Origin of the sequence: Enterobacter wuhouensis (assembly GCF_035835995.1) — a bacterium.
GTDB classification, from domain to species: Bacteria; Pseudomonadota; Gammaproteobacteria; order Enterobacterales; family Enterobacteriaceae; genus Enterobacter; species Enterobacter wuhouensis.
This window is the reverse complement of sequence record NZ_CP142124.1, coordinates 2,803,039-3,033,724: the sequence shown is the minus strand read 5'-3', so window position 1 is coordinate 3,033,724 and position 230,686 is coordinate 2,803,039. Positions and strand designations below refer to the sequence as shown.

The window sequence follows — 230,686 nt, the reverse complement described above, 5'->3', positions numbered from 1 at the left end:
CACTATACCCCCGAGTATCAGCAGCTCTTCCGACGCGGTGACATGATGCTGCCCATCAGCGATCTGTGGGCGGGTCGCCTGAAAAATATGGGCTGCCCGGGGGAGAAAATCACGGTTTCGCGGATGGGCGTAGATTTGGCGCGTTTTACCCAGCGTCCGGTGAAGGTGCCGGGTAAATCGCTGGAGATCATTTCCGTTGCGCGTCTGACCGAGAAAAAAGGGCTGCACGTGGCCATTGAGGCCTGCCGCCAGCTGAAAGCGCGCGGGGTGGATTTCCACTATCGCATTTTGGGGATTGGGCCCTGGGAGCGCCGCCTGCGCACGCTGATCGAACAGTATCAGCTGGAAGGGCACGTGGAGATGCCCGGCTTCAAGCCCAGCCACGAAGTGAAGGCAATGCTTGATGAGGCGGACGTTTTCCTGCTGCCGTCCGTAACGGGGGCCGACGGCGATATGGAAGGCATTCCGGTGGCGCTGATGGAGGCGATGGCTGTCGGTATTCCGGTGGTCTCGACGGTACACAGCGGGATACCGGAACTGATCCAGTCCGACTATTCAGGCTGGCTGGTGCCGGAGAATAATGCGCTGGCCCTTGCCGATCGGCTGGTCGCCTTCAGCGATATCGATCGTCAGGCGCTGGAGCCTGTGCTGCACAATGCCCGACAAAAAGTCGAGGCGGAATTTAACCAGCAGGTGATTAATCGCCAGTTAGCGAGCCTGCTGCAAACGCTGTAACGCCGAGGTTGTATGCTTAAACAGATTACCCGACGCCGCTTTGTCTCTTCTTTATCCGTCCTGGCGGCTATGCCGTTGTTCTCCTCCCGGGCCGCGCGCGCGGCAGTCGGGAAGACGGTTTCCATCGATCGGTACAACAAAAACGACTGGATCGCCGCGTTCAAACAAGCCTTTCGCGACGGCGATACCGTCGTTGTGCCCGCCGGGTTAGTCTGCGACAACATCAACACCGGCATTTTTATTCCCGATGGCAAAACGCTGCTGATCCGCGGCGGGCTTAAGGGGAACGGGCGCGGGCGCTTTGTACTCCAGGAGGGCAGTAAAGTCATCGGTGAGGGGGCAGGGCGTACCCACAATATTACCCTGGACGTGCGCGGTTCTGACTGCGTGATAAAAGGGCTGGCGATGAGCGGCTTTGGCCCGGTAACGCAAATTTACATCGGCGGTAAAAAGCCCAGAGTTATGCGCAACCTGCTGATTGATAATATCAATGTGAGCCAGGCCAACTACGCCATTCTGCGCCAGGGATTCCATAATCAGATCGACGGCGCGCGCATTACCAACAGTAAATTCAGCCACCTGCAGGGGGATGCGATTGAGTGGAACGTGGCGATCAACGATCGCAATATCCTGATCTCCGACCACACGATCGATAACATCAACTGCACCAACGGTAAGATCAACTGGGGTATCGGCATTGGCCTTGCGGGCAGCACGTACGACAATGAGTATCCTGAAACGCAAACCGTGAAGAATTTCGTGGTGGCTAATATCACCGGCAGCAACTGTCGACAGTTAGTCCACGTCGAAAACGGCAAACACTTTATTATTCGTAATGTAAAAGCTAAGAATATTACACCCGACTTCAGCAAGAAGGCGGGAATAGATAACGCCACTGTTGCTATTTATGGCTGTGATAATTTCGTTATTGATAATATCGATATGGTCAATAGCGCCGGAATGTTGATTGGCTACGGCGTAATAAAGGGTGACTATCTGTCGATCCCGCAAAACTTCAAGCTCAACGATATACGCCTGGATAATCGCCAGCTTGCGTACAAATTGCGCGGAATACAAATTTCCTCCGGTAATGCCACCTCGTTCGTCGCCATCACCAATGTGGAGATGCAGCGCGCTACGCTTGAGCTGCACAACAAACCTCAGCACCTCTTTTTACGTAATATCAACGTGATGCAGGAAGCTGAGGTAGGGCCGGCGCTGACAATGAACTTCGATTTACGCAAAGATGTTCGAGGGAAGTTTATGGCGAAGGATGAGACGCTGCTGTCGCTGGCAAACATCAAAGCGGTGAATGAAAAGGGACAAAGCTCGGTGGATATCGACCGGGTCGATCAGCATGTGGTGAATACGGAACGGCTGAATTTTGCGCTCCCGCACAGATAATCGACGGATTGTTATTTTGCGATTATTCCTGGAGCAAAAAAGCGATCAATTCAGATTACAACTACTGTAATTTGTGATGCTAACGGGTAACATCGGTCCAGAATTACAGCAAAACGTACTGGCGAAAACAGGTTAAAGAGCTATAATTCGTCAACCATTTTAAGGTGGAAGAAATAATGATTAATTTGAAAGCAGTCATTCCGGTAGCAGGTCTGGGCATGCACATGCTGCCAGCCACAAAAGCCATTCCAAAAGAGATGCTGCCGATCGTCGACAAGCCGATGATTCAATACATCGTCGATGAGATTGTTGCTGCAGGGATCAAAGAAATCGTCCTGGTTACGCACTCTTCCAAAAATGCGGTAGAGAACCACTTCGACACCTCTTACGAACTCGAAGCGTTGCTTGAGCAGCGCGTGAAGCGTCAGCTGCTGGCAGAGGTTCAGTCGATCTGTCCTCCTGGCGTAACCATCATGAACGTGCGTCAGGCGCAGCCGCTGGGTTTGGGCCACTCGATTCTGTGCGCGCGTCCGGTCGTGGGTGATAATCCATTTATCGTTGTTCTTCCAGATATCATCATCGATACCGCGTCTGCGGATCCGCTGCGCTATAACCTCGCCGCGATGGTGGCTCGCTTCAATGAAACGGGCCGCAGCCAGGTGCTGGCGAAACGCATGGATGGCGATCTGTCCGAGTACTCTGTTATCCAGACTAAAGAAGCGCTGGAGACAGAAGGGCAGGTGAGCCGCATCGTTGAGTTTATCGAGAAACCGGATCAGCCGCAGACGCTGGATTCTGACCTGATGGCTGTGGGCCGCTATGTTCTGAACGCCGATATCTGGGCCGAGCTGGAAAAAACCGAGCCAGGCGCCTGGGACCGTATCCAGTTAACCGATGCGATTGCAGAACTGGCGAAGAAACAGTCCGTTGATGCGATGCTGATGACCGGCGACAGCTACGATTGCGGCAAGAAAATGGGGTATATGCAGGCCTTTGTGAACTACGGGCTGCGTAACCTGAAGGAAGGCGCGAAGTTCAGAAGCCGGATTGAGAAGCTGCTGGCTAACGACTGATACGCATTTTATTGCGCGGGTCGAATGTCGATGAACGACAGCAATCCCTCATATGGACGGTATGGTCCTGGTGAGTGGGTGCTGTCGTTTTTTTTATAAAAAATGATACATTACAGGCAGTTATAGTATGTAGTTTTGTTTCTTTACTTAACGATTTTTGCTTGTTTCTACTTTCAATTAGGACGACAATTGTCACCACATTTGCGATTGGTCCGGTAAGCGATCTTTCTGGTTTTGATCGTAAAGACTCACACGTCTTGATTATTCTCAGTGCACTGGTAGCTGTAAAGCCAGGGGCGGTAGCGTGGGAAAATGCCCTTGCGGGCCTGGGTTACAATCTCTTCAATTGTAGCAACCTATATGTTGATATTTTCTGGTGAAAAAACATGTTTGATAATAAAACGATTCTGGTAACTGGCGGCACGGGTTCTTTTGGCAATAAGTTTGTTCGCATGACGCTTGAAAAATATAATCCTAAGAAGATTATTATTTATTCACGTGATGAAATGAAACAGTGGGAAATGGCTAAACATTTCAAAGATGAAAGTCGTATCCGCTTCTTCATTGGTGATGTGCGCGATAAAGACCGTCTGTACCGTGCGCTGGATGGTGTTGATTTCGTGGTGCATGCTGCAGCTACTAAAATCGTACCTACCGCAGAATACAACCCATTCGAATGTGTAAAAACCAACATCAATGGCGCAATGAACGTTATCGATGCCTGTATTGATAAAGGTATTGAGCGCGTGGTTGCACTGTCTACCGACAAAGCAAGTAGCCCAGCAAACCTGTACGGTGCAACTAAGCTGGCCTCTGACAAGCTGTTTGTCGCCGGTAACTCTTATTCTGGCGCCACCAAAACCCGCTTTGCCGTCGTTCGTTACGGTAACGTGATGGGTTCCCGCGGTTCCGTTATTCCTTTCTTCCTGTCCATCAAAGACAAAGGTGAACTGCCAATCACTGATGACCGCATGACCCGCTTCATGATCACCCTGGAGCAGGGCGTTGAGCTGGTATGGCATGCCTTCAATGATATGGAAGGCGGCGAGATCTACGTTAAGAAAATCCCTTCAATGAAAGTGACTGATGTTGCAACAGCCGTTGCGCCAGATGCTGCTCAGAAAGTGATTGGTATTCGTCCTGGTGAAAAACTGCATGAGCAGATGATCAGTGCTGAAGATGCGCACTACACCTATGAGTATCCGGAACACTTTAAAATTCTGCCTGCAATCCATAACTGGTGCGATTCCCCAGAGCGTATTAAGGATGGCAAGCGCGTTCCAGAAGGCTTCGTTTACGAGAGTGATAGCAATGCAGAATGGATGAGCATTGAAGAGCTGCGTCAATGGATTGATGATAATCGTGAAAAAGTAGGCAATATCTAATGAAATTTATCCCCTATGGACGGCAGGATATCTCTGATGAAGATATCAATGCAGTAGTGGGCGTACTGAAGTCTGATTTCTTGACTCAGGGGCCATGTGTTCCACAGTTCGAGCAGGCCATCGCTGATTACGTCGGCGTTAAGCACGCCGTTGCGGTAAACAGTGCAACGTCTGCACTTCATATTGCATGCCTGGCACTGGGGCTGAAAAAAGGTGACTGGCTGTGGACATCGCCTAATACCTTCGTGGCTTCGGCAAACTGTGGGCTCTATTGCGATGCAAATGTAAGCTTCGTGGATATCGATCCGCAGACTTACAACATGAGCGTTGAAGCGCTGAAAACCAAACTCATTGCGGCGAAAGCAGAAGGCAAGTTACCTAAAATTGTTGTACCGGTGGCATTTGCTGGACAGTCATGCGATATGGAAGCGATCCATCAGCTTTCGAAAGAGTATGGTTTTGCCATTATTGAAGATGCATCGCATGCCATCGGCGGCAACTACCAGGGGGCCAAAATTGGCAACTCCCGTTTTGCTGATATCACCATTCTGAGCTTCCACCCGGTTAAGATTATCACCACGGCGGAAGGCGGTATGGCGCTGACGAACAATGATGCACTGGCTGAAAGCATGCAGCTTTTCCGCAGCCACGGCATTACGCGTGACGGCGATAAAATGACTAAAGCGTCTGAAGGTGGTTGGTACTACCAGCAGGTTGATCTTGGTTTGAACTACCGCATGACCGAACTGCAGGCGGCGCTGGGTGTGACCCAGCTCAAGCGTATTGATGGATTTGTGGCGCGCCGTCATGAACTCGCAAAACGTTATCATACTGCGTTTGATGGCATTCCCGTGTCGACACCTCTGCAAGCAGAAAGTGGCTACAGTGCATTACATCTTTACCCGTTAACGGTAAACGATCCTACCATGCGCAAGCCATTATTCGATCACCTGCGTGAAAAAGGGATTGGTGTTAACGTTCACTACATTCCCGTTCACACTCAACCGTATTATGAGCAGTTAGGGCATAAAGCAGGGGATTATCCGGTCGCGGAGGATTACTACGCGCGCGCAATTAGCATTCCTATGTACTCCACGTTGACAGATGAAGAGCAGGATTACGTCATCCAGTGCATTCGGGAGTTCTTTTAAATGAATGTGGCAATCATTCCTGCGCGTGGCGGCAGTAAACGTATTCCACGCAAAAACATTAAAGAATTTTGTGGGAAACCAATGATTGCCTGGTCCATTGAAGCCGCTCAAAAGAGCGGCGTCTTTGATCGAATCATTGTGTCAACAGATGATGAAGAGATTGCTGAGGTTGCGCGTGAATACGGTGCAGAAGTGCCTTTTATGCGCCCAGCAGAGCTGTCGAATGACTATGCGGGTACGATCCCTGTAATTCATCATGCTGCTGACTGGCTTATTAATCACGGCTATACGATTGATTTTGTATGCTGTATTTATGCTACTGCGCCATTTATCCGCGCCGAGGATATTGTTCGTGGCCTGTCTATACTGCGTGAACAGCAAGGTGATTACGCTTTCACTATTACAAAATTCCCTTATCCGATTCAAAGGGCACTGAAAGTTAGCAACGAACAGCGTATCAGCATGTTTTCGCCAGAAATGTTCAATGTTCGTTCTCAAGACCTGGAAGAGTCGTGGCACGATGCCGGGCAGTTTTACTGGGGTACCTCCCACGCCTGGTTAAATGAAAAGCCGATTTTTAGTGCAAATTCCTTCTCAATAGAACTTCCACGAGAGCGAGTTCAGGATATTGATACTCCAGAAGACTGGCGCGTAGCAGAGTGGTTGTTTAAAGCCATGGAGTTTAAAAATGAATGTGTTTCTGCGGGCTGATTCATCGCTTTCCATAGGCTCAGGCCATATAATGAGATGTCTCAACCTTGCTCACGCTTTAAAAAAAGCCGGAGCACAGTGCTACTTCATTTGTAAAGACCACCGTGGAAACATCCTGGAAAAAATCTTCCAGGAAAACTTTCTGGTAAAAGTTATCTCGGTTGTTGAGCAAACAGACTCATATATTCGTGATGAAAAGTCATGGTTAAATGGTAGTCAGGCTGATGATGCCAGTAAGTTTATCGAGTTAGTGCTCGAGAGTGGTACTGATCCGGACATTATTATCGTTGATCATTATTCCTTAGATAGCGATTGGGAAACTATAGTTAAAGCTCATTTCCCAAATGCTCGCTTAGTGGTTATCGACGATCTGTGTAATCGTCCGCATTGTTGTGATCTACTCATTGACCAAACCTACCAGCGTAGAGCCGAAGAATATGTTCATTTAAATCAGAGTAATTGCAGGATTCTTACTGGTACAAAATATGCGTTAATCAATCCAGTCTTTTCTCAGAGTAGAAATAAATCAATTTCAGATAAAGCAAATATCACCGAACCCAAAAAACTAATGTTAACAATGGGGGGGGTTGATGCTCACAACGTCACTGGAAAGATACTTGAGTTTCTGGAACAGTTGGCTTTTAGCTGTATTGAAAAAATAACAGTCATATTAGGAGCAGCCTGTCCGCATTTTGCAGTAATAAGCGCGTTGGCACAAAACTCTCAATACAGAATTGAAATATTGACGAATGTTTCGAACATGGCTGAGCTAATGTCCGAGCACGACTTTGCTATAGGAGCCTTGGGCGGGACTACCTGGGAGCGCTGTGTTATGGGGTTACCCGCCGTGAATGTTGCCATAGCAGATAATCAGAAAACAATAGCTAGCAACCTGGCAGGGGCTGGGGCGATAGTGCTCAATGCGGAGGATTTTAATATTTCCGACCTTCGTTCTGCACTTACTCATTTGATTGCTCATTATCACGAGCAGCGTCTCCTTGTTCTAGACATTTGTGATGGTCAAGGACTGATCAGGGTTATCCAGGAAATGATTCTTATGCCTGCAAAAGATGGAACGAATGTGACTCTTCGTCAGGCAACATCCGATGATATTGATTTTGTTTATCAGATTCAATGTGAGCCGAAAACACGACAGTATGCACGCAATCCTAATATTCCTGAATATGAAGATCATGTAAACTGGATGCAGCGTAAGTTGAATGACAGTGAGTCTTATTTTTATATCATTGAACATTCTGATTCATGTGGCGTCATCCGGTTAGATCCCGTTGAAAACACTGCCGCCAAATATGAAATATCAATCTTTTTAACTTCAGGAAGTCACGGCAAGGGCATTGCGAGTGCGGCGATAAAACGTGCGTTAATGCTACATCATAATATAACAATACTGGCAACTGTACTACCAGATAATTATTCATCACATAAATTGTTTGAGCACCTAGGATTTTTTAAAATATCTCCCAGCGAATATATTAGCGAGAAAAAAATGAACGAATTTATAACAATTGATGGTCGTAAAATTGGTAAAGATCATCCTCCTTATATAATTGCCGAGCTTTCAGCCAACCATAATGGTGACATTGATCGTGCATTTAAGATCATGGAAGAAGCGAAAGCTGCAGGTGCTGATGCCATCAAATTACAAACTTATCGTGCGGATACAATTACCATTGATTGTGATACAGAAGATTTTCAAATCCATGGTGGTTTGTGGGATGGTCAGACGCTTTTCAATTTATATAAAGGCGCACAAATGCCATGGGAATGGCACAAGCCACTGTTTGATAGAGCAAAACAGCTTGGTATTACTATTTTCAGTAGTCCATTTGATTTTACAGCTGTCGACTTGCTTGAAGAGTTAGGGGCTCCGGCGTATAAGATTGCCTCATTTGAGGCGATTGATTTGCCGTTAATCAAATACGTAGCCAAAACTGGCAAACCAATGATTATATCAACAGGCATGGCAGACGAGCAGGAAATTCAGGAAGCGATTACAGCTGCTCGCGAAGGGGGATGCAAGGAGCTCGTCGTTTTACACTGTGTAAGTGGCTATCCAGCTCCGGCAGAAGATTATAATCTTGCAACCATACCTGATATGGCTGAGCGATTTGGTGTTATTACTGGTCTTTCCGATCATACCATTGATAATACAACAGCAGTTGCATCTGTAGTCCTTGGTGCCAACGTCATCGAAAAACACGTTACTTTGGATCGTAATGGCGGTGGGCCGGATGACAGTTTCTCACTTGAACCTGCTGAGCTCGTTGCACTTTGCCGGGATGCAAAAACTGCGTGGCAAGCTTTAGGGCGCGTAAATTATGAACGCAAAGAAAGCGAAAAAGGGAATGTAAAGTTCCGTCGCTCACTTTATGTTGTTAAGGATGTCAAAAAAGGTGAAAAACTGACCGGCGAAAATGTTAAGAGCATTCGTCCTGGCTACGGTCTGGCACCAAAATATTACGACGAAGTTATAGGAAAAATCGCTACTCAAGATATAGTGAAAGGCACTCCGCTTCAGGACGATCATTTTTGATTTAGTAATAAGCCAAGGATGGCATGTTGGTCTTAAGGTGGTCTGATGTTTTTGAAAATAAAAGTACCAACACATTTTTTTGATTTGTTATTAAGAATAGCAGCACTCGGCGGCAAGTTTTTATTGATGATGGCCATTGCAAGGTTCTTAACAGTCAAAGATGTCGGCAATTATGGATTGTATGTTAGTATAATCGTCATCTCTCTTTATTTTGTTGGTTTGGATTTTTATGTGTTTTCTACACGAGAAATTTTAGATCCACAAATTAAGAAAAAAATAGGCAGCATATTATTTAATCAGGTTGTGTTTTTCATTTTTAGCTATGTACTTCTCGCGGCGTTATGGCCCGGGTTACTGACATTATCAGCTATTACCGGGGTGGGTGGGTTACTATTTCTGCTGACAGTATCTGAGCATCTTTCACAAGAATGTTATCGTATACTCATTATTAAAGAAAAAATAACGCTTGCCAATTTTTTATTGTTTGTCAGATCTGGCATATGGTGTTATCTATGCGTGCCACTACTCTATTTCGGAATGGTTAATCTAGAACAAATTTTTTATTTATGGCTTGTTTTTTCTGCAATTTCAGTAATCATCGGTGTAAAATTTATATTGCATTTCGAATCCATATCAATTTCCGATTTCAAAATTGATATTAAGTGGTTAATGCGTGGTATCAAAACATCATTTTTATTCTTCATGGGTACCCTTTGTTTACGCGCAATTAACTATTTAGACAAAGTCATAGCAGTTCATTTTATTACAACACCAAAACTAGGTGTTTACGTTTTTTTCTTTGGAGTATCTGCTGCGGTTCAGGCAATAATAGATGTGTTAGTCGTAACAAGATACTATCCTTCGCTTGTTAGGGCTATCCAGGAACAAAATCTAGAAGAATCTAAGAAGGCATTTGATAAGTTTAAGAAAAAAATGCTTTACTATAATTTTGGACTTTTTATCATCTCAATTCCGGCCTGTTATATGATGATTAAGCTAACAGGCAAGATGGAATACATAGATAATTTCTTATGGTATATATTGATAGTTATATCATTATCCTTATTAAATATCTCGATGCCATATCATTATGCGTTGTACTCGAAGAAAAAAGATTCATCGTTAATTATTATTAATGCCTTGGCATTACTGATTTTTACTATCGCCTCGTTTGTTTTTGTCAACATGCTACCTAATAGCGGAATGCTTCCAGTTCTAATTGGTTTGATTTCCTCTAATCTCTTCATACTCATAACTAAATATTTTATCTTTCTTAAGGAGTTCAATGGTGAAGGGCATCATCTTAATTAATAACGCAATTTTCTCTCCTGTATTTAAGAGATTGGCGATAGAATTAAAAAATAAAAATGTTGATATTACCATTGTAACGGATAGCGATTTTTCCATTAGAAAATATAAGTTGGATGAAATAGGCTGCGAAATTATTTGTTTTGAACGTTATGCATATGAATCAAAAACTGGACGTCAAGAATTAACAAGTCAGTACGATAGTTGGAATATTCACGCTGATTATGACCGTGATAACTATTATCATTCTGTAAAATCAAATAATAAGAATTTCTGGGGTGAAACCTCAAAGGAATTGTACGATTTTTTTGAGAAGATCTTCATTAATGATACGTTTGATTTTATTTTTTATGAAAATGTTTCTAATGGTTTGGCTTATACTGCAAACAAGGTAGCCGAAAAGTACAATGTTCAATATTTAGGTCTGACTGCAAGTAGACTACCAGGTAAATCGTTATTCTCATCATTGGATGATCGTTTATCGCAGGAAATAATTCAGTGTTTGACGCAACAGCCTGAAATGAGCCCAGAAAAATACACCGAGATTAAGAACTATGTAACTAATATTCATCATATACAGCCTGATTATATGAAAAATAATGGTCTTTCATCCATTAATTTTATGAGTAAAATTTTCAAAAAACGTGACTTTACATTTATTATAGAAACTATTCGTCAAACATTTGTTGGAAAAAATGTTCTTTTCCAAGTTGGGAACCCACTTCTCAAAAGTTTTTATATGAATTTCAGAGAGATAAAACGTTGGTTTTGTGTAAAAAAGATCAAAAATCTATTTAATGAAGATCTCACTTCACAACCTTTTTATCTTTATCCTCTCCATTATCATCCGGAATCATCGACTTCGATCCTGGCGAAGTTTTATGATGAATATAATCTTATTCGTAATCTTGCATTTAGTCTCCCACACGGTAAATTTCTAGTTGTGAAAGATCACATTTCTGCAACTGGATATGAAGGTCTGGAGTTTTATAAAAAAATATTAAAATTGCCAAATGTTAAATTAGCAAATCCTAATTTAAATTCTAAAGAGTTAATAAAAAAATCGCTAGGTGTTTTCACCTTAACGAGTACTGTAGGTTATGAAGCAGTGTTAATGAACAAACCTGTGATAGTATTTGGTGATGTTTTTTATATGGGGCATCCATTAGTTTACCAATGCCAAGGCTACGGAGACATAGATAATGCCTTTGAACACATTAATCTTAATTTTAATGCAGATTACAGCGAGTATAACATAAAATATGTGGGCGCCTATGATGCTCTATGCTTCCCGCTAACAATCAACTACGCGACTGACCCAGGCGCTGACTTTATTGATAATGTCAGTACACAAATATTGCGAAAATTGAAGGTCCGCTAGATGCTAATGTTGTGGTGTTGGGTATGTCTCTTCTTTATGAGTTATATTGTTCACGGCTCAGATATTCTTAACCTTGCTATTGTTTTAGGTTATATATTTGTGTTGTTTTACTTTTTAGTGAAAAAAGAATCCTTTTTTATTATTAGTAGCTTCTTCTTGTGGTCAATATTAACTACTGCAATTAGTGGGTTAATCCTTGAGACTGGCGTTTTTTTGCCGGAGTTAGGAGAGGTTTCGACTCTGAATGGTGCAACTTCCATTAATGTTAGCCTGGCAGTAATAACTCTACTTATCACCTCAAATGTTTATGTTTTCTTAAACTCACGTATTAAGGTAGAAATTAATACATCCTATTTGGTTAATTCTCTAATTGAAAAAATTTATCCTGTATTTGTTGCTTTAGCCACTATATTCGTAATTTTTTTATTTATTAAATACGGAAAGCCAAGTGATTATGGTCAGGATAGATTTTATTACTGGAACAATATAGCTCCTTCTTGGGGGAATCTTGTAAGACTATTTGTAGAACAGTCTGTTTTTATTCTTGGTTGTATCTATGCAAAGAATAAGAAAAAAACTATACTTGCCTTGTTTGTTTTAGGATTACTTTCACAAATCCTTGTCGGTGAAAAATTTACTGGCATTTTCCAAATGCTGCTTTTCTTCGCTGTAAGTTTTCTAATAGCATCAAATAGTGTGATAAGTAAAAAAATATTTTCCTTTAAAAATATGATTTTATTTTCATGCTTAGGTTTCATTTTTTTAGTCCTTGTTTGGACGAGTTATTTCTCACTGTCTGGCGATAGTACGCTTGCATACGAATCCCTTAAAACACGAATTGCGGCGCAAAGTCAGTTATGGTGGGCGCTAACAGAAAATGGGGCATCGGCAAACTTTACCATTTCCAGTTTATTTGTTAATTTATTTGGTATTGGGGCGTTGCCGGAAAATACTGGAATGTCGTATTTAATGGGGCTCGTTATGCCTCAGCATTTATTCAATGTTTATCAGGAAGCTGGCATTGCATTAACAATGGCATTTCCTGCAAACATTTTACTTTTCTTCGGCCCATTCATGTCATTATTGATATGTTTGATTCTTGCTGTTTTTCTGGCTCTAGCACTGTGGTTTACAGCATATACGCTTAGAAATAAAGATTATATTTTATTATATATAGCAATGAAGGTATTCAATATTGCCATTCAATTTGTTTTAATGGGCAGGGTTTATCTTCTATTTGAATGGAAGATTGTACTGTTGTTACTGCCGATTATTTTTGCTTTTGTTGCGCATTCAAAATATAGGGCTGTTAAAGAAAATGCCTGATATATCATTTATCATACCTGTATATAATGTATCTTCTTACATCAAAGATTTTTTCAAACCTTTTAAGCTTTGTACTATATCCTGTGAAGTTATATTTGTTAATGATGGGTCAACAGATTCATCTGCCGATATACTGCAGCAGCTAGAGAATGAAGACTCCAGAGTAACTGTTATTCACAAACAAAATGGAGGGGTCTCGTCTGCCAGAAATTTAGGAATTAAACTGGCAACAGGTAGATTCATTTCATGTTTAGATCCGGATGACCTCGTTTCACCGAGTCTCTTTAAATGTATTGATTTTTCTCTGAGAGAGTTTCAGGATGTCGATACAATAGTTTACCGTTATGAAAAGTTTAATGATGGTGAGAAACCTAAAGTATTTAGTAATGATGTTGGACACTCCGCTTATAATTATATTCATAAAAACAAACTTTCCACACTGCACAATTACCCGTGGCAAAGAATTGTGAAACGAGAATTCTATCTTGACAACTTCTTCCCGGAAGGAATTATTTATGAAGATTCAGTTACGATTCCTATATTAAATGCTAAGGCTAGAGTAGTTCTAGAAATAGATGTTGTACTTTATTACTACCGGGTGCGTAAAGATTCCTTGACTAATTTTAACATTCAAAAAAATATGGAATTAGTTACAGCTTTGTCTTTGCTTGAAGATAAAGTTGCAATGCAACCTGATTATAGACAAAATCTTTATTCCTGTGTCGCACACCTGTCTAGAAGTGCATTGGTTATATTGACCAAAATGTCAAAATCAAATAGCTCAGTTGCCATATTTAAAAACAACCATAGAATAATTTTCTCTAAGTTTAGTCGATATCCACTTTCAGTAATATTGAGCAGCAACGCTAGTCCTATCGACAGGTTTTGTTTTGTGCTGCTCAAAATGCACCTTGTAGGGTTCTTGTGTTTTAAACTTATATATAAAATTATTAGCAAATAAATGGTCATGATGATAAGTTTTGCTGTCATGCCCGTGATGTATATTTAAAGGTAATAAATGAAAGTATTCGTGGTGTCACATAAATATTATGAATTTCCTATAAATCAAAAATATGTACCTCTAAAAGTTGGATTGTCAAAAGAGAGTCTTGCTTCAAGTTATGAGCAAGATTCCACCGGCGACAACATCGCCCATCTGAATCCATCCTTCTGCGAACTCACCGCAGCCTATTGGATCTGGAAAAACGTTCAGGAAGAGGTTGTTGGCCTTGCACACTATCGTCGCTATTTTGCCTCCTCCACGAGCAACCTGACGGTAAAGGGCAAGCGTATTGCGTCTCCAGAAGAGATGGCGGATATGCTCAAAAGTGCTGATATTCTGGTAGCAAAACCACGCAACTATTTCATCACCAGTATTAAAAGCCATTATATCCACGCTCACCATGAGTCCGACTATACTCAGCTTCGTGACGAAATTGTTTTTCAGCAGCCTGATTATGTCGCCGATTTCGACCATGTTATGGGCGGAACCAAAATCAGCCTCTACAACATGTTCGTCTGTAAAAAATCATTGATTGACGAGTATTTTGCCTGGCTCTTCCCGCTGCTGTTCGCGCTGGAACAAAAAATAGATTACCAAAATTATGATGCGTACCAAAAACGCGTATTTGGCTTTATGGCAGAAAGACTTTTCAACGTATGGCTTCATCATCAGCGCGATCGGCTGACCATAAAATATATGCCGGTGGTCAATATTGATGGTGAGAACTTGCTTTTGAAAGGTATTGGATTATTAAAACGACATTTTTGGGGAACAAAATGACAGTCGCTATTGTTGGTGCAGGTATCTCTGGGGCCGTTATCGCCAGGCTGTTAGCTGAGCAAGGAATATCATCCGTTGTTTTTGATAAGCGCTCGCATATCGCAGGTAACTGCCATTCTGAACGTGATCCGCAGACGAATGTAATGTTACACGTTTACGGCCCCCATATCTTCCATACGGACGATAAAGAAGTCTGGGATTTCGTGAATGATTATTCAGAATTTATGCCTTACACCAACCGTGTAAAGGCTGTCTACAAAGGCAACGTTTATCTGCTGCCTGTTAACCTGCACACCATTAACCAGTTCTTCAATAAAACGCTGCGTCCGGATGAAGCTCGCGCCTTCATCGAATCTAAAGCGGATAAATCTATCGTTGACCCGCAGAACTTCGAAGAACAGGCAATCAGTATGATTGGCCGGGAGCTTTATGAAGCATTCTTCCGGGGCTATACGCGTAAGCAGTGGGGCGTTGAACCGACTGAATTGCCGGCAAGCATTCTGAAACGCCTCCCATTGCGTTTCAACTACAATGATAACTACTTCAACCACAAGTATCAGGGCATGCCTAAAGAGGGCTATACCGATATGGTCGCAAAAATTCTCGACCATGAACTGATCGAGGTGAGGACCGATACTGAGTTTTCTGCGGATGAAGGCGATGCCTACCAGCACGTATTTTGGTCTGGTGCACTTGATGGATACTTTAACTTTAGCGAAGGGCGTCTCGGCTATCGTACCCTGGATTTCGAAAAGTTCTCTGCTGAAGGCGATTATCAAGGGACGGCGGTTATTAACTACTGTGAAGAAGATGTGCCTTACACTCGTATCACCGAGCATAAGCATTTTTCTCCGTGGGAATCTCACGAAAATACCACGTGCTACCGTGAGTTCAGCCGTTTGTGCACGGAAAACGACGTTCCTTATTACCCAATTCGCATGGTGAAGGAAAAAGAGTTGCTCAACCGTTACCTGGATAAAGCTCAGGCGCTCAGTAACACCACGTTTGTTGGACGCCTGGGCACATATCGCTATCTGGATATGGACGTTACTATTCGCGAAGCCATTGACGTTGCCAAAAAATATCTCGAATGCCAAAGAAATCAGGAGCCAATGCCTGTATTTAATATTAATCCTCGTTAATCTCAGGTGTTGTCATGGATACGGATAATTTTTTGAATAAATATAACCCGTTGCTATGCAAGGTTTTTCTGGCAGCCTCGGATTTTATTTTTTTTAATATCTCTCTCGCGCTTTCCATCGGCTGCGTGTACTGGATCTTCAACGATCTGTATCGGTTTATCCCGGACAATCAGCTGGAGATGCGTATCATCTCCCACGTCGTTTTAAGCGTGATCTGCGTGGGATGGTTCTGGGTTCGGTTGCGGCACTATTCTTATCGCAAACCATTCTGGTTTGAGTTAAAGGAAATCATCCGCACAATCGTTATTTTTGCCGTCTTTGATCTGGCCCTTGTGGCCTTTTCTAAATGGCAATTTTCCCGATATGTGTGGGTTTTTTGCTGGACCTTTGCATTAATCTTGCTGCCATTCTTCAGAGCCATGACCAAACATCTTCTGAATCGTCTTGGTATCTGGAAGAAAAAAACGGTCATCATTGGAAGCGGGAGTAATGCTGTAGAGGCTTATTTCGCTTTACAGAGCGAAGAAATGTTAGGTTTTGATGTCGTCGCATTTTTCGACGAGGAATCAACAGAGCCGATGCTGCAGGGGCTGCCCGTTCTGCGCGATCCTAATATTCTTTGGGAGATGAAGAAAACCGGTGATATCCATTTCATCGTTGCCTTTGAAATGGAAAACAGCGATAAAACGATGAACTGGCTGCGAGAACTGTCTAAGAAGGATTGTCGATCGGTGACGGTCATTCCTTCTCTGCGCGGGCTGCCGCTATATAATACCGATATGTCATTCATCTTTAGCCATGAAGTGATGCTGTTACGGATCCATAATAATCTGGCAAAACGTACCTCTCGCTTCCTGAAGCGCACGTTCGATATCGTTTGTTCCTCACTGATCATCCTTATTTCGTCGCCACTGCTTATTTACCTTTGGTACAAGGTCACTCGCGACGGTGGACCGGCAATCTATGGGCATATGCGCGTCGGTAGGCATGGCAAACTGTTTCCATGCTATAAATTCCGTTCGATGGTGATGAACTCTCAGGAAGTCCTGCAAAAACTTCTCGATTCAGATCCTGCCGCTCGTGAAGAGTGGGATCGTGATTTTAAGTTAAAAAATGATCCCCGAATCACTTCAGTCGGACGCTTTATCCGGAAAACGAGCCTGGATGAACTGCCTCAGTTATTCAATGTTCTTAAAGGACAAATGAGCCTGGTGGGGCCACGTCCCATTATTTCGGAAGAGCTGCCGCGCTATGATGATAATGTCGACTATTACCTGATGGCGAAGCCCGGCATGACGGGTTTGTGGCAGGTAAGCGGTCGTAACGACGTAGATTACGATACGCGCGTCTACTTTGATTCCTGGTACGTCAAGAACTGGTCGCTTTGGAATGACATCGCAATTTTGTTCAAAACAGTGAAAGTCGTTCTTCATCGTGATGGTGCATATTAATGCACCAATAATAGGGTTTTATACCCATTAAGTTCATTCTTAAGAAGACATCTATTGCTACCTTCTGGCCTCTATCCTGAGTTAACATGTTCTTCACTTTACCCGCCGGCTCCGTTACGGCGGGGTATCCACACCTGACAGGAGTATGTAATGTCCAAGCAACAGATCGGCGTTGTCGGTATGGCAGTGATGGGGCGCAACCTGGCGCTCAACATCGAAAGCCGTGGTTATACCGTCTCCGTTTTCAACCGCTCCCGTGAAAAAACTGAAGAAGTGATTGCCGAAAACCCAGGCAAGAAACTGGTTCCTTTCTATACGGTTAAAGAGTTCGTTGAGTCCCTGGAAACGCCTCGTCGTATCCTGTTAATGGTGAAAGCGGGCGCAGGTACCGATGCAGCAATCGACTCCCTGAAACCTTATCTGGATAAAGGCGACATCATCATTGATGGCGGCAATACCTTCTTCCAGGACACCATCCGTCGTAACCGTGAGCTCTCTGCTGAAGGCTTTAACTTCATCGGTACCGGTGTGTCCGGTGGTGAAGAAGGCGCTCTGAAAGGCCCATCTATTATGCCTGGCGGCCAGAAAGAAGCGTACGAGCTGGTTGCACCTATCCTGACCAAAATTGCTGCCGTCGCTGAAGACGGTGAGCCATGCGTCACCTACATCGGTGCCGACGGCGCAGGTCATTACGTTAAGATGGTTCACAACGGTATCGAATACGGCGATATGCAGCTGATTGCTGAGGCCTATTCCCTGCTGAAAGGCGGTCTGAACCTGACCAACGAAGAGCTGGCTGAAACCTTCACCGAATGGAATAAGGGCGAGCTGAACAGCTACCTGATCGACATCACCAAAGATATCTTCACCAAGAAAGATGAAGACGGTAAATACCTGGTTGATGTGATTCTGGATGAAGCGGCAAACAAAGGCACCGGCAAATGGACCAGCCAGAGTTCTCTGGACCTCGGTGAACCGCTGTCTCTGATCACCGAATCCGTCTTTGCGCGCTATATCTCTTCCCTGAAAGAGCAGCGCGTTGCGGCATCCAAAGTGCTGTCTGGCCCGCAGGCTAAACCAGCGGGTGAAAAAGCGGAATTCGTTGAGAAAGTTCGTCGTGCGCTGTACCTGGGTAAAATCGTCTCTTATGCACAGGGCTTCTCTCAGCTGCGTGCCGCTTCTGACGAAAACAACTGGGACCTGAACTACGGCGAAATCGCGAAGATCTTCCGCGCTGGCTGCATCATTCGCGCGCAGTTCCTGCAGAAAATCACCGATGCCTACGCAGAAAATGCGGGCATTGCGAACCTGCTGCTGGCTCCGTACTTCAAAAAAATCGCGGACGAATATCAGCAGGCGCTGCGTGACGTCGTTGCTTACGCTGTGCAGAACGGTATTCCGGTTCCGACCTTCTCCGCTGCGGTGGCGTACTACGACAGCTACCGTGCTGCGGTACTGCCTGCCAACCTGATTCAGGCGCAGCGCGACTACTTCGGTGCGCACACCTATAAACGTACCGACAAAGAAGGTGTGTTCCACACCGAATGGCTTGATTAATCCGATCTCGGTCTAGCCATTTCACTAAGCCCGGTAGCGATACCGGGCTTTTTTGTCCCGCCCAATCCACTCACTTTTAATGGAATAGATTGCGTGAAAATTCTTGTTACTGGTGGTGCCGGTTTTATCGGCTCTGCTGTCATCCGACATATTATTAGCAATACACGGGATAGCGTTGTTAACGTTGATAAACTGACCTATGCCGGTAACCTGGAATCCTTGCGTGAGGTAAGCGATAGCGACCGTTATGTTTTTGAGCATGCTGACATATGCGATAAAGATGCAATGGAGCGTATTTTTGCTGCTCACCAGCCCGATGCAGTAATGCATCTCGCTGCAGAAAGCCATGTCGATCGTTCAATTACCGGGCCAGCCGCGTTTATCGAAACCAATATTGTTGGCACCTACGTCCTGCTGGAGACCAGCCGTGCCTACTGGGCTTCACTGAATGATGCGGCAAGAAACGCATTCCGTTTTCACCATATCTCAACCGATGAAGTCTACGGTGATTTACCGCATCCAGATGAACGTCACGACGCCGGGCCGTTGCCCATGTTTACGGAAAAAACGTCTTACGCGCCAAGTAGCCCTTATTCCGCATCCAAGGCGTCGAGCGATCATTTAGTGCGCGCATGGACGCGCACATATGGCCTGCCAACGATTGTGACGAACTGTTCAAATAACTACGGGCCTTATCATTTCCCCGAGAAACTTATTCCGCTCGTCATTCTGAATGCGCTGGAAGGCAAACCTCTACCGATTTACGGCAAGGGCGATCAGATCCGCGACTGGTTATACGTGGAAGATCACGCGCGTGCGCTGTATACCGTTGTGACAACGGGAGCCGTGGGGGAAACGTATAATATTGGCGGGTACAACGAGAAGAAAAATATCGAGGTTGTCTACACCATATGCGATCTGCTGGATGAAATCGTACCCAGGGAAATATCCTATCGGGAACAAATTACCTATGTAACTGACCGTCCGGGGCACGACCGCCGCTACGCGATTGACGCTCAAAAAATTAGCGCCGAGCTGGGCTGGAAACCGCAGGAAACCTTTGAAAGCGGCATTCGCAAAACGGTTGAATGGTATTTGAACAATCAGGAATGGGTCTCTAATGTTAAAAGTGGCGCCTATAAAAGCTGGATCGATCAGAATTATGGGGAGCGTAAGTAATGACTAAGCGTAAAGGTATCATTCTGGCCGGCGGCTCCGGTACCCGGCTCTACCCGGTCACGATGGCGGTAAGCAAACAGCTGTTGCCGATTTACGATAAGCCGATGATCTATTATCCGCTATCAACGCTAATGCTTGCCGGCATCAGGGATATCCTGATTATCAGCACGCCACAGGATACGCCCCGTTTTGAGCAACTGCTGGGGGATGGCAGCCAGTGGGGATTGCGTCTGCAGTATAAGGTGCAGCCGAGCCCGGACGGGCTTGCTCAGGCCTTTATCCTTGGCGAAGAGTTTATCGGTGACGATAACTGCGCGCTGGTGTTAGGCGATAACATTTTCTACGGACATGACCTGCCTCGGCTGCTTGAAGGGGCTGCCGGTCAGGAAGAGGGGGCGACCGTGTTCGCCTATCATGTCAGCGATCCGGAACGTTATGGTGTTGTTGAGTTCGACAAAGAAGGCACCGCAATTGGCCTTGAGGAGAAACCTCAGCATCCAAAAAGTAATTACGCCATAACCGGCCTTTATTTTTATGACAATGATGTCATTGAAATGGCCAAGAGCTTGAGCCCGTCGGATAGAGGCGAACTGGAAATCACCGATATCAACCGTCTGTATATGCAGCAGGGGCGACTGTCTGTCGCAATGATGAGACGAGGCTACGCCTGGCTGGACACCGGAACACACCAGAGCATGATTGAGGCGAGTAATTTTATCGCAACAATTGAAGAACGACAGGGGCTTAAAGTTTCATGTCCGGAAGAGATTGCGTTTCGTAGAGGATTTATCGATGCGGAACAGCTTATGCTGCTTGCAGAGCCGCTGAAAAAGACCGGATATGGTCAATATCTGCTTAACCTTACCAAGGGATTAGTCTGATTTGAGCCAGCCCGCTGTTTAACCATTTTAGCTGCCCATAAGCGTTAAGTGCCCCTCTATTGCTGGAAAGCCGGTACTTAAGGCTCTGTTTTGGTAACGGGCGCAGTGGCGTCAACGTATTCACCAGCCCGGCGTGCACCTTGACAGTGAATTGGCATTAGCGATAAAAAACCACCAGTTAATCATTGTGGTGACCCTTTGAATGTCACCAGAAACTCATACTGAAGAAGCCAAACGAATGAAAATAACCATCTCCGGAACAGGCTATGTTGGCCTTTCAAACGGTATCCTGATTGCGCAGCACCATGAAGTGGTCGCGCTGGACATCGTGCAGGCCAAAGTGGATATGCTTAATCAGAAACAATCGCCGATTGTGGATAAAGAGATCCAGGATTATCTTTCAAACAAGCCGCTGAATTTCCGCGCGACGACGGATAAAGAAGATGCCTACCGCGATGCGGATTATGTCATCATCGCCACGCCGACCGACTACGACCCAAAAACGAACTACTTCAACACCTCAACGGTTGAAGCTGTGATCAAGGACGTGATCGCGATTAACCCGAATGCGGTGATGGTTATCAAGTCGACCATTCCGGTAGGTTTCACCCAGTCCATCAAAGAGAAGTTTGGTATCGATAATATCTTCTTCTCGCCAGAGTTTCTGCGCGAGGGCAGGGCGTTATACGATAACCTGCACCCGTCCCGTATCGTGATTGGTGAACGCTCCGAGCGTGCAGAGCGTTTTGCTGCGCTGCTGCAGGAAGGCGCGGTTAAGAAAGATATTGCGGTACTGTTCACCGACTCTACCGAAGCCGAGGCGATTAAGCTGTTTGCCAACACCTATCTGGCGATGCGCGTGGCTTACTTCAACGAACTGGACAGCTACGCCGAGAGCCTGGGGCTCAACACGCGTCAGATTATTGAAGGCGTCTGTCTGGACCCGCGCATTGGCAATCACTATAACAACCCGTCATTCGGTTACGGCGGTTACTGTCTGCCGAAAGATACCAAACAGCTGCTGGCAAACTATCAGGCCGTGCCAAACAATCTGATTTCGGCGATTGTTGATGCGAACCGCACGCGCAAGGATTTCATCTCTGATTCGATTCTCGCTCGCCATCCGAAAGTCGTGGGCGTGTACCGTCTGATCATGAAGAGCGGTTCCGATAACTTCCGCGCCTCTTCCATTCAGGGGATCATGAAGCGTATTAAGGCCAAAGGCGTTCAGGTTATTATCTATGAGCCAGCGATGCAGGAAGACGAGTTCTTCCATTCACGTGTGATTCGCGATCTGGATGCCTTCAAGAAAGAAGCGGATGTGATCATCTCTAACCGCATGGCTGAAGAGCTGGCGGACGTGGCGGATAAGGTTTATACCCGCGATCTCTTTGGCAGCGACTGATATTCAGTCTGCAGCACATAAAAAACCCGGCTATCAGGCCGGGTTTTTTGTTTTAGACCTTGTAGAAGTCGCGGTACCAGTCGACAAACTTCTTCACCCCGTCCTTGACGGTCGTTTGCGGTTTAAAGCCTACCACGTCGTAAAGCGGCTTAGTGTCCGCGCTGGTTTCCAGAACATCGCCAGGCTGAATAGGCATCATGTTTTTGTCGGCTTCTTTACCCAGCGCTTCTTCCAGGGCGGTAATGTAATCCATCAGTTCTACAGGGGAACTGTTACCGATGTTGTACACGTGATAAGGCGCGGAGCTGGATGCCGGAGAACCGGTTTCGACGGTCCAGTCAGGATTGGCCTGCGGAATCACGTCCTGGAGACGAATAATCGCCTCAACGATATCGTCGATGTAGGTAAAGTCGCGCTTCATCTTGCCGTAGTTGTATACGTCGATGCTTTTCCCTTCAATCATCGCTTTGGTGAATTTAAACAGCGCCATGTCCGGGCGACCCCAGGGGCCATATACGGTAAAGAAACGCAGGCCGGTGGTCGGCAGGTTGTACAGATGCGAATAGGTATGCGACATCAGCTCGTTGGCTTTTTTGGTTGCTGCGTACAGCGAAACCGGATGGTCTACCGAGTCATCCGTTGAGAACGGCATCTTGCGATTGAGGCCGTACACGGAGCTTGATGATGCATAAAGCAGGTGCTGAACCTTGTTGTGGCGACAGCCTTCCAGAACGTTGAGATGCCCAATCAGGTTGGCATCTGCGTAAGCGTGCGGGTTTTCCAGAGAGTAGCGAACGCCAGCCTGTGCGGCCAGGTGAATCACGCGATCGAATTTCTCATCCGCAAACAGCGCCGCCATGCCTTCACGGTCTGCCAGGTCAAGCTTGTGGAATGTGAAATTGTCAGATTTCAACAGGTCCAGACGAGCCAGTTTGAGGTTAACATCATAGTAGTCATTGAGATTATCAATACCGATAACCTGATGACCAGCATCGAGGAGCCGCTTGCTGACATTCGCACCGATAAATCCCGCTGCGCCCGTAACCAGAAATTTCATATCTTCCCTCATTCACACATGTTCTTACAGATGCCATAACGCACCAGATTGTGTCTATCATAGCGCGATGGGTGCTACTTACATAACCCATCTTTCCGATATAACTCATCGGATTCTTATAGAAAAATCGGCAGCAACAGATACACTATGTAAACATGATTATTTTTGCCCTTTTTCATTTGTTAGGGATTGTATGACGCAAAACAACAATAACCTGGTCACGCGAAGCAATGACCCGGAGCAAATTGATTTACTTGATCTAGTGCTACAGCTGTGGCGTGGGAAGTGGACGATAATTACCTTTGTTATTGTTTTTATCGTGCTAGCTGTTGGATATATTACCGTCGCTAAAGAGAAATGGACCTCAACTGCGATCATCGCGCAGCCTGACGCGGCGCAGATTGCAACCTATAACAACGCCTTAAACATCCTGTATGGCAATGCGGCGCCTGCAATGCTGGACATACAGACCCGCGCAATTGGACGTTTTAACTCCTCTTTTTCTGCGTTGTCACAGGCACTTGAAAATCAGGAAGTGCCAGAGAAGCTGACAATTGAGCCAGCGGTGAAGGGACAAGCGCTGCCATTAAGCGTCTCCTACCAGGGTGAATCCGCTGAAGCTGCACAAAAGCAGCTGGCGCAATACATCCAGCTGATCGATGAGCAAACGGCGAAAGAGCTGACCGTCGACCTCAAAGACAACATCAAACAGCAGATCACAACCCTGAATGACTCCCTGGAAAACCAGGAGAAGGTCTCTCAGGAGCAAAAAGACCTGCGAATTAAGCAGATCACCGAGGCGCTTAAGAACGCCGAGGCTGCAAAAATCACGACTCCTCAGATCCAACAGACTCAGGATGTGACCCAGGAAACCATGTTCCTTTTGGGTAGCGAAGCGCTGAAATCAATGATTGATAATGAAGCGTCTCGCCCGCTGGTGTTCTCTGGTGCTTACTACCAGACCAAGCAAAACCTTCTGGATATCGAGAATCTGAATGTGAATCCGGACACCATCCACGTTTACCGTTATGTGATGAAGCCGAACTTACCCATCCGCCGCGACAGCCCGAAAAAAGCCATTACGCTTATTCTGGCCGTGCTGCTGGGCGGGGTTATCGGGTCCGGTGTGGTGTTGGGTCGTAATGCGTTGCGAAACTACAAGCCAAAAGCCTGATTCAGATACAAAAAAAGACCGGGTCTCCCCGGTCTTTTTTTTATTTATGGCGCTTACGTAAATTCTCAATCACCGCCGTCAAGTCCAGCTCCTGATCCTGAAGGAGCACCAGCAGGTGATACATCAGGTCAGACGCCTCGTTAGTCAGCTCGTCACGGTCACGTACCGTTGCGGCCAGCGCCGTCTCAACCCCTTCTTCGCCCACCTTCTGCGCAATGCGCTTGGTCCCGCTGGCGTACAGCTTCGCGGTGTACGAACTTTCCGGATCGGCGGTTTTACGCTCTGCCAGCAGCTGTTCCAGCTGATACAGGAACAGCCACTGGTGGCTCGCTTCACCAAAGCAGCTGCTGGTCCCTTTATGGCAGGTTGGTCCAATTGGATCCGCCAGCACCAGCAGGGTGTCGTTATCGCAGTCCGGCGCAATGCTGACCACGTTCAGGAAATGCCCGGATGTTTCGCCTTTGGTCCACAGGCGCTGTTTAGTGCGCGAGAAAAACGTCACCTTTCCGCTCTCGAGCGTTTTCGCCAGCGCGTCCTGGTTCATATACCCCAGCATCAGCACTTCGCCTGAGACGGCATGTTGTACAACCACCGGCAGTAATCCGTCAGTTTTTTCCCAGTCCAGCTGCGCCTGTTGTTGCTCTGTTAACATACCCTTATCTCCACGCCCCGATCTGCCAGGTACGTTTTTAGCTCACCAATGTTGATAATTTGCTTGTGGAACACGGACGCCGCCAGCGCGCCGTCCACGTTCGCCTCGCGGAAGGCGTCGAGGAAGTGATCCATAGTGCCTGCGCCGCCAGAAGCAATCAGCGGAACGTTGCATACGGCACGCACTTTTTTCAGCTGTTCAAGATCGTAGCCATTGCGCACGCCGTCCTGGTTCATCATGTTCAACACGATTTCACCCGCACCGCGTTTCTGCACTTCCTGCACCCAGTCCAGCGTCTCCCACTGCGTTACGCGGGTACGGCTTTCGTCCCCGGTATACTGGTTGACGTGGTACTTGCCCGTTGCCTCGTCAAACCAGGTGTCGATACCCACCACGATACACTGTACGCCGAAACGATCGGCCAGACGGGTAATCAGCGCCGGGTCTGCCAGGGCAGGGGAGTTGATCGAAATCTTGTCGGCGCCGAAGGAGAGGATTTTAGCCGCGTCGTCTGCGGATTTAATGCCGCCCGCCACGCAGAACGGAATATCGATCACCTCCGCCACGCGCGCCACCCAGCTTTTGTCGACGACACGCCCGTCGCTGGAGGCGGTGATATCGTAAAAGACCAGCTCGTCCGCGCCTTCATCGGCATAGCGTTTTGCCAGCGGGACGATGTCGCCAATGATCTCGTGGTTGCGGAACTGCACGCCTTTGACGACCTGGCCGTCGCGCACGTCCAGGCAGGGGATTATCCGTTTTGCCAGCATTGAATCGCCTCCGTCACAGTAAATTTTCCTTCCAGCAGGGCTCGCCCGACGATGACACCCTGCACGCCGGTTCCGCGCAGGGCGGCCACGTCGTCGATATCACCGATTCCGCCAGAAGACTGGAATGCCACCTGCGGATAGCGCGCGCAGACCTCGTCGTACAGCGAAACGTTAGAACCGGCCAGCGTCCCGTCGCGAGAGATATCCGTGCACAGCACGTGCTTCAGGCCGACGGGGAGATACATATCGACAAGCGCTTCAAGCGTCACGCCGGAGTTCTCCTGCCAGCCGCTGACGGCAACCTGCTTGTTGCCCCGTTCGTCAATGCGCACGTCCAGCGCCAGCACCAGTGCATCCGCGCCAAAGCGGTGGAACCAGCCCTTAACTGTCTCAGGATCTTTCACGGCGGTTGAGCCGACCACCACGCGCGCCACGCCCGCGTCAAGCAGGGCCGAGACGTCCTCTTCCGTACGCACGCCACCGCCAACCTGCACGGGAACGTTCACCCCGGCGACCAGCGTTTTGAGCAGGGGGATCTGACGTTTGGCCGGATCTTTTGCGCCGGTCAGATCGACCAGGTGCAGCACTTCTGCTCCCTGAGCCGCGTAGTCCTGCAGGCGCGGCAGGGGATCGTTACCGTAGTCGCGCTGCTGGCCGTAATCGCCCTGGTGGAGACGTACAACCGTGCCGTCAATCAAATCTAAAGCGGGAATAATCATTACATCTCCAGGAAGTTTTTCAGCAGCTGCGCGCCCGCGGCGCCAGAGCGTTCCGGGTGAAACTGCACGCCGTAAAAGTTGTCTTTCTGTACCGCCGCGGTGAACGCTTCGCCGTAATTGCACTGGGCAATCGTGTCGGCATTCACCGGCATGGCGTAGCTGTGCACGAAGTAAAAGTACGCCCCGTCTTCGATGCCCTGAAATAGCCTGTTGCCCGCTTTCGGATAGACGCGGTTCCAGCCCATGTGCGGCAGCGGCAGGCCGTGGTCGGTCATTTTCGGCACGTCTTCGTCAATGATGCCCAGCAGATCAACCCCGTTGCTCTCCTCGCTGCGGCGGCCCAGAAGCTGCATGCCTAAGCAAATCCCCAGCACCGGCTGGGTGCACGCTTTAATGAGGTCGACCAGGTCGCGCTCGTGGATCTGATCCATCGCCGCCTGCGCCGTGCCTACGCCCGGTAAGAAAAGTTTATCTGCGCGCAGCACCACGTCGGGATCACGGCTGACCACCGGCTCGTAGCCGTGGCGGGCAATCGCCGATTTGACGGAGTTCAGGTTGGCGCATCCGGTATCCAGAATCACCACGTTCATTACAACACTCCTTTCGACGAGGGCAGCGCGTCGCCTTCCACGCGGATCGCCTGGCGCAGGGTGCGGCCAAAGGCTTTAAACAGGCTTTCCACGCGGTGATGGTCGTTTTTGCCTTTCGTTTTAAGGTGCAGCGTCAGGCCCATGGTGTAGGACAATGAACGGAAGAAGTGCTCCACCATTTCGGTGCTGAGGTCGCCCACCCGCTGGTAGGTAAAATCGGCTTTATATTCCAGGTGCGGACGGCCAGAAATATCCATGGCGCAGCGCGCCAGGCATTCGTCCATCGGCAGGACAAAACCAAAACGGTTGATGCCGCGCTTGTCGCCCAGCGCCAGCTTCAGGGCTTCACCCAGCGCCAGACCGGTGTCTTCCACGGTGTGGTGATCGTCGATGTAGAGATCGCCTTTTACTGAAATCTCCATTCTGAAGCCGCCGTGGGTCGCGATCTGATCCAGCATGTGGTCGAAGAAGCCAACGCCGGTGTGGATCTTGCTCCCGCCTTCGCGGTCCAGCCAGACCTTCACGTCGATCTGCGTCTCTTTGGTGTTGCGCTCAACGTGCGAGTAGCGGTCACGTTTGGTCAGCTGTTCGCCAATCTTCGCCCAGTTGAGATCGCTGCTGCTGTAGCGCAGGCCCGCGATGCCCATGTTTTCGGCTAGAGTGATGTCGGTTGCGCGATCGCCAATCACATAGCTGTTGGCTTTATCCAGCGCTTCTTCAGCAAGGTAGCGCTCAACCAGCTTCACTTTTGGTTTGCGGCAGTCGCACTCGTCGGCCGGCAGGTGCGGGCAGATCAGCACTTCATCAAACGCGACGCCCTGCGAGGTGAGGATCTGCATCATCAGGTTATGCGGGCCGTCGAAGTCCGCCTGCGGGAAGCTATCCGTACCCAGACCGTCCTGGTTGGTGATCATCACCAGCTTAAAGCCCGCGTTCTGCAGTTTAAGCAGCACCGGGATCGCGTCGGGTTCAAAAGCCAGCTTGTCGAATCGGTCGACCTGATAATCGGCTGGTGGCTCCGAAATGATCGTGCCGTCACGATCGATAAAAAGGTACTTCTGGCTCATACTTTCTCCGCTTTCAGGGCGTCAATAACGCGCTGGCTCTCTGCACGGGTGCCGACGGTGATGCGCAGGCAGCCGCTCAGGGAGGGTTGTTTATTCTGGTCACGTAAGATAATGCCCTGATCCCATAAAGATTTAAATACGGCGCTGGAGGCGGTGAAGCGCACCAGGATGTAGTTAGTTTCAGAGTCGAACACTTGCTCAACGCAGGCGATCTCTTTCAGGGCCGTTACCAGATACTGACGCTCTACAAGGATCTGCGCCACGCGTTCGCGCATGGCGTTGATACCCTGAGGAGCCAGCGCCTGGGCCGCAATATCCGCAACGGGGGTGGAAAGCGGGTACGGGGCAATCACTTTCAGCAGCAGGTCGATGACCTCTTTATTCGCCAGCGTAAAGCCGCAGCGCAGGCCCGCGAGGGCGAAAGCTTTTGACAGCGTGCGCAGCACCACCAGGTGCGGGTACTCCTCAAGCCAGCCAGCCAGCGTCGCCTGCGGGCAGAACTCAATGTAGGCTTCATCCGCGACCACCAGCGCCTTGCCGCGCGTCATCTCCAGCAGCGTGCGAATATCCTGCGGGTTGATAATCTGCCCGGTCGGGTTGTTTGGGCTGCAGACGAACACCACCTTCACGCCGTCGAGGTTATCGGCAATGCCCTGCAGATCCAGCTGCCAGTCGTCTAGCGATAATACGTTACGGCAGGCCACGCCGAAGGTTTCCGCGCTGACGCTGTACATCCCATAGGTGGGCTGGCAGTACATCACCGCATCTTTACCCGGCTCGCAGAAGGCGCGGATCAGCAGTTCAATACCCTCGTCTGCCCCACGGCTGACCAGGACCTGCTCAGGCTTCACGCCCGCGTACTGGGCGTAATTTTCGATAACCGCTTTTGGCTGACATTCCGGATAGCGGTTCAGCGTTTGCTGCGACAGCTCAAACTGCACCGCCGTCGGGTATTCATTGGCGTTCAGCCAGACGTCACCGTTGCCGCCCAGACGGCGCGCGGACTGATAGGGCGTCAGGCGACGGACATTTTCGCGGGCCAGTTCTTCAATGCTCATGCTTGCTCCTTCAGGGCTGCAACGCGCAGCGTAACGGCGTTTTTGTGGGCGGTCAGACGTTCTGCAGCGGCCAGCGTTTCGATGGTGGAGGCCAGTGCGGCAAACCCTTCTCGGGACAGCTCCTGCACGGTCATGCGCTTCTGGAAGTCGGCCAGCCCGAGGCTTGAACAGGTGGAGGTATAGCCATAGGTCGGCAGAACGTGGTTAGTGCCCGACGCATAATCGCCCGCGGACTCCGGGGACCAGTCGCCCAGAAACACCGAGCCTGCGCTGGTGATGCTGTCGACCAGATCGCGCGCGCTGCGGGTCTGAATAATCAGGTGCTCCGGGCCGTACTGGTTAGAGATAGCAATACACTGGTCGAGATCGCGCGCAACAATCAGGCGGCTGGCGGACAGCGCCTGGCGTGCCGTTTCGGCGCGCGGCAGGTCGGCAAGCTGGCGCTCGACCGCTTCGCCTACCCGCTTTGCCATATCCGCATCCGGCGTCAGCAGGATGACCTGCGAGTCCGGGCCGTGCTCCGCCTGAGAGAGCAGGTCAGAGGCGACAAAGTCCGGCGTTGCGCCGCTGTCGGCAATCACCAGGACTTCGGACGGACCGGCAGGCATATCGATAGCCGCGCCGTCCAGACGCTGGCTGACTTGGCGCTTGGCTTCGGTCACGTACGCATTGCCCGGACCAAAGATTTTGTCGACCTTCGGAATGGATTCGGTGCCAAAGGCCAGGGCAGAAATCGCCTGCGCGCCGCCTACCTTAAACACCTTCTGCACCCCGCACAGCTTCGCGGCATACAGGATCTCATCGGCAATCGGCGGCGGCGAGCAGAGCACCACCTTCTGACAGCCGGCGATGCGCGCCGGGGTCGCGAGCATCAGAACCGTGGAGAACAGCGGGGCAGAACCGCCGGGGATATAAAGGCCGACGGAGGCAACCGGGCGCGTCACCTGCTGGCAGCGCACGCCGGGCAGCGTTTCTACATCGACCGGCTGCAATTTCTGCGCGGTGTGGAACGTGTCGATGTTCTTCACCGCGACGGCCATCGCCTGTTTGATTTCGTCGCCGAGACGACTTTCCGCCTCCGCAATCTCCTGCGCGGTGACCTGCAGCGCACCAACTTCGGTTTTATCAAACTTCGCGCTGTACTCGCGCAGCGCGTCGTCGCCGCGGGCTTTAACGTTATCGAGGATCTCAGCCACGGTGCGTGTGATGCTCTCTGAGGCGGAAATCGCCGGGCGCATCAGTAATTCACTTTGCTGCTCGTCGGTACAGCTATTCCAGTTGATGATTGTGTTAAAGCTCATGGCCGTTACTCCATCATCTTCTCAATTGGCAGCACCAGAATAGAGCTTGCGCCCAGCGCCTTCAGTTTTTCCATGGTTTCCCAGAACAGGGTTTCGCTGCTCACCATGTGCATGGCTACGCGCTGCTGATCGCCTGCCAGCGGAAGAATGGTTGGGCGTTCAGCGCCCGGCAGCAGGGCAATAACTTCGTCCAGGCGCTCGGTTGGGGCGTGCATCATGATGTATTTAGATTCACGCGCCTGAATCACGCCCTGAATGCGGGTCAGCAGCCTGTCGATAAGCTGCTGCTTGGCATCGGCCATCTCGCCGTCGCGCTGGATAAGACAGGCTTTAGAGCGGTAGATGACTTCCACTTCGCGCAGGCCGTTCGCTTCCAGCGTCGCGCCGGTAGAGACGAGATCGCAGATGGCGTCCGCCAGGCCCGCGCGCGGCGCCACTTCAACGGAGCCGTTCAGCAGGCAGGATTTAAACTGCACGCCTTTCTGGTCAAGGTAACGCTTTAACAGGTGAGGGTAAGAGGTGGCGATGCGTTTGCCGTTCAGCGCGGCCGGGCCGTCCCAGGCTTCATCGGCAGGCGTTGCCAGCGACAGGCGGCAGCCGCCGAAGTCCAGACGGCGCAGCGTAAAGTAGCGCGGGTCTTCACCCTGGGCACGGCGGGTCAGCAGCTCTTCTTCCAGCACGTTTTCGCCGATAATGCCAAGGTCAACCACGCCGTCCATCACCAGGCCGGGGATATCGTCATCACGTACGCGCAGAATATCGATTGGCATATTTTCAGCCAGGGCAATCAGGCGCTGGGTGTGCAGGTTGATTTTAATCCCGCAGCGGGCCAGCAGTTCGCGTGAATCGTCGCTTAAACGGCCTGATTTTTGAATAGCTATGCGTAAACGTGAGTTATCTAACATTCTGTTTTCCTCTTAACCTGTCTAAATTTGGTTCAAAAAAAAGCCCCCGGAAGAAGATCTTCCGGGGGCTTTTTCATGCGTTCATGCACCACTGGAAGATCCAAACGTCTTCCAGCACACATCGCCTGAAAGACTAGTCAGGATGATGGTGATGATGGTGTTTAAATTGAACGCGTGTCATATAAATTCTCGTTGAATGCTTATGCATTTGATGTCTTTTAACCTAAACCACTTATACGACAGAAAGCAAGGGCTTTTTTTGATCATTAATTCATTTCATATTGATGCTATGAATTGTGTGTTTCTCAGGGCTAGCGTAGCCTTAATACAGACGATTGAGAGTCAGGAGAATGGGCATGAAAAAGGTCGCGATTGTCGGTTTAGGGTGGCTGGGAATGCCGCTGGCGATGTCATTGGCCGCGAAAGGCTGGCAGGTGACCGGGAGCAAAACCACGGCGGATGGGGTTGAAGCCGCGCGCATGTGTGGCATCGATGGCGTTGAGCTGCGTCTTGAACCTGAGCTGGTCTGCGATGCAGACGACCTGGATGCGTTAATGAATGTGGATGCGCTGGTGATAACGCTACCTGCGCGGCGCAGTGGTCCCGGTGAGTCATTTTATCTGCAGGCGATGCAGGAAATTGTCGACAGCGCGCTGGCGCACGATATTCCGCGGATTATCTTTACCAGTTCGACCTCGGTGTACGGCGACGCGGAGGGTACGGTCAAGGAGACTACCGAGCGGCGTCCCGTCACGGCAAGCGGTCGGGTACTGAAAGAGCTGGAGGATTGGCTTCACCATCTTCCCGGTACCCAGGTCGACATCGTGCGCCTGGCGGGCCTGGTGGGGCCAGGGCGACATCCCGGACGTTTTTTTGCCGGTAAATCGGCTCCGGATGGGCAACACGGGGTCAATCTTGTGCATCTTGACGACGTCATCGGCGCAATTGAACTACTCTTGCAGGCTCCAAAAGGCGGGCACATCTATAATATATGTGCGCCTTCCCATCCGTCGCGAAGCACTTTTTACCCGCTGATGGCGCGCCAGCTCGGCCTGGCTCCGCCGGTCTTTAGCGACGCGAAGGACCAGGGTAAAGGCAAAATTGTTGATGGCAATCGTATTTGTCATGAGCTGGGATTTGAGTATCAGTATCCCGATCCGCTGGTGATGCCTATGGAATAATGCCATCAGCGGAGACGATCGCATACCTATTGGGAGCGAACATGAAACCTCTGCTGGATGTGCTTATTATTCTCGATGCGCTGGAAAAAGAGGGGAGCTTTGCAGCAGCCTCGGCGAAGCTCTACAAAACGCCCTCAGCGCTGAGCTACACGGTGCAAAAGCTGGAAAGCGATCTCAACATCCAGCTGCTCGATCGTTCCGGCCATCGCGCACGTTTCACCCGCACGGGCCAGATGCTGCTTGAAAAAGGACGCGACGTTCTTCACACCGTTCGCGAACTTGAGAAGCAGGCCATCAAGCTTCATCAGGGTTGGGAAAACGAGCTGGTCATCGGCGTAGATGATACGTTTCCCTTTTCCCTTCTGACGCCGCTGATTGAAGCGTTTTACCAACGTCACAGCGTGACCCGGCTGATCTTTATCAACGGCGTGCTGGGCGGCTCCTGGGATGCCTTAACGCAGGGCAGGGCGGACATCATCGTCGGCGCGTTGCATGAGCCGCCGCAGTTGAGCGATTATGGTTTTGCCCGTCTGGGCGTACTGGAGCAAGTTTTTGCGGTTGCGCCTCACCATCCCCTTGCTCAGGAACCCGAACCCATTAACCGACGCGTAATCAAAAACTTTCGCGCGATTGCGGTCGGCGACAGCTCCCGACCGGAATGTGCGGTCTCTTCGCAACTGCTTGATGAGCAAGAGGCCATTACCGTTTTCGATTTTAAAACCAAACTGGAACTGCAAATTAGCGGGCTCGGCTGCGGGTATGTTCCTCGCTATCTGGCGCAGCGATTCATTGACAGCGGTGCGCTTGTTGAAAAACAGGTGCTTGCACAAAGCAGCAATGAGTCGGTTTGGGTTGGCTGGAATGAGCAAACCGCCGGGCTTGCCAGCGCATGGTGGCGTGATGAAATTTTAGCAAATAGTGCTATCGCCGCTGTTTACACTCAGGTCGATGCCGGGAAATCAACCGGTTAGTGAAATTAATTTATTGATGGCTTTCTCAATCTATTGCCTTTTGTATCTGGAATAGGGCAAAATGCCGCCGCTGCAAACAAATGAATAATCGACGATATAAAAGGCGTCGGTTATTTTTTTTTGCATGTACGAAACGAAACTAAAAATCCAAGAGGCCGGGCTTCGTACCGGATAGATATTTACTAAAATCCGACAGTTGTTGTCGCTGAGGAAGAAAGAAATGGGGCAATTATTCGCTTACGTGGCGGTTATCACCGTAAAGGAGATTAACCATGTCGCATAACGCAACTCCAAAAACCTCTCGCGTGGAATTACGTAAAACGCTTACGTTGATTCCGGTTGTTATGATGGGCCTTGCCTATATGCAACCAATGACGCTGTTCGATACATTCGGTATCGTATCAGGCCTTACTGACGGTCACGTTGCAACGGCGTACGCCTTTGCGCTGGTCGCCATTCTCTTTACAGCGCTGAGCTACGGTAAACTGGTTCGCCGTTTCCCGTCTGCTGGCTCTGCCTATACCTATGCTCAGAAATCCATTAGCCCGGCGGTTGGCTTTATGGTGGGCTGGTCATCTCTGCTGGACTACCTGTTCATGCCGATGATCAACATTCTGCTGGCAAAAATTTACTTCGAAGCGCTGGTACCTTCCGTACCGTCGTGGATCTTCGTTGTGGCGCTGGTGGCCTTTATGACCATCTCTAACCTGCGCAGCATCAAGACCGTGGCTAACTTCAACACCCTGATTGTTATTCTGCAGATGGGTATCGTTGCGGTTATCGTGGGTCTGATCATTTACGGCGTGATGCATGGTGAAGGCGCAGGTACGCTGACCAGCACCCGTCCGTTCTGGTCCGAAGGCGCGCACGTAGTGCCGATGATCACCGGTGCGACGATCCTGTGCTTCTCATTCCTGGGCTTCGACGGCATCTCCTCTCTGTCTGAAGAGACTAAAGACGCCGAGCGCGTGATCCCGAAAGCGATTTTCCTGACTGCGCTGATTGGCGGCCTGATCTTCATCGGTGCCTCCTACTTCCTGCAGCTGTACTTCCCGGATATCTCTCGCTTTAAAGATCCGGACGCGTCTCAGCCTGAAATCATGCTGTACGTTGCGGGTAAAACCTTCCAGTGGGGCGTGCTGATCTTCTCAAGCGTCACCGTACTGGCGTCCGGCATGGCGGCGCACGCGGGTGTTTCTCGCCTGATGTACGTCATGGGCCGTGACGGCGTGTTCCCAACCCGCTTCTTTGGCTACGTTCATCCGAAATGGCGTACCCCGGCGTGGAACGTGCTGCTGGTTGGCGCCATTGCGCTGCTGGCGATTAAATTCGACCTGGTGACGGCGACCGCGCTGATTAACTTCGGTGCGCTGGTGGCGTTCACCTTCGTTAACCTCTCCGTGATCTCCCAGTTCTGGATCCGCGAGAAGCGCAACAAGACGCTGAAAGACCACTTCAACTATCTGGTGCTGCCAGTGTGCGGTGCCCTGACGGTTGGCGCGCTGTGGATTAACCTGGAAGAGAGCTCAATGGTTCTGGGTCTGATCTGGGGTGCTATCGGTCTGATTTACCTGGCTTGCGTAACCAAAAGCTTCCGCAACCCGGTTCCTCAGTACGAAGACGTCGCGTAATTCCGTGTCGGGTGGCGGCTACGCCTTACCCGACCTACAAAACCCGTAAGCCCGCGCCAGCGGGCAAAAAAAAGCCGGAGACATCGCCTCCGGCTTTTTTGTACCCCTCGATTCAAACAATCTCTTGCGCGTACTGGAACAGGGATTTCAACAGCGCCTGTTTCTCAGCGTTCCCTTCATACTGGCCATAGAGCATTTCCAGCTCCTGTGCATAGCTATTAAGAAACTCCGGCGTAAAGACGTTGCGTCGATGCTGCAGCCAGCGCTCCTGCTCTGCTTCATCCAGCGTGCCGGGATAGTTTCGCGCACGATAGTTAAATATCAGCTTGTCGATGCGCTTATCCACGAAGGTGATATCCAGCGCCGGTAGGTTACGCGGCTCGGTTTGCAGAACGATGTTCATGGCCGCGCGGTCGGCGTCGCTGAAAAAGCCGTTGTAGAGCTGCGCATCGACATTTTCAGACGGCACAAACGGCTCGGCTTCCGCAAAGATAGCCACCACTTTCTCGCGCACCTGCGGGTGGTCGCGCAGCACCTTCAGGTTATCCAGACAGTGCTGTCGGTTGATCCCCAGCCTGTCGGCATCTTCGGGACGCAGCGTGTTGGCCTGGGCCAGCACCGGACATTTGTTGATATGCACCAGCTTTACCGGCACGGCCGGCAGGTCGCCAAGCTCACTTTTGGGGGTATAGAGCCGCTCGCGCAGCGCATCGCTGTCAAGTTCCAGCAGCGGCGAGATATCACCGGCCAGATCGACCATGATGACCGCATTGCGGTTGTCCGGATGCCATGCCAGCGGGGCGACCCAGCTGGTATTGCCGCGCCATGCGCCGAACATGCCGGAGATATGCACGAGGGGTTTCATCTGCGGCACGTCAATCAGGGTCGTGAGCTTCTGCTTGCTGCGGTGGCTCAGCAAATATTCAAACAGGCGCGGCTGCGCGGTTTTCACCAGCTTCGCCATCGCAATGGTGGCATAGACGTCCGCCATCGCGTCGTGGGCGTTGCTGTGTTCGATGCCGTTGGCGCGCGTCAGGTGTTCCAGCCTGAAGCTCGTCAGCCCCTCCTCATTTTCCGGCCAGTTAATGCCCTCAGGGCGCAGGGCATAGCAGGCGCGCATGATATCGAGCAAATCCCAGCGGGAATTGCGGTTCTGCCAGCTCCAGGCATAGGGATCGTAGAAGTTGCGGTAGAAGATATTGCGCGTTACTTCATCGTCAAAACGGATGTTGTTGTAACCCACCACGCAGGTGTTAGGTACGGTAAAGAGATCGTGGATGCGACGGGCGAACTCTGCCTCGTTAACCCCTTTGTCCCGCGCTTCCTGAGGCGTTATTCCCGTCACCATGACCGCGCCGGGCTGCGGCAGGTAGTCATCGGCGGGCTTGCAGTAGAACACCTCTGGCTCGCCTATGATGTTGAAATCGTCATCGGTACGGATGGCGGCGAACTGCGCCGGGCGGTCCAGCGCCGGGTGGGTGCCAAAGGTTTCGTAATCGTGGAACAAAAATGTTGGGCGCGCGGCAGATTCAGACACCAGTAATACCATCCTGTTAAAAATTGACGTCTCTATGGTAAACGATCGTGAGGAGCAGGCCGAATAAAAAGCGCCGTAGGGGATGAAATTTGCGAGGCGCTTTCAGAGTAAAATTGGCGCTCTGTCACATTTTTTTGCAATTAAGACAGGTAACAACATCAGAAGTCCCGTAAAAAGGTCAACGATTTTTAATGACCTGAGGATATACCGTTGAAACGCCGTCTGTTTATTGCTGTTTCTTTACTCGCTTCGAGTATTTCGTCTGCGCTGGCTGCTGAACCGTTGGATTTTTCCCCGCAGCCACCGGCCATCCAGGCGGGCTCCTGGGTGCTAATGGATTACACCACGGGTCAGATCTTAACGGCGGGCAACGAACATCAACAGCGCAATCCGGCGAGCCTCACCAAGCTGATGACGGGCTACGTTGTTGACCGCGCCATTGATAGCCATCGAATTACGCCAGATGACATCGTCACCGTAGGCCGGGACGCGTGGGCGAAAGGCAACCCGGTGTTCGACGGGTCATCGCTGATGTTTTTGAAAGAGGGCGATCGCGTCTCGGTGCGTGACCTGAGCCGTGGGCTGATTGTTGACTCCGGCAACGACGCCTGCGTCGCGCTGGCGGACCACGTGGCGGGCGGTCAGCCGCAGTTCGTGAACATGATGAACGACTACGTGCAAAAGCTGCACCTGCGCGATACCCACTTTGAAACCGTCCACGGTCTGGACGCGCCTGGACAACACAGTTCCGCCTACGATCTGGCCGTACTGTCACGGGCCATTATTCACGGTGAGCCTGAGTTCTACCATATGTATAGCGAAAAGAGCCTCACCTGGAACGGAATTACCCAGCAGAACCGCAACGGCCTGCTGTGGGATAAAACCATGAACGTGGACGGGCTGAAAACAGGGCATACCTCCGGCGCGGGCTTTAACCTGATTGCTTCAGCCGTTGACGGTCAGCGCCGCCTGATTGCGGTGGTAATGGGGGCGGATAGCCCAAAAGGGCGTGAAGATCAGGCGCGCAAGCTGCTGCACTGGGGACAGCAAAACTTCGATACGGTCCAAATCCTCCACAACGGTAAAAAGGTTGGTACTGAGCGTATCTGGTACGGCGATAAGGAGCAGGTAGAACTGGGTACCGATCAGGATTTCTGGCTGGCTTTACCGAAGGCAGAAGTACCGAACATCAAGGCAAAATACGTTCTGGATAAAAAAGAGCTGGAAGCGCCGATTGCCGCCCACCAGCGGGTAGGGGAAATTCAGCTGTATGACCGCGACAAGGTGGTGGCCCACTGGCCGCTGGTTACCCTTGAAAGCGTTGATAAGGGCGGCCTTTTCTCCCGACTCGGTGATTATCTGCACCATAAGCTCTAACCTGTTGGGGCAGACTGGCGGGGCTGCGAGTCTGCTCACATAATAAACACTCCGCGTTTGCCGATAATATTCAATCCACTTTATAGTGTATAAATACACAGTAATAAACGGAGGCAGCATGGACTACAGCATCAAGCAGCAGCAGAAACGTAAGATCGCGGGTTTTCACCTGGTGGGGCCATGGGAACACACGGTTAAGCAAGGCTTTGAACAGCTGGCTATGTGGGTAGACGGGCGTCACATTCAGCCGCTTGAGTGGGTGGCGGTGTACTACGACAATCCCGATGACGTTCCGGCCGAAAAGCTGCGATGTGATACCGCGGTAACGGTGCCTGACGATTTTGTCATTCCCGAGAATAGCGAAGGGGTGATGATGACTGAAATCGCTGCGGGCGATTACGCTATCGCCACGGCGCGCGTAGAAAATCATGACTTCGCCACGCCGTGGTACCAGTTTTTTAATTCCCTTCTGCAGGACACCCAACACCAAATTGCCTCTAAACCCTGCTTTGAGCGCTATCTCAACGATGGCAACGCTGATGGTTACTGGGATATCGAGATGTACGTCGCGGTAGAGCACAAAGCGGGTTAACCCTGCCAAAAGTAGGTTTTTCAGCCGGGAGCGATCCACCCGGCTGAAAACACAGTACAATTGTGGTTTGCCGTGTAGCTGGAGAGCGGGTGTGCGTCCCGACAAATCATTAACACCGTTTGAAATTCGGTTGTATAAACATTACCGCGTGGTGCATGGGTGCCGCATCGCGCTGGCATTTATCCTCACGTTTATTCTGGTGCGTCTGCTGGATATTCCGGAAGGAACCTGGCCGCTGATCACGCTGGTGGTCATCATGGGGCCCATCTCTTTCTGGGGTAACGTTGTCCCACGCGCGTTTGAGCGAATCGGCGGTACCGTTTTAGGCTCCGCGCTGGGGCTGATTGCCCTGAAGCTGGAGCTGATCTCATTTCCGGTGATGCTGGCGTGGTGCGCCGGAGCGATGTTCCTGTGCGGCTGGCTGGCGCTGGGGAAAAAGCCGTACCAGGCCCTGCTGATTGGCATCACCCTTGCCGTGGTTGTCGGCGCGCCTGCGGGCGACATGAAGACCGCGCTGTGGCGAAGCAGTGATGTCATTCTTGGCTCACTGCTGGCAATGCTCTTCACCGGCATCTGGCCGCAGCGCGCGTTCCTGCACTGGCGCATTCAGATGGCGAACTACGTCACGGCCTTTAACCGGGTCTATCAGGCCGGATTTTCGCCTAACCTGGTTGAACGTCCGCGGCTGGAAAAGCACCTGCAAAGGATCCTGAATGACGTCGTCAAAATGCGTGGCCTTATCACCCCGGCCAGTAAAGAAACCCATATTCAGAAAGCGATCTTTGAGGCCATTCAGACGGTGAGCCGCAACCTGGTTTGCATGCTCGAGCTGCAGATTAACGCCCACTGGGCTTCTCGTCCCAGCCATCTGTTAATGCTCAACGCGCATACGCTCAAAGAGACGCAGCAGATGACGCAGCAAACGCTGTTGACCATCGCCCACGCGCTCTACGAGGGTAACCCGCAGCCAATACTGGCGAACAGCGAGCGTCTGAATGAGATCGTTGCCGAGCTAAAACAGCTGATCAATGAGCGGCAGAGCGATAACGTGGCAGAAACGCCGATTCATGGGTACGTCTGGTTGAGCATGGAGCTGGCGCGACAGCTGGAGCTGTTATCGCATCTTATTTGTCGGGCACTGCGCAAATAAAAAGCGTATGTCACGCCTGCTGCTTCGATTCAGCAGCGATTGGGGTTATGATAGGACTAAACGATATACTCATTGTCATTCGCGGCCGCTGTCAGTAAGGTTACTGTTACAACGGTTGCTTTAACGAATCCGAATCTCACATTATCAGGGGTGTAAAAATGGAAACTACCAAGCCTTCGTTCCAGGATGTTCTGGAGTTCGTCCGCCTGTTCCGCCGCAAAAACAAACTGCAGCGTGAAATCCAGGACGTGGAGAAGAAGATCCGTGACAACCAGAAACGTGTTCTGCTGCTGGACAACCTGAGCGACTACATCAAGCCGGGCATGAGCGTTGAAGCTATTCAGGGCATCATCGCCAGCATGAAAAGCGATTACGAAGACCGTGTGGATGACTACATCATCAAAAATGCAGAGATCTCCAAAGAGCGTCGTGAGATCTCCAAAAAGCTGAAGGTGATGGGCGAAATCAAAAACGCTGAAGCAAAAAGCGAGTAATCGCAGCGATTGCAAAAAAAGGCTCTCTGTCACCAGAGAGCTTTTTTATTTCCCGGAGCGCAGGGTTCAAAGGTTTTGTAGGTCGGGTAAGGCGCAGCCGCCACCCGACAATCCTACAGAATGCAGAAAAGCAAAAAGCCTGCTTTAAAAGCAGGCTTTTCTAAATGTGGCTCCTCTGACTGGACTCGAACCAGTGACATACGGATTAACAGTCCGCCGTTCTACCGACTGAACTACAGAGGAATCGTTGTGGAGGCTCATATTAACGGCGAAAAAAGTTTTGTCAAACCTGATCTTAGGGAAAATCGATTGATTGCCGATTCTGTCGTCAGTTTGTTGTAATTCCAAACATCTTTTTGTGGAAAATACTTTGCAGGATACGCATTTCTCCATCATCATTTGAAATGGAGTTTCAACTTTACTCGCTAAGGTCCATTTTGAACGTCACCGCCCCGATCCGCCAGGCGATTATGCGCACGCCCTGGTATGCAAAACGTAAAAGCTATCGTGTTCTGTTCTGGCGTGAAATCACCCCCCTCGCTGTGCCTATCTTCCTGGAAAACACCTGCGTTCTGCTGATGGGGGTGCTGAGCACGTTTCTGGTGAGCTGGCTGGGCAAAGAAGCGATGGCCGGAGTCGGGCTGGCGGACAGCTTTAACATGGTGGTGATGTCTTTCTTTGCCGCCATCGATCTGGGTACCACGGTGGTGGTTGCCTTCAGCCTGGGCAAGCTCGATCCCAAACGCGCGCGTGAAGCCGCGCGGCAGTCGCTGATGATCATGACGGTGTTCTCCATCATTCTGGCGGCGGTGATCCACTACTACGGAAAAGAGATCATTGATATCGTCGCAGGCGAGGCGACGAACGAGGTTAAAGGCCTGGCGCTGACCTATCTGGAAATGACGGTGCTCAGCTACCCGGCGGCTGCCATTGCGTTAATTGGCAGCGGCGCGCTGCGCGGCGCGGGCAATACCAAAATTCCGCTGCTGATCAACGGCGGGATGAACATCCTGAATATTATGATCAGCAGCATCCTGATTTACGGCGTGTTTTCCTGGGACGGACTGGGTTTCGTCGGCGCCGGGCTGGGGCTGACCATTTCTCGCTATATTGGCGCCGCGGCCATTATCGGCGTGCTGATGACGGGCATCACGCCGTCGCTGCGTCTCACGCTGAAAAGTTACTTTCGGCCCTTTAACTTCGCCATTATCTGGGAGGTGATGGGCATCGGTATCCCGGCCAGCATTGAATCGGTGCTGTTTAACGGCGGCAAGCTGCTCACGCAGATGTTTGTCGCCGGGATGGGGACCGACGTTATCGCCGGTAACTTTATCGCTTTCTCCATTGCCTCACTCATTAACCTACCGGGTAACGCCCTCGGCTCGGCGTCGACCATCATCACCGGGAAGCGGTTAGGGAAAGGGCAGATAGGGCAGGCCGAACGGCAGCTGCGCCATGTCTTCTGGCTATCGACCATTGGCCTCACGGCGATTGCCTGGGGAACGGCTCCCTTCGCCGGGCTAATGGCCTCGTTCTATACCCACGAGGACGATGTTAAAGAGGTGGTCAAGATCCTGATTTGGCTCAACGCCGCGTTTATGCCGATTTGGGCGGCTTCATGGGTATTGCCCGCCGGGCTGAAAGGGGCGCGCGATGCCCGCTTTGCGATGTGGGTATCTATGCTCGGCATGTGGGGCTGCCGCGTTGTTGCGGGCTACACGCTGGGGATTATGCTGGGAATGGGCGTGGTCGGCGTCTGGCTGGGGATGTTCCTGGACTGGGCGGTGCGCGGTGCGTTGTTCTACTGGCGTATGGTGAGTGGACGCTGGCTATGGAAATATCCGCGAAAGGCTGCCTGACAAATGTGCGAAGTGGAGAATAAATCGGCAAACGATCGGCGATCTGCATTCTGCCTTTGACATCACCGATGAGCATCGATAATATGCGCCTCGTTCAAACGATTCCTCTGTAGTTCAGTCGGTAGAACGGCGGACTGTTAATCCGTATGTCACTGGTTCGAGTCCAGTCAGAGGAGCCACATTTAGAAAAGCCTGCTTTTAAAGCAGGCTTTTTGCTTTTCTGCATTCTGTAGGATTGTCGGGTGGCGGCTTCGCCTTACCCGACCTACGGGACGAGTAGGCCCGGTTAGCGCAGCGCCACCGGGCAAAATGTCCTTACATGCCTATCTTAACCGGCATCCCCGACCGCCGATCCAGTTCAGCTTCCGCACCCTCGTTTATCAGCTGCGTTCGCTGCGCGGCTGAAATGGGCAGAGGCACTTTCCGGGTTGACTCAAATTCCGCGCGGTTACGTGATAATGGCTCGTGAACTTCCACCCAGCGGCTGCCGTCGGGTTCAGTGGTCGTCTTAACCGGCCTGTCGATAAGCTGGACGCGCGTCCCTACCGGTACGGTATCAAACAGGTGCTTGATGTCGTTATTACGCAGGCGAATGCAGCCCTGGCTCACGCGCAGGCCAATGCCAAAATTCGAGTTCGTGCCGTGAATGGCGTACAGCCTGCCAATATAGATGGCATACAGCCCCATCGGGTTATCCGGCCCGGCAGGCACAAACGCGGGCAGCGTTTTGCCCTCGGCGGCATACGCGCGACGCGTGTTCGGCGTCGGCGACCAGGTTGGCCCCATCTGCTTGCGTTCTACCGCCGTAACCCAATTGCGCGGCGTTTCGCGTCCGGCCTGCCCAATTCCGATAGGCAGCACTTCAACGGTGTTACTGCCCGGCGGATAATAGTAAAGCCGCATCTCTGCGACGTTAACCACAATCCCCTCACGCACCGTATCAGGCAAAATCAGCTGCTGCGGGATGGTCAGTTGCGTACCTGATTTCGGTAAAAAGGGATCGACCCCCGGGTTGGCCTCAAGCATATTGCTCAACCCCAGCTCATATTTTGCGGCAAAGGCTTCAAGCGGTAAGGTATTGCCGTCCGGCACGGTAAAGGTGGTTGGCGCCCCCACCAGACGACTTCCTTCAGGCGGAAGTGGATAAGTCATCGCCTGCGCACCGTGGGTGACAGCGGTAAGCAGCAGCGCGAGCAAAGGTAGACGAAGCATAATTTCCCTATCATTGAACGGAAGATATACAGAGTAACTATAACCCAGCTTGAGGAAAGTCTCACAAAGAGAAAAGCCTGCGGTTAAGCAGGCTTTGTCCGGAGAGCATTACGCAGCGGTTTTACGCCATCTGCGGGTCAGCGGTTTTTCCACTTCGACAATCAGGAACATCGCAAAGCCAATCAGGAAGGTGATGATCCAGTAGCGGAACGGCAGCGCCTCTGTACCAAACAGCATTTGCATAAACGGCGCGTAGATAATCAGAAGCTGCAGCGCCAGCAGCACGCCGCTCACGATCCAGATCCCTTTATTCGCCAGCAGGCCTTTATTCAGGGAGAAGCCGTCGGTGACGCGGCAGTTCAGCATATAGAACCACTGAGCGGTCACCAGGGTTTGCAGCAGCACGGTGCGGATAAACTCCGGCGAATAACCGCGCGGCTGCAGCCAGGCTTCCAGTATAAAGGCGCTGATGGCTATCATCAGGCCGACAAACGCGACGCGCCAGATGGCAAAACCGTCCATCACGTGCAGATTCGCCTTGCGCGGCGGGCGATTCATAATGTCTTTTTCCCCTGCCTCAAACGCCAGGCCAAAGGAGAGCGTTGCCGACGTCGCCATGTTCATCCACAGGATCAGGACCGGCGTCAGCGGGATCAGGTTCCCCGCCAGTAGCGCAATAATGATCAGCAAAGCCTGGGCGATGTTGCTGGGGATGATGAACAAAATGGTCTTTTTCAGGTTGTCGTATACCCGTCGCCCCTCGTGTACCGCGCTGGCGATGGTGGCAAAGTTGTCGTCCGTTAGCACCATATCGGCCGCTTCCTTGGTGACCTCGGTTCCCTTGATCCCCATGGCGATGCCGACATCCGCCCGCTTGAGCGCCGGCGCGTCGTTCACGCCGTCCCCGGTCATCCCCACCACTTCCTGCTTGCTTTGCAGCGCCTGCACCAGGCGGAACTTATCTTCCGGACTGGTTCGCGCAAAGATATCGTATTTTTGCGCGGCGTCGCTAAGCTGATGGTCGTCCATCACCTCCAGCTCGCGCCCGGTGATGGCGCTTGCGGCGTTACCAATCCCCAGCATTTGCCCAATGCTCATGGCCGTTTGCGGGTGGTCGCCGGTGATCATCTTCACGCGGATCCCAGCCTGCAGGCAGTCGGCGATGGCGGCAATGGCTTCCGGACGCGGCGGGTCCATCATGCCGGCGATCCCGAGCATGATCGCACCATCCTGCAGGTCCGGATGGTCCAGCTCGCGCTGGCCGTCGCCGGCAGGCTTCCAGGCCGCCGCCACCATGCGTAGCCCCTCGCGGGCATACTCTTCAATCTTCCCTTCCCAGTAAGGCTGATCGAACGGCTGCAGCCCGGCATCGGTCTGCTGGTGCTGACACAGGCGGAACAGGACGTCCGGCGCGCCGGTAATGAGAATCACCTCTTCATCGTCGAGGCGGTACAGCGTGGACATGTATTTATACTGCGAATCAAACGGGATCTTACCGCGCATCTCCACATCGCGTGGCGGCAGCGAGATTTTTGCCGCCAGCACCTTCAGCGCGCCCTCGGTTGGGCCACCGGTAATTTTCCACAGCCCCCGATCGTCCTTCATGAGCTGGCTGTCGTTACAAAGGTCAATCGTACGCAGGTAGCGTTCCAGCACGGAACCCGGAGCGACGGTGACGGGCGTAGGATCGTCTATCGGGTGAATATTTCCCACCGGCTCGTAGCTGTCGCCCTCCACGCGATAGGTGGTATCGGCGGTAATCACCGCTTTGACCGTCATTTCATTCATGGTCAGGGTGCCGGTTTTATCCGAGCAGATGACCGTCATCGCGCCCAGCGTTTCTACCGTGGGCAGCTTGCGAATGATGGCCTTGCGGCGCGCCATCGCCTGCACGCCAAGCGAGAGGATGATGGAGATAATGGCCGGCAGCCCTTCCGGAACCGCGGCAACGGCCAGGCTGATCAGCGACAGCACCAGCTCGGACACCGGCATATCGCGGAAGATCAGGCTGAAGACAAACAGCGCCACCATCATGATCAGAATGGTGATAAAAATGGTCTTGCCGAGCTTGTCCATTTGTACCATCAGCGGCGTACGGTGCTTCTCAATATCCGACATCATCTGGTTGATATGACCCAGCTCCGTCTCACCGCCGGTCGCGACCACCACGCCTTTCCCCCCGCCGGAGCTGACCGTTGTGCCCGAATAAAGCAGGTTGTAACGATCGCCTAAAGGCAGCTCGCCGCTTAGCGCATCGCTATTTTTCTCAACGACGGTGGATTCGCCGGTCAGGATCGCCTCCTCGACCCGCAGGTTATGCGCCTCAATGACGCGCAGGTCGGCGGGGATACGATCCCCGGCACGGATCACCACGATATCGCCGGGCACCAGCGCCGTAGTCGCTACCGTTTCATGGCTGCCCTGGCGGACGACCACCGCTTCGCTGGAGAGCATATTGCGAATGCTTTGCAGCGATTTTTCCGCATTGCTCTCCTGAATGTGACCAATCAGGGCGTTAATAACGGCCACCCCGAGGATGACGAACATATCGATCCAGTGGCCCATAATCAGCTTGAGCAGCGCTGCCACCAGCAGAACGTAAATCAGCACGTCGTTAAAATGGGCTAAAAAGCGCAGCCAGGCAGGCTTGCCCGCTTTTTGCGGTAACGCGTTGTCACCGTATTGCTGGAGCCGGGCTGAGGCCTCAGCGCTGCTCAGCCCATCCGCCGTGGAGCTGATATTTGCCAGGGTTTCGTCGACGGTTTGTTGATAATACGGACGGTCAGGTTTTTCTGTTTTCATCGTTCCTTCCTCAGCTTCTTTTCAGAAATCACCTTGCTTTCATGCAATTAACGAATAACGAAAACAGGAACATGTGCGTATCGAACGATACTCGCCGCCTCTGATCCTAATAAATGGGTTTGAATATTCGGGTTTCGTGAGCCGACAATAATCGCTCCGGCGGCAAGCTCATCCGCCAGCTTAATCACCTCATCACGAATATTCCCACTGCGAACGTGCAAATGGATATGTTCTTCCGACAGGTTGAGGTTTTTAACCAGCGCCGCGAGTTTTTCTTTCGAATTATTAATCATATATTCATCCATCTTTCGCGCATCTGAAATAAAGCCCCGCGTCAGCTCGGCTGAGAATTTGGGCATGACGTGCAGCAGGTGAATCTCACCCGATGCGCTTTGCGCCAGGAACTGAGCATGCTGCAGAGCTTTATCGGCCAGGCTTGGCTCGTAGACATCCACCGGAACCAGAATGTTTTTATACATATCGTGCATCCTTTTTATAACCAAAATGATTGTGAGTGGAGCAAAAAACGCATTAGATGCAGGGGCTTGCCCTTAATGCCAGGAACGGGAAAAAGAGATGAATGATATTAAACGTAGCACAGGAATATCAGGATTAGCGCGTCCCCACCGATAATGGTTATTTAACATTTATCTTTTCTCCAACTATGCTCATAGTCAGACGCCGATTACGCCTCATGGAGGAATGTATGTATGGTTTAAGCCTGATTCGCCTGGGTATGTTTATTGCCCTTGCCATTATCGCCAGCACGGCGATTGGTTTATTTACCTATATGGTCGTCACTGTTCTGGCAGAATAGCGTCACCCCTGCCCTTGTTACGGAATAAATAAAACGGTTATTTATTAGGGGAATACAGTGAACCGCTACGTCTCTCTTTTACCCTTTATTATTTTGACGCTCACGGCATGCGATCCCAAAACCGAGCAGCCTCCCCCGCAGCCGCGAATGGTCAAAGTGGCGGAGGTCGTCGCCCCCGGGAATGCCCGGCAGCGCGTCTTTCCCGCCCGGATAGAATCGGGCGATGCTACGGACCTTTCCTTCAAGCGCGCCGGTCAAATTGAGGCGCTGGATATACGCCAGGGCGCAGCCATTAAGCAGGGGCAGCAGCTTGCCAGATTAAACGCGCGTGAGGCGCAGCAGCGGGTGAACGACCGACAAACGGCGGCGACGCTGGCCCAGCGGCAGTTCGATCGTTTCCAGACGCTGGCAGGACGTCAGGCCATTTCAAAAGCCGAGATGGACGTCCAGCGCGCAAACCGCGATTCCGCAAATGCCGCGCTGCAGATAGCCCGCGAGGAGCTGAACCAGATGACGCTCGTCGCCCCCTTCAGCGGGACGGCGGCCAGCGTGCACGTGCGCAATCATCAGGTAGTGTCCGCCGGCCAGCCCATCGCGACGTTAACCCGTACCGACCTGCTTGACGTGGTGTTCAGCATTCCTGAAAACCTGTTTAAAACCTTTGATATCCGCAACGCGCAGTATCGCCCCGTAGTGCGAATTAACGCCCTGCCGGATCGGGAATTTACCGCCGTCTACAAAGAGCACTCGGGCAGCAGCGACAGCAATACGCTGACCTGGCAGGTGATTTTAACCATGCCCCGCCCGGACGATTTCCCCGCCGTCGGCGGCGTTAGCGGCACGGTTACCATCAACTTAACCAACCTCCCGGCTGGCGCGGGCGAACAGGCGCTGGTCGTCCCGGTTGAGGCGGTCTTTAACCCGGACAACAGCCCGCGCAACGAGCCGCACGTCTGGGTCGTTGCGGGCGAAGGCGACGCGCTTCACCTTGAGGACCGTAAGGTCAGCGTGGGGCAAGTGAGCGCGGAGGGCGTGGCGATTACGAGCGGGCTGAAGGCGGGCGAACGCGTGGTGGCGGCGGGCGTGGGGGAATTACACGCCAACCAGCCGGTGCGTATCTGGACGCGTGAACGGGGACTGTAATGGACATCTCTCGCCAGTTTATCAATAACCCCATTCGCGTCTGGCTGACCATCCTGCTGCTGGGCGTCGGGGGGATTTTCGCCCTGCTGAATATCGGCAGGCTGGAAGATCCGGCCTTTACCATCAAAACCGCAGTTGTCATCACCCACTATCCCGGCGCGTCGGCGCAGCAGGTTGAGGAAGAGGTCACGCTCCCGCTGGAGAATGCGCTACAGCAGCTGCCCTATCTGGATAACGTCAGCTCCATCTCCTCCAACGGGCTGTCGCAGATCACCGTGAATATTGCCTCGCGCTATCACTCGAACGAACTGCCGCAAATATGGGATGAACTGCGCCGCCGCGTGGGCGATGCCTCGCGCCAGTTCCCGCCCGGCGTCGTCACGCCCTTCGTAAACGATGATTTTGGCGACGTGTTCGGCTTTTTCTTTGCCATTTCAGGGGACGAATTCAGCAATCCGGAGCTGGTGCGTTACGCGGAGCAGCTCCGGCGCGCGCTGATTCTGGTGCCCGGCGTCGGTAAGGTCGCGATTGGCGGCGCGATCGGCCAGCAGGTCAACATTGATGTTTCGCTAACCAAAATGGCCGCACGCGGTATTACGCTGAACCAGCTTTCCGCCCTGCTCGGCCGGCTGAACGTGGTCTCCAGCGCCGGGAACATTACCTCCGGCACGGAGTCGATTCGCCTGCACCCGACGGGCGAGTTTGAGAACATCGATGAGCTGGCGGACCTGGTTATCACGCCGTCCGGCACCGGCGCGGCCACGCGGCTGCGCGACATCGCGACCCTGTCGCGCGGGCTAAACGAATCGCCTGCCAGCATCTACCACGCCAACGGCAGAAAGGCCGTTACCATGGGCGTCTCGTTTATTCCCGGCGTGAACGTGATCGACGTGGGCCACGCGCTGGAGGCGAAGCTAAACCAGATGTCGGCGGAAAAACCGGCGGGGATACATATCGATCTGTTTTACGATCAGGCCGCCGAGGTGGGCCACTCCGTTAACGGGTTTATCGTTAACTTCCTGATGGCGCTGGCGATTGTCATTGGCGTGTTGCTGATCTTTATGGGCGTGCGCAGCGGGATCATCATCGCCTTCTCCCTCGCGCTTAACGTGCTGGGCACGCTGCTGATCATGTATCTGTGGGGCATCGAGCTGCAGCGCATTTCGCTGGGGGCGCTGATTATCGCCCTCAGCATGCTGGTGGATAACGCCATCGTGATTGTGGAAGGGGTGCTGATTGCCCGTCAGCAGGGGTCGCCGCTGCTCACCGCCGTGAACTACATCATTCGGCGCTCCGCCCTGCCGCTGCTGGGGGCAACGGTGATTGCTATCCTGGCCTTTGCCCCTATCGGACTGTCGCAGGATTCCACCGGGGAATACTGTAAATCGCTGTTCCAGGTGCTGCTGATTTCTCTCCTGCTGAGCTGGTTCTCGGCGCTCACCATCACGCCGGTGCTGATTAAGTGGTGGTTGTTCAAAAACGACAATGCGCCGGAAAAAGCCGACGAGTCAGACCCTTACGATAAACGTCTCTATCGCCTCTACCAGCACCTGCTCAACGCGCTGCTGCACCATAAAGCGCCAACGCTGGTGGTGATGGCCGCTCTGCTGGCGGCGTCCGTCTGGGGCTTCGGCGCCGTGCGGCAAAACTTTTTCCCGTCGTCAAACACGCCGATTTTCTTCGTCGACCTCTGGCTACCCTACGGCACCGATATTAAATGGACCGAGAAAATGACCGGCGATATCGAAAAAACCCTTAACGGCCAGCCGGGCGTAGAAACCACCGTCTCGACCATTGGTCAGGGGAGCATGCGCTTTATTCTGACCTACAGCGGGCAGCGGCAGTACGGCAACTACGCCCAGATCATGGTGCGCATGGACGACCAGCGCAACATCTCCGCCCTGACGCGCCACGTGGACGAGTATATCGCGCGAAACTATCCGCAGGTCAACGCCAGCACCAAACGCGTGATGTTTGGCCCCTCCGGCGACAGCGCCATTGAGGTGCGCATCAAAGGCCCCGATCCTGACCGGCTGCGCCTGATTGCCAGCCAGGTGGACGATATTCTCACCCGCGACCCGGCCACGGGCAGCGTCAGAAACGACTGGCAAAACCGCAGCAAAGTCATCCGCCCGCAGTATGTTCCCGCGCTAGGCCGCGAGCTTGGCGTGGATAAGCAGGACGTCGACAACGCGCTGGAGATGAACTTCTCCGGCAGTCGCGCGGGGCTGTATCGGGAAGGGAGCGACCTGCTGCCCGTCGTGGTGCGACCGCCAGAGATCGAACGGCTGGACGCCAATCACCTCAACAACGTGCTGGTGTGGAGTCAAACCCGTCAGCAGTATATTCCGCTCAGTAACGTGGTTAGCCGCTTCGCGCTGGAGTGGGAAGATCCGCTTATTCTGCGCCGCGACCGCTCGCGGGTGCTGACCGTGCAGACCGATCCCGATCCGCTGAGCCAGCAAACCTCCGGGGACATTCTCGCCCGGGTGAAGCCACAGGTTGATGCCCTCACCCTGCCCCACGGCTACAGCATCGAGTGGGGAGGCGACGCGGAAAATTCCAGCGAAGCGCAGCAGGGCGTATTCACCACCCTGCCGATTGGGTATCTGGTGATGTTCATCATCACCGTACTGATGTTCAGCTCGGTGAAAAACGCCGTCGCCATCTGGCTGACCGTGCCGCTGGCGCTGATCGGCGTCACGCCCGGCTTCTTGATCACCGGGATACCGTTCGGCTTTATGGCGCTGATTGGCCTGCTGAGCCTGAGCGGCATGCTGATCCGCAACGGCATTGTGCTGGTGGAAGAGATTGAGCAGCAGAAGGGGAATAAAGATCAGCACGAGGCGATCGTGTACGCGGCCACCTCGCGCCTGCGCCCTATCCTGCTCACCGCCTTTACTACCGTACTGGGCCTGGCTCCGCTGCTGCTGGACGTTTTCTTCCAGAGCATGGCCGTTGTGATTATGTTTGGACTGGGGTTTGCTACAATCCTGACGCTGCTGGTACTCCCCGTAATTTATGCGTGTTTCCATCGTAAGGACGAAGCCAAACAACAATGAATGCGACAGGGCTGAACATTATCAAGACGCTGGGCTGTATGACGGCGGTGACCTTCTTTACCATCTACAACACCTGGGATCGTTATGATTATGACTATCACTGGATCCTGGGGTTTTTAACCTTTATCTCGACCATCGCCACGCCGCTGTTTTTTGTGGTTGCGGGCTACCTCGACGGGCAATCCCGGCACGGCACCCGCTGGCAGCTGGGCAAAATTAAAAGTCTGGTGATTGTTTTTCTGTTCTGGATAACGATCTACTACCTGTGGGAGCCGTATCAGCGCGGGTATTTAATTCAGCCCTGGTTCGTGTTCGCCTTCGTGGTGATTTACACCTTCCACCCGGTCGTGGAGTGGCTCAGCCAGCGGCGCAGTCTGTTCTGCGGGGCGATTGCCGTCCTGCTGCTCTTTTCCTACGGATACGACCTGCTATCGGCGCTCTATCCTGAAACGCACGTCCTGTCCCTGTCACCGCAGTATCGGCTGTGGACGTGGCTGCTGTTTTACCTGACGGGGCAACTCTTCTGCGACCCGAAAATCACCGAGTGGATTAGCCGCAGGAACGTCGTCAGGGCGGCGGTTGTCGCCATCCCGTTTATCTATCTCTTCACCTGGTTCTACGAGCGCCACTTCTTCTTTGCGCTGTTCAAGGCGGACAGAAACGCCTTTATCCTCACCGGCTCGCAGATCTACGTTCTGATTATTGCCCTGGTGATTGCGGCGAACGGCGTGCGCTTTCGCCGCAACGCCGAATTCAAGGAGTCGGTTCTGGCCGCCATCAGCAAAACGATGACCGGCGTGTATATTATGCACTACTCGGTTTTTCACCTGCTGACGGCGCTGATACCGGTGACCTCCCTCGGCATAAAACTCTCGCTGATCGTGCTGACGTTCATCACCTCGGTCCTGTTCTCCATGCTGGTTCTCTCTAACGCGGTGGCGAAAAAGGTGATCACCCTTTAGAAGCCCAGGCGCAGCCAGGCAAAGAGCACGTTGCCGTTATTGTAGGTGCCGGGAATATAGGTGAACTGGACGGTAACGCGCTTATACCCGGCAGAGAACAGCGGGAAGATAAACGGCAGCGGGACGTAGTTCGCAAAGTCGTCGCGTGCCGTGATGCCCGCGGCGGCCCCCAGCCCCAGGCGGAAATCCTTCGCGCTATCCAGATACCAGCCCTTTTCCCAGCCGTAGCCCATCGCGGGCTGCCACTCGTTGTGGGAATCTTTGAACATCATGGCGAACAGCGCGCTCCAGTTGCCCTCGTCGTTGTAACGAGACACGCCCAGGCCGCCGCCCCACGGCATTTCGTTGTATTTGTCGGTTTTTTCTTTGTCGTACATAAAGCGGGCATGCCAGCTCAGGAACGGCAGATACAGATCGTAACGCTCAGGCTCTTCCCAGGTTTGGGAGATATCATCCGTCAGCGCATTCCACCAGCCGCTAATGCGTTGTTCACCATACACTTTGGTTTCCGCATGAAGTGGCGAAACGATGAAAAAAAGAATAACCCAGAGTACCGGAAAGATGCGTTGCATAGATATTCCCTCAGCTTTAGTCACGCAGCGGTATCTATTACTGTAATCCATTCAGCACTAACCGGAGCCAAACAGACTGATTTATCTTGAGGCAGGGGGAGATGAAATTTATTTATTCAGCGCCTTCCGGAAAGATAAAAACGTTTTCACCAGCGTTCTGTCGCGGTAGTCTCATACGTTCCGTTTATATGACGGACGCAACGTGAGTGACCTTTTCTTATACCAATAATTAAAAATCAGTACAGACAGGACAACTATGGACTCCACCCTCATCTCCGATCGTCCTAACGAGGAGACACCTTCGCTCAACCGCGCCCGCCGCGCAGCCCTCGGCAGCTTTGCTGGCGCCGTCGTCGACTGGTATGACTTTTTACTCTACGGCATCACCGCCGCGCTGGTGTTTAACCGCGAATTCTTTCCGCAAATCAGCCCCGCCATGGGCACGCTTGCCGCGTTTGCCACCTTTGGCGTTGGCTTTCTGTTCCGTCCGCTGGGCGGCGTGATCTTCGGCCACTTCGGCGACCGCCTGGGGCGCAAGCGCATGCTGATGCTCACCGTCTGGATGATGGGTATCGCGACTGCGCTTATCGGTATTTTGCCCTCGTTCGCAACGATTGGCTGGTGGGCACCGGTCCTGCTGGTCACCCTGCGCGCCATCCAGGGCTTTGCCGTGGGCGGTGAATGGGGCGGCGCGGCGCTGCTGTCCGTCGAAAGCGCGCCGAAAAACAAGAAAGCGTTTTACAGCAGCGGCGTGCAGGTCGGCTATGGCGTGGGGCTGTTGCTTTCTACCGGCCTGGTGTCGCTGATTAGCCAGCTCACCACCGACGCGCAGTTCCTGAGCTGGGGCTGGCGCATCCCGTTCATCTTCAGCATCGTGCTGGTTATCGCCGCGCTGTGGATCCGCAACGGCATGGAGGAGTCCGCTGAATTCGAAAAACAGCAGCAGGAAAAGCCGATCGCCAAAAAACGACTGCCGGTGATGGAAGCGCTGGTTCAGCATCCTGGCGCTTTTCTGAAAATCATTGCCCTGCGCCTGTGCGAGCTGCTGACGATGTATATCGTGACCGCGTTCGCGCTGAACTATTCGACGCAGAATCTCGGCTTACCGCGTGAGCTTTTCCTGAACATTGGCCTGCTGGTCGGCGGGATCAGCTGTCTGACCATCCCCTGCTTCGCCTGGCTGGCAGACCGCTATGGCCGCCGCCGCGTCTACATCACCGGCGCGCTGATCGGCACGCTCAGCGCCTGGCCGTTCTTTATGGCGCTGGAGGCGCAGTCGATTTTCTGGATCGTCTTCTTCGCGATTATGCTCGCCAACATTGCCCACGACATGGTGGTGTGCGTCCAGCAGCCGATGTTTACCGAGCTGTTTGGCGCCAGCTACCGCTACAGCGGCGCGGGCGTGGGCTATCAGGTTGCCAGCGTGGTCGGCGGCGGATTTACGCCGTTTATCGCCGCCGCGCTGGTCACCCTCTCCGGCGGAAACTGGCACAGCGTGGCCATTTATCTGCTGGCGGGCTGCCTGCTTTCCGCCGCAACGGCGTTATTGATGAAAGAGTCTCATCACGCCTGATCTCCTCACTTTTGTTTCACAGGCGAGTGACATACTATCGGGTAGAGTCACACCTGTGGAACAAGGAGACAGACATGAATAATAAGGGCTCCAGCCTGACCCCGGCTCAGGCGCTGGAAAAACTCGACGCGCTGTATGAACAGTCCGTCAACGCGCTGCGCAGCGCCATTAGTGAATACATTGAAACGGGAAAACTTCCCGACGAGAAGGCCAGAAGTCACGGCCTTTTTGTTTATCCCTCGCTCTCCGTCACCTGGGACGGCAGCGCCAGCACCACGCCGAAAACGCGTGCCTACGCGCGCTTCACCCACTCCGGCTGTTACAGCACCACCGTGACCCGTCCGGCGCTGTTCCGCCCTTATCTTGAAGAACAGCTGACCCTGCTGTATCAGGATTACGGCGCGCATATTTCCGTTGAACCGTCCCTGCATGAAATTCCGTATCCGTACGTGATAGACGGCTCGGCGCTGACCCTCGATCGCTCCATGAGCGCGGGGCTGACGCGCCACTTCCCGACCACCGAGCTTTCGCAGATTGGCGATGAGACGGCGGACGGGATTTATCATCCGGCAGAATTTTCCCCGCTGTCGCATTTTGACGCCCGCCGCGTGGATTTCTCCCTGGCGCGCCTGCGCCACTACACCGGCACGCCCGCCGAGCATTTCCAGCCGTTTGTGCTGTTCACCAACTACACCCGCTACGTGGACGAATTCGTCCGCTGGGGCTGTAGCCAAATTCTCGATCCGGACAGCCCGTACGTTGCCCTCTCCTGCGCGGGCGGGATCTGGATCACCGCCGAGACGGAAGCCCCCGAGCAGGCCATTTCAGACCTGGCGTGGAAAAAACACCAGATGCCGGCCTGGCACCTGATCACCGCCGACGGTCAGGGGATTACGCTGATCAACATCGGCGTGGGCCCGTCAAACGCCAAAACTATCTGCGATCACCTGGCGGTATTGCGCCCGGACGTCTGGCTGATGATTGGCCACTGCGGCGGCCTGCGCGAAAGCCAGCTGATTGGCGACTACGTGCTGGCGCACGCCTATCTGCGTGACGATCACGTGCTCGACGCGGTACTGCCGCCGGATATCCCGATCCCGAGCATCGCCGAAGTGCAGCGCGCGCTCTACGACGCCACCAAAGAGGTGAGCGGTATGCCGGGTGAAGAAGTTAAGCAGCGCCTGCGTACCGGAACCGTCGTCACCACCGATGACCGCAACTGGGAGCTGCGCTATTCCGCCTCCGCGCTGCGCTTCAACCTGAGCCGCGCGGTGGCGATTGATATGGAAAGCGCCACCATCGCCGCGCAGGGGTATCGCTTCCGCGTGCCTTACGGCACGCTGCTGTGCGTGTCCGATAAACCGCTGCACGGTGAAATTAAGCTCCCGGGACAGGCAAACCGTTTCTACGAAGGTGCCATTTCCGAGCACCTGCAGATCGGCATTCGCGCCATTGATTTGCTGCGGGCGGAGGGCGACAAGCTGCATTCGCGCAAGCTGCGCACCTTCAACGAACCGCCGTTCCGCTAATAACGATAAGGAAAAACAATGTCCAGCACATCACCGCTCTCTGCCCTGCGCCACTGGCTTGAGGCCAGCCATCTCGACGGAACGATCGTCCCGCGGGCGGACGCCTGGCAGAGCGAATACTGCGCCCCGTACGACGAAAAGCTGGCCTGGCTGACGGGCTTCGACGGCTCGGCAGGCCTGGCGCTGGTATTGCAAGATAAAGCCCTGCTCTTTGTCGACGGTCGCTATCAGGTTCAGGCACGCGTGCAGGTCAATATGGATGAGGTGGAGATCCATCATCTGCATAATGAACCGCTGGCTGAGTGGCTTGAGCACAACGTTGAGCGCGGAACCCGCATCGGGTTCGACGCCCTGTTGATGACCAACGCCGAGTTTACGCAGCTGTCGGCGACGCCGTGCGAGCTGGTGCCGCTGAATCAGTCACCGTTCGATACCCTTTGGACTGACCGACCCGCCGCCCCGGCCGGGATTATTAGGGAAATGCCGGTTGATATCAACGGCGAAAGCAGCGCCGACAAGCGCCAGCGCGTCGCTGCCGTGTTGGCCGCGAACAATGCTGATTACCTGGCCGTCACGCTGCCGGATAACATCGCCTGGCTGCTGAACGTGCGCGGTTCGGACATACCGACCAGCCCGGTACCCCTCTCCTTCGCGCTTCTCAGCCGCGACGGAAGCGTCGAATGGTTTGTTAACGACAACAAGCTTGCGGCGTTATCGGATACGGTGCGAAGCAGCTTCACGATTTATCCGCAGGATGCGTTTATCGAGCGCTGCCGGCAGCTGTCGCAGGGCAAGCGAGTGATGGTCGACGCCGACTCCGCGCCGGTTGCTCTGCGCTTTGCCATTGAGCCGCAGGGGGAGATTGTCTGGCAGACCGATCCGATTACCCTGTTGAAGGCCAGTAAAAACCCGGTTGAGCTGGCGGGCTATCGTGAATGCCATCATCAGGACGGCGCGGCATGGGTTAACTTCCTCGCCTGGCTGAGCCGCGAGGTGCCACTGCGCGCTGCGGCGGGCCAGCCTTTGACGGAGCTGGAGGTGCAGGCAAAACAGCTTGCGTTTCGCGAGCAGCAGCCCGGATTTATTGAGCAAAGTTTTGCGACCATCTCCGCCTCGTCCAGCAACGCGGCGATGTGCCATTACCACTCCAGCGAAGCCAGCAACAAGCCCATCGGTCATGACCATTTTTATCTGAACGATTCAGGCGGTCAGTACCTTAACGGCACCACCGACGCTACGCGTACGCTGGCGTGGGGCAAGGTCGATCCCGAGCAGCGCCTGCACTATACCGCCGTGCTGAGAGGCTTCCTGTCGCTGATTACGCTGCAGTTCCCGTCCGGAAGCCAGGGACATCAGCTGGACGCTTTTGCGCGTCGTCCGCTGTGGGAAATGGGGCTGGATTACGATCACGGTACCGGGCACGGCGTGGGGCATCAGCTGCTTATCCACGAAAACCCGCACCGTATCGCCAAAAAAGTGAATCCGTGGCCGCTGGTGGCGGGAAATATTATGACCATCGAACCGGGGTACTACCTTGGGGGCAGCCACGGCATTCGTATTGAAAATCAGGTGGAGATTGTTGAAAGCCGCCCGGGGTTCTGCAAATTCGCCTCGCTGACGCTGATCCCAATTGATTTAAGCCAGGTTGAGCTGCACCTGCTGAGCGAGCAGGAGAAACGGTGGCTGGACGAGTATCATCAGCAGGTTCGCGAGGCGCTGTCACCGCGGGTGGAGGGCGATGCGCGCGCGTGGCTGGTGGAGGCGACGGCGCCGATTCGTGTGAACGGATAGTGCGACTTTCGCCGGGTGGCGGCTTCGCCTTACCCGGCCTACGATGTGAGGTTTTTGTAGGTCGGGTAAGGCGAAGCCGCCACCCGACAATTCACCCGACGCAGAAAAGCAAAAAGCCTGCTTTAAAAGCAGGCTTTTCTAAATGTGGCTCCTCTGACTGGACTCGAACCAGTGACATACGGATTAACAGTCCGCCGTTCTACCGACTGAACTACAGAGGAATCGTGTGAACGAGGCGCATATTAATGACCCCGCTAAATTGTGTCAACACTAAAATTAACGTGCTGATTCAATTGATTAATTAACCCGCAAACTGCTGTTTTAGTGTACCTGAGCGGAGAGATTATCGCCATACTCGCCGTTTTTACGTAAACGCTGCAGCGGGTCCTGCTGGTAAAAATGGCAGAAACGTTGCCACAGCGCCGGAAAGCGTGGGGCAAAAAGCTCAGGCGCGCTGAAGAAATATTCGGACAGCACGGCAAAACACTCTGCGGGATCGGTTGCGGCATAGGCGTCGATGCTGGCCGCGCTCTCACCCACGAGATCAATCTCGTCCTGGATGTTGTCCATTGCCGCATGCAGGTCATGCTCCCAGCCCGCGACCTCGCGAAGCGGGATGAACGGCACGCCGCTGGCCCGGTCCCCGTTGCGGGTGTCAAGCTTATGCGCTACTTCGTGAATAATCAGGTTGAAGCCCGAGGCGTCAAATGAATCCTGAATATCCAGCCAGTTGAGAATGATGGGACCCTGCTGCCAGCTTTGCCCGGACTGAACCACGCGCTGGTTATGCACCAGGCCGATATCATCCTGCCACTCGTCGTCCACCACGAACGGGGCAGGGTAAATGAGCACTTCATGAAAACCATCCAGCCATTCGATACCCAGCTCCAGCACCGGCAGGCAGAAAAGAAGGGCGATACGCGTATTTTTGAGGGGGTCCAGCTCAAAACCCTGCAGGGGAACCAGGCGCTTTTGCTGCAAAAAACGATCTGCCAGTTGGATCAGTTTTGACTGTTCATCCGGCTGGAGATTAGCCAGAACGGGTATCGCCAGCGCTTCATCCCACGGCAGCGCCATGTTTCGACCAGCTTCATTCGATTTCCAGGGCCACTTAATCATCGTTTTGCTCGCAAACTCGTCACTTGAACAAAATTGAAAGGTCAGGTGCTACACACGTTACCACTTCGCTTGTCATCCACGGTAGTGCTTTACCACTATGTCATTCATTTTGTGAAGTATGTCGTAGCATCCCTCGCCATCCAGGAGGCTAATTCATCCGCGCGAACGGGCGGCGAGAAGAAATACCCTTGAAAGTAATCCACTTTCTTTTTCCGCAGATACTCAACCTGGTACGACGTCTCCACCCCTTCGACCAGCACGCTTAACTTCAGCGATTTGGCCATATCGATGACCAAATCAATGAGCCGCGTTGAGGTATCCTCATACGTCAGCCCGTTGATGAATATCTTATCAATTTTAATCAGGTCGATGGGGAGCGCATTAAGATAGTTCAGATTCGAATAGCCGGTGCCAAAGTCATCCAGTGCGATGGTAACGTCATGCGCCTGCATCAGGGCGAGGGTTTCCTTAAGCGCCGCTACTTTCTCAAAGGGTTCGCGCTCGAGGATCTCTGCGGTCAGGCGAATACGCTCTTTCGGAAACCGCCCGAGAAAGGTGCGGCAATCCTCAATAAACGTATCGCTTTGAATATGTGAGGTGGTGAAGTTAAAGCTCACGTGAAAAGGGTTTTTGCTCGTTGCCAGTATGGCCGGAAGCTCAAGCGCGGCCTGCGCCATCAGCTTACGGGTGAGGGGAATAATCAGTCCGCTCTCTTCCGCCATCGGGATAAAGCTTGCCGGTGAAACCAGCTCGCCTGACGGAGTGGCCCACCGGGCAAGCACTTCGACACCATAAACGTCGCCCGTATCGCTGTGCACAATCGGCTGATAGAGCGGCACAATTTCATTCTGCTCAATGGCCAGCTCAAGATCTTCATAGGGATTAGGCTCGCGAATAACGTATCGCCACAGCACGGCGGCGGTAATGAACGTCATTAGCACGGTCAATAAGACCAAAATCCAGACCAGCGGCACGTTGAACGCCACCAGTACGGCTGCACAGAGCAAAATAGCCAGCATGCAGCACAGGGCGAAAATTATCTTAACTTTCTGTTTTGCCATAATTTTTATAGCCTATAAAGTGACATTTTTCGCAGCGTGTTTCTCGCAGGCGTCCGTGCGGTCTTCCTTTTTCCGATTACGCCTCGGCGGCGGGGCGGTTGCCGCTTATGCATAACTCGCTATTATGAATGCACACATTTCCCGAAAGCGCTAAGGATTGCCAGAAAAAAATGCCCGTCAATTTTGACCTTAACGATCTTTATGCCTTCAGAGCCCTGGTGGAATACGGCAATTTCCGCATTGCCGCAGAATCTATCTGTCTCTCCCAGTCCGCGCTAAGCAGGCGCATTGAGAAGCTGGAGACGGCGGTCGGCGCGAAGCTGTTCGACAGGACCACCCGACGCGTGGCGCTGACGTTTTTCGGGCAACGCTTTGCCGAAAGCTGCGGGCAGCTTCTGGAAAGCGTGGAGTCGATGCTGGCAGATATCGATAAAGTCAGCGAGGAACGTACCGGATCGATCACCGTTGCCGCAGTGCCTTCGGCGGCCTGCCATTTTATGCCGGAGGTGATCCGCCAGTTCCACGCCCGCTATCCGCGCGTGCGCATCAAGCTCATCGACAGCAGCGCGGGCAATGTCATTGAGGCGGTCGCCAGCGGCCAGGCGGATTTTGGCATCTGTTTTGCGAGGAGCCTTCAGCCGGATATCACCTTTATCCCGCTGGTGGAGGATGTTTATGTCGCCGCGTGCCGTCGCGATCATCCCCTGGCGGGGCGAAGGAGCCTGACATGGCAGGCGTTCTACCAGCAGGATTACATCAGCCTGGATATCACGTCCGGGAACCGTAATTTGCTCGACCAGATGCTCGGCCATATAAAGCCAGAGCGGCCAGGGATTTGCGAAACCCGCCACGTCACGACGATGCTGGGCATGGTCGAAGCGGGGATTGGCATTGCTGCCGTCCCCGCGATGTCGATGCCGCGCTCTGAGCATTCATTTCTGACGCATATCCCGCTGACCGAACCCGAAGTCAAACGCACCGTCGGGCTGATTCGGCGCAGCGGGCGCATTCAGTCGTGGATTGCCGCCGAGCTTGAAGCGCTCATTACTGAACGCTATCGCGAGGTGTAGCGACGGGGATCATCCCGGTTGCGGAGATGGTTTCCCGCGCCTTCGCAGAGGAGAGGAAATCCAGCAGCGCCTTGCCCTCGGTAGGGTGCGCCGCGCGGGCGGTCACCGCCCCGGCAAAACGGGTAATGTACTGCAGATTATCCGGCAGCTTGCCGACAAAGGTCACGCCGGGAACGGGCAGCAGCTCGCTTACCTGCTGGAAACCGATGCTGTATTTGCCTTTCGCCACTTCGGAGGCAACCGGAATACGCTCCACCCTGTGCGCTTTTCCCTCCATCTGCTCATTAATCCCCAGCGTTTTGAACAGCTGGCTTTGTACGTACCGGCCGCTGGCGCTGTCGGAGTAGGCGACGGTGCTGGCCTGCAGCAGGGTCCGGCGCAGGGCGGTATCCGTTCCGATGTCCGGCACCGGAGACCCCGCTTTTACGACCATGCCAATCGGCGAATCCGCCAGCTCAACGCGAGAACCGTCTTTGACCATCCTGTCGTGCGCCAGCGCGTCCAGCGCGTCGCCAACCATAATCACCACGTCCGCACTTTCACCTCGCGCCAGGCGGTTGGGGATGGCCTGGGGCGTTTTTCCCATCGACGGACCCGATATCAACACGATGCGATCGCCGCTTTGGGCTTCATACCGTGGCGCCAGCTTTTCCAGTGCGGCTTTGAAACCGCCTGAAATCATGACCGTCACCTCCTGAGCCAGCGCGCCTGCGCTGGCCGCCATCAGTACCAGACCGGTCAGTCCTGAACGCATAAATGGGTGCATAATTTTCCCTCTGTATTAACGTGCGGTTTGCAGGGTTAAGGCGCTGCGACGATAGAGATAGAGCGTTGCCAGCAGCGCGCAGATCGCGGCGAAGCTCATCCAGTATCCCGGGGAGGCTTTATCACCGGTGTACTCAATCAGGGCCGTTGAAATGACGGGCGTAAACCCACCAAAGATCGCGGTGGCGAGGCTATACGCCAGAGAGAACCCGGCGACGCGCACCTCAACCGGCATGATCTCCGTCAGCGCCGGGATCATCGCGCCGTTATACAGGCCGTACAGGAAAGAGAGCCACAGCAGCACGCTCAGCATCATGGAGAAGCTCGGCGCCTCTGCCAGCAGCGTCAGGGCCGGATAGCTGGTCGCCAGCGCAAGCAGCGTCATGGCAATCAGCACGGGCTTACGTCCGAAACGGTCGGACAGCGCGCCGCCTATCGGTAGCCAGATAAAGTTGGCGATGGCGACCAGCAGCGTGACCAGCAGGCTGTCAGAGGCGCTAAGCATTAAGACTTTTTTACCGAAGGTTGGCGCGTAGACGGTGATCAGATAGAACGCCGTGGTGGTCATCGCCACCATCAGCATGCCCGCGACCACAACCGGCCAGTTTGCCAGCAGGGTAGTAAACACCTGACGCATCGCCAGGGTATGGCTGCGGGCGCGGAACGCGTCGGTCTCTTCCAGCCTGCGGCGCAGGAAAAAGATAAAGGGCACAATCATGCAGCCGAACAGGAACGGAATGCGCCAGCCCCATTCACGAATGGCGCTCTCTTCCATCAGCGCGTTCAGCGCAAAGCCCATTGCGGCGGCCACCATAATTGCTACCTGCTGGCTGCCGGATTGCCAGCTGGTGAAAAATCCCTTGCGGCCCGGGGTGGCAATTTCGGCAAGATAGACCGACACGCCGCCAAGCTCTGCCCCGGCGGAAAAGCCCTGCAGCAGTCGCCCGACCAGCACCAGCAGCGGAGCCCACAGGCCGATGCTCTCATAGGAGGGGATCAGCACAATCAGGAAGGTTCCGGCCGCCATAATCGACAGCGTAGTAATCAAGCCTTTGCGGCGACCCACCTTATCGATGTACGCCCCAAGGACGATTGCGCCGATGGGGCGCATCAGGAAGCCTGCGCCGAAGACGGCGAAGGTCATCATCAGCGAAGCAAACTCGCTGCTTGCCGGGAAGAACGTATGCGCGATGTAGGTGGCATAAAACCCGAACAGGAAGAAGTCAAATTGCTCAAGGAAGTTGCCCGAAGTGACGCGAAGTATCGCGCCCGCTCTGGCGCGAACGGTTGCAGGTAAGGGTGAGGAAATCATCGTAGTCTCCAGTTTATTATTGACGTGTTGTCCGTCTGTTTCTGAAAACTGGATCAGGAAAGGTAAATAGATAAGCGCATTTGGCACATAGGCTGATGCGTTCTGTGCATCAATGGCAATATGTTGTTGGGAAGTTATTTGCTTAACAATAACTTAACAAAAAGGACAGTTATTGAATCTCCGGGTTTATGTAAGTCATTGATATTGCGATTTTGTGAAGTCGCGCAGGGGAAAAGCCAGGCGTAGCCTGGCTTACAGGATTTAGCGCAGCGCGTTGGCAATGGCGCTAAACATCAGCGATGCCTCCAGCGGCTGGGCGCTGAATGACGGTTCCGCCTGGGGCCAGGTGGACCACTGAACGATCGTCAGGTTTTCCGCTGGGTTAACCATGATCATCTGGCCAAATATCCCCAGCGCCCAGAGCGAGCCTTTCAGCGAGGCCTGCGCGCTCGGCTGAACGTTGGCGGCATTGACCGGTACTTCGTTGTTCCACCACTGATAGCCGTACAGCCCTTGAGGATGCGCGTCCGACACCGATCCTGCGGCACGGGTCCAGCGTGACGACTCTTTCACCCAGCCGTCAGGCAGGATCTGTTTACCGTTCGGCAGCGTGCCGTTATGCCGGATAAACTCGCCAAAGCGCCCCCAGTCCTCAAGGGTAGCGTTGAACCCGTGGGCACCGACATCGTGCTGACCTTTGCTGTAGGCATGCCACACGCCGTCGCTCGCCATGCCGTACGGCTGCCAGATGCTTTGCTCCAGATACGCGGCGAGCGTCATGCCGGTGGCGCGCTCGAGCACGTCACCCAGCAGCCATGCGCCGCCGGAGGAGTAGGACCAGTGCTCTCCGGCCGGGTGTTCACGGCGTAAGCCTGAAACCAGCTTGCGCACGCAGTCGTAAGTACCGGGCCTGGCTTCGCACTCGGTGAGCTGCGCGAAGTCGGAGTTCGGGCTGGTGTAATCCTCATTCCACGCCACGCCCGAGGTGTGGGTAATCAGCTGCTTCAGCGTCACGCCGTCCCAGGCGGTGCCCTTTAAATCCGGTTCGTATCGGGTGATGAGATCGTCCAGCGAGTGGATTTTGCCCTCTTTAATCGCCACGCCGACCAGCGCCGATACCACCGATTTGCCCACCGAGCGCGACGTCCAGAGCGTGGAGTCGGTGTTGCCTTCGCCGAGATATTTAAAGGCGACCTTACCGTCTTTCAATACCAGCATGCCGCTCACGTTCTGGCGCGTAAGGTAATCCTGAAGGCTGTAGGTCTTACCGTTCACCTGATAGCGGGCATCCGTCAGGGGTTTCTCTGCCGCCAGCAGCGGCGTGGCGTTGCCGTGACGGAACACATCGCCGGCGTAGTTGCGGTAATCATTGCGAAAGCCGACGACGCGATCGGCCTGGCTCCAGGTGAGCATGGTGTGCGTGTCCGGCAGTTTGCTATCGAAAGGAACCGGACAGGCGTTCAGTTCGGTGCCTTTGCAGGCGGCCATGGCGGCAGGGGATAACAGGTTGCCGAGAACCAGGCCCGCCAGCAGGGTGATGTTTAACGGTGTGTTTTTCATATCGATCTCATTTAGCTCAGGAGTGACTTCAGTTTAAGAACCTGAGGCCTATAATAAAAAACGCGTAATGGGGGAAAATCCCCCGAAATTTTACATGGAGAAGAGTGTGGCGACGTTGAGCTATTCCTTTGCGCAGCTTGAGGCGTTTACCGCCGTGGCCGAGCACGGCAGCCTGAGCCAGGCGGCGGTTAAGCTGAAAAAAGACCGCACCACGCTGCGCGATCTGATTGATTTTCTGGAGGATGGACTGGGCTATGCGCTGTTTCTTCGCGAAGGACGCACCCTGCGGTTAACGCCGGAGGGGGAGCAGCTTCAGCGGCAGGCGCATCTGCTGATGCGGCAGGTGAGGGCATTTGAAGCCTTCGCCCGGGAGGTGCCCGCCAGCGCAGCGCAGGGTATTTCCCTCGTTTACGATCCCTTTACCCCGAGAGCATTTTTACAGGCGCTGATTGCCGACATGGCAAAGCGCAACATCCGCCTGAGCCTGACCTGCGCCTCGCGCGATGAAGCGGAGAGCCTGCTTGCCGCGGGCAGGGCGGATCTCGGCATTTGCCAGGCGCGCAACCGCAGCGTGGGCAATGAGATGGAGTGGCGGGCGCTCGGGGCGATTGATATGGATTTCTATGCCTCTGCGACGCTTTTTACGGATATCACCTCTCCGCTGTCGCTGCTCGATCTCTCTCTGGTGCCGCAGGTGATTATGCACGCGGCCTCAGACGAACCGGTGGCGCGCCGCCTGCAAATCTCAGGGCACACGATTTTTACCAACGAGCTGGAGATGCTGCGTGGCCTGCTGGTACAGGGCTGCGGCTGGGGATTTCTGCCGACGCATTTTCATGCGGCCGAGTGGGAAAACGTAAAAAGGCTGCGCACCGAAGTGGGCAGCCAGGGGATTAGTCAGACGATGGTCACCATCTGGAAGCCGGGCAGCGACAAGCGCGCCATCATTGCTGACGCGCTGGCGCTATTGCCGGACCTGTGGAAGCACTCAGCGCTGTGAACAGCCTTTGCACTGTTGGTTCTGGATCTGCTGGAAGAAATCGTTGCCTTTGTCATCCACCAGGATAAACGCCGGGAAGTTCTCGACTTCGATTTTCCAGATGGCTTCCATTCCCAGCTCAGGGTAGGCCACGCACTCCAGGCTCTTGATGCTGTTTTGCGCCAGCACCGCCGCCGGGCCGCCGATGCTGCCGAGGTAGAAGCCGCCGTGCTTGTGGCAGGCGTCCGTCACCTGCTGGCTGCGGTTGCCTTTTGCCAGCATGATCATGCTCGCGCCGTGGGATTGCAGTAAATCCACGTACGAGTCCATGCGGCCCGCGGTGGTTGGGCCGAGCGAGCCAGAGGCGTAACCTTCCGGCGTTTTCGCCGGGCCCGCGTAGTAAATCGGGTGATCCTTCACGTACTGCGGAAGTTCTTCCCCGTTGTCGAGCAGCTCTTTCAGCTTCGCGTGGGCGATATCGCGCGCCACGATGATGGTGCCGTTCAGCGACAGGCGGGTGGAGACCGGGTGCGCGGAAAGCTGCGCCAGGATCTCGCCCATCGGCTTGTTCAGGTTGATGCTGACCACCTCGCCTTCACCCTGCTGGCGCAGGGATTCAGGAATGTACTGGCCCGGGTTGTGCTCCAGCTTCTCGATCCAGATCCCGTCGCGGTTGATTTTTGCCTTGATGTTGCGGTCCGCGGAGCAGGAGACGCCCATGCCGATTGGGCAGGAGGCGCCGTGGCGCGGCAGGCGGATCACGCGGATATCGTGGGCGAAATATTTCCCGCCGAACTGCGCGCCAAGGCCGAGGTTCTGCGCTTCCTGGAGCAGTTCCTGCTCGAGCTGAACGTCGCGGAACGCCTGGCCGTGCTCGTTGCCTTCCGTCGGCAGCGCGTCGTAGTAGCGGGTGGAGGCCAGCTTAACGGTTTTCAGCGTGGCTTCAGCGGAGGTTCCGCCGATAACAAAGGCAATGTGGTACGGCGGGCAGGCCGCGGTGCCCAGGGTGCGCATCTTCTCAACCAGGTAGTTTTTCAGCTTCGCCGGGGTAATCAGCGCCTTGGTTTCCTGGTAGAGATAGGTTTTGTTGGCTGAACCGCCGCCTTTGGCCATGCACAGGAATTTATACTCGTCGCCGTCCACGCTGTAGAGATCAATCTGCGCGGGCAGGTTGGTGCCGGTATTCACCTCTTTATACATATCCAGCGCGGCGTTCTGCGAGTAGCGCAGGTTGTCTTCAATGTAGGTGTTATACACGCCCTGGCTCAGGGCCGCTTCGTCACCGCCGCCGGTCCAGACGCGCTGGCCTTTTTTGCCCATAATGATCGCGGTGCCGGTATCTTGACAGGTTGGCAGCACGCCTTTTGCGGCAATTTCAGAGTTACGCAGGAACTGCAGGGCAACGTATTTGTCGTTCTGGCTGGCTTCCGGGTCGTTCAGGATCGCGGCAACCTGCTTCTGATGGGAAGGACGCAGCATAAACGCCGCATCGTGGAAGGCCTGCTGCGCCAGCAGGGTCAGCGCTTCCGGCTCCACCTTCAGGACTTCCTGACCGTCGAACTCCGCAACGGAGACGTGCTCGTTGGTCAGCAGATAGTATTCGGTGTCATCGTGCGCGAGCGGGAAGGGGTTCTGGTAGAAAAACGGTTTATTCGACATAGCGTATTGCTCCACAAAAATAAAACCGCCGGAGGAGAAGTCCGGCGGTCAGGAATCAGAACATCATGGACATCCATGGATAGCCAATCAGCAGCAGGGCCGCCAGGAAGATGGCGCCGAAGATGGTGCCCAGACGCCAGTAGTCTTTGGTTGGCAGGTAGCCGCTGCCGTAGTAAATCGGGCTTGGGCCAGTACCGTACGGGGTGATGATCCCCATCACGCCCAGCGAGGTCACCATCAGCAGAACGAACACTTCCATATTCATGCCCGGAATGGTGGAGGCGATGGTCAGCATCGCTGGCAGCAGCGCGGTAGTGTGCGCGGTGGTGCTGGCAAACAGGTAGTGCAGCAGGTAGAACGCCAGCAGCAGGACGATGGTGGCCACACCCGGCGAGATACCGCTCATTAACAGACCGCCTTCTTTACCCAGCCAGGCAATGAAGCCGGTGGAAGAGAGGCCGTCCGCCAGCGCTACCAGCGTGGCGAACCAGACGAAGGTGTTCCACGCGGCTTTGTTACCGGTGATATCGTTCCACTCCAGTACGCCGGTCCACAGCATCAGGCCCACGATGAGCAGGGCAGCCATTGCCGGTTCAATCCACGCGGCAGCGAAGATCCACATCAGCAGCGCACAGCATACGAACACCAGCAGCAGAATTTCGTTGCGGGACAGTTTGCCCAGTTTTTCCAGCTCGCGGGTCGCCCACAGCGGTACTTCGTCGTTCACCTTCACTTCAGGCGGATAGAACCAGTAGGCCAGCAGCGGCATGGTCAGGATCAGCAGCACGCCCAGCGGCAGGAAGGCGATGAACCAGGTGCCCCAGGAGATGTTGATCCCGACAGTGCTTTTCACCAGCGCCAGCGCCAGCAGGTTAGGTGCCAGAGCAGAAAGGAACATCGAACTGGTGATACAGGCCGCGGTGATCGCCACCCACATCAGGTACGAACCAATCTTACGCGCGCTTGGGTCATTCGGTTTTGAACCGTACAGCGGCGGCAGGTTAGCGATGATTGGGTAGATTGTCCCGCCGCTGCGCGCGGTGTTGGACGGGGTAAACGGTGCCAGCAGCAGATCCGCGAAGGTGATGGCGTAGCCGAGCGTCAGGCTGCGGCGGCCGAGGTATTTCACCAGAATCAGCGCCAGACGGCGGCCGAAGCGGGTTTTGTCATAGCCCGCGGCGAACATAAAGGCGCCGAAGATCAGCCAGACGGTGGAGTTACCAAATCCGCTCACCGCCCATTTAAAGGAGGCGCCCGCCAGCTTGAATTTTGGGTCAGCCAGCTGTTCCGGGCTGAACAGCACCCACTGGCTGCACAGCGCAATGGCGACAACGCCGGTCAGACCGATCACCGCGCCCGGCAGCGGTTCGAAGATTAGCCCGACGATGACGCCGACAAAGATGGCGAAGTAGTGCCACGCGTAAGGCGGCAGCCCTTCCGGGACGGGAACAAACAGCAGCAGCACGGCGACGATAATCGGCAGCGCCATCATGAGCAGACGTTTTGCGTTCCCGTCTGTTGCTTTACTCGCCGCAGGAGGCGTTACAGCAGTTTTTGTATTCATAGTTTCACGTCTTAAGTTGTCAAAAATTCGTCGTATGGTGAAAACACAAATTCTGTTTCTTTAGTTTTTTTGCTTTTTTTAGTTATTAAAGGTGTGGATTCGTATTTTCAGTAATAGCGATTTAACGCATTTTCGTGAGCGCTAAATTAAAAAATGATGATGTTTTTATATTGCGCCTTTGGATGCCATAACTATTGATTGCGATCAAAAAAACAGAATTGAAGGCGTATTTTTATGCTTTTTAAAATAACCACTTTGGCTAGTGTGGTTATTATCTGATTTTTAGTAATCTATTTATCAATTTGATAACATATCAAAAATGGAATCATCTTTATCTATTGATTTATAGGCTTATTTTGTGGTTTTGGTGTATTGGTTTGACCATTGATAATTTAACGAATTTTAAATTGTTGTGAATTGATGAAACATCTTCACTAACACCAATGTGTTATTAATGTTATTGCTGGGATTAAATAGTTTTTTAACTAACGTAATGGCTTTAGAAACTAAAAAAAGCATTATATTAATATCATGACATCGGCATAAAACATCGAAATAAAATCCAGCCCGATAACGAATTCTTAATTTTTAAAAGTTTGGAGTTTCTATTATGAGCACTAACGAACGCATTCTAAGCCCCTTCACTTTACCGAATGGCACTGAACTGAAAAACCGTTTGTTAATGGCGCCTATGACCACCTGTACGGGCTATTATGATGGTACGGTCACCAGCGAGCTGGTGGAGTACTACCGGGCGCGTTCAGGCAGCATCGGCACCATCATTGTGGAGTGCTGCTTTGTTGACGATCTCGGTCTTGCTTTCCCTGGCGCGATTGGTATCGATAGCGACGAAAAAATTGCCGGTCTGGCGAAAATCGCTGAGGCCATCAAATCCAAAGGGTCTAAGGCGCTCCTGCAGATCTACCACGGTGGCCGCATGGTCGATCCGAAACTGATCGGGGGCCGTACGCCGGTTGGCCCAAGCGCCGTTGCTGCACCGCGTGACGGTGCCGCGACCCCGGTTGCGCTGACCGCTGAAGAAGTAGAAGGCATGATCGGCAAGTTCGGTGAAGCCGTGCGCCGCGCGATTCTGGCCGGTTTCGACGGCGTGGAGATCCACGGGGCGAACACCTATCTGATTCAGCAGTTCTATTCCCCGAACTCAAACCAGCGTGACGACGAGTGGGGCGGCAGCCGCGATAACCGCGCGAAGTTCCCGCTGGCCGTGCTGGACATCACCCACAAAATGGTGCGCCAGTACGCCGACGATGCCTTCATTATTGGCTACCGCTTCTCGCCTGAAGAGATGGAAGTCCCCGGCATTCGCTTTGACGACACCATGTACCTGCTGGAAAAACTGGCGGCGCGCGGCGTGGATTATCTGCACTTCTCCGTTGGCGCTACCCTGCGTCCATCCATTGTGGATACGCAAGACCCAACGCCGCTTATCGAGAAATACTGCGCGATGCGTTCCGAAACCCTGGCTCAGGTGCCGGTGATGGGCGTGGGCGGCGTTGTTAATGCCGCTGACGTCAATGAAGCCCTGGACCACGGTTACGATCTGATTGCCGTTGGCCGCGCGACCATTGCCTACCCGGACTGGACCGACCGCATCGCGGCAGGCGAAAGCCTTGAGCTGTTTATGGACAGCACTCAACGCGAGGCGCTGAACATCCCTGAGCCGCTGTGGCGCTTCTCGCTGGTGGAAGCGATGATCCGCGACATGAGCATGGGCGAATCCAAATTCAAACCCGGTACTTTTATTGAGAAAGTGCAGGACGACGTCAACGAGCTGGTGATTAACGTCAGCCTTGAGACCGACCGCATTGCCGATATCGAGCTGGCATCAGGCCCGAACGACGACGTGGAGTTTGTCACCAGCTTCGAAGAGATCCGCACCCGTATTCTGGATGCCAATACCCCGCACGTGGACGCCATCACCGGCGCGACCAGCCAGAGCGAAGCGGTGAAAAAAGCGGTCTCTAAAGCGATGCTGAAATCCAGCAAAGCGCTGGCGGCGGAAGAGGGCGTTGACCCGAACGAAGCGAAAAGCGTAGACGTTGTCGTTATCGGCAGCGGCGGCGCAGGGCTGGCGGCAGCCATTCAGGCCCACGACGAGGGCGCAAGCGTGCTGATCGTCGAAAAAATGCCGACCATCGGCGGGAACACCATCAAAGCCTCTGCCGGGATGAACGCGGCGGAAACCCGCTTCCAGCGCGTGAAGGGCATTCAGGACAGCAAAGAGCTGTTCTATCAGGAAAGCCTGAAAGGCGGCGGTAACAAGAACAACCCGGAACTGCTGCGTCGCTTTGTGGAGAACGCGCCGGAGGCCATCGAGTGGCTGGCAACGCGCGGCATCATGCTGAACGACATCACCACCACCGGCGGGATGAGCATCGACCGCACCCACCGTCCAAAAGACGGTTCTGCGGTGGGCGGCTATCTGATCAGCGGCCTGGTGCGTAACGTTAATAAACGTAACATCGACGTGATGCTGGATACCTCCGTCAGCGACATCATCTTCGAGAACGGCGAAGTGACCGGCGTACGTCTGACCACCGAAGAGAACGAAACCGTCACCGTGGCAACCAAAAGCGTGATTGTGGCGACGGGCGGCTTCAGCGCCAACAGCCAGATGGTGGTCAAATACCGTCCGGACCTGGAAGGGTTCGTCACCACCAACCACAAAGGGGCAACGGGTGGCGGCATCGCGCTGCTGGAACGTATCGGCGCGGGCACCGTGGATATGGGCGAAATTCAGATCCACCCAACCGTTGAGCAGAAAACCTCGTACCTGATTTCCGAATCCATCCGCGGCGGCGGGGCGATTCTGGTTAACCAGAAAGGGGAGCGCTTCTACAACGAAATGTCGACCCGCGATAAAGTGTCGGCGCAAATTATCGCGCTGCCGGAGAAATACGCGTACATCGTCTTCGATGAGCATGTCCGTACCAAAAACAAAGCGGCGGATGAGTACATCGCGAAAGGTTTCGTGACCAGCGCCAGCTCGCCGAAAGCCCTGGCGGAAGCGCTGGGTATGGACCCTGACGCCTTCCTGGCAACGCTTGAGCGCTACAACGGTTTCGTTGAAAAACAGCACGATGATGATTTTGGCCGTACCACCGCGCTGCGTGCGCCAATCAATGAAGGGCCGTTCTACGCCATTCAGATTGCGCCGGGCGTTCACCACACCATGGGCGGCGTGACCATTAACACCGACACCTGCGTGCTGGACAGCAACCACAACGTGCTGCCCGGGGCGTTTGCCGCCGGTGAAGTGGTTGGCGGGATCCACGGCGGAAACCGCATCGGCGGTAACGCAGTGGCAGATATCATTATTTTTGGTACGCTTGCAGGACATCAGGCGGCTATGCGTTCGAAAAAGCAGTAAGACCCCTGTGTTGTATGCCGGACCCGCGCAGCGCGATCCGGCATTTTCCCCGGCGGCGCGGTGCTTGCCGGGGCTACATCTGAGGACTCATGCTATGCCTGATGACCATCGCGTTTACAGTTATTCCGCCGTCCTGATGGGATCGCCCATCCTCCTCAAACTCTTTTCCCATGATGAAGCTCTCGCGTCGTGCGTATTTCGCCTGATTAAACAGTACGAAGATCTGCTTACCGTCAACCGCGCGCATTCGCAGGTGATGGATATCAACCATGCTGCCGGCCAGCATCCGGTTGCGGTGAGTCGTCCGGTATTCGAGCTTATCCGCTGCGCGAAAGCGGCGAGCATGCTCAAGGACAGCGCCTTTAATCTTGCCATCGGTCCGCTGGTGAAGCGCTGGAGGATTGGCTTTCGGGGCGACAGCGTTCCGCCTGCCGATGAAATTACGGCGCTGCTGGGCATAACCGATCCTGCGGATGTGGTGCTGAATGAACCGGACAGCAGCGTCTTTCTGGTGAGAGAAGGAATGGAGATCGACCTCGGGGCAATCGCCAAAGGCTATATCGCCGACAGGGTGCGGGATTATCTGCGCAAAGAGGGGGTCGATCTGGGATTGATTAACCTCGGAGGAAATATCCAGACGTTAGGCTCGCCGGAAGGGGGCTGGAGCGTCGGGCTGAAAAAGCCCTTCGCGGGTGAGGCGCTGATTGGCGCGATGACGGTAGAGAACAGGTCCGTCGTCACCTCGGGAACCTATGAGCGCTACTTTGAGCAGGACGGCAAACGCTATCATCACATCCTTGACCCGCGAACCGGGTATCCGCTGGACAACGAGCTGGACAGCGTCACCATCGTGTCGAAAGATTCCATCGACGGGGATATCTGGACCACCCTAATGTACGGCATGGGCGTGGAGAAAGGCTGTGCCGCGCTGCGCGCGCGCCCCGATATCGAAGCCATCTTCGTGACCAAAACAAAAGAAGTGGTGATCTCTTCAGCGCACCACTTCCGCTTTGCCTTGCTTGACGACAGCTACCGCGTTACTGGCAGTACTGTTTAAGTAACGCCGTCTGCTCGGGCTGGAGACGATAGCGATACACCGGACGCCCGGTGGCGCCGTAGTGGATGCTGGTGAACAGAATATTAATCTGCGCCAGCCAGATCAGGTACTTGCGGCAGGAGACGCGCGAGATGTTCACCGCATTTGCCAGATCGTCGGTGGAAAACTCCATGCCGGGGTGGGCGTCGATCCACTGGCAAATGGTGCGCAGCGTTTGCGGGGTTAATCCCTTCGGCAGCTTCTTGCTGTCCGCCAGCTCTGGCGCGCCGCCGTGCAAAAGCCTGTCCACATCTGCCTGCTCATAGTACTGGTGCGAGCCCATCAGGCTGTGCTTTGCCTTCCAGCCGTTCAGCGCCTCTTCAAAGCGCGGGAACTGGAAGGGTTTGATCAGGTAATCCACCACGCCGTAGTGCATGGAGGTCTGGATCGTAGTCGCATCGGAGGCTGAGGAGATCATAATGACGTCGATCGGGCGGCCTGAGGCACGGATGATCGGCAGCAGATCCAGGCCATTATCCTGCTGCATATAGACATCCAGCAGCACCAGATCCACCGGCTGGTCGGGGTTGCTGATAATGGCCTCAGCCTGGTTGAGCGTGGAGGCGACGCCGCAGCAGCTAAAACCCTCAACGCGGTTGACGTACAGACGGTTGAGGTCGGCTACCATGGCGTCATCATCGACAATTAATACATTTATCACGCGATATTCCTCTCGCTATCCCAGGGGATGTGAACAAAAAATTGGGTAAATACGCCAGGTTCAGACTCAACGGAAATGTCACCGCCCAGATTCTGAATTTGCTGACGCGCAAGGAACAAACCAACGCCCCGGTTTTCACCTTTTGTTGAGAAGCCCTTGGTAAAAATATCGTCCAGCTGGACGGGATCGATGCCGGGACCGTCGTCGCTGACTTCGCAGCTGAGCCAGCCGTTTTGATAGTGTAACAGCAGAGTGATTTCGCCTTCCGGCTGGCCTTCCATTGCGTCCAGTGCGTTTTCAATTAAGTTACCGAGGACGGTAACCAGCACCGCCACCTGCTCTTCGTTGGCGGTATCGGGTATCTGGCATTCGTCTGCCAGGCTAAGCGTAATGCCCGCTTCTTTCGCCCGGTTGATTTTACCCAGCAGGAACCCGGCGATGACCGGCGATTTCACCTTGCTCTGGATAGTGCCGATATCCGTCTGATAGTTTTGCGCCGTCTGGATGATGTACTCTTCCAGCTTGTCGTAGCGCTTCATGTGCAGCAGGCCCAAAATCACGTGCAGCTTGTTCATAAATTCATGGGTGTGGGCGCGCAGGGCATCGACATAGTTGACCATGCCGTCGATACGCTGCATCAGCTGGCTGATTTCCGTTTTATCGCGGAAGGTCGCGATCGCCCCAATCACCCGGTTTTGACTTTTGACCGGCACCATATTGCACAGCAGAAGCCTGCCGTTACAGCTGATCTCCCGGTCCTGCCGGGCGACGCCGGTTTGCGACACCTCGCGCAGGCTGGCCAGCAGCGGGGCGCTGGCATTCTCGGATTGCTGGCCGGAAGGCAAAAGCAGGATCTCCCTGGCGGTGTGGTTGATCATCGTCACCCGCCCCTGATTGTCGACGGCCAACACCCCCTCACGCAGCGACTGCAGCATCGCCTGCCGCTGCTCAAACAGGGCGGAGATTTCGTATGGCTCAAGCCCAAACAGGATGCGCTTGAGCACCCGCACCAGCCCCCAGATGGCCAGCGAACTCATCAGGATACTGAACAAAATGGTCCACACGGCGTTCAGGCGCCCGCGCGCGATCTGGTTCTCGACTTTGTGCAGCGAGATACCGACGACGACAACGCCGATTTGCTCATGCCGGGCGTTATAGACGGGCGTGAAAACGCGTAGCGCCTCGGCGAGCGCGCCCCGGTTAACCGAGACATTCTCTTTTCCTTCCAGCGCGGGCGTCAGATCGTCGCCGATAAAGTGCAGGCCCAGCAGCGCTTCGTTGGGATGCGAGTAGCGAATACCGCGCATATCGGTCACCACGGTAAAGAGCAAATCGTTGCGCTGCGTTACGGCCTGAGCGATGGGCTGAATGATATCGGCCTGAGGCGCCTGCATCAGGCCACGCTTAACCTCCGGGCTATCGGCAAACGTCCTTGCGATCCCCAGCGCCGTATCTTTCACGTCATCGCGGGTGGCTCGCGTGATTTGAGCCGAATAGAGCGCGAAGACCAGCAGCAGCACGGAACCAATAATGGCACACACCATCAGCGTGACCAGCGTGTTCAGCTTCATTGGGCGCTTGCGCGTCAGGGGAAAGGGCTGCAAATCGCTCATCAACACTCCGCGATATTTATCAAAGGGCTAATTATCGCTGATGACGGGCGTTTCATAAAGCCATGCGTTTTCGTGATGCTCCTCGCAGGTCAACCATATAAAACACTTTATAGTGTGTGGGAACTCATAATAAGGAGGCTGTTTATGAGCATTATGCTTACCGGTTCGGTCAAGGAAAGACGGCACGCCAGCACGATGAATATCGACAGATTGTCCACGCTGGACATGCTGAACGTCATTCACCAGGATGATGCCCAAATCTCTGAAGCTCTCACCCCCTGCTTAACAACAATTGCCCGCGCGGTGGATAACGCGGCGGCGACGCTGAGTCACGGTGGTCGTTTGGTCATCGTTGGTGCAGGCCCATCCGGCGATGTGGCAAAGCAGGCGGCCGATGAGTATGCGCCTGGTAAAACCCCTGTTATTGCTATCACCGCAGGCGATGATGCCGGAAGCTACGAGCGCGGCGTCGCCGATCTACAGACCATGAAGTTTGGCGAGCACGATATGATGCTGGCGGTGACCGTCAGCGGAAAAACGCCGTGGGTATGGGGGGCAATGCGACATGCGTGGTCGCTTGGCGCAACGGTTGCCGTCATCACCAGCGATGCGAAAAGTGAGGCTGCACAGCTGGCGAGCATGGTGATTGCGCCCGATGTAGGGCCGGACGTGGTGGCCGGGTATATCAATACCAAAGCCGGGATCGCGCAAAAAATGATCCTGAGCATGGTGACTACCGGGCTGGCGATTAGAACCGGGCGCGTTTACAGCAATCTGCGCGTGGATCTGGAGGCGAGCAGCACGAAGTGGGCCGAGCGTCAGATCGCGATCGTGATGGAAGCGGGGGGATGCACCCGAGCGGTGGCGAAAGCCGCGCTGGAGGGCTGCAACCATAACTGTAAAACGGCGGTGCTGATGGTGCTCACCGGTCTGGACGCCTGGAAAGCGCATGACCTGCTGGCGCAGAACAACGGGTTTATTCGCGTGGCGCTGCAGGAAGCGCCGTAGTGATGCTTTGGATATAAAAAAGCCCGCGAATGCGGGCTTTGACGTTTTTGGGGATTAGAACTGGTAGGTCATGCCTACGCCAACGATGTCGTCGGTCGCAATGCCGTTTGCTTCGTAGAAGCTTTCATCGTTGTCCAGCATGTTGATTTTGTAATCAACATAGGTGGAGAAGTTCTTGTTGAAGGCGTAGGTCATGCCCAGGTCGATGTAGTTAACCAGGTCCATGTCGCCGTGCTGACCCTGTGGATTGGAGCCGTTACCCAGGTAAGACATGTCCTTACCTTTGGAGTAAACCCATGCCAGGGAAGGGCGCAGACCGAAGTCGAACTGATACTGGGCCACGGCTTCGAAGTTCTGGGTCTGATCCGCAATACCGTAGTCACCGTACGGCGTCATGTTGCGGGTTTCGGCGTACATCATCGCCAGGTATACGTTATTGGCATCGTATTTCGCGCCCAGTGTCCATGCTTCTGCACGCTCACCGCCCGCATAACGCGCGCTGTAGCGCTTGCCATAAGCTTCTTGCTGATTCGAACGGTCAGAAGAGGAGTATGCCGCACCCAGGCTCAGGCCGGATAGATCGCCAGAGAAGTCGTAGAATGTAGACATACCGAAGCCGTCGCCGTTCTCGAAACGAACATCTTTCATCCTGCGGTTTTTAGTGCCTTCCTGATCTTCCGTTGCATCCTGTCCTTCATTCGCACCCTGGTACTGCAGCGCAAAGTTCAGGCCATCAACCAGACCGAAGAAATCTGAGTTACGGTAGGTAGCCAGACCGTTAGCACGGCCATTCATAAAGTTATCGGTCCAGGTGTAAGAATCACCGCCGAATACCGGCAGCATATCCGTCCAGGCTTCAACGTCATACACTACGCCGTAATTACGGCCGTAATCAAACGAGCCGTATTCGCCATATTTCAGGCCAGCGTACGCCAGACGGTTAAATGATTTGTCGTTCGCGCCTTCGGTATCGTTGGCGTAGGTTTTATATTCCCACTGACCATAACCTACCAGTTCATTAGTAATCTGGGTTTCGCCTTTGAAACCAATTTGCACGTAGGTTTCGTCGCCGTCGTCGCCCGCGTTATCAGAGAAGGTATGACGCGCATCGACTTTGCCATACAGGTCGACTTTGTTGCCGTTCTTGTTGTACATCTCTGCCGCATTTGCTGCGCCAGCCATTAATAAAGCGGGTACCAGAATTGCCAGAACTTTTCTTTTCATTATATATTCCCTTTAAATATAATTCATCTGAATATATGTAATTACCCTCCGTAATTACACCGTCGATACTATTCTACGGATTGTTATTTTGGTTCAAAAATAAATGTAATTAAATTGGTAAAAACATTGCAAAATATTTCAATTAATCTCTTTATTTTTCTCATGAATTAATTAATTGAAAATATAGGAGGTAATTATTATTAAGTATTTCGCATGTCTATTTTTTAACTGAGTTAATTTGGCTATGTTATAATTCACCCCTTAATTTTGTGTAACAGGAAGGATTGATGGAACTCACTCAGTGGCAGCAGCGCTTCGAATCCTGGCTTAATGAACATCACGCTTCCGACGACACCGCGCACGATATTTCGCACTTCCGTCGCGTCTGGTTGACGGCGCAGAAAATGATGCCTCATCACAGCGTCGACCCGCTGGTGGTGCTGACCGCCTGCTACTTTCACGACATTGTCAGCCTGCCGAAAAATCATCCCGAACGCAGCCGGTCCTCACGGCTGGCCGCGCGTCAAACGCGCGAGATTTTGCAGCGCGATTTTCCGGACTTTCCCGCAGAGCGCTACGCCGCCGTCGAACATGCTATAGAAGCGCACAGCTTTAGCGCGGGGATCGCCCCCCTCAGCGCGGAAGCGAAAATTGTTCAGGATGCCGATCGGCTGGAAGCCCTGGGGGCGATCGGTCTGGCGCGGGTGTTCGCCGTATCCGGGGCGCTGGGCGTCCCGCTGTTTGATGCGCGCGATCCTTTTGCAGATTCCAGAGCGTTAGATGACAAAGCCTTCGCGCTCGATCACTTCCAGACGAAGCTGCTGCGCCTGCCGGAGTCGATGCAAACGGACGAGGGGCGCGAGCTTGCCCGCCACAATGCCGATTTTCTGATTCAGTTTATGGCCAAACTGAGCGCCGAACTGCAGGGTGACTGCCTGGGGCTGGATAGCCAGGTATTGAGCCGCTTCCGCCGCAGTTTGCGTTCATGAACTGTGGTAATCTGTTTCGAGTCTTTATTGTGCGGTTAATAGAATGCAGGAAAATCGATCAGTGACCGAGCCCGCGCCCCAGCAGGCCGAGAAATCAACGGCAACGGTGCAGGCGTTATTGCACCAGCTGCTGGCTATCTATGATGTCAAATCCCTGGCTAACCAACTGGTGGCACAGGGCGAGAGCCACTGGAGTCCGGCCATCCTCAAGAGGCTGCTGACCAGCGAGCGCGCAGGGCACCGCCTCAGCGAAGGGGAGTTCCGGTATCTGCAAACCCTGCTGCCGCGTCCTCCAGCGGCGCATCCCAACTATGCTTTCCGATTTATCGATCTGTTTGCCGGTATCGGCGGCATCCGCCACGGCTTTGAGGCCATCGGCGGCCAGTGCGTGTTTACCAGCGAGTGGAACAAACATGCGGTGCGCACCTATAAAGCCAACTGGTACTGCGATCCCGATGCGCACAGCTTCAACGCCGATATTCGCGATGTGACCCTGAGCCATAAAAGCGACGTATCCGATGCCGAGGCGGCCCGGCATATTCGCGACGCGATCCCGGCACATGACGTGCTGCTGGCCGGCTTCCCGTGCCAGCCTTTTTCGCTCGCCGGGGTATCTAAAAAGAACGCGCTTGGACGCGCCCACGGGTTCGCCTGCGACACCCAGGGAACGCTGTTTTTTGATGTGGTCCGCATTATTGATGCCCGCCGTCCGGCCATATTTGTGCTGGAAAACGTTAAGAATCTAAAAAGCCACGATGGCGGTAAGACCTTCCGCATCATCATGCAGACGCTGGACGAACTGGGCTACGACGTGGCTGACGCAGAGCACATGGGCGCAGACGATCCCAAGATTATTGACGGTAAGCATTTCCTTCCGCAGCACCGGGAACGCATCGTGCTGGTGGGCTTCCGCCGCGACCTCAATCTGAAGGGCGATTTCACCCTGCGCGATATTCCGGCGCTGTACCCGGCGCGCCGTCCAGCCATTGCCGACCTGCTTGAGCCCGCCGTCGATGCGAAATTTATCCTGACCCCGGTGCTGTGGAAATACCTTTACCGCTACGCCAAAAAGCATCAGGCAAAAGGCAATGGCTTTGGTTTTGGCATGGTCAACCCCAACGATCCGCACAGCGTGACCCGCACGCTCTCGGCCCGCTACTACAAGGATGGCGCAGAGATCCTTATCGACAGAGGCTGGGATAAGGCGCTTGGCGAAAAAGACTTCGACGATCCCCACAATCAGCAGCATCGTCCGCGCCGCCTGACGCCGCGCGAATGTGCGCGACTGATGGGGTTTGAAGCGCCGCAGGGCTACAGCTTCCGCATTCCGGTGTCGGATACGCAGGCGTATCGTCAGTTTGGCAACTCCGTCGTGGTGCCTGCGTTTGCGGCAGTCGCAAAGCTGCTGGCATCGCGCATCAGGCAGGCCGTTGCGCTGCGCCAGAGCGAGGCCGTCAATGACGGATGTGCACAATAAAGCAACGCGGAGTAAAAACATGCGTGCCATCGGCACGCGTGATACCGCAATTGAAAAGCGGCTGGCCGGGCTGCTGACCGAGGCCGGTTTTGATTTCCGGGTTCAGGACGCGGCCCTCGCCGGACGGCCTGATTTCGTCATCGACGCGTATCAGTGCATTATCTTTACCCACGGCTGTTTCTGGCATCATCACGACTGCTACCTGTTTAAGGTTCCCGCAACGCGCACTGAATTCTGGCTGGATAAAATCGGCAAGAACGTCGCGCGCGACCGGCGCGATCTGTCCGCCCTTATTGCGCAGGGCTGGCGGGTGCTGATCGTCTGGGAGTGCGCGCTGCGCGGCAGGCTAAAGCTCAGCGATGCGCAGCTGACGGAAAGGCTGGAAGAGTGGATCTGCGGCGGCGGTCAGACCGCGCAGATCGATACCCAGGGTATTACGGTTTCTCCACCCCGCACGGGGTGATAACCGGCTTTGCAGGCAGCAGATATTTGCCCAGCGTCACCAGCACGACGGCAAAGACAATCACGCCCAGCGCCAGCCACTCCACCGGCGACAAGACTTCACCGGCAAAACTGGTGCCGAGCAGTACCGCGACGACCGGGTTAACGTAGGCATAGCTGGTAGCAACCGCGGGCGAGACGTTGCGGATCAGGAACATATAGGCATTAATGGCAATGATAGATCCAAACAGCGCCAGATAACCGACCGCCAGGAAGCCAGAAAGATCCGGCATCGTCGTCAGCTTTTCGCCCGTCAGCGCGGAGGCAGCCAGCAGCACAATCCCCGCAGCCAGCATCTCAATCGCACCTGCCATCATGCCGGAGGGCAGCTCAATGCGCGAGCCGTACACGGAACCAAAGGCCCAGCTCATCGACCCGATAAGGATCAGCAGTGCTCCCCACGGATTACCGCTCAGGTTGCCGCCGCTGTTGAGCAGGATTATCCCGGCAAGCCCGATGCCGATGCCCAGCCATTCCAGCTTGCGGGTACGAATGCCAAAAAGACGGCTGAAGCAGAGCGTAAACAGCGGAACCGTGGCAACCACCACCGCGGCAATACCGGAGGGGACGTTCTGGTGCTCGGCGACGGTGACAAAACCGTTGCCCACGGCCAGCAGCAGCAGGCCAATAAGAGCGGCGTTAAGCATGGGGCGCAGAGAGGGAAGCTTATGCCCGCGCATCAGCAGGAAGGCCAAAAGCAGCACGCCGGCAGACAGGAAGCGAATTCCCGCCATCATCAGCGGCGGCCAGCTTTCCACCCCGATACGAATGACGAAATAGGTGGAACCCCAGATGATATACAGCGAAAAAAGCGCTCCAATGAGCGGTAATAATTGCCGGAAACGCATAATCCCTCACGACGAAATAAAAAGGTCGCTGATAGTAAACGTCAAAACTATCGGCGTGGCGAGTCCTTTAATTGTGTAGTTGATGTGAATTTTTTGTTGACGTGAGGTGCCTGTTTCAGGGTTTGCGCTTTTGCTCCATACTATTCACTTAATTACCAAAAAAAGAAGGATAGAGATTTTGGCAGGAAGTAGCTTATTAACATTGCTGGATGATATTGCCACGTTACTCGATGACATTTCGGTGATGGGAAAACTGGCAGCCAAAAAGACGGCGGGCGTGCTGGGAGACGATTTATCGCTAAACGCGCAGCAGGTGAGCGGGGTAAGGGCGAACCGCGAGCTGCCGGTGGTCTGGGGCGTGGCGAAGGGATCGTTCCTCAACAAGGTGATACTGGTTCCGCTGGCGCTGCTGATCAGCGCGTTTATTCCCTGGGCAATTACGCCGCTGCTGATGATTGGTGGGGCATTTTTGTGCTTCGAGGGCGTGGAAAAGGTGCTGCACACCATTGCGTCGCGCAAAGAAAGCGACACGCCAGAGGTGCGCCAGCAGCGTCTTGAGGCGCTGGCGGCGCAGGACCCCAAAACCTTTGAGCGCGATAAGGTGAAAGGCGCTATTCGCACCGACTTTATACTCTCGGCTGAGATCGTGGCGATTACGCTCGGTATTGTATCGGAAGCGCCGCTGCTCAATCAGGTGCTGATCCTCTCCGGGATTGCCATTCTGGTCACCGTCGGCGTCTACGGCCTGGTGGGGCTGATCGTCAAGCTGGACGATATCGGCTACTGGCTGGAGGAAAAATCGAGCGCGGTTGCCAGGGGTATCGGCAAGAGCCTGCTGGTGCTGGCGCCCTGGCTGATGAAGAGTTTGTCCATCGTGGGTACGCTGGCGATGTTCCTCGTCGGAGGCGGCATCGTGGTTCACGGTATCGCACCGCTGCACCACGCCATCGAAGGCTTCGCCTCTGAGCAGGGGGCCGTGGTGGCCGCCGTTCTGCCGATGCTGGTCAACCTGGTGCTGGGCTTTATCATCGGCGGCATCGTGGTCGCGGCGGTAAAGCTGGTCGAAAAGATGCGCGGCACGTCGCACTAATTGTTACCCGCAGCAGGATGCAGAAAGGCCATTCCTCGTCTAAATTGAAAACGTTTCACCCTGATACAGGAGGCAGGTATGGTCTTTGTAGTCAGTGATGAAGTTAAGCCTAAGAACGGCGGTCCTCGCATGATTGTCACCGGTTACGCCAGCGGAATGGTGGAATGCCGCTGGCATGATGGTTACAGTATCCAGCGGGAAGCGTTTCGTGAAGACGAGCTTCAGCCGGGAGACGGAAGGCAAAAGCGCGATAAGGCTTAATCACGTAACGCCCGGTTTTACCGGGCGTTTTACTGACCATACGAGCGAAGGGTAGCAATCAGGGAGAGAGTGTGCAGCGCGATACTTATGTTTTAAAACGGTCTTTTCTGCAATGGCTGCACAAGCGCAGCAATCCTGGCCTGATAGTTAACCTCTGTTTTTTGGTCGTCCTGATCTTCTCAACCCTCCTCACCTGGCGCGAGGTAGTGGTGCTGGAAGAAGCCTACATCTCCAGCCAGCGCAACCATCTGGCTACGGTCGCCACGTCACTGGACAGGCAGCTGCAGTTCAGCGTCGACAAGATGCTTTTTTTTCGCAACAGCATGCGCGACGCGCTGCAGACGCCGCTGGCATTTGGCGTACTGCACGATGCCGTCGGGCGTTTTGAAACGTTACGTCACACCGCCAACTGGCAAATCGCCGTCGATAAAAACCGCACGCTCCCGATTAACGGCGTCTCCGATGCCTTTGTTGAAAAGACCACGCTGCTCAACCGTGATGAAGAGCATCTGACCAACGAGCTCTCCGCCGCGCTTGAAGTGGGCTATCTGCTGCGGCTGGCCTCGTCCGGCACGCGGAAAGAGGAGAGGGTGGTCTATGTCTCACGCGCCGGATTTTTCCTCGCAACGGATACGCCTGCACGGCCGCAGGATATTTCTCCCCGCTATTATCAGCTGGTCACGCTGCCCTGGTTTAGAGAGCAATCTGACCGGGATAACCGTGCGCGGGCGGTGCGCTGGTTCATTTCACCCGCCTCAGTCTTCGTCGGCAACCAGCCGTTCATTACCGCCAGCGTCCCGATCTATTACAACCATTATTGGTATGGCGTGGTGGCGATGGACTTCACCTTTGCAACCATGAAGCGCCTGCTGGTGGATGCCATGGACGATCGCGCCGAAGGGGAGTATCAGCTTTACGATACCCGCCTGAATATGATCGCCACCTCGGAGACGCCCGCAGCCACGGGAAATCAGTTTGACGAGCGTGAGATGGCGCAGATTGCGCGTGCGATAGAAACCGATACCCAGGGCGGGATTCGTCTTGGAAGCCGTTTTATCAGCTGGGAGCGCCTGGACCACTTCGATGGCGTTGTCCTGCGGGTACATACCCTTCACGAAGGCGTACACGATGAGTTCGGCAGCATTAGCATCGTGCTGGCGCTTCTGTGGGCGCTATTTACCGCGATGCTGCTGATCTCCTGGCTGGTTATCCGTCGGATGGTCAGCAACATGTACACCCTTCAGCACACGCTGCAGTGGCAGGCGTGGCACGATCCCCTCACCCGGCTGAATAACCGTGGCGCGCTTTTTGAGCGGGCAAAAATGCTGGCTAAGCAGTGCCAGCAGCAGTCGTTGCCGTTTTCAGTTATCCAGATCGATCTCGACCACTTCAAAAGCATTAACGACCGGTTCGGCCACCAGGCGGGCGATAAGGTGCTGTCGCACGCGGGAGGACTGATTGCCAGCGCGCTGCGTCCCAACGACGTCGCGGGACGCGTGGGTGGCGAGGAGTTTTGCGTTGTGCTGCCGGGCGTCGGGCTTGCGGAGGCGAGCGCGGTGGCTGAACGCATCCGCGCGCGAATCGACAGTAAAGAGATACTCGTGCAAAAAAGCACAACCCTGCGCATCAGCGCGTCGCTTGGCGTGAGCAGCGCGCAGGAAAAGGACAACTACCAGTTTGAACAGCTACAGTCTATTGCAGATGCACGCCTGTATGAGGCCAAGCAGGGCGGGCGTAACCGGGTTGTGTCGAACGGTCACGAGAAGAAGTGATTGAGCCCTTCACGCCAGCCTGCCGGGCCGGAGTGTTGCGTATGATACACCCGGGCCGGGTTATCATCCTTGAGCGTAATGCCGTGGCGGTTGATACCCTTTATCGCCACTGCGAAGTCCACGCTGTTCAGAAGAGGGGCATCATTGGGGCCGTCGCCGAGTCCTAGCGTCGTGGGCACGGCGCCCTCGCGCGCGCGGTATTGCTCAACCAGCCAGCCGATCGCCACGTCCTTACCGCAGCGCGCGTCCAGCACGTGCCAGAAGCGTGCTCCCTGCAGGCACTGCAGGCCATGACCGGCCAGCGCCTCTTCAAAACGCACCATATTCTCATCGCTGTCGCGCCAGATAAGGGTAACGGAGGCTTCGTGCTGGCGAGCAAGCAAAGAACGATGTCGGTTCAGCCCCGTCCACTCGGCGATTACCCGCTCATCCACATCGTCAAAGGTGGTGAATTTGAAGCCTGTCTGCTCGCGAAGTTGCGCAAGTAGCGGATAAATCTCGTTATGCTTCATCCCGTTAAGATGACGCTTAACACTCTCCCAGCGCACGTCTGGCTGAATCACCGCACCGTTTTCGGCAATAAAGGGCAGGCCTTCCATGCCAAGATCCTGCTGAATATCCAGCATTTCGGCGGCCGTCTTGCTGCTGCAGAGAATGACCGGCACCTGATAATTTTGCAGTTTATCCAGCCAGGGTTGCGCTGGCTGCCAATCATAGGTGTGAATATCCAGCAGCGAGCCGTCAAGATCGGAAAAAATCAGCAGCGGGTCCTGAAGTGAAAGCATAAGGTCTCCTGATACAAAATGGATGTCATCCTAAGAATATTCCTAAAAACATTCCGGGTGGCGAAGCGAAAGAGATGGAACCGATCCCGGCAAACCCGCGCGCGATGCATGCTGAACAACATAAGAAAAATTTATATGCATAAAATATAATATTCACTATGAGAATATATCCTTGTCATACAAATTCGTTGGGGATAATGTTTTGCGTACATCAGATTTCCTGGTGTAACGAATTTTCAAGTGCTTCTTGCATAAGCAAGTTTGATCCCGGTCATCCCCATGACCGGGATTTTTTTCGCCCTAACGGTTCGCTTCAGACACGCTAAAGTCATGGATGTCGAGTTCAAAGGCCTCGGCCAGCTCGCGGTAGGTGTGGTAGTCCCTACCGTTGACGATGACCCTTTCGGACCGATCGTCGGTGCGACGGACGTCAGACTCGCTTATCTCATTGATGGCAGCCAGCAGGGCATCGACGTCCACTTCAACGTCGCGTTTGATGGTGTCGCTATACGCTTTCTCGGTTTTCATTACGGAGTCCTCATTCAACCGTGTTCACGGTAAGTATAGACTGCACACAAAAACGCCATTCGCGCCCCGTAGCGATGTGTGTTTTTGCGTTTTGTTCTACACTGGCTCAAAACCACAGGAGGAACGTATGAAGGTCAACGATCGGGTAACCGTTAAAACGGACGGTGGGCCGCGCCGCCCGGGGGTGGTGCTGGCAATAGAAGAGTTTAGTGAAGGCACAATGTACCTGGTATCTCTGGATGACTACCCGCTCGGCATCTGGTTCTTTAACGAACTGGGGCATCCGGACGGCATCTTCGTGGAAAGAGCAGAATAGCATCACGTCGGGCGGCCATCTGCGTGCCCGACCCCTGCTGTAAAAGCAAAAATCTCTGGCAAGGCCAGAGATCGTGTAGGGTACTAAAGGTTAAAAAATGACTAGCGCATATTGACGAAAATCCCGTTCGTCACATTATCCGTCAGGCGAACGACGTGATAGATCACTTGCTTATTATGCGTTTTAATTTTCCGTTTGATATTTCCTTTATGTGACGAAACGGTCTTGGCTTTGATATTCATCTGGTCAGAAATTTGAATCGTCCCTTGTCCTGCCATCCACATCCTCAGCATGCTGGATTCAGTCCTGCTTAATGAAAGCGTGGGTAAGTTAATCGCTCCTACATTCTTAACTTCTTTATTCAAATAATCACCCAGAATGTCATCCAGCGACTCTGGCTTTATCGATTTAGAACTGATCAATAAATTTTTTCGGACCAATAAATACTCGTCGAAGTGAATATTAGCGATAGCCATAAACACAATAAACAAGGTCTTAGGATGCTGATTAATGATTTGCTTAATGTGCTGACTGTTGGCCGGATCGTGAATAAAACAGTCCTCATTAATAAACACCACGCCTGGCTTGTGTTCATCACAAGCGGCTGCGAGTTCGTCAACGGTGTGTGCATCGTTGATGTCTCTCTTTCTTACCCCTCTGCTTGCCAGATACCCGGTTAACCCTAGCCGGGTGTAGCTGCATAAATCCATAATGATCGTTGACATGGCATACCCTCACTCAATGCGTAACGATAATTCACCATCTGCCTGAGAGCTCATAAACAGCCATACGGGATGGAAAAACGTAATAAAACCTGTGAGCATGACAAAGACTTTCAGGCGGACTCACTATCCCGTAAAGTTACGTATAATTTGCCAGGAATCTTCTTAAAGTAAAGTAAATATTAAGTATTGTGAGGTGCTTAGAAACAATTAAACCGCGTCAGATATATCCTGGTAGATGTTTTTCGTGATTTATTTTAGGAATATCCTCAGAGAGACAATATAAACGGTGAGGTCTATTATTTACGCGGCAGTTCGCTGACAATATCCGCTAACAGATTGAATATCTCGCTGAATAAATGTTCACAGAAGGGGGCGATAAGTGGCATTAGCAATGACATTAATAAAAGACCGACGGTCAGCGTGACCGGAAAACCAATTACGAATACGGACAATTGCGGTGCCATTCTGTTCAGTAAACCTAATGCAAGGTTAACCGTCAGCAGCAGGGTGATAACCGGCAGCGCCAGCATCAGCCCGTTGAGGAAAATCAGCCCTGCGGCGCGCACGAGCGCCAGAAACGCATTGCTGTTCACCGGGTTCTCGCCAATCGGCAGCGTGTGGAAGGTATCAACCAGCATAGAAATGAGCCACAGGTGCCCGTTGAACGACAGGAACAGCAGCATGGCCAGCAGATCGATAATGCGTGCCAGCACGGGCATGTTCAGGTGGCTGCCGGGATCGACGAAGGTGGCAAAGGATAGCCCCATCTGCAGGCCGATCAGTTCCCCGGCGGTACGCACGGCGGCAAAGGCGAGCTGCATGGTAAAGCCGACGGCGACGCCAATCATAACCTGCTGCAGCGCAACCCATACCGCATTGGCCGAGAAGATCGGAATGTCGACGGGGGGCAATGACGGGGCAACGATGATGGTTATGATGATGCCCAGCCCGACCTTAACGCGCTTGGGAATCGATTTTTCACTCAGAATAGGGGCCGTGGAAATCAGCGCCATAATGCGCAGCATCGGCCAGAAGTAGAGGCCGAGCCACTGTACCCATTGATCGCTGGTGATCTGCAGCATCGTTGTCTCAGCCGATGATGTACGGCAGATTGGTAAACAGGTTGCGCATATAGTCCAGCAACAGGTTCAGCATCCACGGGCCGGCGACAATAATCGCCACGAACACGGCGATGATTTTCGGAATGAACGACAGCGTCATTTCGTTAATCTGCGTGGCGGCCTGCAGAATACTGATAATCAGGCCGGTCACGAGCGCGACAAGCAGCAGCGGCGCGGCAACGGCAATCGCGACCTTCATCGCCTCCGTGCCCATCATCATGACCGATTCGGGTGTCATCGCGCGCTCCTCAACTGTAGAAACTTTGCGCCAGGGAACTCACCAGCAGCTGCCAGCCGTCCACCAGCACGAAGAGCATGATCTTGAAGGGCAGGGCAATGGTGGCGGGCGGCACCATCATCATGCCCAGCGCCATCAGGACGCTCGCGATCACCAGGTCGATAATCAGGAACGGGATAAAGATCGTAAAGCCAATCTGGAAGGCGGTCTTCAGCTCGCTGGTCACGTAGGCGGGCAGCAGAATACGCATAGGCACGGCTTCAGGCCCCTGCAGCTCGCCCGTGTTGGCAAGCCGGGCAAACAGCGCTAAATCCGCCTCGCGCGTTTGACGCAGCATAAATTCGCGCAGCGGCTGCGCCCCTTTTTCCAGCGCGACCTGCATCGAGATTTTATCTTCACTGAACGGCTGGTAGGCGTCGGTATAAATCTTATCGATCACCGGCGACATAATGAAAAATGTCAGAAACAGGGCCAGGCCAAGCAGCACCTGGTTCGGGGGGGCGGAAGGCGTACCCAGCGCGTTACGCAGCAGGCCAAAGACGATAATGATGCGGGTGAAGCTGGTCATCATCAGCAGGATCGCCGGAATAAAGGTCAGCGAGGTGATGAATACCAGGGTCTGTACCGGGAGCGACCAGCTTTGCCCGCCACCGGCCATCGGCGTCGACACCAGGCCCGGCAGTTGCGCGTACGCGGCAGGCGCGAACAGGACAAGCCCCGCAAGCGTAAGGGATAACAAACGGCGCATCAGGATCTCCCGGAACGCTTTAGCAAACTCTTCATCACGGACTGAAAATCCGCAGGGACTTCTGCGCTCTCGTCACCGGTTTGGGGTGCAGGCGGCAGTTTATGTAATACGCTGATATTGGAGGACGTCACGCCCAGAACCAGACGGGCGTCCTCGACCTCGACGATGACCACGCGTTCGCGCGGCCCCAGCGACGCGCTGGCGCTGACCTTCAGCCCGCGAGTGCCGGCGGTTTTACCCGCCAGGCCAAAACGCTTTGCCAGCCAGGCCGCGATAAGAATAAAGGCAATAATACCGAACAGCGCGCCGCTCACCTGGAGCAGCGGTGAACCGGGAACGGCAGAGGGTTGTGATACTGTTGCCTGGGTTTTCATTCTTAACGGCTCAGACGACGCATGCGTTCAGAGGGGGTAATGATGTCGGTAATACGCACGCCGTATTTATCGGCGACGACCACGACCTCACCCTGGGCAATCAGATAACCATTGATCAGAATGTCCAGCGGCTCGCCCGCTAAACCGTCCAGCGCCACCACGGAACCCTGCGTCAGGCGCAGCAGCTCTTTAATGGTCATGCGGGTGCGGCCCAGCTCCACGGTCAGCTTCACCGGGATATCCATAATCAGGTCGATATCCTGCAGCGTGCCGCTCACGTCGCCGCCGCCCAGCTGCTGGAATACCGCATCCGCCGCGCTTTTGCTCGGGGTGGATTGTTGCTCGTTTAACGCGTCAGCCCACAGATCGTCCAGTGCTCCGCTGTTCTCATCGGACGGATTGTTCATGTCACTCATTTGGGCTGTTCCTCATTCAGCGAATTCAATATCGGGTTGATCAAGTGCTCAACGCGTAACGCATACTGGCCGTTAAGTGTGCCGTACTGACTGGTCAGAACCGGGACACCATCCACATGGGCAATAATGCGGTCGGGTTTTTCTATCGGCAGCACGTCGCCGGGTTGTAATTTCAGTATCTGGGATAGCCGCAGCGGGATATCGGCAAAGCTCGCGATCAGCTCAAGCTGCGAGTGCTGCACCTGGCGCACCAGGTTTTCGCGCCAGTTCTGATCTTCGTGACGAGAGTTTTCCAGCGGCGGGTTAACCAGCAGCTCGCGCAGCGGTTCGATCATGCTGAACGGCAGGCAGATGTTGAACTCGCCGGTCAGGTTGCCGATCTCCACGTGGAACGGGGTATTCACGACGATATCGTTCGGCGAGGTGGTGATATTGGTAAATTTCACCTGCATCTCGGAACGCACGTACTCCACTTCCAGCGGGTTAATCGCCTTCCACGCGTCGCTATAGGACTCCAGCGCCAGCTTCAGCATGCGGTTAATGACGCGCTGCTCGGTATGGGTAAACTCGCGGCCTTCCACTTTGGTCGGGAAACGTCCGTCGCCGCCGAACAGGTTATCCACCGCAATGAACACCAGGCTTGGCGAGAACACCACCAGACCCGTGCCGCGCAGCGGCTTCAGATGGATCAGGTTAAGGTTGGTCGGCACCGGCAGGTTGCGGGCAAACTCGTGGTAAGGCTGAATGCGGATCGCGCCGACGGTGATATCCGGGCTACGACGCAGCAGGTTAAACAGCCCCATACGGAACTGACGCGCAAAACGCTCGTTGATGATCTCCAGCGCCTGCAGACGTTCACGCACCACGCGGCGCTGGGTATTCGGGTCATAGGGACGAATATTATCGTCACCCGTCAGCCCCGGCTGGGGATCGTCACTCTTATCGCTGTCGCCGTTAAGCAACGCATCGATTTCTGCCTGTGAAAGAATACTGTCGCCCATGTCGTTACCGCAGAATGAAGGCTGTATACAGAACGTCAGTGACTTCCTGCTTAGGTTGGCCGTTTACCAGCGGGGTCGCCAGCGTTTGCTTAATGGCATCGACCAGTTTTTGCTTACCGTCATCGGTAGCGAGCGTAGACGCGTCCTGGCGAGAGAACAGCAGCAGCAGACGGCTGCGCACTTCCGGAAGATAGTCGTTCAGACGAGCACGGGTCGCTTCGTCCTTCAGGCGCAGGGTGATACCCACATAAAGCACGCGATCCGCATCGCCCAGGTTCACGGTAAAGGTATCCAGAGGGAAGAATACCGGTGCCGGCGGCGGAGGGGGTTCAGCTTTGGCTGACGCAGTGGAAGGTTCCTGCTGCATACGCCAGTAACTATAGCCCGCGGTAGCGCAGGCGGCGAGCGTGATCAACACCAGCAGCGGGATCCAGATGGAACGCTTACTTTTTTTGGTGATAGCGGAGTCAGTCATCTGATACGAGCTTCCTGTTTCGGTACAGCTTAATACGGTGATTATCCCGTGTCCGCCTTATCTCAAAGCGTGGAAAAGACGGGGATAATCACGCTACCTCTGGCGTTTAGGCGAAGATATCTACCGCGCCGTTGCCGCGCGCGGCCGATTGCAGGGCCGCCGGGACAGCCAGCAGCTCGTCATTTTCGTCGTTAAAACCCTGCTGGCCGGAGCGTGAAGACTGTTGCTGCTGCTGAGAAGCAGACTGCTGCTGACCGGAGAAACTCTCGCTGCTAACGCTGCTTTGTGACAGCTGTATACCGCTTTCCGCCAGCGACGTGCGCAGCATCGGTATAGCCGCCTCCAGCGCCGCGCGCACGTGGCTGTGCGGGGACATCATCTGCAGCTGGGCCTGGTTATCGTCCAGCTTGAGCGAGATCTGCACCTGGCCGAGATCGTCCGGATGTAAACGCAGCTCCGCCGTCTGCTGGCCCTGCTTCGTGAACAGCGTGATGTGCTGGCTCAGGTTCTGCTGCCATTCTGGCGTGCCCAGCGGCTGGCTGAGTACGGGTGCCGTGGCGACGGTGGCGGCAGGCTGGGCGGTTGCCTGGCTCGTGACGACAGGGGCCAGCGTGGCCGTCGGCGTTGTTGTGGAAGAGGCGCTGGCGAGATCCTGCTTCTCTGCCGCGACGGCGACAGCCGGTGTCGCCGGCACGCTGGCGGGCACGGCGGTATCAACGTTTTGTGCCTGATACGGCGCGGCGGTCTGCGCTTTTTCATGGCCCGTCAGCGCGTTGCTCAGGGTCGGCTGCCCCGCACTCTTTTGCGTCAGCGCGGCGGCGGGCAGGGCTGAGATGTCGCTACTGCCTTCTGCCCGTGGCGTGACGGGTGTGGTCGTCTGCTGGTGCGGCAGCATGGCCATCAGCGCGCTCAAGCCCGCAAGCTCTTCTTCGCTGAGGTCGGCTTTCGCATCGTCTTTTGCCGCGGCCGTGGTCAGCGACTTGAGGGCATCGCCGTGAGAGGTGGGCATCAGCCCGGACGCGAGCGTTTGCAGCGAGGTGGCCTGCAGCGCGTCATCGTCCGTCAGCGTCGTCTGACGAGCGAGCAAATCGGCAATTTTTGCCTGCAGGGTGGTATTTCCCTCGGCGTCCTGCGCGACCTTAGAGAGCTTGCCGCCTGCGGCTTTCAGATCGTCCAGCGTCAGCGGCGCCTCTTTGCCCTGAGCGCTTGCGTCGGACAATGCGCCCGCCAGCAGCGCAAGAAAGTCTTGTGCGCCGTCGGCCCCTTTACCCGTCTGCGCGCCGCCTGACGTATCGCTGTCGGTCATCAGCAGTTGTTGCAGTGTGATCATTCCGGTTTCCTCATTGATGCGCGCTGGGCAAACTCATCCATTTTCTTCTGATCCTGACGGTTTTCCGCCAGGGTTGCGGCCGCGATCTGCCTGTCCTGTAACGTCTGCCAGGCCTGCAGCCGCTGCTTTTTCTCGCGCCAGAAATTGAGCGCGGTGTCGACTTTTTGCGTCCACTGGTTCAGCTGCTGGCGATGCTGTTCAATCGCCTTTTCCAGGGTCTGGATAAACTGCTGATAGTTAATCCAGCGCTGGCTGCCAATGCCCTGCGTCATGTCGGTATTCAGGCTGGTGCGATACTCGTGCTGGTAGTCGATTAACATCTTCAGCTGCTCTTCCGCCTGCTGGCACCCGCGCCGCATTGCGCCAAGCTGCAGTGCGGCATCATCCACTTCTTTTTCAGCCAGATCTTTTAGCGTTGATAACGCGCTATTTTGCGCCATAACCTTCGCCCTCCACCTGTGTTACGCCTGCGGGAAAATCAGCTCCAGAGCCTGGATCGAGTCATCCCAGTCGGCGCGTTCAAAAATACCCTGTTGCAAAAACGCCTCCAGCTGCGGCCACAGGGTAATCGCTTTGTCGAGCATCGGGTCGCTGCCTTTGGCATACGCCCCGACGCTCACCAGGTCGCGGTTGCGCTGGAAGCTGGAGAGCAGTTGTTTGAAGTTACGCACGCGGGCGTAGTGCTTCTCGGTTATCAGCGCCGTCATTGCGCGGCTGATGGACGCTTCAATATCGATGGCCGGATAGTGCCCGGCTTCGGCCAGACGGCGCGACAGCACGATGTGACCGTCGAGGATCGCACGCGCGGAGTCGGCAATCGGGTCCTGCTGGTCATCGCCTTCGGTCAGCACCGTATAAAACGCGGTGATAGAGCCGCCGCCGCTGATGCCGTTCCCCGCACGCTCAACCAGCGCCGGGAGCTTGGCAAAGACCGAGGGCGGATAGCCTTTGGTCGCGGGCGGCTCGCCGATGGCCAGCGCGATTTCACGCTGCGCCATCGCGTAACGGGTCAGGGAGTCCATGATCAGCAGGACGTGCTGGCCGCGGTCGCGAAAATCTTCGGCGATGCGGGTCGCGTAGGCGGCACCCTGCATACGCAGTAAGGGTGATACATCCGCCGGGGCGGCGATCACCACCGAGCGGGCGCGGCCTTCCGCACCCAGAATGTTTTCGATGAAGTCTTTCACTTCGCGCCCACGCTCGCCGATCAGGCCCACGACGATCACGTCTGCCTGCGTATAGCGCGCCATCATGCCGAGCAGCACCGACTTACCGACGCCAGAACCGGCGAACAGGCCCATACGCTGACCGCGCCCCACGGTGAGGAGGGCGTTGATCGGACGCACGCCGGTATCCAGCACGTGTTCGATGGGGGTACGCTGCAGGGGGTTAAACGGCTGGGTGATCAGCGCGCCGGTTTCGGTGGTGTCCGGGGAGGGCAGGCCGTCGAGCGGCTTGCCGCTGCCGTCCAGCACGCGCCCCAGCAGGGCCGGGCCGAGCGGTAACTGCTTGCCGCTCTGCAGACCGTCGCCGGAACTGTTTTTCGCATAAACGCGCGCGCCGGGCAGGATGCCTTCCACCTCTTCAAGCGGCATCAGGAACAGGCGCTGGCCGTTAAACCCGACCACTTCGCTTTCGACTTCACGCATTTCCAGCCCGTCCTGACGTTCAATCACGCAGGTTGCGCCCAGCGGGAGCTGGAGGCCGGTCGCTTCGAGCACCAGGCCGGTCGCGCGGGTTAATCGCCCGTAACGACGAACGGACGGCAGCTGGGCCATCTTCGTCTCAAAATTATCGAGGGTGTTGAGCCAGCGCGTAAGGCGTGCGGTCATCAGACGACTCCCGGCGCCGCCAGGCGGCACAGTTCCTGCCAGCGGGTGGCAACGCTGGCGTCCAGATCGCCCTCATCGGCAGAGACTTTACAGCCACCGTGATGCAGGGTCGGATCGCCGCGCAGCCGCCAGCCGTGCAGGCTTAACGTGGCGCCCAGGCTCTCCTCGACGCGCTGGAGATCGTCAGGGTGCACGCGCAGCTGCGGCTTGCCGCTGAACAGCGGCTCCTGCTGGAGCAGCCCCTGGATCTGCTTAATCAGCGCCGAGTTATCGACGGTTGGCGTCTGGCCGATGACCTGACGCGCGGCTTCCAGCGCCATCTGCATCAGGCGCGACGCGATCACGCTGTCGAGCGCATCCAGCGTATGCTGAAACTCGCTCACCAGCTGCTGCATACGCGCATGAATAGGCGCCTGCTGCTGGCGCGCCTGCTCAATGCCCTGTTCAATGCCTTTGGCAAGGCCTTCCTGATAACCCTGCTCCTGGCCTTTCATCCGGCCTTCGTTCATACCGGCGTTGAAGCCCTGCTCGTGCGCCTGCATCTGCATCTGGGCCAGCATCTGCGCACGCTGTTCTTCCTCGCTCAGCTCCGGCACCACGGCCTCGCTGTCGCCCTCGTCGGACGACAGGATGGTAGGGGTAAACTCGGAGAGGGGAGGCGCCAGATCGTCAGGCGTCCAGCGCTTCCACGGCAGCTCGTTAGACATAGGTGTCGTCTCCGCTGCCAATCACCATCTCGCCGGTTTCCGCCAGACGACGAACGATAAGCAGGATCGCTTTCTGCTCGTTTTCCACCTGGGACAGACGCACAGGGCCGCGGTTGGCCAGGTCGTCGCGCAGGATGTCTGCCGCACGCTGGGACATGTTGCGCAGGAACTTCTCGCGCAGCGGCTGCTCGGCACCCTTGAGGGCGATAAGCAGCGACTCGGAATCCACTTCCTGGAGCAGGCGCTGGATGCTGCGATCGTCCACTTCGACCAGGTTTTCGAACAGGAACATCTCGTCGATGATTTTCTGCGCCAGCTCGCCGTCGAATTCGCGAACCGCCGTAATGACCGCTTCTTCCTGCTGCGTTTTCATCAGGTTGATGATCTCCGCTGCCGTTCTTACGCCGCCCATTTTGCTGCGCTTGAGGTTCTGGCCGTCGAGCAGGTTGTTCAGCACTTCGGTCAGCTCGGCCAGCGCGGCCGGCTGGACGCCGCCAAAGGTGGCAATACGCAGCATCACATCGTGGCGCAGGCGCTCTTCGAACAGCGCCAGGATATCGGCCGCCTGGCCGCGCTTGAGGTGGACCAGGATGGTGGCAATAATCTGCGGGTGCTCGTCGCGAATAAGGTCGGCGGCACTCTGCGGCTCCATAAAGTTGAGCGTTTCGATACCGCTGGCGGTATCGCGCGTTTCCAGAATATCTTCCAGCAGGCTGGCGGCACGCTCTTCGCCGAGCGCCTTGACCAGCACGGAGCGCAGGTATTCGTTGGCGTTGACGTTGAGCGCGGCAAACTGTTCGGCTTCCTGCTCAAACTCCGCCAGCACTTCGGTCAGCTGCTTGTTGGAGATCTGACGCACGTTGGCCATGGCCGCACTGAGAATTTGCACTTCTCGTTGCGAGAGGTGTTTAAACACCTCTGCCGCGCGGTCTTCGCCAATGGTCATCAGCAGGATGACGCTTTTATCCGTACCCGTAAGCGTATTACTCATGTTCGTTACCCATCCAACCGCGGATGACCAGCGCGACGACGCGCGGATCGTTATCTGACATTTCGCGAATGCGCTGGCTCATCACCTCAGCGCCCATGCGCTGGTTAGCACGGCGCTGCTGCATCTGCTCGTCCTTGCTGAGACGAACCTCAACCGCTTCTTCCACTTCCTGGCGAGTGTTCATCTGTTCCTGCGCGATCTTCTCAGCGGCGGCACGACGCTGGAGCTGAGGACGAACGCCCTTACGCCACAGCAGCCACGCGACGATCAGCACCAGCAGCCAGCGGCCAGCCGACATCAGCTGATCGATAAACGCCTGCTGTTGCCAGAACGGCAGTTCACCACCCGTTTCATCCACCGAGTTAAACGGTGAGTTGACCACGTTAAGCGTGTCGCCGCGCTTTTCGGAGTAACCCATCGCTTCGCGCGTCAGGTCTTCAATCTGCTTCATCTGGTCGGCGGTGAGCGGCAGCGGTTTACCGTCCGGCAGCGTTTTGTAGTTCACCACCACGGCCACGGAAAGGCGCTGAATATCGCCCACGTTCAGCTTGGTGTGGCGAATCGTGCGGTCGACTTCATAGTTAGTCGTTTCGTTACGGCTGGTGGTGCGTGGACCAGAGCTGTTCGCCGTTGTGGTCGTCTGCGGGTTATTCTGCTGACCGTTCTGCTGGTTTGCCGGAGGGGTAGAAATTGGCGCTGAGTTTGCCGGAGCAGGCTGGTTAGCCAGCGCGCCCGGTACGCCACCCGGATATTGACCGCCAATCTGTTCGTTCGAATTAATCTGGCGGGAGCGCATAACGGCCTGAGACGCGTCGCCGTTCGGGCTGTACTGCTCTTCTGTTTGCTCTTTATTGGCGAAATCTATCTGTGCGGTGACCTGGGCATGCACGTTGCTGTTGCCCACGACCGGGCCGAGGATCGCTTCGATACGGCGCTGCAGGCGGCCTTCCACATCGGCGGCATATTTCAGCTGTGCATCATTGAGATCGCGACCGGCGCTGTTGTTTTGCGTCAGCAGATGGCCGCTCTGATCGACCAGCGTTACGTTGCCCGGCGGTAAACCCGCCACTGCGCTGGAGACCAGGTGCGTGACCGCGCTGATTTGCCCTTCGTCCAGGGCACGGCCCGGCTCCAGGTTGACGGTAATGGAGGCGGAAGGGGATTTTTGCTCGCGGACAAACAGCGACGGTTTCGGCATGGCGAGGTGCACACGGGCACTTTTCACCGGGCCTAAGGTTTCAATGGTACGAGCCAGCTCGCCCTCCAGCGCGCGCTGGTAGTTAACCTGCTCGCTGAACTGGCTGATACCGAATTTTTCCTGATCCAGCAGTTCAAAACCGACCGCGCCGCCTTTCGGCAGACCCTGCTGCGCCAGACGCAGGCGAAGTTCATGCACCTTATCCGCAGGCACTTCCAGCGCGCCGCCGTTATCAGCGAAGCGATAAGGGATGTTCATCTGGGTAAGCTGGGTGACGATGGCACCGCCATCCTGGTCGGAAAGGTTGCTGTAAAGGGTACGGTAATCAGGGCTTTTCGCCCACAGCACCATCGCAACAAGGATCGCAATGGCGGCAGCGCCTGCCACGATCAACGGGATTTTAGGGTTCGCGCGAAGGCGGTTCATCCACTCGAGTGATTTATTCTGTGGCGCTGTCGATGCTGTTGCACTCATTGCGCACCTCTTAAATCCTGGTGGTTTACGTTATTCGTGTAGAGAAACAAAACTGACTCCCGGGTCGGCAAACACGACAAAAGTTCCATACTGATGGCCCTGCCATTATTTGATGATTCGGGATTTTCTATGCGTCAAATAACCTGGTTTTTTAACGCTATTTACCGCCATTATCTGATTGACAAGCTGTTAGTCTTGACCGGGTAAAAAACCATCCAGGGGAAAGACATGGCTATACAGGGCATTGAAGGGGTAATCAGTCAGCTGCAGGCAACCGCGATGACGGCCCGTAACCAGAACGTGATGGACGAGCAGCCCACCATCAGCTTTGCGGGACAACTGAACGCCGCTCTGGACCGTATTAGCGATAAACAAACCGCGGCGCGTACTCAGGCGGAGAAGTTTACCCTGGGTGAACCGGGCGTGGCGCTGAACGATGTGATGGCCGATCTGCAAAAAGCGTCGGTGTCCCTGCAGATGGGGATTCAGGTGAGGAATAAGCTGGTGTCGGCCTATCAGGAAGTGATGGGGATGCAGGTTTAAAACCGGGACATCTTACGCTGGCAGCATCACCGCTTTAATGCCACAATATTTTTTTCTTCGAATGCAGGAAAGATGATGAAAAGAATAGCAATTGCGGGTGCGCTGCTGGCGCTGACCGGGTGCGTTCAGGTAGATAACTATCAGGATGTGATCAAGCATCCCGTCCCGGCGCAGCTTGCAGGATACTGGCAGACGAAAGGGCCGCAAAGCAAGATGGTGAGTCCTGAAGCGATTGCCACGCTGGTCGTGACGGAGGAGGGCGATACCCTGGACTGTCGTCAGTGGCAGCGCGTTATCGCCGTGCCCGGTAAAATTATGCTGCGTTCAGACAGTTACTATAACGTGACCCGCAAGCTGGATATCTATCCGCTTGAACGTGAAGGGATGACGCTTGAGTATGATGGTATGGAGCTGCAAAAGGTTGATCGCCCAACGGTGGAGTGCGCCGATTATCTGAGCAAAACTCCGCTGGAGAGTAAGCTACCGTAGCCGTTTTTGCCGGGTGGCGCTGACGCTTACCCGGCCTACAAAACCGCCGTACCGTAGGCCGGGTAAGGCGAAGCCGCCACCCGGCATTGTTTCTACAGCGCATCCTCGATTACCCACACGCTGACGCTTCCGCCTTTGCAGGTAAAGATGCCTTCTCCATCCGCTGCGGTAGTGACGGTGTCCTCGCGGTTGCCCAAAAAGTCGCGCCAGCGTTTATTCCCGTAATTTTCGCCCAGGCAGATCGTTTTCTCACCGTCGTCACCGTTTGAGAGGACGACCACGCAGCCTGGTGCGTCATCGGTACCGCTGCGGCTGAATGCGATGCAGTTTGGGTGGTCAAAAAACAGCGTCTGAACGCCGTGGGCAAAGCGCTGGCGGGCGAGTATCAGTTCGTGCAGCTGTTCAATCACTGGCATATCAATATGATAGGTTTCCCCGTCCCCGCCGGTATCGTCATAGCTTGCGCCAAACAGATCCGGATAGAACACGCTCGGCACGCCGTTTTCCCGCAGCAGGATCAGCGCGTAGGCGAGAGGCTTAAACCAGGCCTCCACCGGGGCTTCCAGCGCCTGTAAAGGCTGGGTGTCGTGGTTGGCAACCAGCGTCACCGCGTGAAAAGGATCGGCCTCCACCAGCGTGCCGGTGAAGATTTGGCTCATGTCATAGTCGCGCCCCTGGCGAGACGCTTCATGGAATTTCATCTGCAGGGGAGCGTCAAACAGCATCGTTTTGCCCTCCACCTGATTGATATAATGCTGCAGCTTATCCACCTCGTGCGACCAGTATTCCGCCACGATAAACAGCGGCTGTTCAGCGACCTCCTGAACGTGTTCAATCCACTCCTTATAAAACCAGGCGGGAATGTGCTTCACCGCGTCCAGACGAAAACCGTCGCACTGAGTCTGCTCCATCACCCACCGCGCCCAGTACTTGATCTCTTCCGTGACGGCATGGTTACGAAAGTCGATGTTTTCGCCCATCAGATAATCGAAGTTGCCCATTTCATCATCGACCTGGTCGTTCCAGCCTTCACCGGTATAGTCGTTGACGATCTTAAAGATGCTGTCCTCGTTGGGATTTTCGATGTGGTCGATACCGCTAAAGCATTTGTAATCCCAGATAAACTGCGAATATTTCCCCGCCCGAGCCGGGAAGGTATAGCGTGTCCAGGCTTCACACTCGATGATCTCCTCGTCGATTTGCGTTCGGTCCTGTTCGTTGACGCGCTGCACGCGGACGGGCTCTTTCTCATCCGCGCCCATTTTGTGGTTAACCACGACGTCGAGCAGCACGGCGATCTCGTTGCTTTTGAGCGCGTTAATGGCTTCCAGCAGCTGGGCCTTATCACCGTATTTGGTGGCGATGCCGCCTTTCTGATCGAATTCGCCCAGATCGAACAGGTCGTAGGAATCGTAGCCCACAGAGTAGCCGCCGGATGCGCCTTTATACGCCGGGGGAAGCCAGATCATATTGATGCCAATCTCGTTCAGATTGGGGGCCAGAGCCGTAACCTCGCGCCACAATTCACCGCCAGCGGGGTAATACCAGTGAAAACATTGCAGTAAGGTTGGGTTGCGCATGCACTTTCTCCATGAAGTCGCGAAACTCAAGTATGGAGTAGCTTTTGCAGAATTGCCTGGCGAACGAAGCGGTGAATGTTCGTTCGCCAGCTAACTGGCTAATTGATATCGCTATTACTTTGCGGGACCAGAACGTGGCCGCCCTGGTTGCCATAGGTGGAGAGAACCGTTTTTTGGATGGAGGACTGGCCAACCAGCTTTGCCAGTTCATCCATTCTGGCCTGCAGCAACGTTTTAACCTGGCTTTCGTTATCCAGGATCACGCGTAAGGTTGGACGAAGCTGCTCCTGCAACTGCACGGAAGGTTCAATTTCCTGCGTGAGGCGAGCCAGCGAGTGCACCGCGTTAACGTAATCGGTTTCACAGGTGATGAGATCATCCCAGAGCCCCTGACGAGCCAGGCGTAACATGAGCTGGCTCTGCTCAAGGAGTTGCTGGTAAAGGGTATAAAGTTGCGGTGCATTACTCATTAGACGGCGTCCTGAAACGGTTGTGGCGAACCGGCAACCTCCTTCCACCCGTCAGCGATATTGCGCAGCAAATTTTCCACCTCTTCGATGGCGCTGGCGTCGTTATTCACGTTGGCGTGCAGGAGGCGACGTACCATATAGGCATAGAGAGCGATCAAGTTTTGAGTAAGCTCATCGCCATTATTTTCTACCAGACCAACCTTCAGTCCGTTCTCGATAATGTTGATAGCTTTCGACAGCGCCAGCCCCTTTGCCGGGATATTGCCGTCCTGCAGGAACAGACGCGCGCGTACCAGCGCGCTGAGGGCTCCATCAAATAGCATGATAACCAGCTGCTGCTGGCTGGCGCTCATCACCGCGCTTTCGACTTCTATTTTTGCGTAGGCTTGCGTGCCTTTTGCGCCGTACATGTTATCCCCCTCGGGTCTGATTAGCGTTTACTACTTGCTGCTGGACGTATTTTCGAACTGCTGCGTCAGGTAGCTGCTGGTGTTATTCAGCGAGGTCATCAGTACGTCCAGCTGGGTAAACTGGGCTTTGTACTGCGCCACTCTTGCGTCTATACGTTCGCTCACGGCGTTGTATTGATCCGTTAGCTTGTTCAGCGTTTTGCTGACGCCATCTTTTGCCGCCTGGATGATCCCTTTACTGGAAAGCCAGTCGGTCAGGTTAGTGGCCATGGTGGTGGTGATGCCGGTGGTTTTACCGTCGCCCACAACCAGATCTTTCACTGCGGTCGGGTTATCCGTCAGCGCTTTTTTCAGCTTGGTGCTGTCCAGTTCCAGTTTTCCGGTACTTGGATCTGAGGTGATGCCTACCTGTGACAGCGTTTTGAAGGCGGTTCCGCCAACGGTGTTGCCCAGCATGGTTTTCAGCTGGGTCTGGATTGTACGCAGCGTGCTGTCACCCAGCAGGGCACCATTGCTGGAGTCCTGTGCATCCGTACCCGCATCGACTGCCGTATATTTGGTCAGAGATGCAAAGCTGTCCTGCAGCGTGTTGTAGGCATCCACCCAAGCCTTCATCGCCGTTTCGGCTTTAGACGTATCTTTGGTGATCGTCAGCGTCTGGTTGCCGCTGGTCACATCGTTCAGGTTCAGGGTGATATCTTCTAGCGCATCACTGATGGTGTTGCTGCTGTTCTCAATATCAACATTGTTGACCTTCAGCTGGGCGTTCTGCGCGGTGACGCTTTCGGTCATGCCGTTGCTTGCATCGGTGCTGGTGCCGTTGTAACCCATAAAGGATTGCAGGGCGCTGTCGCCGCTCACGCTGATGCTGACCGCGTTATCCGCACCGGTTTCGGTGGAGGTGACAGACAAACGATACTGACCGTTACCCACGTTAATAATACTGGCGGTGACGCCCGCATCGGCTTTGTTGATGGCATCACGAATGCCGGTCAGCGAGGAGTTTGCCGCGCTGATATCCACGGTCACTGGATCTTTACCGTTGCCGGGGGTAAAGGTAATTTTGCTGTCCGCCGTGGCAATGGCGGTTTTAGTATCCGCCTGGGTACTTTTGGTGGTCAGCGTTTGCGCCTGCGCCAGCTGTGTCACGCTGATCGTGTATTTACCCGCAATCGCGCTGCCGGTCGTGGTGGCGCTAAAGGCAGTGGTGCTGCTCGCCGTGCTGGTTGCCGTAAACAGGTCGGCTTTATTCAGCGCGGTGTTGGCAGTCTGAAACGCTTCCAGTGAACTCTTCAACGTGCCGTAAGCGCTAAGCTTGGCGGTATAAGATGTCTGTTGTTTGGAAATCGGCGTCAGCTGCGCTTTTTCGGCCGTGGTCAGACTATCCAGAATGTCTGCTAACTTAAGACCCGAACCAATCCCCAATGATGAAATACTTGCCATATTTATTCCTTAATCTATCGACACGTAGAACGAATAGTGGGGTTATCGGCTTTTATGGGGGAAAGTTTACGGTTAATTTCTTTTTTTTAATGGCGGGAATAACGGTAATAGAGAAGAGTATTTCCGTGGCTAAAAAAATTCTCGAGATCCTGAAAAAAAATCTAAAGGTTGTTTTGGACCAGACGATAACACCTTTGACGGCGATGAAGCCGAAGGGTGGAAACCCAAATCTAACCAAACAGATTTGATGAACAACAGGAAACGAAATCATGGCACAAGTCATTAATACCAACAGCCTCTCGCTGATCACTCAGAACAACATCAACAAGAACCAGTCTGCTCTGTCTTCTTCTATCGAGCGTCTGTCTTCTGGTCTGCGTATCAACAGCGCTAAAGATGACGCTGCGGGCCAGGCTATCGCTAACCGCTTCACTTCTAACATCAAAGGTCTGACTCAGGCTGCACGTAACGCAAACGACGGTATCTCTCTGGCGCAGACCACTGAAGGCGCACTGTCTGAAATCAACAACAACCTGCAGCGTGTTCGTGAACTGACCGTTCAGGCAACTACCGGTACTAACTCTGATTCTGACCTGTCTTCAATCCAGGACGAAATCAAATCCCGTCTGTCTGAAATCGACCGCGTATCTGGTCAGACTCAGTTCAACGGCGTGAACGTACTGGCTAAAGATGGCACCATGAAGATTCAGGTTGGTGCAAATGATGGTCAGACAATTTCCATCGATCTGCAAAAAATCGACTCTTCTACTCTCGGCCTGAACGGTTTCTCCGTCTCTAAAAATGCTCTCGAAACTGGCGAAGCGATCACTCAACTGCCGAACGGTGCTAATGCGCCAATCGCTGTTAAGATGGATGCGTCTGTTCTGACCGATCTTAACATTACTGATGCTTCAGCTGTTTCTCTGCACAACGTAACCAAAGGCGGTAATGCAACTTCTACCTATGTTGTTCAGTATGGGGATAAGAGCTACGCAGCTTCTGTTGCTCAGGATGGCACAGTCAAACTGAATAAAGCAGACGTTACATACAACGACAAGGCAAATGGTGTTGCTGACGCAACTCAGACTGGCAGCCTGGTTCAGGTCGGCGCTGATGCCAATAACAATGCAGTGGGCTTTGTAACTGTTCAAGGTAAAAATTACGTTGCAAATAACTCTTTAACAAATGCCAATGGTGCGGATGCAACGGCAGCAGCTACCTCTGTAACAATTGATGGCGCGGGTACTAACCAAGCTAAGATTGAACTCAGCCAAAATGGTGCTACTGCTGCAACAGCAGAATTTGCTGGCGCATCTACTAACGATCCACTGGCACTGCTGGACAAAGCTATCGCGTCCGTAGATAAATTCCGTTCTTCTCTGGGTGCGGTTCAGAACCGTCTGAGCTCTGCTGTAACCAACCTGAACAACACCACCACCAACCTGTCTGAAGCGCAGTCCCGTATTCAGGACGCCGACTATGCGACCGAAGTGTCAAATATGTCTAAAGCGCAGATCGTTCAGCAGGCCGGTAACTCCGTGCTGTCTAAAGCTAACCAGGTTCCTCAGCAGGTTCTGTCTCTGCTGCAGGGCTAATCGCCTGATTCGCTCAAACCCCGCTTCGGCGGGGTTTTTTTCTTCTTGTATTCATTCGTAACCCCCAAATAACCCCTCATTTCACCCACTATTCATCCAATTAAAACCCCTGCAGAATCGGATAATCATGCCGATAACTCAATTAACGCAGGGCTGTTTATCGTGAATTCACTCTATACCGCTGATGGTGTAATGGATAAACACTCGCTGTGGCAGCGTTATGTTCCGCTGGTGCGTCACGAAGCATTGCGCCTCCAGGTGCGTTTGCCGGCGAGTGTGGAACTGGACGATCTGCTACAGGCGGGCGGTATCGGGTTATTGAATGCAGTTGACCGATACGACGCTCTGCAAGGAACGGCATTTACTACTTACGCAGTTCAGCGTATTCGTGGTGCGATGCTGGACGAGCTGCGCAGCCGCGACTGGGTGCCGCGCAGCGTTCGCCGCAACGCGCGCGAAGTGGCGCATGCGATGGGGCAGCTGGAACAGGAGCTGGGACGCAACGCGACGGAAACCGAAGTGGCGGAACGTCTGGGCATTCCTGTTGAAGAGTATCGTCAGATGTTGCTCGATACCAATAACAGCCAACTCTTCTCTTATGACGAGTGGCGCGAAGAGCATGGCGATAGCATCGAGCTGGTGACGGATGAGCATCAGCAAGAAAACCCGTTACACCATTTACTGGAAGGTAATTTACGCCATCGCGTAATGGAAGCTATTGAAGCATTACCGGAACGTGAACAGCTGGTGTTAACCCTTTACTACCAGGAAGAGCTCAACCTCAAAGAGATTGGCGCTGTTCTGGAAGTGGGGGAGTCGCGGGTGAGCCAGCTGCACAGCCAGGCCATTAAACGCTTACGAACAAAGCTGGGTAAGTTATAGATGATTGATTCATCTGAAAAATGCCGCACAACGTATTGACAACCAGGAGTTATCATGACGGTGCAGCACGCTAAAAGACGGCCTTTAAGCCGCTACCTGAAAGACTTTAAACACAGCCAGACGCATTGCGCCCACTGTAACAAGTTACTTGACCGAATCACGTTGGTTCGCCGCGGCGAAATCGTAAATAAGATCGCGATTTCTCGTCTCGACACCCTGATGGATGAATCAGCCTGGCTCGAAGAGCAAAAAGAGTGGGTGGCGCTTTGTCGTTTCTGTGGCGATCTCCACTGCAAAGAGCAAAGCGACTTCTTCGACATTATCGGCTTCAAGCAGTTCCTGTTTGAACAGACCGAAATGAGCCACGGCACCGTGCGCGAATACGTGGTTCGCCTGCGCCGCCTGGGCCAGCATTTAACCGTGCACAACATTTCTCGCGATCTGCTGAGTACCGGCTATCTGGATGAAAATCTGGAGCCGTGGCTGCCGGCAACCAGCACCAACAACTACCGCATTGCGTTGCGCAAGTATGCGCAATATAAGGTGCAAATGCCCGGCGTGTTAAAGCAGAAAGTCCACGCTGAAACAACTTCTGATATATATTAAAAATGAATAAGATGTAGCGCAGTCGCCTTTGACGTTGCAGGCGATTTCACTACACTACTCAAAAATTCCACTGTATCGGGGTATTTATGAAATTAGCACTTCTGGGTCGTCAGGCGCTGATGGGTGTCATGGCCGTGGCGCTGGTTGCGGGCATGAGCGTGAAAACGTTCGCAGCAGAAAACCTGCTGAATAAAGTCAAAGAGCGCGGTACGCTGCTGGTTGGGCTGGAAGGAACCTATCCTCCGTTCAGCTTCCAGGGCGATGACGGAAAACTTACCGGTTTCGAAGTGGAATTTGCGGAAGAACTGGCGAAACATCTTGGGGTTAAAGCGTCCCTGAAGCCGACCAAGTGGGACGGTATGCTGGCGTCGCTGGATTCCAAACGTATCGACGTGGTGATCAATCAGGTAACTATTTCCGACGAGCGTAAGAAGAAATATGATTTCTCCACACCGTATACCGTGTCCGGTATTCAGGCGCTGGTGAAGAAAGGTAACGAAGGCAGCATCAAGTCCGCCGCCGATCTGAAAGGTAAAAAAGTCGGCGTGGGTCTGGGCACTAACTACGAAGAGTGGTTGCGCCAGAACGTACAGGGCGTGGATATCCGCACCTATGATGATGACCCGACGAAATATCAGGATCTGCGCGTGGGCCGTATCGACGCCATTCTGGTTGACCGCCTGGCGGCGCTGGATCTGGTGAAGAAAACCAACAATACCCTGGCCGTCGCCGGTGATGCCTTCTCCCGTCAGGAGTCTGGCGTAGCCGTTCGTAAAGGCAACGAAGACCTGGTGAAAGCCATCGATGCCGCCATCGCGGACATGCAGAAAGACGGTAGCCTGAAGGCGCTGTCCGAGAAGTGGTTCGGGGCAGACGTCACTAAATAAGTCTCTGACCGACAAAAAAAGGCGCTTTTAAAAGCGCCTTTTTTATTTCTGACGCGACAACGTGCATAATAAAAACATGCATAATTACAGTGTTACCGGAGAACCCATGTCCCTGCAAAATTTAACGCGCTTTCCCCGCCTCGAGTTTATCGGTGCCCCCACGCCGCTGGAGTACCTGCCGCGGTTTTCTGACTATCTGGGGCGCGATATTTTTATTAAGCGTGATGACGTGACGCCAATGGCGATGGGCGGCAACAAGCTGCGCAAGCTGGAATTCCTCGCCGCTGACGCGCTGCGCGAAGGGGCGGACACGCTGATCACCGCAGGGGCGATCCAGTCTAACCACGTGCGCCAGACGGCGGCGGTGGCGGCAAAGCTAGGGCTGCACTGCGTGGCGCTGCTGGAAAATCCAATTGGCACACGCGCAGAGAATTACCTCACTAACGGAAACCGTCTGCTGCTGGACCTGTTTAACGTGCAGGTCGAAATGGTCGATGCGCTAACCGACCCAGCCGCGCAGCTGAATGAGCTGGCCACCCGCCTGGAAGCGCAGGGCTTTCGCCCGTACGTTATTCCGGTTGGCGGATCGAACGCGCTGGGTGCGTTGGGGTATGTTGAAAGCGCGCTGGAAATCGCTCAGCAGTGCGAAGGCGCGGTGACGCTCTCTTCAGTCGTCGTTGCGTCCGGCAGCGCGGGAACGCACGCGGGGCTCGCCGTTGGCCTGGAACAGCTGATGCCGGACGTGGAGCTTATCGGCGTCACGGTGTCACGCAGCGTAGCGGATCAAAAACCAAAAGTCGTAACGCTGCAGCAGGCGGTGGCAGAGCAGCTTGAGGTCAACGCGAAGGCCGATATTCAGCTGTGGGATGATTACTTTGCGCCAGGCTACGGCACCCCCAACGATGAGGGGATGGAAGCGGTAAAATTGCTGGCGCGCCTGGAGGGCATCCTGCTCGATCCTGTGTATACCGGCAAAGCGATGGCCGGCCTTATCGACGGCATTGCGCAGAAGCGCTTTAAGGATGAAGGGCCAATTTTATTTGTACACACCGGCGGGGCACCCGCGCTGTTTGCCTACCATCCTAATGTCTAAAAATCAGGTCGAAAAATAATAATGCAAGAAAGTATTCAACTGGTTATTGATTCGCTGCCGTTCCTGCTCAAGGGGGCGGTGTTCACATTACAGCTCAGTATCGGCGGAATGTTCTTCGGCCTGGTGCTTGGGTTTGTGCTGGCCCTGATGCGCATGTCGCCCGTTTGGCCGGTGCGCTGGCTGGCGCGGGTGTATATCTCGGTGTTTCGCGGTACGCCGCTTATCGCCCAGCTGTTTATGATCTACTACGGCCTGCCGCAGTTCGGCATTGAGCTTGATCCTATTCCCGCGGCGATGATTGGCCTGTCGCTGAACACGGCGGCTTACACGTCGGAAACCCTGCGTGCGGCGATCTCCTCCATCGATAAAGGACAGTGGGAAGCCGCTGCCAGTATCGGGATGACGCCATGGCAAACCCTGCGCAGGGCTATCCTGCCGCAGGCGGCGCGCGTGGCCCTGCCGCCGCTGAGCAACAGCTTTATTAGCCTGGTAAAAGATACCTCGCTGGCGGCCACCATTCAGGTGCCGGAGCTTTTCCGTCAGGCGCAGCTCATTACCTCGCGCACGCTCGAAGTGTTTACGATGTATCTGGCGGCCTCACTCATCTACTGGGTCATGGCGACGGTACTGTCCGCGCTGCAAAACTACTTTGAAAACCAGCTTAACCGTCAGGAGCGTGATCCAAAATGAGTGCCATCGACGTTAAAAACCTGGTGAAAAAATTCCACGGGCAAACCGTTCTCCACGGGATCGATCTTGAAGTCGAGCAGGGCGAAGTGGTAGCGATTATCGGGCCGAGCGGTTCAGGGAAGACGACGCTGCTGCGCAGCATCAACCTGCTCGAACAGCCGGAGGGTGGAACGATTCGGGTGGGGGATATCGCCATTGATACCGCGAAATCCCTTAGCCAGCAGAAAGGATTAATTCGCCGTCTGCGCCAGCACGTGGGCTTTGTCTTCCAGAGTTTTAACCTGTTCCCGCACCGGACGGTGCTGGAGAACATTATTGAAGGTCCGGTTATCGTGAAGGGCGAGCCGAAGGACGAGGCCACAACCCGCGCGCGCGAACTGCTGGCAAAAGTGGGGCTTGCGGGCAAAGAGACCAGCTACCCGCGCCGGCTGTCCGGCGGGCAGCAGCAGCGTGTTGCCATCGCCCGCGCGCTGGCAATGCGTCCGGATGTGATCCTCTTTGATGAACCGACCTCCGCGCTCGACCCTGAGCTGGTGGGCGAGGTGTTAAACACGATCCGTCAGCTTGCGCAGGAAAAACGCACGATGGTTATCGTTACCCACGAAATGAGCTTTGCCCGCGACGTTGCGGACCGGGCCATTTTCATGGATCAGGGGCGTATAGTGGAGCAGGGGCCAGCCAAAGAGCTGTTTGCGAACCCGCAGCAGCCGCGTACTCGTCAATTCCTCGAAAAATTCCTCATGCAATAGCATTTTTGCACGCATTTGCTCCAGTTCTTTCTGCTGGAGCAAATTATTCTCCCCTCGGCCCTGTCCTTATGTTTTTTTATTCCGTACTGCTCGGATAAACCTTATTAAAATTGAAGTTAATTCCATATTTGCCGATATTTTATGGCTAGAAATAAGTTTTCTGTGTTAGGTTATATTCACCATAATAATGATTATCTTTATCAGGGGCTTCATTCAGTAAGTATGAGGGATTCAGACTTTTTTACCTGGCGACGGGAATGCGTCCTCCGGTTTCAGGGATTGACCTGTGCCGACGAGGTATATCAAGAACTCCAGCAACAAACACAGGCGCTTGAGTTTGATTATTTCTCGCTCTGCGTTCGCCACCCGGTGCCATTTACGCGCCCGCGCGTTTCCGTACATTCCAGTTATCCGCGCGAGTGGATGGCGCAATATCATTCAGAGAACTATTTCACCATCGACCCGGTGCTAAAACCGGAGAATTTCATTCAGGGGCATTTACCCTGGACAGATGAATTATTCACTGATGCCCCACAATTATGGGATGGCGCACGGGATCACGGTTTGCGTATGGGAATAACGCAGTGTTTGATGTTACCCAATCATGCGCTCGGGTTTCTGTCGGTGTCGCGTACTAGCGCGCGGGCTAATAGGTTGGGCAGTGAGGAAATTGAGCTGCGCTTGCAAATCCTGGTGCAAATGGCATTGGCGTCACTGCTTCGCTTTGAACATGAGATGGTCATGCCGCCTGAAATGAAGTTCAGCAAGCGCGAGCGGGAAATTCTGAAGTGGACGGCGGAAGGGAAGACTTCTGCTGAAATAGCCATCATTCTCTCTATTTCCGAGAATACGGTTAACTTCCATCAGAAAAATATGCAGAAGAAATTCAATGCGCCAAACAAGACGCAGATAGCCTGTTACGCTGCGGCCACCGGGCTTATTTGACAAGACAGGGCGTTCTGCGTGCCAGACGAGATAACGGCTGAATGCAATGCATCCAGCCGTTTTGTTTTACTGGCGGTAAGCCTGTTTAATTTGCTTAACGGTATTGGCAAATACTGCTGACTCGGCCTGGTCTTCCATCTGCGCGATTTGTTTTTCCATCTTTATGATCACACGACCAGCATCAGCCTGGCCCATAGCCTGCAACATAAGCGTTAGCAGTGACTTCAGGCAGTTTACTTCCTGCGCCAGCTCTTGGTTATTCTCCGCGGTGGCGAATTCAGGTGTGCTCATTTATTTTCCTCATTATTAAACAGCGCTCGAGCGCGACGATGAAAGTTAAGGCCGCGGAGTATACCACAAGCAACGTCAAAAAAATGCAGTGGTTGATTTATGTACTTTTCCGTTGATTGTTTATTTGCGTAAACACATGACAAGGGTAATCTGGCCGGGAGTTTATCGGCTGCTAATTGTTTTACGCCGGTTCGTTTGCCGTTAATTATTGTTACAAAAATTTAAGCACTGGTCTTTTGCATAAGCAATTACCTGGTTTTTTGTAACCTTTTGAATACAGGTGCTTAAAATTAGCCGCAAACGCACGGGTTCTGCGGGCCGACTTTCCACTATCTGTACAGGCTAATTTCCAAAAACGAGAGCGAAATCGTGTCGCGGGTTTTTTAACGTTTTAATCTTGCGGGGAAAACCGTTAATATAAACCCAATTAGCAGTCAGTAGCGTTATCCCTATTCTGGAGACATTTCCTTTGATCAACGTCCTTCTTGTTGATGACCACGAACTGGTGCGCGCAGGGATACGACGCATTCTTGAAGATATAAAAGGTATTAACGTTGCCGGTGAGGCCTGCTGTGGGGAAGATGCCGTTAAATGGTGCCGCACCCACTCGGCCGATGTTGTGTTGATGGATATGAACATGCCCGGTATCGGTGGGCTTGAGGCAACACGCAAAATCGCCCGCACCTTTGTTGATACTAAAGTCATCATGCTGACCGTGCATACCGAAAACCCATTGCCCGCTAAGGTGATGCAGGCTGGCGCTGCCGGCTACCTTAGCAAAGGTGCTGCACCCCAGGAGGTGGTTAACGCGATTCGCTCCGTTTTCTCCGGGCAGCGCTATATCGCTTCAGACATTGCTCAACAAATGGCGCTCAGCCAAATTGAACCTGAGAAAACGGAATCGCCGTTTGCCAGTTTGTCCGAGCGCGAGTTGCAGATTATGCTGATGATCACCAAAGGTCAGAAGGTGAATGAGATTTCTGAACAGCTGAATCTCAGCCCGAAAACGGTTAACAGCTACCGCTATCGTATGTTCAGTAAACTGAACATTCATGGTGACGTCGAGCTGACTCACCTGGCCATTCGTCATGGTCTGTGCAATGCGGAGTCGTTAGTAAATCAGTGAATGAAGCGTTCGATTCAAAAGCTTTTCTGAAAACCGTTACCAGCCAGCCAGGCGTCTACCGCATGTATGACGCTGGCGGTACGGTTATCTATGTGGGTAAGGCAAAAGATCTCAAAAAACGCCTGTCCAGCTATTTTCGCAGCAATCTGGCCTCGCGTAAGACTGAGGCGCTGGTTGCCCTTATTCAGAACATCGATGTCACCGTTACGCACACGGAGACGGAAGCGCTGCTGCTTGAGCACAACTATATAAAGTTGTATCAACCGCGCTACAACGTGCTGCTGCGCGACGATAAGTCCTATCCCTTTATCTTTCTGAGTGGCGATACGCATCCTCGACTCGCCATGCACCGTGGCGCAAAACATGCGAAGGGTGAATACTTCGGACCCTTTCCCAACGGTTATGCCGTGCGGGAAACGCTCGCGCTGCTGCAAAAAATCTTCCCGGTTCGACAGTGCGAAAACAGCGTCTACCGCAACCGTTCGCGTCCGTGTCTGCAGTACCAGATTGGTCGCTGCCTGGGGCCATGCGTCGCGGGGCTGGTGAGCGAAGAAGAGTACGCCCAGCAGGTGGAGTATGTACGCCTGTTTTTAGCCGGCAAAGACGACCAGGTGCTCACCCAGCTGATTGCCCGCATGGAAAAAGCGAGCGCTTCGCTGGAGTTTGAAGAGGCGGCGCGTATCCGCGATCAGATCCAGGCGGTGCGTAGGGTGACCGAGAAACAGTTCGTCTCGAATACCGGTGACGACCTTGACGTGATCGGTGTCTCTTTTGATTCCGGGCTGGCCTGCGTCCACGTGCTGTTTATTCGCCAGGGCAAGGTGCTCGGCAGCCGCAGCTATTTCCCGAAGGTGCCCGGCGGCACAGAGCTCGGAGAAGTGGTGGAGACCTTTGTTGGTCAGTTCTATCTGCAGGGGAGTCAAATGCGCACGCTGCCTTCTGAGATCCTGCTCGATTTTAACCTCGACGATAAAACGCTGCTGGCGGATTCGCTTTCCGAGCTGGCGGGCCGTCGGGTTAATGTTCAGACTAAGCCTCGCGGCGATCGCGCGCGTTATCTGAAGCTGGCGCGTACCAACGCGGCCACAGCGCTTACCACCAAACTCTCGCAGCAGTCGACGGTTCACCAGCGCTTAACCGCGCTCGCAGAGCTGCTCAAGCTGCCAGCGGTGAAACGCATGGAGTGCTTCGACATCAGCCACACGATGGGAGAGCAGACGGTAGCGTCATGCGTGGTATTTGATGCTAATGGGCCGCTGCGTGCTGAATATCGCCGCTATAATATTACCGGGATTACGCCGGGTGATGACTATGCGGCGATGAATCAGGTGCTGCGACGCCGCTATGGCAAGGCTATTGAAGAGAGCAAGATCCCTGACGTGATCCTTATCGATGGCGGGAAAGGGCAGCTCGGGCAGGCGAAGGCGGTATTTGAGTCGCTTGACGTTGAGTGGGATAAAAACCACCCGCTGCTGCTGGGGGTGGCAAAAGGCGCCGATCGTAAAGCCGGGCTGGAGACGCTGTTCTTCGAGCCAGAAGGTGAGGGGTTTAGTCTTCCGCCGGATTCGCCAGCCCTGCATGTTATCCAGCATATTCGCGATGAATCTCACGATCATGCGATCAGCGGGCACCGTAAAAAACGTGCGAAGGTCAAAAACACCAGCACGCTGGAGACTATAGAGGGCGTTGGTCCAAAACGTCGCCAGATGCTGCTGAAGTATATGGGCGGATTGCAAGGATTACTCAACGCCAGCATGGAGGAAATTGCAAAAGTGCCGGGTATTTCGCAAGGGCTGGCAGAAAAGATCTACTACTCGTTGAAACATTGAGGGCTCTGTAGCAACATAGAGCTAAATTTTACTGACAACAAACAGTTACCGTCATTATGCGATTTAATATCCCTACGTTGCTCACTCTTTTTCGCGTCGTGCTTATCCCGTTCTTTGTGCTGGCATTTTATCTGCCGGTTGTCTGGGCGCCGTTTGCCTGTGCGTTGATTTTCCTGGTCGCCGCCGTTACCGACTGGTTTGATGGCTATCTTGCGCGCCGCTGGAATCAAAGCACGCGCTTTGGTGCCTTCCTCGATCCTGTGGCGGACAAGGTGATGGTGGCTATCGCGATGGTGCTGGTGGCCGAGCATTATCACACCTGGTGGGTAACGCTGCCTGCGGCAACGATGATTGCCCGCGAGATCATTATTTCAGCCCTGCGTGAGTGGATGGCGGAGCTGGGTAAGCGCAGCAGCGTGGCGGTGTCCTGGATCGGCAAGGTGAAAACTACGGCACAGATGGCCTCTTTGGTGTGGATGCTGTGGCGTCCGAACGCATGGGTAGAGTGGGCGGGGATTGGCCTGCTGTGGGTTGCCGCAGTGCTGACCCTGTGGTCCATGCTGCAATATTTGAACGCTGCACGTGGAGATTTGCTTGAACAGTGATCGTTTCGCCGTAATTTTCAGCAAACGATCCGGGGATGCAAAAAATAACGTTGACTCATAACAGCATATCAGTAGAATGCAACGCATCGAACGGCGGCACGGTTAGCCGGACGACAATGAAATCAAGTGGTTAGACATTACTTGATATCATGCGGGAATAGCTCAGTTGGTAGAGCACGACCTTGCCAAGGTCGGGGTCGCGAGTTCGAGTCTCGTTTCCCGCTCCAAATTAAACGCATCGGCAGTTGCGGGTGCAGGTCGAAAGACAAAAGATTTAAGGCGCGTTAGCAAAGCGGTTATGTAGCGGATTGCAAATCCGTCTAGTCCGGTTCGACTCCGGAACGCGCCTCCACTTTCTTCCCTGGCCGGATGGTGGAATCGGTAGACACAAGGGATTTAAAATCCCTCGGCGTTCGCGCTGTGTGGGTTCAAGTCCCACTCCGGCTACCATGGGAAAAAAAGAATAATCAAAGCAATAAGCAGTGTCGTGAAACCACCGAAAGGTGGTTTTTTGTGCCTGTTTTTCACCAATCCTACGATGGTTTTTTATAAACGCATACCCCGCTAGCTTTTTGTTCTCCACAATTTTTTTATCCTGTCATCAATCGCTATCTGTCTGGTGTTCTTAATGCCGGAAAATGCCTCTTTCTCCTCCCGACTCCCTTCCAGATCTACAATGCCCTTTTACTTTCAGGTTGTGGGAAGTGAAATCATTCGATAGGTGAGAGAGCTTTCATGGCTGCGAGTTAATCCTCGTGCCATCGCGCGCTACTACGCAATCGCGGACAATAGCCGCAGGATTTTAAGTTCAAACAATATTGCTATATGTGCGTTTCAGCGCTTGTGCGTCATCTTTATGAGTTAAAAGTTACCAAAATAAAGTAATGGTATTAAGAGGTAGATTCTTTCACTGTGCTAGGTGAGTACTACTTCATGTGAACCAAGAACTTTGTTAGCCGACCCGGTAATAAGCTCAGCGGGACTGACCTATGTAGATTCTGACGGTGCTTACTGAAGTGCAGAAAACTACTGATTCACTTAGCCACGCACCTCAACTTCTTGGGGACGTTATGCCTTAAAATCCATTGATTCATCAGGGGACAATACAGGACGACAGGTTCAATCTCCCTCACAATTATGGAATCTAGCATTGTTAAAAGGGTTTTTAACAATACAGTGAGAAGTTTCTATCCTAACCTTTACAGCTCGTGGGGTTAACAAGACGGGTTTATGTTGATTATTGCATCATTAAGCAACCATATAGTAGCCACGAGAATTGACCAGACTGGTTGAGGTGGAAAGGATTTCTAAGCTGATTAGCAATGAGACCGCAGTGCAAATATTTTCAGATTAGTTGTTTCTGATTCTTGCCATTGTATTGGAGGTATTGACAGCGTTTTAACTTGCAATATTGAAGAGAACTGGTTTATGCATATAACGGAAATCGGGAAATCGGGAAACATATTTTAAAAAAAGCGCCCTGGAGAGGGCGCTTGATTATTTTTTATCCACATAACCTTTTCTTAAATTGATGAAAGGTTTTTCTATAAGCGTGAAAGTTATTATAGATACCATGATTATGGCTGGCATTATAATAAACGCTGTCGTTATTACTGGGTTAAAATCTTTTATGTACGCACCTAAATTCTGTTGAATAAATCTACCAACTGGTATGTGCATTAAATACATTGAGAAACTCAATGCACCAAGATAAGAAAGACAACTATCTAAAATGGGTACTATTTTAAGAGGTAGCATAATATATGAGTAAGCTACAAATGCCCATAAAACAGCCTCAATAGTTAAACTAAAATTAAATATTATAAAGGGACTTTTTCCTGAAACTGTATACATTGATATAGCAATAACAGAGACAATTAACATTGCAAAAGAGGGTAATAGCATCCGTTTTTTTGATTTTTGAGATAAATAAATATGCCCGGTTATTATTCCAATTAAAAATTGGTCAAGCCTGCCGACAAGAGATTTGTATAACTCGTGGTACGTTGAATCGCCGTAAGAATTTACAATCATGAATTTTATAAAAATTATCATGGCGAGCATGTTGAATGCATATTTGATTCCATATCTACCGATAAATAAAGCGATGAATGGGAATATTAAATAGAATTGAAATTCAACTGCAAGTGTCCACATTGGCACTAATATAGGTTCTTTACCCATCCATTCATTTGCCGAAAAGCCAGTGTTGAATTGTAGTAAGACCAGTCTAAGAATGTCTGCGATACTAACCATCGAACCATGGATAGTCATAGCGATAAAGAAAACAAATATAACTAGCGGGAATATCCTCAGGATCCTGTTTGTGATGAATTGTTTATATTCAACTTTATTTCTTCCTGCATCTGTTATTACACAGAAGATAAAGCCAGAGAGAACAAGAAAAAGGCTTACCCCTGTTGCTCCTGAGTTAATCCATTGGTATAAGAACCAGGAAATACCATTACCATTTGGATCGAAAGAGGGTATGTTCCCTCTGAAATGGAGAAACGCAACAAGTGAAGCCGCAACAAACCTTAGATGATCTAATCTTGAAAGGTAACCTAAGTTTTTTTTTTGCACATTAAGCTCTTAATTTTAGGGTGGAAATTTTTATTCTACCATTATAGACACAATTTTTCACAACTAGTAGATAGTCGTATTTTCAACTACCAGTCATTTTAGCCTTGAGGAGCAAAACTAATTTCCCTTTGGTAGCCAGTTATGATGATGAAAAGGCTCTCAGACGAGGATGCAGGGCTGTCGTACAGCACATCTTATGGCAGCTTTGATAACTACCTACCATAGCTTCTTGATGCGTTGAGCCAAGCAATGTGGCTGCTATAGAGGTGCTTGGGGGCCTCTTATCGGGTCTACTGACCAACCTGCTTCATCTCTCTTAGAAAACAATGATGGCAAGCTTGAAGGGAGTTGGAAAATGCATACCACCAAAACTAAGCTCAGAGCAGCAGTTCTGGGGCTGATCCTAAATCCTCGTTCACTTCCTGAATGGGGGAGAAGGCAACAGCCTGACTACCATCTAAAGATGGTAGCGGCAGTAAGACGATTTATCGTGGTGGAAAACGGTGTATGGTAAACCGGCGGTGCGTGTCGTGATGTTGACGCTGGTGAATTGCGACCAAATCTAAGCTATTTAAAGTAAAACATTGCTGGTACACACAGTGAATGCAAAATCAAGGTTCCACTGACCGAACTGCAAAAGCCTGGATTGCTTTATTCTGCCTGTACCACTTTGGACTTTGAGACTAATTCTCGTCTATGTACTAAAAGCACATCAATTCCAGTAACATTTAACGTACATGTGAAGTGATTCGATGATGGAATAAGGGGGATGGAGGAAACTCCTGCCCGATTAAAGTTCAGAAGAGCGACTGCTATGGTCAGAATGAGCGGTGTGTATAGGAGAGCATTTTTTAAATAATGAAAAAATAGCTGAATATTCCTGAAGCCTCAATTTTCTGAAGGATACCGATACCGAAGAATCCCTAGTTACATCCGGGGATATTCTCCACCGAGAAATAACCCATAATTTTCCTGTTACTTCACATGTTGCTCGTGGGCTGATCGACTACGCGTACCGTTTAGTTCATGGTGCCATGCATGCCGATTTTAACAGACCGGGTCCAACAAATGAAAGTTCCATTGCAACTGGCTCAATGATATATTGTCAGACCGTTCTACTTATCAAGTCGCTGTAGGCAGTCAATGAGAAGGTTGGCAATATTTTGGTTAGCATATGGCGGATGGAAAGTGATCGAAAACGGCGGTTTTTATTATCCTCTTTTCGGACGGCTTATGGTAATAATCTTAAATTCTTGTACTATATTGGGTAAATAGTTATGAGTATTTTGAGCGGCATTATATTTTCTTGATTTTAGCTACCTATTCAAAATCCCGCAGCGTTCACGCTGTGTGTTTTAGATCTCACTCCAACTCCCATGGGAAATAAAGAATAATCAGTGTTGTAAAACCACCAAAAGGTGGTTTTTTGTGCCCGGTATTTAACAGTTAAACCCCACGCAAATACGCCTTCCTTACCTCCTGGTTCCCCAGCAGCTCTTCGCCGCTGCCGCTCATACGAATGTGCCCATTGACCATCACATATCCACGGTCGGCAAGTTTTAGTGCGTGATGCGCGTTTTGCTCTACCAGGAAAATGGTCATGCCGTTGCGCGCCAGCTCGCGCAGGGTCTGAAAAATCTGTTTAACCACAATCGGTGCCAGACCCAGGCTGGGTTCATCCAGCAACAGAAGCTTAGGGCGGCTCATCAGCGCCCGGGCGATAGCCAGCATCTGCTGCTCGCCCCCCGACATGGTCATGGCGCGCTGTTTGCGGCGCTCCTTGAGGCGAGGGAAGAGGTCGAACATATTCTGCATATCCCCGGCGGCAAACTGATTACCAATCGGGATGGTGCCCATAAGCAAGTTCTCCTCAACCGTCATATCCGGGAATATCCGCCGTCCTTCAGGCGCCTGGGCGATACCGCCCGAGGCCACGTAGTGGGTGGATTTGTGGCTGATATCGCTCCCGCAAAAAAGGATCTGCCCGCTACGGATGCGCGGCTGGCCAAAAATTGACATCAGCAATGTCGATTTCCCCGCGCCGTTAGCCCCAATCAGGGCGACAGTTTCACCTTTATTCACCTCAAGAGAGACCTGCTTAAGCGCCTGAATAACGCCGTAGAACACGTCTACCTCGCGAAATGCCAGCATGGGTTCACTCACAGGCTGACCTCGCTTTCATCCGTGCCCAGGTAGGCTGCAATAACCTTCTCATCATGCTGGATCGCCGCCGGTTTCCCCTGCGCAATGACGTCCCCGTGATCGAGCACGATAATGTTGTCCGAAATATCCATCACCATCCCCATATCGTGCTCAATCAGTAACACCGTGATCTCATGGCGATCGCGCAGAAAGCGGATAATGCTGCTTAACCTGTGCGTTTCAACCGGGTTCAGGCCCGCGGCTGGTTCATCGAGACAGATCATCTCCGGTCCGGTACACATGGCGCGCGCGATTTCCAGCCGCCGCTGTTGCCCGTAAGACATCTCGCCCGCCAGACGATTGGCGCAATCCACTAAATCAACCACTTCCAGCCAGTAGAAAGCGCTGTCCAGCGCGTCGCTTTCTGCCCGCCGGTAAGCAGGCGTGTTCAGCACGCCGGCAAGCAGATTGCGATTCACGCGCATATGCTGTGCGACCAGCAGGTTCTCCACGACCGACATCTCCCGAAACAGCCGGATATTCTGGAAGGTGCGCGCGAGACCGGCGCGGTTAACCAGGTGGGTGCCGCCGAACATTTTGTAGAAAATACGTTGCCCAAGCTGCGCCGGATTTATCCAGTCGCCCGGCTGAAATTTTTGCCCAAGCACCTGTATAACGTTGGTCGTTTTACTGCGCGTGTTGAAAAGTATGCTGCCGCGTGAAGCCTTATAGAATCCGGTCAGGCAGTTGAACACCGTCGTTTTCCCCGCGCCGTTTGGGCCGATCAGCGCGGTAATCGATCCGCGCTGCACGCTTAGGTTAACGTCGTTTAACGCCCTGATGCCGCCAAAGTGCATCATCAGGTGCTCCACGCTTAAAATTGTTCCATTCATGGCGCTACCCCCTTGCGCACGCCGAAGCCGCTCCGGTTAATGCGGATTAGCCCGCGCGGACGCCAGATCATCATCACCACCATCAGCATGCCAAATAACAAAACCCGGTACTCCGCAAAGCTGCGCAGCAGCTCCGGCGTGACGGTAAGTACAAAGGCGGCCAGCACCACCCCAAGCGTCGACCCCATCCCGCCCAGCACCACGATGGCCAGAATCAGCGCAGACTCGAAAAAGGTGAAGGAGGTGGGATTAACAAACCCCTGATAGGTCGCGAAGAACACGCCTGCAATCCCCGCGGTTGATGCCCCGAGCGTAAAGGCTGAGAGCTTAACCAGAACATGGTTTAACCCCATTGAGCGGCAGGCGATTTCATCTTCCCGCAGCGCTTCCCATGCCCGACCAATCGGCATTCTCGTCAGGCGATGCTTGATGTAGAGCACCAGCATGACCACAAGAAACAGCACCGCGTAGATAAAGATAAACTTCATGTTCGGGTTGTAGGTCAGGTGGAAGAACTCATGGAACGGAACGCCGCCCTCCCTGGCGCGGCGACCAAATTCCAGGCCGAAAAAGGTTGGAGGAGGGGCCGACACCCCGTTTGGTCCGCCGGTGAATGTCAGCCAGTTGTTTAAGACCAGGCGGATAATCTCCCCAAAGCCGAGCGTGACGATGGCCAGATAGTCACCGTGCATGCGCAGCACGGGGAAGCCGAGCAGCGCGCCCGCGGCAGCGGCCATGATGGCGGCGAGGGGGAGCATGCTCCAGAAGCCCAGCCCCAGATACTGATATCCAAGCGCCAGACCGTATGCGCCAATGGCATAAAAGGCGACATAGCCCAGATCCAGTAGTCCCGCCAGCCCGACGACGATGTTGAGCCCGAGACCAAGCAGAACGTAAATCATCCCCAGAATCGCCACCGTCAGGACATATTTTGTGGCCACAAACGGAAAGCAGACGGCCAGGGCAATCACCAGAGGAATAATCCAGCGCATACGGCTCTTATAGTCCGGCGGGCGGACGTAAACGCCCGCGCTGTCGGCTTCAAATCGCGCCTGGAATCGCGCGCCGACAGCCGTGCCTAAAAATGCACTCAGCACGAAACGCCCCAGCATGACGATGCCTATTATCCAGGCCAGCCGCTGGCCTTCAAAGTTAAAGCTGTATCCGTCCAGCACAACGCCCGCAATTGGGCCAAATACGATCAGCGCAATCAGCCCTGAAAAAATCGCGTCCAGCGTGCAGCGCTTAAGGGAAAATCCGTCAGTCGTCATCGTCGTCACCCTCACACCTTCGCCACGACAGGACGGCCCAGCAGCCCCTGAGGTCTGAAAATCAGGATCAACACCAGTAGCCCGAATGAGAACACGTCTTTGTAGTCTGAATTTACCATGCCGGAAAATTGCGCTTCGGCTATTCCCAGAATTAACCCGCCGAGCATCGCGCCCGGCAGAGAGCCAATGCCGCCAAGCACCGCTGCGGTAAACGCCTTAATGCCAATGACAAACCCAACGTAAAAATCAAAGGTGCCGTAGTTCATGGTGATCAGCACGCCCGCCAGCCCGGCCATCGCCGCGCCGATCACAAAGACCAGCGAAATAATTCTGTCGGTATTGATCCCCAGAATGGAGGCCATTTTGCGATCCTGCTGCACCGCACGACACATCCGCCCAAGTCGGGTGCGGCTGATTATCCAGGTCAGAATCAACATGCCCGCGAACGATGCAATCAGAATGAAGATTTTGGTGTAGGTAATTTGGACAAACCCCTCGCCCAGATGCACGCGCAGCACGCCATCCAGCAGGGTGGGAACCCCTTGCTGACGCGGCCCCTGACTAAGCTGGGCGTAGTTTTGCAGGATGAGCGACATGCCAATGGCAGAGATCAGCGGTGCCAGACGCGTGGAGTTGCGCAGGGGCTTATAGGCAATACGCTCGATGGTCCAGCCGTACACGCCCGTCACGACGATCGTGAAAACCAGGGTGCCGAGGATCAGCAGAGGAAACGACTGCAGGCCAAAAAAGGACAGCAGCGCCAGGCCAATGGCGCAGAGATAGGCCGAAATCATATACACTTCGCCGTGGGCAAAGTTGATCATGCCAATGATGCCGTAGACCATGGTATAGCCGATGGCGATCAACCCGTACACCGAACCCAGCGTTAATCCATTGATTAACTGTTGCAGGAAGAATGTGCTCATCTTAGCGCGCTCTTTATAGAGGCCACGCGGCGCGCGCAGCCTGATGTGTCGTGAGCGTCGGCAGAATAGCCCGCCGACGTTGAGCGTGACTCCGTCCCGTTACTGCACTTCCTTATATTTTCCTTGGTCATCCCACTGGTAAACCACGTAGTCAGACACTTTCAGATCGCCTTTGCTGTCCCAGGCCTTTTTACCCATCACCGTATCCACGGAATTGGCTTTCAGCCATTCGCTGGCTTTCGCTGAATCTTTGCCTCCGGTGGCTTTGAACGCCGCGGCTATGGCCTGTACGGAGGCATAGGAGTAGAGGGTGTAACCTTCAGGTTCGAATTTACCGGCGCGGAACTTCTCAATTACGGCTTTACCGTCCGGGATCAGGCGCGGATCTTTACCGAAGGTCATATAAATGCCGTTGGTGTATTGTGGCCCGCCGGCCGCGGTAACCATCTCCTCGTTGACGATGCAGTCCCCGGAGAAGAACTTCGCCTGCACGCCCTGCTCACGCATCTGGCGAACCAGCGGACCGGCTTCCGGGTGACAGCCGCCAAAGAACACCACGTCGGGCTTTTGCGCACCGATTTTGGTCACCAGCGCGTTAAAGTCTTTTTCACCGCGCGATAACCCTTCATACATCACGTCCTGCACGCCGCGCTTCGCCAGCGCCGCTTTGGTGGCGTCGGCCAGGCCCTGACCGTAGGTGTCTTTATCGTGAATAATCACCACGCGTTTGGCCTTGAGCTTATCGATGATGAAGTCGCTGGCGACCTGACCCTGCTGGTCATCGCGACCGCACATGCGGAACATATCGCTCATGCCGCGTTCGGTGATGAGCGGGTTGGTTGAGCCAGGCGTGATGGCCAGAATGCCCGCGTCGCTATACACCTCGGAGGCGGGCATGGTGGAGGAGGAGCAGAAGTGGCCCACCACCGCGTTCACCTTGTCCTGATCGACTAAACGGTTGGCGACCGCAACGGCCTGTTTGGGCTCGCAGGCGTCATCCCCCTGAACCAGCTTAATCTTCTCACCGCCGATCCCGCCTGCGGCGTTAATGTCTTCTGCTGCCTGTGTTGCACCGTGCCAGTACTGATCGCCATAGGTCGCATTGGGGCCGGTAAACGGTCCGGCCACGCCGATGACAATATCTGCCCGAGCGGAAAATGCCGTCACCAGACATCCGGCCAGCACGAGAGAGAGGGGACTTTTGATAAATTTCAGCGACATTATTATGTTCCTTAGCAAAGAGGTTTTTGCACCAGGGTGTAAACCCGAACGCCCGGCGGCGCAGCCAATCCGAAAATAAAACGGAGAACAAAATGCACTAAACGAACGAGATCCAGACAGCATCCTACTTAATACGGCGAGGTTTCCTTGCGCCTGACGCGCGCAGAACATTAAGCAAAATTGTTGCCAGAATGGTTAACCCGCTGACGGGGTTGCGACATGTTTGAGTATAGAGTGCCGTTTTATGCCGCCTTGCGGGATGAAGTGAAATTACAGTGCAGATCACATCTCGTTAACAACAAAGCCCATAAGTTGTGCAACGGTCACGAATTGCACGTTTATGCAGCAATAAAGACCTAAACTTCAGATAGGCACGGGCGGTGATATATGCCAGGATCTTTTCCTTTTGATCAGGAGTATCAGCAATGACGGAAGGCCCATTAAATGAAAGCGAAATGGAGTGGCTGGAAGAGACGTTAATGTCTTACGGTCATGACGATGCATCCGTGATTGACGTGTCCGAACTCGACGGCATGCTTACCGCCGTACTTTCCGGCCCGCGGGTGGTTGAACCCGATGCCTGGCTGGTGGCGGTTTGGGGTGGCGAGAAGCACATTCCGCGCTGGAAAAACGATCGTGAGATGAACCGTTTTATCGATCTCTGCTTTAAGCATATGAACGATATTGCTGAACGCCTGAGCGAATACCCGGATCAGTTTGAGCCGATGTTTGGTTTCACCGACGTCGACGGTCAAAGCTATACGGTAGTTGAGGAGTGGTGCTATGGCTATATGCGCGGCGTGGCGCTGACGGACTGGTCTTCTCTGCCGGAAGAGCTGAAAGCCGATCTGGACGTGATTGCCCTGCACGGTTCAGAGGAGAACAGCGAGAAGCTGGACGAGCTGACCGAAGAGGAATACACCGCCAGCATTGAGAGCATCCGGCCTGCGGCGCTGCGCCTGTATAACTACTGGGTGGAGAACCCGCAGCAGCCGGAAGTGAAAAAGCCGACCGTTAACGGGGCGAAAGTAGGGCGCAACGATCCGTGTCCGTGCGGCAGCGGGAAGAAGTTCAAGAGCTGCTGTTTGCATTAATAAAAAGGGGCTAATCGTAGCCCCTTTCTTTTTAACCTACCTCTGGCAACATCCCCGCCGCAATCAGCATCTGCACCAGAATAATTCCCACCCCAGCGGCAAATACCAGGCACAGCAGCGGTTTACCGCCCGCCACGCGATAGCCCTGGGCCGGATGCCGTTGACGACTCTTCCACGCCAGCAGGGAAGGCAGCAGCAGGGCGAGGATCGACAACGCCACGCCCGCATAGCCCAGCGCCATCACAAACCCGCGCGGGTAGAAGAGCGCAAAGGCCAGGGGCGGCAGGAAGGTAATTGCCCCCGTCTGCAAACGCCCGCCGAGGGTATTACGACGCTGGAACAGGTCAGCAAGATAATCAAACAGACCCAGCGCCACGCCCAGAAACGAGGTTGCCAGCGCCAGGTCCGCAAACAGGTGCACCGCCAGCTCAACGTGCGTAGAGGTCACAACCTCGCGCAACGTCAGCAGGAAGCCGTTCAGCCCGGAGTGCTCCGCCATCAGGCCAATAAAGGTGGATGAGTCAATGCTGCCGAGCGTCACCAGCTGCCAGAAGATATAGGCGATGAGCGGAATGGCGCTGCCGATAACAAACACGCGGCGCAGCTTGCGGATATCGCCGTTCATATAGCTGACGATGCTCGGCACGCTGCCGTGGAAGCCAAACGAGGTGAAGATGACCGGGATGGCGGAAAGCGCCAGCCCTTTTTCCAGCGGCAGCGTCAGCAGGTTCACCTTGTGCACGTGCGGTGCCAGCAGAACCAGCATCACAACCAAAAACAAAATTTTGGCGCTAAACAGAAAGCGGTTAAACAGATCGACCAGCGACGTGCCCGCGCACACCACGCCGCCGCCGATGAGCGCGAAGAATATAGCCCCCGTCGCCGGCGTAATATCTGAACCAAACCAGTCGTTGACGCTGGAGGCAATCAGCTCCCCGGCTCCGCTGATATAGGCCGCCGTCAGCGCGTACATCAGGAACATCATGCTAAAGCCCGTGATCCACTGGCCGTAACGTCCCAGGTAGCGGGCGGCAAGAGAGCCCAGCCCTGTATCCGCCGGGACATGCTGGTAAACCTCCAGCAGCAGAAGCGCGGTATAGCACATCAGCGCCCAGAGCAGGCCAAGCAGCAGCAGCGTCACGCCAAATCCTACGCCTGCGGCTGCCAGCGGCATTGCCAGCATTCCTGCGCCAATCGTCGTTCCTGCGACGATAAAAATACTTCCCAGAGTTCTGTTTTTCACGCTTTCCTCTACAACGACTCGTAATCGCGACCAAATCTGCGGCGCAGAGTAAGGGAAAAGCGTTATCTCGTCAAATCACCGTTACAGGCTGTGTAATCATTAGTTTACAACGGTTCGGGGCGAGAAGGATTAAGGGCCAGCGCACATTTCCCTTCAGGCGAAGGATTAATGCGTTTATTCAGAGGGCAAAAGGGAGGAGAGATTTATTAGGAAGCGCGATTAAAACGGTGCTGAAAAATCAGCACCGCTTTAAGATTAATTTTGCGTATCGAGGGTCGCCAGCTCTTTATCAATAAAGTAAAGGCCTTCACCTGATTTACCGGCCAGAGACAGTTTATCCAGCACCGATTTAAACAGCTTCTCTTCTTCATGTTGCTCGGCAACATACCACTGCAGGAAATTAAAGGTCGGATAATCCTGGCCAATCATGGCGGCGTGCACCAGTTCGTTAATTTTCTGCGTAATGAGCTGCTCGTGCTCGTAGGTGGCGCGGAACAGTTCATCCAGAGAACCGTATTCGGCAACCGGAGAGGCGACAGGATCGATGCGCGGCAGGCTGCCCGTATCCGTCAGATAATCAAAGAGACGCTGCATGTGGGTCATCTCTTCCTGAGCGTGGCGGCGCAGAAACGCAGCCGCGCCTTCAAAGCTGTGATAGCTGCACCAGGCGCTCATCTGCTGGTAAAGCAAGGATGAAAAAAGCTCAAGGTTCATTTGAGCATTGAGCTTGTCGATCATTTCAGTTTTCAGCATGGTGAAGCTCCGGTTTATTATTTCTGGTTCACGATGAGCGACACTATAATTTGTTATTTAATTATTTGCAAAACGTAAAATAAATATTTGTTTATTTAAAAATACGAATGGGAATAAAACGCATTGGCGATTTTTATATTAATTAATGAGAATTATTTTTGTTCGTAATTAAATATACTGCCAGCCATGGCTGGCAGTGGTGATTAATATCAGGGATTATTTGCGTTAGGGGTAACGGCGTAGCCCATGCATTTATACTGAATGGTCATCGTCTCGTTCAGGCACAGCGAGCCGCTGATGAGGGTGCAGGTTTTGATGGGCTGACCATACGCGGATGCGGTGGCATATCCCATGCTCTGACAGGCTTTTTCCGCCGTACCGTTATTCACATACGCATCCGAGTGGGCATTCTGCAGCATCGCCTGACCGTAGTTGAGGCGGACAATGCCGTTTGGGGCATCCAGGCTGCTGACTTCCGCCTGACGATTTATGCTACATCCTGCAAGCAGCAGGATCGTGCCGACGACCAATACTCTTTTCATGGTTCACTCTACGTGAATGGAAACAGGTATCGTACCCGTATACGCCTGACGCAATGGCTGGAATAGCCGAACGATCTGCCCTTTCTCTTTGTAACGAGCCAAATCATGTGTCCATACCGGCCCGGGCTGCCCGCCGCGCGAACGCATCGGTGATAACAGCGCTTTTAACTTTGCAGAACGCAATCTCGAATAAACGTGAAATTGTGAGCGCATCTTTGTTTTTTAAAACAAGTTTTCAGTTAATTTGAAAGCATGTTTGTTTGATAGTAAGGTTAATGCGAAAAGGTATCCATGGCGGGAGTTCCCGCAACGCATTCAGGAGAGACAAGATGAAAATTGCACTGATGATGGAAAACAGCCAGGCCGCTAAAAACCCTGTCATACTCAATGAGTTAAAGGCGGTAGCCGACGAGAAAGGGTTCCCGGTTTATAACGTTGGCATGAGTGATGAAAACGATCACCATCTTACCTACATTCATCTGGGCATTATGGCGAGCATTTTGCTGAATGCGAAAGCCGTTGATTTTGTGGTGACGGGCTGCGGTACCGGCCAGGGCGCGCTGATGTCGCTGAACATTCATCCTGGCGTGATCTGCGGCTACTGCATCGACCCTGCTGATGCGTTCCTGTTTTCACAAATTAACAACGGCAACGCGCTGTCTCTGCCGTTTGCAAAAGGCTTTGGCTGGGGAGCTGAGCTTAACGTTCGCTTTATCTTCGAAAAAGCGTTCACCGGACGCAAGGGTGAAGGCTATCCGCCAGAGCGTAAAGAGCCGCAGGTGCGTAACGCCGGCATTCTGAATCAGGTGAAAGCCGCCGTGGTAAAAGAGAACTACCTCGACACCCTGCGCGCCATCGATCCTGAGCTGGTGAAAACGGCCGTTTCGGGCCAGCGCTTCCAGCAGTGCTTCTTTGAAAACTGCCAGGACAAAGAGATCGAAGCCTTTGTTCGCGGCATCGTTGGCTGAGAATAACGCGCCGGGCGGCACCGCGCCCGCCCGGCCTGTTCACCTATTTTTTCGCCGAAACTGCGCTACCGGCATCTTTCGTCAGCCGCAGCGTGTCAAACATCCCCACCAGGCAAATCAGCGCGATCGCCACGAAGGCCAGCCGGAAGCTTATTCCTGGAACAGACGTAAGCCCCAGGCTCCCGCTGACTTGTTCACCGATGCGAATGCCGATTGCCCCCAGCGTGATCCCCAGCCCAACGGCAAGCTGCGTGGCGGTTGAAAAGAGCGTATTGGCATAGCTCATCTGTTCAGAAGGCACATCGGCAAAAGCGAGGGTGCTCACCGCGGTAAACTGAATTGAACGGAAGACGCCGCCAAGATAGAGGATAAGCATAATCAGCCACGCGGGCGTGTCCGGCGTGAGAAACGCGCAGGCCAGTAGCGAAAGAACGTTGAGCGCGCCGTTGATCAGCAATAGCCGCCTGAAGCCGAGACCACGAATGAGCGGCGTGGTGGCAGGTTTAATGGTCAGATTGCCAACGAAAACGGCCAGGACCAGCAGGCCAGAATGAAAGGCATCCATACCAAATCCAACCTGAAACATCAGCGGCAGCAGAAAGGGCACCGCGCTGATCGAGGCGCGAAACAGGGAGCCGCCGTACAGGGTGACGCGAAACGTGGCGACCCGCATGGCATCAAGGCGGATCATCGGCCATTCAGCTCGCCTGAAATGACGCAGGGCAAACGTGAGCGACACCACGCCAACGGCAAGCAGCCCCAGGGTCAACCCTCCCTGAAGATGCTGCCCTCCCATCGATTCCATCGCATACACCAGGCACACCATCGCTACGGTTGTCGCTAAAAATCCCGGCAGGTCAAAGGGCCGACGCCCGTCCTCATGCAGATCGGGGATGATGCGCAGCGCCAGAACAATGGCAATAAGCCCCAGCGGAACGTTAATAAAGAAGATCCAGCGCCAGTCGGCGTAGCTGGTGATGAACCCGCCGAGCGGAGGGCCAATGATGGGCGCAACCAGGGCAGGCCAGGTCAGGGTGGCGATGGCGGTAATCAGCTGATGTTTTGGGGTCGTGCGCAGCACCGCCAGCCGCCCAACGGGCACCATCAGCGCGCCGCCCATCCCCTGCAGCACGCGCATGGCGACGAACCGATCGACGGTCGTGGAAAGGCCGCAAAAAACCGAGGCCAGCGTGAAGATGGCCAGCGCCAGGGCAAATACCCTGCGCGCGCCGAAACGGTCTGCAATCCACCCGCTGGCTGGGATCAGCACCGCGAGGGTAATCAAATACGCGCTGATACCGACGTTCAAATCAACGGCCTGTACGCCGAAGCTTTTTGCCATGTCGGGCAGGGCGGTAGCAATCACCGTACCGTCCAGAAACTCCATAAAGAAAGCACCGGCAACCAGCAGCGCCGCGGGCGATAAGCCGCGGCTCTCTTTGCCAGTTATGTTTTCACTCATTTTTACGCCTGTCGTATCAAAAAAAATTATAAAAATTTACTGGAACTTATAGGGCCGTAACCTACGGAATTTACGTTAATTTTCTTAACAAAATGCGAGAACGGGTGAATTAATAAACGTGATTCACATCACAAAAGTGTTGTTTTTTGTGATGGTGGTCATATTATAGGCGTATCAACAATAACACCTGCATAACACATTACCGGAGCATCAGAATGAAACTGCGCAAAATCCTGAAAAGCATGTGGGCTAACTACTGCAACACCTTCAAAGACGTCCCACCGGGTGCGATGTTCTGATAAAAAAACCTGCTTCGGCAGGTTTTTTTATGCCTGCGAGTGACGAGAGGGAGATGAAAGGGCGCGTGTTTTGCTACTATGGCGGCCTTTGAATAAGGAGAAAGCCCATGTCACAAAACCTGAGCGCCGATCAGGAACTGGTGTCTGACGTCGTCGCATGCCAGTTGGTTATCAAACAAATCCTTGATGTGATTGACGTTATCGCGCCGGTCGAAGTGCGCGAAAAAATGTCTACCCAACTGAAGAATATCGATTTCACCAGCCATCCTGCTGCAGCGGATCCGGTTACGCTTCGTGCGATCCAGAAAGCCATCGCGCTGATCGAACTCAGGTTCACGCCGCAGGGTGAGTCTCACTAAAATAAACCGATGTTTTGAAATTAGAAACACATTTCTAACAAAACGTCTGAGGGCGACGGCGAACGTCGCCCCGCAAGCGTTTAGAAGAAGGTTTGTACCAGCAGATAGCTCGCCGCGCAGGCGCAGCTTACGCCGATCAGCCCTGGCAGGATAAAGCTGTGGTTGATGATGAATTTCCCAATCCTCGTTGTGCCGGAACGGTCAAAGCCGATGCAGGCTAAATCGCTTGGGTAGGTCGGCAACACAAAATATCCGTAAGAGGCCGGGAAGAAGGCAATCAGCATTTTCGGATCGATGCCCAGCATTAAGCCCATCGGCGCAACCGCCGTTAGCGCCGCCGCCTGGCTATTCACCAGCTTAGAAACCAGAAACAGCACGATGGCATAGGTCCACGGATGGCTTTTCACCACGCCTTCCAGCGCCATTTTGAGTTCGTCGAGATGGGCCTGGAAAAAGGTATCGCTCATCCACGCCACGCCGAATACCGAAAAGATGGCGACCATTCCCGCTTTGAATACCGCGCCGTTAGAAATGGCAGTGGCTTGTACCTTACAGGCCATGAGCATCACCGCGCCGGCAATAAGCATCATCATCTGGATGACAAGGTTCATCGACAGCGCCGTCATTTTGCCTTTCACCTCGAAGGCAGGGCGTAGCTCGGGCAGCGCGCCCAGCAGGACAACCACGGCAATCCCGGCAAAGAAGATCCAGGTGGACCAGTACGCCTGCTTAGGGAAGCGCTGATTCATTAACGTTTCCGTTCCGCCGTAGATAAAGTCCCGCTGTTTTGGATCTTTCAGTTTCTCCTGGAAATCCGGGTCATCGGCTAAATCCTTCCCGCGGCGCAGGCTCCATAGCGCAGCGATGGCGACGCCAAACAGCGAGGCGGGCACCGACACGGCGAGGATGTCGAGAATTCCCCACGCGTGGCCTATCCCGTGCTGCGCCCCCAGAATGGAGATCAGCGACACCACGGCAACGGAAACCGGCGAGGCGGTGATCGCCATCTGTGAGGCAATCGATGCCACGGCCATAGGGCGTTCCGGGCGTATCCCTTTTTTCAGGGCGATATCCGCAATGATGGGAAACATGGTGTACACCACGTGCCCCGTTCCGCACAGAAAGGTCAGCATCCAGGTGGTAAAAGGGGCGAGAAGGGTAATGTGCTGGGGATGCTTTCGCAAAAGGCGTTCGGCAAACTGCATCATAACGTTCAGACCACCCGCCGTTTGCAGGGTCGCCGCACAGCCGATAACGGCCAGAATGGTCAGCATCACGTCCACCGGCGGTTTGCCGGGCTGCAAACCGAAGACAAAGCTTAAAACGAACAGGCCGATGCCGCTTATCAGCCCGAGCCCCATCCCGCCAAACCGTGTTCCTACCAGCAGACAGGCAATAATGACAATAAACTCAATGGTGATCATGATGCTCCCTCGTCAATGAAGATGTAATGAAATAAATCATCACATGTTGTAAGGGTATTCGTTGGGAGCAAGATCTGATTTGTTAAATGTCAGCAAAAGCAGTGAGTTGATAACGAGAAGGGAACCTGCTCCGCGCCGGAGCAGGTGAAAGCGCTTAGTGGTGCTGAACCGTCACGATCTCGAGCAGATGGCGGTCTGTCTGTTCAGGGCATAAGCCGGCCTGCTTCGCGCTGCGGATTTCATCTGCAAGCGTTTTCAGCAGTGTGCCGTCCTGCTGTTGCTCTTTATCCATCTCGCGCAGGAATCTCAGGGTGATGCTGTCATGTTGGGCTTTGGCTTCATCGGCAAGTTTGTTCAGCGTGCTGCAGCGCTGTTCATACTCTTCAAGCGTACGCTGGAACAGCTCTTCCAGTGAGGAATAATCATCGTCGATGGTTTCCAGGGCCTTAACGGTAGGGTTAGCACCGGCAGCTTTCATAAAGTTAAATACCCGCATCATATGCGTGACGTTACTTTGCGCCTGGGTACGGAAGAACGTTGCGGTGCCATTAAGACTCTTTTCGGAACACCAGGCGCTCAGGTGCAGATGTAAATTGGAGGCATAGAACTCGAGGTTCAGCTGGGCATTCAGTTTTTGCATCATTGTTTGGGTAGTCATACTCATATCCTTATTGACTGGCGGACGCGAAATCCGCATCTAAACCTGACCCGGCAGGTACATACAGTGGAGGCAGAAAGACATCTCTGCGCTGATTAAAACTGACCGAATATTCACTTCCTGTGTTCGATATAAATAAGCATACCCTTGTATTAGATCTAAGAAAACTCTTAATTAGGCTGTGTTTACGATAGATTACAAAATTTAATATAGTCCAGAAATTCGTACAGATAGATATAAAATGAATATTTTAACGCATTGATAATTAAGGGTTAAAGTGTCGTGTATGTTGCTATTTTCATATTTGAAATTGCATCGCGATATAATATTCTGCGAATAAGTAAAATCCGTACGCAATATTTAAAATATATCCTGCAGAACAAAAATTGCGCTGTATCAATTTCCGCAAAAAATGACGGGAATGTGATCCTGGTGGAAGATTGTTTTTCTTGTCTCTGTGAAAATGAAACGATGTTTTATTATGTAACTTTCATTGAGGTTTACGATGGCAAAAGTAGCGGTGCTGCTGGCACCTGGTTTTGAAGAGGCGGAAGCTATAATCACGATTGATATCCTGCGTCGCTTGCACATTGAAGTCGAAACGCTGGCCTGCGCGGAATCGCGTGCGGTAGTGAGTTACCATAACATCCCAATGGTGGCGGATAGCACCTTATCCGAGCGTATCGATACGCTCTACGACGCGGTGGTGTTACCGGGCGGCCCGCAGGGCAGCGTCAATCTGGCAGCCAGCCGGGAGGTGATTCGTTTCGTTACCGCGCACGATGAGCGCGGGAAGCTGATATGCCCGATCTGTTCGGCAGCAGCGCGCGTTCTGGGTGGGAACGATCTGCTCAAGGGACGCCGTTACGTCTGCTCCGGTGAGCTATGGGAGACGGTCAAAGACGGCGAATATGTGGATGCGCCCGTCGTTGAAGATCAAAACCTCATCAGCGGCAAAGGGCTCGGACACGCCTTTGACTTTGCGCTGACGATTTCTGCCCGACTCCTGGGTGACGACGCGCCGGTCCGCGACCACGCCGATCATATCTACTATCGCTGGTAATTTTCCCGCCGGACGCTATGCCGTCCGGCCATCAGGGACTTCTTAGCTAATCTTATGGACTATTCTGCTTAACCCCTGTTCATTTGTCCGACAATTCCACGCTTTTTTATGTCATTTTCCGCTGAATTTATGTACGCAATTACTGTAATTCTGCGGTGTGATGCCGCTCTCTTATGGATGATTAATTTCCCGCTAAAACTATCACCAGCACTAACGCTTATGACGAGGTAAGCGCTAATGCCTTGTTTTAAGTCCGATAAAAATAGAAGCACGCAAATATTCCCTACAGAAAAGAATGCTAAAGCTGGAGTTAACCATGCACAAATTTACTAAAGCGCTGGCGGCCATCGGCCTGGCTGCCGTTATGTCACAATCCGCTATCGCTGAAAATTTAAAACTCGGTTTTTTGGTTAAGCAGCCTGAAGAACCCTGGTTCCAGACCGAATGGAAATTCGCCGATAAGGCCGGGAAAGATTTAGGTTTTGAAGTCATTAAAATTGCCGTACCGGACGGCGAAAAAACGCTGAACGCCATCGACAGCCTGGCGGCCAGCGGCGCGAAAGGCTTTGTTATCTGCACGCCCGATCCCAAGCTGGGCTCCGCCATCGCCGCGAAGGCGCGCGGCTACGACATGAAGGTCATCGCCGTTGACGATCAGTTCGTCAACGCCAAAGGCAAACCGATGGACAGCGTGCCGCTGGTCATGATGGCGGCGACCAAAATCGGCGAGCGTCAGGGGCAGGAACTGTATAAAGAGATGCAAAAACGCGGGTGGGATGTCAAAGAAACCGGCGTGATGGCCATTACCGCCGATGAGCTGGATACCGCCCGCCGTCGCACCTCTGGTTCAATGGACGCCCTGAAAGCAGCGGGCTTCCCGGAGAAACAAATCTACAAGGTGCCAACTAAATCTAACGACATTCCGGGTGCATTCGATGCGGCAAACTCCATGCTGGTGCAGCATCCCGAGGTGAAGCACTGGCTGGTGGTCGGCATGAACGACAACACCGTGCTGGGCGGCGTGCGCGCAACCGAAGGGCAGGGCTTTAAGGCGCCTGACGTTATCGGCATCGGCATCAACGGCGTGGACGCGGTGAGCGAACTGTCTAAAGCCCAGGCGACGGGGTTCTACGGCTCGCTGCTGCCAAGCCCGGACGTCCACGGCTATAAATCCAGCGAGATGCTGTACAACTGGGTCACCAAGGGCGCTGAGCCACCAAAATTCACCGAAGTGACCGACGTGGTGCTGATCACCCGCGACAACTTCAAAGAGGAGCTGGCGAAAAAAGGGCTGGGCGGTAAGTAATACGCTGTGATTGTGCCCCTCACGCACCGTGGGGGGCCAGACGTACACACTACAGGAATCACGGAGACGTTATGCAACAGTCTGATCCGTATCTCTCTTTTCGCGGCATCGGGAAAACGTTCCCCGGCGTGAACGCGTTGACCGATATCAGCTTCGACTGCTATGCCGGCCAGGTTCACGCTCTGATGGGGGAGAACGGCGCGGGGAAATCCACGCTGTTAAAAATCCTCAGCGGCTTCTACACGCCGACGACCGGCACGCTGGCCATTCGCGGCGAAGAGGTCGCGTTTTCCGATACGACCGCGGCGCTGAACGCCGGGGTCGCCATTATCTATCAGGAACTGCACCTGATCCCTGAGATGACCGTGGCGGAAAACATCTATTTAGGCCAGCTCCCCCAAAAAAGCGGCATTGTTAACCGTTCGCTCCTTAACTACGAGGCGGGGCTGCAGCTTAAGCACCTGGGCCTGGATGTCGATCCCCAGACCCCGCTGAAATATCTCTCCATCGGCCAGTGGCAGATGGTGGAAATTGCCAAGGCGCTGGCGCGCAATGCCAGAATTATTGCCTTCGACGAGCCGACCAGCTCGCTTTCTGCGCGTGAAATCGAAAACCTGTTCCGCGTGATCCGCGAGCTGCGTAAAGAAGGCCGCACTATTTTGTACGTATCGCACCGCATGGAGGAAATCTTCGCCTTAAGTGATGCCATCACCGTCTTTAAGGACGGACGCTACGTGCGCACCTTTAGCGATATGCAGCAGGTGAATCATGACCAGCTTGTCCAGGCGATGGTGGGCCGCGACCTCGGGGATATCTACCACTGGCAAACGCGGGAGTACGGGCCCGAGCGCCTGCGGCTGGACAACGTGAAGGCGCCGGGCGTGCGAACGCCGATTTCGCTCTCGGTGCGCAGCGGCGAAATCGTCGGGCTGTTTGGCCTGGTCGGGGCGGGGCGGAGCGAGCTGATGAAAGGCCTGTTTGGCGGCACCCGTATCACACAGGGGCAGGTCTCGATCGACGGTCAAAAGGTGGATATTCAGAAGCCCGCGCATGCCATCAACGCGGGCATGATGCTCTGTCCGGAAGACCGCAAGGCCGAGGGCATCATTCCGGTGCACTCGGTGCGCGACAACATCAATATTTCCGCCAGGCGTAAGTACATTCGCGCGGGCTGCCTGATCAACGACGGCTGGGAGTCGAGCAATGCTGACCACCACATTCGTTCGCTGAACATCAAAACGCCGGGCGCGGAGCAGCTGATCATGAATCTTTCCGGCGGCAATCAGCAGAAGGCCATTCTGGGCCGCTGGCTGTCGGAGGATATGAAGGTCATTCTCCTGGATGAACCGACGCGCGGCATCGACGTTGGGGCAAAACACGAGATTTATAACGTGATTTATGAACTGGCAAAACGCGGCGTGGCGGTGCTGTTCGCCTCCAGCGATCTGCCCGAGGTGCTCGGCGTTGCCGACCGTATCGTCGTGATGCGTGAAGGTGAAATTGCCGGTGAATTGCTGCATGAACAGGCGAATGAACAACAGGCGTTGAGTCTCGCCATGCCTAAAGTTAGCCAGGCTGTCGCCTGAGTAAAGGAGTCAATGATGTCCTCTGTTACTACATCCGGAGCGCCGAAGTCGGCTTTCAGCTTTGGCCGCATCTGGGACCAGTACGGTATGCTGGTGGTCTTTGCCGCGCTGTTCCTTGCCTGCGCGATCTTTGTGCCTAACTTCGCCACCTTTATCAACATGAAAGGGCTGGGGCTGGCGATCTCCATGTCCGGCATGGTTGCCTGCGGCATGTTGTTCTGCCTGGCCTCCGGTGACTTTGACCTGTCGGTGGCGTCCGTCATTGCCTGTGCGGGCGTTACCACGGCGGTGGTGATAAACATGACTGAAAGCCTGTGGATCGGCGTTTTTGCCGGCCTGCTGCTTGGGGTGCTCAGCGGCCTGGTGAACGGGTTTGTGATTGCGCGTCTTAAAATTAACGCCCTGATCACCACCCTTGCCACCATGCAGATTGTGCGCGGCCTGGCCTACATCATCTCTGATGGTAAAGCGGTCGGCATCGAAGATGAGCGTTTCTTCACCCTGGGCTACGCTAACTGGCTGGGGCTGCCCGCACCTATCTGGCTGACGGTGGCGTGCCTGATCCTGTTCGGCTTCCTGCTCAATCGCACCACGTTTGGCCGTAATACGCTGGCGATTGGCGGTAATGAAGAAGCGGCACGTCTGGCGGGTGTTCCGGTGGTGCGCACCAAGATCATCATCTTCGTGCTCTCCGGGCTGGTCTCCGCAGCAGCAGGGATTATTCTGGCGTCGCGTATGACCAGCGGTCAGCCGATGACCTCCATCGGCTATGAGCTGATTGTTATCTCTGCCTGCGTTTTAGGGGGTGTTTCCCTCAAGGGCGGCATCGGAAAAATCTCATATGTGGTGGCCGGGATACTGATTCTGGGGACCGTGGAGAACGCCATGAACCTGCTGAATATTTCGCCATTCTCGCAGTACGTGGTGCGTGGTCTGATCCTGCTGGCAGCCGTGATTTTCGACCGTTACAAGCAAAAAGCGAAGCGCACCGTTTAACGTTCACCCCGCTTTTATTATGCTCAACTATTAACCTTAGTTGACCCTCCGACCGCCTCGCCAGTTTTGCTGGCGGGGCGGTTGTCAAATGGCGAGCACCGTCACACTGTCTATACTTACATGGCTGTTAAATCACTGTAAGGAGGAAAAGGGTGGCTGACTTGTTAACCGCACCGCCTGTATTGCCCGGAAAATATGCTTACTTTTTTGACCTCGACGGAACGCTCGCCGGGATCCAGCCGCATCCTGACGACGTGGTTGTGCCGGATACGGTATTAGAGCATTTGCAACAGCTCTCACGGCTAAACGAGGGCGCATTGGCATTGATTTCAGGGCGCTCAATGGCCGAGCTGGACGTACTGGCCAGTCCTTACCACTTTCCGCTGGCGGGAGTACACGGAGCGGAGCGCCGCGATATCCATGATCAACTGCACGTTGTCTCACTCCCCGACGCGTTAATCCAGACGCTGCAGCGGCAGCTCGCCTCGGCGCTGGAAGCGCTGCCCGGTACCGAGCTGGAGTCGAAAGGCATGGCCTTTGCCCTGCACTATCGCCAGGCACCCCATCATGAAGCGGCGATCTTTGCCATTGCCCGAAACGTGGCCGAGGCCCATCCACAGCTCGCCCTGCAGCCGGGGAAATGCGTCGTTGAGATAAAACCTGAAGGGATTAATAAAGGCGCAGCTATTGCGGCGTTCATGGCTGAAACGCCATTCAAAGGGCGGACGCCCGTATTTTTTGGGGATGACCTGACCGACGAGGCCGGGTTTGCCGTGGTAAATAAGGCCGGCGGAATGTCTGTCAAAGTCGGCCCTGGAGAAACGATTGCCAACTGGCGGCTGGAAAGCGTGGCCAGCGTTTGGCAGTGGATTACTGACGTCGCTAACCAGCAACAACAACAAATAGCGCAACACAACGGGAGAAATCATTATGGGTCGCTTAGTCGTCGTCTCTAACCGCATTGCACCGCCGGATGACAAAAAAGCCAGCGCAGGTGGCCTGGCGGTAGGGGTATTAGGTGCATTAAAAGCCGCTGGCGGGCTCTGGTTTGGCTGGAGCGGGGAAATCAGCAACGAAGACGCGCCGCTGTCTAAAGTGTCGCGCGGCAATATTACGTGGGCCTCTTTCGCCCTGAACGAGCAGGACTACAACGAGTATTACTCCGAGTTCTCCAACGCCGTGCTGTGGCCAGCCTTCCATTACCGCCTGGACCTGGTGAAATTCCAGCGTGAATCGTATGAAGGCTATTCGCGCGTCAACGCGCTGCTGGCGGATAAACTGCTGCCGTTAATTGAGGAAGACGATATTTTATGGATCCACGATTACCACCTGCTGCCGTTCGCCAGAGAGCTGCGTAAGAGAGGGGTAAACAATCGGATCGGCTTCTTCCTGCATATTCCTTTCCCGACGCCGGAAATTTTCAACGCGCTGCCGCCGCATGAAGAGCTGCTGGAAGCGCTGTGCGATTATGACTTACTGGGCTTCCAGACTGAAAACGATCGTCAGGCTTTCCTCGAGTCGGTGTCAGGCAAAACGCGACTGATCAGCAAAGGCAGTAAAGCGCACACCGCGTGGGGCAAGTCTTTCCACACCGAGGTCTATCCTATTGGGATTGAACCGGAAGAGATTGCCGAACAGGCCTCCGGGCCGCTGCCGCCCAAGCTGGCGCAGCTGAAGAATGAACTCAAGCACGTAAAAAACATCTTCTCCGTTGAGCGCCTGGATTACTCCAAGGGGCTACCGGAGCGATTCCTGGCCTACGAAACGCTGCTGGATAAATACCCGGAACATCACGGCAAAATTCGCTACACGCAGATTGCCCCCACGTCGCGCGGTGAAGTTCAGGCGTATCAGGATATTCGCCACCAGCTGGAGACGGAAGCCGGTCGAATTAACGGTCGTTATGGTCAGCTCGGCTGGACGCCGCTCTTTTATCTCAATCAGCATTTTGAACGTAAGATCCTGATGAAGGTCTTTCGCTATGCGGACGTGGGCCTGGTCACGCCGCTGCGCGACGGGATGAATCTGGTCGCCAAGGAGTATGTGGCCGCGCAGGACCCTGCCGATCCCGGCGTGCTGGTGCTGTCGCAGTTTGCGGGTGCGGCAAATGAATTAACCTCTGCGCTCATCGTCAACCCGTACGATCGCGATGACGTTGCCAATGCGCTTAACCGTGCGCTGACGATGCCTCTGACCGAGCGTATTTCCCGCCATGCGGAGATGATGGAAACGATCCGCGACAACGACATCGACCGCTGGCAGGCGCGCTTCATTCGCGATTTACGTCAAATCACGGCGAAAAGTGATGAGGGCGATCTGCAAAAAAAGATCGCGACATTTCCTAAATTAGCCTGATATTACTCTGGGGGTATTAATTACCCCCAAGAGGTACTAGCAGCACGTCCACCAGGCTTGAGGCGACAATCGATTTTGCTGAACAGGCAGCGCGCGAAAAAAAGCTCTGGTTATGATTCCCGCATATTACCAAATCAATATTCTCTTTACGGCAGATGCTAAGAATATGGTCGTTTAATTCCCCCGTAGCAATGATGGTCCGATAAACAGGGTATTCCGCCCTGTCGGCCAGCTCCCGCAGAAACTGCTGCGTCTCTTCCTGCAAAACGTCGCGAATATCTTCCAGCATCGGGGCGGCCAGCTGATTGTACATCTCGGGTTCTGCCGCCAGGGTGATCAGGCTAATGCGGGCGTTGTGCGGTCTGGCAATGGATACCGCGCGCGCCACGAGCTGATGGCTTTCCGGTGAAACAGCAACAGAAACAAGAAGATGGGAGTAACTCATCACGTGCTCCTTGGTTATCTGAAAACAGGTCTTTAGCGAGCTTTACCGCGATTCTACGCCTTCTGCAAGAGGGGAATACGACATTAGTGTGAACCTTATCATAATTATTCATTAATTATTCTTATAGGAAGAATAACGGCAAAAACTTCCTAAATGAAAAAAATTAACAACTTAACGTAAATCACACATTTTCACTTCTGTACTCTTTGATCGTTTTAACCAGTTATAAACACATCTTGAATGATCACGCTCTGAAATGATTTTTATCCGCTTTTGTCATAACTTCATGTTTTTAATAGGTAATGAAATTGTAACCTGAAGATTCACTTGATGTAAGAAAGTGCTATCAGCAGGTTGAAGATGAAAACCGGCGGATCCCCGGCGTCAGTTCATGCTTCTGCATGAGTATTCGTCCATTAAGAATATAAAATAGTCCCGAATGGTCAGAATTTAACCAAATTACAAGTCACACTGATGGATTTATGGGGATTATTCGCCTAAATTATGTGACGTGGATCACATTTTTTTTAAATTTGAGGGGGGTTGCATTGTATGTGTCAAAACTGACGAGTAGAGTTTGCGTCGAATTAGGAAAAATCTTAGTTATTTGTAAGAAATGATAAAACGTGTAAGAAACGCACCTGCGTTTCACAGTTGCGCGTTTTGCTGAATACAAACCTAAATTCAACTATGCATTTGGCCTTTTCTTTTTTATACCGGGTGATTTCCCGGCGACATCACGGGGTGCGGTCTTTCCGCATAAAAATAATAGTTGGTTATTCGGGATGGGAAAAATGCATACTTCCGAGTTGCTAAAACATATTTATGACATCAATTTGTCATATTTACTTCTCGCGCAACGTTTGATTAGTCAGGACAAACCGTCCGCGATGTTTCGTCTGGGTATAAGCGAAGAGATGGCAACCATGCTGGGTGGGTTAACCCTTCCTCAAATGGTTAAACTGGCCGAAACGAACCAGCTGGTTTGTCAGTTCCGCTTTGACGATTCGCAAACCATCACGCGTCTTACGCAGGAATCTCGCGTTGACGATCTCCAGCAGATCCACACCGGCATCCTGCTCTCCACCCGCTTGCTCAGCGAAATCAGCCAGCCTGATGACGTCGCCCGTAAGAAAAGGGCATAAACATGAGTGAAAAAAGCATTGTTCAGGAAGCGCGTGACATACAGCTGGCAATGGAACTGATTACGCTGGGTGCTCGTTTACAAATGTTGGAAAGCGAGACTCAGCTTAGCCGCGGTCGTCTCATCAAGCTGTATAAAGAGTTGCGCGGCAGCCCGCCTCCAAAAGGGATGCTGCCATTTTCAACCGACTGGTTCATGACCTGGGAACAGAATATTCACGCGTCGATGTTCTGTAACGCCTGGCAGTACCTGCTGAAAACAGGCTTGTGCAGCGGCGTCGATGCCGTGATTAAAGCCTATAAACTTTACCTTGAACAATGCCCACAGCAGGAAGATGGCCCCCTGCTGGCGCTGACCCGCGCATGGACGCTGGTGCGTTTTGTTGAGAGCGGAATGCTTCAACTGTCACGCTGCAACAGCTGTGACGGCAATTTTATTACGCATGCTCATCAGCCTGCTGGCAGCTTCGCCTGTAGTTTATGCCAGCCTCCATCCCGCGCCGTAAAAAGACGTAAACTTTCCCGGGATGCTGCCGATATTATTCCACAACTGCTGGATGAACAGATCGAACACGCTGTTTAACCCGAACCTGTGGGCAAGATTCCAGCAGCGGTAAGCGATTACCGCTGCTTTTTTTTACCCCGCGTTCAGGTTACGCGCTCGAAATGAACGTCCTGCCATAGTCACTAGCGGAAGGATGATGTCGTGCTTATCTTATTAGGTTACCTGGTAGTTCTCGGTACAGTTTTCGGCGGTTACATGATGACCGGCGGGCACCTTGGAGCACTCTATCAACCGGCTGAACTTATTATCATCGGCGGCGCAGGGGTAGGGGCTTTTATCGTTGGCAACAACGGCAAATCGATCAAGGGCACGCTGAAAGCGATTCCGCTGCTGTTTCGTCGTTCGAAATACACCAAAAGCATGTATATGGATCTGCTGGCGCTGCTCTATCGCCTGATGGCGAAGTCGCGCCAGCAGGGGATGTTCTCCCTTGAACGCGATATTGAAAACCCGAAAGAGAGCGAAATTTTTGCCAGCTACCCGCGCATTCTGGCTGACGCAATGATGCTCGATTTCATCGTGGATTACCTGCGCCTCATCATCAGCGGCAACATGAACACCTTCGAAATCGAAGCGCTGATGGACGAAGAGATCGAAACCCACGAAAGCGAATCTGAAGTGCCGGCTAACAGCCTCGCGCTGGTGGGCGACTCGCTGCCTGCTTTTGGTATCGTTGCGGCGGTAATGGGGGTAGTTCACGCCCTGGCCTCGGCGGACCGTCCGGCGGCGGAGCTGGGCGCGCTGATTGCGCACGCGATGGTCGGTACCTTCCTCGGCATTTTGCTGGCGTACGGATTTATCTCTCCGCTGGCAAGCGTTCTGCGCCAGAAGAGCGCCGAAACCACCAAGATGATGCAGTGCGTGAAGATCACGCTGCTCTCGAACCTTAACGGTTATGCTCCGCCGATCGCCGTGGAGTTCGGTCGTAAAACGCTCTATTCCAGCGAGCGTCCGTCGTTTATCGAGCTTGAAGAACACGTGCGTGCGGTGAAAAACCCAAACCAACAGACGACAACTGAGGACGCATGAAAAACCAGTCCCATCCGATCGTCATTGTAAAAAAGCGCAAGCACAAGGGGCACGGGCACGGTTCGCACGGCTCCTGGAAAATTGCCTACGCCGATTTTATGACCGCAATGATGGCGTTCTTTCTGGTGATGTGGCTTATCTCTATCTCCAGCCCGAAAGAGCTTATTCAGATTGCCGAATATTTCCGGACTCCGCTGGCGACAGCGGTGTCGGGTGGACCCCGCATTTCTAACAGCGACAGCCCGATCCCCGGCGGCGGCGATGATTACACCCAGCAGAAGGGTGAGGTGAAGAAAGAGCCAAACATCGACGAGCTCAAAAAGCGGATGGAGCAGGCGCGTCTGAAAAAGCTGCGCGGCGATCTGGATCAGCTGATAGAAGCCGATCCAAAACTGCGCGCGCTGCGCCCGCACCTGAAGATCGATCTGGTGCAGGAAGGCCTGCGCATCCAGATTATTGATAGCCAGAACCGCCCGATGTTCAAAACCGGGAGTGCGGAAGTGGAGCCCTACATGCGCGACATTTTACGCGCCATCGCCCCGGTGCTGAACGGTATTCCAAACCGCGTCAGCCTGTCAGGACACACGGATGATTTCCCGTATGCCAGCGGCGAGAAGGGATACAGCAACTGGGAGCTTTCTGCCGATCGTGCCAACGCCTCGCGTCGCGAGCTGGTGGCGGGTGGGCTTGATGATGGCAAGGTACTGCGCGTGGTCGGCATGGCAGCAACCATGCGCCTTACCGACCGCGGGCCGGATGACGCCATCAACCGTCGTATCAGTCTTTTAGTGCTGAACCAGCAGGCGGAGCAGGCCATCCTGCATGAAAACGCCGAAAGTCAGAATGAGTCACTGGACGATTTAAAACAGCCTGGGGCCGTTCCTTCGGCTGCCGTTCCAACATCGCCACCAGCCAATCCGAGGTGACAGCGTGAGCATGGATATTAGCGATTTTTACCAGACATTCTTTGATGAAGCCGACGAACTGTTGGCGGATATGGAGCAACACCTGCTGGACCTGGTGCCTGAAGCACCGGATTCGGAGCAGCTTAACGCCATCTTCCGTGCGGCGCACTCGATTAAAGGCGGCGCCGGAACCTTTGGGTTTACCATTTTGCAGGAAACCACGCACCTGATGGAAAACCTGCTTGATGAAGCACGACGCGGTGAGATGCAGCTCAATACCGACATTATTAACCTGTTTTTGGAAACGAAAGATATTATGCAGGAACAGCTCGACGCCTATAAAAGCTCGGCAGAGCCTGATGCCGCCAGCTTCGAATACATCTGTAACGCGCTGCGCCAGCTCGCGCTGGAAGCCAAAGGTGAAGTCGCCGTCGCTGCAGCGCCTGCGGCAAAGCTGAGCGTTGTCGATGCGGTTGCCGCCCAGGACGCTGCGCCTGCGCAGCCTGCCAAACTGCGCGTGGTACTGTCTCGTCTGAAAGAGGGTGAAGTTAACCTGCTGGAAGAGGAGCTGGGCAATCTGGCGACATTAAGCAACGTGGTAAAAGGCCAAGACAGCCTGGCCGCGACGCTCGATGACGGTATCAGCCAGGACGATATCGTGGCGGTGCTGTGTTTTGTGATCGAAGCTGACCAAATCGCTTTTGAAACCGAAACGGCGTCCGCTGAGGTTCCTGCTGAAGCGGAAGAGGTGGCCGTTGCGGTTGCTCCCGCCGCCCCAGCGCTGAAAGCCGTACCAAAAGAGTCGGCAGCGCCAGCCCGTGGTGAAAAACCTGCCGCACGCTCCAGCGAATCCACCAGCATCCGCGTGGCGGTTGAGAAGGTGGATCAGCTGATTAACCTTGTCGGTGAGCTTGTCATCACCCAGTCAATGCTCGCACAGCGTTCTAACGAACTGGACCCGGTAACCCACGGCGATCTCATCACCAGCATGGGTCAGTTACAACGTAACGCCCGCGATCTGCAGGAATCGGTGATGTCCATCCGCATGATGCCGATGGAATATGTCTTCAGCCGCTTCCCGCGCCTGGTGCGCGATCTCGCCGGCAAGCTGAATAAGCAGATCGAGCTGACCCTGATGGGCAGCTCTACCGAACTGGATAAGAGCCTGATTGAACGCATCATCGATCCGTTAACGCACCTGGTGCGTAACAGCCTCGATCACGGCATCGAGCTGCCTGAAAATCGCGTGGCGGCAGGAAAATCCCCGATTGGAAACCTGATTCTGTCGGCGGAACACCAGGGCGGAAACATCTGTATTGAAGTGACCGACGACGGTGCGGGCCTTAACCGCGAGCGTATCCTGGCGAAGGCGATTTCGCAGGGCATGGCGGTCAACGAAAACATGACCGACGAAGAAGTGGGCATGCTGATCTTTGCGCCGGGCTTCTCCACCGCCGAGCAGGTCACGGACGTTTCCGGACGCGGCGTGGGCATGGACGTGGTGAAACGTAACATCCAGGAGATGGGCGGCCACGTTGAGATCCAGTCTAAACAGGGTTCAGGCACGACCATTCGCATCCTGCTGCCGCTGACGCTGGCGATCCTGGACGGCATGTCCGTGAAGGTAGCTGATGAGGTCTTCATTCTGCCGCTGAACGCGGTAATGGAATCGCTGCAGCCGCGCGAGGAAGATCTGCATCCGCTGGCGGGCGGCGAGCGCGTGCTGGAAGTGCGTGGCGAGTATCTGCCGCTGGTAGAGCTGTGGAAAGTCTTTGAAGTCGACGGTGCGAAAACCGAAGCGACGCAGGGCATCGTGGTGATCCTGCAGAGCGCCGGTCGCCGCTATGCGCTGCTGGTCGACCAGCTCATTGGTCAGCACCAGGTGGTGGTGAAGAACCTCGAAAGCAACTACCGCAAAGTGCCGGGTATTTCTGCCGCCACCATTCTGGGTGACGGTAGCGTTGCGCTGATTGTCGATGTCTCAGCGCTTCAGGGATTAAATCGTGAACAACGTGTGGCGTACACAGCCGCCTGATTAAGTAGAAGGTAAAAACATGACCGGTATGAGTAATGTAACGAAACTGGCGGGCGAGCCATCAGGACAGGAATTCCTGGTATTCACTTTGGGCGATGAGGAGTACGGCATCGATATCCTGAAAGTGCAGGAAATTCGTGGCTACGATCAGGTGACCCGCATCGCGAACACGCCCGCGTTTATCAAAGGCGTGACCAACCTGCGCGGCGTGATTGTGCCTATCGTTGACCTGCGCGTGAAGTTCAGCCAGGGCGACGTGGAGTACAACGATAACACCGTGGTGATCGTGCTGAATCTGGGTCAGCGCGTGGTGGGTATTGTGGTTGACGGCGTATCCGACGTGCTGTCGCTGACATCCGACCAAATCCGTCCTGCGCCAGAGTTTGCGGTCACGCTGTCGACCGAATACCTGACCGGCCTGGGCGCGCTGGGCGAGCGTATGCTGATTCTGGTGAACATCGAGAAGCTGCTGAACAGCGACGAGATGGCGCTGCTGGATATCGCTGCGAATCATGTAGCGTAGGTAAATGCAAAACGGCAACCAGGTTGCCGTTTTTTGTGTTTGCTCCCTCTCCCCGTGGGAGAGGGCTGGGGTGAGGGCATCAGGCCTCACCCTTTTTTCACCTTACGCCTCCTGCTCCACCAGCGCTGCTTCCGCTTCACGCGCCCCTTCATTCTGCGAGAGCATCGCCGTCGCAATACCGTTCCCCAGCACGTTAATCGCGGAACGGCCCATATCCAGGAAGTGATCGATCCCCATCAGCAGCAGAATACCGGCCACCGGAATGTTAAAGCTCGGAATGGTTGCCGCCAGCACCACCAGCGACGAGCGCGGTACGCCCGCAATCCCTTTTGACGCCAGCATCAGCGTGAGCATCAGCACCGTCACTTCGGAGAAGCTGAGGTGAATGTTGTATGCCTGCGCGATAAACATGGAGGCGAAAGAGCAGTACACCATCGAACCGACCAGGTTAAATGAATAACCAATCGGCAGGACGAAAGAGGCAATACTGCGTGAGCAGCCGAAGCGCTCCAGCTGCTCCAGCGTTTTAGGGTAGGCCGCTTCAGAGCTGCTGGTCGTAAAGGCGACCAGCACCGGATCTTTCAGCATGCTGACCAGGCGAAACACCTCTTTCTTCAGCACCATATACCCCACCGCCAGCAGCACCATACAGGTGAGGACAATCGCGACATAGTAGCCGCCAATGAAGGATGCATAGTTCAGCAGGATGCCAAGGCCCTGCGTTGCGATAACCGATGAAATGGCGGCGAAAATCGCCAATGGCGCCACGTACATCACGTATCCGGTGACTTTCAGCATGATATGGGACACGACGTCCAGCGCGGCCACCAGCGGGGCGTTGAACTTCTGCCCCAGCGACGCGCCGCCGATGCCGAAGAACATCGAGAACACCACGATCTGCAGAATTTCGTTGTTCGACATCGCCCCGGCAATACTGGTTGGAATAGTGTGGGACAGGAAGGCCTTCAGCGTCATTCCGCCGACGGCCAGGCCGGTATCCACCGCCTCCGTGGGGATCGTCAGGTTAAGGCCGCTGCCCGGCTGCTCCAGGGTGACAATGAACAGCCCCACCAGAATAGAGAGCACGGATGAGCTAATAAACCAGACCATCGCCTTGCCGCCTACGCGACCGATGGTGGACGTTTCGCCCATTTTCATAATGCCGACCGTGAGCGTGCTAAAGACCAATGGCGCTATCACCATTTTGATCAGCCGCAGGAAAATGTCGGTAAGCAGCGTAATGTTATCTGACCAGGCTTTGATGGCGTCCGGTGAGGCATACTCGTGAATCGCCGCCCCTGAAAGAATACCCGCCAGCATGAATATCACGATGAAGAGTGTGAGTTTGTTTGCACTTGCCACGAAAAAAGACCCTCTCTGCGCTTAAGGTTTCACCCGCGCGATACATATCAATTTTTTATTATGTCGCGGGAAATATTCGGCACATAAATTGACGGAAAGCGTGGGGGGATACAACTCCTTTTTAATTTTTATTAATTTTTTTGGATGTGTCGTGACGATATATTGTGATGCCGATCACAGTATTATGGATATATCCTCACCCTGGCGCGCGTTTATTCCACCGAAAACAGATTAACTCCCTGTTTATTAAGCGATATTGCTGTCAATGAGGCAAACGTCGTGTGTCTTTTGGTAAGGGTGGTTGAAGCGGTATCCATAAACTAAATTCGAAGTAACCCCCTCTGAGGATTGTTTAGCGGGGCTAACATATTGAGCGTTATCAATAAAATATGGCAAGCGAAAGGAAACATCTTCTGGAGGGTGGTCAATGAAAAGAAAACGCCTTTTGATTTGTGCTGGTACCCTGGTGATAGCGACTGCATCTTATCAGGCGCTGGCGGTAACCAGCAGCGGCACCATCGGTGCGACGCTGACGTTAACGAACGGCTGCCTGATCAACGGATCGCCAACGCAAAACGGGATTAACTTCGGGACGCTGGATTTCGGCACGCATCCTGCAACCTTTTCCACGCTGACAACTCAGCTGACCGGCGCGAGCGGAGGGAATACGTTCACCATTCAGTGTACCACTGCCAGCTATACGGTCGCGATCACCGGCAATACTAACTCCACCGCACCGGGCACGGTTGTCGGGACGCCCGGCACGCCAGCGCGCTACCTGATTAACACCGCCAACGCGGCTCAGGGCGTGGCGTACAGCCTCTACAGCGACAGCGGGTTCAACAACATCATTGCCAACAACGCGGCGCTGCCGGTCGCTTCGACGGCGGGAGGGGTGAATAGCTACACCCTTTTCGGACGCATTACCGGGGGCGGTAACAGCGTCACGGTCGTACCGGGAACCTACACCGACACCATTAACGTCAGCGTAACTTACTAGCTCCAGCCATGAGGGCATTTTTATGTCTGCGCGAAAGCGCAGAGGGATTCGTGCAGCCTTTTTTTGCGCTGATGGTCGGGCTGATGCTAGTCCCTGAGGCCGGGGCGGTTACGTCACAGTCATTTAAGGTCAGTGCGACCATCGTGCCGGGCTGCTCGGTAACGACCGGAACCGGCGGGCTGTTTGGCACGCTGGATTTTGGCACCCATACCGGAGTCGAAAGCGCGCCCGTCAGCACCAGCTTTGTCCCCAACGGGGCGTTGTCCATCGCCTGCACGCCGGGCGTAGCGCTGAGTATGAGCATCAACGGAGGCCAAAATTACGCGTCGGTTCGACGGATGATCCGTTCCGGCGGAGCAGACGCGGTGGGGTATCGGCTCTACAGCAGCAGCTCGCTGGCCGCAAACAGCGAAATCGGGGTTAATCAGGCGATACCCATCACCTATACCAACAGTAACAACATTGCGCTGCCGCTTTTTGGCGTGGCGCTGCTGACGGGGTTCAGCCCGGCAGGTGCGTATTCAGATCAACTCACCGTGACCTTGTCATGGTGAAAAAGGGAGAGCATCGATGAAGCCATTATTCAGGCGCATTTGCCTGGCGAGTATGTTGGGGATCGCAGCCGGTCAGGCGCACGCGGCGGCGACCATTCTGTTATGGCCCATCGATCCGTGGCTCTCGGCAGAGACCAAAGCCACGGAGTTGTGGATTCAGAATCAAGGGAACAGCGCGACGACCATGCAGGTGCGTATCGTGCGCTGGAGGCAGGATGGGGGATACGAGCGCTACTCGGCGCAGCAGGACGTCGTCGCCAGCCCGCCGATCGTAACCATTGGCAAAGGCAGCAAGCAGCTGATCCGCCTGATTAAACAGGGCACGGTGCCGATGGGCGTTGAGCAAGCCTACCGCATCATCGTGGATGAAATTCCCCAGCCCGATGCCAAAGCCGATCCGGCTATCGGCCTCAAGCTGCAGATGCGCTACTCCATCCCGCTCTTTGTCTACGGGCAAGGCATTCCGACCATAAAAGAGGGCGCACATCACGCGCTCGTTGATACTAAAAACCTGAGCTGGCGCGTTGCGCAGGAGGGCGGCCAGCCCGTGCTGGAGGTTCGCAATCAGGGCGATGTTCACGTCAGGCTCAGCCAGGTGGCGCTCGAACAGGGGGGGCAAAAGCGCACGATTGCGGAGGGGCTGCTGGGGTACGTTCTGCCGCACAGCGCGCGCAGCTGGCCTGTGCCGGCCGGCGTGCGTCAGCCAAACCAGATGAGCGCACAGATTAATGCCAGGGATACGCAATGGCAGTCGACGCCCGTCAACTGAAACCCGCGATGATGATCCTGCTCTGCGTCAGTACCAGCACCTGGGCCGAGCCCGGCGATGACAGCTTGCCGCCGCCGCCGCAGGCTCAGGCCATAAACGGCGAGGCGGTGTTTCAGCTTGCGCTGGTGCTGAACCACTATGACACCGGGCTGGTCGTCCCCGTGACGCAGCGCGATGGCGCGTACTTTATTTCCAGTGCGGATCTGCTGCGCGCCGGGCTTCCGCCCGAGCATGTGCCAACGGGGGACGTCAATTTGTCCACGCTGTCACAGGTGCGCGTGGAATACGACAGCGCCGCACAGCGTCTGATGTTGACCGTGCCCCGCGACTGGGTCTCTTCCCGCGTCACCCCTTTCAGCGGGCAAACGGCCCAAAGCAAACCCCACTACGGCAGAGGGGCGCTGCTTAATTACGATCTCTATACCAACCACACCGAACATATCGGCGGTCAGGCCGCGCTCTGGCACGAGTTTCGCTATTTCAACGAGAACGGTTCGTTCTCGTCCACCGGCTACGCGCGGGAAAATTTCGTCGGAAACAACGGCCAGCAGGAGGGCTACGTGCGCTACGACACGACCCTGCTGGTGACCAACGAAGAGGATGCCACCACCTGGACCGCCGGGGACGTCATTAGCGATGCCCTGAGCTGGACCTCAAGCGTGCGTATGGGCGGGATCAGCTACGGACGCGATTTCTCCTTGCGCCCGGACCTGGTCACCTGGCCGCTGCCGGAGTTCTCGGGCGAAGCCGCCGTGCCGACCTCTGTCGATCTCTTTATCAACGGCTACCGTTCCGGCTCGACCCAGCTGCAGCCGGGGCCGTTTACGTTGACCAACCTGCCGTACATCAACGGCGCCGGGGACGCGGTGCTGGTCACCACCGATGCCCTGGGGCGGCAGGTGAGCACCACGCTGCCGTTTTACGTCACCAGCGATTTGCTGAAGGAGGGGCTGAGCGACGGTGCGGTAACGCTGGGGAGCCTGCGCCGCAATTACGGTATCAAGAATTTCGACTATGGTCCGGCTGCGGGCAGCGGATCGTACCGCTATGGGCTAACGGACTGGCTGACGCTGGAAGGCCACGCCGAGGGCGCGGAGGAGCTGGCCCTCGGCGGTGCGGGAACGGTCGTCAAGCTGGGGCGCTTTGGCGTCGTGAACTCCTCTTATAGCCACAGCCGAATGCGCGGCGACGACGGCGGACAAATCAACTGGGGATACCAGTACAGCACCAGTGAATTCAGCGTGGCGACACAGCATACCCGGCGCTCGCGGGATTTTGGCAACCTGGCCCTGTATGACCAGCCGACGGTTTACGATGAAAACGACAGGCCCATTGCCAGCTTCAGCCGCAATACGGACCAGTATTCCCTGACCTTCAACCTCGGGCAGTACGGTAACATCGGCGCGGCCTGGATTGGCGTGGAAAGTTTTGACAGCCAGAAAACCGAGCTGCTTAACCTGTCCTGGAGCCGCAACCTGTGGGGCTCCAGCAGTATTTACCTCGCGGCCAGCCGCGACCAGCAGCGCGGCGACTGGACGATGGCGCTCTCTCTGCAGGTGCCGCTGGGGGAACGCGACAGCGCCGCCGTGACCTTTGAAAATACGCCGGATTCCGGGAGCACCCAGCGCATCAACTATAACCACTCGATGCCGTCCGACGGCGGCCTGAGCTGGAACATGGCGTGGGCCAATCAGTCGCAGCGGAGCAACTACCAGCAGGGCACGCTCGGCTGGCGCAACAGCAACATTGAGCTGCAGGGCGGCGGCTACGGCGAGCGGGACATGATGACCTGGTGGGGCGAGGCGATGGGCTCCCTCGTGCTGATGGACGGCGAACTGTTTGCGGCGAACAAAATCAACGATGCCTTTGTGGTGATCAGCACCGACGGCCATCCGGACGTGCCCGTCAGCTATGAAAACCAGCCGGTCGGCAAAACCAACAACAACGGCTATCTGCTGGTGAGCGGCGTGTCGGCCTATTATCCGGCGAGCTACAGCATTGATACCCTGAATTTGCCTGCCGATACCCGGTTAAAAGAGACCGAGCGCCGGGTGGCGATCCGCCGCCACAGCGGCTATCTGGTTGATTTCCCGATGGAGCAGGAGCGGGTAGCCAGCGTGATCCTCCACGACGCGCAGGGGCACGCCATCCCGGTGGGAAGCCAGGTGAGACGCGCCTCGCGCAGCGCTGCGGTAGTGGGGTATGACGGCATCGCGTGGCTGGAAAATCTCAGCGACGTAAATGAGCTGGAGGTGACGACGCCTGCCGGGAAGCGCTGCAGGGTTACGCTGACCGTTGGCGCAAACCCGGAGCATAAGCTGCAAACCTTTGGCCCGCTGATTTGCCGGGAGGGCACGTGAAGCGCCTGCTGCTGGCCGTGCTGCTGCTGTTTTCTGGCGGCAGCTGGGCGGCCTGTACCGTCAGCACGGCGAATGCCTCCTTTGGCAGCGTGACGTCTTTTGCCCTCAGCGGCGCGGGGGAGGTCGAAACCACCGGCACGCTGATTGTCGCCTGTGACGCGATTTTGAACCTGCTCACCAGCGATTCGGTCACGCTTAACTTTATTTCGGCGACGGTTTCCGCCAACAGTCGGGCGACCATGAAGCGTACCGACAATGCGACCATTACCGACGCGATCCCCACCCGCCTGTGCGGGCAGTCCGGCTGCGCGGGCAGTAGTGAAGTGCAGACCACCAAAACCTATACCTGGGGCGGCAGCACGCTGTTAAACCTGATTGGCGGCAAACAGTATAATATTCCGCTCTATTTCCGCACCGTTCCAGGCCAGAACGTAACGGCGGGGCCGTATCAGGTCACGCTCAACTTCAGTATTACCTACAGCGTCTGTTCTGTGGGGGTACTCAACCTGTGCCTCTCGGGGCAACAAACCGGCACCTCCAACACCAGCATTACGGTGAACATGAACGTCACCAACGACTGCAGCACCATGACCACGCCGGACGTGAACTTTAACAGCGCGCCGCTGGTGCAAAATTTCCCCACCGTTTCGCAAGCTATCGCCGTCACCTGCACCAAAGGCAGCGCCTACACCATAGGAATAAACAATGGTGCGAATGCGCTAAACAACGTTCGCCGTATGGTCAGCGGCAGTAACTTTATGAGTTACGAAATCTATAAAGAAGCAAGCGGCAATCGCTGGGGCGGCAGCGGTACGGAGCGCTGGGCCAGCTCGGCCTCCTCGCAGCTGAGCGCCGACGGTTTATTGCGTACCTATAACTACACCGCCAAAGTCCTCACCAGCCAGGCCACGCCGCCTGCCGGAACCTATACCGACACGCTGATCGTCGACGTCGCGTTTTAACCCCGCGCTTTTCCCTTTCGCAAATGTAAAGTTCCTGTGGCCTGTGCCGATAACACCGTTAATAAATCTATGAGAAGGTGTTGTATGTTGAACCGTATCCGCGTTGTCACAATGCTCATGATGGTGCTGGTCATTTTCGCACTTCTTCAGCTTATTTCCGGTGGCCTCTTTTTCTCGTCGTTAAAACAGAACCAGGACAGCTTCGCGGCTTCGAACGACCTTCGCGTGCAGCAGAGTGAACTGACCACAACATGGGATCTGATGCTGCAAACGCGCATCAACCTGAGCCGTTCATCCGCCCGCATGATGATGGACCCGAACAATCAGCAGAGCAGCGCGAAAACGGACCTGTTGAAGAACGCCCGCGCCACCCTGGCTGACGCGGCAAAACATTACGACGCCTTCAAAAAGATAGCCCCCCAGCCCGCGATGGAGCAGGCGAGCGCCAGCATCGATGAAAAATACAACGCCTACTTTGCCGGCCTGACGGAGCTTATTCAGTTCCTTGAAGGCGGCAATATGGATGCCTATTTCGCACAGCCAACGCAGGGGATGCAAAATGCCCTCGGCGCGGCGCTGGGCGAATACGCCAGGGCCAGCAGCGATTTGTACCACTCGGCCTTTACGGAAAGCCAGAATGACTACCGCTTTGCCAAATGGCAGATGGCGATCCTCGCGCTGGCGCTGGTTATCGTGCTGGTGGCCGTCTGGTACGGCATTCGCCATATCCTTCTTAACCCGCTTGGGCGCGTCATTGCGCACATCCGCGATATTGCCTCTGGGGATCTGACCAAAACCCTGACCGTGTCGGGGCGTAATGAGATCACCGAACTGGCAAACAGCGTTGACCATATGCAGCGTTCGCTGATGGATACCGTCGCCAACGTGCGAAACGGCTCGGATGCCATCTATACCGGCACCAGCGAAATCGCGATGGGTAACAACGATCTCTCTTCCCGTACCGAGCAGCAGGCTTCGGCGCTGGAAGAAACCGCAGCCAGCATGGAAGAGCTGACCGCCACCGTGAAGCAAAACGCCGACAACGCCCGCCAGGCGTCGCAGCTGGCGGAAAGCGCCTCTGAAACGGCGCAGCGCGGCGGGCGCGTGGTGGACGGCGTGGTCAAAACCATGCACGACATTGCCGACAGCTCGAAGAAGATCGCCGACATCATCAGCGTCATCGACGGTATCGCCTTCCAGACCAACATCCTGGCGCTGAACGCTGCGGTAGAAGCGGCGCGTGCCGGCGAGCAGGGGCGTGGATTCGCCGTGGTGGCCGGGGAAGTGCGCAATCTCGCCAGCCGCAGCGCCAACGCGGCGAAAGAGATCAAAGCGCTCATTGAAGACTCCGTTTCACGCGTGGATACCGGCTCGGTGCTGGTGGAAAGTGCGGGTGAAACCATGAATGACATCGTGAATGCCGTGACGCGCGTGACGGACATCATGGGTGAAATCGCTTCTGCATCGGATGAGCAGAGTCGTGGTATCGACCAGGTTGCCCTGGCGGTATCGGAAATGGATCGTGTGACGCAGCAAAACGCCGCGCTGGTGCAGGAGTCCGCCGCGGCGGCCGCCGCGCTGGAGGACCAGGCGAGCCGTCTGAAGATGGCCGTCTCGGCGTTTCGTCTTACTTCCAAACCTACAAATACGGTCAGCTCGCGTGCCTCGTACGCTGAGACAACCGCCGCGCCAGGGGCATCACGCACGCGCGCAGCGGTGACCGGACAGGATGAAAACTGGGAAACATTTTGACTGACATTTAAACCGCGGCTGCTTGCCGCTTATTGGGAGCGTGGATGTTAAATCGTATTCGTATCTCGACCACACTGTTTTTGATTCTGATCCTTTGTGGTGTGTTGCAGGTTGGCAGTAACGGGTTGTCTTTTTGGGCGTTTCGCGATGGCTATCAGAATTTGCAGGAAGTTGAGGCGAGTAATCAACAGCGCTCCGCACTGGCACAAACCCGTGCCGTGCTGTTGCAGGCAAGCACCGCGCTGAACAAAGCAGGAACGCTAACCGCGCTGAGCTATCCGCCGGATGATATCAAAGCGTTAATGGCGGTGGCGCGCAGCAGCCTGAAGCAGGCCGACGCGCAGTTCAAAGCCTTTATCTCGCAGGACGCGGTGAGTGAGAAAGGGAAGGCGCTGAAGACGGCCATGAAGAAGAATTTTGACGTGTGGTACAGCGATCTGGATCACCAGGCCACCTGGCTTGAGAACAACCAGCTTTCTGACTTCCTGACCGCGCCGGTACAAGATTCTCAGGCGGCGTTCGATGGCAGCTTTAACGCCTGGCAGCAGGATATCAACCAGTTCGTTGAACGCGCCGGGGCGGACAGTCGCACCAGCTACCACATGTCCGGGCTGATTTTTGCCACGGTGGTGATCCTGGCCGCGCTGCTTACCGGCGGCGCGTTGTTCTGGGCACGCAGGATGATTGTGCAACCGCTGGCGATTATCAGCAGCCACTTCGACAGCATTGCAAAAGGCAACCTGGCGCGCCCGGTGGCGGTATACGGCAAGAACGAAATTTCGGCTATTTTTGCCAGCCTGAAGGCGATGCAGGGATCGCTGCGGGAAACGGTGAGCGACGTGCGGCAGGGCAGCTACGCCATGCACACCGGGATCTCGGAGATTGCGGCAGGCAATAACGATCTGTCGTCCCGCACCGAGCAGCAGGCGGCGTCGCTGGCGCAGACGGCGGCCAGCATGGAACAGCTAACGGCCACGGTAAGCCAGAACGCCGACAACGCGCGTCAGGCGTCGGACCTGTCAAAGCAGGCCGCGTTGACGGCGAAGAAAGGCGGCGATCAGGCGTCGCACGTTGCCAGCACCATGCAGGACATTGCCGCCAGCTCGCAGAAAATTGGCGACATCATCAGCGTGATTGACGGCATTGCGTTCCAGACCAACATCCTGGCGCTCAACGCCGCCGTTGAAGCGGCGCGGGCAGGTGAACAGGGGCGCGGATTTGCCGTCGTCGCGGGTGAAGTGCGCAACCTGGCAAGCCGCAGCGCCAACGCGGCGAAGGAGATTAAAGGGCTGATCGAAGAGTCGGTCTCCCGCGTTCAGCAGGGATCGGCCCTGGTCGATACGGCAGCGAAAACCATGACCGAGATTGTCACCTCCGTCACCCGCGTTAACGACATCATGGGTGAAATCGCCTCGGCGTCGGATGAGCAGCGCCGTGGGATTGAGCAGGTCGCCCAGGCGGTTAGCCAGATGGATCAGGTCACCCAACAGAACGCCTCGTTAGTGGAAGAGGCAGCGGCGGCCACCGATCAGCTGGCAAACCAGGCTGATCATCTCACCGGGCTGGTGGCGGTGTTTAACGTGAAAGAGCAGGTTGAAGCAGTAGCAGAAGTCGGGCGGTCGCAGGCCGTGCCAGTTGTATCCTGAATGTGATTAAGAAGGCGCTATGACATCACCCACGCCCACAGGGCAAACGTCATTATTGTTACAGATGACACAGCGCCTCGCGCTGTCCGACGCGCATTTTCGTCGGATATGTCAGTTAATCTACCAGCGTGCGGGGATCGTGCTTGCGGATCATAAGCGAGACATGGTTTACAACCGGCTGGTGCGTCGCTTGCGTACGCTCGGGCTGGACGATTTTGGCCGCTATCTGAGCATGCTCGAAGCGAATCAAAACAGCGCGGAATGGCAGGCTTTTATTAACTCGTTAACCACCAACCTGACGGCCTTTTTCCGCGAAGGCCATCACTTCCCGGTGCTGGCAGACCACGCGCGCCGCCGCGCCGGGGGAGAGTACCGCGTCTGGAGTGCGGCAGCGTCAACCGGAGAAGAACCATACTCGCTGGCGATCACCCTGGCAGACACGCTGGGGATGGCGCCGGGGCGCTGGAAAGTGTACGCCAGCGATATCGACACCGAGGTGCTGGAGAAAGCCCGTAACGGGGTGTATCGCCAGGATGAGCTGAAAACGCTGTCGCCGCAGCAGCTGCAGCGTTACTTCATGCGCGGCACGGGTCCGCATGAAGGGCTGGTGCGCGTACGCCAGGAGCTGGCGAACTGTGTAGAGTTTGCTCCCGTCAACCTGCTGGACAAGCAGTACAACGTGCCGGGGCCGTTCGACGCGATTTTTTGCCGTAACGTGATGATCTATTTTGATAAAACGACGCAGCAGGACATCCTGCGCCGCTTTGTTCCGTTGCTCAAGCCGGACGGTTTACTGTTTGCCGGGCACTCGGAAAACTTTAGCAACCTCGCGCGTGAGTTTAGCCTGCGTGGGCAGACGGTATATGCGCTGAGTAAGGAAAAAGCATGAGTAAAATCAGGGTATTGTCTGTCGATGATTCGGCGCTGATGCGCCAGATCATGACTGAAATTATCAATAGCCACAGCGATATGGAAATGGTGGCGACCGCCCCTGACCCACTTGTAGCGCGGGATTTAATTAAAAAATATAACCCCGACGTACTGACGCTGGATGTCGAAATGCCGCGCATGGACGGGATCGATTTCCTGGAAAAACTGATGCGCCTGCGTCCAATGCCGGTGGTGATGGTCTCCTCCCTAACCGGTAAAGGTTCGGAAATCACCCTGCGCGCGCTGGAGCTGGGGGCGGTGGATTTTGTCACCAAGCCGCAGCTCGGCATTCGTGAAGGAATGCTGGCGTACAGCGAGATGATCGCCGAGAAGATCCGCACCGCGTCGCGGGCGAAGCTGGCGGCGCACAAACCGCTGGCCGCGCCGGCCACCCTGAAGGCCGGCCCGTTGCTCAGCTCGGAAAAACTGCTGGTGATTGGCGCATCAACCGGAGGAACAGAGGCAATTCGCCATGTACTCCAGCCATTGCCGCTCTCAAGCCCGGGTATTCTGATTACCCAGCATATGCCGCCTGGCTTTACCCGCTCGTTCGCCGAGCGCCTGAACAAGCTGTGTCAGATTAGCGTGAAGGAGGCGGAAGACGGCGAGCGCGTGCTCCCGGGTCACGCCTATATCGCGCCGGGCGATAAGCATATGGAGCTGTCGCGCAGCGGCGCGAACTATCAAATCAAAATTCATGACGGGCCGCCGGTTAACCGGCACCGTCCGTCGGTGGATGTGCTGTTTCATTCGGTGGCGAAACATGCGGGGCGCAACGCCGTTGGGGTGATCCTGACGGGGATGGGCAACGACGGTGCCGCCGGAATGCTTGCAATGCACCAGGCTGGCGCCTGGACGATTGCGCAGAATGAAGCAAGTTGTGTGGTGTTCGGCATGCCGCGCGAGGCCATCAATATGGGTGGCGTGAGCGAAGTGGTCGATCTTAGCCAGGTAAGCCAGCAGATGCTGGCGAAAATCAGTGCCGGACAGGCAATACGTATTTAAAGAGGAGTGTAGTTTTATGGCGGACAAAGAGCTCAGATTTTTGGTTGTGGATGACTTTTCCACCATGCGTCGCATTGTGCGCAACCTGCTGAAAGAGCTGGGCTTCAACAACGTTGAAGAAGCAGAAGACGGCGTTGATGCGCTGAACAAACTGCAGGCGGGCAGCTTTGGTTTTGTTATCTCCGACTGGAACATGCCTAACATGGACGGTCTGGAACTGCTGAAAACCATTCGCGCCGATGCGGGTATGTCGTCACTGCCGGTGCTGATGGTGACCGCAGAAGCGAAAAAAGAGAACATCATTGCCGCTGCGCAGGCGGGCGCAAGCGGCTATGTGGTGAAGCCATTCACCGCTGCAACCCTGGAAGAGAAGCTCGGTAAGATCTTCGAGAAACTCGGCATGTGAGGTGATGGATATGTTGCAACCTGCTATGAAACCCGTTGAAGAACATTCACCGAGCGACATTATTGCCCGCATCGGTAGCCTGACGCGTATGCTGCGTGACAGCCTGCGTGAACTGGGGCTGGATCAGGCCATCGCGGAAGCGGCGGAGGCGATTCCTGACGCACGCGATCGTCTGGACTACGTGGTGCAGATGACCGCGCAGGCGGCTGAACGTGCCCTGAACAGCGTTGAGGCTTCACAGCCGCATCAGGACGCGATGGAGAAGGGCGCGAAGGCGCTGAGCAAACGCTGGGACGCGTGGTTTGAGAACCCGATTGAACTGGCGGATGCCCGCGAGCTGGTTACTGACACCCGTCAATACCTGGGCGATGTGCCTGGGCATACCAGCTTCACTAACGCGCAGCTGCTGGACATCATGATGGCGCAGGATTTCCAGGACCTGACCGGTCAGGTGATCAAGCGCATGATGGATGTGATCCAGGAGATTGAACGTCAGCTGCTGATGGTGCTGCTGGAGAACATCCCGGAACCGGCTGCCCGTCCGAAACGCGAGAACGAAAGCCTGCTCAACGGCCCGCAGCTCGACGCAACCAAAGCGGGCGTCGTGGCAAGCCAGGATCAGGTCGACGACCTGCTGGACAGCCTCGGCTTCTGATCGTTCTGATAACCCTCAGGCGGCTGGTTCAGCCTGAGGGTTATTCCGCTAGCGAAGATCCATCTTTATCGTCACGTTGCCCTCAAAACTACCCGGCTCAGGCGTGGCGTCTTTCGTGCTGACCGGCGCGGCCTGAATCTTCACGACGCCGTTTCCCTCTTCGTCCATCCCCACGGGAAATTCGTACGTGCCATCCAGCGCGACGTTCTGGCTGTTTTCATCGTACACGCGCACACCCAGATCGTCTCTTTCCAGCAGCTTCGCAATATACGGCGTACTGCTGTCCGCCACGCCCTGATCTGCCGTGAGCGTAAGCCTGATACGGTCAGTGTTCCCGACGGCGTTATCGTCACAGTGGTAGGCAATATCGACGTTTTTAAGAGCATAACCCTTAGGCGGCTGCCCCTTGCTGACGAACTGCTTGCTGACAATGCTGCCGAACTCAACCTCAATGGTGCTGCCCGCGTTGATGGTGCAGCTGAGCGGCGCCGATAGCGTGCCGCTAAACCAGATATCTGAAACGTGTTCGGCCTGTCCTGCGTCACAGCTTGCGCCTGTGCCAAAGTAGAGGCAGGCGTAGTTTTGAGCGATGATCGTGGGGGGGATCACCTCCTGTCCCAGTATCGGTTTTTTAACGTGCAGCATGACTGCCACGACGTTCCAGCGGAAATTTCGCTTTATCGTGGCCCCGCCCGAGGGTTGAGTCTCTGTGCTGCAGACGCTGGCTTCGCCTTCGGTTCTGGCGAGCGTATTTTCGGTAACGCTATTCATGCTCCCTCTGGACGTCGGGTATTCATTGATGGTTATCGGGGTTAAAAAATTGCCGTCGGGAGAGTTGATGGCATCAGCGTAGCCGGTGATATCCGCATCGATCTTATCGGTAAGAAAGCCGTAGCCGTTTGTGCCGGGGCTAAGTGGACTACCGGCGAGCGTTTTTTCATAAATCGTGCTGGACGAATACAGATTCCCCGGACAGGTACAGTTGGCCACCATCTCCGGGCCATTGCCGACCAGATGATCGGGAACGTCATAATCGTGATTTGCTCTGTTTTCGCTGGACGAAAACTCGTGGTCGAATGAGGTGCTGTAGGTTTGCGGTGCACCAAAACAGTTATGAAGTAACGTCGCCGTTCCCCACACGGGGTGGGTAAACGCCACCGAGAGGACCGTGACCAGAAAAGCCCTGGAGAGCTGTTTATTGAGTCTTGTTGTCATCTGTTTATTCCTGCTGACAAAGCGCGCTAACCGAGCGAATACCGTTAGGGCTTTCATTTTGGCTGGCTGACGTTTGCGTAATGCTGGCGCGGCACTGCTGCTCCGCGCCGTTGCCCCATTTCACGCTGAGCCGTGCGGCCTCGCCGATACCTGCCAGATAAACGGTGCCGGTATCATCTACAATGCCGCTGATGACCGGGGTATCGCTGGTCGCAATAGCCCCAAACGGGACGGGCAAGCCGTTTGGACGCTTCAGGGCGATCAACATGCGGTAACCCGTGTGAGCATCAAACCTGGCCATGACGGCAGCGTTGCGCGAGGGTATGACGGTGATGGCGGTATCGCTGCTGTCGACGTTTTCCGGCAGGCTCGACGTATCAATACGAATGTTATTTTCCTGATACGGGGTGAGCGACGGAATGACGGCGTTACCCTGCCAGTCGGTCTGTATGCCTCGCTGGTTCAGGAAGCGGACGCCGGAAGCGTCGTTGGCGCTCACGATGGCAAACTGGCTGCCTAAAGGTTGCGCCAGCGTGACGCCCTGAGGATGGGCAACAAGCGCGCCGCTAATGCCGTAGTTAAGCTGCTGAGCGCTATCACTGGAGGCGTAATACCCGGCGGTCAGGTTGGCGTATTGCGAACGGTAGCTGCCGTATACGCTGCTGGTGTCCTCCCCGTCGTGGTTGGCGTGGCTCTGCTGTAGCGAGTAGCTCAGGCGCTCGTCATCCAGCAGCGTGCCGCTGATGCCTACGTTTTGTCGCGTATAGCCGTCCCTGGTGTTGCTGATGTTATAGCTGCTCCAGGCGCGAGGCAGCCATCGGGCGAGGGGGATACTGAAGCCAAAGGAGATCATCCTGTCGGACGCTTCGCCGTTGGTTTTGCTGTAGGTATAGGCCAGATGATAGCTCGTACCGGCAACGACGGTATTCATGCCAACCGACAGGCTGCGCTCCTTATTTGAGGTGCCCCAATAGTCCTGCTGATAGCCGTTCAGATAAAGGCTTACCCCTGCCAGGGTCTGGCTGATGCTGGCCTGTATGCGGTTGCGCTTGTTGTAACGAAACAGCAGATCGTCTTCGTGCCCGTCAAGCTTTTGGTTGGCGTCGGCGAAGCTGTAGTATCCGCGGCTGGAATAGCGATAGCTGCCCAGGCTGAAGTTGGTATTGGTGGAATCCAGCTTACCGGTATAAAGCAAGCGCCATGACTGGCCCGTGTGCTGGCTGCCGTCGTCGAGCCGGGTGTCGGCAGCGGTAACGTCGGCCGACAGCGAGCCTAAAGGCCCCAGCGCCAGGCCGACCCCGGTATTGGCTGCGTTATAGTCTTTCGAGAGCGTGAGCCCGCCAAACCAGGTGAGCAGGTTGTTTAAACCATAAATCATGCTTCCCTGGAGAAAGTCAGGCTCCTTTTGGTCGCTTCCGCTGTCAGCCCGATAGCGGCCCGCCGTCAGTTCGTACTTTATTCGTTCCGGACGCAGCATGACCGCGATGCTGGAGTAGGGCTGCGTGAAGTGGTGCTCGGTGCCGTCGGCCTCCTTTACCGTGACGTCCAGATCGCCGCTGTTGGTGGTGGAGTAGAGGTCATTGATCTCGAACGCCCCCGGCGCAACGTTTTGCTGGTAGATGAGATAGCCATTCTGACGCACCGAGACCTCCGCGTTAGAGCTGGCGATGCCGCGTATGACAGGGGCATATCCACGCTGGCTGTAGGGCAGCATCTCCTCATCCGACGCAAGATTGACGCCCCGGTACTGCATGCTATCGAAAACCTCGCCCCGCGTGTTGCTCTCCCCGGCGGTGAACTGCGCTTTGAGGACATCCACGTCATGCTGCAGGAAGGTATTAATGGTTTCCCACTGGTTTTCGCTGTCCGAATTGCTCCACGTCGTGTAGTTACGCACGCGCCAGCCGCCCAGATTGGCACCGGTGCGTAAATTCAGATACTGATTCGTGGTGCTGCTGTCTCCGCTGTCCTTATTTGTTGATCCAGAAAAGGCGTAGTCACTGAACATGACGGGCACCCCGTCGTCCCAGCGTGAAGGATCGATGTAATCGCGACCGGTTTCGCTTATCGCAGCCTGAGGAATGCTCAACGTTAACGTCATGGTTGAGAAATCAAGCTGCGCAGAGGCCAGCGGGATATAGCGCCCGAGATTGTCAGGCAAGGCCTGATTAGCGGGCAGTGCTTGCAGCGCGGGATAACGATCGATTGCAATCCCCCAGGCGCGCAGCATATCCGGCGTAAGCTGAGGCATCAGCGCGCCTTCCGGGGAGCTGACGTACGCGATATTCGCGTCCTTCAGGCGGCGATCGTTTACCCGCACCCGTGAAGAATAGGTGCCGGGCAGCTGAGCATTCGACTTTGAAAAGAGGGAAAGGTCGATATCCTGTTGCGACAGCATATTCCCTTCAAGCGATGAAGGGGAGAACCGATACTCACGGGCCTGCGCCGAGCAGCTTGCCATGAGCAAAACGCCGCCAAGGCAGCGGAGAAGCGGATTTGGTCTGAAGATCCGGCTGTATGACAAATAATTACGTCCTGTAATCATTGCGTTCCTTAATCCTGCGCCAGGGGGGAAGTATGTTTTTCGGAAGCGTTGCCGTAATCGGTAATGCATCGCCAGCTAACGCTCGCACCCTGAGCGCCGTCGGGGAGAGGAATGGCCGCGCTGGATTTAGGGCCAACCATGTCGGCCTTCTCGACCTTGCGCGCGCCCAGCGCAAGTGAATCAAAGACGCTGTAGAACGCCCCGTCGTTGATGACGGTGAGCTGCTGGCCGTGACGAACGAAGCGCAGGCTTTGACAGGTTTCGGATGGCGTACCGCTCAGCCCGGCCGGGCGCCAGAACAGCTTCAGGCGCGTTTTATAGATCAGGCGCAGGACGTTTTTATTCTCTTCATCCGTCGCCGTGGCGGGTACGGTTCGCACGTTCATGTAGAACAGCGACTCTCTATCGTCCGGTAAGTTCGTGCCGTTCCAGGTTATGCGCAGGCTTTGCTCTTTTTGCGGATCGAGGCGAAAGAGGGGCGGCGTGACGATAAAGGGCCCGTGCGTTTTACCATCGCCCGTATCCGTCCATGACTGTATTAACCAGGGACGTTCGCGATCGTTATTCTGTAAGGGCAGGGCAACTTCCTTTTTCGCGGCATCGTAGATTATGCGTGTGCGACCTATCTGAACGCCTTCCGCGTGACAAAGGGTGCTCGCAATAACAGGAACGCATAATAAGAGCTTAAGAGAAATGCGCATGGTGAAACCTTTAATAAAGGAGGTTGAGAAAAAAAGATAATAGTCCGGAAGCGGACTCGGACTATTATCTGAGCATGACTCCTTAAACGTCATGACGCCTGGGAATATATATATCCTGAATGTCAAAAGCCGTTTATTAGCGGTAAAGAATGTTTACCGTCATATCCGCGTCTGCCGGGCCGGCGGTGACCTCGGCAGCAAAAGATTTATAGCGGGCATTAAAGTCCGCCTTAATGGTGTCGGAGGATTTTGTTGCCAGCTCGATATAGACCTGACCTTCCGCACCGTCCATGGTAATAAACTGAGTATCTTTACCCGCTGGACTCACGGCAACGCCGATCCCGGTGGCTGCAGTGTCGCCAGTTGTGGTGATTTTACTGACATCCAGTAACGTATTAGTGTTAGTAAGGGAGGTTGGGCCGTTGAAGGTCAGCTGTACAGCCGGAAGCCCATCGCTTTTTAATGGGCAGTTAGCCAGCGTAATGGTGAACGGCATGAGGGTAGTTTCCTTCCCAACTTCAGTAAATAGGGATTTTGGATAGGTACCCAGTGGTATAGTACTGTCCGTACCATTATCGCCCTGAATTGTGCAGCTGGGTTCTATAATTTCACCCGTAAAGTGAATGGTGCCGGCATTCATTTCTGCGGCGAAACCCGTCATCGACAGGGTTGCGAGGGCGACGCCCGCAATAATATTCTTTTTGAAATCCATCTTAAATTTTCCTTAAAGTAAAAACGCTATTTGGCATGTCCTCTGCTTAATCGTGAAAGGGGAGCCTGCCGCGCAAAAGTATAACGTTTAATTTTTTTCAGGTAAGGGTGTCTCAGAATTAATATTATATAGGCTACTCTATTTTGTATTATTTGTGGGATGATGAGAGGTAGGGGTTCAATTACTATGGTTTATTGAATTCACATATTTATATCATTACAGCAAAGCCAGGCGCTTAAAATCGCCGATTGTGTTAATTTTTGTCTCAGAATATTTTCAGCACACGCGTTCAATAAAGCTGTGCTTAATTCATTTTGTAATATAAAACACATAAAGAAAGGCTGGACTTTGTCTGTTAGCTTATTATTTGCTCGAACTGTGCTCGCTAAACGTGCAAAGTGCGATCTTAATCTGAATAACAGGGCCCGGTTATAGGTTTTTTTCAGCCCATTGATGGAAGGCGGTGCTGGCATGATACCCCTGACTAAATGGGCTGCGAGCATGCACTGTGGCAGAAGAGAACGACGACAAAACGGAAGCCCCCACACCCCACCGGCTTGAAAAAGCACGTGAGGACGGGCAGATACCCCGATCCCGAGAACTGACATCCCTGCTGATCCTTATCGTGGGCGTGTGCATTATCTGGCTGGGTGGGGAGTCGCTCGCCCGCAGGCTGGCGGGAATGCTCTCTGCCGGGCTACGTTTTGACCACAGCATGGTCAACGATCCGAATCTGATCCTTGCTCAAATCATCCTGCTGATTAAAGGCGCCATGATTGCCCTGCTGCCGCTGATCGTCGGCGTGGTGCTGGTGGCTATCGTGTCGCCCGTTATGCTGGGCGGACTGGTGTTCAGCGGGAAGTCGCTGCAGCCAAAATTCTCAAAGCTCAATCCGTTCCCCGGCATTGCAAAGATGTTCTCTGCCCAAACCGGTGCGGAGCTGGTTAAAGCGATCCTCAAATCCACCCTGATGGGCAGCGCGGCAGGTTTTTACCTTTGGCATAACTGGCCTGAAATGATGCGCCTTATCAGTGAATCACCGCTCAGCGCCATGAGAAACGCCATGGATCTCATCGGGCTGTGCTCGCTGCTGGTGGTGCTCAGCATTATTCCGATGGTGGGCTTTGACGTTATCTTCCAGCTCTATAGCCACTTCAAAAAGCTGCGCATGTCCCGTCAGGATATCCGCGATGAATATAAGCAGATGGAAGGTGACCCGCACGTGAAAGGGCGTATTCGCCAGATGCAGCGCGCTGCCGCCCGTCGACGGATGATGGAAGATGTGCCGAAGGCTGACGTTATCGTGACCAATCCGACCCACTATTCCGTCGCGCTGCAGTACGACGAAAACAAAATGAGCGCGCCAAGAGTGGTGGCAAAAGGGGCGGGGCTAATTGCGCTGCGCATCCGTGAAATTGCGACCGAAAACCGCGTGCCCATTCTGGAAGCACCGCCTCTGGCACGAGCCTTGTACCGCCATGCCGAGATTGGACAACAGATACCTGGCCAGCTTTACGCCGCCGTTGCGGAAGTCCTGGCATGGGTATGGCAATTGAAGCGCTGGCGTCTGGCCGGTGGTCAACGGCCTGTGAAACCTGAGAACCTCCCGGTGCCTGAAGCGCTGGATTTTTTGAACGAGAAGGACACTGATGGCTAATCTGGTAGCAATGTTGCGCCTGCCGAGCAACATGAAGTCGACCCAATGGCAAATCCTTGCCGGGCCGATTCTGATCCTGCTGATTTTGTCGATGATGGTACTGCCGCTCCCGGCGTTCATCCTCGATCTGCTTTTCACTTTCAACATTGCCTTGTCCATCATGGTGCTGCTGGTGGCGATGTTCACCCAGCGTACCCTGGAGTTCGCGGCGTTCCCGACCATTCTGCTGTTTACAACCCTGCTGCGGCTGGCGCTGAACGTGGCGTCTACCCGTATCATCCTGATGGAAGGGCATACCGGCGGGGCAGCGGCGGGTAAAGTGGTTGAGGCCTTCGGCCACTTCCTGGTGGGCGGTAATTTCGCCATCGGCATCGTGGTGTTCGTCATCCTCGTGATCATCAACTTTATGGTTATCACCAAAGGTGCCGGGCGTATCGCGGAAGTTGGCGCGCGCTTCGTGCTGGACGGGATGCCGGGCAAGCAGATGGCGATCGACGCCGACCTGAACGCCGGGCTTATTGCGGAAGATGAAGCCAAAAAGCGCCGTGCGGAAGTGACTCAGGAAGCCGACTTCTACGGTTCGATGGACGGTGCGAGCAAGTTTGTGCGTGGTGATGCCATCGCGGGCATCCTGATCATGGTGATTAACGTGGTCGGCGGCCTGCTGGTGGGCGTGCTGCAGCACGGAATGGACATGGGCCACGCGGCGGAAAGCTATACGCTGCTGACCATCGGTGACGGCCTTGTCGCGCAGATCCCGGCCCTGGTTATCTCCACCGCGGCGGGCGTGATCGTTACCCGCGTCAGTACCGATCAGGACGTTGGCGAGCAGATGGTGGGGCAGCTGTTCAGCAACCCGCGCGTGATGCTGCTGGCGGCGGCCGTGCTGGGCCTGCTCGGCATGGTGCCGGGGATGCCGAACCTGGTCTTCCTGCTGTTTACCGCCGGTCTGCTGGGGCTTGCCTGGTGGATGCGCGGTCGCGAAACGAAACCGGCCGCGGAGCCTGTGCCGGTCAAAATGCCGGAGAATACCCAGGCCGTTGAGGCCACCTGGAACGACGTTCAGCTGGAGGATTCTCTGGGGATGGAGGTTGGCTATCGCCTGATCCCGATGGTGGACTTCCAGCAGGACGGGGAACTGCTGGGCCGTATACGCAGCATCCGTAAAAAATTCGCCCAGGATATGGGCTTCCTCCCGCCGGTGGTTCACATCCGCGACAATATGGATCTCCCGCCCGCGCGCTACCGCATTCTGATGAAGGGCGTGGAAATCGGCAGCGGTGATGCCTATCCGGGGCGCTGGCTGGCGATTAACCCGGGCACGGCGGCAGGCACCCTGCCGGGCGAGCAAACTATCGATCCGGCCTTTGGCCTCGCGGCAATCTGGATTGAGAGCGCCCTGAAAGAGCAGGCGCAGATCCAGGGGTATACCGTGGTGGAAGCCAGCACCGTGGTGGCGACGCACCTTAACCATCTGATTGGCCAGTTCTCCGCCGAGCTGTTCGGGCGTCAGGAAGCGCAGCAGCTGCTTGACCGCGTGACGCAGGAGATGCCGAAGCTGACGGAAGATCTGGTGCCGGGCGTGCTGACGTTGACCACGCTGCATAAGGTGCTGCAAAACCTGCTCGACGAGAAGGTCCCGATCCGCGATATGCGCACCATTCTGGAAACGCTGGCCGAGCACGCGCCGCTGCAAAGCGATCCGCACGAGCTGACGGCGGTAGTGCGCGTGGCGCTGGGGCGCGCCATTACGCAACAGTGGTTCCCGGGCACCGGCGAGGTGCAGGTGATTGGGCTGGATACGCCGCTTGAACGCCTGCTGCTGCAGGCGCTGCAGGGCGGCGGCGGCCTTGAGCCAGGGCTTGCGGATCGCCTGCTGGCGCAAACGCAGGAGGCGCTGGCGCGCCAGGAGATGCTGGGCGCGCCGCCGGTATTGCTGGTCAACCACGCCCTGCGCCCGCTGCTGTCGCGCTTCCTGCGCCGCAGCCTGAGCCATCTGGTGGTGCTGTCGAATATGGAGCTGTCGGACAATCGCCACATTCGTATGACCGCGACCATTGGAGGCAAATAATGCGCAGGTGGCTGTGGATTTTACTCCTCCCGCTGGCGGCGCAGGCCGCAGGCGAGGGGACATGGCAGGCCAGCAGCATGGGCGTCACTCTTAGCAATCGCGGCGTGGCAATGTCTTCACGTCCGCTGTCGCCGTCGGAACCGGCTTCGGGCCTGATGACCCTGGTGGTCTGGAACTATAAGATGATTGGCCCTACGCCCGCCGGGCTGCGGGTGCGGCTCTGTTCCCAGACGCGCTGCACCGAAATCGACGGTGAAAGTGGCACAACCCAGGGGCTGAACGGCGTCCCTGCCGTTGAGCCGTTGCGCTTTATCTGGGAGGTGCCGGGGGGCGGTCGTTTAATCCCGGCGCTGAAGGTTCAAAGCAATTCCGTCATCGTTAACTACCGCTAACTGCCTGCCTTTTCACCAGCTATCAGGCGAATCTGATGGCTGGCTCGCAAAATTGACCTCACCTTTTGAATCAATAGAAACGCTGTTTTATAAATCAGTGACACGCGTAACGACACTCTTTGCATTTTTGCCATTCACCCCTCGGGGATGGCAGAAACAGAAAGGTATCAACAGGTCGATACTTTTACTGTAGCCGTGTAAAAACTCCCGGACGAGGTTTGCTTACAGGGAGTCTCCCAAAACTGATTAGGGTTGACGGCAATGAAAACACGTAAAATTGGACTCGCAAATTATCTTGCTTATGGGTCGGGCGATTTCCTCGGGGCGGGCACAACCGCGCTGACGGCGGCCTGGCTTTTGTATTTTTATACCACCTTCTGTGGACTCTCACCGATTGAAGCCACCTTCATCTTTGCCGCGGCAAGGGTGCTGGACGCCGTCGTCAGCCCGCTGATGGGCTTTTTGACCGATAACTTTGGAACGACCTGGCTTGGTAAGCGCTTTGGTCGCCGTAAGTTCTTTATCCTGCTGGGTATCCCCTGCGTGTTCAGCTACTCGCTGATGTGGGTAGGGGACATGAGCTTCTGGTACTACCTGCTGACCTATCTGGTGTTTGATATTGTCTACACCATGATTCTGGTGCCGTACGAAACGCTGGTGCCGGAAATGACCGATGACTTCAAGCAGAAAACCAAGTTCTCCGGGGCGCGTATCTCCATGGCGCAGATGTCGGCGATCCTGGCCTCCTTCCTGCCGGGTATCCTGCTGACCCACTTCGGGAAAGACAACGCCATCTCCTTCTTCTATGCCAGCCTGGTCTTCTCCGTGCTGTGCGCGCTGATGCTGACCTTCGTCTGGTTCTTCACCTGGGAGCGCCCGCGCGAAGAGTGGTCCGAAGCGGCGCTGCGTGCGGAAGAAGAGAAGAAGAAGCTGACGCTGGGGCAGAGCCTAAACCGCCTGTTCGTGGAGTTAAGCTCGACGCTGCGCATTAAGATTTTCCGTCAGCATCTGGGCATGTATCTCGGGGGCTACATCGCCCAGGACGTCTTTAACGCGGTCTTCACCTACTACGTGGTGTTCGTGCTGATGCAGGAGGCGTCAATGGCCTCCAACCTGCTGGGCACGATGGCTATCTTCCAGTTCCTGGCCGTTATCGCCATGATCCCGCTGTGCATTCGCTTCGGGCCTGCGCCGTCTTACCGCATGGTGGTGGTGCTGTTTGGCCTGGCGTCAATCTCTTACGCCGTGCTCTATTACGCGGGCCTGAGCGACGTCTACGCCCTGCTGCTGCTGGTTTCTGCTGTTGCCGGTCTTGGTCGCGGGGGTATCAACTACGTGCCGTGGAATACCTACACCTACATTGCTGACGTGGATGAAGTGATCACCGGCCAGCGCCGCGAGGGGATCTTCGCGGGCATCATGACCCTGACCCGTAAGGCGTCTCAGGCCGGCGCGGTGATGCTGGTGGGGATCGTCATGCAGCTTTCCGGCTTTGTGAGCGGTCAGAAAGTGCAGCCTGCGGAAGTAAGCCACACCATCCTGATGATCCTGAGCGTGGGCACGATCCTGGTGCTGTTCTGCGGCTTCCTGGTCTCCCTGCGCTTTAAGCTCAATTTGCAAACCCACAGCACCCTGCGCGAAGAGACCGCCAAAATGCGTGAGTCTGGTCATGCAATGCCCGAGACGGCGACGCCGCAGGCCCGTGCCACCGTTGAGATGCTGGCCGGTATGCCTTTTGATTCCCTGTGGGGCAATAACAACATTGGTTATCTGAATCGCAACAAGCCGGCGGCACCTTCCCTGAAGGATCGCGCGGTACTGAATTCGACATACAACAGAGGTTAAGATTATGAAAGTTTGGCCTGTCAAACATAGCCCGTTACTGCGTCAGCCTGAGCGTTTCATCGCCAGGGATGAGCTGAAGTCGCTGATTCAAAAAGTGACGCATAACCTGGTCAATATTCACGACAAAACGGGGCAATTTTTGCTGCGGCTGGACGACGGACGCGTAATCGATACCAAAGGCTGGGCCGGTTGGGAATGGACGCACGGCGTGGGCCTGTACGGTATCTGGCAGTACTACTGCCAGACCGGCGACGTGGCGATGCGCGACATTATTGACGGCTGGTTTGCCGACCGTTTTGCGGAAGGCGCAACCACAAAAAACGTCAATACCATGTCGCCGTTCCTGACCCTGGCCTACCGCTACGAAGAGACGAAAAACCCGGCGTGGCTGCCGTGGCTGGAAAGCTGGGCGGAATGGGCGATGACCGAGATGCCGCGCACAAGTCACGGCGGTATGCAGCACATTACCCTGGCGGAAGAGAATCACCAGCAGATGTGGGACGACACGCTGATGATGACGGTGCTGCCGCTGGCGAAAATCGGCAAGCTGCTCAATAAACCGGAGTATGTAGAAGAGGCGGTGTATCAGTTCCTGCTGCACGTGCAGAACCTGATGGACCGGGAGACCGGGCTATGGTTCCACGGCTGGAATTACGACGGTAACCATAACTTTGCCAACGCCCGCTGGGCGCGCGGCAACAGCTGGCTGACTATCGTGATCCCGGACTTCCTCGAGCTGGTGGACCTGCCGGAAAACAACGCGGTGCGCCGCTATCTGGTGCAGGTATTGAACGCGCAGATTGCCGCGCTGGCGAAATGCCAGGACGAGAGCGGTTTGTGGCACACGCTGCTCGACGATCCGAATTCGTATCTTGAAGCGTCCGCCACCGCCGGGTTTGCCTACGGCATTCTGAAAGCCGTGCGCAAGCGCTATGTTGGGGCGGAATACGCTGAGGTCGCCGAAAAAGCGATTCGCGGTATCGTGAAGAATATCTCCCCGGAAGGCGAGCTGTTGCAAACCTCGTTCGGTACGGGGATGGGAAGCGATCTGGAGTTTTATCGCCAGATCCCGCTGACGTCGATGCCGTATGGGCAGGCGATGGCGATTCTCTGTTTAACGGAATATTTACGGAAGTATTTCTAATACTCCTCTGTTAGGGCATATGTTCAAAAGCCTCTTTTACAAGGGGCTTTTTTATTTTCAATTGTATTCACCGAATCAATTAATTTATTTGTCTTATTTATGATTAATATACATTGAAATTGATTAGCTAATATATTGGGAAGTGTGACTAAAGCCACAATATCGAATGCCTTTCTGCCGTATTTTTACTTCGCATTAAAAGAAATATCTGATGTCAAATACAAGGAGAAGTATTATGGGTAATATTACTGGTGGTATTTTCATTAAGCCCGCTGTTAATATGAATGCAGAAAAGATGTCTGATGAGCAAATCGATATTTTTCAGCGTGCCTTTGCTGATATTCTTGGCGTTGAGTTCATCCCGTTGATATACGTTGGTTCACAGGTGGTTGCGGGCGTACTTCATAGCTATATTGCATCACGCCGTCCTATCCATCCAGCCTCACAGACAACGCTAGTGAAGGTTGTTATTTACCAGAATCTTGAGCACGTGGTTTCGCTGCACTCAATTGCTGATATTTAACAGGCGTTCTACCCCGCATATGAAATGCAATTAAACAAGGAATAGTATTATGTGGAAATTATCTACTGATATTTGCATCGCAATGGACTCACCCGTAGCTGGTTACGAGAATAATGCGCCAGGGACGAATAAAACCATCCCTCTGTATATAGCTCGAGCCAAATTTAACGGCGGTATTCATCCGGGTAAATTAGTCTACGGTTTCGGTATGCATATTCCCTGGGGAGGAGCGGAACATGTTTGCCGTGAATTTGAAGTGTACGTAGGGCCGGTTAAATGGGTTCGCGTAAAAGGTCATGAAATTCCGCTCGGCGCCGTTCAGGCTGGCCGTGAAGCGGATGGTAAACTGCTTTATGTCGCACGAGCGAATTTCCCGAACGGTCTTTTCCTGGGAAAAGCGGGTACGCATCTGCGTAAGGGTGGCAGCATTAGCTATCAGGGCAAAGAGTGGGATGTGGATGATTACGAAGTGCTTGTAGCCGAGTAATTGCCAGCCAGAAGAAACGTCCGCCCCGTTGAGGCGGACGTTTTTATTACATGCGTTCTACGGTTTCGATACCCAGGGTATCCAGACCCAGCTTCAGGGTCTTCGCCGTGAGCTGCGCCAGCTTCAGGCGGCTGTTGCGCACCGCTTCGCTTTCTGCCGACAGGATAGGGCAGTGCTCGTAGAAGCCGGAGAACAGACCCGCCAGGTCGTACAGGTAAGCACACATCACGTGCGGCGTACCGTCGCGTGCGACAACGGTCAGCGTCTCTTCAAACTGCAGCAGTCGCGCCGCCAGCTGCGCTTCGCGATCTTCGGTAATGCTCACCGTGGCGTTCGCCAGCACGCTTTCGTCGATATTCGCTTTACGGAATACCGAGAGTACGCGGGTGTAGGCATACTGCATGTACGGCGCCGTGTTGCCTTCAAACGCCAGCATGTTGTCCCAGTCAAAGATATAGTCGGTGGTACGGTTTTTGGAGAGATCCGCATATTTCACCGCGCCGATACCGACGGCGTTAGCCAGTTTTTCCAGCTCGTCAGCGGGCATGTCCGGGTTCTTCTCGGCCACCAGACGGCGGGCGCGTTCCAGCGCTTCGTCCAGCAGATCGGAAAGCTTCACGGTGCCGCCCGCGCGGGTTTTGAACGGCTTACCGTCTTTACCCAGCATCATGCCGAACATGTGGTGTTCCAGCGGTACGGAATCCGGCACGTAGCCGGCTTTGCGCACTATGGTCCACGCCTGCATCAGGTGCTGGTGCTGGCGGGAGTCGATGTAGTACAGCACGCGGTCGGCGTGCAGGGTTTCATAGCGGTATTTTGCGCAGGCGATATCGGTGGTGGTATAGAGATAGCCGCCATCCTTCTTCTGGATGATGACGCCCATCGGTTCGCCTTCCTTGTTTTTGTACTCATCAAGGAACACGACCGTTGCGCCTTCGCTCTCTACCGCCAGCCCTTTGGCCTTCAGGTCCGCCACAATGCCGGGCAGCATTGGGTTGTAGAGGCTTTCACCCATCACGTCGTCGCGGGTCAGGGTGACGTTCAGACGGTTATAGGTCAGCTGGTTCTGGGACATGGTGATGTCGACCAGCTTGCGCCACATCTCCAGGAAGTATTGATCCCCGCCCTGCAGTTTCACCACGTAGCTGCGCGCGCGCTCGGCGAAGGCTTCGTCTTCGTCGTAGTGCTTTTTCGCTTCGCGGTAGAAGCCTTCCAGGTCCGCCAGCGCCATCTCGCCCGCGTTTTCCTGCTGCTGCTTTTCAAGGTACGCGATAAGCATGCCGAACTGCGTACCCCAGTCGCCCACGTGGTTCGCGCGGATCACCTTGTGGCCGAGGAATTCATTGGTACGCACGGAGGCGTCACCGATAATGGTGGAGCGCAGGTGACCAACGTGCATCTCTTTCGCCACGTTCGGGGCGGAGTAGTCGATCACAATAGTCTGCGGCTCTGGCTGGGAAACACCTAGACGGTCGGATTTCAGCGCCGCGTCAACGTGGCTTGCCAGGAACGCAGGCTCCAGGAAGATGTTGATAAAGCCCGGGCCGGCAATTTCGGTTTTGCTGGCGATGCCGGTGAGATCCAGATGCGTCAGTACCTGCTCAGCGAGCTGTCGCGGCGGCATGCCCAGTTTTTTAGCCACTGCCATCACGCCGTTAGCCTGATAGTCGCCAAACTGTACTTTTGCTGACTGACGAACCTGAGGTTCGCAATCCGCAGGCGCACCTGCGGCAATCAGTGCCTGACTGACTTTTTCTGAGAGAAGAGCCTGAATATTCACCTGGATACCTTACGTTTTTGCTGCGGGTGAACAACGCCCCGCAGCAGTTAAAGAATTTAGGGCGGGAGTATACTGCAAATGCCCTCTTGCGTCAGCACCGCGGGGGCTGAAGATTGCTCAGAATCCAGGCTAAGAAGGCGTGCATAATCATGCAGTAATAAAATCCAGGATTCAGCGGTTGGTCGAAAGAGGGGAACAGAGTAAATTAGCGGCTTTGCGACACGATAAGAGACTGACTTATGGCGAACTGGCACTCCATTGACGAACTGCATGATATTTCCGCAGATTTACCGCGCTTCAACCAGGCGTTCACAGAACTTGCCACCCGTCTTGGTCTGGATATCGCGCCGCTTGATGCCGATCACATCTCCTTGCGTTGCCACCAAAACGCGACGGCCGAGCGCTGGCGTCGCGGTTTCGAGCAGTGCGGTGAACTGCTTTCTGAGAATATCATTAACGGTCGACCAATCTGCCTGTTCAAACTGCATGTACCGGTGTGCGTCGCGCACTGGCAGTTCACCGTGGTTGAGCTGCCGTGGCCCGGCGAAAAACGCTACCCGCATGAAGGCTGGGAGCATATCGAAATCGTCCTGCCGGGCGAGCCGGACACCCTCAACGCCCGCGCGCTGGCGCTGTTATCTGACGACGGCTTGAGCAAGCCGGGGATTTTTGTGAAAACCAGTTCACCAAAGGGCGAGCGCGAGCGTTTGCCTAATCCGACGCTCGCCGTAACGGACGGACAGGTCACGGTGAAATTTCATCCGTGGACAATTGAACAGATTGTCGCCAGCGAAGCGTAGGTTGTGACGGTACGCTAAGACCGGTCCGGAAGGGCGTGCAATGATGATGTGTTTAGTGGAATTTCAGGAGGATTAAATGGCGCTGCTGGAAATTTGTTGTTACAGCGTGGAGTGTGCCGTAACCGCGCAAAATCAGGGGGCTGACCGCATTGAGCTTTGCGCGGCGCCGAAAGAGGGGGGCTTAACGCCTTCGTATGGCGTGCTGAAATCAGCGCGCCAGGCCGTCACTGTTCCGGTGCATCCGATCGTTCGCCCGCGCGGCGGTGATTTTTGTTACACGGCGGGTGAATTCAGTGCCATGCTTGAAGATATCGCGCTTATTCGCGATCTGGGATTCCCGGGGCTGGTGACCGGCCTGCTGGACGAAGATGGCAACATCGACGTGCCGCGTATGCATCAGGTTATGGCCGCCGCAAAAGGAATGGCCGTCACTTTCCATCGCGCCTTTGATATGTGTAAAGATCCGCTTCAAGCTTTTGATACGCTTGGAGAACTGGGCGTGGCGCGCATTCTGACATCCGGCCAACGGTCGTCTGCGGAAAAAGGATTGAAATTAATTACGGAACTAAAAGCGCATTCCGGTGTTCCAATAATAATGGCAGGCGCAGGAGTGCGCGCCAGAAATCTGGAACTGTTTTTAGACGCGGGGGTTAAGGAGCTTCACAGCTCGGCGGGTAAGTGGATACCGTCACCCATGCGTTATCGCAATACAGGGTTGTCTATGTCGACGGATGCTGAAGCGGATGAGTACTCACGCTACGGTGTAGATGGAGAGTCGGTTGCGGTAATGAAATCGATGATTGATCGTTATCACGTGTAGCAACGTACCGATTTTTACCGCGCATCATGTCGCCCAATATGATGCTTGCTTGTACCAGGCCCCTGCAATTTCAACAGGGGCCTTTTTTTATCCCCCTCACCCTAACCCTCTCCCCATTGGGGAGAGGGGACTGCACGGTGCGGTCTTTATCTCCCTCGCCCCTATGGGGAGAGGGCAGGGGTGAGGGGAAAACTACGGCTTGGTTGCAATCAACACTGCACGCATCGGGGCCGGGTAGCCTTCGATGGTTTTGCCGTGGTCGGCCGGGTCGAGGAACTGCTCCAGCGATTCGGTGATCATCCAGTCGGTGCGGCGCTGCTCTTCGATGGAGGTCACGCTGACATCCGCAATCCGCACGTCAACAAAGCCGCACTTCTCCAGCCAGTTTTTCAGCGCCAGCGCGGAAGGAATGAAATAGACGTTGCGCATCTGCGCGTAGCGATCGCCCGGCACCAGAACGGCATGCTCATCACCTTCAATCACCAGCGTTTCCAGCACCAGCTCCCCGCCGCTGACCAGCTGGTCTTTCAGCTGCCACAGATGCTCCAGCGGGGAACGGCGGTGGTACAGCACTCCCATCGAGAACACGGTATCAAACGCTTTCAGGGCAGGGAGCTGCTCTATACCCAGCGGCAGCAGGTGCGCGCGCTGGTCGTTGCCGAGCAGCTTACGCACCGCTTCAAACTGGCACAGGAACAGCTGCATCGGGTCGATACCCACCGCCAGATGCGCACCCGCGCCAATCATGCGCCACATGTGGTAGCCGCTGCCGCAGCCCACGTCCAGAATGGTACGCCCGGTCAGGTCAGAGAGATGCGGCAAAACGCGATCCCACTTCCAGTCTGAACGCCACTCGGTATTGATATTCACGCCGTACAGCGAAAAGGGCCCTTTGCGCCACGGCATGAGGTTACGCATCAGCGTTTCGATGCGGTTCGTCTGCCCGGCGGAGAGCGGCGCTTCGCTTTCCGCCGTCACGCTGTGCAGCAGATCAAGACGGTGAGGCGTCAGTGCCGGCAGAAACTCCACCGCGTTGGACCACTGCTTGAGCAGCCCATGCTGCTGACCGCGCTGCCAGGTGGCGATTTGCGCAGGCAGGGTTTCCAGCCAGTGGGAGAGGTGATTTTTTGCAATCAGCTGATAGAAGTTGCCGAACTCAATCATGCTGCATCCTCAGCTTTCAGCGCCACCAGAGAGCCAAAGTTAAAGCACTGGAACCACAGCTCGCTGTGCTCAAATCCCGCTTTGCGCAGGCGCGCCTTGTGGGTTTCAACGGAGTCCGTCAGCATCACGTTTTCCAGCATGCTGCGCTTCTGGCTGATCTCCAGCTCGCTGTAGCCGTTGGCGCGCTTAAAGTCGTGGTGCATGTTGAACAGCAGTTCGCCCACGTCAGCGTCTTCAAAGCTGAACTTTTCAGAGAGCACCAGCGCGCCGCCGGGGTTCAGTCCCTTATAAATTTTGTCCAGCAGCAGCTGGCGGTCTTCAGGCACCAGGAACTGCAGGGTAAAATTCAGTACCACCATCGACGCGTTGCCGATCTCGATATCACGAATATCGCCTTCCACCACTTCGACAGGGGTCGGTGCTTTATAGGCGTCAATGTGGCGGCGGCAGCGTTCAACCATGGCCGGTGAGTTATCGACGGCAATGATTTTACAGTTATCCTGACGTACGTTACGACGGATCGACAGCGTTGCCGCGCCGAGCGAGCAGCCCAGGTCATAGACCTGCGTGCCGGGCTGAACGAAGCGCTCAGCCAGCATGCCGATCATCGAGATAATGTTGGAATAACCGGGAACAGAGCGCTGGATCATATCCGGGAAGACTTCGGCTACCCGTTCATCAAAGGTCCAGTCGCCCAGGCTGGCGATAGGCGCAGAAAAAAGCGTGTCGCGATCTGACATAACGTAAAAATCCGGGAAAAATAAAGGGGCGTATTGTGCGCTAACGGAAGGAGAAAACCAACTCCCACGGCATATACCACAGGTTAGCCAGCACCATCAGCAAAAGCGAACACCAGGTTGCGCTCATGCCGGAACGACGCCAGCGGAATAAGCGGTGGTGAAAGCCGTAATAATGCATTAACCGACCGGCAATCAGCAGCAGGCCGCAAACGTGCACCATCCAGGTTTCCGCGCCGTTCATTTCCATAAACAGCAGCAGGATCAGCGCAACAGGGATGTACTCAACCGCATTACCGTGAATGCGAATGGCGCTCTGCAGTTCGGAAAAACCACCGTCACCGTAGGAGACGCGGTACTGCATTCTCAGGCGCACAACGTCGAATGAAAACTTAATCAGCAGTAATGCACCTAACACCGCATACAGCGCGCTGACCATACAAACTCCCTGTTATTTGGCAGATGGCACCTCTCTATGATAGGGGGTGAAATCAGAAAAGAGAAGATTGTTGTGGGATGGATGGGGCGCTGCCCACCGACGGGACCGCAGCCTGCAAGGCATGCCAAAGAGCATCGACCAGTTCAGGCGCGTGTGCGATGTCTGGGGTGTGTAAAAAGAGATACGGCGTGGTGGTTTTCTCCCATTTCGGCAACGTTTGCAGCCAGACGGCGAACATATCCTGATTCTGCTGCATATTGTCGCTGCCGATAAACCTGACCATGGGGTTTTTCGCCGTCACGATGGCGTGTACGGGTACTTTTGGCTTTTTGCGCTGCGCCTCCACGATGGCTTCACTGTGCGGAATGGCGCCGTGCACTGGACGGCTGTCGAGGATGACGCGGTTAACGGAACGTTCGAGCAGGCCGCGGTTGAGCGCTATCTCGGCCTCGCCTTTGGCAAAGAAGTCCTGATGCCGGACTTCAACGCCGTAGGTAAATTCCCGGGGCAGGGCATCCAGAAACTGCCACAGCGCGGGCAAGTCGCGCGGGCCAAAGGTCGCGGGAAGCTGTAGCCAGTATTGACCGATGCGGTTCGCCAGCGGGGACATCCGCGTGAAAAATTCTTCGGTTAAATCATTACAGTTGCGCAGCGCGGCGTTGTGGGAGATGGTCGCCGGAAACTTAAAGCAGAAACGAAAGTCGTCGCGGGTTTGCTCCCGCCAGCGCTCGACGATTTCTGCCCGGGGAAGGGCATACAGCGTGGTATTACCCTCGACGCAGTTAAAGTGTCGGGCATACTCTTCAAGGCTGGTGATGCCAAGGCGCACCCATTTCGGGTGCGACCACTGGGGCAGGCCCACGTACATCATAGGGCGCTTAAAATCTCGTCGGTGCTGCGCACGCGGCCAATGCGCGGGAAGATATGGCTCATGCTGCCCTGATGCTGATCCGCAGAGGCTGCGCTGCAGGCGTCTTCGGCAATCACCAGGTTAAAGCCCAGCTCCCAGGCGTTGCGGGCAGTGGATTCCACGCCGATGTTGGTGGAGATCCCGCAGAGGATAATGGTGTCGATGCCGCGACGGCGCAGCTGCAGCTCCAGATCGGTGCCGTAAAATGCGCCCCACTGGCGTTTGGTCACTTCGATATCGCTGTCGCGTTTGCCGAGCGATACCGGGTACGTCCACCAGTTTTCCGGCAGGGCATGCGCCCCGGCCTGAGCATCGACCGGCTGTTTTAACGCTTCGGCAAAATCAGCGGACCAGCCGACGCGCACCATGATAACAGGCGCACCGCTGGTGCGGCATTTTTCCGCCAGACGGGCGGCGCGGCTGACCACATCATCAGCGGCGTGTGGGCCACCGGCAAAAGGCAGGATACCTTCCTGTAGGTCAATGACCACAAGTGCGGTTTTGGTGGCATCGAGTGTAAACATAGTAACTCCAGTTAAATGAATCGCTTCGGCTACACCTTACGACGTTATGGCCTGTTATCGGTCGGATAATTTTGTTAATTTTTGTGAGAATGCGCAATAAGAGCGCAGCAAACGACCGTCAGGCCGCGCTTCTCTCTTATCGTCCGGCGGAATTTCCAGTATAATAGCCGCCTTTTTTCATCCAGTTGTGACATACAGAAAGCTGCGACATAGTAGCCTGCACATCAGGCAACGTTTAGCCTGCGGCTAATTAAGGGATATCTCATGCGTACAGAATATTGCGGGCAGCTGCGTCAGTCCCACGTCGGGCAGCAGGTTACCCTGTGTGGTTGGGTCAACCGTCGTCGTGATCTTGGTAGCCTTATCTTCATCGATATGCGCGACCGCGAAGGTATCGTTCAGGTGTTCTTCGATCCGGATCGCGCAGAGGCGTTGAAGCTGGCTTCTGAACTGCGTAATGAGTTCTGCATTCAGGTCACCGGCACCGTGCGCGCCCGTGACGAGAAAAACGTAAACGCAGACATGGCGACCGGTGCGATTGAAGTCCTGGCGTCTGACCTCGTTATCATTAACCGTGCCGAAGCGCTGCCGCTGGACTCCAACCACGTCAACACCGAAGAAGCGCGTCTGAAATACCGCTACCTGGATCTGCGTCGCCCGGAGATGGCTCAGCGTCTGAAAACCCGCGCGAAGATCACCAGCCTGGTGCGTCGCTTTATGGATGACCACGGTTTCCTCGATATCGAAACCCCGATGCTGACCAAGGCCACGCCGGAAGGCGCGCGCGATTACCTGGTGCCGTCCCGCGTGCATAAAGGCAAATTCTACGCGCTGCCGCAGTCTCCGCAGCTGTTCAAGCAGCTGCTGATGATGTCCGGCTTCGACCGCTACTACCAGATCGTAAAATGCTTCCGCGACGAAGACCTGCGCGCTGATCGTCAGCCAGAATTCACCCAGATCGACGTAGAAACCTCCTTCATGACCGCCGAGCAGGTGCGTGAAGTGATGGAAGCCCTGGTGCGCGGCCTGTGGAACGACGTGAAAGGCGTTGAGCTGGGCGACTTCCCCATCATGACCTTCGCCGAGGCCGAGCGCCGCTACGGCTCTGACAAACCGGACCTGCGTAACCCGATGGAGCTGGTGGACGTGGCTGACCTGGTGAAATCCATCGAGTTCGCGGTATTTGCCGGTCCGGCTAACGATGCCAAAGGTCGCGTCGCGGCGCTGCGCGTTCCGGGCGGTGCTGCCCTGAGCCGTAAGCAGATCGACGACTACGGTAACTTCATTAAAATCTACGGCGCGAAAGGGCTGGCCTATATTAAGGTAACCGAGCGCGCGAAGGGTCTGGAAGGGATCACCAGCCCGGTGGCGAAATTCCTGAACGCAGACATCGTGGAAGCGATCCTCGAGCGCACCGGCGCGCAGGACGGCGACATGATCTTCTTCGGCGCAGACAACAAGAAAGTGGTCGCGGATGCCATGGGCGCGCTGCGTCTGAAGCTCGGCAAAGACCTGAACCTCACCGACGAAAACAAATGGGCGCCGCTGTGGGTTATCGACTTCCCTATGTTTGAAGACGACGGTGAAGGCGGCCTGACCGCAATGCACCACCCGTTCACCTCGCCAAAAGACATGAGCGCGGCGGAGCTGAAAGCGGCACCGGAAGACGCGGTCGCCAACGCTTACGATATGGTCATCAACGGCTATGAAGTGGGCGGCGGTTCCGTGCGTATCCACAGCGGCGAAATGCAGCAGACCGTGTTTGGCATTCTCGGCATTAACGAGCAGGAGCAGCGCGAGAAATTCGGCTTCCTGCTGGACGCGCTGAAATACGGTACGCCGCCGCATGCGGGTCTGGCATTCGGTCTTGACCGTCTGACCATGCTGCTGACCGGCACCGACAACATTCGTGATGTTATCGCCTTCCCGAAAACCACGGCAGCGGCGTGTCTGATGACCGAAGCGCCAAGCTTTGCCAACCCGGCCTCTCTGGCCGAGCTGGGCATTGAAGTGGTGAAGAAGGAAGAGAAAAACTGATATGGCATATAAGCGTCCCGTTTCTGTCTTAGTTGTAATTTACGCCCAGGACACGAAGCGGGTGCTGATGTTGCAGCGGCGCGACGATCCTGATTTCTGGCAGTCGGTTACCGGCAGCCTGGAAGAGGGGGAGACCGCGCCGCAGGCCGCCGCGCGTGAAGTAAAGGAAGAGGTCACCATTGACGTTGCCTGCGAGCAACTGACCCTGAAGGACTGTCAGCGCACGGTGGAGTTTGAAATTTTTAGCCATTTACGTCATCGCTATGCGCCGGGTATCGAACGCAATACGGAATCCTGGTTCTGTCTCGCGCTCCCCCACGAGCGGGAAATCGTGTTCACTGAACACCTGACCTACCGCTGGGTAGACGCGGCGGATGCTGCCTCGCTGACCAAGTCGTGGAGCAACCGGCAGGCGATTGAAGAATTTGTAATTAACGCTGCCTGAAAAGGCGCGCTCTTTGAGGATATTTTTATGGCAGGTCATAGTAAGTGGGCCAACACCAAACACCGCAAAGCGGCACAGGATGCCAAGCGCGGTAAAATCTTTACCAAAATCATTCGCGAGCTGGTAACGGCTGCGCGTCTGGGCGGCGGCGATGCGGGATCTAACCCACGTCTGCGCGCGGCTATCGATAAAGCACTGTCTAACAACATGACGCGTGACACCCTGAACCGTGCAATCGCGCGCGGCGTGGGCGGTGATGAAGACGCGAACATGGAAACCATCATTTATGAAGGTTACGGTCCTGGCGGTACAGCGGTCATGGTTGAATGTCTGTCTGACAACCGTAACCGTACCGTTGCGGAAGTGCGCCACGCGTTCACCAAAACCGGTGGCAACCTGGGCACCGACGGTTCCGTGGCTTACCTGTTCAGCAAAAAAGGCGTTATCTCCTTCGAGAAAGGTGATGAAGATGTGATCATGGAAGCGGCGCTGGAAGCGGGTGCGGAAGACGTGGTGACCTTCGACGACGGCGCTATCGACGTCTATACCGCGTGGGAAGAGATGGGCGCCGTGCGCGACGCGCTGGAAGCGGCTGGCCTGAAAGCGGACAACGCTGAAGTCTCCATGATCCCGTCCACCAAAGCGGATATGGATGCAGAGACTGCGCCTAAGCTGCTGCGTCTGATCGACATGCTCGAAGACTGCGACGACGTGCAGGAAGTGTATCACAACGGTGAAATCTCTGATGAGGTTGCAGCGACTCTCTAATGAGAGCGTATAAGTCCGTTACGGGAGACGCGTGATGTCGATTATTCTCGGGATTGACCCAGGCTCACGCGTCACCGGTTATGGCGTTATCCGTCAGGTTGGACGCCAGTTAACCTACCTGGGCAGCGGGTGTATTCGCACCAAAGTCGACGATCTGCCGTCGCGCCTCAAGCTCATCTATGCGGGCGTGTCGGAGATCATCACCCAGTTTCAGCCGGACTATTTCGCCATTGAGCAGGTCTTTATGGCGAAGAACGCCGATTCGGCGCTAAAGCTCGGTCAGGCGCGCGGCGTAGCGATTGTTGCCGCCGTGAACCAGGATTTGCCGGTATTCGAATACGCGGCACGCCAGGTAAAGCAGACGGTGGTGGGCATTGGGAGCGCGGAGAAAAGCCAGGTGCAGCACATGGTGCGTACCCTGCTGAAGCTTCCCGCGAACCCGCAGGCCGACGCCGCGGATGCGCTGGCGATTGCGATTACCCACTGCCACGTCAGCCAGAACGCGATGCAAATGAGCGAGTCGCGGCTCAATCTGGCGCGAGGCAGGTTACGATAATGGTAAATCAGGCTGGATAAACATCCAGCCTTTTTTTATTATGTCGCCAGTCAAAAAATTTTCAGAACGCAGGAGCGTCACGTGATAGGCAGACTCAGAGGCATCATCATTGAAAAACAACCCCCGTTAGTGCTGCTGGAAGTGGGTGGCGTGGGCTATGAAGTCCATATGCCGATGACCTGCTTCTACGAGCTGCCGGACGCGGGCAAAGAGGCGATTGTCTTTACCCAGTTTGTCGTGCGTGAAGATGCCCAGCTGCTGTACGGCTTCAACAACAAGCAGGAACGCACCCTGTTCCGCGAGCTGATTAAAACCAACGGCGTCGGGCCGAAGCTGGCGCTGGCGATTTTGTCCGGCATGTCTGCGCCACAGTTCGTGAATGCCGTTGAGCGCGAAGATCCCGCGGCGCTGATTAAGCTTCCGGGCATCGGTAAGAAAACCGCTGAACGTCTGATCGTCGAAATGAAGGACCGCTTTAAGGGCTTACACGGCGATCTGTTCACGCCGGCTGCCGATTTGGTACTGACCTCGCCAGGCGGCCCTGCAACGGATGATGACGCCGAGCAGGAAGCGGTTGCCGCGCTGGTGGCGCTGGGCTATAAACCTCAGGAGGCCAGCCGTATGGTGAGCAAAATTGCCAAACCGGACGCCAGCAGTGAAACTCTGATTCGTGAAGCGCTGCGCGCTGCATTGTGAGGTAAAGGATGATTGAAGCAGACCGCCTGGTATCGGCAGGCACCCTTCAGGCAGAAGACGTGGTGGATCGTGCGATCCGCCCGAAGCTGCTTGATGAGTATATTGGCCAGCCGCAGGTCCGTTCCCAGATGGAAATCTTCATCCAGGCGGCCAAGCTGCGCGGCGATGCGCTCGATCACCTGCTGATTTTCGGCCCGCCGGGGTTAGGCAAAACCACGCTGGCGAATATCGTCGCCAATGAAATGGGCGTGAACCTGCGCACCACCTCCGGTCCGGTGCTGGAGAAGGCGGGGGACCTGGCGGCGATGCTGACCAACCTTGAGCCTCACGACGTGCTGTTTATCGATGAGATCCACCGCCTGTCGCCGGTAGTAGAAGAAGTGCTTTATCCGGCAATGGAAGATTACCAGCTGGATATCATGATTGGCGAAGGCCCGGCGGCACGCTCCATCAAAATCGACCTGCCGCCGTTCACCCTGATTGGTGCCACGACGCGCGCCGGGTCGCTAACCTCTCCGCTGCGCGACCGCTTCGGCATCGTTCAGCGCCTGGAGTTTTACCAGGTGCCCGACCTTCAGCATATCGTTGGCCGCAGTGCTCGCTATATGGGGCTGGAGATGAGCGAAGAGGGCGCGTTTGAAGTGGCGAAGCGTTCCCGCGGAACGCCGCGTATTGCCAACCGCCTGCTGCGCCGCGTGCGTGACTTTGCCGAAGTGAAGCATGACGGCACGATTTCCGCTGAGATCGCAGCCCAGGCGCTGGATATGCTGAACGTGGATGCGGAAGGCTTCGACTATATGGATCGCAAGCTGCTGCTGGCCGTGCTGGATAAGTTCTTCGGCGGCCCGGTCGGGCTGGATAACCTGGCGGCGGCTATCGGTGAAGAGCGAGAGACGATTGAGGACGTGCTGGAGCCGTATCTGATCCAGCAGGGCTTCCTGCAGCGTACCCCGCGCGGGCGCATGGCAACGGTGCGGGCGTGGAATCATTTCGGCATAACTCCGCCCGCAATGCCATAAAAAATGCCGGGTGGCGGCTACGCCTTACCCGGCCTACAATTTGGCCTTTGTAGCCCCGGTAAGCGAAGCGCCACCGGGGACATACCCGCTACTGTGCGGTCTTCTTCATCATACTGAAGATAAACAGCGCCGCCGCACACAGCACCACCGACGGACCCGCAGGCGTGTCGTAAAACGCCGAGAAGGTTAACCCACCCGTTACCGCAATCATTCCGATAATTACCGCCACACCCGCCATCTGCTCCGGCGTCCGTGCAAAGCGACGGGCCGTGGCCGCAGGTATAATCAGCAGTGAGGTGATGATCAGCGCCCCGACAAACTTCATCGCTACGCCGATGGTTAACGCCGTCACCAGCATCAACAGCAGCTTCACGCGCTGGAGCTTCACGCCGTCGACAAAGGCCAGATCGGGGCTGACGGTCATCGCCAGCAGGTTACGCCACTGCCAGAGCAGAATGCCAAGCACCACCGCTACGCCAATGGCGATCGAGATCAGATCTTCCGGCGTAACGGCAAGCAAATCGCCAAACAGGTAGGCCATCAGGTCAACGCGGATGTTGGACATCAGGCTCACCACCACCAGACCCAGCGACAGGGCGCTGTGCGCCATAATGCCAAGCAGCGTGTCTATCGCGAGGTGAGGGCGTTTTTCCAGCCAGACCAGCCCCCCGGCCAGCAGCAGCGTGACCACGATAACGGCATAGAACGGGTTGACGTTCAGCAGCAGGCCAAAGGCCACGCCGAGCAGAGACGCGTGCGCAAGGGTATCGCCGAAATAGGACATTCTGCGCCAGACCACAAACGAGCCAAGCGGGCCCGCGGCGCAGGCAAGCATAATCCCGGCCAGCCAGCCGGGCAGTAACAGTTCAATCATGAGCGTCCATTTCCCCGGCGCAGGACAATTCGTCCCTGTAAATCGTGGCGGTGATTGTGATTATGGCGATAGATGCCAAGCTGCTCGGCGCCGCGATGTCCAAACATAGAGATAAACTCCGGATGCATCGAAACGACTTCGGGCGTACCCGAACAGCAGATGTGATGGTTAAGGCACAGCACTTCGTCGGTTTTCGCCATCACCAGATGCAGATCGTGGGAAACCATCAGGACTGCGCAGTTAAGCTCGCAGCGCAGCTGGTCAATCAGATCATAAAGCGCGACTTGGCCGTTAACGTCAACGCCCTGCGTAGGTTCGTCCAGGACCAGCAGCTGAGGGCTGCTTAGCAGCGCCCGCGCGAGCAGCACGCGCTGCGTTTCACCGCCGGAGAGCTTCTGTAAGGGTGCGTCCATCAGATGACCCGCCTGCACGCGCTTAAGGGCAGGGAGAATGTCTGCTTTGCGCGTGCCGGGGCGCAGGCGCAGAAAGCGGCTGACCGTCAGCGGCAGGGTGGCATCCAGATGGAGTTTTTGCGGCACATAGCCGATTCGCAGTTTTTCTTCGCGTTTGATCACACCTTCATCAGGTGCTACCAAACCCAGAACCACGCGCACCAGCGTGGATTTACCCGCGCCGTTCGGCCCGAGCAGCGTCAGAATTTTGCCGGGTTTCAGATCCAGCGAGACGTCAGAGAGGACGCGGCGCTGGCCGAATGACACCGAAATATTTTCAAGAGTAACCAAAGTCGTCATGTCAATTTAAGCTTGCAGAAGTCAACGAATGTTATAATATCACATTCACCGAACTTATTACGATGATTAGTCGCATTATGTTACATAAAAATACGCTTCTTTTCGCAGCATTATCCGCTGCCCTTTGGGGTACAACAGCACAAGATGTTAACGCCGCTGTTGTCGCTTCGCTTAAACCGCTTGGATTCATTGCATCCGCCATTGCAGATGGGGTGACGGAGACGCAGGTTCTACTGCCGGATGGCGCTTCTGAACACGATTATTCTCTGCGTCCGTCCGACGTAAAACGCTTACAAAACGCGGACTTAGTTGTGTGGATTGGTCCGGAGATGGAAGCGTTCATGCAAAAATCGGCGAAACAGGTGCCCGATAAAAAACAGGTCACTATCGCCGAGCTTTCGGGCGTGAAGCCCTTGCTCATGAAAGGGACTGACGACGACGGTGATGAGCATGACCACGACCACGCTCATGCCGAAAAAGGTGACGACGATCACCATCATGGCGAGTACAACATGCATCTCTGGCTCTCCCCAGAGATAGCAAGGCTTTCGGCGGTTGCAATCCATGACAAATTAGTGGAACTTATGCCGCAAAGTCGAGCCAAACTTGACGCCAACCTGAAAGATTTTGAGGCACAATTAGCCGCAACCGATAAGCAGGTGGGTAACGAGCTCGCGCCGCTGAAAGGAAAAGGGTATTTCGTTTTTCATGACGCCTACGGCTATTACGAAAAACACTACGGCCTGACCCCGCTGGGGCATTTTACCGTCAACCCTGAAATACAGCCTGGTGCGCAGCGTTTACATGAGATCAGAACACAGTTGGTTGAGCAAAAAGCAACGTGCGTTTTTGCTGAGCCACAGTTCAGGCCAGCGGTCGTAGAAGCCGTGGCCAGGGGGACTTCCGTGCGCATGGGAACCCTTGACCCGCTAGGTACGAACATCCAGTTGAGCAAAGCGAGCTATTCGCAGTTCCTCAGCCAACTGGCGAACCAGTATGCGAGCTGCCTGAAAGGAGATTAACGAGGAAGTGGATACGTGCAACAGATAGCCCGCTCTGTCGCCCTGGCATTTAATAATCTGCCTCGACCCCATCGCGTCATGCTGGGGTCGCTTACAGTTCTCACCCTAGCGGTCGCCGTCTGGCGGCCCTATGTTTACCACCCGAGTTCTGCCCCCATCATCAAAACCATCGAGCTTGAGAAGAGCGAAATCCGCTCTTTGCTGCCGGAGGCCAGCGAGCCTATCGATCAGGCCGCGCAGGAAGATGAAGCGATCCCGCAGGATGAGCTGGATGACAAGATCCAGAACGAGGCGGGTATTCATGAGTATGTTGTTTCCACTGGCGATACGCTGAGCAGCGTCCTTAACCAGTACGGCATCGACATGAGCAACATCAGCCAGCTTGCAGCCTCCGACAAAGAGCTGCGTAACCTGAAAATTGGTCAGCAGCTCTCCTGGACCCTAACCGCAGACGGCGACTTACAGCGCCTGACGTGGGAGATGTCGCGCCGCGAAACCCGCACCTACGATCGCACTGCAAACGGTTTCAAAATGACCAGCGAAATGCAGCAGGGCGACTGGGTTAACAGCGTAATGAAAGGCACCGTTGGCGCGAGCTTCGTTTCCAGCGCGCGTGATGCGGGCCTGACCAGCGCCGAGATCAGTTCGGTGATTAAAGCCATGCAGTGGCAGATGGACTTCCGCAAGCTCAAAAAAGGCGATGAGTTCTCCGTACTGATGTCCCGTGAAATGCTGGACGGCAAGCGTGAGCAGAGCCAGCTGGTCGGCGTTCGTTTGCGTTCCGATGGCAAAGACTACTACGCCATTCGCGCGGAGGACGGCAAATTCTACGACCGCAGCGGTACGGGGCTTGCGAAGGGCTTCCTGCGCTTCCCGACGGCAAAACAGTTCCGCGTCTCGTCCAACTTTAACCCGCGTCGACTGAACCCGGTCACCGGCCGCGTTGCGCCGCACCGTGGCGTTGACTTCGCGATGCCGCAGGGTACGCCCGTGCTCTCCGTTGGCGATGGCGAAGTGGTAATGGCAAAACGCAGCGGGGCGGCGGGATACTATGTGGCCATTCGTCACGGTCGTACGTATACCACCCGTTACATGCACCTGCGTAAGCTGCTGGTTAAGCCGGGTCAGAAAGTGAAGCGCGGTGACCGCATTGCGCTTTCCGGTAACACCGGACGTTCTACCGGCCCGCACCTGCACTATGAAGTGTGGATCAACCAGCAGGCGGTAAACCCGCTGACGGCGAAGCTGCCGCGTACCGAAGGGCTGACGGGTAAAGATCGTACTGATTACCTGGCGCAGGTCAAAGAGGTGATGCCGCAGCTGCGCTTCGACTAAGCCACTCATCTGTCGAATCGAAAGCCGGTGCCCGCGAGCGCCGGCTTTTTCTTTTGTGCCTGAGCGCCTGCCTCGCTACACTATCCGCATTATTCCTTTTTTCGCTTTCTCTTCCCTGGAATCAGCATGGAAACAAAAAAAAATAACATTGAGTACATTCCTGAGTTTGAGCCGTCGTTCCGTCATCCGCGCAGCTGGGGAGCCTGGCTTGGCGTGTACGCGTTTGCCGGTATTGCTATGCTTCCGGCATCCGTTCGCGACCCAATTCTGGGGACGGTAGGTCGTCTTGCCGGACGGATGGGCAAAAGCGCTCGCCGCCGGGCGCAAATTAACCTCTATTACTGTTTCCCTGAAAAAAGCGACGCCGAGCGTGAAGCGATTATTGACGCCATGTACACCACCGCGCCGCAGGCCATGGCGATGATGGCGGAGCTGGCGCTGAAAGGGCCTGAGAAGATCCTAAGCCGCGTTGACTGGAAAGGGCTGGACATCATTGAAGAGATGCGCCAAAACGATGAAAAAGTGATTTTCCTCGTGCCTCACGGCTGGGGCGTGGATATTCCGGCGATGCTGATGGCGTCGCAGGGGCAGAAAATGGCGGCCATGTTCCATAATCAGGGGAATAAAATCTTTGATTACGTCTGGAACACCGTGCGTCGCCGCTTTGGCGGTCGCCTGCACGCGCGTAACGATGGGATCAAGCCGTTTATTCAGTCCGTGCGTCAGGGATACTGGGGCTACTATCTCCCGGATCAGGATCACGGTCCCGAGCACAGCGAGTTCGTCGATTTCTTTGCTACCTACAAAGCCACGCTCCCCGCGATCGGTCGCCTGATGAAGGTCTGTCGCGCCCGCGTTATCCCTCTGTTCCCGGTCTACGACGGTAAAACGCATCGTCTCAGCATCGAAGTGCGTCCGCCTATGGACGACTTGCTCACTGCCGACGATTACACCATCGCGCGCCGCATGAACGAAGAGGTTGAACTGCTGGTGGGGCCGCATACCGAACAGTACACGTGGATACTTAAGCTGCTCAAAACGCGCAAGCCGGGTGAAAAAGAGCCGTACAAGCGCAAAGAGCTTTTCCCGAAGAAATGAAAAACACGCCCTCTCCCCGCAGGGGAGAGGGCGTCATGTCTTACTCTACGGTCAATACGCGGGTGGTATTGGTGGAGCCGATGGTGCTCATCACGTCACCCTGCGTCACAATCACGATATCACCGGACACAAGGTAGCCTTTGTCGCGCAGCAGATTTACCGCATCGTGCGCGGCGGCAACGCCGTCGCTGGTGCTGTCGAAGTGAACCGGCGTCACGCCGCGGTACAGCGCCGTCAGGTTCAGCGTGCGCTCATGGCGGGACATCGCGAAGATTGGCAGGCCGGAGCTGATGCGTGAGGTCATCAGCGCGGTACGGCCGGATTCGGTCATGGTGATGATCGCGGTAACGCCTTTCAGGTGGTTCGCCGCGTACATGGCGGACATCGCAATCGCTTCTTCCACGTTGTCGAACTGAATGTCCAGGCGGTGCTTAGAGACGTTGATGCTTGGGATTTTTTCCGCACCCAGACACACGCGCGCCATTGCCGCGACGGTTTCAGCCGGATACTGGCCTGCGGCCGTTTCAGCCGACAGCATCACCGCATCGGTACCGTCCAGAACGGCGTTTGCTACGTCCATGACTTCCGCACGGGTTGGCATCGGGTTGGTAATCATCGACTCCATCATCTGGGTCGCGGTGATCACCGCGCGGTTGAGCTGGCGTGCGCGACGGATCAGCGCTTTCTGAATGCCGACCAGCTCAGGGTCGCCAATTTCAACGCCCAAATCACCACGGGCAACCATGACCACGTCAGACGCCAGAATCACGTCGTCCATGGCGTCCTGATCGCACACCGCTTCAGCACGTTCAACCTTGGCTACGATTTTTGCATCGCAGCCCGCATCGCGCGCCAGACGACGGGCGTAGTTCAGGTCTTCGCCGCAGCGCGGGAAGGAGACGGCAAGGTAATCCACGCCAATCTGCGCGGCGGTGACGATGTCCGCTTTGTCTTTCTCGGTCAGCGCTTCGGCAGAGAGGCCGCCGCCGAGCTTGTTGATGCCCTTGTTGTTGGAGAGAGGGCCGCCGACGGTGACTTCGGTGAACACCTTCATCCCCTGAACTTCCAGCACCTTGAGCTGCACACGACCGTCGTCGAGCAGCAGAATGTCGCCCGGCACCACGTCAGCAGGCAAGCCCTTATAGTCGATACCGACCTTTTCTTTATCGCCTTCGCCTTTGCTCAGGTTGGCATCAAGCAGGAACTTGTCGCCGATATTGAGGAAAACTTTACCTTCTTTGAAGGTTGAAACGCGAATTTTTGGACCCTGAAGGTCACCGAGGATTGCAACGTGGCGGCCGAGTTTAGCCGCGATCTCACGCACTTTGTCTGCACGTAACTTATGGTCTTCTGGCGTACCGTGAGAGAAGTTCATACGCACCACGTTGGCACCTGCGGCGATAATCTTTTCGAGATTATTATCGCGATCGGTAGCTGGGCCTAAGGTGGTTACGATCTTGGTTCTGCGAAGCCTTCTGGACATGTAATACTCCGTTGACTGAAACAACTTTGGTGTTGCGTGAACATAGAATCGGCCTTCATCTGCCGCAAGGCGACGGGGAGCGGGCCGAATGCCGTAAATCGTTACATCTTAGTTATTAGGGAACATCGCTCTTTATAAGCAATTCTTTATCAAAACGCGATTCCTTGAGCGCTTCCTTGACTCGCTTCAAGTTATCTCTGAATTTTGCGCCCCGGCGTAAGGTAAAACCGGTCGCCAGCACGTCAATGACCGTAAGCTGCGCCAGGCGAGACACCATCGGCATGTACATATCGGTATCTTCCGGCACGTCCAGGGTGATGGCGAGCGTCGCTTCGCGCGCCAGCGGCGTGCCCGCCGTCGTCAGGGCAATGACCATGGCATCGTTTTCACGCGCCAGCTGCGCCAGCTCAACCTGGCTCTTGGTTCGGCCCGTGTGGGAGATCAGAACCACCACATCGTCTTCGCTACAGTTCATACAGCTCATGCGTTGCAGGACGATGTCGTCAGAATAAATAACCGGCACGTTGAAGCGGAAAAATTTATTCATCGCATCGTGCGCCACGGCAGCCGATGATCCAAGACCGAAGAACGCGATGCGTTTGGCCTGCGTCAGCAAATCAACCGCGCGATTAACCGAACTCATGTCCAGGGACTGGCGTACGTGGTCGAGGGTCGCCATGGCCGACTCAAATATTTTCGCCGTGTATGCATCTACGCTGTCGTCTTCATCCACATTGCGATTAACATAGGGCGTGCCGTTTGCCAGACTTTGTGCCAGATGCAGTTTAAAATCAGGGAAGCCGCGCGTTTCCAGGCTGCGGCAGAATCGATTGACCGTCGGTTCGCTGACGCCTGATTCCTGCGCCAGAGCGGCGATGCTTGAATGAATCGCCTGAGCGGGAGAGGCGAGAATAACCTCGGCCACTTTTCGCTCGGATTTGCTAAGGTGTTCCAGTTGAAACTGGATTTTTTCCAGCATGTTCATTGTTAACAAGGCGCTCTTGGGGATGGAAACGATTTCATGTATAGATGAAATCGTGAGTCGTTTTAGCCGATATTACCCCTGTGTTTTCCTAAAGGGTAACAGTCGGCAAGAAATGTTGTTGTTTTTTTTCATTACTTGATCGATGTCGGGTTTTGTTATGCCCTTTTAGTTCAAAGAATCAACGCTTTTCACGTTATTGCTGCGCCGTATGGGGCTTACAGGCGAAAAATCGCGGTATCGCACGCGAGGTTAAGCGCTAATGGTTTCGGGAATGACGTAAAAGCAGTACAGTGCATTGTAATAAAATTACAACGATACCTGGCAGAAGCACCAGGTGATCCAACTGAGGAGAATGACATGGCGGTAACGCAAACAGCCCAGGCATGTGACCTGGTCATTTTCGGCGCGAAAGGCGACCTTGCACGCCGAAAATTGCTGCCTTCCCTGTATCAACTTGAGAAAGCGGGCCAGATTCATCCGGATACGCGTATCCTGGGCGTAGGGCGCGCCGACTGGGACAAGGACGCTTATACCAAAGTCGTGCGTGAAGCGCTCGAAACTTTCATGAAAGAGAAAATTGATGAAAGCCTGTGGGATACGCTGAGCGGGCGCCTCGATTTCTGCAACCTGGACGTGAACGACGTCAGTGCGTTTACCCGCCTGGGCGACATGCTCGATCAGAAAAACCGCGTCACCATTAACTATTTCGCCATGCCGCCAAGCACCTTCGGTGCCATCTGCAAAGGTTTGGGCGAAGCAAAACTGAACGCCAAGCCTGCTCGCGTCGTCATGGAAAAGCCGCTGGGTACCTCGCTGGCCACCTCCCGCGAGATTAATGACCAGGTTGGCGAATACTTCGAAGAGTGCCAGGTTTACCGTATCGACCACTATCTCGGTAAAGAAACGGTGCTGAACCTGCTGGCGCTGCGCTTTGCCAACTCCCTGTTCGTCAACAACTGGGATAATCGCACCATCGATCACGTGGAAATCACCGTGGCCGAAGAGGTGGGTATCGAAGGTCGCTGGGGTTACTTTGATCAGGCCGGCCAGATGCGCGACATGATCCAGAACCACCTGCTGCAAATTCTGTGCATGATCGCTATGTCTCCGCCGTCCGATCTCACCGCGGACAGCATCCGCGACGCGAAAGTGAAGGTGCTGAAGTCCCTGCGCCGCATTGACCGCTCCAACGTGCGTGAGAAGACCGTTCGCGGCCAGTATACCGCCGGGTTTGCACAGGGTAAAAAAGTGCCTGGCTATCTGGAAGAAGAGGGCGCGAACAAGGCCAGCAACACCGAAACGTTCGTGGCGATCCGCGTGGATATCGACGACTGGCGCTGGGCGGGCGTGCCGTTCTACCTGCGCACCGGCAAACGTCTGCCGGCCAAATGCTCTGAAGTGGTTGTCTACTTCAAAAATCCTGAGCTGAACCTGTTCAAAGAGTCCTGGCAGGAGCTGCCGCAGAACAAGCTGACCATCCGTCTGCAGCCGGACGAAGGCGTGGATATCCAGATCCTCAACAAAGTGCCGGGCCTGGACCACAAGCACAACCTGCAGACCACCAAGCTGGATCTGAGCTACTCCGAAACCTTCAACCAGACGCACCTGGCCGATGCTTACGAGCGTCTGCTGCTGGAAACCATGCGCGGTATTCAGGCGCTGTTCGTGCGTCGCGATGAGGTGGAAGAGGCGTGGAAGTGGGTCGACTCCATTACCGAAGCCTGGGCTGCCGATCAGGACGCGCCTAAACCGTATCAGGCGGGGACCTGGGGGCCTGTTGCCTCCGTGGCGATGATTACCCGCGATGGCCGCTCCTGGAACGAGTTCGAGTAGCGTAACCCTCTAGCCCGAAGGTGTTATTTTACCGGTAACATGATCTAACACAGCTAGTGGCACAATTTTTAATCTTTTAAGCTCCGCGTGGATTCACCCGCGGAGCTTTTTTTATTACACTGCCGGAAGCGATTTTGCCCCTGAGCTCCGGACAGCAAGCGTTTCAGCGTTGTTAACAACCGCCTGCGACTTTGTAAACTCCCGAGCCCGGACAGATAAATTTGAGGAGCCTTTATGAATCCGACATTGTTACGCGTAACACAACGCATTATCGAACGCTCAAAAGAGACGCGTTCTGCCTACCTCGCCCGCATTGAGCAGGCAAAGAGCGAAACCGTACACCGCTCGCAGCTGGCCTGCGGTAACCTGGCCCACGGCTTCGCCGCCTGTCAGCCCGGTGATAAAGACGCGCTTAAGAGCATGCTGCGTAACAATATCGCCATCATTACCTCCTATAACGACATGCTCTCCGCGCACCAGCCGTATGAGGTCTATCCGAACATCATTCGTAAAGCACTGCACAGCGTGAACGCGGTGGGGCAAGTGGCAGGCGGCGTACCGGCCATGTGCGACGGCGTGACCCAGGGGCAGGACGGGATGGAGCTGTCGCTCCTGAGCCGCGAAGTGATCGCGATGTCCGCGGCGGTGGGCCTGTCTCACAATATGTTTGATGGCGCGCTCTATCTGGGCGTGTGCGACAAGATCGTCCCGGGCCTGGTGATGGCGGCGCTGTCATTCGGTCATCTGCCGGCGATTTTCGTCCCTTCCGGCCCGATGGCGAGCGGCCTGCCAAATAAAGAAAAAGTGCGTATCCGCCAGCTGTATGCCGAAGGCAAGGCCGATCGTCAGGCGCTGCTGGAAGCGGAAGCGGCCTCCTACCATGCGCCGGGCACCTGCACCTTCTACGGCACCGCCAACACCAACCAGATGGTGGTGGAGTTTATGGGGATGCAGCTTCCTGGCTCGTCCTTCATCCAGCCGGATGCGCCGCTGCGCCAGGCGCTGACTGAAGCCGCGGCTCGTCAGGTGACGCGTCTGACCGGGAACGGCAATGAGTGGATGCCAATGGGCAGAATGGTTGACGAAAAAGTCGTCGTCAACGGCATTGTCGCCCTGCTGGCAACCGGGGGATCAACTAACCACACCATGCACCTCGTAGCGATGGCGCGTGCGGCGGGCATCCTGATCAACTGGGATGATTTCTCTGATATCTCTGCCGTAGTGCCCCTGATGGCACGCCTGTACCCGAACGGTCCGGCAGACATCAACCACTTCCAGGCGGCCGGCGGCGTGCCGGTATTGATGCGTGAACTGCTGAAAGGCGGCCTGCTGCATGAAGATGTCAACACCGTGGCGGGCTTTGGCCTGCAGCGCTATACCCTCGAACCGTGGCTGAACAACGGCGAGCTGGACTGGCGCGATGGCGCGAGCGCATCGCTCGATGCGCAGGTCATTGCCACCATCGATAAACCGTTCTCTCACCACGGCGGCACGAAGGTGCTGAGCGGCAACCTCGGACGTGCGGTCATGAAAACCTCTGCCGTGCCGGAAGAGAACCAGATCATTGAAGCGCCTGCGGTCGTATTTGAAAGCCAGCATGACGTATTGCCGGCATTTGACGCGGGCCTGCTCGACAAAGATTGCGTGGTCGTCGTGCGCCATCAGGGGCCAAAAGCCAACGGGATGCCAGAATTACATAAACTTATGCCGCCACTTGGTGTATTATTGGACCGCCGTTTCAAAATTGCGCTGGTGACCGATGGACGCCTGTCAGGCGCATCAGGTAAAGTGCCTTCTGCTATCCATGTGACCCCGGAAGCCTACGACGGCGGTTTGCTGGCGAAAGTGCGCGATGGCGATATTATCCGCGTTAACGGCCAGACGGGCGAGTTAACCCTGCTGGTCGATGACGCCGAGCTGGCGGCACGTCAGCCCCATATTCCTGACCTGAGCGCATCGCGCGTGGGGACCGGACGCGAAATGTTCAGCGCGCTGCGTGAGAAACTCTCCGGTGCGGAGCAGGGCGCAACCTGTATTACGTTTTAAGACGACTTGATTTTAACGATCTGGCGAGAGAAAACTCTGATGAAAAACTGGAAAACAAGTGCAGAAGCAATCCTGACCACTGGCCCTGTCGTGCCGGTTATCGTGGTAAACAAGCTGGAGCACGCTGTACCGATGGCGAAAGCGCTGGTTGCGGGCGGCGTACGCGTTCTGGAAGTGACCCTGCGTACCGCATGCGCGATGGACGCGATCCGCGCTATCGCAAAAGAGGTGCCGGACGCGATTATCGGTGCGGGTACCGTTCTGAATGCACAGCAGCTGGCTGACGTAACCGAAGCGGGCGCCCAGTTCGCTATCAGCCCTGGCCTGACCGAGCCGCTGCTGAAAGCGGCAACCGAAGGTTCTATTCCTCTGATCCCAGGTATCAGCACCGTGTCTGAACTGATGCTGGGCATGGACTACGGCCTGAAAGAGTTTAAATTCTTCCCTGCGGAAGCCAACGGCGGCACCAAGGCGCTGCAGGCGATTGCGGGTCCTTTCTCTCAGGTTCGCTTCTGCCCAACCGGCGGTATCTCTCCTGCCAACTACCGCGACTACCTGGCGCTGAAGAGCGTGCTGTGCATCGGCGGTTCCTGGCTGGTGCCGGCGGACGCGCTGGAAGCCGGCGACTGGGATCGCATCACCAAGCTGGCTCGCGAAGCGGTTGAAGGTGCGAAGCAGTAAGCTCTTCGCAGCATGAAAAACGGGCCTTTTGGCCCGTTTTTTTTATCCTGCTATCTTAACGCTCGCAGCGGCTTCTTTCGCTCTCGCCACGGCGTCGTCAACATTATCCCCGGTGGCTAATGCCACGCCCAGACGACGGGTTCCCGCGATCTCCGGCTTGCCGAACAAGCGGACCTGCAGGCCTGCGCCCACGGCACCTTCTACGTTATCAAACGTCACGTTCTGGCTGATGAGCTGAGGCAGGATCGCTGCCGATGCCGACGGGCCGTACTGTCGAATGCCGCCAACGGGCAGGCCGAGGAAGGCGCGCACGTGCAGGGCGAACTCGGAGAGATCCTGCGAAATGAGCGTCACCATGCCGGTATCGTGCGGGCGAGGGGAGACTTCGCTGAAAATCACCTCGTCACCGCAGACGAAGAGCTCCACGCCGAACAGGCCGTAGCCGCCCAGCGCCAGTACGGTTTTGCGGGCGATCTCCTGCGCGCGCGACAGCGCCAGGGCGCTCATCTGCTGCGGCTGCCAGGATTCACGATAGTCGCCGTCTTCCTGACGGTGACCAATCGGATCGCAGAAGTGGACGCCGTCCACGGCGCTGACGGTCAGGAGGGTAATTTCAAAATCAAACTTCACCACGCCTTCAACGATAACCCGTCCGGCCCCGGCGCGACCGCCCTGCTGCGCGTAGTCCCAGGCGCGGTCCAGCGCGCTGCTGTCGCGGATATAGCTTTGCCCTTTACCGGACGAACTCATCACCGGCTTTATGATGCACGGGTAGCCAATTTCCTCCACGGCGTGAAGAAACTCGGTTTTGTCACCGGCAAAACGGTAGCTGGAGGTGGGGAGCTGGAGATCTTCCGCCGCCAGGCGACGAATGCCCTCCCGGTTCATGGTCAGCTTCGCGGCTTTCGCGCACGGAACAACGCGCTGGCCTTCCTGCTCTAGAGCGATCAGCGTATCTGTGGCGATGGCTTCGATTTCAGGCACCACGAAATGAGGCTGCTCTTTCGCAATAAGCGCGCGCAGCGCCTCACCGTCAAGCATGTTAATCACGCAGGCGCGATGGGCAACGTGCATCGCAGGGGCGTCGGGGTAACGATCCACGGCAATCACTTCAACACCCAGGCGCTGGCACTCGATGGCCACTTCTTTACCCAGTTCACCCGATCCCAACAGCATAACGCGCGTCGCGGCAGGACGCAGCGCAGTTCCTAAAAGAGTCATAATATTCCCCCTGAAAAAGTTGCGGGGAGTATAAACGAAAACGTTTGCGCGTGTCTTGTCAGGGACATCAGCGGCGTGCGGAAATTTGCGCTTCTTTAGCGCCAACAGACATTTCCTGACGTCTGCTCGCTTAGTCTGTGAAGCATATGCACTGCTAAGTGAGGGAAATCATGTCAGGCTGGTTAAATCAATTGCAATCCATGCTGGGTCAGAAAGCCGGGGCGTCTGGCGAGCAGGGGCTGAGCAAGCTGCTGGTGCCGGGCGCGCTCGGCGGGCTGGCGGGCCTGCTGGTCGCCAACAAGTCATCGCGCAAGCTGCTGGCAAAATACGGCACCGGCGCGCTGCTCGCGGGCGGGGGGGCCATTGCCGGGACCGTGCTGTGGAATAAATACAAGGATAAGGTACGTACCGCGCATCAGGACGAACCGCAGTACGGGCAGCACGTCTCGCCGCTGGATATCCGTACCGAAAGGCTCATTCTGGCGCTGGTGTTTGCCGCGAAAAGCGACGGGCATATCGACGACAGAGAACGCTCTGCAATAGAGGAACAGCTGCGTGAAGCCGGTGTTGAAGAGCAGGGCAGAACGCTGGTCGCGCAGGCCATTGAACAACCCCTTGACCCTCAGCGTCTGGCGCAAAGCGTCAAAAACGAGGAGGAGGCGCTTGAGCTTTACTTCCTGAGCTGCGCCGCCATCGATATCGACCACTTTATGGAGCGTAGCTACCTAAACGCGCTGGGCGATGCGCTGAAAATCCCTCAGGAGGTTCGGGAGGGCATCGAAAAGGATATTCAGCAGCAAAAACAGACGTTGCAGGGCGTGTAATTAACCCATGAGGCCACGTTTCGCTTGCATCATGCGTGGGTTTTGCCACCCTTATAGGGTGTAAAACTCATAAGTAAGATGACATGCCACCGAAAGCCCGACGTACTCCATATGCGATCGTTACGCATGGCGATACGCGTATAGACAATTATTACTGGCTACGGGACGATTCGCGTTCCGAGCCAGCCGTCCTCGACTATCTGCACGAGGAGAATGACTATGGCCGCAGGGTCATGGCCAGCCAGCAGGCGCTACAGGATAGGTTGCTGAAGGAGATGGTAGAGCGCGTTCCCCAGCGCGATGTCTCCGCGCCCTGGACCAAAAACGGTTACCGCTACCGCCATATCTATGAGCCAGGCAACGAATATCCCATCTACCAGCGTCAGTCGGTCCTGAGTGCCGAATGGGACGCGTGGGAAATTCTGCTTGATGCCAACCAGCGCGCCGCCCACAGCGAGTTTTATACGCTGGGCGGAATGTCAGTTTCTCCCGACAACGCCGTCATGGCCCTGGCAGAAGACTACCTCTCGCGCCGCCAGTACGGTCTGCGTTTTCGCAACCTTGAAACAGGGAACTGGTATCCGGAAATGCTGGATAATGTTTCACCGGATTTCGTCTGGGGAAATGATTCCGAAACGGTTTACTACGTTAAAAAGCATGCTTCAACGCTGCTGCCGTATCAGGTATGGCGGCATACCGTGGGCACGGCCTCTACGGATGATGAACTGGTTTACGAGGAGAAGGATGAAACGTTTTATGTCAGCCTGCACAAAACCTCTTCGCGCCACTATGTGATTATCCACCTCGCCAGCGCCACCACCTCTGAGGTCCTGCTGCTGGACGCGGAACTGCCGGATGCACAGCCGCTGTGCTTCCTGCCGCGTCGTAAAGATCACGAATACAGTCTGGATCACTTCCAGCACAGCTTTTACCTGCGCTCGAACCGGGAAGGTAAAAATTTTGGCCTGTACAAAACCAAAGTGCGCGACGAGCGGAAATGGGAAGTGTTAATTCCCGCGCGGGAACAGGTCATGCTCGAAGGGTTTACCCTCTTTACCGACTGGCTGGTGGTGGAGGAGCGCCAGCGCGGGCTGACCAGCATTCGGCAAATCAACCGCAAAACGCGAGAGGTGGTCGGGATTGCCTTTGACGATCCGGCCTACGTCACGTGGATTGGGTTTAACCCTGAACCCGAATCGTCGCGCCTGCGCTATGGCTATTCGTCCATGACCACGCCGGATACCCTGTTTGAGCTGGACATGGACACCGGCGAGCGCCAGGTGATTAAACAGGCTGAGGTAAAAGGATTCGATTCCGATAATTACCGCAGCGAACACCTGTGGGTTATCGCCCGGGACGGCACGGAAGTGCCCGTGTCGCTGGTTTACCACAAAGCGTACTTCAACAAAGGTAAAAACCCGCTTCTGGTATATGGCTACGGCTCCTATGGGTCCAGCATGGATGCAGATTTCAGCGGGAGCAGACTGAGCCTGCTCGATCGCGGCTTTGTGTTCGCTATTGCCCATATACGCGGCGGCGGAGAGCTGGGGCAGCAGTGGTATGAGGACGGTAAATTCCTGAAAAAGAAAAACACCTTCAACGACTATCTCGACGTCTGCGACGCGCTCATTGAGCAAGGCTATGGCGATCCGACACTCTGCTTCGGCATGGGCGGCAGCGCGGGCGGCATGCTGATGGGGACCGTCATCAATCAGCGCCCGGATCGCTTCAAGGGCATTGTCGCTCAGGTCCCGTTCGTGGATGTGGTAACGACCATGCTGGATGAATCTATTCCGCTGACCACCGGTGAATTCGAGGAGTGGGGTAATCCTCAGGATGAAACCTACTATCGCTACATGAAGGACTACAGTCCGTACGACAACGTTGAGGCAAAAGCCTATCCGCACATGCTGGTAACCACCGGCCTGCATGATTCACAGGTGCAATACTGGGAGCCGGCAAAATGGGTGGCGAAACTGCGTGAACTGAAAACCGACGATAATCTGCTGCTTCTCTGTACCGATATGGACTCGGGGCACGGCGGGAAGTCGGGGCGGTTTAAATCCTATGAGGGCGTCGCCCTGGAGTATGCCTTTTTGATTGGCCTGGCGCAGGATACGCTGCCAGGCCGGGCGGAAGGTCAGGCTTCACCGAGGTAGTGTCTCAGCGTCAGGCGAAGCTCCGGGCTCATTCTGTCGAGGTTGTTATACAGCCAGCGCAGGTAGCCCGGATCTTTATCCGCGACCTCTGACACCGGCTTCCCGCGGTATTTACCGAAGGTGAAGGTGGTCAGCAGCGCAGGGCGTCCCGTGATGGTCGCCATATCGTCTGGCGTCCAGCCGGACGTGTTCATAATGTCAATCAGCAGGGCGGCGGTGATGTAGCAGTCATACAGCGCGCGGTGATGATGCAGCCCCTCCGGCGTCCGGACGCTGAGCTTGCGGGATTTATACAGCGCCATATTGCTGTATTTAATCCCCGGCCAGAGGCGGCGCGCGAGCTTCATCGTACAGATCCATTCGCCGGGCATTTCCGGCAGCACCCGGCGATCGAAGCTGGCGTTGTGCGCCACATACCACGGGCTGCCGAAGTAGTGAGGGATGATCTCCTCAATCCACGGCTTATCCGCCACCATCGATTCCGTAATGCGGTGGATCGCCATTGCCTGCGGGCTAATCGGGCGGTCGGGGCGTACCAGGTGGCTCATTGGGTTAACTATCTTTCCGTCAATAACGTCGACAGAGGCCACTTCCACAATCCCGCCCTGGAGATCGCAAGTTTCGGTATCGATGACGCGCAGCATTGATCGCTCCTGACCATAAAACGCTTAGCCTAAAGGAATGATATCGCCTTGCCAACCCTGTCTGCCGAGAGAACCCGTCAATAACAGCTCGCCTTTATCCGCCCGGACAATCAGCTGGCCCTTTTCATCCCACAATGCGCTACCGCTGCGGGCGTTAGCCATTAACACCGCAATGGCGTATTTGTGGGCAAACCGCTGTAAGGTGCCGATCGACTGCCGCAGGTGATTCTCTCCTACCGCCTGAGAGCTGGTGAACAGCGTGGCCTGCGGATCGATGTTTGGCGATTCCGCATGCGGGTCGATAATGGTGAGCTGTTTGTCGCCGGGAATGAGGCTTGCACCGCTGCCCTGAGGATAGCGGCGGATGGTGTCGAGATGCGGCGTGAAGAGCGCGAGTCCTTTATGACGCTGGCCTTGCTGGAGGAGCGTCAGGCCGGCAATCACCGTAATGTTGCGCGATTGCGCAGCGTGAAGCAGAGGGGCAAGCTGCAGATCGTCTGGCGGTGCGGGCAAACCGGCTTCGCCGGGGCCTGTTAACGAGAGTTCTGGAAAAACCAGCAAATTGCACGCCTGTCGCGCCGCTTCGTCAATGAAGCGGAGATGGTGCGCTACGTGGTCATCTACGCTGAGGTGCTGCCCGCCATACTGGGCAGCGGCAATATTCCATCGTGACATCGTGACTTCCTTATACACTGAGTCGCTGAGATTTAAGAATACACCTAAGTTAATCAGGGTTTTCTTATCCTGCCATAATCCGTGTAAGGAAATGTAACGTGTCGTTAAGCTTACTTAACTTTCGGCTCGTAAGGTAGCCGCGAGAGGTTCACCGAGGCGAGACGGTGCGCAATCAGCCGCTCGCGGAACCAGTCGCGCAGGTGCGCGGGTTGTTCACGCTCGACGACTTCAGCCACGATGGGCATGTTGTAACGCTCTTTGAATGCAACGCCAGCGGCAGCGAGATCGACATTCACTTTATCCATCTCGTCCTGAGGAAGGGCGGCCAGATTGATCTTCATTACCTTCTCCTTTTTATGCGGCGGCAACGTTACCGCGATTGCACGACGATGACAAGCGGAGGCAGGATGATCCTCGACTCGCTTATTATACAGAGTTATTCTTTGCCATACAGGCATAACAAAAAGGAATGATTGTGATGGGTATCTCCTCGTCCCGCGCGGTTTGCGCGCTGGCTTTTCTTCTCTCATCGGCAATGACGCCCGCCGCGCTGGCGCATGCCCACCTTAAGCAGCAATCACCGGCCGCGGATTCTCACGTGGCTGCACCTCAGGCGCTGACGCTGAATTTCTCTGAAGGCGTCGAGCCCGCGTTTAGCGGCGTGGTGGTGACGGATGAAAAGCAGCAGGTGGTTAAAACGGGCGCCGTGACGCGGGATCAACACGATACGTCTCAGCTCACTATCCCACTGGATCAAACGCTTTCAGCCGGTACTTATCAGGTTGACTGGCACGTGGTTTCGGTTGATGGCCACAAAACCAAAGGCAGCTATCGCTTTAGCGTGAAATAACATGCTGGCATTACTTTATGTGGCGTTGCGCTTCATCCACTTTGGCGCGCTGATGCTGATGTTTGGCAATGCGCTCTACAGCGTCTGGTTTGCGCCTTCCTCTCTGCATCGCCTGATGTCGCGACGGTTTCAGACCCAGCAGAAAATCGCCGCCGCGATCGGCCTGGCCTCTGCGCTCCTGATGTTCGGGGTTCAGGGCGGGCTGATGGCTAACGGCTGGGCGGATGTGTTCAGCCCGGATATCTGGCGCGCCGTGCTGGGGACGCAGTTCGGCAGCGTCTGGCTATGGCAAATCGTTCTGGCTGTCATCACGGTGGGGGCGGCATGGCTTGCCCCGCTAAAGGGGGCGCGCATGCTGTTGCTCGCTATGGGGCAGCTCGTGCTGCTCGCAGGGGTAGGGCATGCCGCAATGAACGAAGGGGCCACCGGCGCGCTTCAGCGCCTCAACCATGCCGTTCACCTGCTTTGCGCCGCGACCTGGCTGGGGGGCCTGCTGCCGCTGCTGTTCTGCATGCATCTGGCGAAAGGGCGCTGGCAGACGGCTGCCATCTACACCATGATGCGCTTTTCGCGCGTGGGGCATTACGCCGTCGCGGGCGTGGTGCTGACCGGCGTTATCAACGCGCTGTTTATCCTGGGGATCCACGTTCCCTGGCAGACGGGCTACGTCCAGTATCTGTTGTTCAAATGTGCGCTGGTGGCATTGATGGTGGTAATTGCGCTGGCGAATCGGTATTTTCTGGTGCCACGGTTTCGTCCGGGAGCCGGGCGGGCACAGCAGATTTTTATCAGAATGACACAGGCAGAAGTGGTGCTAGGCGCGCTGGTGCTGGCAACGGTCAGCCTGTTCGCGACCTGGGAACCGTTTTGACAAGGTTAAAATCATATGAAAAAGACAGTACTTTCTCTCTTATTACTGGCCTGCACGGGTAGCGCATTCGCTGCGCCACAGGTGATAACCGTCAGCCGTTTTGAAGTTGGCAAGGATAAATGGGCGTTCAATCGTGAAGAGGTGATGCTGACCTGCCGTCCGGGACACGCGCTGTATGCGATCAACCCCAGCACGCTGGTGCAGTACCCGTTAAACGACACCGCCGAGCAGCAGGTGGCCAGCGGTAAAAGCAGCGGACAGCCGATAAGCGTCATTCAGATTGACGACCCGGCAAATCCGGGACAGAAGATGAGCCTGGCTCCCTTCATTGCGCGCGCAGATAAGCTCTGCTAGCGTTCTGGTTTCCAATAAAAAACCGCAGATGCTGGCGAAAGCACTGCGGTTTTTTACTTTAAATGATGCTCTGACGCTTTTTTTCAGGCCGCTTTAGCTGTGGACTGGAAAACCTGGCGTCGTCATCTATTCTTAAAAGGCAAGGCGATTTAGCCTGCATTAATGCCAACTTTTAGCGCACGGCTCTCTCCCAAGAGCCATTTCCCTGGACCGAATACAGGAATCGTATTCGGTCTCTTTTTATCTGTATGAAAGCTAACGAGTAATTCCTTCGCAGACTTTCTAACAGGGAGCACATCCTGTGCCTCGCCATCAAACATAACACAACACAGCGGGCGGAAGTCCAGCCCTTTTTGCCTGTTTTGTTAAATAATTGTGTATAGCTAACGAAAGTCGCTGCCCGGGCTAAAAGCGAGATTTCATTGACGCTTCTATTTCGTCGAGCAGTTCGAAGCGGCGGCGATATTCGGCGCGCTTTTTACTGGCGATCTCTTCGAGCGACTTGCGCTCCATCTGCAGCGGCAGCTGCCAGCGGAAAGCGGAGAGCTTTTTGCCTTCGATAGAAGCCCAAAATTCATCGTAGCTGGCGTGGAAGTGGCGGCCTTTGCTCAGGCGATAGCGCAGCGCGCGGAAGATGTGCCCTTCATCGCTGACGGCATAAATGGCCTTGATGCCGGAGAGCGTCGCCAGCTGGAACAGGATCTCCATCAGCACGCGCTTGGGGAACAGACCGTGGCAGGCGCGGGTTGCCAGCTTGATCGTATCGCGGGATACGCTGCGGCGCGGGCCCTGCAGGCCACCGATAATCAGAACGGACTGGCCGTTTTCACGCGCGACGCAAAAGGTCAGGCTGGCAAGCAGGGTATTTTCGCTGTCGCGCAGCCACAGCGTGCATTCCCCCTCGCGCTCCGCTTTGCTGGCATTCATGGCGTTGACGTTATAGGTAACGCCATCTTTGGCATGGAACTCAACGATAGACCGCTCTGTCGGGCCGGTTAACGCATTGACCAGATCGGCGTCCTTCAGAGAGTCAATCCACTGGTAGTGGTGAATGATGGCGTCTGCGCGCGCGTTGGCGTTCATGCCACGCATCAAATACTGGCGGTGGGTTTTGCTTGGGAGCGTGATCTGCGACGCCAGCAGCCGATCAAAATCGTCGCGGCGGGAGAGGGCGTCCAGCATACGGTGCGTGGAGGACCAGAAGAGCATCGAGCGTAACCAAAACTTCAGTCGATACTCGCGTTTTTGCCAGATTGGGCCTGGAACGCGTTTCCCTTTCACCAGATCGGAAATGATAGTTGTTCGATGCGCTGATGATACATCGTTTGGCAGGCGCGAATTGGACACGTGAAAACCTCAGATTTTATGCGATGCATATTTTAGGGGGCATGCAAGAGCGGATTAATACATATGAAATCTTTATTTATCCCTAGTTTACTATTTGTTTAACTTTGTAAATAGCACCGCTACGCTGAATTTTTTCTGTAGCCGCTATACTCCAGAGAGGAGGCTTTATGTATCAGCGAATTGATGGCGGGAAGTGGCGTCACGTCTGGGTTGTGAGCGATATACACGGCTGCTACCAGTGGCTTATGGATGAACTCAAGCGCCGGCATTTTAGTCCTTACGAGGATTTGCTTATCTCGGTGGGGGATCTCATCGATCGCGGGCCGGACAGCGTTAAATGCCTTGAGCTAATGAATGAAGCGTGGTTTTGTGCGGTACGCGGAAATCATGAGCAAATGGCGCTCGACAGCCTGCAGGGTAATGACGTTGCCCTCTGGACGATGAACGGCGGAATATGGTTTGCACGCCTTGAGCATGAACAGCAGAAGCGGGCGCGCACCTTACTCGAGGCTTGCCGCAGTTTGCCGCATATTATCGAAATAACCTGCGCTAACGGCCTGAACGTCATCGCGCACGCTGACTATCCTGCCGCTGAATATGAATGGAACAAACCCGTGAGCGCACGCCGCGTACTGTGGGATAGAGACCGGTTAACGGGCTTTATGGCGGGTAAAGGGCAGGGGATTGGCGGAGCTGACCATTTCTGGTTTGGGCATACGCCCGTGGATAAGCGTTATGATTTTGGCAATCTGCACTACATTGATACCGGCGCTGTCTTCGATGGTTACTTTACGCTTGCCCAGCTGCAATAATAAATAACCCGCCTTCGGGCGGGTTCTTTTTAGATCATGCAAGGCGCATGACCCAGGCATCGGTGCTACTATCGTAGTGCTTACGGTATAGAACGGAATGTTCGCCATCAAGAATTGCCGGGACGCTGGTATCGTCGTCCCAGGCATCCAGTTGCATGCACAAATCCGGGTCGGATTTGCAGGGAATACTTAACGTTCGATCGCCCTGTGCTTCGCCGCGCAGTTCTGCGTCGTCGATTTCAAAAGCGCCAATACGCACGCTGGTTTTCGTCATAGTGCTCTCCGGGTTTGGTGTCAAAATCTGGTATGACCAGTATGGCCACCCATTTTTGATCCTAGACAAGGAGCGCGAAAGCGCCAGTAAAAAAGTGCGCTTTTTTCAGTCCGTGCGATCGTTACCGGTAAACAGACGTCCGTCTCTCACCAGCTCGCGCGGGTAGCTGTTTTTTAGCCGCGACCCCACCTTTTTCGCCAGCCCCAGCGGATATCCCTGATACGTCACGATCGCTTCATCCTGCTGCGGCGTGCTTTCAGGGTATACGTCGCGCCCGCGATACCACTCCTCGGCCTCCTGATGCGTCAGGGCAAAAGTGTTTTCGCTTCCGGCCAGGGCTATGACGGCCTCGTGCTGCCAGCGATAGCCTTTGTTGTGAACCTCCGCCAGACGAATACCCAGACGGGAAAAGCGCACTTTGCCAATCAGCGGTTCGATATGGCTCGGGAAAAGCCAGATCTCCTTGTCACGCGTCCAGAGACGCAGGCTGTCGTCCCAGTTCAGGCCAACCTTGCCGGCGGCGGTTTCCGCCTGCGCGGCTTCGCGGCCCTTAAGCGGCGTAAACGGGAACTTGCCCACCCTGAACGTCGGTGCGGGCAGCGGATCGATCGCGCAGGTTTTGCGCAGGCGGGCCACAAAGAATCCTTCGCAATCGTAAATCTGCGGGAAAACGTGCAGGAATCCTTCCGGCGTGACGGCCTCTTTTGCCGTGTCGAAAAGATCGTTCAGAGGCAGGATCTCGACGGCATCCGGATACTGCGCCTTCAGCCACAGGCAGACGTCCTCGTTTTCATCGCGGTTTAGGGTACAGGTTGAATAAACCAGCGTACCGCCAGGCCTCAATGCATGAAACGCGCTGTCGATCAGCTCGCGCTGGGTGGCGGCGATGTCCAGATTACTTTCTGTCGACCAGTTTTTTAACGCATCAGGATCTTTACGCACCACGCCTTCACCCGAGCACGGTGCATCCAGCAGGATTGCGTCAAAGGCTTCCGGCAGGGCGGCGCCAAAGACGCGGCCGTCAAAGTGGGTCAGGGCAACGTTATGTATCCCGCAGCGGCTGATGTTGGCGTGCAGCACCTTGACGCGGCTGGCGGAAAACTCATTGGCGAGGATAGCGCCTCGGTTGCCCATGCGTGCGGCGATCTGCGTGGTTTTCGACCCCGGCGCGGCGGCGACGTCCATCACCCGCTCAGGTGCGTTATCATCCGCAAACAGCGCGGCGACCGGCAGCATGGAGCTGGCTTCCTGAATATAAAACAGTCCGCTCAGGTGTTCGGCGGTGCTGCCCAGCGGCAGGGCGTCGTCGTCTTCACGCTCGATCCAGAAACCCTCTTCACACCAGGGCACCGGCGTGAGCTGCCAGCGATAGGGCGATACCAGCGTCAGAAAATCGGCAACGCTAATCTTCAGCGTGTTAACGCGAATGCTGCGGCGCAACGGCCGCTGACACGCGGCGATAAAATCGTCGAAGGAGAGATGAGAAGGAAGCGCCTCGCGCATTTGCGCCAGGAATTGTTCAGGAAGATATACGGAGTTTTGAGCCACGGGCACACCACAGGGAAAATTTCAGGTGCGCAGTGTAGCATAAAGGCTCCGGCGCGTTTACACCGGAGCCTTGCAGATTAACGCGGCAGGGCGGTTCCCCACTCGCGCCACTCTTTCGGTTCGCTTTCGAGCAGCAGGAAGTGTTTACCCGGCTGCGCCTTCGGCGCCAGCGGCGTACCCGGCGGTGTCGCAAAGGCGATGCCGCCGCGAATGAACTGGTTGAAGGTCCCGGTTTTCACTACCCCTCCGGTCAGGCCGAAGTCCAGCGAATAGCCGGATGCCAGCCAGAACACCGAGTTGTTTCTCACCAGGTGCTGGTAGCGCTCGCTGATGCGCAGCGCCACCATCACGCGGTCTGACAGCGTGCCCAGGTTCAGGCCCGTTACCGTCCCCACTTCGATACCGCGGAACAGCACCGGCGTACCGATGGCCAGGCCACCCGCTTCCGGTACTTCCACCACGATGCTCAGGCCGTCAAGATAGCGTGAGTCAGTGATCGTAGCTTCCTGCAGCTCGAAATCACGGCGTGCGTTGCCGCGTCCCGGCTCGACGTTAATGTACGGCTGCAAAATGGTGTCGAGATGCTCAACGCCTGCGGCAGAAATCTGCGGCGTCACCACCGAGAAACGTGAGCCCGACCGGGCAAAGGTCTGAACGTATTCAGGGTAGAGCACGGCCGTGGCCTGCACTTCGTTGCGCGCCGTGATCAGCGTCAGCTTCTGGATCTGCCCGATATCAATGCCCAGATAGCGAATCGGCATTCCTTCGGCCAGCTTGCCTGCATCGAAAGCGTGCAGGGTAATCTGTCCGCCCACCGCGCGCGCCGCAGTTTCTGACGGGAAGAGGATTCGCTTGTCGCCCTTGCGCATATTGCCGCCCGCGCCGGGCAGATTATCGAAGCTAATTGCGCCGCGCAGCGCACGGGAGAGAGGGGAGGCCTGGACGGTTAGCCCGCTGCCGTTCAGCTGGACCTTCGCGCCGCCTTCCGCCCAGAAAACGCTGTTTGGAGTAAGCAGCTTGCGATATTCCGGCTTGATGTGCAGTTCGATATCAAACGCATCCGCGCGAGGACGCACGGTGATCACTTCGCCCACCTCGAACTTGCGGTAGAGCACGACGGAGCCCGCCTGCACGTCCGGCAGCGTTTCGGCACTTAACGTCAGCGTGGTGGTCGGCAGGTCGCTCAGGCTGTTTTCAATCGCCTTGTCCAGATTGGCATACAGCGGATAGGTGTCGCGCAGCGGGCCTTTGTTGCCTGGCAGGATGCGTATCCCGCCGTTGACCCATTCGCTGGCGCTGGCCCCGAGGAACTCCACGCCGTCCAGACCGACCTTCACGTCGACGCGGCTGTTGACGACAAACTTGCTGTCGCCATGCACCAAATCGCTGTACTGCGGATCGATGGCCGCAGAGAAGGAGACGCCTTTCTCGGACAGCTTGCGATCGAGCACCTGTCCAACCTGCACGCCGTGCAGGATGAGCGGCTGCCCGGCCTCAATCCCGTAACTTTCCGGAGCGGTCAGCGTGACCGTCAGCACGCCGGGTTTTTGCAGAAGTGCTTTATCCGCCGGGGCGATGACGAAATTATTGCTCGGGGGACCTTCGCCTGGAATAAGCTCAAAGGTGCTGCCGGTCAGCAGGCTGCTGATGCTGGCGTCGCTAAGCGAGAGCTTTGGACTGCGCATTTCAATGCGCGTTTTCTCGCGAAGCAGATCCACCACGCTCGGATCGACGGTCATTTCCCCGGTCACAGACCCGCCGGGGTTGAGCGTCATTTTGGTCAACTGGCCGACCTCAAGCCCCTGGTACATCAGCGGGGTTGAACCCGCTTTCAAGCCCTTGGCGCTGGGCAGGGCGAGCTTCACAATCACGCCCCGCTGGCTGTGGGCCAGATCCGCATACAGCCCAAAGGTGTCATCGGCAGTGGCTGGATTTGAGCCTTCAGGCGAATCGAAAGCGATCGCACCGTTGACCAGCGCGGCCAGGCTTTCGAGCTTCACTTTTGCACCGCTCAGGCTCAGGTCGGCATCTACGCCTGAAACGTTCCAGAAGCGGCTGCCTTTCTTAACCAGATTGGTGAAGCGGCGTTCGATCAGCACGTCGATGGTGACACCCTGTTTATTCGGGTTAATTGCGTAGTCATAGACGCGGCCAACCGGGATCTTGCGGAAATAGACCAGCGATCCGCTGTTCAGAGAGCCAAGGTCGGGCGCCTGCAGGTGGATCATCAAATCGCCGTTGTTCAGCCGGTATTTAGGTTGCGTATCCAGGGCGACAAAGTGATCCTGCGGTTCACCTTTGCCCGGCATCATGCCGATGTAGTTACCGCCCACGAGCGCGTCTAGTCCGGAGACACCGGCCAGAGAGGCTTTAGGCGTCACCAGCCAGAACTGCGTTTCGCTGCGCAGGGCATCCTGCATGTCAGATTTAATGCTGACGCGCACCTGAATTTTGTTAAGCCCTTTTCCAAGGGAGATGTCCTGGACCGTACCCACTTCAACCCCCTGGAAGCGAACCGGGGTTCGCCCGGCGACGATGCCGTCGGCGGTCTGGAAATCAATGGTGACGGTACTTCCGCGATCTTCATAGCTCGTCCAGATAAGCCAGCCTGCAATCATCAGCGCGATGACAGGCAGCAACCAGAATGGCGAAATGCGGCGTTTTGTTTTAATTCTCGCTTCAGTCGGCGAAGCGGGCGTTTCCTGACTCATGTGCATCCCAAAGTAAGCGGCTATCCAGCCATTCCACAGCAAGAATAGTCAATATCACCGCAGAGCCGAAATAAAAAGCCGCGGGTCCCATTGTAAAAGCAAGTAACTGGTCGCGGTTAATCAGCGACATCATCAATGAAATGACGAACAGATCCAACATCGACCAGCGGCCAATCCAGGTAACGAATCTCAAGAGCAGAATGCGGGTGCGTAAGCCCTGCTCGCATTTAAAGTGAATGCTGATAAGCAGGGTAAACATCACCACCACTTTCGTAAACGGCACCAGGATACTGGCGATAAAGACAATTGCGGCTACCCCGATGTTACTGTGTCCGAGGGAGATGATCCCGGAAAGGATAGTATCTTCCTGACGCGCACCATTCACGTAAATTATGGAAATCGGCAGTACGTTGGCAGGGATCAGGAACACCAGCGAAGCAATCAGCGCCGCCCAGCACTTTTGCAGGCTGTTATTGCGTCGGTGCCTTAGTGGGATATGGCAGCGCGGGCAGCGGCCGCGGGCATCCGGCAGCCCGGTATAATGACATCCCAGACAGACCCGCAGGTTTTCATTCGGACGCGTGGCAGGGCGCTGCGGGTAAAATCGTTCCCATAGCTGTTCCACATTGAGATGGATCAGGGTGAGAATGCTTAATAATACCAACGATATAAAGGCGAAAAGGCCAATGCCGGGCTGTAAAAACGCGTAGTCCTGCACCTTGATTGACGCGACGCCTACGCCTACCAGATAGATGTCCAGCATGACCCACTCTTTCAGCTTGTCCAGCATCAGCAGGACGGGGCGCAGGTTCATTCCGAGAATGTTGCCAAACCACAGATAGGCTATCGCGGCGACCAGCACCAGCGGCGCGCCGACGGTGCAGAACAGCACCATTGCGGCCGTTAGGGGATCCCCCTGACGCGTCATTTGCCAGATGCCCTGCAAAACGTTGGCATCAATACGTACCCCCAGCAGGTAGAGCTTTAGCAACGGCTCGCTCCACGCAAACGGCATAAGCAGAAGCATGGTGACCGCCATAGCGGCGAGCCGGGTTAATGACCAGTCGCGCCCGTCGCGGATTTTTGCATCGCAGCAGGGACAAAAGGCACTTTGATGCGATTTCATCTTCGGCAACATAAAAAGCGTATCGCACTGAGGGCAACGCTGATAATGTGCACGCGGCAGGGCTTCACTTACCGTATGGATGGTGATTTTTTTGGTCGGCGTAATGTGGTTTGTTTTTAAGGCCATCAGCTGCGCATAGATAAGTATTGTTAGAAGTTATAATAACTCATGATCTGATTCATCTTGAGCATGAGCGCATTTAATGCTTATTTTAATAGGCTATGCGGTAATTTTGTAAGACAACTAAGTGATTGAAGAATGAACAAAACAGAATTCTACGCGGATCTCAACCGCGATTTTAAGGCATTGATGGCGGGTGAAACCAGCTTCTTAGCCACTCTGGCAAATACTAGCGCATTACTGTTTGAGCGTCTGTCCGACGTGAACTGGGCCGGTTTTTATCTTCTTGAAGGCGAAACGCTGGTGTTAGGGCCCTTCCAGGGCAAACTCGCCTGCGTGCGTATCCCCGTTGGGCGCGGCGTGTGCGGTACTGCCGTTGCAACCAATGAAGTCCAGCGCGTGGAAGACGTGCACGCATTCGACGGGCACATTGCCTGCGATGCGGCCAGTAATTCTGAGATCGTTCTTCCGCTGGTGGTGAAAAATCAGATTATTGGCGTTCTGGATATCGACAGTACGGTCTTCAGCCGCTTTACGGCAGAGGACGAACACGGGTTGCGCGAGCTGGTGTCTAACCTTGAAAGCGTGCTGACAGTAACCGATTATCACAAATTCTTTGCGAGCGTCGCAGGATAATCAACGGATAACGTAGCATTTACTGATAGCGTCATTATAATGTCGCCTGTTCATGCCTGCGCTTGTTGGCAACGTCCGTTGTAATCAGGAAATTTCATGGAAAATCAACCTAAGTTGAATAGCAGTAAAGAAGTTATCGCATTTCTGGCCGAGCGTTTCCCGCAGTGCTTTAGCGCTGAAGGCGAAGCTCGTCCCCTGAAAGTCGGTATTTTTCAGGATTTGGTGGCGCGCGTTGAGGGGGAAATGAACCTCAGCAAAACTCAGCTTCGCTCCGCCTTACGTCTTTATACTTCAAGCTGGCGCTACCTGTACGGTATTAAAGCCGGTGCAACCCGTGTCGATCTCGACGGTAACCCTTGTGGTGAACTCGACGAGCAGCACGTTGAGCACGCGCGCAAACAGCTTGAAGAAGCCAAAGCACGCGTTCAGGCACAGCGTGCCGAACAGCAAGCGAAAAAACGTGAAGCCGCTGCGGCAAACGGCCAGGAAGACGCGCCTCGTCGCGAGCGCAAGCCACGTCCTGCACCGCGCCGTAACGAGAATAACGATCGTAAACCGCGTGCTGACAAACCAGCAGCAGCTAAAGCCCCTCGCGCACCTCGTGAAGAGCCGCGCCACACCCCAGTGTCCGACATCAATGCGCTGAGCGTTGGTCAGGCTCTGAAGGTCAAAGCGGGTAACAACGCAATGGATGCCACCGTAATGGAAATCACCAAAGATGGCGTTCGTGTACAGCTGACTTCTGGTATGTCAATGATTGTACGCGCAGAACACTTGTTGTTCTGAAACGGAGGCCAAGCCTGGCATGAACACTTTTTTTAAGCTCACCGCGCTGGCGGGTCTGTTTGCTATAACAGGCCACGCTTTCGCAGTGGACGATATCACGCGTGTTGATCAAATTCCGGTACTCAAGGAAGAGACACAGCACGCGACGGTGAGTGAGCGCGTGACGTCGCGCTTCACTCGTTCGCACTATCGTCAGTTCGATCTCGATCAGGCCTTCTCGGCCAAAATCTTTGACCGCTATCTGAACTTGCTGGATTACAGCCATAACGTACTGCTCGCCAGCGATGTCGAGCAGTTCGCAAAACGCAAATCCGATGTGGGTGATGAGCTACGATCCGGCAAGCTGGACCTGTTCTACGACCTGTATAACCTGTCGCAAAAACGCCGTTTTGAACGTTACCAGTATGCGCTGAAGGTCCTGGAACGTCCGATGGACTTTACCGGCAACGACACCTTTAATCTGGACCGCAGTAAAGCGCCCTGGCCGAAAGATGAAGCCGAGCTGAATGCGCTGTGGGACGGAAAAGTTAAGTATGACGAACTGAGCCTTAAGCTGACGGGCAAAGACGAAAAAGAGATCCGTGACACGCTCACCCGCCGTTACAAATTTGCTATTCGTCGTCTGGCGCAGACAAACAGTGAAGATGTCTTCTCACTCGCAATGACAGCGTTTGCTCACGAAATCGACCCACACACCAACTATCTCTCCCCGCGTAACACCGAACAGTTCAATACTGAGATGAGCCTCTCTCTTGAAGGTATCGGCGCGGTGCTGCAGATGGACGATGACTACACGATCATCAACTCGATGGTTGCAGGTGGCCCGGCGTCGAAAAGCAAGGCCATCAGCGTCGGCGACCGCATTGTGGGCGTAGGTCAAACCGGACAGAACATGGTCGATGTGATCGGCTGGCGTCTGGACGATGTGGTTGCGCTGATTAAAGGCCCGAAAGGCAGCAAGGTTCGCCTGGAGATCCTGCCCGCAGGCAAAGGCACCAAAACCCGTATTGTTACCCTGACGCGTGAGCGTATCCGCCTGGAAGACCGCGCGGTGAAAATGTCGGTGAAAACCGTGGGTAAAGAGAAGGTCGGTGTGCTTGATATTCCTGGCTTCTACGTTGGTTTGACTGACGATGTCAAAGTGCAGCTTCAAAAGCTTGAGAAACAGAACGTCAGCAGCGTAATTATCGATCTGCGCAGCAATGGCGGCGGGGCGTTGACCGAAGCGGTTTCCCTGTCTGGCCTGTTTATCCCGTCTGGCCCGGTGGTTCAGGTGCGCGATAACAACGGCAAAGTGCGCGAAGATGCTGATACCGACGGCGTGGTCTATTACAAAGGCCCGCTGGTGGTCTTAGTCGATCGTTTCAGTGCGTCTGCGTCTGAAATCTTTGCCGCAGCAATGCAGGACTATGGCCGCGCGCTGATCGTCGGTGAACCGACGTTCGGTAAAGGGACCGTCCAGCAGTACCGTTCTCTGAACCGAATCTACGACCAGATGCTGCGTCCGGAATGGCCTGCCCTGGGCTCTGTCCAGTACACCATTCAGAAATTCTACCGCGTGAATGGCGGCAGTACGCAGCGTAAAGGCGTGACGCCGGACATCATGATGCCAACCGGCACGGAAGAGACGGAAACGGGCGAGAAGTTTGAAGATAACGCGCTGCCGTGGGATAGCATCAATGCCGCGACCTACGTGAAAGCGGGTGATATGAAGCAGTTTGGTCCTGAATTGCTGAAAGACCATAACGATCGCATCGCGAAAGATCCGGAATTCCAGTACATCATGAAGGACATTGCGCGTTTCAATGCCCTGAAAGAAAAACGGAATATCGTCTCTCTTAACTACGCTCAGCGTGAGAAAGAGAATAACGAAGACGACGCAACGCGTCTGGCGCGTGTCAACGACCGCTTCAAACGCGAAGGTAAGCCTCTGCTCAAGAAACTGGACGATCTGCCAAAAGATTACCAGGAGCCGGATCCGTACCTGGACGAGACGGTGCATATTGCCCTCGACCTGGCGAATCTCGAAAAAGATAAGCCTGCCGTACAGCCCGCTCCGGCAAAATAATCTCTCAACAGGCACAAGAAATTGTGCCTGTTTTTTTTAGTTCTGCCTCCTCCCGTCAATCAGACTTTCAATTGTGTAAAGTTGTGTCTTTCTGGTGACTTACGCACCTTGAATCCTTGAAAATAACCACAATACCCATACGATGTGGGTAATCGCATAGTGCGCTTTGTTAAACTGAGGTTAAAAGAAAATTATGATGCGAATCGCGCTCTTCCTGCTCACCAACCTTGCGGTGATGGTGGTATTCGGGCTTGTGCTAAGCCTGACGGGAATTCAGTCGAGCAGCGTTCAGGGTCTGTTGATTATGGCGCTGCTGTTTGGTTTTGGTGGCTCGTTCATTTCACTGCTGATGTCGAAATGGATGGCGCTTAAATCAGTTGGCGGTGAAGTTATTGAACAGCCGCGTAACGATATGGAACGCTGGCTGATGAATACGGTGGCTCAGCAATCCCAGCAGGCCGGGATCGCCATGCCGCAGGTCGCCATTTACCATGCGCCGGACATCAACGCCTTCGCGACCGGTGCGCGTCGTGACGCGTCTCTGGTTGCCGTCAGCACCGGTCTGCTGCAGAACATGAGCCGTGACGAAGCCGAAGCGGTTATCGCTCACGAAATCAGCCATATCGCCAATGGTGACATGGTGACCATGACCCTGATCCAGGGCGTGGTGAACACCTTCGTTATCTTCATTTCCCGAATTCTGGCGCAGATTGCGGCAGGATTTATGAGCGGTAACCGTGACGAAGGCGAAGAGAGCAACGGTAACCCGCTGATCTACTTCGCGGTGTCGATGGTGCTGGAGCTGGTGTTTGGTATTCTGGCAAGCATCATCACCATGTGGTTCTCCCGTCACCGTGAATTCCACGCTGACGCGGGCTCTGCGAAACTGGTTGGTCGTGAGAAGATGATCGCCGCGCTGCAGCGTCTGAAAACCAGCTACGAACCGCAGGAAGCGAGCAGCATGATGGCCTTCTGCATCAACGGTAAGTCGAAATCGCTGAGCGAGCTGTTCATGTCTCACCCGCCGCTGGATAAACGTATCGAAGCGCTGCGCAGTGGGGAATACCTGAAGTAACGCTTCAACTAACAGCAAGGCCGGGCAGAATAAACGCTGCCCGGCTTTTTTTATGCCTGCGCGCGGGGCTGGGTGACGCGCAGCCCGCTGACGATCGCGGCGAGGGTTGCGAGCGTTCCCGCAGTCAGGAGCGCAACGTGATTGCCGTTTTGCCCCGCGAGGTTAAACATCAGCGCGACAAGTGCAGCACCGGTGCTTTGCCCGAGCAGGCGCGCCGTCCCCAGCATGCCGCTGGCACCGCCGCTGCGGTTGCGCGGCGCGGAGGTAATGATGGTGTGGTTATTCGGGGACTGGAACAGGCCGAATCCCGCCCCGCACAGCATCATGCGCCAGATAATATCCAAATCCGTGGGTGAGGACGGAAGCAATGCCAGTGCAAAAAGCCCGGTCGCCATCACGATCAGCCCCAGTGCCCCCAGCAGTCCAGCATGTACCCGCTCAATTAAATAGCCTGCCAGCGGGGCCATGACCATCGTCGCCAGCGGCCAGGGCGTTAACAGCAGCCCGGTTTCAACCTCTGAACGACCTATTACGCTTTGCAGGAAGAAGGGCAGGGATACCAGCGCCAGCATCTGGGCGCAGAACGAGCTGATGGACGTACAAATAGAAAGTGAGAAGAGAGGAATACGCAGTAAATCAACGGGTAGCAGCGGCACGGGCAAGGAGAGCTGGCGGCGCACAAAGATGAAGCCAATGACCAGCAGCGCGACAAGCTCAGCCCCGGTAAGCAGAAGAGACTGGCCCTGCGCAAAGCCGCTCAGGGCGGTGATCAGCAGGCCAAACGTCAGGGCATTCATCACCGCGCTCGGCAGGTCAAAGCGCGGCATCGCGCTTTTAGAGCCGTTTGCCGGCAAATAGCGAAGAGCAAAGAAGATCGCCACGATACCCAGCGGAACGTTGATGGCAAACAGCCATTGCCATGACGCAACCGAGAGAATGGCCGCAGCAATTGTTGGCCCGGCGGCTGAAGAGACGGCCACAATAAAGGAGTTAATCCCCATCCCCCGGCCAAGCTGGCGCTGCGGATAAATTAAGCGGATCAGTGCAGTGTTGACGCTCATTAGCGCTGCACCGCCAAATCCTTGCAAAATGCGGGCAACCGTCAGCGTATGCAGGGAGTCTGATAGGGCGCAGAAAAGCGAGGTTAAGGTAAATACAGCCAGCCCGCACTGGTAGACCCGGCGGTAGCCAAACATGTCGCCCAAAAAAGAGAGGGACAGGAGGGAAACGACAATGGCGATCTGGTAAGCATTCACGATCCAGATAGAACTGGCGGGTGAAGCATGAAGGTCGCTGGCGATGGTTGGCAGGGCAACGTTGGCGATAGCGCCGTCCAGAACGGCCATTGAAATGCCGATAACGATCGTAGCGATAGCGCCGTAACGCTGGGGTAACGGCAGGCCATCGGTAAGGTTTTTTTCCATGCTGGGTGAAATGCTCAAGGTGAAATTATTCTCAGGGTAACTATTTTAGCATCGTTAATTCGGTTTTATGTCGCAGATTTGTAACGAAGTAAACGAGGATTGATTGCAGGCAGCATGGCGGGAAATTATAATAAAAACCGGTTCTGATTTTTATAAAACACTCTCCATGAGGTGATAAATGGCAATTGCAGATTTGGATAAGCAGCCAGATTCTGTTTCTTCCGTGCTGAAGGTGTTTGGCATCTTACAGGCGCTCGGGGAAGAGCGTGAAATTGGTATTACAGAGTTATCGCAGCGTGTGATGATGTCAAAGAGCACCGTTTATCGCTTTTTGCAGACCATGAAGTCGTTGGGTTACGTTGCGCAGGAAGGGGAGTCCGAAAAATACTCTCTGACGTTGAAACTCTTCGAATTAGGTGCCCGTGCACTGCAAAACGTCGACCTGATCCGCAGCGCCGATATTCAGATGCGCGAACTTTCTCGCCTGACCAAAGAGACGGTCCACCTGGGCGCGCTGGATGAAGACAGCATTGTTTACATTCATAAAATTGACTCGATGTATAACCTGCGTATGTACTCGCGCATCGGTCGTCGCAACCCGCTGTACAGCACCGCTATTGGTAAGGTTCTGCTGGCATGGCGTGACCGTGAAGAAGTCGAACAGATCCTCGAAGGCGTAGAGTACAAGCGCAGCACCGAGCGCACCATTACCAGCACCGAGGAGTTGTTAACGGTTCTCGATAAGGTGCGCGAGCAGGGATATGGTGAAGACAACGAAGAGCAGGAAGAAGGCCTTCGCTGCATCGGCGTTCCCGTGTTCGACCGTTTTGGCGTTGTGATCGCGGGGCTGAGTATTTCATTCCCGACGCTGCGCTTCTCCGAGGAGCGCCTGCACGAGTATGTTGCTATTCTCCATACCGCCGCGCGTAAAATTTCTGAGCAGATGGGCTACAACGATTATCCGTTCTAAACCCTGTTAAGAAAAAAAACGCCGCAATCGTTGCGGCGTTTTTTGTTAATCAGAAACAGTGCCGGTCAGCCATTATCTACCACGACGGACGTTTTACGCAGTACCGGACAGTTGGTTAACCCAATGATGCCGCTATCGGAATGCAGGTACTGGGCGGTACTGGTGCCTTGTGCGGTTAGATATTTACACTGGATACCTAATCCAGCGGCATTTTCAGTGCTTCCCACAAGCACGCCGTATCCGGTTAAAAGAAGGCCAATCCAGACGATAGCCAGAGCAAGAATAGTGCGAATAATTAAGCGCATCAGTGCCTCTTTATCTTTGTTGTCATGCAGATAAGCGTAAACGGTTTACCCTGTGAAACAAGTGCATGATTCTGAAAAGAGCGTGATGAAGTTACAGTTAGTCCTTGTTTAAGATAACCGTGGTAACCTGGACTCATCAGGTCTTAAGACGGAGTGTGGAGTGAAAAAAATACGCTGGGTAATTCTGGTTATTGTACTGATAGCATGCGTAGTGCTGTGGACGCAGACTATCAACGTGATGTGCGACCAGGATGTACAGTTTTTTAGCGGCGTTTGCGCAATTAATAAGTTTATCCCGTGGTAACAGCCATTTTTTCTCAATCTGATTTCCTTCCTTCACGCCAGTGGTAAAATAGACGTTTTTATTGAGGTGGTGAAATGGGTGAGTTAATGAGTTCAGGGCTGCTGAATATGGCATCTCTGGTAATCTCTTTCGTTGTTCTGATCGTGGGATTAGTGGTCTGGTTTTTCGTTAATCGCGCCAGCTCTCGTACTAACGAACAAATCGAACTTCTGGAAGCATTGCTCGATCAGCAAAAGCGCCAAACGGCGCTGCTGCGTCGCCTGTGTGAGGCGAACGAGCCGGAAGTGAAAGACGTGCAGAAAGAAAGTGTCGCTGAAGACAAAGACGACGAGGACGATTTTATCCGTCTGGTGGCAGAGCGTTAATTTGTCGCGCAGGGGAGGTGGCTGTGGTCTGGAAAAATCCTTGGTATAACCCCTCCCTTAAGCACCACACGCCAGAGGGCTTTCGTAACACCGATCCGGTAGGGCATGAGGCCGGTGACGTCGAGCGGTGGCGAAAGGCACGAAAGGCCGCAGGCTTGCCTAAACCTCCGGCAGTTGGTTATGACGAATTCATCCGTCAGTGGTGGCAGCCTGCCGATCTGAATCAACCGTCAGAAGATGGCGTATGGTGGCTGGGTCATGCCAGCGTCCTGCTGCAAATGGATGGCAACACGCTGCTCATCGATCCCGTCTTTTCCCGTCGCGCGTCCCCGCTTCCATTTTTAGGGCCAAAGCGTAAAACACCACCCGCACTTTCCATCGAGCAGCTTGAACGACTCGATGCTGTCGTTATTTCCCATAACCATTACGATCATCTGGATGCCGCGACCGTTAATCGGATACTGAAGCGCTTCCCGGACGTGTCTCTGTTTGTGCCGTTAGGTCTGGCTGACTGGTTTCGCCGTCGGGGAGCAAGGCAGATCGTTGAGCTCGACTGGTGGCAGAGTTTCATCTGGCACGGTATGGCGCTTACCGCCGTACCGGCGCAGCACTGGAGCATGCGTTCGCCGTGGGATCGTAATCGCTCTCTCTGGTGCGGCTGGGTCTTTGAAGGGCGGCAACATCGTTTCTGGTTCAGCGGCGACACGGGCTATACCCCTGAACTGTTACGCATTCCTGAACGTCTTGGTAAAATTGATGCTGCGGCCTTGCCGGTCGGTGCCTATGCACCAAGATGGTTCATGGCAGTACATCATATGGACCCGCAGTACGCTGTGGCGCTGTGGCAGCAGCTGGGAAGCCCGCTGGCTTTTCCTGTCCACTGGGGCGTCTTTGAGCTGGCAGATGAGTCCCTTGACGAGCCTGTTCTGGAGCTGGCGAAGGCGATTGATAATTTAGCGGTAGTTAATAATTCATTTAGAATACTGAAAATTGGTGAATATTTATCCTTCTAAACGAACCGTAAGTTTCTTGCATATATTGTGTATTTGAACTACTCGCGGATGTTTTATTTTTATCGAAACGTTTTGCTTGCCTTCTTTTGAGGCAAAGTCATAAAAATTTCATTATTTTGGTGCATAACGCTATTAATTGATTGGCTATTTTTAATGCAATTTGACGGCCACCGTTAACAACGAATAGGGTGGGCTTCTTTGCAACTGTGTTACATTGATTTCAGCATAAGTTTTCAGAAAATGTTCTAACTCAATCATTATGCTGAGGAAACTTTTCGTCGGCTCTGGACGCTCTGAAGTTATTGAGCTAAGGTAAAAAAGTCTTAGATTACAGCGCTTGCAACAGTAAGGCTGGGGCTGTGTAGAGGAGTAACGCTGACCATGAGCTTTGCGCATAATTGTGCGGATTGCTACAGGCCAGTGTCTGAATTTGTGCGGCGGATCGAGACACGTTTAAAAATGGCTTGCCATATTTAACGTTGTATGTGATAACACGTTTTGGGTCAAACGAGGTACAGTTCTGTTTATGTGTGGCATTTTCAGTAAAGAAGTCCTGAGTAAAAACGTTGTCGTTGAATACCGCTTCTCTGCCGAACCTTATATTAGTGCCTCATGCAGTAATGTCTCAGTTTTATCTAGGTCAATGCCTGCGGGCTAAGAAAACACTCTAAGGAATTTTGCAAATGGCAAAGATTAAAGGTCAAGTTAAGTGGTTCAACGAGTCTAAAGGTTTTGGTTTCATTACTCCTGCTGACGGCAGCAAAGACGTGTTCGTACACTTCTCTGCAATCCAGGGTAACGGCTTCAAAACTCTGGCTGAAGGCCAGAACGTTGAGTTCGAAATTCAGGACGGCCAGAAAGGCCCAGCTGCAGTTAACGTTACTGCTATCTGATCGAACCACTGCTGACTGAGGTGCTTTGCACTTCGATCTCAGACATAAAGCCTCGCGTATCGCGGGGCTTTTTTATTGCCTTATCTTTCAAAATATTACTATTCCCAGCCTTGTTAGTAACTTGTTGCAAAGCTACGAGGTTATTAGCATTGTTTTCTCTCCGCTACACCGCTTTTTCCCGTTAAATCAGGGCGTTGTTTAACAGTCCTGGGGTTCAGGTGAAAAAGAAAATGATAACTGCCGCCGGTAATTTCACCCCGGCGCGCTTTGCTTTGCTGTGTTTTGCCATTTTTTGTAGTCTGGCATTTTTATTGGGTCGGGTTGCCTGGCTGCAAATCATCAAACCTGACAACCTTGTTAAACAAGAAGATATGCGTTCGTTACGAGAGGTCGCAATTGATGCCCCGCGCGGAATGATCGTAGACCGTGAAGGGCGACCGCTGGCGGTAAGCGTGCCCGTCCGGGCCGTCTGGGCCGATCCTAAAACGGTACTGGCAAAAGGCGGCGTTGGGTTTGACGATCGCTGGCAGGCCCTGGCGAACGCGCTTCATCTTTCGCTCAGCACGTTGTCATCGCGAATAAACAGTAATCCCCAGGGACGATTCATATACCTCGCCCGCCAGGTCGATCCTTCCCAGGCCCAGTGGATCGATAAGCTTAACTTGCCCGGCATTAATTTACGCGATGAGTCGCGCCGCTTCTATCCGGCGGGTCACGTGGCGGCCAATCTGATTGGTTTTACCAATATCGATGGGCAAGGGATTGAAGGTGTTGAAAAAAGTTTCAATTCTCAGCTGATGGGCAAGCCCGGCGTCCGGCAGGTGAGGGAAGATCGCTACGGGCGCGTGGTCGAGAACCTGACGGAGGTTTCCCCGGTTCCAGCGCATAATATTCAGCTGAGTATTGATGAACGCCTGCAAACCATCACCGAGGATGCGCTTGATAATGCGGTAGCCTGGAATAAGGCCGACTCCGGGGCCTCGGTGCTCATCAATATTCAGACGGGCGAAATTCTTGCGATGGCGAGCTATCCGGACTTTAACCCGAATAATCGAGAAGGGGCGACGTTAAACGATTTTCGCAATCGTGCCATTAGCGATACCTTCGAACCGGGTTCTACCGTTAAACCGCTGGTGCTAATGACGGCGCTTCAGCAGGGGCTGGTTCAGCCCGATAGCGTGATTGATACCCATCCTTACACGCTCGATGGGCACCGTATACGCGATGTGGGCTATTATCCGGAACTGACGATGACCGGCATCCTGCAGAAGTCGAGCGACACGGGCGTCTCCCGCCTGTCGCTTGCCATGCCGATTCAGCACCTTATTGATACCTATCGTAACTTTGGCTTCGGAACCAATACCGGGCTTGGCCTAACGGGTGAAAGCTCCGGGCTGTTACCCCAGCGTAAATTCTGGAGTCAGCTCGACAGGGCGACCTTTGCCTTTGGCTATGGCCTGATGGTGACGCCGCTGCAGCTGGCGCATGTTTACGCGACTATCGGTGGCTATGGGCTTGAACGTCCTCTCTCGATCACCCGCATCGACCCGCCGGTGATCGGCAAGCGGGTCATGCCGGAAGAGATTGCCCACGAGGTCGAGCACATGATGGAAAGCGTGGCGCTGCCGGGCGGGGGAGGAATTAAGGCTGCGGTACGTGATTACCGCGTGGCGGTGAAAACCGGCACGGCGAAGAAAATTGATGATAGCGGGAAATATGTTGATAAATACGTCGCCTACACCGCAGGCGTTGCCCCGGCCAGCGATCCGCGATTCGCGCTGGTGGTGGTGATTAACGATCCGCAAAACGGCGCTTATTACGGTGGCGCCGTTTCCGCACCCGTTTTTAGCGAGATAATGGGTAATGTACTGCGTCTGGAAAACGTCAAGCCGGATGGCTTAACGGCTGACTCAAGCCACCTTATTGTGATGCGTTAACCCTGGCGTTTATAAGCGGGGCGAATAGCGGTACACTTCGCCCTTTGGTTTATGCTTCGGAGTTGCCATGTCCTTCAGTTGTCCCCTTTGCCACGCGCGGCTGGCGCGTACTGAGAAAAGTTTCGCCTGTCCGCAGGGGCATCGGTTTGATATGGCGAAAGAAGGGTATGTGAATCTTCTGCCCGTGCAGCATAAGCGTTCCCGCGATCCGGGCGACAGCGCCGAGATGATGCAGGCGCGTCGGGCGTTTCTCGATGCAGGTCATTATCAGCCCCTGAGGGATACGGTTGCGAATTTGCTGCGCGAGAACCTGGCTGAAAGCGCGTCCGCCATGCTGGACATCGGCTGCGGTGAGGGATACTACACGGCTGCCTTTGCGGAAGTGGCGCGCGAAAAGGGCGCACGGACATACGGCCTGGACGTGGCGAAAGTAGCCATCCGCGCGGCGGCGAAACGTTATTCTACGGTGATATTCTGCGTGGCCTCCAGCCACAGGCTGCCGTTTGATGATGCCACCATGGACGCCGTCGTGCGTATCTATGCCCCGTGTAAAGCAGAGGAGCTGGCCCGAGTGGTTAAACCCGGCGGATGGGTTATCACCGTCACGCCTGGCCCGCGCCATCTGATGGAGCTGAAGGGGTTAATCTACGACGAAGTGCGTCTGCATGCGCCGCACTCTGAGCAGTTGCCTGGATTTGCGCTCAAGCAGGAACAGTCCGTGGCCTATGACATGAACCTGAAAGGGGATGAAGCGGTGGCGCTGCTGCAAATGACGCCGTTTGCATGGCGTGCAAAACCTGAGGTGTGGGAAACGCTCGCGGCTGAATCAGAATTCCGCTGCCAGACGGATTTTAGTCTCCACTGCTGGCAGCGCGAGGATTAACCGGCGAAGTGTGCCCAGAGGATTTGGGCACCAATGCCAATCAATACAATACCGCCCAGGATTTCGGCCCGCTTGCCCAACAGTGGGCCGATGAAGCGACCAACCATCATCCCCAGCGTTGACATGATTAGCGTTGCGCAGCCGATCGCCAGCGCGGTGGCAATGATATTGACCTGCAGGAAGGCCAGACCGACGCCGACGGCCATTGCATCGAGGCTGGTCGCAATGGCCGTGGTGACCAATAGCCAGAAGCCGTGGCGGTGCAGCGGCGCTTCATCTTCATCACAATTCCCGCGAAAACCTTCAATCACCATTCGTCCACCGAGGAACACCAGCAGGATGAACGCGATCCAGTGGTTCCACTCCAGCACGAATTGACTGGCAAGCATGCCAAGACCCCAGCCCAGTAGCGGCGTCAGCGTTTCGATCGCGCCAAAAATGAGGCCGGTGCGGAGGGCTTCGGAGAATTTGGGTTTATGTAGCGTGGCGCCTTTTCCGATGGAGGCAGCAAACGCGTCCATGGACATGCCAAATGCGAGAAGGATCGTAGCGGAGATATTCATAACAGCGTCCAGACCGGGGATATCCATATGACACATCACTGCCCCCAGTAAACAGCAGTTGATGTATCTATGGTCTCGCCTGATCGCTCTGCACACAAAGGTGCTGAAAACGATCCGTACGTGCCACGTTTTTCAACGAGTATGTTGACACGTACATTTCCTGCAGAGAGGAAATCGGCTACTCCCCAACGACGGGCGCAACCTTAACATATTTTGAGAATATAAAACAACAACAGAGAAGTATTATTCTATTAACTAGTTGATAACGATTTTCATTTAGATTTATTCGTAAATATAAGGTTAAAAATACGTGGTAATTAAAAGAGCGTGGATATAGCTCTGGCTATATTGGATGCGGAGAAATAACACAATATATAGCCAGTGCTATAAATTCAACTCATTGAGTTTTAAGGAGTAATTTGTAAATTTTTTCCAGGTCATCAATATTCTTAACCCGAACCAGCAGGCGGCGCTGCTCTAATTGCATAACAAGAACGCCATCTTCCGATAAATTCATCTCTTTAATGCGGTTATATTCTATCCATACATTCGCGAAGAAAAATCCATGGCTTTTGAAAATGATCTTCGGCGTGCGGATCCAGAACAGATAAATCGCCATTAATGCCAGCGCACATAATAACCATGTGGTTAATATTGCACCGTGGCTGGTGACATTATTGTAAATCAGGATGATGATAAGGCCGGCGAAGATAAACGCATCAACGCGTCCGCGTCGCAAAAGGGGAAGGGAGAGCCGCGTTTCGCCGTGACGGCGGGGCATAATGAACTCGTCATAGATCGCGTAAGCCAGAAGGGAAGCAATAAACAAAACCAGTACGATGTCCGTGACAGTCATTCATCCTCCAGATAAAAAAGACCGGGGGCAAGCCCCCGGTCGATAACGCAATGTCTTACAGGCCCAGCAGGCCGACCGCGTAACCCGCGATGCCGATGACGAAGAAGCCAACGATAATCCACAGCGGGTTAACTTTCTTACGCAGCAGCCACATGCAGGCGAAGGTTAACAGCAGCGGAACCAGACCCGGCATCAGCTGATCGAGGATGGTTTGCACGGTGGTCACGCGAGTCTGACCATCCTGACCGGTGATGGTCGAGACCACCAGCGGGATGTTCACGTGCGTCCACTTGTTAACCAGCGCCCCCATGACAAACAGGCCGAGGATTGACGCCCCCTCGGTCAGTTTCTGCAGGAAGCCGCCGCCCATATCTTGAACGATATCAACACCCTTTTTGTACCCGTACGCCACGCCGTAATAACGGGTCAGCAGACGCACCGCATTGAACAGGATGAAGAACAGCAGAGGGCCGAGCAGGCTGCCGCTCATGGCGATACCCGCGCCCAGCGCCGCAAAGACCGGACGTACGGTACCCCAGAAAATAGGGTCACCCACGCCCGCCAGCGGCCCCATCAGACCGACTTTGATACCGTTGATGGCACCATCGTCAATCTCTGCGCCGTTTGCACGCTGCTCTTCCATCGCCAGCGTCACGCCCAGAACCGGAGCCGCGACGTACGGATGAGTGTTAAAGAATTCCAGGTGACGCTTGATCGCCTGACGACGTGCTTCGTTGTTTTCCGGATACAGGCGTTTGATCGCCGGAACCATGGAGAAACAGAAGCCCAGCGCCTGCATACGTTCAAAGTTCCATGAACCCTGGAACAGGTTAGAACGAATGAACACGCCACGAATATCACCCGGAGTGAGTTTTTTCTCAGTGGTAGTTTTTGTCATATCAACCATTTCGCTCACCTGCTAGTCCAGTTCGTTATCGAGATCGTTATTACCAGCAGCCTGCGCTGGGGCACCCGCTACGCGGTTATATTTCGGGCTGAGCTGGATGTAGAGAATCGCCATGACCGCACCAATCACGCCCAGAGCAACCAGGTTGAAGTTGGTGAACGCAGCGGTAACGAAGCCGAGGTAGAAGAACGGCATCAGGTAGCCTGCACGCATCATGTTGATGACCATCGCGTAACCGACCACCACGATCATGCCGCCCGCGATGTTCAGACCGCCGGTAACCACCTCAGGGATGGCGTTGAGCATGCTCTGGACTTCACTGGTACCGACAGAAATCGCAACGATAACCGCCGGGATAGCGATACGCATCGCCTGCAGGAACAGGGACGAAACGTGTATCCAGGACAGCGCCGTCAGGTTGCCGTTTTCGGCCGCCTTATCCGCCGCGTGCTGGAACGCAACGGTGATGGTACGTACGATGATGGTCAGTACCTGGCCTGCTGCTGCCAGCGGGATAGCCAGGGCGATACCCGCACCGATACTTTGATGACCGGCAATAACCAGAACGGTCGAGATAATGGACGCCAGCGCGGCATCAGGCGCAACGGCTGCACCGATGTTCATCCAGCCGAGGGCGATCATTTCCAGGGTACCACCGATGATGATACCGGTTTTCATATCACCGAGAACCGCACCAATCAACGTACAGGCCACCAGAGGGCGGTGGAACTGAAATTCATCAAGTACGGATTCCATACCCGCAATACATGCGACGACGAACACCAGCACAATCTGAAGAGTGGTAATCTCCATTGTACTTCTCCTATTACATAATCTTTATGTGAAAAACCGGCGCGGGCTTATTTCCCAACTTTGCCGATCAAATCCATCATTTTCAGTTTTTGATCCGTGGAAACCTTACGGGCTTCCAGCTCAATACCGCGCGCATTCAGCTTGTTGAATGCCTCGATATCTTTTTCATCGACTGAAATTGCGTTGTTGACCTGCGTTTTGCCCTGACGGAATGCCATGCCGCCAATGTTAACGGAGGTGATTTTCACGCCGCCTTCAACAATACGTTCGACGTCTGTCGGGTTAGTGAACAGGAGCATCACGCGCTCGCCCGCATATTTCGGGTTGTTATACACGCGGATCATCTTGGCAACGTCCACCACGTGTGCTGTTACGCCCGGAGGGGCAACCTGAGTCAGAAGGGTACTACGCACCTTATCGGCGGCAACGTCGTCACTGACGACAATGATGCGCTTAACGTTCGTCTCTTTGGTCCAGCGTGTTGCCACCTGGCCGTGGATCAGACGGTCATCAATACGGGCAAGGCCGATAACCATATAATCGTTCGGGCCCATGGGTTTTGCCGGTGCAGCGGCTTTTGGCGCTGCGACGGCAGGTGCTGGCTTCTCAACCGGCTGTGCTTTCAGCGCCTTCACACCTTCGCGGCCGGTCTCAACGGCCAGTGCTACCAGCTCATCGAAGCCAGGGTTGTCGTCGCGGGCCATGAAGGTTTCCACCAGCATTGGGATATTGACCCCCGCGACAACTTCGTAATGCTCTTTATCGACGACAATGCGGCTGGCAGCATTGAACGGGCTGCCTCCCCATGTATCCACGAGAAACAGCACGCCTTTGCTGGTATCCAGCTTCTCAAGCTGAGCGTTGTATTTCTCAATCAGCGTTTCGGCATTTTCACCGGGAACGAAATCGATCCAGCCGACGTTTTCCTGCTCGCCCAATAGCATCTCTGCTGTCTTGAGTAACTGCTCTGCAGCCCAACCATGTGTGCCTATGACAATAGCAATGGTCACTTGCTACCTCCTTTTATTATCGTTAATACGTCTGCCAGGCAGTCGTACTGAGAATCGTATTGGCGTACCGAATCGATTCAGATAAGGGTTAGAGTGAAAAAATCTAAGACTTCCGCGAATTATTTTAGACAGTGAAAAAATAATTTATGTGATGAAGATCCGTAATTTAGCTACGCTTTGCAGAATTTTCTGTAAGGTAAAACACGTGTGTTACAGAAGTTTGCAAAGGAACGTAAATCTTTGCTAAAAAGCTATTGTCTCTGATATGTTTAGCCTCCGTTTAATTGTTCAGGAGTATAGGGCTAAAGCCCACTATATGGACCGTCACCGACGTCAGTCATCTACCAGGCCATTTCGCGCCTTTTTCACCGGCGATCCTCGCCACGCACCGACTCATTTAGCCTCTGATTTGCCCAATGTGATTGCGGCACCGTTTGGTCATTCCTTTAGCAGGAGCTTGTCATGGAATTCTTAATGGACCCGTCAATCTGGGTAGGATTGCTTACGCTGGTAGTACTTGAGATTGTTCTCGGTATCGACAACCTGGTGTTTATTGCCATCCTTGCGGAT

General features: G+C 54.7%; 216 protein-coding genes, 6 tRNA genes, 2 pseudogenes, 1 riboswitch and 1 other annotated feature (2 of these 226 running past the window's edge). Of the genes and pseudogenes, 130 read left to right on the top strand and 94 right to left on the bottom strand.

The window, feature by feature from the left end; genetic code table 11:
• The 18 genes from wcaL to ugd all read left to right on the top strand — a co-directional run.
• On the top strand, positions 1-735 hold the 3' portion of the coding sequence (gene wcaL / locus VPX56_RS14590; RefSeq protein WP_326467241.1) for a colanic acid biosynthesis glycosyltransferase WcaL. It extends 486 nt beyond the left edge of the window; only the last 735 of its 1,221 coding nucleotides appear in the window; its start codon lies beyond the left edge, outside the window; it ends in the stop codon at positions 733-735.
• 12 nt (positions 736-747) lie between these two features.
• Positions 748-2,139, top strand: a complete 1,392-nt coding sequence (wcaM, locus tag VPX56_RS14585) for a colanic acid biosynthesis protein WcaM (protein WP_326467239.1) — start codon at positions 748-750, stop codon at positions 2,137-2,139.
• A gap of 176 nt (positions 2,140-2,315) precedes the next feature.
• Entirely contained in the window at positions 2,316-3,212 is an 897-nt protein-coding gene (gene galF, locus VPX56_RS14580) for a GalU regulator GalF (protein WP_010431970.1), read from the top strand.
• A 386-nt stretch (positions 3,213-3,598) separates the two neighbouring features.
• Positions 3,599-4,597 carry a UDP-N-acetylglucosamine 4,6-dehydratase (inverting) gene (gene pseB, locus VPX56_RS14575; protein WP_047625690.1) on the top strand — a complete coding sequence of 333 codons (999 nt, stop codon included), beginning with the start codon at positions 3,599-3,601 and terminating at the stop codon, positions 4,595-4,597.
• Entirely contained in the window at positions 4,597-5,748 is a 1,152-nt protein-coding gene (gene pseC, locus VPX56_RS14570; RefSeq protein WP_326467236.1) for a UDP-4-amino-4,6-dideoxy-N-acetyl-beta-L-altrosamine transaminase, read from the top strand. Before pseB ends, pseC begins: the two co-directional genes overlap by 1 nt.
• On the top strand, positions 5,749-6,459 hold the full coding sequence (gene pseF / locus VPX56_RS14565) for a pseudaminic acid cytidylyltransferase (RefSeq protein ID WP_131635063.1): 711 nt from the start codon (positions 5,749-5,751) through the stop codon (positions 6,457-6,459).
• On the top strand, positions 6,437-9,013 hold the full coding sequence (gene pseI, locus VPX56_RS14560; RefSeq protein WP_326467232.1) for a pseudaminic acid synthase: 2,577 nt from the start codon (positions 6,437-6,439) through the stop codon (positions 9,011-9,013). Before pseF ends, pseI begins: the two co-directional genes overlap by 23 nt.
• A gap of 45 nt (positions 9,014-9,058) precedes the next feature.
• Entirely contained in the window at positions 9,059-10,324 is a 1,266-nt protein-coding gene (locus VPX56_RS14555; RefSeq protein ID WP_326467230.1) for a polysaccharide biosynthesis protein, read from the top strand.
• Positions 10,299-11,702, top strand: coding sequence for a capsular polysaccharide export protein, LipB/KpsS family (locus VPX56_RS14550; RefSeq protein WP_326467228.1), 1,404 nt, complete (start codon positions 10,299-10,301; stop codon positions 11,700-11,702). Before VPX56_RS14555 ends, VPX56_RS14550 begins: the two co-directional genes overlap by 26 nt.
• A gap of 36 nt (positions 11,703-11,738) precedes the next feature.
• Positions 11,739-13,028: a DUF6418 domain-containing protein gene (locus VPX56_RS14545; protein WP_326467226.1), complete on the top strand. Its 1,290-nt coding sequence runs from the start codon at positions 11,739-11,741 to the stop codon at positions 13,026-13,028.
• A complete protein-coding gene (locus VPX56_RS14540; protein WP_131635067.1) occupies positions 13,021-13,989 on the top strand; it encodes a glycosyltransferase family 2 protein in 969 nt (322 codons plus the stop codon). The genes VPX56_RS14545 and VPX56_RS14540 overlap by 8 nt, the downstream gene beginning before the upstream one ends.
• 57 nt (positions 13,990-14,046) lie before the next feature.
• On the top strand, positions 14,047-14,811 hold the full coding sequence (locus VPX56_RS14535) for a DUF4422 domain-containing protein (protein ID WP_326467224.1): 765 nt from the start codon (positions 14,047-14,049) through the stop codon (positions 14,809-14,811).
• Positions 14,808-15,953, top strand: coding sequence for a UDP-galactopyranose mutase (glf, locus tag VPX56_RS14530; protein WP_131635069.1), 1,146 nt, complete (start codon positions 14,808-14,810; stop codon positions 15,951-15,953). Before VPX56_RS14535 ends, glf begins: the two co-directional genes overlap by 4 nt.
• Before the next feature lie 14 nt (positions 15,954-15,967).
• Positions 15,968-17,404: an undecaprenyl-phosphate galactose phosphotransferase gene (locus VPX56_RS14525; RefSeq protein WP_131635070.1), complete on the top strand. Its 1,437-nt coding sequence runs from the start codon at positions 15,968-15,970 to the stop codon at positions 17,402-17,404.
• 150 nt (positions 17,405-17,554) lie between these two features.
• Positions 17,555-18,961 (top strand): NADP-dependent phosphogluconate dehydrogenase, encoded by a 1,407-nt coding sequence (gene gndA, locus VPX56_RS14520; protein WP_131635071.1) that lies wholly within the window; start codon positions 17,555-17,557, stop codon positions 18,959-18,961.
• A 93-nt stretch (positions 18,962-19,054) separates the two neighbouring features.
• On the top strand, positions 19,055-20,140 hold the full coding sequence (gene rfbB / locus VPX56_RS14515; protein WP_326467219.1) for a dTDP-glucose 4,6-dehydratase: 1,086 nt from the start codon (positions 19,055-19,057) through the stop codon (positions 20,138-20,140).
• Positions 20,140-21,021, top strand: coding sequence for a glucose-1-phosphate thymidylyltransferase RfbA (rfbA, locus tag VPX56_RS14510; RefSeq protein ID WP_263610225.1), 882 nt, complete (start codon positions 20,140-20,142; stop codon positions 21,019-21,021). The genes rfbB and rfbA overlap by 1 nt, the downstream gene beginning before the upstream one ends.
• Positions 21,022-21,259: 238 nt before the next feature.
• On the top strand, positions 21,260-22,426 hold the full coding sequence (gene ugd, locus VPX56_RS14505; RefSeq protein ID WP_131635074.1) for a UDP-glucose 6-dehydrogenase: 1,167 nt from the start codon (positions 21,260-21,262) through the stop codon (positions 22,424-22,426).
• 52 nt (positions 22,427-22,478) lie between these two features.
• Here ugd and VPX56_RS14500 read toward each other — a convergent pair whose 3' ends face one another.
• Positions 22,479-23,483 (bottom strand): NAD-dependent epimerase, encoded by a 1,005-nt coding sequence (locus VPX56_RS14500; protein ID WP_326467215.1) that lies wholly within the window; start codon positions 23,481-23,483, stop codon positions 22,479-22,481.
• Between the two features lie 193 nt (positions 23,484-23,676).
• On the opposite strand from VPX56_RS14500, the gene wzzB reads away from it, so the two are divergent.
• On the top strand, positions 23,677-24,657 hold the full coding sequence (wzzB, locus tag VPX56_RS14495; protein ID WP_131635076.1) for an LPS O-antigen chain length determinant protein WzzB: 981 nt from the start codon (positions 23,677-23,679) through the stop codon (positions 24,655-24,657).
• Positions 24,658-24,697: 40 nt separating this feature from the next.
• Here wzzB and hisIE read toward each other — a convergent pair whose 3' ends face one another.
• From hisIE to hisL, 9 genes are all read right to left on the bottom strand, one after another.
• Positions 24,698-25,309 carry a bifunctional phosphoribosyl-AMP cyclohydrolase/phosphoribosyl-ATP diphosphatase HisIE gene (gene hisIE, locus VPX56_RS14490; protein ID WP_326467212.1) on the bottom strand — a complete coding sequence of 204 codons (612 nt, stop codon included), beginning with the start codon at positions 25,307-25,309 and terminating at the stop codon, positions 24,698-24,700.
• Positions 25,303-26,079, bottom strand: a complete 777-nt coding sequence (gene hisF / locus VPX56_RS14485) for an imidazole glycerol phosphate synthase subunit HisF (RefSeq protein WP_326467210.1) — start codon at positions 26,077-26,079, stop codon at positions 25,303-25,305. Before hisF ends, hisIE begins: the two co-directional genes overlap by 7 nt.
• On the bottom strand, positions 26,061-26,798 hold the full coding sequence (hisA, locus tag VPX56_RS14480) for a 1-(5-phosphoribosyl)-5-[(5-phosphoribosylamino)methylideneamino]imidazole-4-carboxamide isomerase (protein ID WP_326467208.1): 738 nt from the start codon (positions 26,796-26,798) through the stop codon (positions 26,061-26,063). The genes hisF and hisA overlap by 19 nt, the downstream gene beginning before the upstream one ends.
• Positions 26,798-27,388, bottom strand: a complete 591-nt coding sequence (hisH, locus tag VPX56_RS14475) for an imidazole glycerol phosphate synthase subunit HisH (protein WP_131635080.1) — start codon at positions 27,386-27,388, stop codon at positions 26,798-26,800. Before hisH ends, hisA begins: the two co-directional genes overlap by 1 nt.
• On the bottom strand, positions 27,388-28,455 hold the full coding sequence (hisB, locus tag VPX56_RS14470; RefSeq protein WP_131635081.1) for a bifunctional histidinol-phosphatase/imidazoleglycerol-phosphate dehydratase HisB: 1,068 nt from the start codon (positions 28,453-28,455) through the stop codon (positions 27,388-27,390). The genes hisH and hisB overlap by 1 nt, the downstream gene beginning before the upstream one ends.
• Complete coding sequence (gene hisC, locus VPX56_RS14465) at positions 28,452-29,513, bottom strand: histidinol-phosphate transaminase (RefSeq protein WP_326467205.1); 1,062 nt, start codon at positions 29,511-29,513, stop codon at positions 28,452-28,454. The genes hisB and hisC overlap by 4 nt, the downstream gene beginning before the upstream one ends.
• Positions 29,510-30,814, bottom strand: a complete 1,305-nt coding sequence (gene hisD, locus VPX56_RS14460; protein WP_326467203.1) for a histidinol dehydrogenase — start codon at positions 30,812-30,814, stop codon at positions 29,510-29,512. The genes hisC and hisD overlap by 4 nt, the downstream gene beginning before the upstream one ends.
• 5 nt (positions 30,815-30,819) lie before the next feature.
• Positions 30,820-31,719, bottom strand: coding sequence for an ATP phosphoribosyltransferase (gene hisG / locus VPX56_RS14455; RefSeq protein WP_263610217.1), 900 nt, complete (start codon positions 31,717-31,719; stop codon positions 30,820-30,822).
• Positions 31,720-31,753: 34 nt separating this feature from the next.
• Positions 31,754-31,877, bottom strand: a sequence feature (His leader region).
• Positions 31,853-31,900, bottom strand: a complete 48-nt coding sequence (gene hisL / locus VPX56_RS14450) for a his operon leader peptide (RefSeq protein ID WP_001375657.1) — start codon at positions 31,898-31,900, stop codon at positions 31,853-31,855. Its footprint overlaps the feature before it by 25 nt.
• Before the next feature lie 175 nt (positions 31,901-32,075).
• On the opposite strand from hisL, the gene VPX56_RS14445 reads away from it, so the two are divergent.
• The 4 genes from VPX56_RS14445 to VPX56_RS14435 all read left to right on the top strand — a co-directional run bounded on the left by VPX56_RS14445 (position 32,076) and on the right by VPX56_RS14435 (position 35,502).
• Entirely contained in the window at positions 32,076-32,900 is an 825-nt protein-coding gene (locus tag VPX56_RS14445; protein WP_326467201.1) for an SDR family oxidoreductase, read from the top strand.
• A 41-nt stretch (positions 32,901-32,941) separates the two neighbouring features.
• Positions 32,942-33,871 (top strand): LysR family transcriptional regulator, encoded by a 930-nt coding sequence (locus VPX56_RS14440; RefSeq protein ID WP_131635087.1) that lies wholly within the window; start codon positions 32,942-32,944, stop codon positions 33,869-33,871.
• A 220-nt stretch (positions 33,872-34,091) separates the two neighbouring features.
• Positions 34,092-34,154, top strand: a complete 63-nt coding sequence (gene yoeI / locus VPX56_RS23040; RefSeq protein WP_131635099.1) for a membrane protein YoeI — start codon at positions 34,092-34,094, stop codon at positions 34,152-34,154.
• Complete coding sequence (locus VPX56_RS14435; RefSeq protein ID WP_131635088.1) at positions 34,144-35,502, top strand: APC family permease; 1,359 nt, start codon at positions 34,144-34,146, stop codon at positions 35,500-35,502. The genes yoeI and VPX56_RS14435 overlap by 11 nt, the downstream gene beginning before the upstream one ends.
• Before the next feature lie 112 nt (positions 35,503-35,614).
• Here the strand turns inward: VPX56_RS14435 and sbcB are convergent, their stop codons facing one another.
• Positions 35,615-37,039 (bottom strand): exodeoxyribonuclease I, encoded by a 1,425-nt coding sequence (gene sbcB, locus VPX56_RS14430; protein ID WP_326467196.1) that lies wholly within the window; start codon positions 37,037-37,039, stop codon positions 35,615-35,617.
• 210 nt (positions 37,040-37,249) lie between these two features.
• Here sbcB and dacD point away from each other — a divergent pair, with 210 nt between their 5' ends.
• The 4 genes from dacD (at position 37,250) to VPX56_RS14410 (ending at position 40,652) form a co-directional block, all read left to right on the top strand.
• On the top strand, positions 37,250-38,416 hold the full coding sequence (dacD, locus tag VPX56_RS14425; RefSeq protein WP_131635090.1) for a serine-type D-Ala-D-Ala carboxypeptidase DacD: 1,167 nt from the start codon (positions 37,250-37,252) through the stop codon (positions 38,414-38,416).
• 118 nt (positions 38,417-38,534) lie between these two features.
• On the top strand, positions 38,535-39,008 hold the full coding sequence (gene sbmC / locus VPX56_RS14420; protein WP_326467191.1) for a DNA gyrase inhibitor SbmC: 474 nt from the start codon (positions 38,535-38,537) through the stop codon (positions 39,006-39,008).
• Positions 39,009-39,099: 91 nt separating this feature from the next.
• Positions 39,100-40,158: an FUSC family protein gene (locus VPX56_RS14415; RefSeq protein ID WP_326467189.1), complete on the top strand. Its 1,059-nt coding sequence runs from the start codon at positions 39,100-39,102 to the stop codon at positions 40,156-40,158.
• A gap of 158 nt (positions 40,159-40,316) precedes the next feature.
• Entirely contained in the window at positions 40,317-40,652 is a 336-nt protein-coding gene (locus VPX56_RS14410; RefSeq protein ID WP_263610212.1) for a DUF496 family protein, read from the top strand.
• A gap of 167 nt (positions 40,653-40,819) precedes the next feature.
• Here VPX56_RS14410 and VPX56_RS14405 read toward each other — a convergent pair.
• Positions 40,820-40,895 (bottom strand) — tRNA-Asn (locus VPX56_RS14405).
• Between the two features lie 161 nt (positions 40,896-41,056).
• Here VPX56_RS14405 and emmdR point away from each other — a divergent pair.
• Both emmdR and VPX56_RS14395 read left to right on the top strand, forming a co-directional pair.
• Complete coding sequence (gene emmdR, locus VPX56_RS14400) at positions 41,057-42,511, top strand: multidrug efflux MATE transporter EmmdR (RefSeq protein ID WP_131636024.1); 1,455 nt, start codon at positions 41,057-41,059, stop codon at positions 42,509-42,511.
• A 103-nt stretch (positions 42,512-42,614) separates the two neighbouring features.
• Positions 42,615-42,690: transfer RNA gene (locus tag VPX56_RS14395), tRNA-Asn, on the top strand.
• 136 nt (positions 42,691-42,826) lie between these two features.
• On the opposite strand, the gene ldtA is transcribed toward VPX56_RS14395, so the two are convergent.
• From ldtA to VPX56_RS14380, 3 genes are all read right to left on the bottom strand, one after another.
• Positions 42,827-43,723, bottom strand: coding sequence for a L,D-transpeptidase (gene ldtA, locus VPX56_RS14390; RefSeq protein WP_326467184.1), 897 nt, complete (start codon positions 43,721-43,723; stop codon positions 42,827-42,829).
• A 108-nt stretch (positions 43,724-43,831) separates the two neighbouring features.
• On the bottom strand, positions 43,832-46,525 hold the full coding sequence (locus VPX56_RS14385; protein WP_326467182.1) for a cation-transporting P-type ATPase: 2,694 nt from the start codon (positions 46,523-46,525) through the stop codon (positions 43,832-43,834).
• A 47-nt stretch (positions 46,526-46,572) separates the two neighbouring features.
• Positions 46,573-47,004, bottom strand: coding sequence for a universal stress protein (locus VPX56_RS14380; RefSeq protein WP_263610204.1), 432 nt, complete (start codon positions 47,002-47,004; stop codon positions 46,573-46,575).
• A gap of 395 nt (positions 47,005-47,399) precedes the next feature.
• Here VPX56_RS14380 and VPX56_RS14375 point away from each other — a divergent pair, with 395 nt between their 5' ends.
• Genes VPX56_RS14375 through VPX56_RS14365 form a run of 3 tightly spaced genes read left to right on the top strand, consistent with a single transcriptional unit; the run spans position 47,400 to position 52,509 of the window.
• Positions 47,400-48,485 (top strand): efflux RND transporter periplasmic adaptor subunit, encoded by a 1,086-nt coding sequence (locus VPX56_RS14375; RefSeq protein ID WP_326467179.1) that lies wholly within the window; start codon positions 47,400-47,402, stop codon positions 48,483-48,485.
• Positions 48,485-51,547, top strand: a complete 3,063-nt coding sequence (locus VPX56_RS14370; protein ID WP_326467177.1) for an efflux RND transporter permease subunit — start codon at positions 48,485-48,487, stop codon at positions 51,545-51,547. Before VPX56_RS14375 ends, VPX56_RS14370 begins: the two co-directional genes overlap by 1 nt.
• Positions 51,544-52,509, top strand: a complete 966-nt coding sequence (locus VPX56_RS14365) for an acyltransferase (protein WP_326467175.1) — start codon at positions 51,544-51,546, stop codon at positions 52,507-52,509. The genes VPX56_RS14370 and VPX56_RS14365 overlap by 4 nt, the downstream gene beginning before the upstream one ends.
• Here the strand turns inward: VPX56_RS14365 and pagP are convergent.
• On the bottom strand, positions 52,506-53,081 hold the full coding sequence (gene pagP / locus VPX56_RS14360; RefSeq protein WP_263610208.1) for a lipid IV(A) palmitoyltransferase PagP: 576 nt from the start codon (positions 53,079-53,081) through the stop codon (positions 52,506-52,508). The two genes, VPX56_RS14365 and pagP, sit on opposite strands and share 4 nt — an antisense overlap.
• A gap of 256 nt (positions 53,082-53,337) precedes the next feature.
• Here pagP and shiA point away from each other — a divergent pair, with 256 nt between their 5' ends.
• The 3 genes from shiA to VPX56_RS14345 all read left to right on the top strand — a co-directional run bounded on the left by shiA (position 53,338) and on the right by VPX56_RS14345 (position 57,974).
• The gene (gene shiA / locus VPX56_RS14355; protein WP_326467171.1) at positions 53,338-54,654 is read left to right on the top strand and encodes a shikimate transporter; all 1,317 of its coding nucleotides are present in this window, start codon (positions 53,338-53,340) and stop codon (positions 54,652-54,654) included.
• A 74-nt stretch (positions 54,655-54,728) separates the two neighbouring features.
• The gene (locus VPX56_RS14350; RefSeq protein ID WP_326467169.1) at positions 54,729-56,183 is read left to right on the top strand and encodes an AMP nucleosidase; all 1,455 of its coding nucleotides are present in this window, start codon (positions 54,729-54,731) and stop codon (positions 56,181-56,183) included.
• 18 nt (positions 56,184-56,201) lie between these two features.
• Entirely contained in the window at positions 56,202-57,974 is a 1,773-nt protein-coding gene (locus VPX56_RS14345) for an aminopeptidase P family protein (protein ID WP_326467167.1), read from the top strand.
• A gap of 145 nt (positions 57,975-58,119) precedes the next feature.
• Here the strand turns inward: VPX56_RS14345 and VPX56_RS14340 are convergent.
• From VPX56_RS14340 to VPX56_RS14330, 3 genes are all read right to left on the bottom strand, one after another.
• Positions 58,120-58,195 (bottom strand) — tRNA-Asn (locus VPX56_RS14340).
• A 100-nt stretch (positions 58,196-58,295) separates the two neighbouring features.
• Positions 58,296-59,093: a DgsA anti-repressor MtfA gene (gene mtfA, locus VPX56_RS14335; protein WP_131632103.1), complete on the bottom strand. Its 798-nt coding sequence runs from the start codon at positions 59,091-59,093 to the stop codon at positions 58,296-58,298.
• 104 nt (positions 59,094-59,197) lie between these two features.
• Complete coding sequence (locus VPX56_RS14330; protein ID WP_326467163.1) at positions 59,198-60,154, bottom strand: EAL domain-containing protein; 957 nt, start codon at positions 60,152-60,154, stop codon at positions 59,198-59,200.
• A gap of 170 nt (positions 60,155-60,324) precedes the next feature.
• On the opposite strand from VPX56_RS14330, the gene VPX56_RS14325 reads away from it, so the two are divergent.
• Positions 60,325-61,224: an L-proline-binding transcription factor PsrA gene (locus VPX56_RS14325; protein ID WP_326467161.1), complete on the top strand. Its 900-nt coding sequence runs from the start codon at positions 60,325-60,327 to the stop codon at positions 61,222-61,224.
• Here VPX56_RS14325 and VPX56_RS14320 read toward each other — a convergent pair.
• From VPX56_RS14320 to VPX56_RS14310, 3 genes are all read right to left on the bottom strand, one after another.
• Positions 61,199-61,990, bottom strand: a complete 792-nt coding sequence (locus VPX56_RS14320) for a substrate-binding domain-containing protein (protein WP_396127626.1) — start codon at positions 61,988-61,990, stop codon at positions 61,199-61,201. The two genes, VPX56_RS14325 and VPX56_RS14320, sit on opposite strands and share 26 nt — an antisense overlap.
• Positions 61,991-62,005: 15 nt before the next feature.
• The gene (tcuC, locus tag VPX56_RS14315) at positions 62,006-63,301 is read right to left on the bottom strand and encodes an MFS transporter (RefSeq protein WP_326467159.1); all 1,296 of its coding nucleotides are present in this window, start codon (positions 63,299-63,301) and stop codon (positions 62,006-62,008) included.
• 261 nt (positions 63,302-63,562) lie between these two features.
• A complete protein-coding gene (locus tag VPX56_RS14310) occupies positions 63,563-64,861 on the bottom strand; it encodes a serine hydrolase domain-containing protein (protein WP_326467157.1) in 1,299 nt (432 codons plus the stop codon).
• 94 nt (positions 64,862-64,955) lie between these two features.
• Between VPX56_RS14310 and VPX56_RS14305 the strand changes: the two genes are divergently transcribed.
• The gene (locus VPX56_RS14305) at positions 64,956-65,861 is read left to right on the top strand and encodes a LysR family transcriptional regulator (RefSeq protein ID WP_326467155.1); all 906 of its coding nucleotides are present in this window, start codon (positions 64,956-64,958) and stop codon (positions 65,859-65,861) included.
• On the opposite strand, the gene fumA is transcribed toward VPX56_RS14305, so the two are convergent.
• Positions 65,850-67,499 (bottom strand): class I fumarate hydratase FumA, encoded by a 1,650-nt coding sequence (gene fumA, locus VPX56_RS14300; RefSeq protein WP_326467153.1) that lies wholly within the window; start codon positions 67,497-67,499, stop codon positions 65,850-65,852. The two genes, VPX56_RS14305 and fumA, sit on opposite strands and share 12 nt — an antisense overlap.
• Positions 67,500-67,554: 55 nt before the next feature.
• Positions 67,555-69,063: an anion permease gene (locus tag VPX56_RS14295; protein ID WP_207389429.1), complete on the bottom strand. Its 1,509-nt coding sequence runs from the start codon at positions 69,061-69,063 to the stop codon at positions 67,555-67,557.
• Between the two features lie 610 nt (positions 69,064-69,673).
• On the opposite strand from VPX56_RS14295, the gene VPX56_RS14290 reads away from it, so the two are divergent.
• On the top strand, positions 69,674-72,454 hold the full coding sequence (locus tag VPX56_RS14290; RefSeq protein ID WP_326467150.1) for a flavocytochrome c: 2,781 nt from the start codon (positions 69,674-69,676) through the stop codon (positions 72,452-72,454).
• A 94-nt stretch (positions 72,455-72,548) separates the two neighbouring features.
• A complete protein-coding gene (locus VPX56_RS14285) occupies positions 72,549-73,511 on the top strand; it encodes an FAD:protein FMN transferase (protein WP_326467148.1) in 963 nt (320 codons plus the stop codon).
• Here the strand turns inward: VPX56_RS14285 and dcuR are convergent.
• Entirely contained in the window at positions 73,492-74,211 is a 720-nt protein-coding gene (gene dcuR / locus VPX56_RS14280; protein ID WP_326467146.1) for a two-component system response regulator DcuR, read from the bottom strand. The genes VPX56_RS14285 and dcuR overlap by 20 nt on opposite strands.
• The gene (locus VPX56_RS14275; RefSeq protein ID WP_326467144.1) at positions 74,208-75,824 is read right to left on the bottom strand and encodes a sensor histidine kinase; all 1,617 of its coding nucleotides are present in this window, start codon (positions 75,822-75,824) and stop codon (positions 74,208-74,210) included. Before VPX56_RS14275 ends, dcuR begins: the two co-directional genes overlap by 4 nt.
• Positions 75,825-75,968: 144 nt before the next feature.
• Between VPX56_RS14275 and VPX56_RS14270 the strand changes: the two genes are divergently transcribed.
• Positions 75,969-76,832 (top strand): N-acetylmuramic acid 6-phosphate etherase, encoded by an 864-nt coding sequence (locus VPX56_RS14270; protein WP_326467142.1) that lies wholly within the window; start codon positions 75,969-75,971, stop codon positions 76,830-76,832.
• Between the two features lie 54 nt (positions 76,833-76,886).
• On the opposite strand, the gene ompC is transcribed toward VPX56_RS14270, so the two are convergent.
• Entirely contained in the window at positions 76,887-78,056 is a 1,170-nt protein-coding gene (gene ompC / locus VPX56_RS14265) for a porin OmpC (RefSeq protein WP_326467140.1), read from the bottom strand.
• A gap of 287 nt (positions 78,057-78,343) precedes the next feature.
• Between ompC and VPX56_RS14260 the strand changes: the two genes are divergently transcribed.
• The 3 genes from VPX56_RS14260 to VPX56_RS14250 all read left to right on the top strand — a co-directional run bounded on the left by VPX56_RS14260 (position 78,344) and on the right by VPX56_RS14250 (position 80,985).
• Entirely contained in the window at positions 78,344-79,045 is a 702-nt protein-coding gene (locus VPX56_RS14260) for a phosphohydrolase (protein ID WP_326467138.1), read from the top strand.
• 61 nt (positions 79,046-79,106) lie between these two features.
• Positions 79,107-80,522 (top strand): DNA cytosine methyltransferase, encoded by a 1,416-nt coding sequence (locus tag VPX56_RS14255; protein ID WP_326472068.1) that lies wholly within the window; start codon positions 79,107-79,109, stop codon positions 80,520-80,522.
• On the top strand, positions 80,503-80,985 hold the full coding sequence (locus VPX56_RS14250; protein ID WP_326467136.1) for a very short patch repair endonuclease: 483 nt from the start codon (positions 80,503-80,505) through the stop codon (positions 80,983-80,985). Before VPX56_RS14255 ends, VPX56_RS14250 begins: the two co-directional genes overlap by 20 nt.
• Here VPX56_RS14250 and yedA read toward each other — a convergent pair.
• Positions 80,957-81,871: a drug/metabolite exporter YedA gene (yedA, locus tag VPX56_RS14245; RefSeq protein WP_326467134.1), complete on the bottom strand. Its 915-nt coding sequence runs from the start codon at positions 81,869-81,871 to the stop codon at positions 80,957-80,959. The two genes, VPX56_RS14250 and yedA, sit on opposite strands and share 29 nt — an antisense overlap.
• 175 nt (positions 81,872-82,046) lie before the next feature.
• On the opposite strand from yedA, the gene VPX56_RS14240 reads away from it, so the two are divergent.
• The 3 genes from VPX56_RS14240 (at position 82,047) to dgcQ (ending at position 84,994) form a co-directional block, all read left to right on the top strand.
• Positions 82,047-82,961, top strand: coding sequence for a DUF808 domain-containing protein (locus tag VPX56_RS14240; protein ID WP_407655153.1), 915 nt, complete (start codon positions 82,047-82,049; stop codon positions 82,959-82,961).
• A 78-nt stretch (positions 82,962-83,039) separates the two neighbouring features.
• Complete coding sequence (locus VPX56_RS14235) at positions 83,040-83,222, top strand: YodC family protein (protein WP_131632122.1); 183 nt, start codon at positions 83,040-83,042, stop codon at positions 83,220-83,222.
• A 71-nt stretch (positions 83,223-83,293) separates the two neighbouring features.
• Entirely contained in the window at positions 83,294-84,994 is a 1,701-nt protein-coding gene (dgcQ, locus tag VPX56_RS14230; protein WP_131632123.1) for a cellulose biosynthesis regulator diguanylate cyclase DgcQ, read from the top strand.
• On the opposite strand, the gene VPX56_RS14225 is transcribed toward dgcQ, so the two are convergent.
• Together VPX56_RS14225 and yodD are read right to left on the bottom strand one after the other, a co-directional pair.
• Positions 84,979-85,779, bottom strand: a complete 801-nt coding sequence (locus VPX56_RS14225) for a mannosyl-3-phosphoglycerate phosphatase-related protein (protein ID WP_326467128.1) — start codon at positions 85,777-85,779, stop codon at positions 84,979-84,981. The two genes, dgcQ and VPX56_RS14225, sit on opposite strands and share 16 nt — an antisense overlap.
• Before the next feature lie 300 nt (positions 85,780-86,079).
• Entirely contained in the window at positions 86,080-86,307 is a 228-nt protein-coding gene (gene yodD / locus VPX56_RS14220; protein ID WP_131632125.1) for a YodD family peroxide/acid resistance protein, read from the bottom strand.
• 127 nt (positions 86,308-86,434) lie between these two features.
• Between yodD and dsrB the strand changes: the two genes are divergently transcribed.
• On the top strand, positions 86,435-86,623 hold the full coding sequence (gene dsrB, locus VPX56_RS14215; protein WP_207389430.1) for a protein DsrB: 189 nt from the start codon (positions 86,435-86,437) through the stop codon (positions 86,621-86,623).
• 101 nt (positions 86,624-86,724) lie between these two features.
• Here dsrB and rcsA read toward each other — a convergent pair whose 3' ends face one another.
• From rcsA to fliF, 14 genes and pseudogenes are all read right to left on the bottom strand, one after another.
• Positions 86,725-87,348 (bottom strand): transcriptional regulator RcsA, encoded by a 624-nt coding sequence (gene rcsA, locus VPX56_RS14210; RefSeq protein WP_131632127.1) that lies wholly within the window; start codon positions 87,346-87,348, stop codon positions 86,725-86,727.
• Positions 87,349-87,637: 289 nt separating this feature from the next.
• Positions 87,638-88,430: pseudogene (fliR, locus tag VPX56_RS14205) on the bottom strand (flagellar biosynthetic protein FliR); the annotation flags it as partial.
• A 7-nt stretch (positions 88,431-88,437) separates the two neighbouring features.
• Positions 88,438-88,707 carry a flagellar biosynthesis protein FliQ gene (fliQ, locus tag VPX56_RS14200; RefSeq protein ID WP_003859587.1) on the bottom strand — a complete coding sequence of 90 codons (270 nt, stop codon included), beginning with the start codon at positions 88,705-88,707 and terminating at the stop codon, positions 88,438-88,440.
• A 10-nt stretch (positions 88,708-88,717) separates the two neighbouring features.
• The gene (fliP, locus tag VPX56_RS14195; protein ID WP_326467120.1) at positions 88,718-89,455 is read right to left on the bottom strand and encodes a flagellar type III secretion system pore protein FliP; all 738 of its coding nucleotides are present in this window, start codon (positions 89,453-89,455) and stop codon (positions 88,718-88,720) included.
• Positions 89,455-89,829, bottom strand: a complete 375-nt coding sequence (gene fliO / locus VPX56_RS14190) for a flagellar biosynthetic protein FliO (RefSeq protein WP_131632130.1) — start codon at positions 89,827-89,829, stop codon at positions 89,455-89,457. Before fliO ends, fliP begins: the two co-directional genes overlap by 1 nt.
• Before the next feature lie 2 nt (positions 89,830-89,831).
• Positions 89,832-90,245: a flagellar motor switch protein FliN gene (gene fliN, locus VPX56_RS14185; RefSeq protein ID WP_028019594.1), complete on the bottom strand. Its 414-nt coding sequence runs from the start codon at positions 90,243-90,245 to the stop codon at positions 89,832-89,834.
• Positions 90,242-91,246, bottom strand: coding sequence for a flagellar motor switch protein FliM (fliM, locus tag VPX56_RS14180; RefSeq protein ID WP_131632131.1), 1,005 nt, complete (start codon positions 91,244-91,246; stop codon positions 90,242-90,244). The genes fliN and fliM overlap by 4 nt, the downstream gene beginning before the upstream one ends.
• A 4-nt stretch (positions 91,247-91,250) precedes the next feature.
• Positions 91,251-91,721, bottom strand: coding sequence for a flagellar basal body-associated protein FliL (fliL, locus tag VPX56_RS14175; protein ID WP_131632132.1), 471 nt, complete (start codon positions 91,719-91,721; stop codon positions 91,251-91,253).
• 106 nt (positions 91,722-91,827) lie between these two features.
• Complete coding sequence (fliK, locus tag VPX56_RS14170; RefSeq protein ID WP_326467115.1) at positions 91,828-93,051, bottom strand: flagellar hook length control protein FliK; 1,224 nt, start codon at positions 93,049-93,051, stop codon at positions 91,828-91,830.
• A complete protein-coding gene (gene fliJ, locus VPX56_RS14165) occupies positions 93,048-93,491 on the bottom strand; it encodes a flagellar export protein FliJ (protein ID WP_131632134.1) in 444 nt (147 codons plus the stop codon). The genes fliK and fliJ overlap by 4 nt, the downstream gene beginning before the upstream one ends.
• A gap of 21 nt (positions 93,492-93,512) precedes the next feature.
• Entirely contained in the window at positions 93,513-94,883 is a 1,371-nt protein-coding gene (gene fliI / locus VPX56_RS14160; protein WP_131632135.1) for a flagellar protein export ATPase FliI, read from the bottom strand.
• Positions 94,883-95,590 (bottom strand): flagellar assembly protein FliH, encoded by a 708-nt coding sequence (gene fliH / locus VPX56_RS14155; protein ID WP_326467109.1) that lies wholly within the window; start codon positions 95,588-95,590, stop codon positions 94,883-94,885. Before fliH ends, fliI begins: the two co-directional genes overlap by 1 nt.
• Positions 95,583-96,581 carry a flagellar motor switch protein FliG gene (fliG, locus tag VPX56_RS14150; RefSeq protein ID WP_089599455.1) on the bottom strand — a complete coding sequence of 333 codons (999 nt, stop codon included), beginning with the start codon at positions 96,579-96,581 and terminating at the stop codon, positions 95,583-95,585. Before fliG ends, fliH begins: the two co-directional genes overlap by 8 nt.
• Complete coding sequence (fliF, locus tag VPX56_RS14145; protein WP_326467107.1) at positions 96,574-98,253, bottom strand: flagellar basal-body MS-ring/collar protein FliF; 1,680 nt, start codon at positions 98,251-98,253, stop codon at positions 96,574-96,576. The genes fliG and fliF overlap by 8 nt, the downstream gene beginning before the upstream one ends.
• Before the next feature lie 228 nt (positions 98,254-98,481).
• On the opposite strand from fliF, the gene fliE reads away from it, so the two are divergent.
• Both fliE and yedD read left to right on the top strand, forming a co-directional pair.
• Positions 98,482-98,796, top strand: coding sequence for a flagellar hook-basal body complex protein FliE (gene fliE, locus VPX56_RS14140; RefSeq protein ID WP_326467105.1), 315 nt, complete (start codon positions 98,482-98,484; stop codon positions 98,794-98,796).
• Between the two features lie 75 nt (positions 98,797-98,871).
• On the top strand, positions 98,872-99,285 hold the full coding sequence (gene yedD, locus VPX56_RS14135; RefSeq protein WP_131632194.1) for a lipoprotein YedD: 414 nt from the start codon (positions 98,872-98,874) through the stop codon (positions 99,283-99,285).
• Between the two features lie 92 nt (positions 99,286-99,377).
• Here the strand turns inward: yedD and amyA are convergent, their stop codons facing one another.
• From amyA to fliD, 4 genes are all read right to left on the bottom strand, one after another.
• Positions 99,378-100,865, bottom strand: coding sequence for an alpha-amylase (amyA, locus tag VPX56_RS14130; RefSeq protein ID WP_263610174.1), 1,488 nt, complete (start codon positions 100,863-100,865; stop codon positions 99,378-99,380).
• Between the two features lie 98 nt (positions 100,866-100,963).
• Complete coding sequence (gene fliT, locus VPX56_RS14125) at positions 100,964-101,335, bottom strand: flagella biosynthesis regulatory protein FliT (RefSeq protein ID WP_131632196.1); 372 nt, start codon at positions 101,333-101,335, stop codon at positions 100,964-100,966.
• Entirely contained in the window at positions 101,335-101,745 is a 411-nt protein-coding gene (fliS, locus tag VPX56_RS14120) for a flagellar export chaperone FliS (RefSeq protein ID WP_131632197.1), read from the bottom strand. The genes fliT and fliS overlap by 1 nt, the downstream gene beginning before the upstream one ends.
• Before the next feature lie 30 nt (positions 101,746-101,775).
• Positions 101,776-103,188: a flagellar filament capping protein FliD gene (fliD, locus tag VPX56_RS14115; protein WP_326467097.1), complete on the bottom strand. Its 1,413-nt coding sequence runs from the start codon at positions 103,186-103,188 to the stop codon at positions 101,776-101,778.
• Positions 103,189-103,457: 269 nt separating this feature from the next.
• Between fliD and VPX56_RS14110 the strand changes: the two genes are divergently transcribed.
• The 8 genes from VPX56_RS14110 (at position 103,458) to sdiA (ending at position 110,635) form a co-directional block, all read left to right on the top strand.
• Positions 103,458-104,783 carry a FliC/FljB family flagellin gene (locus VPX56_RS14110; protein WP_326467095.1) on the top strand — a complete coding sequence of 442 codons (1,326 nt, stop codon included), beginning with the start codon at positions 103,458-103,460 and terminating at the stop codon, positions 104,781-104,783.
• 162 nt (positions 104,784-104,945) lie between these two features.
• Positions 104,946-105,665: an RNA polymerase sigma factor FliA gene (locus tag VPX56_RS14105; RefSeq protein ID WP_131632200.1), complete on the top strand. Its 720-nt coding sequence runs from the start codon at positions 104,946-104,948 to the stop codon at positions 105,663-105,665.
• A 54-nt stretch (positions 105,666-105,719) separates the two neighbouring features.
• Positions 105,720-106,271 (top strand): flagella biosynthesis regulatory protein FliZ, encoded by a 552-nt coding sequence (gene fliZ, locus VPX56_RS14100; RefSeq protein ID WP_131632201.1) that lies wholly within the window; start codon positions 105,720-105,722, stop codon positions 106,269-106,271.
• Positions 106,272-106,357: 86 nt separating this feature from the next.
• Complete coding sequence (gene tcyJ, locus VPX56_RS14095; RefSeq protein WP_119915941.1) at positions 106,358-107,158, top strand: cystine ABC transporter substrate-binding protein; 801 nt, start codon at positions 106,358-106,360, stop codon at positions 107,156-107,158.
• A gap of 106 nt (positions 107,159-107,264) precedes the next feature.
• On the top strand, positions 107,265-108,251 hold the full coding sequence (gene dcyD, locus VPX56_RS14090) for a D-cysteine desulfhydrase (RefSeq protein WP_326467088.1): 987 nt from the start codon (positions 107,265-107,267) through the stop codon (positions 108,249-108,251).
• Between the two features lie 21 nt (positions 108,252-108,272).
• Entirely contained in the window at positions 108,273-108,941 is a 669-nt protein-coding gene (tcyL, locus tag VPX56_RS14085; RefSeq protein WP_263610168.1) for a cystine ABC transporter permease, read from the top strand.
• On the top strand, positions 108,938-109,690 hold the full coding sequence (gene tcyN, locus VPX56_RS14080) for an L-cystine ABC transporter ATP-binding protein TcyN (protein WP_131632205.1): 753 nt from the start codon (positions 108,938-108,940) through the stop codon (positions 109,688-109,690). Before tcyL ends, tcyN begins: the two co-directional genes overlap by 4 nt.
• A gap of 222 nt (positions 109,691-109,912) precedes the next feature.
• Complete coding sequence (sdiA, locus tag VPX56_RS14075) at positions 109,913-110,635, top strand: quorum-sensing transcriptional regulator SdiA (protein ID WP_131632796.1); 723 nt, start codon at positions 109,913-109,915, stop codon at positions 110,633-110,635.
• Positions 110,636-110,701: 66 nt separating this feature from the next.
• On the opposite strand, the gene VPX56_RS14070 is transcribed toward sdiA, so the two are convergent.
• Together VPX56_RS14070 and VPX56_RS23080 are read right to left on the bottom strand one after the other, a co-directional pair.
• Positions 110,702-110,926 (bottom strand): DUF2594 family protein, encoded by a 225-nt coding sequence (locus VPX56_RS14070; protein WP_003859644.1) that lies wholly within the window; start codon positions 110,924-110,926, stop codon positions 110,702-110,704.
• Positions 110,913-110,993, bottom strand: coding sequence for a hypothetical protein (locus tag VPX56_RS23080; protein ID WP_427854499.1), 81 nt, complete (start codon positions 110,991-110,993; stop codon positions 110,913-110,915). The genes VPX56_RS14070 and VPX56_RS23080 overlap by 14 nt, the downstream gene beginning before the upstream one ends.
• A gap of 402 nt (positions 110,994-111,395) precedes the next feature.
• On the opposite strand from VPX56_RS23080, the gene uvrY reads away from it, so the two are divergent.
• The 6 genes from uvrY to VPX56_RS14040 all read left to right on the top strand — a co-directional run bounded on the left by uvrY (position 111,396) and on the right by VPX56_RS14040 (position 114,936).
• Positions 111,396-112,052, top strand: coding sequence for a UvrY/SirA/GacA family response regulator transcription factor (gene uvrY / locus VPX56_RS14065; RefSeq protein ID WP_131632206.1), 657 nt, complete (start codon positions 111,396-111,398; stop codon positions 112,050-112,052).
• Entirely contained in the window at positions 112,049-113,881 is a 1,833-nt protein-coding gene (gene uvrC, locus VPX56_RS14060) for an excinuclease ABC subunit UvrC (RefSeq protein ID WP_326467083.1), read from the top strand. The genes uvrY and uvrC overlap by 4 nt, the downstream gene beginning before the upstream one ends.
• Positions 113,882-113,937: 56 nt before the next feature.
• Positions 113,938-114,486 carry a CDP-diacylglycerol--glycerol-3-phosphate 3-phosphatidyltransferase gene (pgsA, locus tag VPX56_RS14055; protein WP_131632208.1) on the top strand — a complete coding sequence of 183 codons (549 nt, stop codon included), beginning with the start codon at positions 113,938-113,940 and terminating at the stop codon, positions 114,484-114,486.
• Positions 114,487-114,637: 151 nt separating this feature from the next.
• Positions 114,638-114,713 (top strand) — tRNA-Gly (locus tag VPX56_RS14050).
• A 51-nt stretch (positions 114,714-114,764) separates the two neighbouring features.
• Positions 114,765-114,838 (top strand) — tRNA-Cys (locus VPX56_RS14045).
• Between the two features lie 11 nt (positions 114,839-114,849).
• Positions 114,850-114,936 (top strand) — tRNA-Leu (locus VPX56_RS14040).
• A gap of 1,047 nt (positions 114,937-115,983) precedes the next feature.
• On the opposite strand, the gene VPX56_RS14035 is transcribed toward VPX56_RS14040, so the two are convergent.
• The 6 genes from VPX56_RS14035 to VPX56_RS14010 form a co-directional block, all read right to left on the bottom strand.
• Positions 115,984-117,069 carry an acyltransferase family protein gene (locus tag VPX56_RS14035; RefSeq protein WP_326467079.1) on the bottom strand — a complete coding sequence of 362 codons (1,086 nt, stop codon included), beginning with the start codon at positions 117,067-117,069 and terminating at the stop codon, positions 115,984-115,986.
• A gap of 1,446 nt (positions 117,070-118,515) precedes the next feature.
• Entirely contained in the window at positions 118,516-119,232 is a 717-nt protein-coding gene (locus VPX56_RS14030; protein ID WP_326467077.1) for an ABC transporter ATP-binding protein, read from the bottom strand.
• Positions 119,229-120,104 carry an ABC transporter ATP-binding protein gene (locus tag VPX56_RS14025; RefSeq protein ID WP_326467075.1) on the bottom strand — a complete coding sequence of 292 codons (876 nt, stop codon included), beginning with the start codon at positions 120,102-120,104 and terminating at the stop codon, positions 119,229-119,231. Before VPX56_RS14025 ends, VPX56_RS14030 begins: the two co-directional genes overlap by 4 nt.
• On the bottom strand, positions 120,101-121,375 hold the full coding sequence (gene livM, locus VPX56_RS14020) for a high-affinity branched-chain amino acid ABC transporter permease LivM (protein ID WP_131632212.1): 1,275 nt from the start codon (positions 121,373-121,375) through the stop codon (positions 120,101-120,103). Before livM ends, VPX56_RS14025 begins: the two co-directional genes overlap by 4 nt.
• Before the next feature lie 11 nt (positions 121,376-121,386).
• On the bottom strand, positions 121,387-122,301 hold the full coding sequence (locus VPX56_RS14015; protein WP_263610163.1) for an ABC transporter permease subunit: 915 nt from the start codon (positions 122,299-122,301) through the stop codon (positions 121,387-121,389).
• Positions 122,302-122,400: 99 nt separating this feature from the next.
• Positions 122,401-123,522 carry a branched-chain amino acid ABC transporter substrate-binding protein gene (locus VPX56_RS14010; RefSeq protein WP_131632214.1) on the bottom strand — a complete coding sequence of 374 codons (1,122 nt, stop codon included), beginning with the start codon at positions 123,520-123,522 and terminating at the stop codon, positions 122,401-122,403.
• Positions 123,523-123,947: 425 nt separating this feature from the next.
• Here VPX56_RS14010 and VPX56_RS14005 point away from each other — a divergent pair, with 425 nt between their 5' ends.
• Positions 123,948-124,616: a YecA/YgfB family protein gene (locus tag VPX56_RS14005; protein ID WP_326467070.1), complete on the top strand. Its 669-nt coding sequence runs from the start codon at positions 123,948-123,950 to the stop codon at positions 124,614-124,616.
• 31 nt (positions 124,617-124,647) lie between these two features.
• On the opposite strand, the gene tyrP is transcribed toward VPX56_RS14005, so the two are convergent.
• The 3 genes from tyrP to yecR all read right to left on the bottom strand — a co-directional run bounded on the left by tyrP (position 124,648) and on the right by yecR (position 127,154).
• Positions 124,648-125,859, bottom strand: a complete 1,212-nt coding sequence (gene tyrP / locus VPX56_RS14000) for a tyrosine transporter TyrP (protein ID WP_326467068.1) — start codon at positions 125,857-125,859, stop codon at positions 124,648-124,650.
• A gap of 255 nt (positions 125,860-126,114) precedes the next feature.
• On the bottom strand, positions 126,115-126,612 hold the full coding sequence (ftnA, locus tag VPX56_RS13995; protein WP_263610160.1) for a non-heme ferritin: 498 nt from the start codon (positions 126,610-126,612) through the stop codon (positions 126,115-126,117).
• A gap of 209 nt (positions 126,613-126,821) precedes the next feature.
• Positions 126,822-127,154: a YecR family lipoprotein gene (gene yecR / locus VPX56_RS13990; protein WP_326467066.1), complete on the bottom strand. Its 333-nt coding sequence runs from the start codon at positions 127,152-127,154 to the stop codon at positions 126,822-126,824.
• 329 nt (positions 127,155-127,483) lie between these two features.
• Between yecR and VPX56_RS13985 the strand changes: the two genes are divergently transcribed.
• Positions 127,484-128,122 carry an RpiB/LacA/LacB family sugar-phosphate isomerase gene (locus VPX56_RS13985; protein WP_263610158.1) on the top strand — a complete coding sequence of 213 codons (639 nt, stop codon included), beginning with the start codon at positions 127,484-127,486 and terminating at the stop codon, positions 128,120-128,122.
• A 43-nt stretch (positions 128,123-128,165) separates the two neighbouring features.
• On the opposite strand, the gene VPX56_RS13980 is transcribed toward VPX56_RS13985, so the two are convergent.
• Complete coding sequence (locus VPX56_RS13980; RefSeq protein WP_326467062.1) at positions 128,166-129,584, bottom strand: MFS transporter; 1,419 nt, start codon at positions 129,582-129,584, stop codon at positions 128,166-128,168.
• Between the two features lie 215 nt (positions 129,585-129,799).
• Between VPX56_RS13980 and azuC the strand changes: the two genes are divergently transcribed.
• Both azuC and VPX56_RS13970 read left to right on the top strand, forming a co-directional pair.
• Positions 129,800-129,883: a stress response protein AzuC gene (azuC, locus tag VPX56_RS13975; protein WP_014832437.1), complete on the top strand. Its 84-nt coding sequence runs from the start codon at positions 129,800-129,802 to the stop codon at positions 129,881-129,883.
• A 107-nt stretch (positions 129,884-129,990) separates the two neighbouring features.
• The gene (locus tag VPX56_RS13970; RefSeq protein ID WP_006176098.1) at positions 129,991-130,242 is read left to right on the top strand and encodes a DUF2766 family protein; all 252 of its coding nucleotides are present in this window, start codon (positions 129,991-129,993) and stop codon (positions 130,240-130,242) included.
• Positions 130,243-130,322: 80 nt separating this feature from the next.
• On the opposite strand, the gene VPX56_RS13965 is transcribed toward VPX56_RS13970, so the two are convergent.
• The gene (locus VPX56_RS13965; protein ID WP_326467060.1) at positions 130,323-131,666 is read right to left on the bottom strand and encodes an anaerobic C4-dicarboxylate transporter; all 1,344 of its coding nucleotides are present in this window, start codon (positions 131,664-131,666) and stop codon (positions 130,323-130,325) included.
• Between the two features lie 154 nt (positions 131,667-131,820).
• Positions 131,821-132,324: a non-heme ferritin-like protein gene (locus VPX56_RS13960; protein ID WP_326467058.1), complete on the bottom strand. Its 504-nt coding sequence runs from the start codon at positions 132,322-132,324 to the stop codon at positions 131,821-131,823.
• Between the two features lie 505 nt (positions 132,325-132,829).
• On the opposite strand from VPX56_RS13960, the gene VPX56_RS13955 reads away from it, so the two are divergent.
• From VPX56_RS13955 to otsA, 6 genes are all read left to right on the top strand, one after another.
• On the top strand, positions 132,830-133,387 hold the full coding sequence (locus tag VPX56_RS13955) for a DJ-1 family glyoxalase III (protein WP_326467056.1): 558 nt from the start codon (positions 132,830-132,832) through the stop codon (positions 133,385-133,387).
• Between the two features lie 316 nt (positions 133,388-133,703).
• A complete protein-coding gene (gene araF, locus VPX56_RS13950; protein ID WP_131632224.1) occupies positions 133,704-134,693 on the top strand; it encodes an arabinose ABC transporter substrate-binding protein AraF in 990 nt (329 codons plus the stop codon).
• Between the two features lie 71 nt (positions 134,694-134,764).
• Entirely contained in the window at positions 134,765-136,279 is a 1,515-nt protein-coding gene (gene araG, locus VPX56_RS13945; RefSeq protein WP_131632225.1) for an L-arabinose ABC transporter ATP-binding protein AraG, read from the top strand.
• A gap of 15 nt (positions 136,280-136,294) precedes the next feature.
• The gene (araH, locus tag VPX56_RS13940; RefSeq protein WP_131632226.1) at positions 136,295-137,275 is read left to right on the top strand and encodes an arabinose ABC transporter permease AraH; all 981 of its coding nucleotides are present in this window, start codon (positions 136,295-136,297) and stop codon (positions 137,273-137,275) included.
• A 152-nt stretch (positions 137,276-137,427) separates the two neighbouring features.
• Positions 137,428-138,231 carry a trehalose-phosphatase gene (gene otsB, locus VPX56_RS13935; protein ID WP_326467050.1) on the top strand — a complete coding sequence of 268 codons (804 nt, stop codon included), beginning with the start codon at positions 137,428-137,430 and terminating at the stop codon, positions 138,229-138,231.
• Positions 138,206-139,630 carry an alpha,alpha-trehalose-phosphate synthase gene (gene otsA, locus VPX56_RS13930; RefSeq protein ID WP_326467048.1) on the top strand — a complete coding sequence of 475 codons (1,425 nt, stop codon included), beginning with the start codon at positions 138,206-138,208 and terminating at the stop codon, positions 139,628-139,630. Before otsB ends, otsA begins: the two co-directional genes overlap by 26 nt.
• 16 nt (positions 139,631-139,646) lie before the next feature.
• On the opposite strand, the gene uspC is transcribed toward otsA, so the two are convergent.
• The gene (gene uspC / locus VPX56_RS13925; RefSeq protein WP_131632229.1) at positions 139,647-140,075 is read right to left on the bottom strand and encodes a universal stress protein UspC; all 429 of its coding nucleotides are present in this window, start codon (positions 140,073-140,075) and stop codon (positions 139,647-139,649) included.
• A gap of 794 nt (positions 140,076-140,869) precedes the next feature.
• On the opposite strand from uspC, the gene flhD reads away from it, so the two are divergent.
• From flhD to cheW, 6 genes are all read left to right on the top strand, one after another.
• Positions 140,870-141,220, top strand: coding sequence for a flagellar transcriptional regulator FlhD (gene flhD / locus VPX56_RS13920; protein ID WP_207389431.1), 351 nt, complete (start codon positions 140,870-140,872; stop codon positions 141,218-141,220).
• Between the two features lie 2 nt (positions 141,221-141,222).
• Complete coding sequence (flhC, locus tag VPX56_RS13915; RefSeq protein ID WP_131632231.1) at positions 141,223-141,801, top strand: flagellar transcriptional regulator FlhC; 579 nt, start codon at positions 141,223-141,225, stop codon at positions 141,799-141,801.
• Between the two features lie 123 nt (positions 141,802-141,924).
• Positions 141,925-142,812: a flagellar motor stator protein MotA gene (gene motA / locus VPX56_RS13910; protein WP_008500417.1), complete on the top strand. Its 888-nt coding sequence runs from the start codon at positions 141,925-141,927 to the stop codon at positions 142,810-142,812.
• The gene (gene motB / locus VPX56_RS13905) at positions 142,809-143,738 is read left to right on the top strand and encodes a flagellar motor protein MotB (RefSeq protein WP_131632232.1); all 930 of its coding nucleotides are present in this window, start codon (positions 142,809-142,811) and stop codon (positions 143,736-143,738) included. Before motA ends, motB begins: the two co-directional genes overlap by 4 nt.
• Positions 143,739-143,742: 4 nt before the next feature.
• A complete protein-coding gene (gene cheA / locus VPX56_RS13900) occupies positions 143,743-145,752 on the top strand; it encodes a chemotaxis protein CheA (RefSeq protein WP_326467042.1) in 2,010 nt (669 codons plus the stop codon).
• A gap of 19 nt (positions 145,753-145,771) precedes the next feature.
• Complete coding sequence (cheW, locus tag VPX56_RS13895; protein ID WP_131632234.1) at positions 145,772-146,275, top strand: chemotaxis protein CheW; 504 nt, start codon at positions 145,772-145,774, stop codon at positions 146,273-146,275.
• Positions 146,276-146,377: 102 nt separating this feature from the next.
• Here cheW and VPX56_RS13890 read toward each other — a convergent pair whose 3' ends face one another.
• Entirely contained in the window at positions 146,378-147,637 is a 1,260-nt protein-coding gene (locus VPX56_RS13890) for a dicarboxylate/amino acid:cation symporter (protein ID WP_326467039.1), read from the bottom strand.
• A 427-nt stretch (positions 147,638-148,064) separates the two neighbouring features.
• Here VPX56_RS13890 and VPX56_RS13885 point away from each other — a divergent pair, with 427 nt between their 5' ends.
• From VPX56_RS13885 to cheZ, 11 genes are all read left to right on the top strand, one after another.
• Positions 148,065-148,637 carry a Csu type fimbrial protein gene (locus VPX56_RS13885; protein ID WP_263610150.1) on the top strand — a complete coding sequence of 191 codons (573 nt, stop codon included), beginning with the start codon at positions 148,065-148,067 and terminating at the stop codon, positions 148,635-148,637.
• 71 nt (positions 148,638-148,708) lie between these two features.
• A complete protein-coding gene (locus VPX56_RS13880) occupies positions 148,709-149,191 on the top strand; it encodes a Csu type fimbrial protein (RefSeq protein ID WP_427854500.1) in 483 nt (160 codons plus the stop codon).
• 16 nt (positions 149,192-149,207) lie between these two features.
• Positions 149,208-149,960: a fimbrial biogenesis chaperone gene (locus VPX56_RS13875; protein WP_326467035.1), complete on the top strand. Its 753-nt coding sequence runs from the start codon at positions 149,208-149,210 to the stop codon at positions 149,958-149,960.
• Entirely contained in the window at positions 149,936-152,320 is a 2,385-nt protein-coding gene (locus VPX56_RS13870) for a fimbria/pilus outer membrane usher protein (protein WP_326467033.1), read from the top strand. The genes VPX56_RS13875 and VPX56_RS13870 overlap by 25 nt, the downstream gene beginning before the upstream one ends.
• Positions 152,317-153,282 carry a Csu type fimbrial protein gene (locus VPX56_RS13865; protein WP_131632240.1) on the top strand — a complete coding sequence of 322 codons (966 nt, stop codon included), beginning with the start codon at positions 152,317-152,319 and terminating at the stop codon, positions 153,280-153,282. The genes VPX56_RS13870 and VPX56_RS13865 overlap by 4 nt, the downstream gene beginning before the upstream one ends.
• An 84-nt stretch (positions 153,283-153,366) precedes the next feature.
• On the top strand, positions 153,367-155,034 hold the full coding sequence (tar, locus tag VPX56_RS13860) for a methyl-accepting chemotaxis protein II (RefSeq protein WP_326467030.1): 1,668 nt from the start codon (positions 153,367-153,369) through the stop codon (positions 155,032-155,034).
• A 44-nt stretch (positions 155,035-155,078) separates the two neighbouring features.
• Positions 155,079-156,680: a methyl-accepting chemotaxis protein IV gene (gene tap / locus VPX56_RS13855; protein WP_326467028.1), complete on the top strand. Its 1,602-nt coding sequence runs from the start codon at positions 155,079-155,081 to the stop codon at positions 156,678-156,680.
• A 19-nt stretch (positions 156,681-156,699) separates the two neighbouring features.
• Positions 156,700-157,569: a protein-glutamate O-methyltransferase CheR gene (gene cheR / locus VPX56_RS13850; protein WP_131632243.1), complete on the top strand. Its 870-nt coding sequence runs from the start codon at positions 156,700-156,702 to the stop codon at positions 157,567-157,569.
• On the top strand, positions 157,566-158,615 hold the full coding sequence (locus VPX56_RS13845; protein WP_131632244.1) for a protein-glutamate methylesterase/protein-glutamine glutaminase: 1,050 nt from the start codon (positions 157,566-157,568) through the stop codon (positions 158,613-158,615). The genes cheR and VPX56_RS13845 overlap by 4 nt, the downstream gene beginning before the upstream one ends.
• 16 nt (positions 158,616-158,631) lie before the next feature.
• Complete coding sequence (gene cheY, locus VPX56_RS13840) at positions 158,632-159,021, top strand: chemotaxis response regulator CheY (protein ID WP_131632245.1); 390 nt, start codon at positions 158,632-158,634, stop codon at positions 159,019-159,021.
• Positions 159,022-159,031: 10 nt separating this feature from the next.
• Positions 159,032-159,676 (top strand): protein phosphatase CheZ, encoded by a 645-nt coding sequence (gene cheZ, locus VPX56_RS13835; protein ID WP_131632246.1) that lies wholly within the window; start codon positions 159,032-159,034, stop codon positions 159,674-159,676.
• Between the two features lie 48 nt (positions 159,677-159,724).
• Here cheZ and VPX56_RS13830 read toward each other — a convergent pair whose 3' ends face one another.
• From VPX56_RS13830 to VPX56_RS13815, 4 genes are all read right to left on the bottom strand, one after another.
• Entirely contained in the window at positions 159,725-160,891 is a 1,167-nt protein-coding gene (locus VPX56_RS13830) for a fimbrial protein (RefSeq protein ID WP_326467026.1), read from the bottom strand.
• 4 nt (positions 160,892-160,895) lie between these two features.
• Positions 160,896-163,352, bottom strand: a complete 2,457-nt coding sequence (locus VPX56_RS13825; protein ID WP_326467024.1) for a fimbria/pilus outer membrane usher protein — start codon at positions 163,350-163,352, stop codon at positions 160,896-160,898.
• Between the two features lie 92 nt (positions 163,353-163,444).
• The gene (locus VPX56_RS13820) at positions 163,445-164,137 is read right to left on the bottom strand and encodes a fimbrial biogenesis chaperone (RefSeq protein WP_131632249.1); all 693 of its coding nucleotides are present in this window, start codon (positions 164,135-164,137) and stop codon (positions 163,445-163,447) included.
• Positions 164,138-164,273: 136 nt separating this feature from the next.
• Positions 164,274-164,849: a fimbrial protein gene (locus tag VPX56_RS13815; RefSeq protein WP_131632250.1), complete on the bottom strand. Its 576-nt coding sequence runs from the start codon at positions 164,847-164,849 to the stop codon at positions 164,274-164,276.
• A 508-nt stretch (positions 164,850-165,357) separates the two neighbouring features.
• Between VPX56_RS13815 and flhB the strand changes: the two genes are divergently transcribed.
• The 7 genes from flhB (at position 165,358) to VPX56_RS13780 (ending at position 172,968) form a co-directional block, all read left to right on the top strand.
• Positions 165,358-166,506 carry a flagellar biosynthesis protein FlhB gene (gene flhB, locus VPX56_RS13810; RefSeq protein WP_131632251.1) on the top strand — a complete coding sequence of 383 codons (1,149 nt, stop codon included), beginning with the start codon at positions 165,358-165,360 and terminating at the stop codon, positions 166,504-166,506.
• On the top strand, positions 166,499-168,577 hold the full coding sequence (gene flhA, locus VPX56_RS13805; RefSeq protein WP_326467019.1) for a flagellar biosynthesis protein FlhA: 2,079 nt from the start codon (positions 166,499-166,501) through the stop codon (positions 168,575-168,577). The genes flhB and flhA overlap by 8 nt, the downstream gene beginning before the upstream one ends.
• A complete protein-coding gene (gene flhE / locus VPX56_RS13800) occupies positions 168,577-168,969 on the top strand; it encodes a flagellar protein FlhE (RefSeq protein WP_326467017.1) in 393 nt (130 codons plus the stop codon). Before flhA ends, flhE begins: the two co-directional genes overlap by 1 nt.
• A 261-nt stretch (positions 168,970-169,230) precedes the next feature.
• Positions 169,231-170,814, top strand: a complete 1,584-nt coding sequence (locus tag VPX56_RS13795) for an MFS transporter (RefSeq protein ID WP_263610139.1) — start codon at positions 169,231-169,233, stop codon at positions 170,812-170,814.
• A 4-nt stretch (positions 170,815-170,818) separates the two neighbouring features.
• Positions 170,819-171,958 (top strand): beta-galactosidase BglB, encoded by a 1,140-nt coding sequence (gene bglB, locus VPX56_RS13790; protein WP_326467015.1) that lies wholly within the window; start codon positions 170,819-170,821, stop codon positions 171,956-171,958.
• Between the two features lie 235 nt (positions 171,959-172,193).
• Entirely contained in the window at positions 172,194-172,481 is a 288-nt protein-coding gene (locus VPX56_RS13785; RefSeq protein WP_131632256.1) for a hypothetical protein, read from the top strand.
• A 49-nt stretch (positions 172,482-172,530) separates the two neighbouring features.
• Positions 172,531-172,968 carry a DUF3421 domain-containing protein gene (locus VPX56_RS13780; RefSeq protein WP_263610136.1) on the top strand — a complete coding sequence of 146 codons (438 nt, stop codon included), beginning with the start codon at positions 172,531-172,533 and terminating at the stop codon, positions 172,966-172,968.
• Positions 172,969-173,014: 46 nt separating this feature from the next.
• Here the strand turns inward: VPX56_RS13780 and argS are convergent, their stop codons facing one another.
• Positions 173,015-174,748, bottom strand: coding sequence for an arginine--tRNA ligase (gene argS, locus VPX56_RS13775; RefSeq protein ID WP_263610135.1), 1,734 nt, complete (start codon positions 174,746-174,748; stop codon positions 173,015-173,017).
• A gap of 239 nt (positions 174,749-174,987) precedes the next feature.
• Between argS and VPX56_RS13770 the strand changes: the two genes are divergently transcribed.
• Together VPX56_RS13770 and cutC are read left to right on the top strand one after the other, a co-directional pair.
• Positions 174,988-175,548, top strand: coding sequence for a VOC family protein (locus tag VPX56_RS13770; RefSeq protein ID WP_326467011.1), 561 nt, complete (start codon positions 174,988-174,990; stop codon positions 175,546-175,548).
• Between the two features lie 76 nt (positions 175,549-175,624).
• Positions 175,625-176,368: a copper homeostasis protein CutC gene (cutC, locus tag VPX56_RS13765; protein WP_326467009.1), complete on the top strand. Its 744-nt coding sequence runs from the start codon at positions 175,625-175,627 to the stop codon at positions 176,366-176,368.
• 192 nt (positions 176,369-176,560) lie between these two features.
• Here cutC and cmoB read toward each other — a convergent pair whose 3' ends face one another.
• From cmoB to VPX56_RS13740, 5 genes are read right to left on the bottom strand one after another with little or no spacing between them, the layout of a single operon-like run.
• Positions 176,561-177,532 (bottom strand): tRNA 5-methoxyuridine(34)/uridine 5-oxyacetic acid(34) synthase CmoB, encoded by a 972-nt coding sequence (cmoB, locus tag VPX56_RS13760; protein ID WP_326467007.1) that lies wholly within the window; start codon positions 177,530-177,532, stop codon positions 176,561-176,563.
• On the bottom strand, positions 177,529-178,272 hold the full coding sequence (gene cmoA, locus VPX56_RS13755; RefSeq protein ID WP_326467005.1) for a carboxy-S-adenosyl-L-methionine synthase CmoA: 744 nt from the start codon (positions 178,270-178,272) through the stop codon (positions 177,529-177,531). Before cmoA ends, cmoB begins: the two co-directional genes overlap by 4 nt.
• A gap of 40 nt (positions 178,273-178,312) precedes the next feature.
• Positions 178,313-178,708: an MAPEG family protein gene (locus VPX56_RS13750; RefSeq protein WP_131632263.1), complete on the bottom strand. Its 396-nt coding sequence runs from the start codon at positions 178,706-178,708 to the stop codon at positions 178,313-178,315.
• A gap of 52 nt (positions 178,709-178,760) precedes the next feature.
• Entirely contained in the window at positions 178,761-179,579 is an 819-nt protein-coding gene (locus VPX56_RS13745; RefSeq protein ID WP_263610131.1) for a DUF72 domain-containing protein, read from the bottom strand.
• Positions 179,576-180,142, bottom strand: a complete 567-nt coding sequence (locus VPX56_RS13740) for a hydrolase (protein WP_326467002.1) — start codon at positions 180,140-180,142, stop codon at positions 179,576-179,578. The genes VPX56_RS13745 and VPX56_RS13740 overlap by 4 nt, the downstream gene beginning before the upstream one ends.
• Positions 180,143-180,406: 264 nt before the next feature.
• On the opposite strand from VPX56_RS13740, the gene aspS reads away from it, so the two are divergent.
• The 6 genes from aspS (at position 180,407) to ruvB (ending at position 185,663) form a co-directional block, all read left to right on the top strand.
• The gene (aspS, locus tag VPX56_RS13735) at positions 180,407-182,179 is read left to right on the top strand and encodes an aspartate--tRNA ligase (RefSeq protein WP_326467000.1); all 1,773 of its coding nucleotides are present in this window, start codon (positions 180,407-180,409) and stop codon (positions 182,177-182,179) included.
• Position 182,180: 1 nt separating this feature from the next.
• Positions 182,181-182,624: a dihydroneopterin triphosphate diphosphatase gene (gene nudB / locus VPX56_RS13730; protein WP_131632267.1), complete on the top strand. Its 444-nt coding sequence runs from the start codon at positions 182,181-182,183 to the stop codon at positions 182,622-182,624.
• 27 nt (positions 182,625-182,651) lie between these two features.
• Positions 182,652-183,392 carry a YebC/PmpR family DNA-binding transcriptional regulator gene (locus tag VPX56_RS13725; RefSeq protein WP_040075122.1) on the top strand — a complete coding sequence of 247 codons (741 nt, stop codon included), beginning with the start codon at positions 182,652-182,654 and terminating at the stop codon, positions 183,390-183,392.
• Between the two features lie 34 nt (positions 183,393-183,426).
• Positions 183,427-183,948: a crossover junction endodeoxyribonuclease RuvC gene (ruvC, locus tag VPX56_RS13720; RefSeq protein ID WP_003859749.1), complete on the top strand. Its 522-nt coding sequence runs from the start codon at positions 183,427-183,429 to the stop codon at positions 183,946-183,948.
• Positions 183,949-184,029: 81 nt separating this feature from the next.
• Complete coding sequence (ruvA, locus tag VPX56_RS13715) at positions 184,030-184,644, top strand: Holliday junction branch migration protein RuvA (protein WP_023312236.1); 615 nt, start codon at positions 184,030-184,032, stop codon at positions 184,642-184,644.
• Positions 184,645-184,652: 8 nt separating this feature from the next.
• The gene (ruvB, locus tag VPX56_RS13710; RefSeq protein ID WP_131632268.1) at positions 184,653-185,663 is read left to right on the top strand and encodes a Holliday junction branch migration DNA helicase RuvB; all 1,011 of its coding nucleotides are present in this window, start codon (positions 184,653-184,655) and stop codon (positions 185,661-185,663) included.
• Between the two features lie 88 nt (positions 185,664-185,751).
• Here the strand turns inward: ruvB and znuB are convergent, their stop codons facing one another.
• Both znuB and znuC read right to left on the bottom strand, forming a co-directional pair.
• Positions 185,752-186,537 carry a zinc ABC transporter permease subunit ZnuB gene (znuB, locus tag VPX56_RS13705; protein ID WP_131632269.1) on the bottom strand — a complete coding sequence of 262 codons (786 nt, stop codon included), beginning with the start codon at positions 186,535-186,537 and terminating at the stop codon, positions 185,752-185,754.
• Complete coding sequence (gene znuC / locus VPX56_RS13700) at positions 186,534-187,289, bottom strand: zinc ABC transporter ATP-binding protein ZnuC (protein ID WP_263610128.1); 756 nt, start codon at positions 187,287-187,289, stop codon at positions 186,534-186,536. Before znuC ends, znuB begins: the two co-directional genes overlap by 4 nt.
• 77 nt (positions 187,290-187,366) lie before the next feature.
• On the opposite strand from znuC, the gene znuA reads away from it, so the two are divergent.
• The 3 genes from znuA (at position 187,367) to lpxM (ending at position 190,744) form a co-directional block, all read left to right on the top strand.
• Positions 187,367-188,311 (top strand): zinc ABC transporter substrate-binding protein ZnuA, encoded by a 945-nt coding sequence (znuA, locus tag VPX56_RS13695; RefSeq protein WP_263610127.1) that lies wholly within the window; start codon positions 187,367-187,369, stop codon positions 188,309-188,311.
• Positions 188,312-188,326: 15 nt separating this feature from the next.
• On the top strand, positions 188,327-189,646 hold the full coding sequence (mepM, locus tag VPX56_RS13690) for a murein DD-endopeptidase MepM (protein ID WP_131632271.1): 1,320 nt from the start codon (positions 188,327-188,329) through the stop codon (positions 189,644-189,646).
• A gap of 126 nt (positions 189,647-189,772) precedes the next feature.
• Positions 189,773-190,744: a lauroyl-Kdo(2)-lipid IV(A) myristoyltransferase gene (lpxM, locus tag VPX56_RS13685; protein ID WP_263610126.1), complete on the top strand. Its 972-nt coding sequence runs from the start codon at positions 189,773-189,775 to the stop codon at positions 190,742-190,744.
• A 40-nt stretch (positions 190,745-190,784) separates the two neighbouring features.
• Here lpxM and pyk read toward each other — a convergent pair whose 3' ends face one another.
• Both pyk and VPX56_RS13675 read right to left on the bottom strand, forming a co-directional pair.
• Complete coding sequence (gene pyk, locus VPX56_RS13680) at positions 190,785-192,227, bottom strand: pyruvate kinase (protein WP_131632273.1); 1,443 nt, start codon at positions 192,225-192,227, stop codon at positions 190,785-190,787.
• Positions 192,228-192,342: 115 nt separating this feature from the next.
• Positions 192,343-193,212 carry a MurR/RpiR family transcriptional regulator gene (locus VPX56_RS13675; RefSeq protein WP_119937233.1) on the bottom strand — a complete coding sequence of 290 codons (870 nt, stop codon included), beginning with the start codon at positions 193,210-193,212 and terminating at the stop codon, positions 192,343-192,345.
• Between the two features lie 357 nt (positions 193,213-193,569).
• Between VPX56_RS13675 and zwf the strand changes: the two genes are divergently transcribed.
• The 3 genes from zwf to kdgA all read left to right on the top strand — a co-directional run bounded on the left by zwf (position 193,570) and on the right by kdgA (position 197,772).
• Positions 193,570-195,045 carry a glucose-6-phosphate dehydrogenase gene (zwf, locus tag VPX56_RS13670; RefSeq protein WP_131632274.1) on the top strand — a complete coding sequence of 492 codons (1,476 nt, stop codon included), beginning with the start codon at positions 193,570-193,572 and terminating at the stop codon, positions 195,043-195,045.
• Between the two features lie 234 nt (positions 195,046-195,279).
• Positions 195,280-197,091, top strand: a complete 1,812-nt coding sequence (edd, locus tag VPX56_RS13665) for a phosphogluconate dehydratase (RefSeq protein ID WP_326466992.1) — start codon at positions 195,280-195,282, stop codon at positions 197,089-197,091.
• A 39-nt stretch (positions 197,092-197,130) separates the two neighbouring features.
• Entirely contained in the window at positions 197,131-197,772 is a 642-nt protein-coding gene (gene kdgA / locus VPX56_RS13660; RefSeq protein WP_131632276.1) for a bifunctional 4-hydroxy-2-oxoglutarate aldolase/2-dehydro-3-deoxy-phosphogluconate aldolase, read from the top strand.
• Between the two features lie 42 nt (positions 197,773-197,814).
• Here kdgA and purT read toward each other — a convergent pair whose 3' ends face one another.
• The gene (gene purT, locus VPX56_RS13655; protein WP_326466990.1) at positions 197,815-198,993 is read right to left on the bottom strand and encodes a formate-dependent phosphoribosylglycinamide formyltransferase; all 1,179 of its coding nucleotides are present in this window, start codon (positions 198,991-198,993) and stop codon (positions 197,815-197,817) included.
• A gap of 170 nt (positions 198,994-199,163) precedes the next feature.
• On the opposite strand from purT, the gene VPX56_RS13650 reads away from it, so the two are divergent.
• Together VPX56_RS13650 and ptrB are read left to right on the top strand one after the other, a co-directional pair.
• Entirely contained in the window at positions 199,164-199,817 is a 654-nt protein-coding gene (locus tag VPX56_RS13650; RefSeq protein ID WP_131632277.1) for a tellurite resistance TerB family protein, read from the top strand.
• Between the two features lie 83 nt (positions 199,818-199,900).
• On the top strand, positions 199,901-201,976 hold the full coding sequence (ptrB, locus tag VPX56_RS13645; RefSeq protein ID WP_326466987.1) for an oligopeptidase B: 2,076 nt from the start codon (positions 199,901-199,903) through the stop codon (positions 201,974-201,976).
• Here ptrB and exoX read toward each other — a convergent pair.
• From exoX to VPX56_RS13630, 3 genes are all read right to left on the bottom strand, one after another.
• The gene (gene exoX, locus VPX56_RS13640; RefSeq protein ID WP_131632279.1) at positions 201,958-202,620 is read right to left on the bottom strand and encodes an exodeoxyribonuclease X; all 663 of its coding nucleotides are present in this window, start codon (positions 202,618-202,620) and stop codon (positions 201,958-201,960) included. The two genes, ptrB and exoX, sit on opposite strands and share 19 nt — an antisense overlap.
• A gap of 24 nt (positions 202,621-202,644) precedes the next feature.
• Positions 202,645-203,295, bottom strand: a complete 651-nt coding sequence (locus VPX56_RS13635; protein ID WP_326466984.1) for a nitrilase-related carbon-nitrogen hydrolase — start codon at positions 203,293-203,295, stop codon at positions 202,645-202,647.
• 110 nt (positions 203,296-203,405) lie between these two features.
• Positions 203,406-203,636 (bottom strand): DNA polymerase III subunit theta, encoded by a 231-nt coding sequence (locus VPX56_RS13630; protein WP_013096102.1) that lies wholly within the window; start codon positions 203,634-203,636, stop codon positions 203,406-203,408.
• 137 nt (positions 203,637-203,773) lie between these two features.
• Between VPX56_RS13630 and yobA the strand changes: the two genes are divergently transcribed.
• From yobA to VPX56_RS13615, 3 genes are read left to right on the top strand one after another with little or no spacing between them, the layout of a single operon-like run.
• Positions 203,774-204,145 (top strand): CopC domain-containing protein YobA, encoded by a 372-nt coding sequence (gene yobA / locus VPX56_RS13625; protein WP_326472061.1) that lies wholly within the window; start codon positions 203,774-203,776, stop codon positions 204,143-204,145.
• 1 nt (position 204,146) lies between these two features.
• Positions 204,147-205,016, top strand: a complete 870-nt coding sequence (gene copD, locus VPX56_RS13620) for a copper homeostasis membrane protein CopD (RefSeq protein WP_326466982.1) — start codon at positions 204,147-204,149, stop codon at positions 205,014-205,016.
• Positions 205,017-205,031: 15 nt separating this feature from the next.
• A complete protein-coding gene (locus VPX56_RS13615; protein ID WP_326466980.1) occupies positions 205,032-205,370 on the top strand; it encodes a YebY family protein in 339 nt (112 codons plus the stop codon).
• 405 nt (positions 205,371-205,775) lie between these two features.
• Here the strand turns inward: VPX56_RS13615 and VPX56_RS13610 are convergent, their stop codons facing one another.
• Positions 205,776-206,717 (bottom strand): VirK/YbjX family protein, encoded by a 942-nt coding sequence (locus tag VPX56_RS13610; RefSeq protein WP_326466978.1) that lies wholly within the window; start codon positions 206,715-206,717, stop codon positions 205,776-205,778.
• Between the two features lie 167 nt (positions 206,718-206,884).
• On the opposite strand from VPX56_RS13610, the gene pphA reads away from it, so the two are divergent.
• Positions 206,885-207,529, top strand: a complete 645-nt coding sequence (gene pphA / locus VPX56_RS13605; protein ID WP_326466976.1) for a protein-serine/threonine phosphatase — start codon at positions 206,885-206,887, stop codon at positions 207,527-207,529.
• A gap of 34 nt (positions 207,530-207,563) precedes the next feature.
• Here pphA and VPX56_RS13600 read toward each other — a convergent pair whose 3' ends face one another.
• The 4 genes from VPX56_RS13600 to yebS form a co-directional block, all read right to left on the bottom strand.
• On the bottom strand, positions 207,564-207,803 hold the full coding sequence (locus tag VPX56_RS13600; protein WP_131632285.1) for a YebV family protein: 240 nt from the start codon (positions 207,801-207,803) through the stop codon (positions 207,564-207,566).
• Between the two features lie 105 nt (positions 207,804-207,908).
• Positions 207,909-209,351: a 16S rRNA (cytosine(1407)-C(5))-methyltransferase RsmF gene (gene rsmF / locus VPX56_RS13595; protein ID WP_326466973.1), complete on the bottom strand. Its 1,443-nt coding sequence runs from the start codon at positions 209,349-209,351 to the stop codon at positions 207,909-207,911.
• 77 nt (positions 209,352-209,428) lie between these two features.
• The gene (locus VPX56_RS13590) at positions 209,429-212,062 is read right to left on the bottom strand and encodes a PqiB family protein (RefSeq protein ID WP_326466971.1); all 2,634 of its coding nucleotides are present in this window, start codon (positions 212,060-212,062) and stop codon (positions 209,429-209,431) included.
• On the bottom strand, positions 212,031-213,314 hold the full coding sequence (gene yebS / locus VPX56_RS13585; RefSeq protein WP_131632288.1) for a membrane integrity lipid transport subunit YebS: 1,284 nt from the start codon (positions 213,312-213,314) through the stop codon (positions 212,031-212,033). The genes VPX56_RS13590 and yebS overlap by 32 nt, the downstream gene beginning before the upstream one ends.
• Positions 213,315-213,446: 132 nt before the next feature.
• Here yebS and VPX56_RS13580 point away from each other — a divergent pair, with 132 nt between their 5' ends.
• The 4 genes from VPX56_RS13580 (at position 213,447) to htpX (ending at position 217,873) form a co-directional block, all read left to right on the top strand.
• Positions 213,447-213,944, top strand: coding sequence for a GAF domain-containing protein (locus VPX56_RS13580; protein ID WP_131632289.1), 498 nt, complete (start codon positions 213,447-213,449; stop codon positions 213,942-213,944).
• 96 nt (positions 213,945-214,040) lie between these two features.
• Positions 214,041-214,730 carry an RNA chaperone ProQ gene (gene proQ / locus VPX56_RS13575; protein WP_131632290.1) on the top strand — a complete coding sequence of 230 codons (690 nt, stop codon included), beginning with the start codon at positions 214,041-214,043 and terminating at the stop codon, positions 214,728-214,730.
• 19 nt (positions 214,731-214,749) lie between these two features.
• The gene (gene prc, locus VPX56_RS13570; protein WP_131632291.1) at positions 214,750-216,798 is read left to right on the top strand and encodes a carboxy terminal-processing peptidase; all 2,049 of its coding nucleotides are present in this window, start codon (positions 214,750-214,752) and stop codon (positions 216,796-216,798) included.
• Positions 216,799-216,991: 193 nt separating this feature from the next.
• Positions 216,992-217,873, top strand: coding sequence for a protease HtpX (gene htpX, locus VPX56_RS13565; protein ID WP_131632292.1), 882 nt, complete (start codon positions 216,992-216,994; stop codon positions 217,871-217,873).
• Between the two features lie 50 nt (positions 217,874-217,923).
• On the opposite strand, the gene VPX56_RS13560 is transcribed toward htpX, so the two are convergent.
• Positions 217,924-219,297 carry an MFS transporter gene (locus tag VPX56_RS13560; RefSeq protein ID WP_326466963.1) on the bottom strand — a complete coding sequence of 458 codons (1,374 nt, stop codon included), beginning with the start codon at positions 219,295-219,297 and terminating at the stop codon, positions 217,924-217,926.
• 178 nt (positions 219,298-219,475) lie between these two features.
• Between VPX56_RS13560 and kdgR the strand changes: the two genes are divergently transcribed.
• Positions 219,476-220,267 carry a DNA-binding transcriptional regulator KdgR gene (gene kdgR / locus VPX56_RS13555; RefSeq protein WP_131632294.1) on the top strand — a complete coding sequence of 264 codons (792 nt, stop codon included), beginning with the start codon at positions 219,476-219,478 and terminating at the stop codon, positions 220,265-220,267.
• A gap of 65 nt (positions 220,268-220,332) precedes the next feature.
• On the opposite strand, the gene VPX56_RS13550 is transcribed toward kdgR, so the two are convergent.
• Complete coding sequence (locus VPX56_RS13550) at positions 220,333-220,572, bottom strand: YobH family protein (protein ID WP_131632295.1); 240 nt, start codon at positions 220,570-220,572, stop codon at positions 220,333-220,335.
• 160 nt (positions 220,573-220,732) lie between these two features.
• On the opposite strand from VPX56_RS13550, the gene mgrB reads away from it, so the two are divergent.
• The 7 genes and pseudogenes from mgrB (at position 220,733) to rlmA (ending at position 225,967) form a co-directional block, all read left to right on the top strand.
• A complete protein-coding gene (gene mgrB / locus VPX56_RS13545; protein WP_013096124.1) occupies positions 220,733-220,876 on the top strand; it encodes a PhoP/PhoQ regulatory lipoprotein MgrB in 144 nt (47 codons plus the stop codon).
• 74 nt (positions 220,877-220,950) lie between these two features.
• A complete protein-coding gene (locus tag VPX56_RS13540; RefSeq protein WP_131632296.1) occupies positions 220,951-221,241 on the top strand; it encodes a YebO family protein in 291 nt (96 codons plus the stop codon).
• A gap of 23 nt (positions 221,242-221,264) precedes the next feature.
• A complete protein-coding gene (locus VPX56_RS13535; RefSeq protein WP_326466958.1) occupies positions 221,265-222,254 on the top strand; it encodes an MBL fold metallo-hydrolase in 990 nt (329 codons plus the stop codon).
• Positions 222,255-222,780: 526 nt separating this feature from the next.
• Positions 222,781-222,925: pseudogene (locus tag VPX56_RS13530) on the top strand (DUF2627 domain-containing protein).
• Positions 222,926-222,937: 12 nt separating this feature from the next.
• Positions 222,938-223,147 carry a transcription antiterminator/RNA stability regulator CspE gene (gene cspE, locus VPX56_RS13525; RefSeq protein ID WP_001062678.1) on the top strand — a complete coding sequence of 70 codons (210 nt, stop codon included), beginning with the start codon at positions 222,938-222,940 and terminating at the stop codon, positions 223,145-223,147.
• Positions 223,148-223,377: 230 nt separating this feature from the next.
• The gene (ftsI, locus tag VPX56_RS13520) at positions 223,378-225,084 is read left to right on the top strand and encodes a peptidoglycan glycosyltransferase FtsI (protein ID WP_326472059.1); all 1,707 of its coding nucleotides are present in this window, start codon (positions 223,378-223,380) and stop codon (positions 225,082-225,084) included.
• Between the two features lie 67 nt (positions 225,085-225,151).
• Complete coding sequence (gene rlmA, locus VPX56_RS13515) at positions 225,152-225,967, top strand: 23S rRNA (guanine(745)-N(1))-methyltransferase (RefSeq protein ID WP_326466956.1); 816 nt, start codon at positions 225,152-225,154, stop codon at positions 225,965-225,967.
• Here the strand turns inward: rlmA and mntP are convergent.
• The 5 genes from mntP to manX form a co-directional block, all read right to left on the bottom strand.
• A complete protein-coding gene (mntP, locus tag VPX56_RS13510; RefSeq protein ID WP_131632299.1) occupies positions 225,964-226,530 on the bottom strand; it encodes a manganese efflux pump MntP in 567 nt (188 codons plus the stop codon). The genes rlmA and mntP overlap by 4 nt on opposite strands.
• Before the next feature lie 10 nt (positions 226,531-226,540).
• Positions 226,541-226,729: riboswitch (yybP-ykoY riboswitch) on the bottom strand.
• 198 nt (positions 226,730-226,927) lie between these two features.
• Entirely contained in the window at positions 226,928-227,386 is a 459-nt protein-coding gene (locus tag VPX56_RS13505; RefSeq protein WP_326466953.1) for a DUF986 family protein, read from the bottom strand.
• A 55-nt stretch (positions 227,387-227,441) separates the two neighbouring features.
• Positions 227,442-228,293 (bottom strand): PTS mannose transporter subunit IID, encoded by an 852-nt coding sequence (locus VPX56_RS13500; RefSeq protein WP_263610104.1) that lies wholly within the window; start codon positions 228,291-228,293, stop codon positions 227,442-227,444.
• A gap of 12 nt (positions 228,294-228,305) precedes the next feature.
• A complete protein-coding gene (gene manY, locus VPX56_RS13495) occupies positions 228,306-229,106 on the bottom strand; it encodes a PTS mannose transporter subunit IIC (protein WP_008500490.1) in 801 nt (266 codons plus the stop codon).
• Positions 229,107-229,153: 47 nt separating this feature from the next.
• Positions 229,154-230,116 (bottom strand): PTS mannose transporter subunit IIAB, encoded by a 963-nt coding sequence (manX, locus tag VPX56_RS13490; protein ID WP_263610103.1) that lies wholly within the window; start codon positions 230,114-230,116, stop codon positions 229,154-229,156.
• A 462-nt stretch (positions 230,117-230,578) separates the two neighbouring features.
• On the opposite strand from manX, the gene yoaE reads away from it, so the two are divergent.
• Positions 230,579-230,686 carry the 5' portion of a CNNM family cation transport protein YoaE gene (yoaE, locus tag VPX56_RS13485; protein ID WP_326466950.1) on the top strand. Its footprint extends 1,452 nt past the window's final position, so 108 of the gene's 1,560 nt are visible here — the first part of the coding sequence; it begins with the start codon at positions 230,579-230,581; its stop codon lies beyond the right edge, outside the window.

Excerpts from the sequence above, each read along its gene's own strand:
- VPX56_RS14440 (WP_131635087.1), top strand. The coding sequence starts at position 32,942 with ATGAAACCTCTGCTGGATGTGCTTATTATTCTCGATGCGCTGGAAAAA.
- yedA (WP_326467134.1), bottom strand. The coding sequence starts at position 81,871 with ATGCGTTTCCGGCAATTATTACCGCTCATTGGAGCGCTTTTTTCGCTG.
- VPX56_RS13540 (WP_131632296.1), top strand. The coding sequence starts at position 220,951 with ATGGGTGAGTTAATGAGTTCAGGGCTGCTGAATATGGCATCTCTGGTA.
- VPX56_RS14370 (WP_326467177.1), top strand. The coding sequence starts at position 48,485 with ATGGACATCTCTCGCCAGTTTATCAATAACCCCATTCGCGTCTGGCTG.
- fliG (WP_089599455.1), bottom strand. The coding sequence starts at position 96,581 with ATGAGTAATACGCTTACGGGTACGGATAAAAGCGTCATCCTGCTGATG.
- exoX (WP_131632279.1), bottom strand. The coding sequence starts at position 202,620 with ATGCTGCGCGTCATCGATACCGAAACTTGCGATCTCCAGGGCGGGATT.
- pseC (WP_326467236.1), top strand. The coding sequence starts at position 4,597 with ATGAAATTTATCCCCTATGGACGGCAGGATATCTCTGATGAAGATATC.
- pseB (WP_047625690.1), top strand. The coding sequence starts at position 3,599 with ATGTTTGATAATAAAACGATTCTGGTAACTGGCGGCACGGGTTCTTTT.
- cmoA (WP_326467005.1), bottom strand. The coding sequence starts at position 178,272 with ATGTCAGATCGCGACACGCTTTTTTCTGCGCCTATCGCCAGCCTGGGC.
- glf (WP_131635069.1), top strand. The coding sequence starts at position 14,808 with ATGACAGTCGCTATTGTTGGTGCAGGTATCTCTGGGGCCGTTATCGCC.
- hisF (WP_326467210.1), bottom strand. The coding sequence starts at position 26,079 with ATGCTGGCAAAACGGATAATCCCCTGCCTGGACGTGCGCGACGGCCAG.
- shiA (WP_326467171.1), top strand. The coding sequence starts at position 53,338 with ATGGACTCCACCCTCATCTCCGATCGTCCTAACGAGGAGACACCTTCG.
- kdgR (WP_131632294.1), top strand. The coding sequence starts at position 219,476 with ATGGCAATTGCAGATTTGGATAAGCAGCCAGATTCTGTTTCTTCCGTG.
- fliK (WP_326467115.1), bottom strand. The coding sequence starts at position 93,051 with ATGATCACACTGCAACAACTGCTGATGACCGACAGCGATACGTCAGGC.
- ompC (WP_326467140.1), bottom strand. The coding sequence starts at position 78,056 with ATGAAAAGAAAAGTTCTGGCAATTCTGGTACCCGCTTTATTAATGGCT.
- fliF (WP_326467107.1), bottom strand. The coding sequence starts at position 98,253 with ATGAGTGCAACAGCATCGACAGCGCCACAGAATAAATCACTCGAGTGG.
- VPX56_RS14110 (WP_326467095.1), top strand. The coding sequence starts at position 103,458 with ATGGCACAAGTCATTAATACCAACAGCCTCTCGCTGATCACTCAGAAC.
- cutC (WP_326467009.1), top strand. The coding sequence starts at position 175,625 with ATGGCGCTGCTGGAAATTTGTTGTTACAGCGTGGAGTGTGCCGTAACC.
- galF (WP_010431970.1), top strand. The coding sequence starts at position 2,316 with ATGATTAATTTGAAAGCAGTCATTCCGGTAGCAGGTCTGGGCATGCAC.
- VPX56_RS13600 (WP_131632285.1), bottom strand. The coding sequence starts at position 207,803 with ATGACGAAAACCAGCGTGCGTATTGGCGCTTTTGAAATCGACGACGCA.
- tcyL (WP_263610168.1), top strand. The coding sequence starts at position 108,273 with ATGCAAGAAAGTATTCAACTGGTTATTGATTCGCTGCCGTTCCTGCTC.
- VPX56_RS13820 (WP_131632249.1), bottom strand. The coding sequence starts at position 164,137 with ATGCGCATTTCTCTTAAGCTCTTATTATGCGTTCCTGTTATTGCGAGC.
- VPX56_RS14365 (WP_326467175.1), top strand. The coding sequence starts at position 51,544 with ATGAATGCGACAGGGCTGAACATTATCAAGACGCTGGGCTGTATGACG.
- VPX56_RS14325 (WP_326467161.1), top strand. The coding sequence starts at position 60,325 with ATGCCCGTCAATTTTGACCTTAACGATCTTTATGCCTTCAGAGCCCTG.
- fliO (WP_131632130.1), bottom strand. The coding sequence starts at position 89,829 with ATGAAAACCCAGGCAACAGTATCACAACCCTCTGCCGTTCCCGGTTCA.
- znuC (WP_263610128.1), bottom strand. The coding sequence starts at position 187,289 with ATGACGACTTTGGTTACTCTTGAAAATATTTCGGTGTCATTCGGCCAG.
- fumA (WP_326467153.1), bottom strand. The coding sequence starts at position 67,499 with ATGTCGAATAAACCGTTTTTCTACCAGAACCCCTTCCCGCTCGCGCAC.
- VPX56_RS13970 (WP_006176098.1), top strand. The coding sequence starts at position 129,991 with ATGTCACAAAACCTGAGCGCCGATCAGGAACTGGTGTCTGACGTCGTC.
- hisA (WP_326467208.1), bottom strand. The coding sequence starts at position 26,798 with ATGATTATTCCCGCTTTAGATTTGATTGACGGCACGGTTGTACGTCTC.
- VPX56_RS14545 (WP_326467226.1), top strand. The coding sequence starts at position 11,739 with ATGAGTTATATTGTTCACGGCTCAGATATTCTTAACCTTGCTATTGTT.
- nudB (WP_131632267.1), top strand. The coding sequence starts at position 182,181 with ATGGCATATAAGCGTCCCGTTTCTGTCTTAGTTGTAATTTACGCCCAG.
- VPX56_RS13885 (WP_263610150.1), top strand. The coding sequence starts at position 148,065 with ATGAAAAGAAAACGCCTTTTGATTTGTGCTGGTACCCTGGTGATAGCG.
- yecR (WP_326467066.1), bottom strand. The coding sequence starts at position 127,154 with ATGAAAAGAGTATTGGTCGTCGGCACGATCCTGCTGCTTGCAGGATGT.
- VPX56_RS13870 (WP_326467033.1), top strand. The coding sequence starts at position 149,936 with ATGGCAGTCGACGCCCGTCAACTGAAACCCGCGATGATGATCCTGCTC.
- wzzB (WP_131635076.1), top strand. The coding sequence starts at position 23,677 with ATGACGCAAAACAACAATAACCTGGTCACGCGAAGCAATGACCCGGAG.
- VPX56_RS13785 (WP_131632256.1), top strand. The coding sequence starts at position 172,194 with ATGGGTAATATTACTGGTGGTATTTTCATTAAGCCCGCTGTTAATATG.
- VPX56_RS14070 (WP_003859644.1), bottom strand. The coding sequence starts at position 110,926 with ATGAGCACACCTGAATTCGCCACCGCGGAGAATAACCAAGAGCTGGCG.
- rcsA (WP_131632127.1), bottom strand. The coding sequence starts at position 87,348 with ATGTCAACGATCATTATGGATTTATGCAGCTACACCCGGCTAGGGTTA.
- pseF (WP_131635063.1), top strand. The coding sequence starts at position 5,749 with ATGAATGTGGCAATCATTCCTGCGCGTGGCGGCAGTAAACGTATTCCA.
- yedD (WP_131632194.1), top strand. The coding sequence starts at position 98,872 with ATGAAAAGAATAGCAATTGCGGGTGCGCTGCTGGCGCTGACCGGGTGC.
- VPX56_RS14010 (WP_131632214.1), bottom strand. The coding sequence starts at position 123,522 with ATGTCGCTGAAATTTATCAAAAGTCCCCTCTCTCTCGTGCTGGCCGGA.
- yebS (WP_131632288.1), bottom strand. The coding sequence starts at position 213,314 with ATGGCCTTAAAAACAAACCACATTACGCCGACCAAAAAAATCACCATC.
- fliZ (WP_131632201.1), top strand. The coding sequence starts at position 105,720 with ATGACGGTGCAGCACGCTAAAAGACGGCCTTTAAGCCGCTACCTGAAA.
- rlmA (WP_326466956.1), top strand. The coding sequence starts at position 225,152 with ATGTCCTTCAGTTGTCCCCTTTGCCACGCGCGGCTGGCGCGTACTGAG.
- ruvB (WP_131632268.1), top strand. The coding sequence starts at position 184,653 with ATGATTGAAGCAGACCGCCTGGTATCGGCAGGCACCCTTCAGGCAGAA.
- bglB (WP_326467015.1), top strand. The coding sequence starts at position 170,819 with ATGAAAGTTTGGCCTGTCAAACATAGCCCGTTACTGCGTCAGCCTGAG.
- tcyJ (WP_119915941.1), top strand. The coding sequence starts at position 106,358 with ATGAAATTAGCACTTCTGGGTCGTCAGGCGCTGATGGGTGTCATGGCC.
- VPX56_RS13580 (WP_131632289.1), top strand. The coding sequence starts at position 213,447 with ATGAACAAAACAGAATTCTACGCGGATCTCAACCGCGATTTTAAGGCA.
- fliQ (WP_003859587.1), bottom strand. The coding sequence starts at position 88,707 with ATGACACCCGAATCGGTCATGATGATGGGCACGGAGGCGATGAAGGTC.
- fliN (WP_028019594.1), bottom strand. The coding sequence starts at position 90,245 with ATGAGTGACATGAACAATCCGTCCGATGAGAACAGCGGAGCACTGGAC.
- VPX56_RS14285 (WP_326467148.1), top strand. The coding sequence starts at position 72,549 with ATGCCTGATGACCATCGCGTTTACAGTTATTCCGCCGTCCTGATGGGA.
- emmdR (WP_131636024.1), top strand. The coding sequence starts at position 41,057 with ATGGAGTTTCAACTTTACTCGCTAAGGTCCATTTTGAACGTCACCGCC.
- VPX56_RS13740 (WP_326467002.1), bottom strand. The coding sequence starts at position 180,142 with ATGTTTACACTCGATGCCACCAAAACCGCACTTGTGGTCATTGACCTA.
- VPX56_RS14295 (WP_207389429.1), bottom strand. The coding sequence starts at position 69,063 with ATGAATACAAAAACTGCTGTAACGCCTCCTGCGGCGAGTAAAGCAACA.
- VPX56_RS13590 (WP_326466971.1), bottom strand. The coding sequence starts at position 212,062 with ATGAGTCAGGAAACGCCCGCTTCGCCGACTGAAGCGAGAATTAAAACA.
- VPX56_RS14290 (WP_326467150.1), top strand. The coding sequence starts at position 69,674 with ATGAGCACTAACGAACGCATTCTAAGCCCCTTCACTTTACCGAATGGC.
- cheR (WP_131632243.1), top strand. The coding sequence starts at position 156,700 with ATGACATCACCCACGCCCACAGGGCAAACGTCATTATTGTTACAGATG.
- fliE (WP_326467105.1), top strand. The coding sequence starts at position 98,482 with ATGGCTATACAGGGCATTGAAGGGGTAATCAGTCAGCTGCAGGCAACC.
- VPX56_RS13845 (WP_131632244.1), top strand. The coding sequence starts at position 157,566 with ATGAGTAAAATCAGGGTATTGTCTGTCGATGATTCGGCGCTGATGCGC.
- VPX56_RS14550 (WP_326467228.1), top strand. The coding sequence starts at position 10,299 with ATGGTGAAGGGCATCATCTTAATTAATAACGCAATTTTCTCTCCTGTA.
- hisG (WP_263610217.1), bottom strand. The coding sequence starts at position 31,719 with ATGTTAGATAACTCACGTTTACGCATAGCTATTCAAAAATCAGGCCGT.
- VPX56_RS13505 (WP_326466953.1), bottom strand. The coding sequence starts at position 227,386 with ATGACTGTCACGGACATCGTACTGGTTTTGTTTATTGCTTCCCTTCTG.
- kdgA (WP_131632276.1), top strand. The coding sequence starts at position 197,131 with ATGAAAAACTGGAAAACAAGTGCAGAAGCAATCCTGACCACTGGCCCT.
- VPX56_RS14275 (WP_326467144.1), bottom strand. The coding sequence starts at position 75,824 with ATGAGCGATTTGCAGCCCTTTCCCCTGACGCGCAAGCGCCCAATGAAG.
- VPX56_RS14500 (WP_326467215.1), bottom strand. The coding sequence starts at position 23,483 with ATGAAATTTCTGGTTACGGGCGCAGCGGGATTTATCGGTGCGAATGTC.
- VPX56_RS13825 (WP_326467024.1), bottom strand. The coding sequence starts at position 163,352 with ATGGCAAGCTGCTCGGCGCAGGCCCGTGAGTATCGGTTCTCCCCTTCA.
- VPX56_RS13875 (WP_326467035.1), top strand. The coding sequence starts at position 149,208 with ATGAAGCCATTATTCAGGCGCATTTGCCTGGCGAGTATGTTGGGGATC.
- hisC (WP_326467205.1), bottom strand. The coding sequence starts at position 29,513 with ATGAGCATTGAAGAACTGGCCCGCGAAAATGTCCGTCGCCTGACGCCC.
- flhC (WP_131632231.1), top strand. The coding sequence starts at position 141,223 with ATGAGTGAAAAAAGCATTGTTCAGGAAGCGCGTGACATACAGCTGGCA.
- ftnA (WP_263610160.1), bottom strand. The coding sequence starts at position 126,612 with ATGCTGAAAACTGAAATGATCGACAAGCTCAATGCTCAAATGAACCTT.
- pphA (WP_326466976.1), top strand. The coding sequence starts at position 206,885 with ATGTATCAGCGAATTGATGGCGGGAAGTGGCGTCACGTCTGGGTTGTG.
- fliH (WP_326467109.1), bottom strand. The coding sequence starts at position 95,590 with ATGTCTAACGAGCTGCCGTGGAAGCGCTGGACGCCTGACGATCTGGCG.
- cheW (WP_131632234.1), top strand. The coding sequence starts at position 145,772 with ATGACCGGTATGAGTAATGTAACGAAACTGGCGGGCGAGCCATCAGGA.
- VPX56_RS13550 (WP_131632295.1), bottom strand. The coding sequence starts at position 220,572 with ATGCGCTTAATTATTCGCACTATTCTTGCTCTGGCTATCGTCTGGATT.
- tar (WP_326467030.1), top strand. The coding sequence starts at position 153,367 with ATGTTGAACCGTATCCGCGTTGTCACAATGCTCATGATGGTGCTGGTC.
- dcyD (WP_326467088.1), top strand. The coding sequence starts at position 107,265 with ATGTCCCTGCAAAATTTAACGCGCTTTCCCCGCCTCGAGTTTATCGGT.
- araG (WP_131632225.1), top strand. The coding sequence starts at position 134,765 with ATGCAACAGTCTGATCCGTATCTCTCTTTTCGCGGCATCGGGAAAACG.
- VPX56_RS14015 (WP_263610163.1), bottom strand. The coding sequence starts at position 122,301 with ATGAGCACATTCTTCCTGCAACAGTTAATCAATGGATTAACGCTGGGT.
- VPX56_RS14260 (WP_326467138.1), top strand. The coding sequence starts at position 78,344 with ATGGAACTCACTCAGTGGCAGCAGCGCTTCGAATCCTGGCTTAATGAA.
- VPX56_RS14025 (WP_326467075.1), bottom strand. The coding sequence starts at position 120,104 with ATGAATGGAACAATTTTAAGCGTGGAGCACCTGATGATGCACTTTGGC.
- VPX56_RS14385 (WP_326467182.1), bottom strand. The coding sequence starts at position 46,525 with ATGAAAACAGAAAAACCTGACCGTCCGTATTATCAACAAACCGTCGAC.
- pgsA (WP_131632208.1), top strand. The coding sequence starts at position 113,938 with ATGCGATTTAATATCCCTACGTTGCTCACTCTTTTTCGCGTCGTGCTT.
- fliD (WP_326467097.1), bottom strand. The coding sequence starts at position 103,188 with ATGGCAAGTATTTCATCATTGGGGATTGGTTCGGGTCTTAAGTTAGCA.
- pseI (WP_326467232.1), top strand. The coding sequence starts at position 6,437 with ATGAATGTGTTTCTGCGGGCTGATTCATCGCTTTCCATAGGCTCAGGC.
- proQ (WP_131632290.1), top strand. The coding sequence starts at position 214,041 with ATGGAAAATCAACCTAAGTTGAATAGCAGTAAAGAAGTTATCGCATTT.
- cheZ (WP_131632246.1), top strand. The coding sequence starts at position 159,032 with ATGTTGCAACCTGCTATGAAACCCGTTGAAGAACATTCACCGAGCGAC.
- hisB (WP_131635081.1), bottom strand. The coding sequence starts at position 28,455 with ATGAGCCAGAAGTACCTTTTTATCGATCGTGACGGCACGATCATTTCG.
- VPX56_RS13960 (WP_326467058.1), bottom strand. The coding sequence starts at position 132,324 with ATGACTACCCAAACAATGATGCAAAAACTGAATGCCCAGCTGAACCTC.
- fliT (WP_131632196.1), bottom strand. The coding sequence starts at position 101,335 with ATGAGTAATGCACCGCAACTTTATACCCTTTACCAGCAACTCCTTGAG.
- VPX56_RS13980 (WP_326467062.1), bottom strand. The coding sequence starts at position 129,584 with ATGAGTGAAAACATAACTGGCAAAGAGAGCCGCGGCTTATCGCCCGCG.
- VPX56_RS13815 (WP_131632250.1), bottom strand. The coding sequence starts at position 164,849 with ATGGATTTCAAAAAGAATATTATTGCGGGCGTCGCCCTCGCAACCCTG.
- VPX56_RS13635 (WP_326466984.1), bottom strand. The coding sequence starts at position 203,295 with ATGTCACGATGGAATATTGCCGCTGCCCAGTATGGCGGGCAGCACCTC.
- pagP (WP_263610208.1), bottom strand. The coding sequence starts at position 53,081 with ATGCAACGCATCTTTCCGGTACTCTGGGTTATTCTTTTTTTCATCGTT.
- motB (WP_131632232.1), top strand. The coding sequence starts at position 142,809 with ATGAAAAACCAGTCCCATCCGATCGTCATTGTAAAAAAGCGCAAGCAC.
- VPX56_RS13615 (WP_326466980.1), top strand. The coding sequence starts at position 205,032 with ATGAAAAAGACAGTACTTTCTCTCTTATTACTGGCCTGCACGGGTAGC.
- yobA (WP_326472061.1), top strand. The coding sequence starts at position 203,774 with ATGGGTATCTCCTCGTCCCGCGCGGTTTGCGCGCTGGCTTTTCTTCTC.
- VPX56_RS14320 (WP_396127626.1), bottom strand. The coding sequence starts at position 61,990 with ATGCACCCATTTATGCGTTCAGGACTGACCGGTCTGGTACTGATGGCG.
- VPX56_RS14350 (WP_326467169.1), top strand. The coding sequence starts at position 54,729 with ATGAATAATAAGGGCTCCAGCCTGACCCCGGCTCAGGCGCTGGAAAAA.
- VPX56_RS14380 (WP_263610204.1), bottom strand. The coding sequence starts at position 47,004 with ATGTATAAAAACATTCTGGTTCCGGTGGATGTCTACGAGCCAAGCCTG.
- znuB (WP_131632269.1), bottom strand. The coding sequence starts at position 186,537 with ATGATTGAACTGTTACTGCCCGGCTGGCTGGCCGGGATTATGCTTGCC.
- tap (WP_326467028.1), top strand. The coding sequence starts at position 155,079 with ATGTTAAATCGTATTCGTATCTCGACCACACTGTTTTTGATTCTGATC.
- cmoB (WP_326467007.1), bottom strand. The coding sequence starts at position 177,532 with ATGATTGAGTTCGGCAACTTCTATCAGCTGATTGCAAAAAATCACCTC.
- manY (WP_008500490.1), bottom strand. The coding sequence starts at position 229,106 with ATGGAGATTACCACTCTTCAGATTGTGCTGGTGTTCGTCGTCGCATGT.
- sbmC (WP_326467191.1), top strand. The coding sequence starts at position 38,535 with ATGGACTACAGCATCAAGCAGCAGCAGAAACGTAAGATCGCGGGTTTT.
- VPX56_RS13650 (WP_131632277.1), top strand. The coding sequence starts at position 199,164 with ATGTCAGGCTGGTTAAATCAATTGCAATCCATGCTGGGTCAGAAAGCC.
- ugd (WP_131635074.1), top strand. The coding sequence starts at position 21,260 with ATGAAAATAACCATCTCCGGAACAGGCTATGTTGGCCTTTCAAACGGT.
- livM (WP_131632212.1), bottom strand. The coding sequence starts at position 121,375 with ATGACGACTGACGGATTTTCCCTTAAGCGCTGCACGCTGGACGCGATT.
- VPX56_RS14235 (WP_131632122.1), top strand. The coding sequence starts at position 83,040 with ATGGTCTTTGTAGTCAGTGATGAAGTTAAGCCTAAGAACGGCGGTCCT.
- cheY (WP_131632245.1), top strand. The coding sequence starts at position 158,632 with ATGGCGGACAAAGAGCTCAGATTTTTGGTTGTGGATGACTTTTCCACC.
- VPX56_RS13745 (WP_263610131.1), bottom strand. The coding sequence starts at position 179,579 with ATGATGTACGTGGGCCTGCCCCAGTGGTCGCACCCGAAATGGGTGCGC.
- VPX56_RS13560 (WP_326466963.1), bottom strand. The coding sequence starts at position 219,297 with ATGGAAAAAAACCTTACCGATGGCCTGCCGTTACCCCAGCGTTACGGC.
- araF (WP_131632224.1), top strand. The coding sequence starts at position 133,704 with ATGCACAAATTTACTAAAGCGCTGGCGGCCATCGGCCTGGCTGCCGTT.
- VPX56_RS14305 (WP_326467155.1), top strand. The coding sequence starts at position 64,956 with ATGGAGAAGAGTGTGGCGACGTTGAGCTATTCCTTTGCGCAGCTTGAG.
- purT (WP_326466990.1), bottom strand. The coding sequence starts at position 198,993 with ATGACTCTTTTAGGAACTGCGCTGCGTCCTGCCGCGACGCGCGTTATG.
- ptrB (WP_326466987.1), top strand. The coding sequence starts at position 199,901 with ATGCCACCGAAAGCCCGACGTACTCCATATGCGATCGTTACGCATGGC.
- mntP (WP_131632299.1), bottom strand. The coding sequence starts at position 226,530 with ATGAATATCTCCGCTACGATCCTTCTCGCATTTGGCATGTCCATGGAC.
- VPX56_RS13770 (WP_326467011.1), top strand. The coding sequence starts at position 174,988 with ATGGCGAACTGGCACTCCATTGACGAACTGCATGATATTTCCGCAGAT.
- pyk (WP_131632273.1), bottom strand. The coding sequence starts at position 192,227 with ATGTCCAGAAGGCTTCGCAGAACCAAGATCGTAACCACCTTAGGCCCA.
- VPX56_RS14525 (WP_131635070.1), top strand. The coding sequence starts at position 15,968 with ATGGATACGGATAATTTTTTGAATAAATATAACCCGTTGCTATGCAAG.
- VPX56_RS13795 (WP_263610139.1), top strand. The coding sequence starts at position 169,231 with ATGAAAACACGTAAAATTGGACTCGCAAATTATCTTGCTTATGGGTCG.
- yodD (WP_131632125.1), bottom strand. The coding sequence starts at position 86,307 with ATGAAAACCGAGAAAGCGTATAGCGACACCATCAAACGCGACGTTGAA.
- VPX56_RS14535 (WP_326467224.1), top strand. The coding sequence starts at position 14,047 with ATGAAAGTATTCGTGGTGTCACATAAATATTATGAATTTCCTATAAAT.
- VPX56_RS14310 (WP_326467157.1), bottom strand. The coding sequence starts at position 64,861 with ATGAAAAACACACCGTTAAACATCACCCTGCTGGCGGGCCTGGTTCTC.
- copD (WP_326466982.1), top strand. The coding sequence starts at position 204,147 with ATGCTGGCATTACTTTATGTGGCGTTGCGCTTCATCCACTTTGGCGCG.
- VPX56_RS14270 (WP_326467142.1), top strand. The coding sequence starts at position 75,969 with ATGAGCATTATGCTTACCGGTTCGGTCAAGGAAAGACGGCACGCCAGC.
- VPX56_RS13780 (WP_263610136.1), top strand. The coding sequence starts at position 172,531 with ATGTGGAAATTATCTACTGATATTTGCATCGCAATGGACTCACCCGTA.
- VPX56_RS13830 (WP_326467026.1), bottom strand. The coding sequence starts at position 160,891 with ATGACAACAAGACTCAATAAACAGCTCTCCAGGGCTTTTCTGGTCACG.
- fliL (WP_131632132.1), bottom strand. The coding sequence starts at position 91,721 with ATGACTGACTCCGCTATCACCAAAAAAAGTAAGCGTTCCATCTGGATC.
- hisD (WP_326467203.1), bottom strand. The coding sequence starts at position 30,814 with ATGAGCTTTAACACAATCATCAACTGGAATAGCTGTACCGACGAGCAG.
- ruvC (WP_003859749.1), top strand. The coding sequence starts at position 183,427 with ATGTCGATTATTCTCGGGATTGACCCAGGCTCACGCGTCACCGGTTAT.
- lpxM (WP_263610126.1), top strand. The coding sequence starts at position 189,773 with ATGGAAACAAAAAAAAATAACATTGAGTACATTCCTGAGTTTGAGCCG.
- wcaM (WP_326467239.1), top strand. The coding sequence starts at position 748 with ATGCTTAAACAGATTACCCGACGCCGCTTTGTCTCTTCTTTATCCGTC.
- VPX56_RS13675 (WP_119937233.1), bottom strand. The coding sequence starts at position 193,212 with ATGAACATGCTGGAAAAAATCCAGTTTCAACTGGAACACCTTAGCAAA.
- VPX56_RS13725 (WP_040075122.1), top strand. The coding sequence starts at position 182,652 with ATGGCAGGTCATAGTAAGTGGGCCAACACCAAACACCGCAAAGCGGCA.
- ldtA (WP_326467184.1), bottom strand. The coding sequence starts at position 43,723 with ATGCTTCGTCTACCTTTGCTCGCGCTGCTGCTTACCGCTGTCACCCAC.
- flhA (WP_326467019.1), top strand. The coding sequence starts at position 166,499 with ATGGCTAATCTGGTAGCAATGTTGCGCCTGCCGAGCAACATGAAGTCG.
- VPX56_RS14345 (WP_326467167.1), top strand. The coding sequence starts at position 56,202 with ATGTCCAGCACATCACCGCTCTCTGCCCTGCGCCACTGGCTTGAGGCC.
- VPX56_RS13630 (WP_013096102.1), bottom strand. The coding sequence starts at position 203,636 with ATGAAGATCAATCTGGCCGCCCTTCCTCAGGACGAGATGGATAAAGTG.
- hisH (WP_131635080.1), bottom strand. The coding sequence starts at position 27,388 with ATGAACGTGGTGATTCTGGATACCGGATGCGCCAACCTGAACTCCGTC.
- aspS (WP_326467000.1), top strand. The coding sequence starts at position 180,407 with ATGCGTACAGAATATTGCGGGCAGCTGCGTCAGTCCCACGTCGGGCAG.
- flhD (WP_207389431.1), top strand. The coding sequence starts at position 140,870 with ATGCATACTTCCGAGTTGCTAAAACATATTTATGACATCAATTTGTCA.
- VPX56_RS14250 (WP_326467136.1), top strand. The coding sequence starts at position 80,503 with ATGACGGATGTGCACAATAAAGCAACGCGGAGTAAAAACATGCGTGCC.
- cspE (WP_001062678.1), top strand. The coding sequence starts at position 222,938 with ATGGCAAAGATTAAAGGTCAAGTTAAGTGGTTCAACGAGTCTAAAGGT.
- gndA (WP_131635071.1), top strand. The coding sequence starts at position 17,555 with ATGTCCAAGCAACAGATCGGCGTTGTCGGTATGGCAGTGATGGGGCGC.
- VPX56_RS14005 (WP_326467070.1), top strand. The coding sequence starts at position 123,948 with ATGACGGAAGGCCCATTAAATGAAAGCGAAATGGAGTGGCTGGAAGAG.
- VPX56_RS13750 (WP_131632263.1), bottom strand. The coding sequence starts at position 178,708 with ATGGTCAGCGCGCTGTATGCGGTGTTAGGTGCATTACTGCTGATTAAG.
- zwf (WP_131632274.1), top strand. The coding sequence starts at position 193,570 with ATGGCGGTAACGCAAACAGCCCAGGCATGTGACCTGGTCATTTTCGGC.
- prc (WP_131632291.1), top strand. The coding sequence starts at position 214,750 with ATGAACACTTTTTTTAAGCTCACCGCGCTGGCGGGTCTGTTTGCTATA.
- rfbA (WP_263610225.1), top strand. The coding sequence starts at position 20,140 with ATGACTAAGCGTAAAGGTATCATTCTGGCCGGCGGCTCCGGTACCCGG.
- dsrB (WP_207389430.1), top strand. The coding sequence starts at position 86,435 with ATGAAGGTCAACGATCGGGTAACCGTTAAAACGGACGGTGGGCCGCGC.
- ftsI (WP_326472059.1), top strand. The coding sequence starts at position 223,378 with ATGATAACTGCCGCCGGTAATTTCACCCCGGCGCGCTTTGCTTTGCTG.
- VPX56_RS14540 (WP_131635067.1), top strand. The coding sequence starts at position 13,021 with ATGCCTGATATATCATTTATCATACCTGTATATAATGTATCTTCTTAC.
- VPX56_RS14330 (WP_326467163.1), bottom strand. The coding sequence starts at position 60,154 with ATGGCAAAACAGAAAGTTAAGATAATTTTCGCCCTGTGCTGCATGCTG.
- VPX56_RS14435 (WP_131635088.1), top strand. The coding sequence starts at position 34,144 with ATGTCGCATAACGCAACTCCAAAAACCTCTCGCGTGGAATTACGTAAA.
- VPX56_RS14410 (WP_263610212.1), top strand. The coding sequence starts at position 40,317 with ATGGAAACTACCAAGCCTTCGTTCCAGGATGTTCTGGAGTTCGTCCGC.
- VPX56_RS14555 (WP_326467230.1), top strand. The coding sequence starts at position 9,059 with ATGTTTTTGAAAATAAAAGTACCAACACATTTTTTTGATTTGTTATTA.
- azuC (WP_014832437.1), top strand. The coding sequence starts at position 129,800 with ATGAAACTGCGCAAAATCCTGAAAAGCATGTGGGCTAACTACTGCAAC.
- sdiA (WP_131632796.1), top strand. The coding sequence starts at position 109,913 with ATGAGGGATTCAGACTTTTTTACCTGGCGACGGGAATGCGTCCTCCGG.
- fliJ (WP_131632134.1), bottom strand. The coding sequence starts at position 93,491 with ATGGCGCAAAATAGCGCGTTATCAACGCTAAAAGATCTGGCTGAAAAA.
- araH (WP_131632226.1), top strand. The coding sequence starts at position 136,295 with ATGTCCTCTGTTACTACATCCGGAGCGCCGAAGTCGGCTTTCAGCTTT.
- otsA (WP_326467048.1), top strand. The coding sequence starts at position 138,206 with ATGGGTCGCTTAGTCGTCGTCTCTAACCGCATTGCACCGCCGGATGAC.
- fliI (WP_131632135.1), bottom strand. The coding sequence starts at position 94,883 with ATGACCGCACGCCTTACGCGCTGGCTCAACACCCTCGATAATTTTGAG.
- flhE (WP_326467017.1), top strand. The coding sequence starts at position 168,577 with ATGCGCAGGTGGCTGTGGATTTTACTCCTCCCGCTGGCGGCGCAGGCC.
- fliS (WP_131632197.1), bottom strand. The coding sequence starts at position 101,745 with ATGTACGGCGCAAAAGGCACGCAAGCCTACGCAAAAATAGAAGTCGAA.
- amyA (WP_263610174.1), bottom strand. The coding sequence starts at position 100,865 with ATGCGCAACCCAACCTTACTGCAATGTTTTCACTGGTATTACCCCGCT.
- mtfA (WP_131632103.1), bottom strand. The coding sequence starts at position 59,093 with ATGATTAAGTGGCCCTGGAAATCGAATGAAGCTGGTCGAAACATGGCG.
- uspC (WP_131632229.1), bottom strand. The coding sequence starts at position 140,075 with ATGAGTTACTCCCATCTTCTTGTTTCTGTTGCTGTTTCACCGGAAAGC.
- VPX56_RS13500 (WP_263610104.1), bottom strand. The coding sequence starts at position 228,293 with ATGGTTGATATGACAAAAACTACCACTGAGAAAAAACTCACTCCGGGT.
- VPX56_RS14225 (WP_326467128.1), bottom strand. The coding sequence starts at position 85,779 with ATGCTTTCACTTCAGGACCCGCTGCTGATTTTTTCCGATCTTGACGGC.
- fliM (WP_131632131.1), bottom strand. The coding sequence starts at position 91,246 with ATGGGCGACAGTATTCTTTCACAGGCAGAAATCGATGCGTTGCTTAAC.
- VPX56_RS13880 (WP_427854500.1), top strand. The coding sequence starts at position 148,709 with ATGGTCGGGCTGATGCTAGTCCCTGAGGCCGGGGCGGTTACGTCACAG.
- VPX56_RS13985 (WP_263610158.1), top strand. The coding sequence starts at position 127,484 with ATGAAAATTGCACTGATGATGGAAAACAGCCAGGCCGCTAAAAACCCT.
- htpX (WP_131632292.1), top strand. The coding sequence starts at position 216,992 with ATGATGCGAATCGCGCTCTTCCTGCTCACCAACCTTGCGGTGATGGTG.
- edd (WP_326466992.1), top strand. The coding sequence starts at position 195,280 with ATGAATCCGACATTGTTACGCGTAACACAACGCATTATCGAACGCTCA.
- VPX56_RS13955 (WP_326467056.1), top strand. The coding sequence starts at position 132,830 with ATGGCAAAAGTAGCGGTGCTGCTGGCACCTGGTTTTGAAGAGGCGGAA.
- VPX56_RS14445 (WP_326467201.1), top strand. The coding sequence starts at position 32,076 with ATGAAAAAGGTCGCGATTGTCGGTTTAGGGTGGCTGGGAATGCCGCTG.
- fliP (WP_326467120.1), bottom strand. The coding sequence starts at position 89,455 with ATGCGCCGTTTGTTATCCCTTACGCTTGCGGGGCTTGTCCTGTTCGCG.
- tcuC (WP_326467159.1), bottom strand. The coding sequence starts at position 63,301 with ATGATTTCCTCACCCTTACCTGCAACCGTTCGCGCCAGAGCGGGCGCG.
- VPX56_RS13965 (WP_326467060.1), bottom strand. The coding sequence starts at position 131,666 with ATGATCACCATTGAGTTTATTGTCATTATTGCCTGTCTGCTGGTAGGA.
- znuA (WP_263610127.1), top strand. The coding sequence starts at position 187,367 with ATGTTACATAAAAATACGCTTCTTTTCGCAGCATTATCCGCTGCCCTT.
- tcyN (WP_131632205.1), top strand. The coding sequence starts at position 108,938 with ATGAGTGCCATCGACGTTAAAAACCTGGTGAAAAAATTCCACGGGCAA.
- hisIE (WP_326467212.1), bottom strand. The coding sequence starts at position 25,309 with ATGTTAACAGAGCAACAACAGGCGCAGCTGGACTGGGAAAAAACTGAC.